This is a genomic window from Thalassotalea eurytherma (assembly GCF_030161415.1).
In the GTDB taxonomy this organism is placed as follows: Bacteria; Pseudomonadota; Gammaproteobacteria; order Enterobacterales; family Alteromonadaceae; genus Thalassotalea_G; species Thalassotalea_G eurytherma.
Genome location: NZ_BSSU01000003.1, coordinates 1 through 230,686, shown reverse-complemented (window position 1 = coordinate 230,686; position 230,686 = coordinate 1). Strand labels below are relative to the sequence as shown.

Below are 230,686 nucleotides of genomic sequence, written 5' to 3'. Positions count from 1 at the left end.
AATTTTTAATAACACAATTACTGGGTCTTGTTAAGCTTGGTGGCGTAATGGTCTTCTCCGTTTTGGGCCCTAACATGAAGAGCAAGACGAAACAAGTTAGTAGAAATTCAACAGCTCTAAATAAGCATAGGTATTATTATTTTGGTATTGATTTTGTTAGATATCTAGAGTCATTGCATAATATTGAATTTATGTGGGATTCTATTGGCAATAGAAAGAGATATTCAATGAATGTTAATGAAAATTCTAATAGGTTCATAATATTGAAAAAAGTTAAATAATCTCTTAAGAACTTTATCTTCATTTCGGAAAATAACTCCTACATTCATGGAAGTGCATAGAAGAGGAAGGTAACTGCTTAAAGTGAACCACTCTTCTCGGCAAAGAGTGTTATATCGAAGGCCAAGGAAATACCTCGGGTTTAAGCAATCATAGAAAGTCTATGGTGAATAGAAAACTGCAGCTTAGGAAGTATGTTGCAGTTATATGTTAAATATAAATTTTTGTTGGAGTTTTTATGAAAATTACCGTGGTCGGAACAGGCTATGTCGGTTTATCAAATGCCATGTTGTTAGCGCAATTCAATGACGTTATCGCACTAGATATTGTTCCTGAAAAAATTGAAATGCTTAATAAAAAGTTGTCACCGATTGCTGATGCGGAGATTGAAGATTTTTTATTAAACAAGCCGCTGAATTTTTTAGCGACTTTAGATAAAAAACTTGCATACAGCAATGCTGACTATGTGGTTATTGCCACGCCAACCGATTATGATCCGGAAACGAATTACTTTAATACCACTTCTGTTGAAGCGGTAGTTAAAGATGTTATGGCGATAAATCCAGATGCGGTTATGGTAATTAAATCGACTGTACCAGTAGGTTATACCGAACGGGTAAAGCAATACCTGGATTCGGACAATATTATTTTCTCTCCGGAGTTTTTGCGCGAGGGCAAAGCATTGTATGACAACCTGCACCCTTCTCGGATTATTGTGGGCGAGCGCTCAAAGCGTGCAGAAGTGTTTGCTAACAAGCTGGTTGAAGGCGCGGTAAAAACCGATATCCCTGTTCTGTTCACAGACTCAACAGAAGCCGAAGCGGTAAAGCTGTTTTCTAATACCTATTTAGCTATGCGCGTAGCTTATTTTAATGAGCTTGATACTTATGCGGCAGCACACGATATGGATACCAAGCAAATTGTTGAAGGAGTGAGCCTAGACCCGCGTATTGGTTCGCATTACAATAACCCATCGTTTGGTTACGGGGGCTACTGTTTACCTAAAGATACGAAGCAGCTGCTTGCGAACTACCAAGATGTGCCGAATAACATGATAGGGGCGATAGTAGATGCAAATCGCACCCGTAAAGACTTTATTGCCAATGATATTTTGCGACGAAATCCGCAAGTAGTCGGAGTTTACCGCCTTATTATGAAGTCAGGCTCGGATAATTTCAGGGCATCAGCGATTCAAGGAATAATGAAACGCATCAAAGCAAAAGGTATTGAAGTGGTCGTTTACGAGCCAGTATTCAAAGAAAAAGAGTTTTTCCATTCTCGGGTGATTGACGATTTGGCTGAGTTCAAACAGGTAAGTGATGTGATCGTAAGTAATCGCATGTGTGATGACGTTACCGATGTAGCTGATAAAGTTTATACACGAGACTTGTTTGGTAGTGATTAGTGTTGATGGCAGATAACAGAATTTAGGATGAACGAGTGAAAAAAGCGCTTATCACAGGCATTACCGGTCAGGATGGTTCTTATCTTGCAGAGTTTTTGCTTGAAAAAGGTTATGAAGTGCATGGTATTAAACGACGGTCCTCGTCGTTTAATACCGAACGTATTGATCATATCTATCAAGACCCTCATGAGCAAAATCCAAAGATAGTCCTGCATTACGGTGATTTGTCTGATTCCAGCTCAATTACCAGTATTATTCAGAAAGTTCAGCCTGACGAGATATATAATTTAGCGGCTCAATCGCATGTTGCTGTGAGTTTTGAACAACCTGAATATACTGCTGACATTGATGCGCTTGGCACTATTCGTATACTAGAAGCAATCAGGATGCTCGGTTTAACCGATAATACGCGTTTTTATCAGGCATCGACTTCTGAACTTTACGGTAAAGTAAAAGAAATACCACAAAATGAAAACACTCCCTTTCATCCCCGCAGTCCATACGGAGTTGCCAAGCTATATGCTTACTGGGCAACTGTAAATTATCGAGAGTCATACGGAATATACGCTTGTAATGGTATCTTGTTTAACCACGAATCTCCGCGTCGTGGTGAAACTTTTGTTACGCGTAAAATTACCCGTGGTATTGCTAATATTGCTCAAGGTTTAGTTGATTGTTTATATCTAGGTAATTTGGATGCGTTACGTGATTGGGGACATGCCAAAGATTACGTTCGAATGCAATGGATGATGTTACAGCAAGAGCAGCCTGAAGACTTTGTTATTGCAATGGGTAAGCAAGTGTCAGTACGTGATTTTGTTCATATGGCTGCTGCAGACGCGGGCATTACACTTGAATTTAGCGGTGAAGGTGTTGATGAAATTGCTACAGTTGCTGCCGTTGAATGTGACAATGCGCCAGGTGTTAAAGTAGGCGATGTGATTGTTAAAGTTGACCCGCGCTACTTCCGTCCTGCTGAAGTTGAAACCTTGCTTGGCGACCCAACAAAAGCCAAAGAAAAACTAGGTTGGGTTCCTGAAATCACCGTTGAAGAAATGTGTGCCGAAATGGTACAAAATGATTTAAGAAAGGCAAAACAGAAAGCTTTACTTGTAAAAAATGGCTATTAATTTAAAACAAGTTAAAAGGGTTTTTGTAGCAGGCCATCGCGGTATGGTCGGTTCGGCGATAGTTCGCCAGTTAGAAAAACGTGATGATGTTGAACTAGTGTTGCGCTCACGTGCACAACTTGATTTAACAAATCAACAAGCTGTGCGTGAATTTTTTGAAAAGGAAAGTATTGATCAGGTTTATTTAGCTGCGGCGAAAGTAGGCGGTATTCACGCTAACAACACTTACCCTGCTGATTTTATTTATGAAAACCTGATGATTGAGTGCAATATTATTAATACGGCACACTTATGTGGGGTACAAAAGCTAATGTTTTTAGGATCATCTTGTATTTACCCTAAATTAGCTGAACAACCTATGAGCGAGCAGGCTTTGCTTACAGGTACACTAGAGCCTACTAATGAGCCTTACGCGCTGGCAAAAATTGCAGGTATTAAGCTGTGTGAAAGTTATAACCGCCAACATGGCCGTGATTATCGCTCGGTGATGCCTACTAATTTATATGGTCCGCATGATAATTTTCACCCTGAAAACTCACATGTAATTCCTGCACTTTTACGTCGTTTTCATGAAGCTAAACTACGTGGTGATACTGAAGTTATTGCATGGGGTAGTGGTACACCAAAGCGCGAGTTTTTGCATGTAGACGATATGGCAGCAGCCTCTATTCATGTAATGGAACTTGATAAAGCCATTTATGATGAAAACACCGAGCCAATACTAAGCCATATTAATGTTGGAACAGGTGTAGATTGCACTATTCGTGAACTTACCGAAACCGTTGCAAAAGTCATTGGTTTTGAAGGGAAGGTTACTTGGGACACTACTAAACCTGACGGTGCGCCTCGCAAGCTAATGAATGTGCAACGTTTAGCTGATTTAGGCTGGGGTTATAGCTATTCGCTTGAAGATGGTTTAACTAATGCTTACGAGTGGTTTTTAGGAAACAAGGAAACGTTTAGAGGTTAGAAATTATTTAATTATTACTTATTCTCAGCATTAAGCTTACAATACTTTGCGGTGATTAATGGGCTATACGAATTCCCGCCTTCGCGGGGAAGACTACTTTATGTGAAAAGGCATGTCAATGCGGATCCCACCTTCGTGGGAATTACGCCGTGATAATATGTTGAACTGCTTGTACGGAATGATAAATGGTTTTGAACACTACAAATATTGGCTAATGCATTTATTGTAAGCAATACCAATGATACTATTAGTCTTAAATAGTCCTAACACCCAAACATTAAAGCCTCATAATGAAAAAAAGTATTATCAAAGCTGCCTTAGCTGTTATTCCTAAATCTTTGCAATATAAAGCGCTTATTAAAGCCGTTAATTTTTTATTGCCCCCCAATAAGCAAGTGCTTAATTCTGGTATTGTGTTAAAGCTCAATGTTTATGATATGAAAAAATCATGGCTAATTGAAATTAGTGTAGATAACTATATTGAAAGTGCCATGCCTGTTGAGGATATTGAGCTAAGAGCAAGTTTTGATACGTTAATCGCCTGCAAGGAAAGAAGCGTGATTGAAACTTCGTTAAAAAATGGCGATATTCTTATTTTAGGTGAGCCAGCGCTTTGTGAACAGGCAACCAATGCTTTACTGAATATTTCGCAAAATCAGCTTGATAGGTTAATGAAGCAGTTTTTAATTTTCTTTAAATTAAAAAAAGCTACACGTAGTAAAGCTGAATCGCCACTTGACGATATTACGCTAAACGATTTAAAAACAGCAAAAGATATAGATGCACTTCGAGATGAGGCTATTAGGCTTGAATCAACGGATATTGTTCGCGCGCATAAATTTATGGCACTTGCTCACCAAGCAAGACCCGGTGGCCCGTTGATCAAGCAAAAATTAGATAGTTATCAGGCTTTGTTGCCAAAGAGTTAATTAATAAGCTATGTGAGATTCCGGCCTTCGTCGGAATGACGTAAACTATGAATGTCATCCCGTGATGTTGTTACACGGGATCTCACATTTGGGTATTGCTCAGTTATAGGTTGGGGTGAGTAAAAATTATTCCCGCCTTCGCGGGAATAACTAGAAATATATGGGTTGTTGCTTGGTATTCTAACTAACAGTCTGCTTGAAGGAATGAGAGGTTATACAATGTCAAATGATATACGTTGGCATCAACGATTAGCTAATTTTGATTTGGCTCTAAAAGAGCTCGCTGACGCCGTGACAATTACTGAACAACGACAACTTTCTCGATTAGAAGAGCAAGGCCTTATTCAAGCATTTGAATATAATTACGAATTGGCTTGGAATACCATAAAAGACTTTTACCAAGACCAAGGTGAACTTAGTATTCAAGGTAGCAGAGATGCGTTTCGATTGGCATTTCAACGCGGCCTAATTGAAGATGGACAGTTATGGATGGAAATGATCAAAAGCCGTGTTTTAACTTCTCATACCTATAACAAAGAAACCGCAAGACGAGTTGCCAATCAAATTATTTGTGATTTTTATCCTGCTTTTGTTTTACTAAATAACGTACTACACCAGAAAAAAGGAATGTAGTTTGAGTTACGGATTAGCAACAGAGCAATTACGGCAAATTTGTGGTGTTTTAAAAAACCATTCTTCAGTAGAGAGTGCTGTTCTATATGGTTCTCGGGCAAAAGGTACTTATCGTTTGGGATCTGATATTGACATAACACTTAAGGGAAGAAATATAACCCATAAAGAGTTTTTGCATATATTAAATGAGCTTGATGAACTTTTTCTGCCTTATTGTTTTGATGTGTCGATATTATCACTGATAGAAAATGATGACGTAATTGAACATATTAATCGAGTAGGAAAGACTATATATCAACGAAATGAGATTGATGAAAATGTATAGTTGTATGGCAGCTCGGTGATTAGCTTTTGAGGCAGAAATGTAAAAAGAGATTCCCGCCTTCGCGGGAATAACAGAAAAATTTGAGAATGACAAAAGGATTTTGGAATGACGCAAAGTATAAATGTCATCCCTTGATGCAAAAGTATCGTCATCCCGTGATGTTGTTATACGGGAACTCATACTTTGATGACGAATACCGATTTTAAATGAATGTATTATCAAAAGATATTGAGAAGAATATGTTAAAAAACGTTGCAAAAAAAATGTTAGGCAAAAACTCAGCACCATTAGCTAATTACGAATACTTTATTGATGTTATTGGCTTAGATGCTATTTCAGGTTGGGCGAAGAATAATACGAATTTAAGTCATACTCCTATTGTTTCAGTTCATTCAGGCGGTCAACAATTATGGCAGGGCACAGCTGAACTAGAGCGTGAAGATTTAACTCAAGCGGGTATTGGTGAGCGAGCTTTTCATATTTTTCCTGATACATCTGTGCTGGAAGGTGATATTACCCATATCGATATCTACATTGATGGCCATAAAGCTAACGATATGCCGTACCCATTTAAAGCGTCAAAAAATCAAGTGGCGGAACAAGCGCAGGCTGTTGAGCCTGTCGTTGAGAATGTTATTGCGGATAGTATTTGTCAAATTGATGCGGTCACAAACGAGCGCGTAGTTGGCTGGGCTAAAAGTAAAACGAATGACTCTAAGCGACTTACTATTGAGTTTAAAAATGGTGAGCAGGTGTTAGCTTCGGGTGTTGCTAATAATTATCGCTCTGATTTGGTTGACGCTGGTATTGGTGATGGTAGTTATGGTTTTGAATTTGGTTTTGACCTGCCACAATTCGATTCACCAGAGGTTGCTGCAGAGCTTTACATTGATGGTGTTGCTGCTGGTGGTGAACCGTTTGTATTTTCGGTTGATGCTAAAGATATTGAAGATGCAAAATTTAAAGCGCAGTTTGCCGAGCAGTTTGCCGAGTTTTCGGCTATGTCAGCTGCTGAATTGAATCGTATAACTGCTCAGGTTAATGAGTTGTCAAAAACCGCCCACGATCAATCGATGAATGTAGCAATTAATGTAGCTTTGCAGAATATCGCTGAAATTAGTGCTCGTATCAGCGTGATTGAAAAAATCTTGATTAAGAAACTTTCTTAGCTCGCTGTGTTATTTGTAATTTATGGAAAGTAATTTAACGGTTGTTTTACCTTTAAACGTAAGGGTAGAACAAGTGCTCAATTGTATTGTTAACTTCAAACATATTGGGCTTGGTAATACCAAGTTTATCTGGCTCGTAGAAAGCGAAACCTACCAGGGGCGGGTTGTTGAAACCCCTACGTTCGTCAAATGGCAATATAGCGTGAATACTAATGCAGTTGAGTTTTCTCAGGTGCTAAATGAATTAGTAACCACTGAATATTTTGTTTATTTCCCTGTTGTGCTGACAAGCTCTTATCAGGCGCTTGAAGCACTTATTGCACCATTAGCTAGTGAGGAACGATATTCGTTTACTACTGGGAAAGTAGGCAACGTTCAACATCAATTGATTGATTGTGGATTATATGATTCGTCTGATAAACAAGATGCAAATATTAATCTCGAACACCCTTCTTTATCCTACGATTGCCTGACTATAGGTACAAAGCTAGGCCCGAGCGCTTATAAGAAAAAAACATTGTTAGATTTGTTAAAAGGCATGCATATCTCTTCAGTGGATAATTGTTTTTTTGAAGTGCAGCAAGTAGCTGTTTATAAAAAAAACTATGGTCTACGCGTTGGTAGAGCAAACTTTATAGTCGTTAATGATGGTGATGCGATTGAATTTGATAAAAATGAATGCGCTACTGTAAGTGTTAGCTTTAATAAAAAATTAGCTAGTTATCTTGAAAGTTATAACCCTATACCCCAAAAAGGGTGTGTCTTAATGATAGATATGCATATCCCTAAACCTGATATCGACGCGGGTTCTTATGCAGCACATCAAGAAATAAAGTTGATTCAATCGTTAGGGTATCATGTCAAGTTCGTTGCTGTTCATCTTGAATATAGTGATAAATACATTAAGCAGCTTCAAAAATTTGGTGTTGAAGTTTGCTACGGCCCTCACTATCAATCCGCTAGTGACGTAGTTATAGAAAATATTGAACATCTCAGTGCCATTTATATTACTCGGTATCATATAGCACAACATTTTATGCCAGTAATTAGAGAACATGCACCAAGTTTACCTATCTTACTCAACAACGCTGATTTACATTTTCTAAGAGAAATGCGGGAGGCTCTTACTACGCTCGATTCTGCTGCAATAGAAAAAGCTGAAAAAACTAAATATTGTGAAGTGTCAGTGATGAACGATGTCGATGTTGTACTTTCTTATAATGAAATAGAGCATCAAATTATTGCGGATCTGATAGATAACAAAGATAAAATATTTAAATGCCCTTGGGTGCTAGAGCCAAAAGAACTGATATCTAACTTTGAAGGTCGGGAGGGTATCGCGTTCCTTGGCGGATTTGCTCATAAGCCCAATATTAATGCCATTGAGTTTTTTATTGAGCAAGTTATGCCTTTGTTACAGGAGCAAGCGTCAGATATAAAGCTTTATGTTTATGGTAGTAATATGCCTGAATCGTTAAAACTTCGTGAGTCGAGTAACATAATAATGGTTGGTTATGTTGAAAATTTAGATGATGTCTTTAAAAAACACAGAGTGTTTGTTGCACCATTATTAGCTGGCGCAGGCATAAAAGGCAAAGTACTCGAAGCGGTTAGGTACGGTTTACCAGCGGTATTGTCACCTGTCGCTGCGGAGGCAACGGGCTTAGTGCATAATGAAAACGCTATTATCGCCGAAAATTCACAAGAGTGGTTGGCGGGTATTATTGATTTATATAATGATGAGAAAAAGTGGTTACAATTCGCCCAAGGTGAGCGTGAATTAGCCAAATCGCAATATTCTTGTGAGCATGGGCAACAATTAATGAAAAAGGTATTTCAGTATGTTGGTTTATCTTGATAGAATTGTGTCGCATTCGAGAGATTCTGGTCTTGGCAGGAATGACGTGTAACCTTTGTGTCGTCCCGTGGTGAAGAGGTATCGTCATCCCTGTGTGCAGAAGACCGTCATCCCGTGAAGTTATTACACGGGATCTCACTGTATCGATTAAAGATAGCGAATCAAGTGTGTAGCGGCGATACTTATTTAATGAAGTGTGCAACAAATATAAAACAAAAAGGATTGTTTTGAACATTAAAGAATTTGGCCAGAATTTCTTCGGGCCCTTGTTAAGTCAATATTTAAAGTCAGTATTCGAAGGCTCAAATGAAGGTCATCTCTACTATTGTTTGGCTCGCGAAGGGCATTTTATTCAAGCTGCGATTAGCGAGTTAAAAAAGCAAGGTTTACTCGATACAACTATTGATAGCAGGTACTTGATTGTATCTCGCGTATTCATGTTCAAGATACTGCTAGGAGCACCTGAATCTTGGCAGTTTTCTTTGTCGCCAAAATTTGAAGGTAATCTTCAAACATTATTAGCTCATCGTTTTAATTTGTCTCAAACGATAATCGATTCCATTTTAAGCGAAGCTGAACAAACAACTGATATCAATTTACCTGAAGATATAGATACGGTTAAAGCTGTGTTTTTAAAACATCATAATGAGCTGAGTTCAGTGGTTTCTGGTGCAAAAATTGCCTACTTAGCGTACTTGGAATATAAAGGCTTTGGTGTTGATGATATTGAGCATAATGTATTAGATATTGGTTATTCTGGCACTATTCAAAAATTGCTAACACTGCTTACTAGTACTAGCACGACTGGGCATTATTTTATCGCGAGTAAGCCGGGAACTCACGTTGTTGCTGGAAATAATGTTCAAATGCATGGTGTTTTCAAAGAGGGCGTTAAGTTAGGTGATGGCCATGTGATGTTAGATCGCTCTTTATTTTTAGAGAGTTTATTAACTGCACCAAGCGCACAGCTTGTTGATTTACGAATTAATCCTTTGGCTCCAGATAACGAAGAAAAATTTGAGTTTTTCTATGGTATGCGAGCAAACTGTCAAAAACAGTTCTATTTATTACAGGAATTAATGTCGGGCGCAATTGAGCACGTCGTTCATTGTTTTAAATATGATATCGAATATTCAAATGATGATTTAGATAATCTTTATGAGCAATATGTTTCCAAGCCAAATATGATTCCTCATGGTGTTCGTCATTTATTTGAAATTGATGATGCCATTTCGGGTAATGCCACTATTTCTTACCAGCAGCTTTTTCAGCTGTAGTCCATTTACCAAAAGTAGCAGCAAGAGTGTTAAAAATTGATTAAACGAATAGTAAGAGCAGCTAAACGCAGAGCCAGAGTTGGATTAAAAGCGGTAAGAAAGCCTAATACCATTAAAATGTACAAGCAAGCGGTTGATGAAGGCTTGTTTGATGCTGAATATTATCAGCAAAAGTATGGCAAATTCGTATCGGATTACGCGGCATTTCAAGATTACTTAGCAAAATCAAGTTTTGCTAACGTTAATCCGTCGAGTAAATTTGATACTGAGCAGTATTTAAGAACGAATGTTGATGTGTATCATGCAGGAAGTGGAGCTCTTCAGCATTACCTCGCCCAAGGAAAAACAGAAGACAGAGCTATTTCTAATGCTATTGAAAGATGGCATCCTAAAAACGTACTTTTACCTGAAATAGGTGATAGTTGGAAGAATCAAAAAGTAGCGCTTTGCCTACATATCTTTTATGACGATTTTATTGACCGTTTTGCTACTTGTATCGCTGATTTCCCTGTAGATGTTGATGTATTTCTCGCGGTAAAAGATTCAGCGATGGAGGTGAGAGCAAAATCGGTTTTTTGTAAGTTAACAACGGTAAAGCAGGTTAAAACTTGTGTTGCGGCTAATCAAGGGCGAAATTTTGGCCCTATGCTAGTTGAATTTTCTGATGAGTTATTAAACTATGATTTAGTCGCCCACGCTCACTCGAAAAAGTCTTTGTATTCAGGGCGTGAGCAGTTTCAATGGTCTGATTATTTAAATCAATTTTTATTAAAAGACCGTCATGTTGTAGCGAATGTCTTACGACTATTTGAGCAAAATGAAGATTTAGGTATATATTACCCAACGTCGTTTTGGATGATGCCGAGCTGGGTACATAACTGGACCTGTAATAAAGGCTTTGCTCAACCGTTTGTTGATGAGTGGGAGCTAGATATCTCAGATAATTTTCTTGTTTATCCTGTTGGTGGTATGTTTTGGGCTAAACCTAAAGCGCTAAAACAGTGGTTAGAAAAATCATACCAGTACGATAATTTTCCTGAAGAGCCGTTGCCAGCCGATGGTTCTTATTTACACGCTATGGAGCGTGCTTTAGGTTTGTTAGCTGAAAAAAACGGCTACAAACAGTTCTTCTATTATCCTGAGTCTAGCGAATTTACTACAGATAAGTCCTTTATCTTTAATCATTACCATAAAAATGCATTTGATCTAGGTGGTACTTTATCAAACTTTGATATCGTGTCATTTGATGTGTTTGATACCTTATTACGTCGTAAATATTTTGAACCCGATTATGCCAAGTTTTTACTTGCCAAAGAGTTCGTCTCTACTGGTCTAGTAAGTCATGAGCATGAGTTTATCGAGAAACGTAATCAAGCGGAATTTGCAGTCAGACAAACAAAAAACTTCCAAGGCGATGTTTCTATTTATGAAACTTACCAAGAGCTCGCAAAGCAATTTAATTGGACACCAGAACAGGCTAATTCATATGCAGATGAAGAGTTTGAATATGACTTGTTGATGACTAAGCCTAAAGATGAAATGGTTGACCTTGCGAATGAGCTTGCGCATATGGGCAAGGAAATTTGGTTAATCACGGATATTTATTATACTGCTAAGCAAGTTGAGTTAATGCTTAAGAAGATTGGCTTAGTTGCTCCTTATAAATTATTTGTTTCTTCTGAATTGGGTTTAAGAAAAGATAACACTACCATGTGGCATCATGTCAATGGGCTTTTATCACGAAGTGAGAAGTCTTTCATTCATGTTGGTGATAATGTAAGAAGTGACGCTCAACTATGTGGAGATCTTGGTTTAACAACAATGCATATATTAAACCCATATGATAAGTGGCGACTTGCCGGTTTTGATAATGTGCTAACAGGACCGTTAGATGAAAAAAATATTTTAAAATGGGGGCCATTAGTCAATAACTTTGGCCGCTATCCGTTTTTTGGTGAGCAATAAATAGCTGTTATGCGTAAATTATATCTCCATCTTGGCGCACATAAAACAGCTAGCACCTTGTATCAACGAAAACTGGCCATAGCATCGGCAATAAATGAATTGAAAATTATTTCGGTTCACCAACAAGACCGAGAGCAATACGTTTCGTTTAGAATAGGCTATTCAAAAATTGTTAACGATATAGAGGTTAATCATCACGACGCTGATGCGCTTGCAAGCAAGGAGCAAGCTTTGGCTGAGCTTATCGAACAATACTTAGCTAAATTTACCCAACCATCGATTCTTTGGAGTGATGAAAATTTATTAGGTACACCTATTGGCCATCGCGTAGGTCAATCAGGTGATTTTTCAACCCGCTTATATCCAGTTTCAGCTTCAATAGCGAAAGCCTTTGCTATTGCAACGCGAAATTTTGATGTCAAAGTGCTGTTATTAACTAGAGAATTAGAGTCATTTTTATTATCTAGCTATAAAGATTGGATTTATAAACTTGATCAACCTGATAGCTTAAGCGAGTTTGTTAATCGTATTGAACTAGCAGATTGTAGATGGCAGTCGGTTATTAAGCCGTGGCGTGAAAACTTTGCTGACAGTGCATGTTTTGTTGATAACTTTGAGCATTTTAAAGCCGAGCCGCAACAGGTGATTGCGTGGATGTGGCTATGGGCGAATTTGCCCTTGTCGGCAATTAATTTACAAAACTTGCCACAAATTAATTCTGGCTTAAATGCAGGGCAAATTGAGGTTGCATTAAACCTGATTCCACTGCTAAAACCTGAGGCTAAGGCGTCAACTCAAATCTATTTGAAGCAATTGCCGGTTGATAATGTTAAATTAAAGCTAGCACAAAGCACTAGGCTGCAAGTTATTGAGCATAGAGAAAATGTTAGCCTTTTAAATCTTAATGCAAGCGTTTAGTGGCTTGTAGATAAAAAATAAAGTAGTCAATGAACAATAGAACCTTATATTTACACGTAGGCTGGTCTAAAACAGGCACTTCTGCCATTCAAGCCGCGCTACACAGTGTAGCCGACCAATTACTTGCTAAAGGCATTTTATACCCCAAGTCGGTACAGTGGAATGACCACTCGCATCATAAATTTTCATTAGCCTTTAATGCCACTTCTGGCTATGGCTCTGAATTTAGTGCCGAGCAAGCAATGGCACATGTGGTGAATGAAATTAAACAAACGGGGGCCCACAGTGTTTTACTCTCGTCTGAATTATCACCGCTTTACTTTAACTTTGCTAACTTTAAGCAGTTTGTTAGTGAAAACTTTGACACCGTAAAAGTTATTTTTACCGTTAGGCGACAATCAGAGTTTATTTTATCTTTGTTTAATCAGCTAATTAAAGATCCTAAAGTTAGATATCCAGGAACATTATTTGCCTTAAGCATGTCGAATATGCATACCATGTCTTATTTGCCAAGGATTAATGACTGGGCGCAACATGTTGGTGATAAAAATATCCATGTTATTCCATACTCTAAAACTGTGGTACAAGACTTTTTAGATATTTTTGATGTTGCAGGTAGCGCGCCTGAAAACTCGTCGGTTAATCAGTCTATTCCTAATGAGTTAATTCAAGCGATTAAACTCTTTAATGGCGGGGTCAATAATGAAGCTAGTTATCAGCAAACCATTAATCAATTGCTGCAGGCTTCAAAACAATTAGAGGGTAACCAAGCTAATGGTGTTTTATTTTCTATCGCAGAGCAGCGTGGTTTAGATAATCATTTTAATCACCAAAATAACCAGTTGGCAAAGCGCTTTTTAAATAAAGAGCGATTGTTTGACGAAAAAGATTATAAGCCGGTGAAGTTTATTCCACCTAATATTTTAAAACAGCGAATGGATGTAAATAAATAACGTGGCAAGCAATATACCACGGCAAATAATTCAATTTTGCCATAACAAGGAACAGTTGCCAGAATTATTACAAAATGCGGTAAAAGCCACTAAAAGTAGCCAATGGTTTTTTAAATACCAGCTATATGATGACGAGTTAGCAAAAGCCTTTATTAGCCAACACTACGGTAATACTTGGCTAGATTTATATACTCGCAATAAAATAGCTGCTTCGCGCTGTGATATGTTTCGTTTGCTGGCGCTTTATCAGCTAGGCGGCTTTTATGTTGATTTGTCGATGGAAATTTCAACATCCTTATCTAAGTTTCGTGATTTTGATTTAGTATTGTTGCAGCGCGATGATATGGCAAAGCAAAATAATCGCCCAGTTGAAAGCGCACATTTTACCAATTCAATAATTGGTGCTCCTAAAAAGTCACCCTACCTTAAACGTTGTATTACTTTAATGCAGAATAGGCTAGAAAGTGGTTCGTATAACAATGATGTGATTCAGGCAACTGGTCCAGGCATTTTAAATGAATGCTTAAAATCTATTGATGAAGATTTTAAATTTAATAAAGTGCAATTTAGTTTGGCGCGTGGCAACTTATTTAACTATCGCCGAGTCAAAGGTTTTTCAAACTCTTGGGTTGAACAGCAAAAATCGGGTATTTATTAGGTCTTGTTGTGGTAAATAAAGAAACAACGATATATCTCCATATCGGTATGAATAAAACGGGTACATCAGCATTACAGTATTGGTGCCAAAACAATCGAAAATTATTACTAAAGCAAGGACTGTTGTATCCGCAAACAGGAATTGCTGGCGTTGCTCACTACGACATAAGTAATATCTTCGGATTTAAGCACAATAGTGAATGTACAACTAATAAATTTGCTGATGCTAGTGAACTAGTTGCTCAACTCGATAGAGAAATAATTAAATCTAAAGTGAGCAAAGTGTTAATTAGTTCAGAGAACTTTATTATTAATAAAGATCCCGCAATCATAAAACAGTTATTGATGCATTATGAGGTTAAGGTTATTGTTTATTTGCGACGTCATGACAGCTGGTGGGAGTCTGCATATAACCAGTCGTTAAAAATGGTTCATATGCCTCGCTATGATAAAGGTATAGAGCATTTCATTGTACAGCAAAATAAGGTTAACCGTTTATCTCGTTACCTAGAAACGGTGAATAAGTGGGCAAAAGTTTTTGGTGTAAAGAATGTAATAGTGAGGCCGTATGAAAAACAACAAATGCCACATGGTATAGTGGCAGATATGATGTCAATAATACAAATCGCTATAGCTCAAGAAAAGTACGTTGGTTTATCTACTAATAAATCATTGAGTAAAACAGCAAATTCAATTTTAGAGTTTGCACAAAGATCAAACCTAACAAAAGAGCAAGTGGCAAAAGTGCTCAATCACCTCAAAAACCAATCCTTTGTAGATAATAACATGCCATTGTTATCTCCAAAAAGGCGAAAAGAAATTGTTGAAAACAATATTACTCAGTACGGTAAAATAGCTAAGAACTATTTAAATCGTGAGCAATTGTTTTTTGAACCATTGCCTGATAAATATGAGTCTTGGCAAAAATTTACCCCCCCTTCAACAGAAGAGGTAGTTTCGGTTATTGTTCATGCATTGGCCGAAAAATCATGACCATAACCTTACATGTCGGCATGGGAAAATGCGGCAGTAGTGCTCTACAGCGCTTTTTGTCGACAAATTCTAAAATTGAAACTTCAAAGAATAAAAAATTACTTTATGTTGTAATTACTAAAGATTTGAAGTTGTTTTATGGTACGCGCCTATCTTGGTTTTATCGTTTATCTAGGAGAGACTACCTAGCGTCAGCTGAATTTAGATTTTGGGAAAAGAATGGGACTAAAACAAAGAAGCTTTTAGAAAGAATCAAAGTGTTATCTAAACATTACCATATTGTTCTCTCTAATGAGGGTTGGATTTCAGATCCAGACAAAGACTATGCAGTTTCTCTTTTTGATGAACTAAACCTTAAGGTTAACCTTTTAATGTATGTTCGCCCACCTTGTACTTGGTTAAATAGTGCTTGGTGGCAATGGGGCGCTTGGACCGGGGCTCCATTTGATAAATGGCTAAAGCAAAACACTAAGCGTGTTCAATATGCGAGCTTAATAGAGTCGTGGAAAAATAATGATTGTATTAGAGAAGTAAATATTCGAGCGTTACCAGCAAATATCATTGACGATTTTTGTGAAATTTTTCAGGTTACAAAGCACTCAGTTAAGTCGGTTGAAGCTCAACTTAATTCTAGTTTACCTAATGCAGTACTGCGATTGTTTCAGCGAAATCGTCAACTGCGTCCATCAGCCCATCAAGCTAGTGTTGATTTTACATTGATGAGGTTATTAACATTACAAGGTAAACCTGATTGGGTGTTGAGTAGGGGCAACATAGAAACCATTTTAAATGAAACTAAAAGATCTAACAGGGCGCTGCTAAAGATGGTTAATGATGATGTTCGAGCTTCTATAGAGCAGGATGACCGTTGGTGGCAGACTGACGCTTATCACAAGCTTAATTACCAGTGTCCTGACTATCCAAACCTAGACCCGATAGAGCTAGAATTATTAACAGTAAAGTTAATTCAACAATTGGCGATGCTTGAACAACAAAATAAAAGGTATAAGCGGTTGCTTTGGCCGCTTCATGTCGTTAAACAAGTGTTGAAACGTTAATTATGCTGAAAAGTCTACTCATTGCTTTACAAAGGAAGCCTGCACTAAAGCGTTTAAAGGCGAGCGCGATTGAATTTTTGAAATCCTACTGCGGTGATTACTTTTATGTGATTAAGCAATGGGCTTTACAAAAAGTAAATGCTTTTTATATTAGTTCGCCTAGAATTAGTTCTAAAAACCACAAAGGCTATCTTACATTTGCAAGCAATAGTGCCATTCATGGCTGGCTTGTTAATGAAAACGGGTCTGCTGTTACTCATTTACGTCTCTTGGTTAACGGTGTTGAGACAACTTTTCATCTTAAGAGAGTATTTCGAAAAGACGTAAAATTGCAATATGGGGTAGAAAGCGACTGTGGCTTCGAGATTTATTTTACGGCCGATGATTATCAACCTAAAACTTTTGAAATACAGCTACTGGAAAATAATTCAAATACAGTGTTATTTGATAGTGAAATAAAATATCAATGCTCTGAAGCGACAACAATAGCTAAAGCCCGTCGTTGCCATAACGCTAACCAGTTGGTTGATGTTGTAATACCAGTATATGCTGGGTTTGAAATAACAAAAAACTGCATTGAGTCTGTACTAGCGTCAAAAAATACCCAGCCATTTCGCATGTTGACTATTAATGATTGCTCTCCCGATCCGGAACTTTCTCAATGGCTTCGTGATATAGCGACAAAAGAGCCTTTAATTACCTTAATAGAAAACCCGCAAAACCTCGGTTTTGTGCAATCGGTAAATAAAGGAATGCAATTCGATAGGGCGAATCATGTTGTATTGTTAAATTCAGATACCGTAGTATCTGATAATTGGCTTGACCGACTTGTTTATCCGTTAACTCATGAGTCTAATATCGCCTCAATTACGCCGTTATCAAATAATGCGACGATTTTTAGTTTCCCAAATATGAATCCATCGAGTGACTTACCGTTAGCCGACTCCGTTGAAAGTATTAATCAGGCGCTGTTTAAGTATAACGCGCAAAGCTATGTCGATGTTCCCACTGGACACGGCTTTTGTATGTTAATACCTAGAGAGGCAATCGATACATTTGGAGTGTTTGATCATAAAACTTGGGGTAAAGGTTATGGTGAAGAGAATGACTTTTGTTTAAAGGCCAGTCGCCATGGTTGGCGAAATATAGCTGCATGCGATGTTTTTGTGCAGCATGTTGGCTCGGTGTCATTTGGTGAAAGTGCTGCTAAGCGTGTAGAGAAAAACTTAGCGATTCTTGAGAAAAGATATCCTGATTATTTGAATTCAGTAAATTGCTTTATTAATGCAGACCCTCTCCGACAATACAGGAATAAGCCAAGCCAATATTTGTTACTTAAGAGTCAAACAAATAGAAAAAGTATTATTCATATTATTCATAGTCTTGGCGGTGGTACTGAATATGCTATGCAGAGGCTAATAACGCTCTCAATCAAAGAAGGTGTTGATTGTTATATTCTTAGAAGTATTAACAATGGGCAGCTATATCGATTAGAAAACGCCGATCAAAGTTTGTCTGTAGTGTTTGACAGAGTTTCTGAATTCTCTAATCTTATAAATCTACTTCAAAAGCTATCTATAGAGTTAATTCATTATCATCAGCTTTTAGATTTTGATGATGATATAAAGCTTTTACCACGGCAGCTTGATGTAGATTACGACATTGCACTACATGATTATTATTTGATGTGCCCTCGAGTTAATATGTTACGAAAACGCAATGACTTTTGTGGTTTTCCATCACTTGAAAGCTGTCATGAATGTTTGAGCAATAGCGGACCTCACCCATCAAGTCGGTTTATCGGTAGTTCACTAAACAAGATCCAACAATTTTGGCAAGATAACAACGAGTTTTTGTCAAAAGCTCGGATGGTTGTTTCTCCTTCAAATGCGACAAAAAAGCTGTTTGAAAATCATTTTAATGGACTAGAAGTTATTTCTAAAGTGCATCCAGAAGACGTGGTAATCCGTCAGTTAATCGAGCTGGATAGTGAAAGTAGTAGGGTAAATGTTGCCGTTATCGGAGCATTGGGGGAGCATAAAGGCATTGCTCGGTTTAAAGCCTTGCTTACATTGGCGGAGAAACAATTCCCTAGTTTGCATTTTGTATTATTTGGCTATGGCTCTGATTCCTTAAACAAATATAAAAACTTAACGATTACTGGCAAATATAAGGTTTCAGAATTAAAGTGCTTAGTTTCAAATTTTCAATGTGACCGTGCATTGTTTTTAAGTCCTTGGCCTGAAACGTTTAGTTATACATTATCAGAAGCTTTTGAGCTTGGGTTGTACCCTATAGCTCCAGATATTGGTGCTTTTTCTGAAAGAATAATGGCTGCTGGGGTTGGTCAATTGTATTCGTTAGGTGATTCAAATGAACACTTGTTGCACCTATTAGAAAAAACACACAGTTCCGGCGGTGAATATACCGTAGGTAAACAATATAATAATATTTTACTAGACTATTATGAGTTGACCTAGTCATTCGGTACAGAATAGCGTTATACTCCGTCGTCTTTTTTATGTTTTTAAAATTTCCTGAACGGAAAAGTTTTATTTGAAATTCCCTACTTTTACTTCTTTAGGTCAAAAAGAAATATATGCGGCTGAATCAATTGTTGCTATGTCGGTTTATCACGGTGATAAATTAAAATGGATCAAAGAGGCCGTTAACAGCATACTTGAGCAAACTTATCGAGATTTTATATTCGTGATTGTGATTGATGGTGATGTTGATAAGCAGACATTAAACTACCTAAAACAACTTTGTTTAGCGGTTGATAACATGTTTGCTTATCAAGGTGTAACCCAAGCAGGATTAAGCACGTGTATGAATTTTGCCATAGATTATGGTTTAAAAATTAATGCTCGTTATTTCTTTAGAATGGATGCTGATGACAAGTCACTGCCAACACGCCTAGAAAAACAGGTTAACTACTTTTCTGAAAAATCACATGTAGATGTTTTAGGGAGTGCATTGATAGAGATTGATGAGCAAGGACAAAAAGTTGGCGCGCGAAAATTTCCTGAACACCACGATCTATTGGTGAAAATATTACCTTTACGCTGCCCATTGAACCACCCAACGGTAGCTATTCGTTTCTCTGTGTTTGAACAAGGTTTTCGTTATAATCCTATGCACCTTAATACACAGGATTACTTTTTTTGGGTTACCTTAGCTTCAGCGGGTTTTAAGCTCGCAAATATTAGAGAGCCATTGCTTGAATATCGTCGGGTACAAGGTTTTTATAAAAGGCGCGGTAAAGATAAGTCTATTAATGAATTTAAAGCACGATTATTTGCGATGAAAACGTTAAAGCGCTATAACATTAAGACGTTAACATATGCATACTTTGTTTTGGGTTTAAGAATGATGCCAAGCTTTGTGATTAAACTTGCCTACAAGTTTGACCGTAAATTTATCCATGGAAATACCGATAACACAACATGATTGGTGCAGTTGTAGTTTTGTATAAACCTGACGTTAACGTCGTCAGTAAACTTATTGAGTCGCTTGTCGAACAAGTCGATAGGGTCATTTTAGTTGATAACTCTCCTTCACAAAGTCAATTTCTAAAGTTAGATGATAATGTAGAGTACGTGTTTTTTGGTCAAAACAAAGGTATTGCTAGCGGACATAACTATGGCTTAAAAGTCCTGATGGCGAGAAAATTTGATTATGCCGTGTTATTTGATCAAGACAGTTATGTTGATGAATACTATGTTAGAGGCATGCAGGAGCTATTTGAACTTTCAGAACAAATGGATTTTGACTTGGCAGCTATTGGCCCTAAAATTAGTTGTAACTTTACTGATAACATTATTAAGCCCAAATTTCAGCGGACAGCATTTGATTATGATTCTTTGCAAGGCGTACCTCAAATTATTGCGTCGGGTATGACGATTAAAGTGTCAGCCCTGGAAAAAATAGGGCTGAAAGAAGATAGTCTTTTCATAGATGGTGTTGATCACGAGTGGTGTTGGCGTGCTAAACAAAAAGGTTTTCACGTGGCGCAAGCAAAAAATATTATCATGAACCATCGATTAGGTGATTCGAGAAGTAAGTTTTTAGGCTTAACCTATAAGGTGGGTTCGCCAATTAGGCTTTATTACCAATTTCGCAATATTTTGATTTTATCTCGCCGAGGCTATGTGCCTACATATTGGAAAGTGCGCTGTATAAGCCTAATGCCAGTTCGACTTTTTTTAAATGCCGTAATGCAAAGACAAAGAAAAGCTCGACTCAGGTTTATGTTATTAGGGCTTATAGATGGAATTTTTAAGCGTGTCGGTCCTTATAAACAAACATTTCAAAAACATCTATAGAATAAAGAGCAATTACTTTAAAACGTAATCAATATAGAGTACTCTGATAAACAAAATAAATACTGTCGAATTGTAAGGATGTATATGACAACCCCTATTAAAAAAGCTGTAATTCCTGTCGCTGGTCTTGGTACACGAATGTTGCCGGCAACAAAGGCTATTCCTAAAGAAATGTTACCCATTGTTGATAAACCGTTGATTCAATATATTGTTAACGAGTGTATAGCTGCGGGAATTACAGAGATAGTGCTTGTAACACATTCTTCTAAAAATGCGATAGAGAATCACTTTGATAAATCATTTGAATTAGAAACTACGTTAGAAAAACGTGTTAAACGTCAGTTACTGGAAGAGATTCAAGCAATTTGTCCGAAAGATGTGACGATATTGCATGTACGCCAAGGTGAAGCTAAAGGTTTAGGACATGCTGTTTTAAAAGCCCGTCCTATCATTGGTGATAACCCGTTTGCGGTCATTCTCCCTGATGTTGTCCTTGATGATGTGTCAGCAAATCCAAAAACTGAAAACTTAGCAGCTATGTTAGCTCGTTATAATGAAGTAGGTGGCTATAGCCAAGTAATGGTTGAGCCTGTACCTATGGAGCAAGTAAGTAGCTACGGTGTTGTTGATTGCGGTGGTGAGGTATTAGAGCCAGGCGATTCAAAACCAATGACGGCAGTTGTTGAAAAACCACTTGCTGATGAAGCGCCATCTAATTTAGCAGTTGTCGGTCGTTATGTACTTTCAGAAAAAATATGGGATTTATTGGAATATACCCCTCCTGGTGCAGGTGGTGAAATTCAGTTAACTGATGCGATTGCAAGCTTAATGAAACTTGAAATGGTAGAAGCTTTCCATATGACAGGTAAATCTCATGACTGTGGTTCAAAATTAGGTTATATGAAAGCGAATGTAGAATATGCGCTAAGACATCCCTCTTTAGGCGAAGAATTTAAAGACTATTTAAAATCTTTAACGATATAAAACGTTTATATCTTAAGAAAAAATAAAGGGGCTTTCTTAGTCTCTTTGTTTGAATATTCTTGTAATCCGTATGTCGAACTTATACTTAATTTTTATATCTTTTATATAAATGAAGTTAGACAAAACGTATGGATATATGTGAGAATTGAACCAATTACCTTTAATCCACAAAATAGTAGTTTCTATGAACTTAACTCATTTAAAACAACTTGAAGCAGAGTCAATTCACATTATGCGTGAAGTGGCTGCTGAATTCGATAATCCTGTTATGCTTTACTCTGTTGGTAAAGATTCTGCAGTATTATTACACCTTGCTCGAAAAGCTTTTTATCCTGGTAAAATTCCATTTCCATTATTACATGTTGATACAACATGGAAATTCAAAGAGATGATTGAATTTCGTGATCGTATGGCAAAAGATTATGGCTTTGATTTACTTGTTCATATCAATGAAGAAGGTGTAAAAGAAGGTGTTGGCCCATTTACTCATGGTAGTGCGAAACATACCGATGTGATGAAAACGCAAGGCTTAAAACAAGCGTTAAATAAGTATGGTTTTGATGCTGCATTTGGCGGCGCGCGTCGTGACGAAGAAAAATCTCGTGCAAAAGAGCGCGTTTACTCATTCCGAGATAAAAACCACCGTTGGGATCCTAAAAGCCAACGTCCTGAATTATGGAATACTTATAACGGTAAAGTTAATAAAGGCGAAAGTATTCGTGTTTTCCCGCTTTCTAACTGGACAGAACTTGATATCTGGCAGTATATCTACTTAGAAAGTATTGAAATTGTGCCGCTTTACCTTTCAGAAAAACGCCCTGTGGTTGAGCGTGATGGTACGTTAATTATGGTTGACGATGAGCGTATGCCACTTGAAGAGGGTGAAGAAGTGCAAATGAAAGATGTGCGCTTTAGAACTCTAGGTTGTTACCCATTAACTGGTGCCGTTGAATCAACTGCTTCCACACTGCCAGAAATTATTCAAGAAATGTTATTAACAAAGACTTCTGAACGACAAGGCCGAGTGATTGATCATGACTCAGCTGGTTCAATGGAGAAAAAGAAGATGGAAGGTTACTTCTAATGAGTCATCAATCTGAATTAATAGAACAAGATATTCAAGCGTATTTAAAGCAGCACGAAAATAAAGAGCTTGTTAGGTTTTTAACTTGTGGTAGCGTTGATGACGGTAAATCAACGTTAATCGGTCGGTTATTGCATGACTCAAAAATGATTTTTGAAGATCAACTTGCAGCGATTGAGAACGACAGTAAAAAATCTGGTACAACAGGTGAAACGGTTGACTTAGCGCTTTTAGTTGATGGCTTACAATCTGAGCGTGAACAAGGTATTACGATTGATGTAGCTTATCGTTATTTCTCTACAGAAAAACGTAAATTCATTATTGCCGACACGCCAGGTCACGAACAATATACCCGTAATATGGCTACAGGTGCTTCTACTTGTGACTTAGCCATTATTTTGATTGATGCTCGTCGTGGTGTTCAAGTGCAAACGCGTCGCCACTCTTATATTTGTTCATTGCTTGGTATTAAGCATGTACTAATTGCTGTCAACAAAATGGATTTGGTCGATTACGATCAAGAAACTTACCAGCAAATTAAGAAAGACTACCGTGAATTTGCGGAAGACTTAAACTTTGATGATATTCGTTTTGTGCCTATTTCTGCGCTTAATGGTGACAATGTTGTTGAAGAAAGTGATGCTATGAATTGGTATCCGGGTGCAACATTAATGAAGTTATTAAATACGATTAATGTTGAACGCGACGAAACGCTTAATGAGTTTCGTTTGCCTGTACAGTATGTAAATCGTCCGCATTTAGATTTCCGTGGCTTTGCTGGAACAATAGCCGCTGGCGATATTCGACTTGGCGATACTGTTGTTGCTTTACCATCATTAAAAGAAAGCAAAGTTAAAAGCATTGTTACGTTTGATGGTGATATTGAGCACGCTGAAAAAGATATGGCGGTTACGCTAACGCTTGAGGATGAGATTGATATTTCACGTGGTGAAATGTTAGTTAAAAAGGGCGCTTTACCGCACTCTTCAAAAGATTTTAACGCAACTGTTGTCTGGATGCATGACGAAGCCCTGCAGCCTGGTAGAGAGTACTATATTAAGCACGGTACAAAATTAACGACAGGTTTTATTAATCAAGTTAATTTTAAGACTGATGTTAATACGATGGAGAAATCAGAAGCTAACCAATTGCAATTGAATGAAATTGGTAATGCTGAATTCTCAGTCGCTGAAACCTTGCATTTTGATGTCTATGACAAAAACCGTGAAACGGGTTCGTTTATCATTATTGACCGACTGAGCAATGTTACGGTTGGCGCAGGTATGATTTCAGAACTTGTTGAAGAAAAAACTGAAGCTGCATACTCTGCTTTTGAAGTAGAGTTCAATGCATTAGTTCGCAAGCACTTCCCGCATTGGGGTGCAAGAGATATTGGTAAGCTATTAGGCTAACCAGTTGATAAACGCCTGCTAGAATGCAGGCGTTTTTATTCAGTTAATATATTTTGAATTTACTGAATAAAAACGCTTTTCATGGAATAGAGGGTTATTGAGAGTGTATAAATGTTAGCAACCTTATCATCATACGAATATTTTTCTCAACTAATGATGATTGTTATTTTTATAGGGACATTTGTAGGGTTAATTAAGTTTCAAAAAGTGCCTGAAAGAGTTTTTGCTGTCTCAGCATTATCAATGATTTTGTTCTCAATCGCCTCAACTGACGAGCTTTTGAATAATGCAGTAAACCCTGGGCTTATTACATTAATATTGCTAATACTTTGCTCTTTTTCTATTGAACGAACGACTTACTTAAGACGTTTGTCTGGCAAACTTTTTTCTGGTTCCAAAAGCAGTGCAAGTGCCAAAACATTATTAACAACGGCATTTTCATCGGCGGTTTTAAATAATACCGCGGTTGTTGCAACACTTTTGAACGCGATTAAAAATAACTCAGTCATTAATCCAGGTAAGTTATTGTTGCCTGTTTCTTATGCAGCCATTCTTGGCGGTACATTAACCCTTGTTGGCACATCAACCAATTTAATTGTTAACTCTTTGGTGATAGAGCAAGGTAACAAGTCGTTAGATTTTTTTGATTTCACACTCGTTGGGCTATCTGTACTTGTTGCCTGTTTTATCGTGATCTTTTTAAGCATGAATTCACTACCTGATATGTCATCAGAAGCAATGAATACGAAAGATTACTTATTGGAAGCTAAAGTTGCACAAGACTCTAAACTCGTTGGCAGTACAGTAGAAGAGAATGGACTTCGAAACTTAGATTCATTGTTTTTGGTTGAAATTATTCGTCAAGGTCGTCTTATTTCTCCGGTTGCACCAGATGAGCTTGTTGAGGTTGGTGATAAATTGATTTTTACCGGCGATGTATCAAAGGTATTAACTCTTCAACAATTTGACGGGCTTTCATTATTTGCTGAAATCGACGGGTTATTGCGTGAAAACCTTACTGAAGTCATGATAAAGCCTGGCTCAGCAATTGTTGGTAAAACACTCAAAACGGCTGGATTTCGAGCGCGTTTTGATGCTGCTGTAGTGGCGATAAGAAGAGACGGTGAAACAATTTCAGGTAAGCTAGGTGAAGTGGTTATTAAAGCCGGTGATTTTTTTGTACTAGCAGTTGGTAATGACTTTAGTTCTCGTACAAACCTTAGCAAAAACTTTTATATTTTATCAGGTCATGAAGCCGAGAACATATTAAATAACAAGCAGAGTTTGTTCACCTTTGCCGGCTTTATAGGCGCCATTGGACTATCTATTCTTACTGATATTACGTTGTTAACCTGCTTAGTGTTCTATTTAGCGTTTTTGGTTTTTTCTAAAAATTTAGTAGTAAACGAAATTAAACGCCGATTTCCACTAGAGATTTGGGTCATCGTATTAAGTGCACTAACACTGGCTGATGGTATAGAAAATTCAGGTATAGCGCTTTTAATCTCTGAAAATATAGAGTCTGTATTACAAGGCAATAGCGCATACTTTGCTTTTGTTATTGTCTTTGTCGCAACGCTATTGATGACAGAATTGGTCACGAATAATGCCGCAGCAGCGTTAATGTTCCCTATCGCTTATAACATAGCTTTAGGTTTAGGTGTCGATACTATGCCTTTTATTATGGCGGTTGCATTTGGTGCCAGTGGCAGTTTTATTAGTCCATATGGCTATCAAACCAATGTCATGGTATATAACGCTGGTGATTATCGATTAAAAGACTTTGTTAAGTTCGGCATCCCTGTGTCGCTGGTATATAGTGTCACGACGCTCTTTATGATACCGATAGTGTTCCCGTTTTAAGTAAAATTTACGATCAAAGTAATGCGCTATTTTGGTCTATGACTAGGTAAAGAAAAATGAAAACTGAAAATACCGTTTGGCACGAACAAGTAATTACGAAAGAGCAACGTAGTGCTCAAAAAAATCAAAAGCCTTGCTTGTTATGGTACACAGGCCTTAGCGGCTCTGGAAAATCTACTGTAGCAAACGCAGTTGATGCGATGTTATTTGACATGGGCTGTCATAGTTATTTACTTGATGGTGACAATGTTCGTCATGGCTTAAATGGTGATTTAGGCTTTAGTGATGATGAGCGAGTAGAGAATATTCGTAGAATCTCTGAAGTCGCTAAACTGTTTTGTGACTCAGGCCTTATTGTTTCAACGGCATTTATTTCACCTTTTGCAAGCGATCGTGCAATGGCTAAAGAAAAGTTGTCTGAAGGTGAGTTTATCGAAGTATTTATCGATACGCCTATCGCTGTATGTGAATCACGTGACCCTAAAGGTTTGTATAAAAAAGCACGCGCCGGTGAAATAAAGCACTTCACAGGTATCGACTCAGATTACGATATTCCTCAGTCACCTGAGATTCATGTGAAAACAGCTGAGCAGTCGATAGAGCAGTGTGCAAAGCAAATTGTTAATTTTTTAATTAGTAAAGGCTTTGTGAAGGGAGAAAGCTAAGATGCATTTTGATGTTTTTAATGGTGACGCTGACGGTATTTTAGCCCTTGTTCAATTGCGTTTACATGAACCAAAGCAAAGCACGTTAGTAACAGGCGTAAAAAGAGATATTGCCTTACTTAAGCAAGTTGATGTTGAATCTGCCAATTCAGTAACTGTACTTGATATATCGATGGAGAAAAATATCGATGCGCTAAACAAGTTAGTGACCAATAAAATAAGTGTTGATTATGTCGATCACCATCGTCCTGGTGATATTCCAGATTCAGAGTATTTAAACGCTACGATAGATACTGATGCGAATACTTGTACTAGCCTTTTGGTAAACCAACAGCTAAATAGTAAATATGTATTATGGGCTATTGCGGCAGCGTACGGTGATAATATGATTGCTTCTGCCGATCAGTTAGCTGCTCAAGAAAAGTTATCTAAAGAGCAAGCTGAGCAGCTTAAATCACTGGGTATTTATATTAACTATAACGGTTATGGCCGTGATGTTAATGACTTACACTTTACACCGAGTGATCTGTTTAAACAGTTAGTCGAATTTGATAACCCGTTTGATTTAATAAACCAACCTAATTCCATTTATCATCAACTGGCAACGGCTTATAAAGATGATATGGCTAAAGCAAAAGCTTCTCCGGTGCTGAGCGACTCGAATGTGCTTTATGTTGTGGAATTAGTCGATGAGCCATGGGCTCGCCGCGTAAGTGGCGTTTATGGCAATGATTTAGCAAACCAGTCACCAGATAAAGCTCATGCTGTTTTTACCCTAAATGCTGACGAAAGCTATACCGTGAGTTTACGTGCCCCTTTAAACAACAAACAAGGAGCTGGCGATATTTGTGCCCAGTTTGAAACTGGTGGTGGTAGAGCCGCAGCCGCGGGTATAAATAGATTACCTAAATCGGAACTTGATAAGTTTATTGCTGTTGTTTCTGAGTATTACGCTTAAAGTATTGGCGTATGTTTGAATGATAACTAGTCATCACCCCGATGATTAGTAATCTTTTGAATGTCAAAAAGAAGCTTACAAAACGAATGTCATACCGACGACTACCTTATTTTTGAATGTCATAGGACTACTACTTTAGTTTTGAATGTCATGCCGACGTAGGTCGGTATCTCTGGTTTAGTTATTAAATCATTGAGCGTCATAGGCTTTGTTACAGCACTTTGCTTGAGATTGCGGCCTTCGCCACAATGACTCTATCTTCGGTATGAACTGTCATACCGACGAAGGTCGGTATCTCTGGTTAACTTGTGAAGTAAGGTGTTTCAACGTTTCTTGTTATTTTACTTTGGCAAAGATTGTGGGCTTCGCCACAATGACTCATCTCTTCGTGTGAGCCGTCATACCGACGAAGGTCGGTATCTCTTATTTAGTTATTAAATCATTGAGCTTCATAGGCACTGTTACAGCACTTCACTGGAGATTGAGGCCTTCGCCACAATGACTCATATCTTCGGTATTAACTGTCATACCGACGAGTGCTTTAGTTTTGAATGTCATACCGACGAAGGTCGGTATCTCTTATTTAGTTATTAAATCTTTAGGCTTCATGGGCTTTGTTACAGCACTCTGATGGAGATTGCGGCCTTCGCCACAATGACTCATCTCTTCGTGTGAGCCGTCATACCGACGAAGGTCGGTATCTATTGTTTAGTTATTAAATCATTGCGCTTCATGGGCTTTGTTACCGCACTTTGCTGGAGATTGCGGCCTTCGCCACAATGACTCATATCTTCGGTATTAACTGTCATACCGACGAGTGCTTTAGTTTTGAATGTCATACCGACGAAGGTCGGTATCTATTATTTAGTTATTAAATCATTGAGCGTCATAGGTATTGTTACTGTTACTGTTACTGCACACTATTAAAGATTGCGGCCTTCGCCACAATGACACTTATCCTTCGCCACAATGACACTTATCCTTCGCCACAATGACACTTATCCTTCGCCACAATGACTCATATCTTCGGTGTGAACTGTCATACCGACGAAGGTCGGTATTTCTTGTTTAGTTATTAAATCATTGAGCGTCATAGGTATTGTTACTGTACACTATTAAAGATTGCGGCCTTCGCCACAATGACTCATATCTTCGGTGTGAACTGTCATACCGACGAAGGTCGGTATCTCTTATTTAGTTATTAAGCCTGAGCTTCATGAGATTTCTTACTGCACTCTAATGGAGATTGCGGCCTTCGCCACAATGACTCATATCTTCGGTATTAACTGTCATACCGACGACTACTTTAATTTTGAATGTCATACCGACGAAGGTCGGTATCTATTATTTAGTTATTAAATCATTGCGCTTCATGGGCTTTGTTACCGCACTTTGCTGGAGATTGCGGCCTTCGCCACAATGACACTTATCTTTCGCTACAATGACTCATATTTTTTGCAACAACGACTTATCTCTTCGTGTGAGCCGTCATACCGACGAGTGCTTTAGTTTTGAATGTCATACCGACGAAGGTCGGTATCTCTAAATAACAGTGCTAAACAATCATTCAAGCAAAAAAAATAGGCCAAGGAACCAACAAAAGGCCTAATAAATGTTTATCTAGCTTGAAGTTGAGGTTTGAAAAAAAGCGGGAAAATCATCCGTGATTTGTACTCCCTGTACGCTTCTTCCATGGGTAGCCTCATGCTACCGTAACCACTTTTAATTAAGCATCCTGCTTAAAAATATGGTCACGCCAGTAAGATTAGAATAGAATCTAAAAAATACAAATTTACCATTATAGCTATTAGGTATAAGTTATTCTTTTGAGTTTCAAGGTATGCTTAACCTGTTTAAAGAGTAATATGATTACGTTGATTTAATTACGTTTCTCTAAACATATTTATCAAATGTAAATAGCTTAAATCATTAAGGATGAATTAAACAAAATGAGCTTATTAATTACAGGCGGCACAGGTTACATTGGTAGCCATACCGTGGTTGAATTATTAAACCTTGGCGAAGACGTTATTATTGTCGACAACCTTTTTAACTCTTCTACTAAAGTACTTGATCGTATTGAGTCTATTACTGGGAAACTTCCAACCTTCATTAAAGCCGATATTTGTGATGAAGTTGCAATGAATGCCGTATTTGATGAACATGATATTTCAGCTGTTGTTCACTTTGCTGGTTTAAAAGCGGTAGGGGAGTCAAATGATATCCCGTTAAGTTACTATCATAATAATGTTTCAGGCTCGGTTACTTTATTGCAAGTTATGGCTAACCATGGTGTGAAAAACCTCGTTTTTAGCTCGTCTGCTACCGTATATGGTGATAAAAATACATCGCCGCTAGATGAGTCTATGCCTACTTCAGCGACTAATCCTTATGGTCAAACTAAATTAATGATTGAGCATATCTTATTTGATTTAGCCAAAAGTGATGGTGAATGGTCGATTGCATGTCTGCGTTACTTCAACCCTATCGGCGCTCATGCCTCAGGTTTAATTGGTGAAAATCCAAATGGTATTCCAAATAATTTATTACCATATGTATCTCAGGTTGCCGTTGGCAGATTAAAAGAGTTACAAGTATTTGGTGATGACTATGATACGCCAGATGGTACAGGCGTGAGAGACTATATTCATGTCGTTGATTTAGCGCTTGGTCACGTAAAAGCATTACAAAAGCTAAATATCATTGAAGGTTGCCAACCGATTAACCTTGGTACTGGTAATGGTACATCAGTGTTAGAAATTGTTAATACGTTTAAAAAAATTAGTGGACAAGATATTCCATTTGCCATTGCTCCGCGTCGTGACGGTGATATTGCAACCGTATATGCCAATGCGGATATTGCGAAGAATCTACTTGAGTGGCAAGCCGAGCGTGATTTACATGCGATGATTGAAGATACGTGGTGTTGGCAATCAAATAACCCTAATGGTTATTAAAAGTATCTAATCCAGTCATATTAAATGGGCTTTGAGTATAATTACTCAGAGCCCATTTTTTTCTTATTCAGTATTTGTTGTGACACCAAACCAACAACGATAAAGCTCAAACCAATAATGGTTGCAGGATGAATGCTTTCACCAAGAAATAAGTAGATAAAATAAAGGGATAGGAAAGGCGAGATAAAAATTAGCATACTTACTTGTGAAGTATTCGTCGCTTTTTTTAACGCATACAGCCATAAAATAAACGTTATGCCCATCTCAAATAACCCAACATAGATAGCGCCAATTAGTCCTTCGGTGCTTGGTGTTTGCCACTGTCCTTGCACTGTCATCACTAGTGCAATGACCGGAATACCAACGCTAAAACAAAGAAATAAGCTGACGATTGGTTTCGCTGTATTTTTGGTATTGATAATCCAGTAAATGGCCCACAGCACGGTTGAAATTAGTGCTAAGGCAACACCGAGTGTGCTAGTAAAGTTAAGCTCTGTTAATTGGCCTTGTGTCGATATAATTGCGGCGCCAAAGTAAGCAAGTATCAGTGCTAAAGCGTCATACTTAGTTAGCTTATGACCAAGAAACGGTACGGCAAGCAAACTTAATGTTATCGCCCATGTGTAATTTAGGGTTTGAGCCTGTTGCGCAGGCAGTAAGTCGTAGGCTTCAAATAGAATTAAATAATACAACGCAGGGTTGATTAGCCCTAACTGGATAAACCTTATTGGTGATGCCTTGAATGCAGGCAATACTTGGTTGAGCTGCTTTTTTAAAAGCAAAATAACAAAAAGTAAAAGCCAAGTCGTAATAGAGGCGTAAAAAAGTAATTGAGCAGGTGATAGGTGCTCTAGTGATAATTTAAAGGCTGTAGCTACAGTAGACCACAGCAGTACTGCGCCCAAACCATATTGAATGGCGGCCGGTTGGTGTTTTTCCATGAGAGATTCTTTGTTTACAAATTTACTAAGCGATAACTAAGTCTTTGCTAAGTTTAAGAGCTAGTTCTATGTAAACTAGCCGTTTGCTATTTTAGTTTGCTCGTCGGCCCAAACTACGGCGTCATGATAAGCTTTAACTACATCATCTTTTTCTAATTCAAGCTTGTTGATGATCGCTTGAACCGACTCAAATTCAGCCTTTTCAATTTTCTCAGCAAGCAAAATTAGCGCTGCCATAGTACCACGTTTGGTAATAAGCGGATCTTTTATTTCTTGGGCAAGAGGGAGCTTTTCTAGAACCACTTCAATATCTTCATCTAAGATAGCGTCGATAAGAGACAAAAGACCGATTAAGAATGTGGTAGAGGTATCTACTTTGCTTGATAAACTTTCACCAATATTTTCACAGAATTTAGCACGCGCCATTGATAGGTTTACAAGTTCAGAAGGCTTGTGAGGATTAATATTTGAGGCAAATAATAATCCTAAAAACTTCTTAAGCTCATTAACCCCCAAAATAACTAAGGCTTGCTTAATGGTAGATATTTCATTTCTTCGTCTAAATATAGGTGAATTAACATATCTCAATAACTTGTAAGATAATGTCACATCACGCTCAAATACTGCCGTAATATTAGCCAAATCTAACTCTGGCTTCGACATTTCATAAAGTAATTCAGCCATTGCTAATTGCGATGGTGACAGGTTGCGCGCTTTAACAACTTCAGGTTTTGAGAAGAAGTATCCTTGAAAAAGCTCAAAATCTAATTCAATACATTGCTGGTATTGCTCGTGAGTCTCAACTTTTTCAGCCAACAGCTTGATATTAGGGTGTTTTGTTATGGCCTCTTTTATTTCTAAAATTTCTTCAATACTTGTATTGAGTAAGTCCACTTTAATAATGCTGATATACGGATAGAAGTGAGCCCAAACTTTTTGATGTTTATAATCGTCTAAAACTAATGTGTAACCAAGTTCATGCAGCTTTTGACACTCGGCCAGTAAGCGCTTGCCAGGTTTAACTGTTTCAAGGATTTCAATGATCACTTCTTCAGTTGATAACATAGTGGCATAGCCTTTTAATATGGTATCAAGCGTGAAGTTAATAAAGGCAGGTTTACCGTGAGTAAACTCATTTATGCCCGCATTGAAACGGCTTGCTTCAATCATTTTTGTGGTGGCTTCGTCACCATCGACATGCTCAGGGAAAATATTATCTAAACCTTCTCGGAACAAAAGTTCGTAACCGAAAAGGTTTTTATCTTTATCTAAAATCGGCTGTCGTGCAGCATAAAAATACATGTAACTTTAAAACCTATTTACCTTTAGCAAGGACAGGACTCGTGTTGTTAGTTAACGCCAATGATTAACTAATAGCCCATAAAAAACAAGCGCTTTATGCTATGTTCTCATTATTTTCACAATTATTAAGTTGGTGGTAAACCGCTTCAGCAGGGTTGTCCTTTTGAGTGAGTAAGCTCACTACGTAGCCGGCGATACTTGCTAAGATAAAGGCAGGCACAATTTCGTATAAGTCAAAAATTCCGCCAGACAATTGCTTCCATACAATAACGATAATAGCACCATTTACGATTGTTGCGAGTGCACCTTGCTTAGTATATTTCGGCCAATACAAACTGAATAAAATAGCAGGGCCAAATGCGGCACCAAAACCAGCCCAAGCATAACTTACTAAATCAAGCACTGAGCTCTCTGGATTTGTTGCAACCCAGGTAGCGATTATCGCAATGGCCAATAACGAAAAGCGTGTTAACCACACAAGTTCGTTTTCAGACGCTTTGCGTTTTGAGATGTGTTTGTAGAAGTCTTCAACGATAACACTTGAGCAAACAAGTAGTTGAGAGTCTATAGTGCTCATGATAGCCGATAAAATTGCAGCAATTAAGATACCTGCTACCCAAGGGTTAAATACAGCTTGTGTTAAAAAGATGAAAACAGTTTCAGGATTATCTAACGGTGATTCGGCAAAATAAGCAGAGCCGACTAGACCAACACCGAGCGCACCAAATAAAGAAATGATCATCCAACCCATGGCGATGTTTCGAGACTTTGGAATATCTTTTGTTGAACGAATTGCCATAAAGCGAGAGAGAATATGTGGTTGACCAAAATAACCTAAGCCCCAGGCAAATAACGAAATAAAGCCTAACCAAGTAAAGCCTTTACTCAGTGAATCATAGTCTGGGTTTATGTTTGTTAATATGGCTTGTGTTTTATCTAATCCGCCTAAGTCGTTAATCGCGACAATTGGTAAAACAATTAGCGCCAAAAACATTAAGCAACCTTGGAAAAAGTCAGTCCAACTTACCGCTAAAAAACCACCTAAAAAGGTATATGAAACAATAACCAATGCGCCAATCATTAAGGCATTCATGTACTCTAAGCCAAATACTTCTTCAAAAAGAATTGCGCCACCGACAAGACCTGAAGAAACGTAAAAGGTGAAGAACACTAAAATAGTGATAGCAGAAACAAAGCGAAGGGTATGAGACTTGTCGTTAAAGCGTTGCTCTAAAAACTCTGGAATAGTTAACGCATCGTTAGCTTTTTCAGTAAAGCTACGGAGTTTTGGTGCGACTAAAAGCCAGTTGAAGAAAGCGCCGACAACTAAACCTACACCAATCCACACTTCACTTACGCCAGATAAATAGACCGCACCAGGTAAACCTAATAGCAACCAGCCACTCATATCTGAAGCACCCACACTTAGCGCGGTAACTGCAGGGCCTAATTGACGTCCACCAAGAATGTAGTCGCTTAAGGTGTCTGTTGCTTTATATGCGAAGAAGCCTATACCTAATGTGACGAATAGGTAGCCAATAAATGTTATGAGGGTAGGGAGTTCAAATGTCATACAGCTAAGTTAGTTATAATAATTATGGGTAATTTATCATAATTAACTTAGCATGTACTCTCTAGTTTTATTAAATGGTTAGCAATAAAAGTGGGCTAAGTTGACCAACGTATATTGCTTTCAACATTTTCTTGCCATTTATTTAACTTTTCGTTTTCATCGGCAATGATGACGACATTAGAGTTTTGATAGGAAACGGCTCTACCTTTGAAGTTTTCATCAGCAAAACTCGATTCTATTTCAAGATCTTTATTTTGCGGAATAATAAACACAGTCACTGGGCTAGTTATGCCTTTGTACACTAAATGTAAACTCTTCATGCCATCAAAACGGCAATACTCTGCAGAAATTAATTCACCAATTTGCCCATTAAATGAGCCGTCAAAGGTTTCCATTTTATTGTTTAATGACGCGAGTGTTACATTAGCTGGCATCTGATTAGAGAAGACACCATCTTCGTGATATACATGCGCCAGCGCATGATCTGACAATGTATTATAAGCCGAAGAAAACTGCATAAATTTTAGGCTTAAGCCCATCACAAAAGCGACAGAAGCAGCAAGTGCCAAGTGAACACGCTTTTTACGCTGTTGTTGTCTGTGACTTACAAAGGTTTGCTTTAAGATAAGCTTACTTTTTAAATCTTCAGGCACATCAATATTTAATGCTTGTTTAATGTCTTGATCTAATGCTTCGAGTTCACTGACAAAACTTTCTCGATTGGCATCTTCTTTAATAGCTTGACGTGTTTCGTCATCTAGGTGAGAAGGATCTGCATATACATTTCGTCTAAATTGCAAATCATCCATTGTTGAAACCTCTTGCTTTTGGTTCTTCATCTACTAATTCTTTAAGTTGATTACGCGCTCTGAAAAGTCGTGTCATCACTGTATTTTTGTTTAACGATAAAATACCTGCTATTTCATCGCCACTAAAGCCACCTAATACTTGTAGTACAAGTGGTTCTCTATACTCTTCAGGTAGCGCGGCTATTTTTTCGCGTAACCAGTGGTTTTCTATTTTTTGCTCACTTGATGTTGCTTTCACATCATCAATTGTTGATTCTTCATACTCACCCATGTCAAATTGCTTACGCTCAAAGCGTCGTGCATTTTCACGTCGCAAAATAGTGATAAGCCATGACTTTGCTGCTTTTTCATCTTTTAACGAATCAAGTGAACGCCACGCACGCAAAAATGTTTCTTGGACAACATCTTCTGCAACGTGTTTGTCTTTGCACAGCCAATAAGCGTAACGATATAAATCGGCACTCCAAGCTTGCACTAATGCTTCGTATCTGTGTTGTTTTGTCGTCATGTATCAATAGACCTGCGAGTGTTTAAAATAATTTCGCACATTTTATTTATTTTAGAAAAAAATTAAGGGCAGTGTAAAATTTACACTGCCCTTAATTTAATTAGTGAGTAAACAACGACGAATTAAGGATTTAAACGTAACGATTGATCATTATTCGATGAAATAGCTGATTTTTGCACTTGCTGCAACGCATTGAATAGTGCTTTACCATTCCAAGTCTGCTGCGTTTTGCCGTAATAGGCTTGTTGCAGTTCATTAAGTGCTTCGGTAAATGCTAAATTATCGATTGTTTGTGTTGCTTGGGCAAGATTGGTTATAGGAGGTTTATTGCTGTGCTCTTGCGTTAGTTTTAGGTTCAACCATGGTACAAGTAAACTCATGACTCGTTCGCCATTACCTTGCTTACAAGCAGACAACAACTGCAGGTAATACTCATTAACATTTTTCGGTATTGTTTGCTCTTTAGCTTTTTTCGATTTTTTAAATTTAGCACTAACAAACCATAACAAACATGTGCCCAACCAAAGGGCCAAGAATAGCCATTGCAACCAAGGCGTTTTATATTCTACTACTGTAACCGGTTGTCGAGGTTGAGACTGGTTTATAGGTGCTTGTGGCTCAGATAAAGGTTGTTCAACGGTATTGAACGTTGGCACCGTTGTTACTCCATTTGGATTTGGCAGCACGGTAATTTCTTGTGCTTCAATGCGGGCAACTTCTTGGCGATTGGTTACCGCATTCCACCAAGGCACTTCAAACGCAGGAATTTTGTAGGTACCTGGTTTTGACGCTACCACAGCGAAGCTTTGCACCTTTTGAGAAACGAGTCGAGATTGCTTCATTGACGTGTGCAGGCTCGCTTGATCAGGGTAGATTTTCAGCCCCGGCACTTCAGCTAACTCGATTTTAGGCAGTTGCTCTTCTGATAACCCAGCAGCCGTAATAGTCATTGTACGTGTTATTGGTTCACCAACTTTAAATTCTTCTGGCGTTGGTTGCCATTCATCGTGCACTGCAAGCAGCTCTGCCGGTAACCATTGACCATTTGCGCTATCAGGAATAGGCATAACCGTTAAATTGATATCTTCACCAATCACGCTGACAGATTTTGTTTCACCGAATGAGAAAAAGCTAGAACGTCCGCCTGAGGTTTGGAGTTGCACTTCACCAGAAAATAACGGCGATTTTAGTGTGAAATCACCACTTTGTTGTGGGCTGATAGTGTATGTGCGTTCAATAACGCGAAATCGACGGCCATTAATAATGGCATCTGATTCTTTGTCTTGACCAAGTTGTTTAATAATGGCTGATGCTAATTGAGGCTCAGATAAGCTACCTCTTTTTAAATTCGCGGCAAAGTGTAGTTTTACGGTTAATGTCACATTTTGCTGAACGTATAATTCAGTGTTAGATATTTCATTGGTAATAAATAAGTCTCGGTTAACAGCCTGACCACTGTCTTGAGGTGATAGTACTTTTACCGTAATGGGTTGCGTATATTTATCATCAATTTTTAACGCTGGAATGACAAACTCACCCGTGCGCTTTGCGATAAGTACAGTACTCCAACGTGTTGAGCGTGTTGTTTTAAAGTTGATCATGCTGGTTTGTGAACTAACCGAGGTTCGACCAACAATAAAGTCAGTTAACAGGGCTGAGGTGTCTAACGCATCAGAGTCAGCATCGTCGTCTGCAACAATTTCAAGAATGAAAGATTCACCTTTGATTACGGGGTTTCTATCAATCGTTGCTGTGACATTATTAACAGCTAAGCTTGAGAAGCTAATTAAGGTTATTATCAAGCTAGTTAGAATTCTTACCACTTTTTCTTCGCTCCTGAATTTTGGTGACGACGTTTTTGATATTCTAATTGCATTTTATTGCGCAATAGTAGGTGAGGGTCGTCGGTTACTTTGTTAAGCAATTGCATATGTTTTTGTTCTAATTCTTTTTGCTTTTGATCGCTTTCTTGCATTGCAGCCTGCTTCATTTCTTGCTGTTGCTCTTCACCTTCAGATTTTTGCTGATTTTGGTTCTGAGCTTGCTGCTCTTGCTGTTTGTCTTGTTCATTTTGTTGCTGTTGATCACTTTGCTCTTGATCTTGTTCAGCATTATCTTGCTGGTTTTGGTTTTCTTGTTTGTTATTTTGCGATTGATCCTGCTGGTTTTCAGTATCACTTTTTTGCTCTTGGCTTTCGCTGTTTTGGTTTTCTTGATCGTTAGCGCCATTTTGCTCGCCTTGTTGATCATTATTTTGGTTTTCGTTTTGTTCGCTTTCTTTTTGTTGGTCTTGATCTTTACCTTGCTGATCTTGTTGCTGGTTTTGCTCTTTAAGCTTTTCAAGCAAGGCTTTGTTGTCTTGCGCTTGTGTGAAGTCAGGCTGCTGATCTAGCGCTTGTTGGTACGCTTCAATTGCTTCATCGATTTGTCCTGCTTTAGCTAACGCATTCCCTTTGTTATATAGCGCTTGAGGGGTATCTATCCCCGATAGAATTTCAGCTGCTTGCTGATAGTTTCCTGAACGATATTGGGCGCTTGATTGCCATAACTTATCTTCAAACTGCTGTGCTGCGGCTTCAAAATTCTGGTCGTTGTATTTTTTCTGGGCTTGCTGATCTGGTGTTTGCCAAAGATTATTCCATGCTTGTACCAGCGGGCTATCTGGTTGAGCTTTAGTAGGCACTTCTTGTGCTTTGTCTGCTGATTGAGCCAGCGCTGATGGCGTAGGTGATAAAAACATAACAATAGGCAAGATCGATAAAATGATGCCACGACGAAAATAGCCTAATACAAAGGGTAAAATAGCGAACACGATATAAGGGCCAAGCTCTTGCCAGCTATCACCTAACTTTGTTTGCTCTTGTTCAAGCTCTTTTGAGTCTTGAGGTAGTTGATAGCTTGTAAGTGACTCAACGTCATCGTGGCTATGGGTAATCGTTTGATAAACGCCGCCACTTTTCTTTGCTAGCCCATTTAACTTTCCAATCGGTAGCTTAGGGATAACAATTTGCCCTGTGTCGTCTTTTAAAAGCTCACCATTTGGAAGTGTTATCGGCGCACCATCGCTTGTACCTATTCCTAGAATATTTAAGCGATGTGGGTAGTCTTGAATAAATTCGTTAATTGCTTCGATATCGAGTCGATCTACGTCATCAGTCAACCAATAAATATCCCCTTTTAGATGACCTGCATTGATTAACATATCATTTGCTGTAAGTAGTGCAGGGAAGGGATCGCTACCGATTTCAGGCATAATTTCAGGTGTTAGACTAGGTAATAGTAGTTTGATGTTATTTATGTCTTGTGTGAGCGGGCTAATGATAAACGACGCGCCGGCATAGGCAACAAGGCCAATATCACCTTCATTAATACTGTCAAGAATATCAATCGCTTTAAAGCGTGAGCGGGTAAGTCGATTTGGCGCAACATCAGTTGAATACATCGAATATGACATATCCATCACGATCACTGAACCACGTTCTACATTGAATACCGGTTGCGGTAGCTTTTGGTAAGTAGGACCGGCTAGTGCCGTTACAGCTAGGACAAAAATTAAACTGGGTACAAAAATCGATACACTTTGCTTTTTGTTTCCTTGTGACATCAATACTTTTTGCAGGTGCGCAGGAATAACTTGCTGCCACCCCGAGTATTGAAAGGTTAATTTTTTAATCAGCCATATAATAAGTGGCAAAGCAATTAAGGCAATAAACCACAGGGGGCGAAGAAAGTGAAAATCAGCCATTTGCTTTCTCCCGTTTGCTAGGTTGTGTGCTCCATGGCAATGCTTTTAGGAGCAGGGAGATAAACGCAAGTCCTAAGGCGATAGCTAATGAATAATAAAATAGGGCAGTTTGCGGACGCATTTGTTGCTGCTCTTGCTCGACTGGCTCTAACTGGTCAAGTTGTTGGTATATGTCATTCATACTTTGGCTATCTCTAGCACGAAAATATTGGCCACCTGTTTGTTGCGCAATATTTTTCAGCGACTTTTCATCAAGCTCTGCAGATGGGTTTACTTTACGCGTACCAAAAATCGTGCGTTGGATCATTTCATCAGCACCGATACCAATGGTATATATCGTCACGTCTTGAGATACTGCCAATTCAAGAGCCTGTTCTGGTGTAATTTTGCCTGCAGTGTTTTGGCCGTCAGTTACCAACAGCAGGACACGGTTCGACTCATCTTTTTGGTTAAAGCGTTTCACAGACAATGCCATGGCATCGCCAATAGCTGTTTTTTTACCAACTAAACCAATGACGGCTTCATCTAACATTTGCGCGACAGTCGCTCTATCAAATGTCATGGGGGTTTGCATATATGCATCGTCGGCAAACAGTATCAAACCTAGCCTGTCGCCGACCCGGCGTTCGATAAAATCGCCTAATACTTCTTTAAGCATATCAAGACGGTTCACATTGGCACCGTGTAATGACATATCTTCTATTTGCATAGAGCCAGATAAATCAACAGCGATCATCATTTCGCGTGATTCATTTGGGATATTAATTGGTTCGCCTAACCACCGCGGACGAGCGGCAGAAAAAACTAACAAAAGCCAAATAACAATGAGCAAAACAATTGAGACTCGGTTTCGCGTAGGTGCATGAGACTGCGCTTGCAAGCCACCTAGTTTAATCGGCACTTGTAATGCACTTTGCTGACGACTGGTATTTGCCGGCAGCCAATAGACTAATAACGGTAAAAGACTTGCCAGTAATACCCAAGGCCATTCAAAACTAAACATGTTTGCCTCCATTTTTTGGATGCGAACTGTTTGGCAATGCATTGGTTAGCCAGTAGTGGGCTGCACTTTTAAGTGAAGCTGAGTCATTTTCTTGCTGTTGGTACAAAGACTCGAAGTGATTGTCACTTAACGATTGAAAATGGAGCTGCTTTTTCACAGGCAATTTGTTGTTAAGGAAGTCAAAAAACTCACTACTGTGTAAATGAGCGACCTGCTGTCTAGGGAAGTAGGCAAGTGCTGCCCATTTTAAAACACCCATGATTGCTTGGTTAGTTTGGGCATTCTCTAATGAAGATAATGCTTGTTTTTGATTTTTCTTTAATCTTTTTTGCTTAATGATGTGACGCACTAAAAACACAGTAAGCAAAACAATGATAGCAATAAGTAAATACCAACCTATTGCCAATGGAAATGTGCCTATCGGTTCTGGCGTTTGAATGTCGTGCAATTGTGCTAACGGGTCCACGCATTCACCTCTGATTTAATTTGGTCTTCTAATAATTGTGCTGAAGAAATATGTAACACTCTGCCACCGGCATTTTTCAGAAGCGATAAACGTTCTTGATGGAAATGACTAGCAAGTTCTTGATAGTGATTTGTAGACTTTTTGTCACCTAACATCATTTGTTGCTGGGTGTTGCCATCAGATAGCGTGACTGATTGTTTTTTACGACTACTAGGTAATTGGTGCTCTAGCGGATCTGATACCAAGCAAATGACGAGCTCACAATGACGCGATATCATCATTAAGTCATAGACATTACTTTGATTAACATGATGTCCGTCGGTGATTAAATAGACGAGCGCACCAGGTTTGGCCAATTGTCGTAAGCGGCGACAATTATCTTGAAAATGATTGTCGCTGTGCTCGGCGCTCACCGGAGTTTGTAGCTCACACAAGGCATGTAAGTAATGTAGTACTCCTTGTTGACGTGAACGAGGCTTTAATTCAATGTGCTGCTCTTCGTTAAACACGATACCGCCAATACGGTCACCGCGCGATTTAGCATGCCATGCTAGCAGGGAAGCAAGGTGAGACGCTTGAACTGACTTAAACAACAACTGGCTGCCAAAGTGCATATTTTGACTTAGGTCAGTTGCGATCAGTACAGGGCGTTCAACCTCTTCACGAAATAACTTGGTGTGGGTTTTACCTGTTCTAGCCGTTACACGCCAATCAATCGTGCGAATATCATCACCGGTTTGATAATGGCGAACTTCATCAAACTCCATACCTCGACCTTTGGAGCGGGCAAGGTAGTTCCCTGACATCTTGCCCTGCAATTGCTGTCGAGGCGCTAAATTGATCAGCGTTGACTTTGCTTGGTAAGCTATAAGTTCGTCAATAGATACGCTAATACCATTGGTTTTAGCGCTCGCTAAAACTTGCTCAACGCTGACTTCGGCATTATTTGATTGTTTATTAAACCACACAGAATACACCTTTTAGGTGGCCTAACCGACAGCAACAAGCGAAAGTAAATGGTCAAGAATTTGATTTGACGTTAATCCTTCAGCTTCTGCTTGATAGGTAAGCAAAATACGATGACGCAATACGTTATGAAACACGGCTTGAACATCTTCAGGACTAACAAAATCTCTGCCATGGAGCCAAGCACGAGCGCGGGCACAGCGATCAAGTGCAATCGTCGCACGTGGACTTGCACCAAAGGCAATCCATTGTTTTAACTTGTCATCATATTTCTCTGGCGTTCGTGTCGCGATAATTAAATCAACAATGTATTTTTCAACCGCATCAGCCATATGGATACTCAGCACTTGCTCACGAGCAGCAAAAATATCATCTTGGGTGATTTCTTTAACCGGCGCCTTCGTGTGATTTAATGCTTCACCACGATTTAGTTTTAAAATTTCTAACTCGCTTGCTGCATCTGGATAATTAATATCTAGGTGCATTAAAAAGCGATCAAGCTGTGCTTCAGGCAACGGATAGGTACCTTCTTGCTCGATCGGATTTTGTGTTGCCATCACTAAAAACAAATCAGGTAATTTGTAAGTATTTCGACCAACGGATATTTGACCTTCTGCCATGGCTTCTAACAAGGCTGATTGCACTTTAGCTGGTGCACGGTTAATTTCGTCGGCTAATACTAGATTACGAAAGAGTGGACCCGCTTGGAAACTAAAGGTGCCATCTTCTGGGCGATAGATATCGGTGCCTGTTAAATCAGCTGGCAATAAATCAGGTGTAAACTGCACACGGTGAAAGTCTGCTTCTAAACCCTTAGCGAGTTCATTTACTGCTCTTGTTTTTGCTAAGCCTGGAGGGCCTTCAACAATAAGATGACCGTTGGCAAGCAACGCAATAAGCAAATTTTCGACAAGAGATGACTGACCAATGATTTGACCTGCTAAGTGTTTTTGCAGGGTATTAAATGCTTGTAATGACATATATTTTTTACATCTTATTATGGGTTAATGGCATTCATACCATTTTATATGGGGCAATAGATATTGAACACAAGTATTTGACCATATTTTTTACTGTTTTTGTAAATAAAATTTACAGGTAAATATGCGTAATTACCGTAATGAGTGCTAAGTTTGTTAGCAGATAGTTAGCAATAGCATAAAGTCAACATTGAAAATTTCTATCAGTTAAGTAGAATCAAGCTATCTTGACAGAGGTCAGACCTCTTTATTAAGGAATGAGTATGACAAAAAATACATTAACAACCCGCAATGGTGAGCGTATAGCAATTGTTGCTGGTTTACGTACACCATTTGCTAAACAAGCAACAGCTTACCACGGTGTACCCGCGGTAGACTTAGGTAAAATCGTCGTTAACGAATTAATTAAAAAGCATGATTTAGATCCTAAGATCGTAGACCAACTGGTTTTCGGTCAAGTAGTTCAAATGCCAGAAGCGCCAAATATTGCGCGTGAAATAGTATTAGGTACTGGCATGAGTGTTCATACTGATGCTTACAGTGTATCTCGCGCCTGTGCAACGAGCTTTCAATCAACAGTAAATATCGCAGAGTCGATTATGGCGGGTACTGCTGATGTTGGTATCGCTGGTGGTGCCGACTCTTCTTCTGTTGCGCCTATTGGTGTATCGAAAAAACTAGCGCGTACGTTATTAGATTTATCTAAAGCCAAAACCTTTGGTCAAAAATTTGGTTTGATTCGTCAGCTCGGTTTAAAAGACTTATTACCTGTACCTCCAGCAGTTGCTGAATACTCTACCGGCCTTTCAATGGGACAAACTGCTGAGCAAATGGCTAAGAGCCACGGTATTTCTCGCGCTGACCAAGATGCTTTAGCACATCGATCACATACGCTTGCAACAGAAAACTGGGCAAAAGGTAATTTAGATGGTGAAGTGATGACGGCTCACCCAGAGCCTTATAAACAGTTTATCGATAAAGATAACTGTATTCGTGAAAACTCTGTTCTGGAAGGTTACGCAAAACTTCGTCCTGTGTTTGATCGTAAGCATGGTTCAGTAACGGCTGCTAACTCAACACCTTTAACAGATGGTGCAGCAGCTATCTTGTTGATGAGAGAAGGGCGCGCTAAAGAGTTAGGATATCAACCGCTTGGTTATATTAAGAGCTTTGGATTCGCTGCAGTAGATGTATGGGAAGATATGCTAATGGGTCCTAGCTACGCTACGCCGCTAGCATTGAAACGTGCAGGTATGGAATTAAAAGACTTAGACCTTATCGAAATGCATGAAGCATTTGCTGCGCAAGCATTAGCAAATATGAAAATGTTTGGCTCTAAAAAGTTCGCTAACGAAAAGCTCGGACAAGGTAACGCAATTGGTGATATCGATATGACCAAGTTTAACGTTATGGGCGGTTCTTTGGCTTATGGTCACCCATTTGCAGCGACTGGTGCTCGTTTGATTACCCAAACATTGAATGAATTGAATCGCCGTGGTGGCGGTGTTGGTTTAACCACAGCATGTGCTGCAGGTGGTTTAGGTGCGGCTATGATTGTGGAGACAGCATAATGACAGAACAAAAACAAAGTGCGTTTGAGTTAATCAAACAAGAGTCAGGTATTGCTCATCTAGTAATGGATGTAAAAGGCGATACGATGAACACATTAAAAGCTGAGTTTGGTGATGAAATCACGCAAGTATTGGCTGATATTAAAAGCGATACATCGCTCAAAGGTATTGTTTTAGTTAGCGGTAAAGCGGACTCATTTGTTGCTGGCGCTGATGTAAATATGCTTGCAGGTTGCGAATCTAAAGAAGAAGTTTTAGAGATCGCATTGCAAGGCCATGCGATTTTTGATCAGTTAGTGAACCTTCACATTCCTATTGTCGCTGCTGTTCATGGCGCATGTTTAGGCGGCGGACTAGAGCTAGCGTTAGCGTGTCATGGTCGTGTTGCTTCTGATAGCACTAAAACAGTGATGGGCTTGCCTGAAGTGCAGCTAGGTTTATTACCTGGCGGTGGCGGCACTCAGCGCTTACCAAAACTTGTCGGTATTCAAAAAGCATTAGATATGATGCTTACCGGTAAGCAGCTTCGAGCGAAACAAGCATTGAAAGCTGGCATTGTTAATGACGTTGTACCTGAGTCAGTTTTGATTCGTACGGCTGAAGAAATGATAGAAACGGGCAAGGTTAAACCTAAAGCACGTAAAATGTCATTTATGGATAAAGTGTTAGAAGGCAATGCGTTAGGTCGAAAGGTTGTATTTGACCAAGCAAAGAAAACGGTTTTATCAAAAACTAAAGGTAACTATCCTGCGCCATTAAAAATTATTGAATGTATTCGCGCGGGTGTTGAACAATCTCCAGCAAAAGGGTTTCAAGTAGAAGCTAATAACTTTTCTGAGCTTGTTATGACTGCCGAGTCAGAGCAACTTCGCAATATCTTTTTTGCTACAACTGAAATGAAGAAGGAGCAGGGTGTAGAAGGTATTGAACCTGCTAAAATCTCTCAAGCTGGTGTGCTTGGTGGTGGCTTAATGGGTGGTGGTATTGCATTTGTAACTGCAACGAAGGCTAAATTACCTGTTCGTATAAAAGATATTAACCATACCGGTATTAGCAACGCTTTAAAATATAGCTTTGATATTCTGAATAAGAAGGTTAAGCGTCGTTTTATGCGCCACAGCGAAATGCAGCAGCAAATGGCCAGAATTACTGGTACGTTGGATTATTCAGGTTTGAACAATACAGATATTATTGTAGAGGCTGTCTTCGAAGATTTATCGCTCAAGCAAAAAATGGTAGCTGATGTAGAAGAGAACTGTAAAGAATCTACAATTTTTGCAAGTAATACGTCAAGCTTGCCGATTGGGCAAATTGCTGCGAACGCAAAACGACCAGAAAATGTCATTGGTTTACATTATTTTTCACCAGTAGACAAAATGCCGCTGGCGGAAATTATTGCCCATGACACTACAAGCGACGAAACGATTTCAACAACGGTTGCCTTTGCTAAAAAACAAGGTAAAACGCCTATTGTCGTTAAAGACAAGGCGGGCTTCTATGTTAACCGTATTTTAGCGCCTTATATGAACGAAGCGGCCATGTTATTGCTAGCCGGTGAACCTGTTGAAAAGTTAGATAAAGCACTCGTTAAGTTTGGATTCCCTGTAGGGCCAATGCAGTTACTTGATGAAGTAGGTATTGATGTTGGCTCTAAGATAGGTCCTATCTTGCAAGCTGAATTAGGTGAGCGTTTTGCGCCGCCAGCAGCATTTGATAAGTTGATTGCCGATGGCCGATTAGGTAAAAAAGCTAAAAAAGGATTTTATCAATACGGTACTGGTAAGAAAGGTAAGCAAGTTGATGAATCTATCTACGGTTTATTAGGTGTGCAGCCACAAGGTAAATTGAATGAGCTTGATATCGCTAAACGTTGCGTTTACATGATGTTAAATGAAGCAGCTCGTTGTTTAGATGAGAGTATTGTACGTAACGCCAGAGATGGTGACATTGGCGCAATATTTGGTATTGGTTTCCCTCCATTCCTAGGTGGGCCATACCGATATATCGATAGTGTAGGCGCGAGTAATGTGGTAAATCAGTTGAATCAATGGGCAAAAGAACATGGTGAACGATTCAAACCATGTGATGCCTTGGTTAAGATGGCTGATGAAGGTCGTACGTACTACTAATCATGACTTAAAATAGGCGGAAAAATTTTGCCATACGGCAACCGTTGATTGAAAAAGAGGCAAATTTTGCCTCTTTTTTATTGGCTAACTTTTAATCGCATTATGCTTTTGGTATCATGCTTTTACTTTTTGTAGAGTTGTTGCTCTAATTTTATTTTCAAGTAGAAGTTATGTTGTTACTTATTATCTTAATTAGTATGTTAAGTGCCTGCTATTTTTATGTTCAAGCGGTCTGTAGTGGTTTAGGGAAAAAGCGCTGGGCGTTTGCAGGATTACTGTTTGGGCCATTGATGTTACCAATGTTTAACATGCAAAAGCGTATGAAGCTATATCGCCAGTATGGTATGTCTGCGTTATTGTTTAATGCGTAGAATGGGATTGCATTAATTCCTTTTAAAATAGGCGCTAACGTCCGTGTAGCGTATCTAGATTTTGATTTTGGTAGCTAAATGGAGAGTTAGGTCATTTAGCTAGAAGTACTAGCTCCACCAAGTGTTTGCTGATACTTCTTTGATTTCAATGCGTGCAGCGATCGGGTTTTCACTGATCTCTTCAACAAATAAGCTTTTAATAAATTTAATCATAATACTACCTGCTTGATTTTTAATTTAAATTAAATACGAACTTTCGTACGACCGATACGAACCTTAGTTCGGCCAGCTTCTTGGTAATCTTCTTCAATTCTAACTTTTGTGCGACCCGCTTCTACGTAATCGTTAGCAATACGAACTTTAGTTCGACCTGCTTCTAGATAATCGTTAGCTATACGAACTTTAGTTCGACCAACGCGGACCTGCTCATCTGATGCTTGAGTGTCTACTGCTGCTTGTGGAGCTGAATCTGTCACTGGTGAAGTTGCCAACCCTAGTGCTAAAACAATTGAACTGATCATTTTTATTTTTCCCTATTAATTGAAAATCAATTATTAGAAAGCATAAATAGTGCCAAAGTGTTAATGGCTTGTTTTTATTGGGTTACAAGGGTGTGTCAAAAAATATTTATATAAATTTTAGCGTTGCGATTTAAAAAGCCAATTTTATGTCGTCGTATAAAATTGGCTGGTTGTGTACGAGTTACTTTGATAACGCTGAGGAAAACATTTTGAACGTAGTATTTAGGGAGAACCAAGTTAGATACCTGGTCCTCTTTATGGCGTGATAAACTTAGTTGATTTGTCTGTGATACGGTAAGAAACAAGGTAGTTTTGAAAGTCTTTTTCTGACAGTGGTTTACTATAAAGGTAGCCCTGCATTTGCTCACAGCGTAATCCAGCTAAAAAGCTTAACTGAGGCTCTGTTTCCACCCCTTCAGCCACAACATTCATACCTAAGTTATGAGCGATCGTTACAATGGTCGCCACCATATTCCGGCCTTGGTCAGATAACTCAATATCATCAACAAATGCTTTGTCTATTTTAAGTGTATTAAGTGGGAACTTTTTAAGGTAAGCCAAAGATGAGTAGCCTGTACCAAAGTCATCAAGCGATAAATGAATACCCATGGCTCGAATCTGCAGCATGGTATCAATTGCTTCTTGCGGAGAGTCCATAACAGTACCCTCGGTAATCTCTAGCTCTAGGTACTTAGCTTCTAAGCCGGTTTCATCTAATATATCACTGATCATTTTAACTAGGTTTGGCTGTGTAAATTGAACAGCCGATAGGTTTACAGCAATACGACCTTTAAATAGACCAGCCTCAACCCACTTCTTGGTCGCGACGCACGACTTTCTTAAAACTACCTCACCGATATCGATGATCTGACCGGTTTCTTCTGAAACAGGGATAAAAACACCTGGACTAATAATACCTTTAGTTGGCGTTTCAAAGCGCACTAACGCCTCCATACCTGAAATTTTACCCGTGCTGATTTCTATTTTAGGTTGGAAAAATACAGAGAAGAAGTCTTCTTTTAGGCCATGGCGGATTAAGTTTTCTATTTGAAGACGTTTTACTGCTTGTTTGTTCATTGATTCACTGAAGAACTGGTATTTGTTACCGCCTTGATCTTTTGCGTGATACATCGCGGTATCGGCGTTTTTTAGGAGTTCTTGTGGTGAGGCACCATCTTCAGGGAATAACACAATACCAATACTGCTGTATAACACCAATTCTTGGCTTTTTAATTTTAAAGGTTGAGCAATGGTTTTGAGGATATCTTTAGCGATGGTCGTAATCGTGTGAATATCATTTGTATTTTCAATAATTAAACTAAACTCATCACCACCTAAACGATAAACTGAATCTTGTTTGCGGCCTACATTTAACATTCTATCGGCAACTTTACATAAAAGTACGTCGCCAACCTCATGGCCCATAGAGTCATTAATTTTTTTAAAGTTATCTAAATCGAATACCAGTAGCGCATGAGGGATTTTATTGTTAACAAGCTTGGCTTGATTGGCTTGGAAATATGATCTGTTAGGCAAGCCTGTTAGGGTATCTGAGTTTGCTAGCTTTCTCAGTTCCGCTTCAGTTTTCTTGCGTTGAGTAATATCTGAAAATACACCAACAAAGTGTGAGATGTTGTTGTTTTCGTCACGAATCACATCAATGTTTAGATCAGTTAAGTAAAGCTCTTTATCCGCGCGTATACTTTCAATTTCGCCATGCCAACTTCCTTTAGTGATCAGGTGTTTTTTAACATTCTGATTAAAGGTTTCTGAATAGCGAGTGAACTTCATCGACTTACCAAGCATTGATTGGCGATTAATCCCGGTTATCTTTTGATAAGCCTTATTTACGTCGACGGTAATAAATTGACGATCATAGATGATCACCGCATCAGAGATATTCTCAATACATTTTGCAAAAAGTTTTAATCGCTCTTCCGCCGTTTTAATGTGACTGATATCTTTGAGCGTACCCGTCATACGGGTAGGTTCGTTAGACTTGTCTCTTTCTACAATCTTGCCTCGATCGAGAATCCACATCCATTTTTCGTTTTTGCCTTTTACCCGGTAGGTTGCTTCGAAGTGAGTAGAGTCGTCTTCAAAATGCTCGTTTAATGCTTCTCTAACACGCGGTATATCTTGCGGATGAATATTTGTTTGTTCAGTACCTAAATTTCTTCGACCATCTTGCGGGAATTCCAGAATCCCCCAAATATTTGAGCGATAAATTTTTCCTGTGGAAATATTCCAATCCCACATTTCATCACCGCTACCCCATAACGATAGTTTAAGCCTTTCCTCACTCTTCTTGATTTGTAAGTTGTACTGCCTTTTATATCGACCTTGTTGGATAAAGTACGCAACGATAGCCATTATCATAAGTACGTATGCAAAAATTGCAGTGCTTGATAACCACCAAGGCGGTAAAATATTGATTTTAATGGTTTTTGATTTTCTAATTTCTGGATGGTACTTGTCAAAAGCTTGGACTTCAAATGTGTATAAACCAGCACTAAGATTCGTATAAGTCGCTCGCTTGTTATTAGTGTCTGTTTCTATCCAGTTACTGTCTAGCCCTGTTAATCTATATTTGTAACCGAGTTGCCCATTTAAGCTGGCATTAGGAGAAACAAACTCTATCGAAAAAGGAGAGTCAGCGTGGCTTAATGTAAATAAATCTGTTTGACTTAATTGTGACTTAAGAATCGATTTATTGTTTTTTGTCGGTGATATATTTTTATTGAGCACTTTTAAATTAGTTAGAATTGGCTCGTTTATTTCTTTTTTTAGGTTTAGAGCTTTATCTATATCAACTCTGTGGATTCCATCGGTTCCTCCATAATAAAGGAAATTATCATTTGTTAACTCCGCAGATGACAAAATTGGCTCATTTGATTCTAGTTTGAAATCATTATAAAAATTTTGAACTGAGGATGTTTTTGAGTTTACTACAGAAACACCTTTCGTAGTTGTAAGCCATGCATTTTCAGATTGATCAATTTCAATAGAATTTATGGTGTCATTTATAAGACCTAGTTCAGTATTTATAATATTGGCTACTTTCGAACCTCTATTAATTGCTATTAACCCATTTGATTGACTTGTTAACCAAATCCAAGATTTTGAAATTTTTATTGATTCTGAAATTTCAATGTAAGGAGACAACTCTTCTGGGAGATCGAATTTCTTCAATTCAGATATGTTAGGTGTATACTCATAAACACCTTGTTCGGATAGTAACCAAATACTATTTTCATAAATATCAATTGCTACTATATTGTCAATATCGGACAGATTTACCTGAGCAGAAGTATTTAGATCTAACGCGACTAAGCTTTTTTGAGTATTTGTAAACCAGAGTTTATTTTGTTTATCTGTTAAAAAATTAAAATGGGACGTATATAGATCAATATCTATTTTGGACAATAATTTATAAGATAAAGATTGGCTATCAATTTGGTATACTTCATTATCATTTGTAAGAGCAAGTAACGTATTGTTAGTAGATGGAGTCAAATAATTAACATTGTTAGCAAAATGAAAAGGAAGTTGTATCACCCCATCTTCACTTAAAAGTTGTAATCCACGTCCTACAGTAATAAACCATAAGTTACCATCATCGGTTTCGGTAATAGTTTCAACAGTTTCATTAATTGGTACATGTTCAAATAGTTTCGTAGGTGGATTAAAAACATTCAACCCTTTTTTTGTGCCGATGAACACTTTACCTAACTTGGATTGAAATAAGCTATATACCTTATCGCTACTTAAAGAGTAATAGCTATCCTTTGTATTTTGCTTTGAAGTCTCAAAAGAGTATACGTCAAGTAATATAACCCCATCGTGAGTACCTAACCATAACTGATCTTCACTGACAACTTCTATAGCCCTCACTGTTTTGTCTACTTCTAGATTGGCATCAGACTTTGATAGATTCAAATCGATAGCCTTTGCTTGGGTCATTGAGTCGTTTAATCTTATTAGACCTATATCTGTAGCTAGCCAGTAATACTTTTCAAAAAAACGAATATCAAAAAGACTATTGGCCTCAACCGATAAACCGAAGCGATTATTTGACTCATGTAATCCGAAGGTATAAGTTAAGTTTTTATTTGAGACATAGATACCATTGTCAAAAGTACCAAACCAATAGTTTTCTTTTTTATCTTGGTAGATCTTTTTTACTTCTCTTAGCTTGGATTCAAAACCTCGAATTCTAATTCTTTGAAAATTTCCTTCTTCTTGATTGAATTTATGAAGGCCTAAAGATGTTGATACCCATAAACTTCTTGATGAATCTTCAAAAATATCCCAAATAACATCATCAGCTAAAGAGTTTACTTCTCCTTCTTGATGGTAAAAATTAGTAAATTGATCTAACTCTCTATCATACCGACTAAGTCCTGAACTTGTGCCAACCCATAGTGTATTATCTGAGTCGATAAATACTTTTCGTATGAAGTTATCTGCAATAGATTTTGGGTTTGACACAATCGATTTATAGTCTTTAAAACTTTCCCCATCAAACCTATTTAAACCATCTTGAGTTGCTATCCATATGAAGCCTTCTTCATCTTCTGCAATACTGTAAACAAAGCTTTGAGATAAACCGTCTTTCATTGAATAACGGTCAAACTTTAATTCTTGTGAGAAAGGGGATGCAGAAATGGAGGGTGATAAAGACACTAACAACAATAGTTGCAGTAAGAAAAAATAACCCAGCTTGTTCTTGAAAAGAGAAAACAGCACTTATACTACCTAGCTATAAAAAAGAAAACGTCGACATCACACATTTGTTATTGTTTTGTAAATGTTTCAACCATTTAATGTGATGCAGAGACCTAAGTCAATAAAATCGGTCGATATTACGTTATCGGCCAATTAATATTTTATTTTACCTGTTTTTAGCAGTTTATTGCTAACTTCTTGTAAGTCACTACCAACGCTACATTTTATGTTGTTTTCTGCAGCGCCTTCAGTCAAAAGCCTTATATGATCTGGTGAAATCGACAGATTGCTATCATCAAGCAAGTTGGTCGAAATGAATGCTTTTATCTCGTCTAACTCCATTTTACTGACGACATCTATCAGTCGATTCTTGTTGTTGAACTTAACATCTTTACTGGTTATTGACGCCCAAAAACGTTGGCTTTTAATTCGTAAACTCGCGTCTTTTTCTAATAACTGACCGGCAAGGCCTGCTCTTAACGAGTGCCACTCTTGCTCTGTTAATTGATCAACAAGTGCAATACTAGAGGCAACAAATAAACTAATCTCGTTAGAAAGCGTTTTTGCGTCGGTATGAGGTGATTGAATATAAAGTGCGATGCCTGGAAAATAGCCTGTTGGTACATAACCAACACCGACCAAGTAACCAAACTGTTTTTCGGTTCGCATTTGTTCAAAAAAGTGCGGCGACAATAACTGGCTTACCACCATTGCATATGCCATGGTTTGAATAGATTTGTCAGCAAAAGCAAAGTAGATAATCGATGCTTGATCGTGATCTTTAAGTGTAATGAAGTGATTCAAAGTGCCTTCACCACGGGTATCTATTACTGGTACTTCAAGTTGAGCGTTATCATCAATACAGTTAGCAAAACCTGTTTTAATAATATTCGTCATTGTTTGAGCATGGTGTTGTTGCCAATTACCGTGAATAAAAAATTCTAGGTAGATATGTGTAAAAAGCGTTTGATAAAAGGAGATAAACGATTCATAAGTGACGCTATTGAGCACTTCTATATAGTCTTTCGCCCCTAATTTTTGAGGTTGTAACGTACTGCTTAAAGCAGAAAATAGTTGCGATATTGATTTACTATCTTGCGTGTTTTTTATGTACTTGATGAGTTGAAATTTAAAAAGATTAAACTTTTCTTCACAGAACGATTGATTGCGCAAAGAGTTTAATAACTTTTCTAAAAGCAATGGCTGCTTCTCACTGACACCTGATATTTGCAATGTCATCCCACTTTGATGAGGGTATAAGTGGTAATGCATTCCGGCTAATTCGGCATTGTAATGCTCTTCAGTTACGTTATCTGAAAAGAGGTTAATGAACAGTCGTGTCATCGCGATATTGATGTCACTACTTACACACACAGGTATGTCGATATTTAAATAGATGTAACCTTTGGGGATTTCAAAGCTTTGGTCTTGTTTGAACCAAGCGGTAATACCATTACTTTTGTCTATGATCTCAGGCTGTGATTGTATTTTTTCCTTTTCGACAATTTTAGGGGCTTTAACGATATAAGGGTTTTTCTCAGGAAGATGAATATCATCATGAGGTTCAGGAGACTGCCATCTAGTAATTTGTTCATTCGTAATCGGAGTAACCGAGTAGGGCACTTGATACCAGTGGCTTGTTGTATCATAACTTAATTGTTTCGATACATGCATAATACGTAAATTAGTCGGCGTTAAATAAGACATTATCATCTCTAGATATGGCTGATTAATATCTTCCATAATGTAGTCGCCATAAATGTAATGCTCACTAGGGTAGTAATGCATGTTCATCACTAAATGGCTTACCGATTCAATAGGTTTTACGCGTTCTTGAAAGTTAAAGGATAGTGCGGAAATTGCCTTCTTTTCTTCAAAATAGGTTTCATCGATGGGGGCACTTTTTAGTAACTCCATATAACTGAAAAAAGCACCGATGATGTCATCAATATGTGACTCACCTCTTTCCGTTAATGCTATCGATATATTGAAGTCTTTAAAGTTAGAACCATGGATACCTGAACCAGCACTTAGTCTTAAGGCCCAATGTTTTTTCTTTAGGTATGAAAGAAGACTGCCTGGCCCTTCGTGGCCGATAAGATAGGCAATCAATGATTCGGGCTTGTGCTTATAGTAGCTATCTAAACATGGCAGTGAAAAACTAATGATTAGTTGTCTATCATCTTTAACAGGGCAAACATCAATTTTTATTTGCTGATGTGCTAGCTTGTATATTGGTTCACCAATCGCGGGTCTAGGCGTTTCGTTGGAAACAATGGCGCTGAAGTACTTTGTAGCCATTTCTTTCAATGTATCAATTGAAAATGGTCCTTCTAATGCGAGCGTCATATTTTGTGCGAAGTAATGTTGCTGATAAAACGCTACAAGCTCATCACGCACGTTACTATCATCGCGATCGGCTAAGGTATCAATATTACCAACGCTAAATTGCGAAAAAGGGTGAGCTTGATTAATGGTTTCTTTGTGAACGTCGTATAGCCTTCTAATATCATCTTTCAATTTAAGTTTAAATTCAGCATCGATATTTTGACGCTCTTTTTCTATAAACTCTTGCGATAATAAAGGGTTGATAAAAAAGTCACTAAAACGCTCCAGTGCATGTTCAAAACCCTGGTGAAAAATATCGAGGAAATAACACGTATGCTCTGTTGCGGTCCACGCATTGTGGTGGCCACCATTTTTAGAAATAAATTGCTGGTATTCGCTGCCGTCAGGGAAGTGTTTGGTGCCGAGGAATAGCATGTGCTCAAGAAAGTGCGCCATCCCTTGACGTGACTTGGGATCACTAAAATGTCCAACATTTACAGCAAGTGCGGCCGCTGCTTTTTGGCTTTCGGTATTTTCAATCAATAAAACACGTAAACCATTTGCCAAGGTCAATGAATGATAATTTTTATTGTCATTGGGGCTTTTTATCAAGCGACTCTCCAAAGATGTTATCTTCAATAACAGCTAAGCAATTGTTTTACCTATAAAGCTATACTATTTCTAGATTACTTCAAGCACAATAATGTTACTAAATTAATTCAATTGACTAGGGCTGTTGATCTTTATATTGAATTCGTCTAAATAATGTTAAATACATTACTTGTTAAGTGAGTTTTAAGTTTAAAATATTTATCTGACTATACGTTTTTAGTTAAGTTTCTATTACTATAGCCTGACATCCTCGGTTATTTTGAAAAAGCCGTTAATAAGAGAGTAGTATGCAAATTTTTATTATGCGTCATGGCCAAGCTCAAGGGTATGCAAGCTCAGATGAGCAAAGAGCATTGACTGAACATGGGCAAATTGAAGTTGAGAAAATGGCAGCCTATCTGCATTGTCACGAAATTACCTTTGATGTGATTTTTCAAAGCCCTTTTATACGTGCGCTTCAAACAGCAGATATTGTCGCTACTAAACTTGGGCAGAAAGATAAAGTAAAGACATTAACACTGATAACACCTGAAGGTGATGCTAAAGGCGTTCACGATTATATTGATGGATTGTTAGCTGAAAACACGTATGACAATATTTTGCTTGTTTGTCATATGCCTATAGTGAGCTATTTAGTTGAGTCTTTAACTGCTGGGGCGGCATCGCCAATATTTCAAACGGCATCAATCGCGCAAATAGAATATAACCCTGAAACAAGTTTAGGTGAATTACTTACTTTAAATGCGCCAATGGTTTCACATTAAGTATTTTTTAGCTAACGAACAAATTTGTCTTTGAGTTCAATAAGAACGAGGAGAGCGCCATCACCACCAAATTCCAACGGCGCTTGATGGAAAGCCATTACATCAGGGTGCTGTACTAGCCAATGAGGCACTTTATTTTTTAATATGCGTGAGCCAATTCCGTGAACGATGCAAACACATTGCGCATGCTCTTTTTGACAAGCATATAATAAAGCGGCAATTTCTTTTTTCGCAGCGTGTTGGTCTAAGCCATGTAAATCGAGTATTAAGTCAGGATTATAAACACCACGGCGTAAATTCTTAGCCTCAAACGAGTCAACATCTTCACGAACATACTTCATTGGGCCATGTTGGTTTAGGTTAGGCTCAAATTCATCAGAAAAATGAAACTCGGCTATCTGTTTTTTCGTCTTATTTTGCGCGATTTGCGTTTTTGGCTTGCCCGTTTTTTTCGCTGGGTGTATCTTGTCTTGCACCATAGGTTTTATCTTACCTACAGCGTCTTTAAATTGTTGTTTTTCTTGTTCAGATAGAAGGTCTTTGAATTTCATAAGCGCAGTCTAAATCATCTGGCTAAAATAACAAGAAATGAACACCAATAGATTTTAAGCAATATCGATTTTACAAGGGGTTATCGGTGACAGACCAACCAATAGAACAACTTTCGTCAGAACTAACTACAATTAATGATTTTGTGCGCTTTGGCGCAAGTGCTTTTAACCAAGCCGGCTTATACTTTGGTCATGGTACTGATAATGCTTGGGACGAAGCTGTTTTTCTAACGATGTTCACCCTGAACTTGCCAGATAATCTTTTTTCCCAAGTGGTAAGTTGTAAGTTAACGCTACAAGAAAAGAAAGAGTTACTCGCGCTTTATCAGCGTCGCATTAATGAAGAAATTCCAGCTGCATATTTAACAAACCAAGCAAACTTTGCTGGGCTGCCTTTCTATGTTGACGAACGCGTATTAGTGCCCCGTTCACCAATTGGCGAACTTATTCTCAATAAATTTAACGATCAACTTAGCGAAGGTAGCAAACCAAGCCGAATCCTCGATTTATGCACCGGTAGTGGCTGTATTGCCATCGCTTGTGCCTATCAATTTCCTGAAGCGGAAGTAGACGCTGTTGATCTGAGTATTGACGCGTTAAATGTTTGCCAAATCAACATTGAAAGCCATGGGTTGATGGAACAAGTTATTCCAATTCAATCTGATATTTTCTCTGGGGTTGAAGAGCAAGTTTATGATTTAATTGTGACTAATCCACCTTATGTCGATCAAGAAGACGTTGATGCGTTGCCGCAAGAGTTTTTGCATGAACCTGAAATGGGACTTGGCAGCGGCAATGATGGTTTAGATATTACGCGTAAGATACTTGCGCAAGCAGCAAACCATTTGAGTGAACGGGGCGTTCTTATTTGTGAAGTGGGTAATTCTCAAGTTCATGTAGAAGCACAATACCCTGAAGTCGACTTTGATTGGATCACCTTTGAAAAGGGTGGTCATGGTGTTTTCAGGTTAACAAAATCACAGTTAGAACAATATTCAGAAATTTTTAAAGCAAGAGCGTAATTCATGTCAGGCAATACTTTTGGAAAGCTATTTACAGTGACAACCTATGGCGAAAGTCATGGTTTAGGTTTAGGTGCAATTATCGATGGCTGTCCTCCGGGAATTGAGCTTAATGAAAGCGACTTACAACTTGATTTAGATCGTCGTAAACCTGGCACATCACGTTATACAACGGCGCGTCGAGAAGAAGATGAAGTAACGATAATGTCGGGTGTCTTTGAAGGTAGAACAACTGGTACGCCAATTGGATTAGTGATCAAGAATACCGATCAACGCTCTAAAGATTATGGCAATATCGCGACCTCTTTTAGACCTGGCCACGCAGACTATACCTATAGTCAAAAATATGGTTTTCGAGACTATCGTGGCGGTGGACGCTCTTCTGCGCGAGAAACGGCAATGCGCGTCGCTGCAGGTGCGATTGCTAAAAAATACTTAAAGCAAAAGCTTGGTATTGCCATTCATGGTTGTGTTAGCCAAATTGCCGATATCAAAGCAGAACAATTTGATTGGCAATTAGTGGAAAGCAATCCATTTTTCTTCCCCGATGAATCAAAACTTGAGCAATTGGATGAGACTTTACGTGGCATCATTCGTCAAAAAGACTCTATTGGCGCTAAAGTGACAGTCGTTGCTAAGCACGTGCCAGTTGGTTTAGGTGAACCAATATTTGATCGATTAGACGCAGACATCGCACATGCGTTAATGGGCATAAATGCCGTAAAAGGTGTGGAGATAGGCGATGGTTTTGAAGTGGTTAATCAAAAAGGCTCAGAGCATAGAGACGAATTAACACCTGATGGCTTTGCGACAAATCATGCCGGCGGCGTGTTGGGTGGTATCTCTTCTGGGCAAGACATTGTTGCCCATTTAGCATTAAAGCCTACGTCGAGTATCGGTGTGAGTGGCAAAACTATTGATGTCGACGGTAACGAAATGGATATTATCACCAAAGGTCGCCATGATCCTTGTGTTGGCATTCGCGCTGTTCCTATTGCAGAAGCAATGATGGCATTAACACTTATGGATCATTTTTTACGTCATCGTGGCCAAAATGCTGACGTTGTTTGTGATATTCCAAAAATTTAATAACCTAAGTGATATAAAATAAAAAAGGCCCAGAGTAAATGTATTTACTCTGGGCCTTTTGTTGTTAGTTAACCAGTAAGATTATTTTACTTCTTCACCAGCTGCCTGCTTGTCTGCGTGGTAACTTGAGCGAACGAGTGGTCCACAAGCCGCATGTTCAAAACCCATCTTGTCGGCTTCTCGTTTAAACATGTCAAAATCGTCAGGGTGAACATAACGCTCAACAGGTAAGTGATGTTTACTTGGTTGTAGGTATTGACCTATCGTTAACATCGTTACACCGTGAGCACGTAAATCGCGCATCACCTGTAAGATTTCTTCATTAGTTTCGCCTAAACCAACCATAAGACCCGACTTTGTTGGTACATTAGGGTTAGCTTCACCAAACTTTTTCAGTAAATCGAGTGACCATTGATAGTTGGCACCAGGACGCGCTTTCGTATATAAACGAGGTGCCGTCTCTAAGTTATGGTTAAATACATGCGGTGGATGAGCATTTAGTACGTCAAGTGCGCGATCCATTCGGCCACGAAAATCTGGTACTAAAATTTCAACTTTTGTATTCGGTGCATGCTTGTCTATTTCTTTAATACATTCAGCAAATTGACTTGCGCCGCCGTCTCGCAAATCGTCACGGTCTACAGACGTAATAACAACGTATTTTAACGCCATATCTTTTAACGTTAATGCCAGCTTCTCTGGCTCATTTGCATCAGGTGCTAGTGGACGGCCATGGCCAACATCACAAAATGGACAACGACGCGTACAAATATCACCTAAAATCATAAAGGTTGCTGTACCGTGGTTAAAACATTCTGATAGGTTAGGGCAAGACGCTTCTTCACAAACAGAGTGTAAATTATGCTTACGTAATGATTGTTTTATATGGTCAATACGTTCTGAACTGCGCGGCAACTTAATGCGTAACCAATCTGGCTTTCTTAACATTGTTTCGCGCTCAGAAGGCACTACTTTAATAGGAATGTGCGCCATTTTTTCAGCGTCACGTAATTTTGTGCCTGGAGTAATGCGAGAAGATTTAGTGGTCATATGCTAGTTCTAATCCTGATTCATAGCGAACGTCTGTTGCTTTAAATAGTGTAATAAGTTCTTCCGTTAATGCCTTGCCGGCTTCTTCAACCGTTTGAGGCCCTTGAATATTCTTCGTTTGGATCATTTCTAACCCTGCGTAACCACACGGGTTTATGCGTAAAAATGGTTCTAAATCCATATCAATATTTAATGCTAAACCATGAAATGAACAACCTTTTCTGACCCGCAGGCCTAACGATGCGACTTTTTTCTCGTCAACGTAAACGCCTGGTGCGTCTGGCTTTGCGTATGCTTTAATATCGTAGCGTGCTAAACATGCCACGATAGCGTTTTCGATTAGTGTGACGAGTTCTCTCACGCCCATTTTTCGACGACGTAGGTTAATCATGAAGTAAATCACTTGTTGGCCGGGACCATGATAGGTTACTTGACCACCTCTATCTACTTGGACAACTGGAATATCTCCAGGCATCAATAGGTGTTCTTCTTTACCCGCTTGACCTTGAGTAAAAACCGGCGGATGCTCTACTAGCCATAATTCATCTAATACCGTGTCATCACGTTCATCAGTGAATTTTTGCATCGCTTGCCATACACGGGTATATTCCATGTCGGCTAGCTGTCGAATAATTAACGATTCTTGCAAGCTTTAATCTCGCTTTGTTTTGATTGTTAGTATTGTAACCAAATTTAATATCGATATCACCGATATTATCTACATGGTGTTCTATAAAACGTATCTTACTTGTTCAATATCGTTTAACGTTTTATAGATAAGCTCAATATGCTCTTTTGATGTTACGCGAACAGGGATCGATACAGAGTGGTAATTACCTTTTGAACTTGGTTTGATCTTCGTTGTGTAATCTCCAGGTGTATGTTTTTGCAATTCTGCAATGATCAGGTCAGGTAATTCATCACATGCAACACCCATTACCTTAAAATTTAATACGGTAGGGAATTCTAACAGTTCATCAAACTTCGTTTTCATCTTGGTACTCTTAATCAATCAAGCTAAACACGTAAAAATTTTAGCTTGCTAAAAATGGCGATATTTTAACATTATTTGTCATATGGGGCTATGCCAATAGATTTTAAAGTCGTGATGTGATGTTTTTCTCTAAAGGCCGAGGAATGATAGAGGATATGAGCCGCTTTTGTTATGACGTGGTTTGGATCCTAGTTAGATGAAAACCTTCTATTTATATGTGACGTTATTGAATGCTATAAACAAAAAATCCCAGCAAGCTGGGATTTTTACACTAACTAATTTATGCGTAGTTTATTCAATAAACTGCAATTGAATGTAGTCCATCATTTGAGAAATCATGCTACCTTCATTAACTTCTTTTAAAGATACAAGTGGGTATGAAGCAATGTCTTCACCCTCTAATTGCAAAAACACCTTACCAACAACTTGGCCTTTTTCTAGTGGTGCAATTAACTGTTCATTTAATTCAAAGTTAGCTTTTAAGTTTTTACGCTGACCGCGAGGAATTGTAATCGGTGTATCGGTTAAAATACCTAACTCAACTTGTTCTACATCACCCATCCATACACGGTGATCGGCAAATTTATCGCCTGCGTTATATGGTGTGAATGTCTCAAAAAATCTAAAGCCGTAGTTTAATAACTTTTTACTTTCAACTTTACGCGCTCGTTCGCTTTCAGTGCCCATCACAACACTCACTAAACGCATACCACCTTTAGTAGCTGAAGTTACTAAACTATAACCAGCTTGTGATGTGTGGCCTGTTTTAATACCGTCAACATTCATGCTTTTATCCCATAATAAGCTATTACGGTTGTACTGCTTGATGTTGTTGTAGGTATATGATTTTTGCTTATAAAGTACGTATTCGTTTGGCACGTCGCGAATTAAAGCAATAGCTAAAGTTGCCATATCGCGCGGTGTGGTGAAGTGGTCTCGGCTATGCAAACCATGACTGTTTTCAAAATATGACGCGCTCATGCCCAATTGCTCTGCATGTGCGTTCATCAGATCAGCAAAAGCACTTTCACTGCCGGCAATATGTTCAGCCATAGCCACACAAGCATCATTACCAGAAGCAACGATAATACCTTGATTTAAGTCATCTACGGTAACTTCTGTACCTACCTCAATAAACATTTTTGATGAATCAGGGAAGTTTTTCGCCCAAGCATCTTCACTAATTGTCACTTTGTCTGATGGGCTAATATTGCCATCAGCAATTTCTTTACCGATGATATAGCTCGTCATCATCTTAGTTAAACTTGCTGGTGCTAGTTGGCTATCAGCATTGCCTTCTGCAATCACTTTACCTGTTGTGTAATCAAGTAAAATATGACCTTTAGCGTTAATTTGCGGAGGCTCAGGAATAATAGCTGCCTGCGCCATTGTCATCGCTGATAATGTAACCGCGCCTATAAAAGATAAAAGAGGAAATCGAGATTTAGCTGTTTTTCTTGTGGCTAAAGTGTTGGACATGGTTTACCTATATTTCTTGTCGAGAGAGAAGTCAAAATTGCCAATCAGTATATCATTTTTACTAAGCTTGGCTATGGCTTGACCAGCATGAATTGTTTACAAAACCACTTTTTTACTGAATGCTTTTGGGTATCCAGAAGATTTTAACGTGGCTAATATTTCGTTTGCTTCATCAAGGTTAGCTATTGGACCTAATTGAACACGAAAAATTCCATCTTTTTCATTTGCTTGCACAGGTTTTTGATATAAAGATGTTAACGCACTAACTAATGAATTAGCCATGGTTGGGTTTTTCGTCGCAAAAATTTGAATAATGTAAGCATCTGTTAATGATGATGGCGAGTTTGAGCTTGCAACTTGCGTAGATGTTGACGTTGTTGGTTTTGGCACTGGTTGATTAGCTGTTTGTGATTTTTCGATAATATCAACACGCACGTTGGCGGTACCACTTTTCAACATATCTAATTTATAGGCGGCACTGAAGCTTAAGTCGATAACGCGTCCTGGATGAAATGGACCTCTATCATTAACACGCACGACAACCGTCTTTTGATTATCTAAGTTTGTCACTTTAACGTATGAGGGTAACGGTAGGTTTTTATGAGCCGCGCTCATTGCATACATATTATAAATTTCACCATTTGACGTTAAATGGCCATGAAACTTCTCACCGTAATAGGAGGCAATACCGTGCTCAGAAAAATCTTTTGAAGAGCTTAGTACCTTGTAGTGTTTTCCGCGTACCGTGTAATGTTTATTACCGCCACGAGAAGGTGGCTCAAAAGTTGGTGTAGCGTCTTCCAGTTCACTTGCGGTCGGCAAACGAGAAGGTGTAGTGTCATGTTTCTGACTATAACGAGAATTACTTGAACAACCAGCAACTAAGCCAATAAATAGCATGATCAGTATTGTTCTATTTAAAATCATGACGCCCTTAATTATCGACCTTTATTATTGTTATTTTTGCCGACGTGTTTAACCGTTAATTTTTACTAAGCGGTTAGGCAATAAAACGTCGGCGCGTACTAATAGCCATTAGCATGCCAAATCCTGCCATTAATGTCACCATTGAAGTGCCACCATAGCTTATTAAAGGTAAAGGTACGCCAACAACAGGAAGTAGACCTGATACCATACCAATATTAACGAATACATAAACAAAGAACGTGAGCGTAATACTACCGGCTAATAGCTTAGTAAAAGCGTGCTGCGCCTTGATTGCTATCCATAATCCTCGCATGACAATTGCTAAATAAACCAGCAGTAAGGCAAGTACGCCAATAAGGCCAAATTCTTCACTGAAAACAGCAAAAATAAAGTCAGTATGACGCTCTGGTAGAAATTCTAATTGCGACTGAGTGCCCTGTAACCAGCCTTTTCCCCAAATACCGCCTGAGCCAATCGCAATTTTAGATTGAATAATATGGTAGCCGGAACCTAAAGGATCTTGCTCAGGATTGAGAAACGTTAAAACACGCTGCTTTTGGTAGTCTTTCATCAAAAACATCCACATTATCGGTGTGAATGCCGAGGCTAAACCAACGCAAGTACCGATGAGCTTCCAACTTGCCCCGGCAAGAAAAATAACAAAGAGGCCAGAGCTTGCGATCAGTAAAGACGTACCTAAGTCAGGTTGTCTAGCGATAAGTAGTGTCGGAATTAGCACCAGAATAAAGGCGAGGATAATATGGCGAAGTTTTGCTGGTAAATCATATTGGCTGATGTACCAGGCGATCATTATAGGCACAATTAGCTTCATAATTTCTGAAGGTTGAAACTTCATAAAGCCAAGATCTAACCAACGTTGCGCACCTTTACCAACGTGACCAAAAAGTAAAACGCCAACAAGCATTAGGGCGCCAATAATAAATAGCGGTACTGCCCATTTTCGATATATTAGTGGGTTAATCTGCGCTATCGCAAACATAACAACCAAAGAGATGCCTAAACGAGTTACTTGGCGTTTTACCAAATCAATATCTTGACCACCAGCGCTATAAACAATAAATAGACCAAGTGTCATCAATACCAGTAAGCCAAATAATAATGGTAAATCAATGTGGATTTGTTGCCATAAGGTTTGTCGCTTCGCTTGATCATGTCCAATGCTAGGCATTATTGACCTCCCTGCGAAGTTGACTGTGTGTGATGCTTATTATGATGAGGGTGTAATGCAATATCTTCACTTTTAATGAAGCGGTTTCCAAAGTACTGATCCATAATCTGTCGTGCTACAGGTGCCGCGTTAGTTGCACCACCACCTTTGGCTACGTTTTCAATCGCAACAGCGACGACGATTTCCGGTTTTTCGTAAGGCGCAAAAGCAATGAACATCGCGTTATCACGCTTGTTTTCTTGAATTTTTTCCGCTTCGTACTCTTCGTCTGCGCCTAAGCTCGCAACTTGCGCCGAACCGGTTTTACCCGCGGCGTCATAAGTTGTACCTTTAAATGCTGTGTGTGCTGTTGCACCAAGTTTTTGAACGGTGTTGTGCATTGCATCTAGAACATGAAGCCAGTTTCTATCATGTTTCAATGTTATCGGTGGTAGATCACCAACTTGATAGGGCACTTGAACAACTTCTTGATTGGTTGCAAACCCTGCTTTGGATTGGCTCGTCGATTTCAGCAGGTGAGGAGGCTTTATTTCACCTTTGTTTACTAAAATAGAGGTAGCTTGCGCAAGTTGAAGAGGGGTTACTGTCCAAAAACTTTGCCCTATACCTACAGAAACGGTTTCACCGGCATACCAGTTTTGGTTATAACGCGCTCTTTTCCACTCAACACTTGGTAAAATACCATCGGCTTCTTCATGAATGTCGATACCGGTATATTCACCAAAGCCAAATTTAGCCATCATGTCACTAATTTTGGTGATACCAAGCTTATACGCTAAGTCGTAGAAATATACGTTACAAGACTGCTCAATGGCTGTGGTTAAGTTAACCCAACCATGGCCCCAGCGTTTCCAGTCACGGTATTTTTTTTCAACCCCTTCAATTTGATAATGCCCCGGATCCCAAATTCTACTTTCAGGGGTGACAACTTCATGTTCTAAGCCGGTAAGTGCAATAAAAGGTTTAATGGTGGAGGCTGGCGGATAGCCTTGCACCGTTCGATTGATCAGCGGTAAATCTTTAGAGCCCAATAACTTTTTGTAATTTTTTGAGCTGATACCATGAACAAACAAGTTACCGTCGTAACTTGGATTTGAATACATAGCTAAAACGCCACCATCACGGGGATCAATCGCAACAATGGCGCCACGCTTACCTGACAATGCGCGTTTAGCAATCATTTGCAATTCAATATCTAAGGTTAGGGTCAAGTCTTTACCGGGAATAGGTGCGGTAGAGCTCAGTGTTCTGATGATGCGACCTTTATTATTCACTTCTACTTCTTGGTGACCAATGGTGCCGTGAAGTATGTCTTCGTAATATCTCTCTAACCCAAGCTTTCCTATGTTACGAGTTGCTGCGTAATTTTCACTTTTTTCAGCTTCTTCAAGTTTTATCGCATCACGCGAATTGATTCTTGCCACATAGCCTAGTGAATGAGTCGTTAAGTCGGCAAATGGATAATAACGCTTTAGGCGAGCTTCGATGGTTGCGCCGGGATATTTATGCTGATTGACACTAAAAAGTGCAACTTGTTGATCACTTAAACGAGCGTGCAGCTCAACAGGTTTAAATCGACGATTACTACGTAGTTGTTTAAAAAACTTTGCTTTTTGTTCTGGAGATATGTCGAGGAGTAGGGCAAGTTCGTCAACGGTTTTTTCTAATTCTTGAGTTTGCTCGGGAATAATTTCTAAAGAATAAATTGGCTTATTTTCAGCGAGTAACACGCCATTTCTATCGTAAATTAAGCCTCTGTTAGGGGCGACTGGTAAAAGTTTTATTCTGTTTGAGTTTGAGCGCGTTTTGTATTTTTCGTAAGAGTTAACTTCGAGATCATAAACGTTGCTAAAAAGAATGAGCAACATTAAAAAAACGCCAATTAAGGCTATAAAAGCTCTACGTGCAAAAAGGTTTGCTTCAGCACTATGATTTCGAATGGAGACGCGTTTACGACGTGCCATATCACTCCCTGTGATAAGGATGGTTATTATTGACACTCCATGCACGATATAAGCTTTCTGCTAAAAATATACGTACAAGAGGGTGAGGCAATGTTAAGTTTGATAGCGACCATTTTTGTTCAGAAGCTGCAATACATGCTGGCGCTAACCCTTCAGGGCCACCAACGAGTAGGGCAACATCACGACCATCATTTTGCCAGCGGTCTAACTGACGGGCTAATTCTGGTGTATCCCAAGGTTTACCTAGCACTTCTAAGGTAACTATACGTGAACCTTTTGGAATAGCAGCGAGCATTTGCTCACCCTCTTTTTCTAAAATACGCGCGATATCGGCATTTTTACCACGTTTACCTGGTGGTATTTCAACTAAGTGAAATGACATATCTCTTGGAAAGCGTCGGGTATACTCGTTAAATCCTTCGGTTACCCATTTAGGCATTTTATTGCCTACGGCGTAGAGGGTGATGCGCATGAACGGTTATGACCAGAGTTGTTCTAATTGATAACGATCTCTCATTTCATCAGTCATGACATGAACGATAACGTCGCCCAAATCAACTAATGACCATTCGCCTACGTCGTTGCCTTCTGTACCTAATGGCTCAACACCTTGAGCGCGACATTCAATAACAACATGATTGGCGATAGATTTTACGTGGCGATTTGAATTTCCTGAACAAACGATCATGTGTGATGCGAAGCTTGCCTTGTCTTCAATATCTAAAATGGTGATTTCGCGGCCTTTCATGTCGTCAATTTTATCAACAACAAATGCGCTTAGTGCGTCTAATTGCAATGTAACTTTCCCGTAACGATAAAAATAAGGCAGAGTTTACCACTTTTGCTAGTAGCTCGTCACCTTCAACCGCGCTTAATTATTGATACAAGTTGTGAGTTTTTATGTACTGATGTACATCTGGTGGTAACAAATGCTCAACGCTTTCGTTTCTTTGTATCATTTGTCGAATGCGAGAAGATGCCATATCGATAGGTAAATCAGGCATTAAGATAATTTGTCCACTCGGCTGAGGCTCGGCCAATTGTTCAAACGCGTTAAAAGAGATTGTCGATGCCTTTACTTCTTCTTGGACTTGATTGACGTCATAGCCTGGTCGCGTGCTTACCACTAAATTGCAAAGATTCAATATTTCTTGATATTCAAACCAAAGGTGAAAGTTAACTAAGGAATCCATGCCAATGAAAAAGAATAGATCTTGAGTCGGTTTTTGTGCTTTGAGGGCAGTTAATGTTTTTACCGTAAAAGACGTACTCGCTTGTTTAAGTTCAAAGTCTTCAATGTAAAAACGTGAGTGTTGCTTACAAACCGCTTCGAGCATGGCAAGTCGATGAGACAAGTCTATTGTGGGTTGTTTTTTGTGTGGGGGAATATTTGCCGGTAGGAGCGCAACGCTACCTAACGATAGTAAGTTGGCTGCTTGATTGACGGTTTGAATGTGTCCTAAATGAATAGGGTTAAACGTACCACCAAATATACCGAGTCGATTCTTGGATACAGTCATGACTAATGGTTAACGTAATTAATAGATAATTGATTCGTCACTTCGCCATGAAAAACGCTAATGCAGACATCGGTGAGTAGCAACATATCATCAAAGTCACTTGATGATTTTATCTGCTGATCTACATCTGCTAAGCGAGATAAGGCAATATAAATATTCGAGAGTTTGGTGTTGTTTATTGCCTGTTGATACACCGGTTTACGTTTGTCCCAGATCCTAAGAGATTTACATAAACCATTAAAATCTTCACCTTGGTTTAACGCTTCATGCATTTGCGCTAGTTGGCTAATTTCTTTGTGCAATATCCAAATTAATTGGCTGGCATGTACACCATCATGAGACAAGCTCTCTAGCATTAGCATGAGCTTTTTAAAGTTTGCGCTCAGTAAGGTATCAACTAATTGGAACGGATTAAACTTAGCTTGTTTTATGGATAGTGCTTCAACTTGTTCAAGTTCTAGCTGTTGATTTGGGTAAAGCATGGCAAATTTTTCAAGCTCTTGAGACATCGCCAATAAGTTACCTTCAAGTATCGTCACTAGGTAGTGGGTTGCATCTTGTGATAAACGTAAGCCGGATTGTCTAGCCTGTTGATTAAGCCACTGATGTAAATGGTGGCCTTCGATATCATAAATCGCAACATAAATGCCTTGTTTATCTAGGCTGGTAAACCATTTCTTTTTCGTTACCCGTGTATCGAGTTTATTGCCATGAATGATCAATATATTGTCTGGGATCAGCTGACTAGCAAGCTCCGTTAAAAACTTGCCACCTTGTTCAGAAATTTTGCCGTTAACCAATTCAATTTCAATGACTTTTCGACTAGCAAATAGGCTCATGGCAAAGTATTCGTTATGCACTTCCTGCCAATCAAATTTATCATCGGCGCTATATTGAATGACTTCTTCAAAACCTTGGTTTTTTGCTTGTTGCTTAATTTGATTGAGGCTATCAATTTTTTGCCATGGCTCATCACCAAATACCAAACAAACAAGCGGTAACTCTTTATGCAAGGATTGACTCAGTTTGTTGTGGTAAATACGCATGGCTATTGACCTGTTACATCAACAGAAGCTAGCTCACGTAAAATTCGCTCAGCAGCACGTTCACGCATTTCACTGAGCAACAAATTTAGTTCACGAGATTTTGCTAAGGCAAAGTTTGGATCGTCTTGGTATTCACGATACAGGTCAAAGTTAAATTGTTGCGGGCTTTGCTCAGGTAAAGTGATTTGGTAGTTTACGGTATAAATCAGTTCGTATTCTGCCACTTGCCCATTTGGTAACACAGAAAGTGTTCGACGGTTAAGTTGGTCGCGGAGAATTTTAAGCTCAGGCGTATTACTTTTTGGCGACTCTACAACGTTAACGTCATTAATAGTTAAGTGCTGCTTAACTAATCGGGTCAATTCACCAAAGTTATCATCCGAGCTTACGTAAAGTGTTTGTAGTTCTTGAGGAAGCAGGTATTGACCTCGCAATTGAAATCCACAACTTGCTATAAGGCTGACAAAAATCAGAGAGAATAGCACGCGAAGGTACGTGTTTGACGGCATTTTAAATCGATAGGGCATGTTGTTTGTTATTATCCTGTATCAATAGCTATTCATTTTCTTTAGCGCAAAAGGGGCGTAAACACGCCCCTGTATCTTAGCGTAATTGTCAACTAGTTTGCTACAATATTAAGTAGCTTGCCAGGAACAAAGATAACCTTGCGAATTGTTTTATCATCAGTAAATTTACTAACGTTTTCTTCAGCCATGGCTAATGCTTGCACTTCATCTTGCTGAGCATTTGCGCTAACGGTTAATTTCGCGCGCAACTTACCGTTTACTTGAACGATAATAAGTTTTTCATCTTCAACAAGTGCAGATTCGTCAATACTTGGCCAAAGGGTATCTTCAATATCATTTCCGTCACCAATAGAGCGCCATACTTCATGTGCAAAGTGAGGAACAATTGGTGTTAGCATTAAGATCACGCCACGCACAGCTTCTTGCATGACTGCACGATCTTCAGCGCTGTCCATTGATTGCTTAGCAAGGTGGTTCATTAGCTCCATAACCGCTGCAATCGCAGTATTGAAGGTGTTTCGACGACCAATATCATCGGTTACTTTGGTGATAGTTTTATGTAGTTCACGGCGTGTTGCTTTTTGGGCAGCATTTAATGATAAACCATCAAGTGCTGGCGCTTCACCAGACTCGCTAAAATCGTGAGCTAATTTCCAAACACGTTTTAAGAAACGATGAGCACCTTCTACACCTGAGTCAGACCATTCTAAGGTTTGCTCTGGTGGTGACGTGAACATAATAAATAAACGAACGGTATCAGCACCATATTGGTCAATAACTGATTGTGGATCGATACCATTGTTTTTCGATTTTGACATTTTACTCATGCCAGCAGAAATAACAGGTTCACCATCAAGCTTTGACGTAGCTATTGTTACTTTGCCTTTTTCATCGCGTTCAACTTCTACGTCAGTTGGAGAAATCCATTCTTGAGCGCCGTTGTCAGCTTCACGATAGTAAGTATCTGCTAACACCATGCCTTGACATAGTAGGCTCTTAAACGGTTCATCAGACTCAACCAAACCTACGTCACGTAATAATTTATGGAAAAAGCGAGCGTACAATAAGTGAAGAATCGCGTGTTCAATACCACCAATGTATTGATCAACCGGTAACCAATAATTTGCTTTTTCTGGATCTAACATTTGACCATCTTCCGATGGCGAACAGTAACGAGCGTAGTACCATGACGATTCCATAAAGGTGTCAAAAGTATCTGTTTCTTTAAATGCTGCTTCACCGTTGTAGGTTGTTTTTGCCCATTCAGGATCATCTTTAATTGGTGAAGTTACACCATTCATAACGACTTCTTCAGGCAGCTCAACCGGTAATTGATCTTCTGGTACAGGCACTGATTCACCATTTGCCAAATTGATCATTGGAATTGGTGTACCCCAGTAACGCTGACGAGAAACACCCCAGTCACGTAGTCGGTAATTTACTTTAATTTGGCCTTTACCTGCTTGTGATAATTTCCAAGCAATTTGTTTAAAGGCTTTTTTGAAATTCAGTCCATCGAACTCACCTGAGTTGATTAACTTACCTTTTTCAGTAATCGCAGCTTTGCTAATGTCATCATCAGCTCCACCAGCAATAACTTGTTTAATTGATAAACCGTATTTTGTTGCAAATTCAAAATCACGTTGGTCATGACCTGGCACTGACATAACAGCACCTGAGCCGTAATCCATTAGGACAAAGTTTGCTGCCCATACTGGTACCAGTTCACCTGTTAATGGGTGTACTGCTTTAAGACCTGTATCAACACCTTTTTTCTCGATAGTAGCCATGTCTGCTTCAGTTGCATTTTCTGTTTTACAGTCAGCAATGAATTGAGCAAGCTCGGCGTTATTTTCTGATGCTTGAATTGAAAGTGGATGCGTTGCAGCTAATGCAACATAGGTTACACCCATAATGGTATCTGGACGCGTAGTGTAGATATCAAAGGTTTCGTCGCTATCTGCAACTGCGAACGTCATTTCTACACCTTCAGAGCGACCAATCCAGTTTTTCTGCATGGTTTTAACTTGCTCTGGCCAACCTTCTAATTGATCTAGATCGTTCAGTAATTCTTCAGCATAATCTGTGATTTTAATAAACCACTGTGGAATTTCTTTTTTCTCGACAATTGCGCCTGAACGCCAACCACGACCGTCAATCACTTGTTCATTGGCAAGTACGGTTTGGTCTACCGGATCCCAGTTAACGGTTGCGTTTTTCTTATAGACCAAGCCTTTTTCATATAACTTAGTAAAGAACCACTGTTCCCAACGGTAATATTCTTTCGTACAGGTTGCTAATTCACGATCCCAGTCGTAACCAAAACCTAATGACTTTAGCTGGTTACGCATGTAATCAATGTTTTGGTATGTCCATTTAGCCGGCGCAGAGTTGTTTTTAATCGCTGCATTTTCAGCAGGTAAACCAAACGCATCCCAACCCATAGGTTGCATTACGTTTTTACCTTGCATGCGTTGGTAACGTGAAATTACATCGCCGAGCGAGTAGTTACGAACGTGTCCCATATGAAGACGACCACTTGGGTATGGGAACATTGATAAGCAGTAAAATTTTTCTTGGCCTGGCTTTTCTTGCGCTTTGAAGGTTTTATTTTTTGTCCAATGTTTTTGAACTTGGGCTTCAATCGCTTGCGGGTTATAAATGGATTCCATTAAGAATTTCTCAAAATTAATCATTAAATGTCGTATCGGTAGGTCGTTTTTGCTTAAAAAACGTGCAATTAATACCGAATAAAATTATCACGATAGAATACCTTATCTGGTCAAGTAACAACAAGTTTATTCATTGATTGTTTTTAGGGGCTGTTGATCTTTGAGTTTGTAACTCTGTTGCCTTTAAAAAGATGAGATTCGCGGCGCTTAAAGTTATGTTTGGTGTTCCAGATACACTTTAAGCAACAAAGAATATCGCTTTTTCAAGTCAACCCAAAGAGCTTTGGCTAATTTTAAACCTAACATCGTTGAAAATCGTTAAGGTAGAACAACTACATTACGCTCTTTTCGCCTTGTTATCTTGAAAATTAACCTAAAGCAGAAGCTAAAATGAAAGAGCAACAGCCCCTAATTAATCGTTGTTACTGGCCAACGTTTCTTGAACTATACTTGAGGCGGAAATGTTCATTTTAAATGGAGTGAAAATGTCTACTTACAAAGAAAGGTTTGATGCTGTTAATCAACAACTCGCAGATTGGCTTAAAGATGTAAGAGAGCATGAACTGACGGACCTCATTAATGTAGTCGAGAAAGCAAAAGAATTTGTTCGAATGTCAGAAGAGTACCCTGAAGAAAAAATTGAACAATTTATTGCTAACTTAAAGTTTGATCTAAAAGACTTTTATCATCAACAACAAGTTGACTTCAAAAACTCGCCATCGGTTGATATTCTCAACGAAAGTTTGTGGCAAACCCTAGAGCAAGTAACGGATAAATCACAAGTTGAATGGGCTGAACTTCAAGACGACTTTGATCATGATGGCGTTTACCATGCGGGAGATTTTATTGGCTTTGGGGTGCTAGTGTGTCGACATTGCGGACATGCATGCCATCATAGTCATTTTAGTGAAGTTATTGGCTGCATAGAGTGTGGTCATGAGTCGTTCACGCGACAACCCTTGATGCCATAGCTATTTTTTTACAGGTTATTCATGATGACGTCAGTTGATATGTAATGGAAAACTTCCGCAAAAACGCCCAACTTATCGATAAACCGGTTTGATCACATAGTCTGTTAAGTCTTCCAAAGTTATTATTCGGGTGTGACGACGCCAGTTTATTTGTAAATCATAAAGAAAAGAATACTAAAAGCACCGTTTTCTCTATTTTACGTGTGTCTTATTTTGTTTTACGGGTTTTTTTGCCTTTGTAAGTGATTCAGCATTACAATAACCGCAGAAGAACAATCCTAAACTTGTCTAATGTTAGGCAGGTACATTTTAAAGAGTGTTATATGCCCCAAACTGCCCAGAAAAATAGCTTGTCGATTGACCAGCTTTCGGCATCAATTCCAGCAACTATTTTTGACAGTATTAATAAAACCAGTGTTGACGACCAAACCTTTATTGGGCACGACCGTGCAAAAGAAGCATTAGAGTTTGGTCTTTCAATGCCTGCTGTGGGGTTCAATGTCTTCGCAATGGGTGAACATGGTACGGGTAGGCAAACGCTTATCACTCAAATGCTAAGCCATACTGCTAAAACGCAAGAAACACCAAGCGAATGGTGTTACATCAATCACTTTGATGATGCTCTAACGCCTCAAGCACTTTATTTGAATCCTGGTGAAGGCAAGCAACTTGTAAGTCGCTTAAATACCTTTATTGATGATCTTATCGGTTTATTTCCCGAAATTTTTGACAACCCTAATTACCAACGTCAAAAGTCAGCGATAGAACGTGCGTTTAATAAGCAATATGATGAAGCGATTGATTTGGTTGAACAGCACGCTATTGAGCGTGGTGTTGCGTTGTATGAAGAGAAAGGTGAAGTTGGTTTTGCTCCTCTAATTGATGGCCAACCGATTAGTGATAAAGATTTTTCTCAATTAGATGAGTCTCAACGTGCTGAGTTTTACCAAAAGCTTGCAGAATTAGAACATTTTCTTGCTGAGCAGTTATTAGAATTGCCGTTATGGAAACGTAATTCATCAGAGCAGCAAAGAACGTTGCGCACCGATACTGCCAAACAAACCATAAAGCCTTTGCTTAAAGAAATGGAACATGAGTTTGCTAGTAACCTTGGCATACTGAAGTATCTGAAGACGATTAAAAATAATATCGTGGACGAGGTCTTAGAAATCTTGGCAAACGAATCAACGGAAAGCCGTGATGACAAAGATGCACGTAAGGTAATGGTCGAGCGTTTTGTGCCAAACTTGTTAGTTGATCGAGGTAATGATGAGGGGGCGCCAGTCGTTTACGAGCAAAACCCAACGTTTCAAAATTTATTTGGTCAGGTTGATTTCGGCACTTTTCAAGGTTCAACGTACACAAGTTATCGTTTAATTCGAGCAGGTGCGCTGCATAAAGCTAATGGTGGGTATTTGTTGCTTGATGCTGAAAAACTCCTCAATCAACCTATGGTTTGGACTCGCTTAAAGCTTGCACTTAAAACAGGACAAATAACAATAGAGAACCCGTATAGCGAGTTTTCACCGCCAAGTGTTTATAGTTTGCAACCTGAAAAAATTCCGCTGAAGGTTAAAGTGGTGTTGCTAGGCGACGCTGACATCTACTACATGTTGCAAGAATACGATCAAGAATTTACCGAGTTGTTTAGAGTACTAGCCGACTTTGATCGTTACGTTGCTCACGATAACGACAACCTTAAAGCTTACGGCAATATCATCTGTCAACGTGCCATTAAGTTAGGGTATCCAGAAGTCAGTAATGAAGCACTTGTTGAAATGGTGCGATTCGCACTAAGAAAGGCAGAGCATCAGTCAAAGATTTCCGCCAATATTGTCTTAGTTAATGATTTACTCGATGAAGCGGTATACCTTGCCAAAAAAGCTAACGAAACGGATCTTATAACAGCTGAGCATATTCAACTTGCACTTAAGGCAAAACAACGTCGAACTGGTCGAATTAGCGAAACTTGGTTGAGCGATATTAAAGAGCGTCAAGTGCTTATTTCTACCCAAGGTAAACAAGTGGGCAAAGTAAACGGTTTAACCGTTCTTGAAATTGGTGAAAGTGTTTTTGGCACACCAGCGCGTATGACGGCAACGGTTTATGCCGGCTCTAATGGGGTAACCGATATAGAACGTGAAGTTGATTTAGGAAAATCTATTCACTCCAAAGGTGTGATGTTATTGACTGGGTATTTAGGCCATAAATACGGTAAAGACTTTCCTGTGGCGATTTCAGCTAATATTGCGATCGAACAATCTTATGGGCATATTGATGGCGACAGTGCGTCAATGGCAGAGCTTTGCGCATTGATATCGGCGATTACTCAATTACCCATCGATCAAAGTGTCGCTATTACAGGCTCTATTAATCAACATGGTGAAGTACAATCGATTGGCGGTGTGAATGAAAAGATTGAAGGCTTTTTCCAACTTTGCAATGACCGAGGCCTAACAGGCACACAAGGTGTTATTATTCCACGTACTAACGTAATGAACTTAATGCTCAATGATGACGTGATGACAGCTGTAGAAAATGATAAGTTTCATATCTATGCCGTTGAAGATATTGACCAAGCGCTTGCGATTTTAATGTCGACTCAAGCAGGGGAGAAAAATTCAACGGGCAGGTACCCACGAAAATCAATCCATGGTTTAGCGTTAGATAAGCTAAAACAGTTTGCCGATATTCTTGATGGTTCTGACGAAGAATAGAACTTTGATATAATCAATCAAATGTAAAGCCGGTGTTAATACACTGGCTTTTTTGGTGTTTTTATCGCTTATTTGGCGGTTTTACTTGCAATATCTTAAAAAATCAGTATGATTCGCGCCTCACTAATTAACGGCTATTTGATAACCAAATTGTGCCAAAAAGTTAATTAGGTTATTCGTTGGGGTTATATCCGCCAATTAGACTGTTCCACTAGTCAGCGACTTGATTAGTTTGTTCCCGCGTGGTCTTCAAGGTGGTTTCCTCGTAATTTTACGCAGGATTTGTTCCTGCCTTGAGAAGACAATTTATGACTGAATCAAACAATGCTCCTGTGAGCTTTGACGCACTAGGCTTGCCTGAAGTTTTATCAACTGCTTTAAAAGCAATGGGTTTTGAAAATCCTACGCCAATCCAAGCAATGACTATCCCACCTTTATTAGAAGGTAGAGATGTACTTGGTGAAGCACAGACTGGTACTGGTAAAACGGCAGCATTTGGCTTGCCAGCACTAGCAAGTATCGATACTTCAATCCGTAAGCCACAAATGCTTGTTATCGCACCTACACGTGAATTGGCTATCCAAGTAGCTGAAGCAATCGAACAATTTGCGAAAAACATGAAAGGTTTGCGTGTTGCCACTGTTTACGGTGGTCAATCTTACGGTCCTCAATTTGCACAAATTGAACGTGGTGCACAAGTGATTGTCGGTACGCCTGGTCGTATGATGGATCACTTACGTCGTAAGAGTTTAAAGCTTGAAAACGTTAAGTTTTGTGCATTAGACGAAGCTGATGAAATGTTAAACATGGGTTTCTTAGAAGACATTGAGTGGATCTTAGATCACTTAAATGATGAAACGCAGATGGCACTTTTCTCTGCAACAATGCCACCACAAATTCGCAAAATCGCGAATCGCTTCTTAAAAGATCCTGAACATTTACGTGTAGCGCCAGTTAAGCAAGTAAAAGCAAACATTACTCAGCTTGCTTGGAAAGTGAGTGGTCTAAATAAGAAAACTGCTTTAGAGCGTGTTTCTGAAGTGATTGAGTACAAAGCGATGATCGTTTTCGTACGTACACGTAACGATACTGTTGAAGTCGCTGAGCACCTTGAGTCTAAAGGATTTGCTGCAGCTGCAATTAATGGTGAAATGAATCAAGCTCAACGTGAGCGTACCGTTGATCAATTGCGTAACGGCACACTAAAAATCTTAGTTGCGACAGATGTTGTTGCTCGTGGTTTAGATATTCCAAGTATTGATTTAGTGGTTAACTACGACTTACCTGATGATAATGAAGTTTATGTTCACCGTATTGGTCGAACAGGCCGTGCGGGACGCGAAGGTACTTCGATTTCATTTATTCGTCCACGCGAAATGTACCGTGTTCGTCATTATGAACGTTTAACGTCAGGTAGAGTTGAAGATTATGAATTACCAACTATTCAAGAAATTGGTAAATCACGTATTGAGCGAACTAAACAAGAATTATTAGATATCTTAGCTAACAATGATATTGCTGAGATGATGAAAGTTGTTGAAACAATGGCTGAAGAAAGTGAAATGTCGACTGAACATTTAGCTGCAGCCCTTTTATTTAATAAACAACTTAAGCAACCATTGTTTCCAAAAGAAGATCCGAAACCACGTCGTGAAGCACGTGACCGTGATGATCGTGGTAACCGTCGTGATGCTCGCCGAGGCGACAGAGACAACCGCGGTGAACGTGGTGATCGTGGTGATCGTGGTGAACGTCAGCGCAAACCAAAAACTACACGTAGCGATGTTGATTGGCAAACATACCGTTTAGAGGTAGGTAAAGAGCACGGTGCTAAACCGGGTGATATCGTTGGTGCTATCGCGAACGAAATTTCGTTAGACAGCAGCTATATTGGCCAGATTAATTTGTTTGACCGTCACAGCTTTGTTCAATTACCTAAGAACATGCCGACTAACGTCTACAAGAAGTTAAAAGGTGTGCGTGTGCGTCGCCAAGCAATTGACATCTCTTTATCAGAAGCACCAATTGCGACACAAAAGCGCAAGCCACGTGGTGACAAGCAACGTCGTTATAACTAATTGCGTTATTAATGGGGTAAAAAGGTGCTTATAGCACCTTTTTTTATGCCTGAAATTTGACCGAAATAATGATGGTGGCGCCAACGGTTTGGTAAAAGGTTAGCAAAGTTTAGAGGGGCGTAAATTAATCGTTACAGCGTTGGCGCAGGCCATATCATGCCTCGCGCAGACTTGATTAAAATTTCATACATTGAAACGTAAATTTAGTTATACAAAATAGGTAAATGCTGTCTTGTTGCTAGCCCTTTTTCTCATCCTCTTTCCTGTTAATAATGGATACATAATTATTATTAGGATAAAAACATGACGACAGTGAACAACCCTTTAAAACTTTGTGGTATCGAGTTTACCGAATATGCATCACCAGATAGCGACTACATGGAAAAAGTCTTTTATGGTTTTGGTTTTTCTAAAACGAAAAAGTTAAAAGGTCGTGACGTAGATTACTTTAGTCAAAATGACATTCACTTCCTACTAAACAAAGAACAGAAAGGTTTTTCTCAAGCCTTTGCTAAATCGCATGGCCCTGCAATTTGTTCAATGGGTTGGCGTGTAGAAGACGCACAGTTCGCGTTTGAGCAAGCAATTGAACGCGGTGCTAAGTCAGCAATGGACGCAGATAATAAATTACCATACCCAGCGATTTACGGTATTGGTGATAGCTTAATTTATTTCATTGATGTTTTTGGTGACAAAGGTTCTATCTATCAAAATGACTTTGAAGATATTGCTGATCCTGTTTTGAACAAAGATAAAGGTTTCTTACGTGTTGATCATTTAACGAACAACGTATATCAAGGCACGATGGAGAAGTGGGCTAATTTTTACAAAGATGTATTTGGCTTTACTGAAGTACGTTATTTTGACATCAAAGGTGAAAAGTCTGCACTAGTTTCATATGCCTTACAATCACCATGTGGATTGTTCTCTATTCCTATCAATGAAGGTAAAGGCACGAGTAATAACCAAATTGATGAGTACTTAGATGAATACAATGGTCCGGGCGTTCAGCATTTAGCGTTCATTACAGATGACTTAGTTGGTTCACTTGATCAATTGGATAAAGATATTATTGATACGCTTAATATTGTGCCTGAGTACTATGACGATGTATTTGATCGTATCCCTTGGGTTAAAGAAGACAAGCAACGCATTCAAGATCACCAAATTCTTGTCGATAGCCAAAATGAAAATAGCTACTTATTGCAAATTTTCACTAAGAATATTTTTGGTCCAATTTTCATTGAGATGATTCAACGTGTTGATGACCAAGGTTTTGGTGAAGGTAATTTCACAGCCTTGTTTAAGTCAATTGAATTAAACCAAATGGAGCGAGGCGTACTTTAATCAGTATTTGCTAGCTATATATACAAAAGAGGCCGTGTAACATGTTACACGGCCTCTTTTTTTGATTTTTTTTATTAACTTATCTACCTGAGCAGGATACTTCTAGGTCTTTTAAAATACCGTCGGCAAGATTATAAACTAAGCCATGAACAGTCACTTTTTGCCCGCTTTGCCATGCGTTTCTTAAAATAGTTGTGTTGGAGACATTCGCTACTTGTTCAATCACGTTGTATTCGCATAACGCATTGACTTTCTCTGCTTGATCTTTAATTTCTGCAAGTTTATCTGCATGGAAACGTTGAACGTCTTTAATATGGCGTAACCAATTATCAATTAAGCCAAAGTCTTTGTCTTCCAAAGATGCAGCCACGCCGCCGCACCCATAGTGGCCGCAGACAATAACATGCTCTACTTTAAGTACTTCTACTGCGTATTGTAATACCGATAAGCAGTTTAAGTCGGTATGGATAACTTGGTTTGCAATGTTTCGGTGAACAAAAATCTCACCAGGTGCCATACCTAGCAATTGGTTAGCAGGTACACGTGAGTCAGAACAACCAATCCAAAGGTACTTCGGTGTTTGCTGCTTAGCTAAGTTACTGAAAAAGTCAGGGTTGTCTTGTTTAATGGTATCCGCCCATTCGCGGTTATTCTCAAATAAGTGCTCTATAGATGACATGTTAACGTTTCGTTGCTAAAAATTTATGTCATTTTATGTCAAATCTGGGGCAAGTAAAGGAAAACCTGATTGGTCGGAGCATTTACCAATGGAGTTTGATAAAATGTCGCGAGATTTATTTTGAGGGTATTTTTATGGCAACTGCATGCGCAATGCACATTCTTGTTAAGACGGAAAAACAAGCCGTAGATTTGAAAAAGCAATTAGATAAAGGTGCTGATTTTGGCACATTAGCGAAGAAATTCTCTACCTGCCCATCTAAAAAGAAGGGTGGCGATCTTGGTGAATTTAAAAAAGGCCAAATGGTAAAAGCTTTTGATGACGTTGTTTTTAAGAAAGAGTTATTAAAAGTTCATGGCCCTGTAAAAACAAAGTTTGGTTTTCATTTAATTAAAACTATCTATCGAAACTAGATGACAAAAGGTTAGTCATCACACTTCTCTTGAGCTTCTAGTTCTTTTTTACGTGCATCGACTTTCTTTTTTTGTTCGTCAGACAGATGAAACTTTGTTGCTGACTGTTTTAGCAAAATAATCCCGCTTACGACGGTTCCTAATATTACTATAATTAACAATATCTCTTGCCAATTCATGTTGTTCGTCCTTATTGTTGGATGAGCTTTAGCCGTATGTTACACAAGGGTTAAAATTTAAAAAATTCGCTAGCCTAATGCTAATTATTGATAGCCAAATTATTGGTTTGCGTGTAACTTACTATTCATAATTATAAATAGCTACCTAATTTTAATGTGAATAATGGTAGTAAATAGATAACTTTGAACAGGTGAATTATGTTAGAACGCTTGAATATTAAGCTTCTGTTACCGCAAGCAATTGTTGGTTTCTTGTTTGTCATTATTTTTCTGGTATTTACAGATATTTCCGCACTTGCTAGTGCACTTATTATTGCAATGTTAGTTACACAGTTAATCGCAAGTTACGTATTTTCAAACATGTGGCTAGCAACACGCCTAGAACGGTTAAAGAGTTACTTAAATTTAGTAATAAGCGTTGATGAAGCACCTAAAAAGCCCCTTTCTGACGGTATTGATGATGAACTTGGAAGAATCATTAATCAACTAAGCGCATTTGTTGGTAACCTATCTGATGTTATCAAAGAAATTCGAAGAGAATCAGAAATACTTAGCTCCGGCTCAACCGAGCTTGCACAGCAAATGAATGCATCGACAAGTTCCGTCAATACAACCAGCAGCCTAATCGAGCAAATGGCGTCATCAATTGAAGAAGTAGCAAGTACGTCGGGAGTGTTATCTGAAAGTGCTTCTCAAGTAAGTGAAACTACTAGCCAAGTGATGGATATTTTGGTTCAAGGTACACAGTCTTCAAATACTAGCCAACATACCATAGAGTCATTCGCTCAAGAAGTTAACGGTATGGCAAATGATATTGCATTGCTACAGGAGGAGAGTGCACGCATTGGTTCAGTGCTTGACGTAATTCGCGGTATCGCTGAGCAAACCAACCTACTAGCATTGAATGCTGCGATTGAAGCGGCACGTGCTGGTGAACAAGGTCGAGGTTTTGCTGTTGTAGCTGATGAGGTTCGTGCCTTGGCACATCGTACTCAAGAATCTACCGTAGAAATTCAATCAATGGTTGAAGGGTTACAAGAAAAATCAAGTAATGCGGTAAGTGCTATTTCTCGTGGTCAATCGTTAACGCAAGAGAGTTTAACTCACTCTCAAGAAGTGGTAACAGCGTTAGCGCAAATTGGAGATGTTTTTGCTGAAGTTGATAACTTAACTTCTCAAATAGCCAGTGGCACAGAAGAGCAGCAACGTTCGACATCTTCTATTAATGACAATATGTCGTCGATCGTAGAGTTATCACGCGATATTAATAATGGTTTTTCATCGATAAATCAGCATGCTGATATGCAAAAATCGACAGCTAAAGAAGTAGATCAAACCCTAAACAGAATTTGCGTTTAGGTTCTTAACGTTTTCGTAAAAAAAAGGTCGCTAATGCGACCTTTTTTATTGTTCAAACTTTAATGTTGTTACTTGGATTCTCGACGCTGTTTAGCCAGCGTTTGTAATGCTTTAGCTTGAATATGCAAGCTTGCTCTTACCAGAATATCTTGGTCGATATCTCTTATTTGTTGAAATATAACGGTGTATTCGTCGCGACCGTCTTGCTCTTGCTTATCGATAACCTCGCCATGACAGTAGATTGCGACATTTTCAATATCGAGAAATATCTTTAATTCGATGAGCTGATTGGTCTCGAATGTTCGTTCACTGGTAAACTTGATACCTGAACCACCGAAGAGTGTGCCTTTGGCTCTATGCTGTTCGTCATCATGTTGCTGAAGAATATAGCCAACGAGCAAGTCGATTTTACGCGATTGATGTTGCAAATAGTCAGTAAGCTGATTGGAAACACCGCGTAAAGATTGAATAGAACGAAGCGCACTTTGGTCAATAGTTGCATTGTCTGAAGATAATAGAAAAGGTACAGGAATGAGCTGTTCAAATATCTCTTCACTCACTGGCTTTGGCAAAGTAGTCACATTAACGCTAAATTCGTGGACGATTGAAAAAAACTCTTCAAATTGTTTTAGCTTTTCTGCCTGACTTAATTGGCTCATATTGTTCCTACAGTTTTTTTATCATTATAATTAGATTTTAAAGTAAACGGCCAGTGTTTACTATCGACGTTTAAAAAACAGAATAATGGCAGAATTCATCTGCCATTATAGTAAAGATTCCACAGTGTTTAGCTTATAAATGTATGATAAGCTTGCTTTCCCATAAAGATAATTAATTGTTTGTCACCTGTTTAGTCGAGTCGTTAAAATTTAATGATACAACCTGTCAGTTTATTTATAGGCCTACGTTATAGTCGCGCTCGTGCTAAAAGTGGCTTCGTTTCCTTTATCACCTTTTTCTCTATTATTGGTATTTTACTTGGTGTAAGTGCCCTGATCACTGTCGTGTCTGTGATGAACGGATTCGAAAATGAATTGAAGAAACGCGTATTAGGTATTGTCCCGCATATTGTCGTAAAAAGTGAACAGGGAATTGATAATTACCAGCAGCGTATTGAAGAGTTTTTGCAACACCCCAACGTGAAGGCGGTTTCACCGATTAGTGAATCTGAAGCACTCATTCAGTCGGCGAGTGGGCTTAAAGGGATTCTTTTAACGGGGATCTTGCCAGCATACGAAGCACAAAATTTAGTTGCTGAAAATATGCGATATGGCGCGCTTTCTCAATTATCAGAAAATAGCTACAACATTGTTATTGGTCGTTCATTGGCCTATCAGCTAAATATTAATATTGGTGACGATGTACGTATTGTCTTGCCTAACCAAACGCGTTTTACACCAATGGGACGAGTGCCTGTGCAACGCGTATTTAAGGTGGTTGCTTTATTTAATGTTGGCTCGCAAATAGATGATAGCGTTGCGTACATTCATTTGCCTAAAGCCAACCGATTATTAGGAAAACCGTTGCAAGAAGTCAGTCAGTTACGGTTTTACTTAGATGACGCTTTTCTTGCACAACGAGTGACTCAAACAATGTCAAACGCGTTAAACGGCTTTGATGTCCAGTTTTGGCAACAATCACAGGGTAGCCTGTTTAATGCCGTGAAAATGGAAAAGCGAATGATGTGGCTGATGCTAAGTCTTATTATCGCTGTAGCTGCTTTTAATATTGTCTCAGCCCTCGTTATGGTCGTGGTTGATAAGCAAGGTGAAATCAGTATTTTGCAGACCCTAGGTTTAGATCGGTTATCAATCCTAAAAATATTTATTACGCAAGGCATGGTTAATGGTTTGTGGGGAACACTGCTTGGCACCGTTATTGGTTTAGCTTTGACGTTTAAAATTAACGACTTACTTGCCATGATGAACATTAATATTTTTGGAGCTGCCTATGGCGATCAGCAGTTGCCTATCTTATTTAAAATCGACGATTTAATTTTTATTATTTTTGGTGCACTCGCGTTAACGCTGTTAGCAACGTTATACCCAGCGTATCGCGCCTCTAGAACTATGCCAGCGCAGGTGTTAAAGCATGAATAACGTACTCTCGTGTCAATCTCTATTTAAAGAATACCAACAAGGGCAAAACGCGACGCACGTGCTCAATGGGTTAGACTTAACTGTTGAAACAGGAGAGCTTGTTGCCGTAGTAGGGCGTTCAGGTTGTGGTAAAAGTACCTTTTTGCATATTGCTGGCGCGCTTGATACACCGACAAGTGGCAAGGTACTGATCAATGATGTTGATATTCATCAATTGAGTGAAAAGCAACAAGCAATGTTTAGAAATCAACATATTGGTTTTATTTATCAATTTCATCACTTGATGATGGAGTTTAGCGCTGAGGAAAACGTTGCCATGCCATTGCTTATTGCCGGTATGGCACCAAAACAAGCTAAGCAGCAAGCGCAAGACATGTTGAGCCAAGTGGGCTTATCACATCGCTTTGAACATCGACCAGCACAACTATCTGGTGGTGAGCGTCAACGGGTAGCAATTGCTCGCGCACTAGTCAATAAACCAGCACTTGTGCTTGCCGATGAACCTACGGGTAATTTAGATTTTGAAAGTGCCGAGCAAATCTATCAGCTTTTACTAACACTGAATAAAAATTTGAAAACAAGCTTTGTTATTGTGACGCACGACTTAACGTTAGCGGGCAAAATGCATCGTCAATTAAGTTTAGAACAAGGCTCGCTGAAACCATTATATGCAACAGAGCAAAGCGCATAATGGCTAATTCGTTAAGTGTCTTTTTAGCAAAACGCTATTTATTTAGTCGTCATCAAAGCGGTTTTGCTTCGTTTATTTCAGCTTCATCGACGCTCGGCATCATGTTAGGTGTTTGTGTATTAATTGTTGCTTTATCGGCAATGAATGGATTTGAACGTGTCTTAGCACAAAAGTTACTGTCGATTGTTCCGCATGGTGAATTAATTAGCGTTGATACGCCAATGACCCGTTGGCGCGAAAATATCAATACAGTGACGAAAAGTGAGCGAGTTATTGCGGCTGCACCATTGATTAAAGCGCAAGCGATGTTGCAGAAGAAAGGGCAGTTAAAAGGTGTTGAATTGCGTGGCGTAGATCTGGAATTAGAACAGCAAGTATCAGATATCTCAAGTTACGTAATTAACGGCCAATGGCAGGATTTACAGCAAGAAAATAGTATTATTATTGGGCAGGGCATTGCAGATAAACTTTCTCTAAGTGCCGGAGATAAGGTGCAATTACTGCTTCCTAAAGCCCATTCAGGTCAAGTAAGACAGCAATTTCCTGCGCCCGAAGTATTTAATTTAACAGTGGTTGGTGTTTTTAAGTTTGGTGGTGTGATTGATGATAGCTTGATTTATACCGAGCTTAGCCACGGGCAGGCGTTTTTAGAATTAGAGCCAGCACAAGTTCAGGGGATCCGTTTAAAAGTTGACTCTATTTTTGCCGCGCCACAAATTGTGAGGCAGGCGGCGAACCTTTTGACGCAAGATTATGTCTATATTTATGACTGGACGCGAACACAAGGGCATTTGTTTTCTGATATTCAACTGGTGCGTGTCGTCATGTATTTGGCACTAACTATGGTCATTGCTGTGGCCAGTTTCAATATTGTTTCAACGCTTATTATGGTTGTTAACGAAAAGCGTGGTGATATTGCGATTTTGATCACCATGGGCGCTACGCCGTCGACGATAATGATGTGTTTTATTCTACAAGGGTTGAGTAATGGCTTGCTTGGTACGGTATTTGGCACCTTGCTAGGTATTTATTTAGCGAAAAACTTAACTGACATTGTGCAGTGGTTCGAGCAATTGTTTAATACGCAATTTCTTTCAGGAGATGTTTATTTTATCAATTACATTCCAAGCCATATGCAAAGCCAAGATGTTATTTTGACAGCGTTTATTGCGGTTTGTATGAGTTTGTTGGCAACTATTTACCCAGCTTGGCGTGCAACTAAAGTGGCGCCTGCTCAAGTACTTGGGCAAGCCTAGCACTCAACACTAATTGATAGGCGTAAGTTACTTGTCTTGACGAGATAACTTACGCTTATTCCATTCTTTCGTTACTGAGTAACGCCATAAGCTCTGAATGCCAAAATAACCAATAAGACTAAATAATATGGCAAGTACACCACAGCCGACTAGAAATGCTGGCCCAATAGTGGATATGCTATCAATGACCCACTGCCAAGACGCTTCAAAACTAAACGCTTGTTTAGGCGTATTTAACACCCAGGTCCCCGTCACATAACAGGCATAAAATATCGCAGGCATAGTGATTGGATTAGTGATCCAAACAATAGCGACTGAGAGCGGTAAATTACCATGTACTATAATGGCTGTACCTGCTGCTAAAATCATTTGAAACGGCACGGGAATAAAAGCGAAAAACAAGCCTATAGCAAATGCACGGGCAACACTGCGTCGATTTAAATGCCATAAATTAGGATTGTGAAGAAAGTCACCAAAAATTTGCAAATGTTTATTATTGCGAATGGTGTGGTGATCTGGCATGTAACGCTTGATAGTTTTTTTAGGCATAAAATAAACGGATTTAAATCACTATGGATAGGTGGTTATTTAGTTTTATACAAGGAGCGTTATTCTCCCTATTTTTTACTGCACAACCAAGTGTTTTTTGCATTTACCTGATCATTATACTTGGTTTAGGGTTGTTATGTTTAAAAAAAGTACGATTCTTTGTTGCAATTTGTTTAGGTATTAGTTGGGTCTGGTTGTCTGCTTTTCAATACCAAAATATATTCAATTCAAATGAGATAGCTATTAACTCATTCATAGCCCAACCTATTTTCGCAAAGTTTATTATTCAAAGTATTCCCGCAAAGGGGACAAAGAACTATCGATTCAATGCTTTGCTACTGGAAGTAAATGAACGCAAAGTAAACCAGCCAATTCGAGTAAGGTTGAACTGGCAACTTGAGGAAGAGTTAAAGGTATCGACAAAATTTATTGAACCTAAACAAGGTCAAGCGTGGTTAGCTCAGATTAAAATCAAGCCTGCTCATGGTTACGCTAATCCAACAGTTTTTTCATACCAACGTTGGCTTAGGGAAAAAGATATACACGCCACCGGTTATGTTTACCGAGCGACAAGTAATACAACTCAGATAATTGATAACGTCGTTAGTTTGCGACAACAACTATTTGATCGTATCGCAACGCAATATCAAGGCAATTCATTAAAAGGCATTGTTCTAGCACTGACTTTTGGCGAACGCTTCCTTATCGATAAGGCGCAGTGGCAAGTATTACAACGAACTAACACCAGCCACCTCATTGCGATCTCAGGTTTACACATTGGCCTTATTTTTATGATGGCTGTTGTGCTGGTTCGCCTTATTGTATATTGCTTGACTTGGCTGTTGTCTCATTTAGTCCCTAACTATCTAAACTCGATAGCAATCACACGTCTTAACATACATCACCTTTCATTAGTCGTTGCGCTATTTATTGCAGGTTTTTATGCCTATCTGGCCAACTTTTCTATGCCGACGATAAGAGCATTAGTGATGTTGACTATCTATGTCTTGTCTGTGGTTGGTAGTTTTCAAATATCTAGAACTAGGCTGGTGCTGGTTAGTGTGTTTATCATTGTATTGATTGAACCTATGGCGTTTATTAGTTTTAGCTTCTGGTTATCTTTAACAGCCGTTTCTACGATATTTTTGGTGTTATGGCGAACACAGTGTTGGCGAAAAAATCTTGCCCAAAGATTAAGTCTTAAGGTCCATCTTGAGCAAGCACAGCAAAGAAGAGTTTTTCAGTGGTGTTACTCTCTTGTGACCATAATCGTTATACAGGTAGCGTTAAGCCTACTACTGTTGCCAGTAACGAGTTTAATGCAAAACCAAATTTCAACGATTAGCTTTATTGCGAATTTGATTGCAGTGCCATGGATGAGTTTTGTTGTTATCCCAGCGATATTTTTTCATGCTTGCTTAGTATTAATACAAGGTGCTGTAGGATTAGATATTTCACACGTACTTGAACCTATACTGTCATTTAATCACCAGGTGTTACATATCTTATGGCGTTATTTGCTTTGGTTGAGTGAGTTCGGTTTTTCTTCCATATTCGTTTCTGCTCAGTCTTGGTACGTTCTCGTTTGCTTGATTATCTTCGTATTGGGTATTGGCATATTTAAAGGTGCGCGATTTTCTATCGCGGTGGTCAGTATTTTTGTTGTGTCAATCATATTTAAATGGCTTATGGCGCCGGAAAGGAATAACGCCTATTGGCGATTAACGACCTTTGATGTTGGGCACGGCTTAAGTGTCCTTATTGAAAAACAAGGTAAAGCTATTTTGTATGACACCGGAGCAAGTTATGACAACAGTTTTAACTTTGTTGATAGTGTCATTGCGCCATACTTAACGCATCAAGGAATACAAGCTCTCGATGTTGTCATTTTGAGTCATAATGATAATGATCACAACGGCGGCTTTAATGCGCTATTAGCCAAGGTTAAGGTTGACCGTGTCTTCACGCCGTATCAAATTGAACTAAGTCATCGCACTGGCGAGCACATTAACTGGTCTACTTGTCAGAAGGGAAAGGTTTTTCAATGGCAAGGATTAACTATCGATGTGTTGTCACCAAAGCAACTAAAAAAAGTGAGCCAAGCGTTGCCAAGTGATAATGATAACTCCTGTGTTATTCGTATTTCAGGTAATAATCAACGTGTTTTACTGCCCGGTGATATCAGTAAAAGGATAGAGCAGACATTAGTAGGTGATAAGGCCAATAAAAAATTGCTAAATGCTGATGTCCTAGTTGCGCCACATCATGGCTCTAAAACATCTTCTTCAACTCATTTTATTAAAACTGTATCCCCTGACGTTGTCATTTTTAGCACTAAGTATTTAAATCACTGGAAAATGCCCCATAAAGATGTAGTGAAGCGATACCAAAAAGAAGATATCGAAATCTTTAATACGGCAAATGATGGCAGTGTGGTTGTGCATTTTTTTGGCACAAACCAAGCTGATAACTTGGTTGTTGAAACAAATCGACAACATGATTTTCCGTATTGGTTTGTGAATTAGTTGGTATCGTTATGAATTAGCGGTAAAATACCGGCTGATCAGAATATTGAGATAATGAATGCAAAACACAGAACAACAGTCCTCAGCGCTATCAAAAAGCCAAGAAGCTGAAAACCCGAGTACGTTTAAACGATTAATGAGCTACGCCAAGGCTTATAAAAAAGGGTTTATTGCCGCCGTTATCGGTATGCTTGGTTATGCTGCTGTTGATAGTTTTGTTTTTTCTCAACTACAGCCGTTAATTGATGAAGGATTAACAGGTAAAAACCCTAATTTTATGCAATGGGCACCGTTATTTATCATTGTGATGTTTATTCTACGAGGTGCTTTTCACTTTATTGGCACCTATTGTTTGTCATGGGTAGGTAACCATGTTGTTGCCGATCTTCGCCAAGAACTTTTTGAGCATATCATTGCTATGCCGGTGGACTATCATGATAAAAATTCTGCGGGTAGCTTAATATCTAAAATAACCTATGATACCGAGCAAGTGTTAAATGCCTCGAGTAAAGCTCTACTAACGCTCGTTCAACAAGGCGCTTTCGTCACCGGCTTGCTAATTGTTATGTTCTATAACTCGTGGCAACTCTCTGCTATTTTTTTGTTATTAACGCCGGTAATTGCCGTCATTGTGAGTGTGGTATCGAAACGTTTTCGCGCGATCAGCAAGCACATTCAAGATACCATGGGCGAGGTTACAACAGCCTCTGAACAAACAATTAATGGCCATAAAGTGGTATTAACTTTTGATGGTAACAAGCGTGAAAGCGAACGTTTTGCTGACGTGAATAAACGTAATCGCCAACAACGCATGAAGATGATCGCGACTAAGTCTGCTAGTGTACCCATTATTCAAATTATCGCTTCTTTTGCTTTAGCTTTTGTTTTGTATCTTGCTAATACTGACGCTATGCGTGAGTCGTTAACCCCAGGTAGTTTTACAACCGTGATCACCTGTATGGCGATGTTACTTCGCCCATTGAAATTATTGACTACCGTTAATAGTGAATTTCAGCGCGGTATGGCTGCTTGTGCGAGTATTTTTAAAGTACTTGATGAAGAAATTGAAAAAGATACAGGCACAAAAGCACTAGGCAGAGCCAAGGGCAACATTACGTTTGATTCTGTACATTTTACTTACGAAGGTGAAGAGAAACCTGCCTTAAATGATATTAGTTTTGATGTGAGCCCAGGACAAACTGTGGCACTAGTTGGTCGCAGTGGTAGTGGTAAATCTACGTTAAGCTCTTTACTATTGCGTTTTTATCAAGCCAATCAAGGTCAGGTGCTCATTGATGGTGAAGATATCAATGAATATAAACTTCATGATTTAAGAAATCAATTTGCCTATGTTTCACAGCAAGTTGTGCTGTTTAATGATTCTATCGCAAATAACATAGCCTATGGAAAGCCAGATGCGACTGAAGCCGAAATCATAGAAGCGGCGAAAAGTGCTCATGTTTGGGAGTTTGCTGAGTCTTTACCTGAGGGTATCCATAGTAATGTTGGTGAAAATGGCGCGTTATTATCAGGTGGGCAAAGACAGCGTGTCGCCATAGCACGAGCTATCTTATGTGATGCACCGTTTCTAATTTTAGATGAAGCTACGTCAGCGTTAGATACTGAATCTGAACGTCATATTCAAGATGCGCTTCATACGCTACAAAAAAATAGAACCTGTTTAGTGATAGCTCACCGTCTATCTACGATTGAAAATGCCGATACTATTTTGGTACTTGAGCAAGGTGAGATAATCGAACAAGGTAACCATCAAGTCTTAATTGCAAAAGATGGTGCTTATGCACAATTACATAAATTGCAGTTTGGTTAATCATTATGCGGCTGATTGAGCGTGTTTGGTTTGAAAAGCATCGTGCTCGCTACGTTTTAGTGCCATTGCTGTTGCCGCTTTCTGGCGTATTCTATGTTCTTTCTAAGCTTCGAAAGTTTGCCTATAAACTAGGGATCAAATCTAGCTATCAAGCGAATATGCCTGTCATTATCGTCGGCAATATTGGTGTCGGTGGCAATGGTAAAACGCCACTGGTTTTATGGCTTGTCGAGCTTCTTATTGCACAAGGCTATAAACCGGGTGTTATCGCTCGAGGTTACGGTGGAAAGGCGCCTCATTACCCTTATTTAATAAACAGCGATTCACCTGTTGAATATTGTGGTGATGAGCCGTACTTAATTTATCACCGCACTAACGTTGCTGTTTGTGTTAGTCCTAACCGCCAGCAAAGTATTGAATTACTAGAAAAGCAGGGTTGTAATATCATTATCGCCGATGATGGCATGCAACACTATAAGCTTAATCGAGATGTTGAAATCGCCGTTATTGATGGTAAACGAAGGTTAGGTAATGGCTTTCTTTTACCGGCAGGTCCGCTGCGAGAAGGCTCTAATAGGTTAAACCAAACTGATTACGTGATTTGTAATTCAGGTGCCGCACAGCAAGGTGAGATCACTATGTCGTTAACGCCCGGTTGTTTTATTAATATCGGGAGTGATGTCAAGCTATCACAGGGTGATTTTATGGCAACTTATCCACGTGTTAATGCCATTGCGGGAATTGGTGCACCACAGCGTTTTTTTGATACTTTAACATCGCTAGGAATGAAGATTTCGCACACGCAAGGGTTTGTCGATCACCACCAATATCAAGCGAGCGATTTTGAACAATTACCTGATGCACATTTACCCGTCGTTATGACAGAAAAAGACGCCGTTAAATGCCAACACTTTAATCTATTGCAAGCTTGGTATTTAACGGTAGATGCAAGATTGCCCGAACACTTTGAACACGCATTGCTTAAAAAAATTGCCGATGTTGCAATTCGTAAGCAGTGATATACTAAATAAAAGCATTATAAATAGAGAATAATATGGCGTTTGATACTCAACTAATGGATATTTTGGCATGCCCTGTATGTAAGGGTAAACTTGACTATGATAAAGAAAATCAAGAGCTTATTTGTAAGTTTGACCGTTTAGCTTATCCAATTGAAAAAGATATTCCTGTTTTATTAGAAAATGAAGCGCGTCGTTTAACGCAAGAGTCGTAGCCATGTCATTTATTGTCGTTGTTCCTGCACGTTACCAATCAAGCCGTTTACCCGGCAAAGTGTTAGCTGAAATTGCTGGCAAACCTATGATTCAATGGGTGGTGGAAAAGTCTCAAGCCAGTGGCGCATCTCGCGTTATTGTTGCTACTGATAATGAACAAGTAGCGAAAGTCGTTGAAGGTTTTGGCGCTGAAGTTTGCCGCACTCGTGATGATCATCAATCAGGTACTGAGCGCTTGGCGGAAGTGGTAGATACTTACAATTTTTCAGACGACCAAGTGATAGTCAATGTTCAAGGGGATGAGCCTTTTATTCCTATTGAAAATATCGCACAAGTTGCCAACAACCTATCAAGCCAGCAACAAGCAAGAATGGCAACATTAGCGATGCCAATCGAGGCTGTTGATGAGGCGTTTAACCCAAATGCCGTCAAGGTTGTAACTGATAAAGATGGCTACGCATTATATTTTTCACGTTCTACGATACCATACGATCGCAGGGCCTTTTTAGGTAAAGACACTGTCGATGCCATTGGCGATTTTTATTTGCGTCATATTGGTATTTACGCCTATCGAGCAGGCTTTATTAAAGATTATGTAAGCTGGCCAGCCAGTCAATTAGAGCAAATAGAATCGTTAGAGCAATTGCGCGTGTTATGGCAAGGTGAGAAAATTCATGTCGCTCCAGCAGCTAAACGACTTCCGGTTGAAGGGGTTGATACGCCTGAAGATCTAGAAAAAGCGAGAACATTTGCTAAAACGTTAAATCTATAAGGAAATTGAAATGACTAAACATGTTGTTGTTACCGGCGCTAATCGTGGAATTGGCCTAGCAACGTGTGCTTGTTTTAAACAAATGAGGTATCGAGTCACTGGCGTTTGTCGTCAGTCGTCTAATGACTTAGTAGATGTCGCTGATCTGGTCATCGATAGCATTGATGTCTCAAATAGTGATGATGTCACGACCTTAGTAAAAAAACTAAAAGGCGACACCATCGACGTATTGGTCTGTAATGCAGGGATTTTGCGTGACGAAGGGTTAGGTCGTTTAGACTTAACAACCATTCGTGATCAGTTTGAAGTCAATGCATTAGCACCGCTTAACATGGTCGATAAACTGCAAGACTTAATGAGCGATGGCGGTAAGGTTGCCATGATCACCTCTCGAATGGGCTCTATAGAAGATAACGGCTCTGGTGGTCGATATATGGCTACAGAATGAGTAAAGCGGCGTTAAATGCTGCTTCAATGTCTTTATCTCATGACCTAGCACCGAGGGAAATTGCAGTTGGTATTTATCATCCAGGATATGTCCAAACTGACATGGTAGGTGGCCGTGGTGATATACCTGCTGTTGAAGCCGCTCAACGACTAACCTCATTAATTGATGGCTTGTCGATGAATGAAACCGGCGTTTTTAAACACTCGAATGGTCAAGTATTACCTTGGTAATACGTGATTCAAATTAACCGTGTTATGAAAGAAAGTTATCAGCGTATTTGGCAAACGGTTCAGGCAATTCCTGCTGGAAATGTCGCAAGCTATGGTCAAATTGCTGATCTAGCCGGCTTGCCTGGTCGAGCACGGTTAGTGGGGACCGCATTAAAAAATAGTGATGAAGGGCGGTTTCAAAACAGGGCGATTCCTTGGCACCGAGTCGTTAACTCTCAAGGTAAAATCTCTTTTCCCCGACAATCGCCGATTTACCAACAGCAAGTTGCACGTTTGCAAGAAGAGCAAGTGATTGTGCTTAATGGTAAAGTAAAACTTAGATAATTTGGTTGGCAGCCCGATTTAACTGAGCTGCTGTTTACCCTTAAATTTTAAATATCCCTTTTAAAGCTGATATTCATCTAGCTTCTGCAGGGCAAACTCCTTAGTTAGTTCGCCATTTTCTTGTTGCCACTTATCAAGTTCAGTTAACAATTGCTTGTGAACTTCACCAATTGTTTGCGCTTGATGATATGGAATGTCATCAAACATCACCATCGCATAACGTGGTGAAAACCTATCGGGAAACCACCCTTGTAATTTGGCAGCAATAGCTTTTTGCCTTTGAAATGATGCTTTCGCAACGCTTGAGCGCATTTCTATATAGTTCTCCACCGCCATGTCTGCAATGGCATTCGCATTCGGCTTTCTTAAGGCTTGTGTTTGCTCAAATATATCCTGCCAATCTAATGATGAAGATTGTGCCGGCGGTAGTAAATTCAATAAATCAAAGCAGTCTTCAAAACCACAGTTCATACCTTGACCATGAAAAGGTACTATAGCATGAGCTGCGTCGCCTAATAGCAGTGCAGTCCCCTCATCGTGCCATTGCTGACATCTTACAGTAGCTAAACTACCGGTTGGATTATTAAAAAAATCAACAGTTAAGTTATCTATTTCGCGGTATACATCGGGAAAGTTAATTTTGAAAAACTTAAGCACGTCATCAGCGCTTGTCAGCGAGTCAAAACTTGTATTGCCTTGATTTGCCATAAATAATGTTAACGTAAAACTACCATCAAGATTTGGCAGGGCGATTAACATAAAATCTTCCCTCGGCCAGATATGCAGAGCATTAACCAATAGTTTGTGCTGATCAGCACTATTAGGCAAGATACAAAGCTCTTTATAACCATGTTCAAGTTTTTCAATACTAAGGATTGGCTCGTTTGTGCTTGTTTGATGCTTATCAATAATTGCGTCTCGTAATACCGAATTTGCACCGTCAGTCCCGATGATTTGACTGAAGCTCACGGCCTTATCCTGATCTACAAACTTGATCGTTTTATCACCTAGGTCGATGGAAGACACTCGGTGTTCAAAGTATATTGACACATTGGGGTATTTTTGTGCTTCATCAAGTAATAAGGCATTAAGCGCACCTCTAGATACAGAGTAAATAACATCGTCTTTATGCAAACCGTATGGTTGAAAATGCGCATCTTCGTGAGGGATATGCACCATTCTTCCTTCCATAGGAATTAGCAATAGCTCAACTTTGTCGAAAATCCCTTGTTGTTTTAGGGCGCGAATACCGCGATTAGCAAGCGCTAAGTTAATCGATTTTCCCGCTGAAATATCGGCTTTACGAAGGTCTGGTCGAGATTCGAAAACAGTGACTTGATAACCTTTTTTAGCAAGACCCAACGCCAAGAGTGAGCCAACAAGGCCCGCACCAATTATCGTTATATCATGGGTATCGTTCATACTATGACCTCAAGCATGTTTTCAAAATTTGAACAAAATGATAAATATCACTAAAGCGGTTATATAAAGGGACGGGCGCAAATCGCATCACGTTGGGTTCTCGCCAATCAAGAGTTACGCCACGTGCTTCCAGTTCGTTAAATAACGCCTTACCATCAATATTGTTGTTTGTGACCATTAACGACAATTGACAACCCCTAGCGTTTTTATCTCGCGGCGTAATAATGTCAATATCGTCAGATAATTCACCATCGAGCAAATTAAATGCGTATTGCGATAAAGCTTCTGACTTTTTACGCAAAGCAGAGATACCACCCGCTAAGTCTATTGTTTCTAGTGAACCTCTAATTGCTGCTAGTGAAAGAATTGGCGGGTTAGACAATTGCCAACCTTCTGCAGTTGGAATCGGTATAAAGTTATTGTCCATTTTAAAACGGCTGGCTTTATCATGTCCCCACCAACCGGCGAAGCGATTTAACTCGGTATTTTGGCAATGTTTTTGGTGAATAAAGCAACCAGCAACTGAACCTGCGCCACTATTTAAATATTTGTAGCTACACCAACAGGCGAAGTCGACATCCCAGTCATGGAGTGATAATTCGATATTGCCGGCGGCATGGGCTAAATCAAAGCCTATAGTGATGTCATATTGCTTAGCAACCTGTGTCAGTTTTTCGATTGGCAGTACTTGACCTGTGTAATATTGCACGCCGGGTAGCAATATCAATGAGATATCTTGATGGTGCTGATTGAGTAATGCTTCAAAATCTTCAATATAAAGCAGTTCATCTGCACGAGGTTGCCACAAGAGTATGTCGCTTTCATCAAATCCATGATGTGTTAACTGTGAACAAACGGCGTAGTGATCAGAAGGGAAGGCATGATCTTCAATTAGTATTTTACGCTTAGTTTTTGTTGGCTGATAAAAGCTTACCATCATCAAATGCAGGTTAGCTGTCAAAGAGTTCATCATGACAACTTCTTCATCCCTAGCTCCAACAAGTTTTGCACTTTGCTGTGTTAAAAACTCGTGATAAGGCAACCAAGGGTATTCACCTTCAAAGTGACCTTTAACCCCATACTTTTGCCAAGCATCAAGCATTTCTATGACGTTTTCACGGGCTTTTTTAGGTTGTAGCCCTAAAGAGTTACCGGTGAAATATAATTCATCTTCACCATTGGCTTGTTTGGGAATGCTAAATTGGTCTCGAAGATGACGCAATGGATCGGTTTCGTCGAGCATATCGGCATAGGCTTTTGTTGGTTCAAACATGCATTACTCCTTTAAAAATGCATTAGTTGCAACTGGCTTTGCATCAAATAATATGGGCTGTGATGGCGCCGCGTCGTTGACAAACGCAGGTAGTTGTAGATTCAGAAAATAAAAACCATCGGTTAATTCGTTATTTATATAAGCAAGCTCTGTAATCGTGCTTTGTGTTCGTGTTGACTCATTCGCCGTTTTTGCATTTTGATTGATGGACCAAAATAGTCGGTGATTATTTAATAAACCTTGATCGTTCAAACGGTCGATCGATGGTAAATCGACAATCAGGTGCTGAATGCCACGCTCAACTAAATACTGCATTGCTTGTGTCGTAAAAAAACTATTAGGATCGTGCTGATTATACGTTTTATGACACTTATCGGATCGGTTAGGTAAGGTGCGAATAACAAGTGCTTCGAGTTGCTCATTTTCTACAGTAGATAGCAGCAAAGTTAACTGCTTTTTGGTGATCACACAATCAACATCATCAAATGGCAAGACATAATTTTCAGTTTGCTTTAACGCCTTTTCTGGCTCAATACTGATCAAGGTACAAGGCAGTAATGACGATAATTTAAGCTGATTAATTGTGGTTGTGTTTGTATCATCTTGATGGCAAATATGACCAATAGTTTCAGTATGTGTGCCGTTGCAATGAGGGTTAAACGCCAGTTCATTAACGTTGCAGCTTCCTCCTTGTTTGGTGTCTCCAATAAACCCCGACACGGACATTGGGCGCTTTAATGCCTTGCTTGCGTCAAAATGATTTGGCTGTTGATGATTAAAGTCTAACGCAATGGCAATACTCTTGCCCTGCGAGAGGTTTACTTGGTAGTGGTTCTTTTTTAAAGAAATGCTAACTAACATTAATCTTCACGCTTAAACTTTTCAGGTATTGGGAAACTAAAATTACAATTTGAGCAATTTGCATGTTCACTAAAGAAGCGCGAAAACACCTTAGGTAAATCTTCTTCAATGTTTGCCAAGGTAAAACTTTCTTGATACATCGGATTTTTACATGAAGGGCAGTACCAGTGTAACTGGTCTAGTTGTTGTTCGTTTCTCTTTTGCTCTACAACTAAGCCAACCGTATTTTCAAAACGTTGCGGTGAATGTAGCACTTTAGGAGGCAATAAGAACAGTTCACCTTGTTTGATAGGAATATCTTTAAATACTATGGCTTGGTTATCTTTATGTTCAATAACCTTTAGTATCATATCGCCTTCTATCTGATAAAAGAGTTCGGGCGTTTCGTTATAGTGATAATCTGAGCGATTGTTAGGGCCACCAACGACCATGACGATAAAGTCATCTTGTTCAAACACTTGCTTATTGCACACTGGAGGCTTAAGCAACCCACGATGTTCTTCTATCCATTGGTGTAAATTTAACGGCATAGCATAAAGCATGTTATCTCTCCTCTTTAAGGTGAGCGATGCACTTAAGCTCAATGGCTATTGGCGTCGGGAGTTTGTTGATCTCTACAGTTGTTCGGCAAGGTTGGTTATCGTTAAAGTATTGTGCATACACTTTGTTATAGGTGGCAAAATCGTCATCCATATTAGTCAAAAAAACCGTGACGTCGACAAGATCCATCCAGCTGGCGTTAGAAGCTTCAAGAATAGCCCTAACGTTCTGAAAAACACTGTGGCACTGCGCTTCAATGTCATAGTTAACAATGTTGCCTAGTGAATCAAGTTCAACACCTGGGATATCAGTTGAGGTCGCACTGCGAGGGCCAACACCTGATAGAAATAGTAAATTTCCAACTTTTTTAGCATGAGGGTATAAACCAACTGGTTTAGGGGCTTTTTCTGAATTATAAGTCGTAGTAGTCATAGCTTTCTCTGATTGGATTAATCAACATCAAGACGTCATCGTTATATGACGCTTTTATGGGCACAAATGATTTTTCACTTGTATCTGATAACCAGAAAGCGCAGTTAAGCAGGGCTCCATTTGCAGCCCAAGGGGCTAGCAAAAATAGCGCCCGATGATTTGAATTTATAGCAAGTAACACTCATTATTTTAGTTTTTATTGTTGTTTTAGCGTTTAACGTTTAAACAGTATTAGCGTATTTTATACACACGTTTTTTGCTTCCGTAAAGAAGCGCATTGCTTCATTACCGCCTTCACGCCCTAAACCAGAGTTCTTCATACCGCCAAAAGGTGTTCTTAAATCACGGTGCAGCCAGCAATTAACCCAAACAATTCCTGTGTTAACTTGTTCTGCAACATGATGGGCTTTATTGATATCTTGCGTCCATATCGTGGTTGCTAGACCATAATCACTGTTATTGGCTAATGTTATTGCTTCTTGGGCATCATCAAACGGTGTTAATGTAATAACCGGTCCAAAAATTTCTTGCTGGTTACAAGCGTTGTCGATGGCAAGGTTTTCGATAATGGTAGGAGCCATGTAAAACCCGTTTTCCAACTCACCTTTTAACGTTATTTGATAACCACCACACAGAATATTAGCGTTACTGTTTTTCGCCAGTTCAACAAAGTGCAGGATTTTACTAAGATGCTGTTTTGAAACAATTGCGCCCATTTTGCTTGATTCATTGAACGGATCGCTTGGCACGAGTTGTTTCGCTTTTTTTACTAAGGCTTCTTTAAACTTGTCGTATATTTCTCGCTGAATATAGAGGCGTGATGCGCAAAGGCAAATTTGCCCTTGGTTCGCAAAGCTGGCTCTAAATACTTGTTCTATCGTGTGTTCAAAATCGCAATCTGAAAAAATAATCGCTGGATTTTTGCCACCAAGTTCAAGGGATAATTTTTTAAAACGAGGCGCTAATTCAGTCGCAATTTGTCCACCTGTTTGGGTACCGCCAGTAAATGACACCGCCTTAATTTCAGGGTGATTACAAATCATTCGGCCAATCTGTTGACCTTGGCCATGTAATATCGATAACACGCCTTTTGGTAAGCCAGCGTCGAGACATAGTTTTGCGAGCATACTTGCCGTTTTAGGCGTAACTTCCGACGGTTTAGCAATGACACAGTTACCAGCGGCAAGTGCAGGTGCTATTTTCCAAGTAAATAAATACAACGGCAAATTCCAAGGGCTAATGCAGCCTACAATGCCTACAGGCTGGCGCAATGTGTAGTTGATGGCGTCTCCGGGCATGGCGTGGGATTCACTGGCAAATTGCGTAGCTGCGTTGGCAAAAAACTTGAAATTACTTGCCGCTCGAGGAATATCGACTTGCTTGGCGAGGCTTATAGGTTTGCCATTATCTAACGATTCAGCAAGTGCAAGCTCATCGATATGCTCTTCGATGAGTTGGGCTATTTTTAGTAATATATCGCTTCGTTGCTCTAATGGGGTGTTTGCCCAAGTTTGTTGAGCCTCTTGTGCAGAAGATATTGCTTTTGCTAAATCAGCGTCATTACTGTTGGGGATTTTTCCATACACTTGCCCTGTTGCTGGGCAAATATTTTCAAGATAATCGCCATCAGCGGGTGGCGTTAATTCACCCCCGATAAAGTTATCAATAATGTCCATTGTGAGCCTCTACAAGCAGCTGGTTCTGCCGCCATCAACAGGCAAATTGATCCCCGTGATATAACTGGCACTTTTTGATGCTAAAAAGGTTACTGCATCGGCAAACTCTTCGGGTTGTGCGAAGCGATTCATTGGAATAGTTGCCTTTTCGTTAATGGTAGCTTGCTCAATAGAAATATTTTGTTTGCTCGCTTTACCTGAAATAATAGCGTTTAATCTTGCGGTTGCGGTTGCTCCCGGTAATACGTTATTGACAGTAATGTTAAATTGACCAAGCTCATTGGCAAGTGTTTTCGCCCAGCTAGCAACTGCGCCTCTGATGGTGTTAGAAACACCTAAGCCGTTTATCGGTTGTTTAACCGAGGTTGATATCACATTAATAATACGGCCAAAGCCTTGCGCTTTCATTTTTGGCAGCACAAGTTGTGCGATATTTTGGTTGTTTACCAAGTGCTGCTCAAAGGCGTTAATAAATTGGGCACTTTCACTTTGCGATGCTAAACCTGGCGCAGGGCCACCGGTATTATTGATCACAATATCAATGTGTTGGATTTTTTCTAGGTGATTAGACAGCGCGCTTTCTACTTGAGCAGGATCACTAAAATCAGCGATTAGCACATGATGTTGTTGTCCTAATGAGGTGTCCAGTGAGCTTTTGACTTCCTCAAGTGTCGCTTTATTTCTTGCAAATAATGTGACATTGGCACCTTGTTTAGCTAGTGCGGTAGCACACGCTTTACCAATACCTTGACTCGCACCACATACCAGTGCGTTTTGTTGTGTCATATCTAAATTCATTTTTATTCTTTTATAATTATTATCTCTAGTATTTTTTAACACAGCTGTATAAAAAATGTCAGCACTTTGTTTGTTATCTATTCAAAATCTCCTGAATGTTCTAAATCGAGCTAATTATTTTTGACATTGTCTAGTTTGACAGTACATTGAAGGGGTATTCATTTTAAGTATTAGCATTATGGTTAGTTTTCCAGGTATTCAACTTAGTGGTGATTTTGCGAGCCAGCAACCAGTTATCGTGTTGTTTCATAGTTCGCTTAGCTCGTCAAAACAATGGTGGTTTTTGCAATCAAAAATGCAACATCAATATCGCATTATCAATGTCGATTTGATGGGGTACGGTGACGCACCCAAGGTTACAGATGAAAAAACGTATTGTTTTGATCACGAAGTAGAACGAGTGCTTGACGTACTATCTTACTACGACATAAGCGCTTATCACCTAGTTGGGCATTCCTTTGGTGGCGCATTGGCATTAAAGCTAGCCGTTCAAAAACCAAGTTCTGTTTTGTCATTGAGCTTGTTTGAGCCAGTGGCATTTCATCTTTTTGACAAAGACAGTCTTGAGCATCAAGAGGCGGTAACATTTTCAACAAATGTTTTGAAAAAAGAGCCTTATCAAGCGGCAGAAGGATTTACTAACTATTGGAATACCCCAGGGTTCTTTGTTGGCTTACCTGAAAAGATGCAAACATTAATGGCAGCTGATATGCCCAAAGTTAATTTAGATTTTCAGGCATTAATGGCAGAACACTATGCGCTTAAAGAGGTAAGCCAAATTCAAGCGCCTGTGTTACTGATGAAGGGTGAAAAAAGTACGCATTTGGCTCATGAGATTATTAAATTACTTTCACAAGCCTTAGCAGATGTTAAACTAGTTTCTTTTGACGCTGGTCACATGGCGCCAGTAAGCCATGGTGAATCAGTTCAATTGTCTATTTTGCAATTTATTGAGCGATGTTAATAAAGTGAAGCCGTTCCTATATCCATTGATTTATGCCTCAGTGCTCACGGGCCTTTGTGCAGCAGAGAAGGTATTTGCGCAAACCTCAGAAAATATTCAAGAGGTTTGTTTGCTGTCTCAATTAAAGTGCTTAACTGAAATCGATAAACGACAACCAGCACTAAAAGAGAAAAGTTTTGAATGGTTTCAATTAGAAATGTTAAGACATTCAAGTCTATTTGAACTTGAACGCTTTGATGATCTGATTGCTACCCTAGAGCCTTGGCAAAATTATAATGGCTTACCTCATTCATTCTCATTATCTGTCGCTATTCATAAAGCGAAAATGTTGTTGATGGTAGGTGATAAAGAAGCGGCTAATCGTGAGCTCGACTATGCAGTCTCTTTGTTGAGCGATATTACTCACTTTAATGGCAACCCAATGCTGATTGTCATGATGGCAAATGCACTCTTAGTGATGGGCGAATATGAACAGGGTTATAAATCGTTACTAGATTTAGAGTTGAAATACCAGCATTCGCCTGATCCTTTGCTAAAGCGTGAAATGTATGCAAATTTAGGGCATTTAGCGTCAAGACTCGATAGGTTAAATGAAAGCATCATTTATCGTCAGCAATCGTTAGAAGCTGCAATTCACGTTGGCAATACGCAGCAAATTGGCGTTGCTTATAGTAATTTGGCAGCGACTTATAAAGCGAATGAACAATATTTTGAAGCGATCAAAAATTTTCAATATGCAGTTAATTCCGCTCGACAATCGCTAGATAAGCATACGAATACTAAAGCTAAGCTACGTATGACGGAGTGCTACATAGCAATCGGAAATTTTGTTAATGCTAAAGACGTATTATCGACGATTAATGCGAATGGTATTGGACGCTCAAGTAAAGTTTTATACGATGATTTAATGCGTGTCGTTTACGAAAAAAGCCCTGCTAATTAGCAGGGCAAAGTATTCAAAATAACACGTTGGGAGATAATTTAGCGCGATTAACTTTCGATAAGTTTGCTACCATTAATCACAATTTTTCTTGGCTTTAAAGCTTCTGGGATTTCTCGTTCTAATTCAATATGCAATAAGCCATTTTCTAAATGTGCTCCTATCACTTTAACATGATCACCTAATTGAAATTTACGTTCGAAGTTACGCTCTGCGATACCTTGATGTAAAAAGGTGCGTTCCGTTTTAGATTCTGCAGGAGTTTTCGTGCCAGTAACAATTAACGTGTTTTGCTTAGATTCAATATCTAATTCAGCTTCTACAAAACCGGCAATTGCCATTGTAATTCTGTATTTGTCTTCAGCGATCAGTTCAATATTGTAGGGAGGGTAAGAAGATTGTTTGTCTTGACGAGAAGCTTTGTCTATTAAACCAGCTAAGTGATCAAAACCAATGAATGAACGGTATAAAGGGCTGAAATCTGTATTTGTACGCATAGTCATATCCTATTTATTTAGCAATATGTAAAACATCGAATTACGCGCTTAACAGCGTGTTAAGGGTAACGTCGACAATGTGCCTTTCATTATGAACAGGCGGTTAATTTGTGTCCCATTACGGCGACTACAATTAAGATATGGGAATAGGGTAAGATGGTTTCAAGAGGAAAAATCAAAATAAATCTAATTATTTTCTATTTTATTGAAAAATAAGGAAAAGATAGATCAATAGATTGCTCTATCTTTTGTCAGAGTTACTCGCCTGTGGTTTCAGCTAAGGTAGCTGGTATTGCAGGTTTTTGCTCTTGACTGACTGGCGTAGATAGCGCTTTTAACGTTGAAAGTGCCATATCGTAGTCAGGGTGATTAGAAATGTTTTCAACCAGCTCTTTGTAAGCAATAGTGCCGTTAGGCTCGATGATAAAAATCGCACGGGTTAAAAGCCCCATGTCTTTAATTAATAAACCATATTTCTGGCCAAAGTCACGCCATACAGCGTCTGACAGTACTTTAACTTTGTCAATGTTTTCAGCTTTACAGAAACGTTTTTGAGCAAACGGTAAGTCATTGCTGATCGTTAACATCACGATATCGTCAGGTAAATTTGCTACTTCTTCATTAAAGCGTTTGGTTTGAATAGAACATACGCCAGTATCTAAACTTGGCACTACGGATATCAGTAAGGTTTTTTTGCTGTAAGTTGCTAATTCAACTGGCGCAAAACTGTCGTTAACCACTTTAAAGTTAGGCGCTTTGTCACCAACATTGACTTGGTTTCCTAATAACGTAACAAATTTGGTGCCGGCTTTCACAAGATCGGTTGTTTCAGTTAGCGTCGATTGTGATTGTGCTAAGCTGAAAGGGTGAACACCTACACTTAACAGGGTAAATAAAACAGCTTGAGTTAAAAATTTCATTAAATACTCTCAATTGGTTGTTGGTCTGTTGATAATAGTTTGTTAATTTGCGAGTGTTAAATTTAACAAGCTATTTTTAAAGGTTTTTTTAATTTTACCTTGTTCAACTTATGTTATGATTATTGTAATAAATTTGTCCATTTGGAAGCTAGTAAAATGACAACTCAATTATTAATTTGTGATGATTCAAATATGGCTCGCAAACAGGTAGCCAGAAGTTTGCCTGACGGTTGGGAGGTTAACATAAGCTTTGTAACAAATGGACAAGAAGCTGTCACTGCAATTAAAGAAGGCAAGGGTGATGTGCTTTTATTGGATTTGAATATGCCAGTGATGGACGGCTATGAAGTACTTGAAGCCATTGTTAAAGAAGACTTACCAACATTAACGGTAGTCATTTCTGGTGATATCCAACCTGAAGCTCACCAACGGGTCAAACAGCTTGGCGCATTAGACTTTATCCAAAAACCCGTCAATAGAAAAATCCTAACGAAATTATTAGCTGACTACGGCATTTATTCTCAAGTAGAAGAAGTCGTGGAAAAACCAGTACCTGTTATCGCTCAACCGGTTGTTCAAGAGTCTGAAGTAGTTGAAGCGTCAAAAGAAATTGTTTTGGCACAAGAGCACCGCGATTGTTATCAAGAAATAGCAAATGTTGCGATGGGTCGAGCGGGTGATTTATTAGCTCGGTTACTCAATGTGTTTGTTGAGTTACCCATTCCTAACGTAAACCTGATTGAAGTGAGCGAATTAAGCATGGCGCTCTCCGCCGTTGAGCGAGAAGAAAGTACCTCAGGTATTTGCCAAGGCTTTATAAGTGCGGGTATCTCTGGTGAAGCACTACTGATTTTAAATGATTCTAGTTTTACAGATATTGCACGATTAATGAAGTACGACGCTGATATCGATGAAGATGCTGAGCTAGAGTTATTGATGGATATGGCCAATGTATTGATTGGTGCTTGTTTAAAAGGCTTCTCAGAACAACTCGATTTATCCTTTATTCAAGGTCACCCGGTCGTGCTAGGGCAACACCGTAAAATTTCTGATTTAATTGCATCGAACTCCGATCGTTGGCAACGCACGCTTGCCATAGAAATCAGCTATGGAATTGAAAATTACCCAATCAAATGTGATTTGCTATTGCTCTTCACCGAAGAATCTATGGTCACGTTAAATAATAAACTTGCTTATTTAATAGAAGATTAATGCCCAAGCGCTAACGTAAAGTATTGGAAAATAATATGTCATTAGAAACTGAGCAAATAAATGAAATTCATTGGTTGATGGAAATGCTCCATACCATTGATGTTGGTTTGGTGGTCTTAGATCGAGATTACAATGTACAAATTTGGAATGGCTTTATGGAGCATCATTCTGGATTACTGCCTCGACAAGTAAAAAATAAAAATTTATTTAGCTTGTTTAGTGATATTGATGAGCAGTGGTTCACTCGTAAAGCTGAAGCGGTTTTTTTATTAAAAAATAAAGCGTTTACGATTTGGGAGCAACGACCTTACTTATTTAAGTTTCAAAACTACCGCCCAATTACTGGTTCGGCGGATTTCATGTATCAAAATACAACGTTTATTCCGTTGTTATCAGCTTCCGGTGAAGTTACTCATTTATGTGTATTGGTTTACGATGTGACTGATACTGCTATGAATAAGCTGTCGTTAGAGCAATTAAATGAAAAGCTTGCTCGTATTAGTCAAATCGACGGTTTAACCAACTTGTTTAATCGCAGTCACTGGGAGCGTTGTTTCCAGTTAGAATATAAGCGATGGATACGCAGTGAACATACAAGCTGTTTGGTTATGCTCGACATTGATCACTTTAAAAAGGTTAATGATACCTATGGGCACGTGGTAGGCGACGAGGTTATTCGTGATTTATCAGATAACGTTATCAAAGAAGTACGAGAAACGGATATTACGGGTCGTTATGGCGGTGAAGAGTTTGCGATATTATTGGTTGATACGCCGTTAGATAACGCGTTAATTTTTGCTGAGCGTTTAAGAAAGCGAATCGCTGATAATGTCGTTGAATATAAAGGCCATACCATTAACTATACAATTAGTGTAGGGGTTGCTGAAGTGACAGCCGATATGAAGACATATGAGTCTTGGATAGAGGCTGCTGACAACGCATTGTATAAATCAAAAGAAAACGGGCGAAATCAAGTCAGCGTTTTTCAGTCATAAAAAAAGCACCTTCAAGGTGCTTTTTTCTTAATAGGGGCATTTTACCCTGAGTTCAAAAGGGCGCGTTTGATTCGTTATTCTTGTGAATGCACTAAATTCCCGCCTACCCATGTTTTGCTGACATTCGTTTGCCATAGCGTTGTTTCATCTGCCTTAAAGAAATCTTTATCAACTAAGATGAAGTCAGCCATTTTGCCAACTTCTATCGAGCCAATTTGATGTTCTTGATGACCAGCATAGGCAGCATCAATCGTGAAGCTTACAAGCGCTTCTTGTCGTGTCATTTTCTCTTTTTCTAACCATCCGCCTAGCGGCTGATTATTATGATCTTGTCGGGTGATTGCTGCGTGTAAACCATAGAATGGGTTCGCATATTCAACAGGGAAGTCAGAGCCGTTTGCGATTTTTACACCCGTATTAAGTAGTTTTCGCCAAGCATATGCTCCACCTAAACGTGCTTTGCCTAAGCGATCTTCTGCCATATTTTTATCGCTGGTTGCGTGAGTTGCTTGCATCGACGGAATAACACCTAATTGTGCGAATCTAGGGATGTCAGACAATTGTAAAATTTGCGCATGCTCTACACGATGACGTAACGCCTTAGTCTTTGTTTTGGGCATCAGCGTTTCATAGTTATCAAGCACTAAGGTATTTGCTTTGTCACCTATCGCGTGAGTATTGACCTGAAAACCGGCCTGCATAGACTTTTCAATCAGTGCCGTTAAAGCTTCTGGTTCATGTAGGAGTAATCCATGATGATTGTCTTTATCACTGTAGCTTTTATGCAGCGCCGCGCCGCGACTTCCTAGCGCGCCATCGGCGGATATTTTGACACTGCGCATGACAAAATCGGCTATATCACTCGTTATATGACCTTGCTTAAGTGTGCTATCAAATTCTTTATCGGTTGCATCAGCCATCGCATAAATGCGGATTGGCATTGCATTGTGACTTGCAAGTAGTTGGTATGCATCGATGGTTTGTTTGGAAATACCAGCATCATGAACGCTTGTTAATCCCTGCGAAGCTAATGAATTCATTGCTTGTTTTAACATTTGCGCTTCTTGAGTAACCGACATTGGCTCGATAGCCTTGTCGATGAGGTACATTGCATTGTCAATGAATACACCGGTCGGCTCTCCATTGTTATCCTTGATGATTTCACCACCACTTGGCGAGATAGTTGATGCCTTAATACCCGCTAACTTTAGCGCAGCAGTATTTGCCCAGCCTGCATGACCGTCAACACGTTTTAACCATACTGGCGTATTAGGAAACGCTTTATCTAAACTCGCCTTGGTAGGAAAGCTGTTTGAAGGCCAAATAACTTGATTCCAGCCACGACCTAAAAGCCAACTTTGTTGGCTAGGATCTTGATAAAATGCCTGCACTTTTTTAACGGCTTCTAGTTCTGAAGTCACACCCATTAAATTAACGCGTGAAATGCCTAAGCCATAACCAAGCACATGACCATGTGCGTCAATTAAGCCAGGTAACAATGTTTTCCCTTTGCCATCAATGTAGGTGATGTCGTCTGATTTAGGTAGCTCACTGTTGTCTTGATACAACGCTGTTATTTTTCCATTAGCGAAAGCAACAGCCGAAAATTGATGAATCTCGTTTTTCGTTGGCGTATAACCATTAACGTTGTGAATAATTTGTGTGTTTGCAAAGCCAATTGTTGGCAGTAGGGCAAATAAAACAGCGCTTAATTTTTTCATTGTTATAGCTCTTATGACGTGAGTGACTTTTATCTTAAAACGAAAGTGATACTCAGGTAAATGAATAACCAGATGAAATGTTTAGCTTTTAAGGTAGGTTGCGCGTTGGCGTAAGTAAAAACCAATAAAGCCAAGTAAGGCCAAAATTCGAATAGGCCAATCGTTAAATTGACTATAAGGCGTAAGCCCTTCAACTAATGTGATATCAGCTTTTAGTACCGTCTGTTCAAACTGAGGCAGCTTATCGATAAATTGCCCTTGATGATCTATTGCTGCGGTAACGCCGGTATTTGTTGACCGAATTAAAGGACGCCCAAACTCGATTGCTCTCATGCGGGCAATTTCCATATGTTGATGCGGACCATGAGAGGTGCCAAACCAAGCGTCATTACTAACCGTTAACAGCATTTGAGTTTGCGGCGTGAAATTGGCGGCTAGTTGGTTGGGAAAGGCAATCTCAAAACAGATCAATGGCAGAATATGAATACCCTTTGCAATCATGTTTTGCTGTACATAGTCGCCGCGAGAAAAAGACGACATAGGCAAATTAAAAAACGGTGCCAACGGTCTTAGTAGATCACCAAAAGGAACAAACTCGCCAATTGGTAATAAATGATGTTTATAAAAGCGGTTACTGTGGCCATAAGCGTAATCACCTATTGTTCTATCATTTGCTTGGCTATTACCTAAAGTAATTAACGCATTGTAGTAAGACTTAGTGTCGAAATTATAATCAAGAATACCCGTGATAATCGCTGAGTTACTCATCCCCGCTGACTGATTCACTAAGTCTAAATAGTCTTGCGCCATTGGCTCCAATGTTGGAATAGCCGATTCTGGCCAAACGATAATGTCGGCATCGTAATTTGCGCGTGCCATGTCTAAATACATCAACATGGTTGGCCACTCTTGTCCGTCGTCCCACTTTATTGATTGCTCTATATTACCTTGAGCTAGGGCTACTTTGATCTGCTTTTCACTTGGCTTTGTCCATTGCTGACTAGTGCAAAAGAGCATAAAGCCTGATAACAAAATCAAGGTCAATGCCCAAGGTAGTCGATAACGAATCTTTGTTAGTTTTACGAAAGTTAAACTCAACAACAAAATAAATGCTGTGATGCCTGTTTCACCGATAACCGGTGCTAAGCTCGCAAGTGGCGAGTCAATCTGACTATAACCAAGTGATAGCCAAGGAAACCCTGTAAGCACAACACTACGGAGGTATTCGCAAAATAGCCAAGTAGAAATTAACATGCCTAAATGAAGCTTTTTATCTTGCGTAAAACGGCTTGCCAAATAACCTGCAAGCATCGGATAAAGCGCTAAATAAGCACATAGTAAAAACATTAATAGTAAAGAGATGGGTAACGGCATACCGCCGAACTCATCAATTGAGACATGTACCCAGCTGATCCCGGCGATAAACCAGCCTAAGCCAAAACTAAAACAGGCTTGGCTTGCTTTTTTCACGGATAATTCTTCAATCAGAAAAAACCATGCAGGCATGATCAACAAAGTGAGCCACCAAAAACTATATGGGGCGTAGGCAAGCACCAACGCAAGCCCAGCAAAAAAACTGAGCCCGTTGGTTTTAGTAAAACATGCCTTGATAGCTTTTAACATCCGTTGTTGTTTATGATTAATCGATGACTTTTCCGGTTACCGTATGATCTTTAGGCACCGTAAGTTGGATGGTTTGAATACGGCGATTATCAGCAGAAACTATTTTAAAGGTAAATTCACCAATGGTAATTTCTTCGCCTTTTTGTGGCATATGCCCAAACTCGTGCAATACTACACCGCCGATTGTATCTGCGTCTTCTTCATTAAATTCACAGTTAAAGTAGTCGTTAAAGTCGGCGAGTTCGGTGAGCGCTTTCAACTGGTATACTTGACCAGCTAAGTGCTTTATATCTTCTTCGATTTCTTCGTCGGTTTCATCTTCAATTTCACCAACGATCAGCTCTAAAATATCTTCAATGGTAACTAAACCAGAGACGCCGCCATATTCATCAACAACAATTGCCATATGGTATCGTTCAGAGCGAAACTCTTTGAGTAGCGGTTCTACCTTTTTACTTTCTGGAATGATGATCGCAGGACGAATGACATCAGACAAAGAAAACTCTACGTCTTTATGGTTGAAACCATAAGATAATAAATCTTTAGCCAATAAAATGCCTTCAACATGGTCTTTGTCATCGTTAACAACAGGGAACCGAGAGTGGGCAGACTCTAATACTTTAGGTAAGAACTCTTCAAGTGGCATATTAATATCTAAGGTAACCATTTGAGAACGTGGGATCATAATGTCACGCACACGCATCTCAGATACACCTAATACACCTTCAATCATGAGTTTGGTCTCAGGATTGATTAATTCACGGTCTTCAGCATCATTTAATACTTCGACCAATTCTTCTTTATTTTGCGGCTCTCCGGTAAATGCTTGAACAATTTTATCCAAAAACGATTTTTGCGAGGAGCCGTTGGTAGAGTGGGGGTTGTCGTCGCTCATAGAGCAGTATTTATCCTTCGTTTATTAATATTCGATATAGGGATTAGCAAAGCCCAATTGCGCTAAAATGTCAATTTCTAGGCTTTCCATTTCCATTGCTTCATCTTCACTTATATGATCAAAGCCTAATAAATGCAAGCACCCGTGAATCACCATATGTGCCCAATGCGCTTGCAATGTTTTATTTTGTTCGGCAGCTTCCTGCTCGACAACAGCTTTACAGATTATCAAATCACCCAGTAAATCTAAGTCAACACCATCGGGTACTTCAAATGGAAAAGACAACACATTAGTCGGTTTGTCTTTATCGCGGTATTGTAAATTCAATGACTGTGATTCAGTAATATCAACAATACGTACCGTTAATTCAAAAGGTTTATTGTATTTGCTTAATGTCGCATCTACCCATGTTTGAAAGTCATCTGCTTGTGGCAAATTCTCGGTGCTTTGAGCGGCAAGTTGTAGATCAAGGGTAATGGCCATTATGATTGCTTATCACCTTTAGGTGCTTCTGAATCTGTTGTACTGGCCTGAGTTGCTATTGATTCCAATGGTGCTTTTTCAAGGGCTAGTTTTTCTTGCTTTTTCTGCTCTTTAATTCGCGAAATCTTGGTTTCATGTTTTTCGTATGCGTCAACAATACGGGCAACGACTGGGTGACGGACAACATCACGTGATTGGAAAAAGTTAAAACTTACGCCTGGAATATCGTCTAATACTTCAATTGCATGTCTTAAGCCTGACTTTTGGCCTCTTGGTAAGTCAACTTGTGTGACATCGCCAGTGATTACTGCACGTGAATTAAAGCCAATACGCGTTAAAAACATTTTCATTTGTTCAACCGTCGTGTTTTGGCTTTCATCTAAAATAATAAATGCGTCATTCAATGTACGGCCACGCATATAAGCAAGTGGGGCAATCTCAATCACACTTCGCTCGATGAGTTTTTCAACTTTTTCAAAACCTAGCATTTCAAACAAGGCATCGTAAAGTGGGCGTAGGTAAGGATCGACTTTCTGCGATAAATCACCCGGTAAGAAACCTAACTTTTCACCAGCTTCAACTGCTGGGCGTGTGAGCAGAATGCGTCGAACTTCTTGGCGCTCTAGCGCATCAACAGCACAAGCAACGGCAAGGTAAGTTTTACCTGTACCGGCTGGGCCAATACCAAAGCTAATATCGTTTGTTAAAACATTTTGAACGTAGACTGATTGATTACCGTTGCGCGGCTTAACAAGCCCACGTTTGGTTTTAATCGTCACCATTTTTTCAAAGTCAGTATCGTGTTCGGTTGGCTCTTGCTCTAAAACGTCAGCTTCAAGGATTTGTATATGTACCATTTCAGCAGTAATGGCTTTTTGCTGGCCTTTGACTATTTGTGTTTCGAGATACAGGCTTTTAAGCATTTTTTCAACGGCAGATACGTTACGCTCTTGACCGATAATCTTAAATTCATGACCACGATAACTAATTTCAACACCAAGGCGGCGTTCAATGGTTCTTAAGTTGTCGTCCATCGGGCCACATAAATTAGCTTGCCTGCTGTTATCAACAGGCGCTAATTCAAATGTAATACTGTGTTGTTTACTCAATGAATATTTCCGTAAGGTAGGTGTTAATTATGGTGTAAACGTACCGACGCCTAGCTCATCAACATTACTCGGCGCAGCGCCGTGGTGAGTATTAGCTAAAATGTCGGCAGGCGAGTGAGCTATACGTAAACCCATGTCTTTTTCTTCACGCACTAATTCGCCACGTAATGAATTTGCGTATACATCGGTAATTTTTACGTCTACAAATTGACCAATAACATGATGCGGTGCAACAAAGTTCACAATGCGGTTGTTTTCAGTACGGCCACGAAGTTCCATTGGGTTTTTCTTCGATGGCCCTTCAACAAGTATGCGTTGCTCAGTATCCAACATTTGGCGAGCAATACGCAGTGCCTGCTGGTTTATACGATCTTGCAGGATTTGTAAGCGTTGTTTCTTGGTTGCTTCTGGAATGTCATCAACGATATCAGCAGCTGGCGTACCTGGGCGTGCCGAGTAAATAAAGCTAAAGCTTAAGTCAAAGTCAATCGCTTGGATTAAATCCATGGTAGCTTCAAAGTCAGCATCTGTTTCACCAGGGAAACCAATGATAAAATCTGAAGACATACATAAATCTGGGCGCGCTTTCTTCAATCGACGAATTTTAGATTTGTATTCCAACGCAGTATGACCGCGTTTCATCATGGTTAAAACACGATCTGAGCCACTTTGAACAGGTAAATGAAGATGGCTTACAAGCTCAGGTACGTCTTTGTATACTTCAATAATATCGTCTGTGAACTCTACAGGATGAGAAGTTGTGTAACGAATACGGTCAATACCGTCAATCGTAGCAACTAAGCGCAATAATTCAGAGAAGCGACAAATATCGCCATCGTGCATTTCGCCACGATAAGCGTTAACGTTTTGACCAAGTAGGTTTACTTCGCGAACGCCTTGTTCTGCAAGCTGGGCGATTTCGTATAATACATCGTCAAGCGGGCGAGAAACTTCCTCACCGCGTGTGTAGGGTACTACACAGAATGTACAGTACTTACTGCAACCTTCCATAATTGATACGAATGCCGTCGCGCCTTCAGCTTTTGGCTCAGGCAGGCGATCAAACTTTTCAATTTCTGGGAAGCTAACATCAACAACCGCTTTTTTGTTGTCGCCACTGGCTTCTTTGATCATTTCAGGTAAACGGTGCAAGGTTTGCGGACCAAATACCATGTCAACATAAGGCGCACGTTGTCTGATGGCGTCGCCTTCTTGTGAAGCTACACAGCCACCAACACCAATGATTAGATCTGGGTTATCGTTTTTTAGGTTTTTCCAACGACCTAATTGATGGAAAACTTTCTCTTGAGCTTTTTCACGAATAGAACACGTGTTCAGTAAGATAACGTCAGCTTCTTCAGCTTCGTTCGCTAAAACTAAACCATGCGTTGAGTCGAGAAGTTCTGCCATCTTTTGCGAGTCATACTCGTTCATTTGGCAGCCCCAAGTTTTAATATACAGCTTTTTGGTCATTGATTACTTGCCTAAAATTCAATCACTATCACGATAAAAGGACACGCATTTTACTCTTTCTTTTGCCAATACGCTACAGTGCAGGCATCGAGATTTGGTAAATAGCTGTAATCAGGTTAAATATTGTTCTCAAAATGCTCATCTATATTAAAACTTAAGGTCAATTGACTTTTATCACTCTGGGTTTTATAGGCATTAATTGTTGCGTTGTGCTGTAACGCAACTTTTCGAATGGTATATATAGCAATGTTAAAGTTCACTTTGCTATCAAAATCTGTAAAGTAGTCGTTACTGTCTTTAATCGTTAGCCACAGTTTTTGATTAAAGGGTTTGATTGAAACGCTAAAACTGACGCTACGACTATGTGAAATAGCGCTGTCGATAGCGGTGTAAATAATTCGGTAAATACTTTGTTGGAGTTTTTGAGGTAACTGATCAACGTCGTGATCGATCTTAGTGGTCACTCGCACATTGTAGTGCTCTAACCAATAGTCAATCAAATAATCGATACCGCCTGAAAGGGCTTGGTTATGCAGAGTGCTAGGTTCCGCGTTCATTTGGTTAGTTGCAATCAAACTGGCAGATTCGCTTAACAATTTCACTGCTTTATCATGTTCGCCTTCTTTCAATAAACGAAGAGAAACATTGATGTTTCTTTCAATATTGTTGGCAAGTAAGCCACGGGTTTTTAAGTCTTGATCAAGTACTTTATACACTGAGCTGATTGATTTGGTACGTAAATAAATTAACCATAAGCTAAGGCTGACGAAGCAAATGACAAGTACTAAATAAATTACCCTGATTTGTGGTGTCCAATACCACGGAAATGCTACTTTAATATTGGTATATTCAATATAGTTACTCCATTGACCAAGGCTATTGGTTCCCATCACTTCGATTGTGTAATTGCCAGAAGATAGGCCCGCCAATGTTAATTGATTGCCTGTGACGTCGACCCATACATTGTCGTTGATTCGATACTTAAAGTGTTTATTTGCGTTTGATCGAAAATCTAAACTGGCTAAGTATAATGAAACAACATCCTTAGTTGAGTTTAGCGAGATAACGCGGTTATTTAGCTGTTCATTACCTGAAATATTCGTTCTCGTTATTTTAATCTTTGCATTGTAATAAGGGGGATTTCGGTAGTTAACTTTGACATAGCCCATCGCATGCCATGCATAGATTGCATTCTTGGTAACGGCGGGTGCACTATTAAATTTAAATCCTTCAGAGCCAAGTACGAGAGATAGCTCATTTTTGCTGGTGTTTACACGATATAAACCTGATTTTGAAGAAGCCCAAATTTCATCATCAACCTTTGTGATGTATCCAAAATCAATATTTTTGCCAAAAACGGATAGTAGTTCACCTTGTACATTGAATACGTGTATACCGCTACCTTTACTAAAGGCGTAAACTTTGTTGTTTGCGTTTGCTAATGCAATAAATTTTTTGTTGCTGGTAATTCCCGTCTGCTGAACTTGTTTTGTTTCATTTCTGAAGACCTCTACGCTATTAGCGGTTGTTAGCCAGGTATCACCATTTGCTTGCGGTAAAATATCTAAGACTTCTAAATTTTGCAAACCATGTTGTTTGTTGATGGTTTGTACCAATTTATGTTGTTGCCAATTATATATTTTTACACCTTTATAGTTGGTGCCAATATAAAGGTGAGTACCATCATTTTTTAAAGATAAAACGATATTATTGTTTCTAGCAAAAGGCATTCTGTAGGCTTTTTTTGCACCGAGTTTATACTGCCATACACCATCGAGCGTTCCGAAAATAATGCTGTCTTTATGGCGAACCATTTTCATGGTGTATTTAGCACGAGGTGTTAACGAAGCATTCATCGAAGGATTAAACCACGGCTGCGCTTTTAGTGTTCTTAAACCATTACCAAAACTGCCGACGAGTAGCTCGTTATTAACCATCAATAGTTCATTATCATTATTTTCAATATCAAAAATATAACGATGGTTTTCTAAGGGTTTTTCGTAATAACGGTTTATTCCCAGGTTTGAACTCACCCAAAGCACACCACTGTTATCGTGAAATATTAGATTAATTGAATGTTTGCCAATATTTTCATAGGCATTGCTTACAACTGAAAGGTCTTTGGCGTTAAATCTTGATACCTCCCCTGACGGCGTAACCCCTATAATTTCGTTGGCGTTTGCAGGGCCATTTCTTGCCGGAGTAAGTGCGCTAATCGGCGATGAAGCCCTTTTAGCAATAACATTTTTATCATCTACACTGAAGAGCTCATTACCTTTACTAAAAATTAAATAACTGCCACTTGTTGTATAAGCGTCAACTTCATGCGGGTAAGTAATGGCAAGGGTGTTACTTTTAATTTGATAAATCCCTGATTCTGTAACGACATATACCGCGTTATCGGTTCTTTTTATGGAGAATACGTTAAAGCTTTCTTTGATTAGATGAGTGCTTTTTAACTGTAAATCATAACGATAGAGGTTGTTTCTATCCTTGAAATAGACTTGGCCTTTAAACGCAATAGCATGTTGCGGATTTATCATTTCTTTGGGCAATTCAAGCTTTGTTGATGTCGCCGCTTTTAAATCAAACAGAAATAGTCCATTGACTTCAGAGGTTAGTAAAAGGCTATCATTATGTGGTTCGATATTTTTCACCCAGGCAAAAGGCGCTCGCCATTGACTGCTAAAAGAAGAGAAGTGAATAGTATCTTCACTGTCGAAACGGGTGAGTCCTTGCTGCGTGGCGAGCCATAAGTAATTATCATCATCTTGATGAATATCGATGACTAATGATAAGCCTTTAAGCGCGGCAACATTTGTTGCGTGGGAAAATGAACTAATCAATAAGGGTAAGCATATCAATATGCTTACCCAGAAAAAATTAAACAATGTTTTCAGGGGCTTCTTGAGGCGGATGCTGTTTTGAACCACAAGCACAATATACTTTAGGTAGTTCGCCTTCGTTTTCTGGTTTTTGAACCAACATATAGGTAGGCTTTCTTGGGTCATTTGGGTCTTGTTTTTCTTGCCAAGCTTTTTGGATAGATTGTGCGTAGCTTTCTCCGTATTTAACTGCAAAAGCTGCCGTTAGCATTTCTACGCCAAAATCATCCATGATCATCATTGTGTTGTCATGGTAGCCACTTGTCGTATCAAAATCTATATCAACCGTTAAAATTTTGTCATTAGGTAAGACAAGATCTGCACGTAGCTTTGCTACTACTGCTCGGTCTGGCTGTGCTTGTAATTGTGTTAAGTTAGTTTTTTCAGTGAAATCGTAAACTAGATTAATGTCTTTGGTAATACGTTTGCTTTCTTTTAGTAGTGCTGACATAACGTGTCCTCGAATTATTGTTATTAAACGACATAAAAAACCACAAATTTTTATGACCTTAGCCAATTGGCATTTCATTATTAGCATAAAAGTGTTACTAATGAAATCAAATTGGGCGGTATAAATATTCAAGATAAATGGAAGCGTTATTAAAGAAGCAAGGGTATGTCGTTGTTAAAAACTTTTTACCTTTTGATGAAGCAGTGCGCTTAAGAAACAATATATTACATCAAAATCATCATCGAGCTTGGTGTTTATTGACAACACCTTATCGGCCACTGCAGTCTGTTCGAGATAATATCGATAAGCCTATCATCGACAAACTACGTCATAAACTTGCCTTAAAGGCACACAGACGAAAAAAGTTTGCTTTTTCATTTTATCGTTCAGTCAATAAGCATGAAAACAGCCACCAAAATAAAACCATCACCCATGCTTTTACGAACCAACTACTGAGTGAGATTGACGGCAAGCTAGATATATCAGGTGAAATCACCGACGCATTTTTTGCCTCTTTTGTTAATCAGCAGTTTATTGGTTATCACAGTGACGGATCTGCAGGTAAGTATGCTTTTATCTATCAGTTATCTAAAGGTTGGCAGAAAAAATTTGGTGGGCAGTTGGTACTGTACCCTAAACGGATAAAATTTTATAAACGCTCGATAGAACCAAGTTTTAATACCTTAGTGCTATTGAAACTTGATCACCCAATGTACCATAGTGTTAATTCAGTCACGTCACCTAAGCATCGTCATAGAATCACGATTTCAGGTTGGCTAAAGTAATGATTAAAACCTTGATATTGTGCAACTATCTATTGGTTGCTCATGTTAAGATACCTACAACGTAGAACAACGAGAGTTAACTGTGACAAAGTTTGACTGTGCCATTGTTGGTGGCGGAATGATAGGTGCAGCTACTGCTGTAGCGCTTGGCGATTTAGGGCTTAAAATCGCTTTAATTGAAAAATTTACACCGAGCAATATGGCGCCATTGCAGCCCTTTGATTTACGTATTTCAGCTATTTCAATACATTCACAACAGTTTCTTGAAACGCTTGGTGCGTGGCAATTTATCGATTTGTCGAGAGCTTGCCAATATAACAGGCTTGGCGTGTGGGAAGACGACTTTGCCTATACCGAATTCCATTGTGATGAAATAGGGCGCAGCCATTTAGGTTATATGGTTGAGAATAAGCAAATTCAGTTAGCACTTTGGCGCGTGCTTCGTTGCCATAGTAATATCACTCAATTTTGCCCTGATCAGTTAGAGCAAATCACTGAGCATGAACGCTATCTCGATATTGCGCTTGAAAGCCAATCGATTCAATCAACACTTATTCTAGCCGCCGACGGTGCCAATTCCCAGATAAGACAATTAGCCAATATTGGTTTGACGGGGTGGGACTATGGTCAATCAGCGATGTTGATAAATGTAAAAACAGCGCTTGATACACAAGATATTACGTGGCAAAAATTTTATCCGACAGGCCCCGTAGCTTTTTTACCTATGCCTGATGGCCACGCTTCGTTGGTATGGTATCACTCGAAAGCTGAAATAAAACGCTTATCTGGATTATCGAACGATCAACTTGCTCATGAGGTGACCAAAGCTTTCCCCAACAAACTTGGCAATATTGAGGTTTTAGGTAAAGGGGCATTTGATTTAACCAGGCGACATGCGAACGACTACGTAAAAGGAAAAGTGGTATTGCTAGGTGATGCAGCGCATACCATTAATCCGTTAGCAGGGCAGGGCGTTAATCTAGGTTTTAAAGATGTAAAAGCACTACAAATGGCTTTTGCAAAAGCACTTGGCGAAGGACAAGCTTTTGATGATGCAAAGACACTCCAAGCTTATGAAAAGGCAAGAAGGCCTGATAATTTGATGATGATGTCGGGTATGGATGCGATATACAATGTCTTTAGCCACCCATCACCTGTCATTAAATTGGTGAGAAACCTTGGGCTATTTGCTTCACAAAGAGCGGGTAAGTTAAAAAGTAAAGCACTCGCTTATGCCTGCGGTATTAAATAGCGTTACCCGTGATTTTAGTCTTTTAGATAAACGTGCTTGTTCTATTTTAGCGCTTCTTTAACGGCAGCCTGAGCGTGAATAAGCGTTGTATCGTACAAGGGGATTTCGGTGTGGCTTTCATTAACCAACATACTTATTTCAGTGCAACCTAAAATTATTGCTTGGGCACCTTGTTTGACTAAGCGGTTAATAATCTCGAGGTAAGCGGCCCTTGATGATTCGTTGACTATTCCATGGCATAACTCTTCATAAATGACGTGGTGGATGGTTTGCCTATCTTTTTCATCGGGGATAATGACATTAATACCAAAAGCGTTCTGTAATCGCACTTTGTAAAAGTCTTCTTCCATGGTGAAACGTGTTGCCAACAGGCCAATATTTTCTATTTTATCCACGTTAAGAGCAGCGCCGGTAGCATCAGCTATATGCAGAAGCGGAATTGAAATGGCTTGGCTGATATCATCGGCAACTTTATGCATGGTATTTGTGCATATGAGTAGAAAATCTGCTCCTGCAGCTTCAACACATTGTGCATGTTTAATTAAAATATCTGCAGTAGCCTGCCAATCACCTTGATGCTGCAACGCTGCTATTTCATCAAAATCTACGTTGACCATTGCGATTTTTGCACAATGTAAGCCACCAAGTGCGGTGTTAACTAATTTATTTACATGTTGGTAATAATGACAGGTTGACTCCCAACTCATGCCACCAAGCATACCGATAGTTTTCATCCATAATCCATAAAACTAAAATAATGAGTGCGATTGACGTATAAACGTAATCAATGGAAATATTAGCGTAAGGATTATCTAAAGATAAAACAAGAGATGATATTTGATATAAAAGAAGTGGCTGGGGTATGAGGATTTGAACCTCAGAATGACGGGATCAAAACCCGCTGCCTTACCGCTTGGCTATACCCCAACAAGGTATGTTACTTCTACATGAAATGTTAAACACTTCATTGAATTGAATGGTACGGGAGGAGAGACTTGAACTCTCACATCTTGCGATACTGGAACCTAAATCCAGCGCGTCTACCAATTCCGCCACTCCCGCGTAATTCAATGGTGGCTACACCGGGATTTGAACCTGGGACCCCATCATTATGAGTGATGTGCTCTAACCAGCTGAGCTATGTAGCCTTTACTTTAAAAAAGTACACTTGCTTCACTCATAAAAGCGCTTAGAGGAAAATAGAAAGAAGAAGTGGCTGGGGTATGAGGATTTGAACCTCAGAATGACGGGATCAAAACCCGCTGCCTTACCGCTTGGCTATACCCCAACAAGGTACTTCTTAATAAACATTGTCCAGCCTCATTAAAGAATGAAGTGGCTGGGGTATGAGGATTTGAACCTCAGAATGACGGGATCAAAACCCGCTGCCTTACCGCTTGGCTATACCCCAACAATGTTCATTACTGTAACGCTGTGAAAAACACACTGTTACTTTGAATGGTACGGGAGGAGAGACTTGAACTCTCACATCTTGCGATACTGGAACCTAAATCCAGCGCGTCTACCAATTCCGCCACTCCCGCAATATTCAAATGGTGGCTACACCGGGATTTGAACCTGGGACCCCATCATTATGAGTGATGTGCTCTAACCAGCTGAGCTATGTAGCCATTCCAATCTTGCCTCTGAGCAAGTGGAGCGTATTTTGCAGATATCGCGCTCTTACGTCAACCGTTTTTTTATAAAAAATTGTAGTTTTTCTACTGTTAGGTCAAAAACTCAACAAACTATTCAATCTCTATACACAATCGGCTTGATCATGGTTAAAATTTAATAAGTAATCAGATACAAAAAAGCCAGTAAGTTATAATTATTAATAACTCACTGGCTTTGATTAAATAGGTATTAGTTTACCCGTTTTTTCGCGGCTTCACCTAAGTGGGCTGACGCTGCTGTAATTGCATCTAAGTTCGCGGTCACTGATTTTTTCGGTGTTTTACCGATTAAATATTCACCAACTTCTAAGGCTTGTTGTTTTGCAGAAAAAACAAGTATGTTATCACCACTACAACCAACACTATCAAAAATAACTTTCACCTTGAGTTTTTGATCTTTTAAATATTTTCTTAATCGTTTTTTATCGTTTGCTTGTACATATTCACAGACACGAACAGAAATATCATTAGCTGCCACTTCTGGCGCGCTAAACATTGTTATGCTCGCTAATATTGCCGTTATTACTATTTTTTTCATATGGACCTCTAGAGCGGATTTATTCATTAGTTATTATAGACGCCAATTTAGCATTCATTATGGAAAATATAATAATTTAAGTCATTTACACATAAAAAAAGGCTGGTGAAATCTCGCCAGCCTTTATCGGTATTCGTTTTTTAACGATAAGGTTAAACGTTAAATCTAAAGTGAACAACGTCACCATCTTTAACGATATAATCTTTGCCTTCTAGACGCCATTTACCTGCTTCTTTAGCACCAGATTCACCATTAAATTCAACAAAGGCATCGTAGCCAACCACTTCAGCGCGAATAAAGCCTTTTTCAAAGTCAGTGTGAATAACACCTGCTGCTTGAGGTGCTGTTGCGTTTTGACGCACGGTCCATGCACGCACTTCTTTAACACCTGCTGTGAAGTATGTATGTAAATGAAGTAATGAATAACCTGCGTTAATTACGCGGTTTAGGCCTGGTTCTTCTAAGCCCATTTCTTCCATAAATATTTCACGATCTTCTTCTTCCATTTCTGAAAGCTCACCTTCAATCTCTGCACATACCGCAACAACTACGGCGTCTTCTTGGGCAGCAATTTCTTTTACTTGATCAAGGTAAGGGTTATTTTCAAAACCATCATCATTGACATTAGCAATGTACATGGTTGGCTTTATGGTTAAAAAGTTTAAATATTTAATGGCTTCTTTTTCTTCTTTAGATAATTCTAAAGAACGAATCATATTACCTTCTTCAACATGCTTTAAAATGTTTTCTAAAATAGGTAATTCAAACTTAGCGTCTTTATCGCCGCCTTTGGCTTTCTTTTGTTGGCGAACGATTGCGCGCTCAGCAGTATCCATATCGGCAAGGGCTAACTCAGTGTTGATCACTTCAATGTCGTCAGCCGGGTTTACACCACCAGCAACGTGAACAATGTTGTCGTTTTCAAAACAACGAACTACATGACCAATTGCGTCGGTTTCACGAATATTAGCTAAAAATTTGTTACCTAAACCTTCACCCTTAGAGGCACCTGCTACTAAACCAGCAATATCAACAAATTCCATTGTTGTTGCAATAACACGTTCAGGGCCTACAATCTCAGCAAGTTTGTCTAAGCGAGGATCAGGCACAGGTACTACACCTGTATTAGGTTCGATGGTACAAAACGGGAAGTTAGCCGCTTCAATACCTGCTTTAGTTAGTGCATTGAATAGTGTTGATTTACCAACGTTTGGTAGGCCAACGATGCCACATTTAAATCCCATGTTTGCTTCCTATAAAGTTGTTATTGTGCTTTGAATGAATGCAGACGATTTTGTGCTTTTTTCAAGTCGTCTTTTTGCCATATTTCGAAACACCTAGATGCTTCATCAACACATTGATCAATTAAATCTTGTTCATTGGCAGGTGCTTTTCCTAACACATGCCCAGTTACGCGATCACGATGGCCAGGATGACCAATGCCAATGCGTAACCGATAAAAATCTTTATTATTTGCCATACGAGCGATGATATCTCGTAACCCATTGTGTCCACCGTGACCACCACCTTTTTTAATTTTGATCGTGCCGGGTTCCATATCTAACTCGTCATGTGCGACCAACATATTCTCGACTGGAATACGGAAAAAATTAGCAAGTGGTGCAACAGCTTGGCCACTTCTATTCATAAAAGTTGTTGGTATTAATAAATGGACGAGTTCTTCACCAATATAGCCTTTGCCATATAAGCCGAAGTACTTTTTTTCTGGACGTAGGGGAATGTTATAGCGTGAGGCGAGTTCTTCAACGAACCAAACACCTGCATTATGGCGAGTTCTAGTATATTCGGGGCCAGGATTACCTAGCCCCACAACTAGCTGAATGTTAGTCGTCAAGGAAAGTTCCTCGTCGATTATTCTTCAGTAGCTACTTCTTCAGCTGCTTCTTCGTCATCACTTCCGCCTTTAGGAGCGTTAGCAGTAACAACAGCTTGGTCGTGATCTTCACCTTTGGCTAATTCATCAGAAGTAACACCTTCTGGTAATTTAACGTCAGATAAGTGAAGAGTTTGACCTACTTCTAAGTCTGCACAATCAACTTCGATGAACTCTGGTAACTTACCTGGTAAACAAGTAATTGCGATTTCATTGATGTGGTGAGCAAGAACAGCACCTTTCTTCGCTACAGCTTCTTCGTTGATGAAGTGAACTGGAACGTTAGTGTGAATGTCGTGAGTAGCATCTACACGTAAAAAGTCTAAGTGCATTACTAATGGCTTGAACGGGTGACGTTGCATGTCTTTTAATAAACACTCAACTTTTTCACCGTCAACATTCAAAGTTAACACGTGTGAATAGAACGCTTCTTCTTCTTGTGCACGGAACACGTGGCGGTGCTCTAAAGTTAAAGAAACAGGGTCTTTGCCTTCACCGTAAAGGATCGCTGGAACTTTGTTCGCGTGACGTAGGCGGCGGCTCGCACCTTTCCCTAGGTCAGTACGTACTTCAGCATCCAAAGTAAAAATATCAGTCATGATTTTGTACTCAATAATAAATTAAAATTGTGTTGCTTTTTGCGACCAAAAACAACTATGTACCTTCTTTACTAGCAAGAAATTCTTGCTTGAGGTAAAAAAGGCGCGCAATAGTAACATTTAGCTGCGTTAGTTGACAATGGTTAAATGGGAAAAGGCGTAATTTATAAGCCGTATTTACTCGCTATTTCTTGATACTTACCCGATTGCTTGGCTGATACTAAGCATTTATCAATATTTTCAAGGAACACTTTCTTGTTATCAATGTTATTGCTAGCTTTAGAAACCGTGAGATAGTATGGCTTTTTGGCAACGGTAAACGGGTGCACCCTCACTTCGTCAGCGATGCCTAATTGTTTAGCTCGCCATTTAAAGGTTTCTTTTGAATTGGCCATGACTTGAAATCTTGGTGGGCTTGTTAACATCTGTCCGAACATCGAATCAATATCATACCCTTCAGTTACTTCGTCATGTAAACGTTTTTCTTCAATAATTTTTAGTACCTCTGGTGTATGGGCTATCCCTGATAGGTTACCAAATTTATATTTATAGAGGTCTTCAATTTTTTCAATGGTTACCTGATCAGTTTTTACCGAGACAAATCCATACTCACTGATAAATATGGGCTCTTTGCTATAAAGGACAAAGTTTTCTCTCGACTTCTTATGGGAGTATACGGCGATATCTAGCTGTCCTGATTTCATATAAAGATGTGTACGTTTTACTGGCAAGTTAAGATAATCTAAGCGGTAAGTTTCTCCGTTAAGGCAATAAGACAGCAACTCTTTACCCAACCCTAAATATTGCCCTTCAAGTTTAGGAAAAAAGAAAGGTGGCCATTTGATGTCATTAATTTTAATTGCCATAGTATTAGCAATAGCTACAGGCATAACAGCTATCCACACTAAGCTTAACCACAGTATATTTGTCAGCATAATCCTGCGCATAACTGATACCTAACGTTGAGATCTTACTTTTAATAAAGCACAATTTTAGTACTAATCAACTCTAATTTACGGTCAATAGGTGTCGTTAAGCGGTCAATATTTCTATCTTGTGCTTAGCTTATAGTGAGCATAATGAAGCAGGTTAGAGTATTTTTATGACGATTATCGTAGCATCAATTCCACTTTTCTTAATTCTTATCGCGGTTGAACTGTGGTTCGACAAAAAGCGAGGTACCCATTACTACCGCTTCAATGACGCGATAAACTCGTTGAGTTTGGGGATTTTAAGTCGTTTTACTGGGGTACTAAAATCATTGCTCCCGCTTTCTATTTATGTCGCTATTTATCAAGAGTTTGCGCTATTTGAGCTGCCATCAAATTCCGTTTGGGTTTGGTTATTTGCATTTATTATCTACGATTTAGCTTATTATTGGGTACATCGGCTGAATCATCGTATTCACGTGATGTGGGGCTCTCATGTTGTTCATCATTCAAGTGAAGAATACAATTTAACAACTGCCCTCAGGCAAACAAGTACGCCGAGCTTACTGGCTTGGCTAGTTTATTTGCCGTTAGCATTTATTGGTGTTGACCCTATTGTCTTTATTGCTTGTGCGTCTTTAAATCTTGTCTATCAATTTTGGGTTCATACACGTCACGTTAATAAAATGCCTGCATGGTTTGAAGCAATAATGGTGGCGCCTAGCCATCACCGTGTCCATCACGCACTTAATCGCGACTATATTGATAAAAACTATGCTGGCGTTTTTATCGTTTGGGATAAAGTATTCCAGTCGTTTCAAGCCGAAAAAGAAGGTATTGATATTGTTTATGGGGTTAGTCATCAGTTAAAAAGTTGGAATCCATTTTGGGCAAACCTTCAAGTTTACTGGAACCTATTAAAAGATGCCTATTGGGCAAAAGGGTTTAAAGACAAGTGGAAAGTGTTTTTTATGCCGCCAGGTTGGCGCCCAACAGACGTTAACGAGGCGCACCCTAGATCTTATGCCACCACCAAAACAATGAAGAAGTACGATGTTTCTCTCTCTGGCCCAATGAAGCGCTATATCTTCATTCAATTTCTTATCATGATGGTGCTTACTGTGACCTTCTTGTTACAGGTAGCAAGCTTGCCACTGGACAATTTGGTGCTTATTTGTTTACTTGCGAGCGCGTCGTTGATAATGATCAGTGGCCTTCAAGAATTAAAATCTTGGACGATTTGGGGCGAACCTATTCGATTAATGTTTGTGTCGGTTGTTTTTTACATACTGCTTGCACCAATAGTGAAAATTCACTTTACTAGCTATTTGGTGGCGATAACTTTGTTAGAGCTTGGCTATTTTTATATCGTAACAAAACACAATATGGAAAATACGGGGCAGTTGACGTCAGAGTCTTGATTGAGAAAGTTTAATAGCGGTTGGCTGTAGTCGATAGGCTTGCGGTGTTACACCAAACCAACGTTTAAAAGCTCGTTGGAAAGCACTTTGCTCTGAATAGCCTAATATCGAGGAAATATAAATTAACTTGTGATTGGTTTGTGTTAAGTAACTAATCGCTAGTTGTTGTCTTATCGATTCAACTAAAAGCGTCAGGTTTATTTGTTCTTTTTGAAACTGACGCTGTAATTGCCTGACACTAATGTCTAAATGGTTTGCGACATCTTCTAAGTTAGGCAACTGCTTGGGTAATTGCTCAATGATGTATTCTCGAATAATATCCATGGATGCTGATTGACGTTTGTTGGCCAGTTGCTGCTCAGCTTGGCCAACAAGTACATTCAATACATCACTATTACTACTAACAATAGGGAGTGTTAACGACTTTATATGGATTTTGACGCCATTAAAGTCATCGCCAAAAATCACTGGGCAACGAAAAAACGCTTGGTACTCTTTTACCGTTGTTAAGCACTGGTGAGTAAAGTGAACACTAATAGGTGCATCGGTACTTCGAGTATAGCTAAACGCAAAAGTCAGCCACGCAGTAATAACATGTTCAATGTTGTTTTTACTGGCCGCAGGGTGCGAGATATAACGCATAGTTAATACATTGTCATTGATTTCATGCTCAGCTTGACCAACATTACCAATCAAACATTGGTAGCGTTTTTGATAATAAAGCGCCTGTTCAAGGTTTGGGGCTGCAACGACAATATGACCTAATATCCCCCAAATTCCCAATTCGAATGCCTGGCCGAAATGAAAACCGATATTTTCGATTTTTAAGATGCGGCTAGCCTCAGCAAGCAGTGCGTCATAGGTTGATAAATCGTAGCGCGTTTTTGCATCTGCAAAGCTAACTTCATCAGTGGCTAGCGTTGTTAATATCTGCTGCTTCTTTATGCCTTGTTGCATTAAGAAATGCGCTAAAGACTTCACACAATATTGAGGTACTTGATAATCCATCGTGCAGTTAGGCTGCTTTATGTAGCGATTGGGCGAAAATGCCACGGGTAATATAGTATTGAGCAAGGTAGTAAGTCACCATAACAAGATAACTAGCCCCTGAAAAAGGGGTTACAAATAGGTTGGTTGCTAGCAAAGTATCAGACACTAAAAAGAAACATACGCCTAATTTCACTTGATTGTTTAGCCCTTTATAAAACGCAATCATTGCCATCACACTTATCACAACTAAATAGGTTGCAACTGGCACCATTAGTGAACTGGTATGGGGCAAAATGATATAGGCTGCGACCCCAGCAAATCCTAAAATAGCGACTAACTCGATATATTGAGGCTGCCTGTTATTGGTGTTGCTTTTTAATGTCAAAAAATAAATGCCATAGCATAGGTGAGCAATTAAAAAAGCGCCTAAACCATACTGGAAACTCATAGGGCTGGAAATCGAGAGGAAGATATCTCCAGTCATACTAAATAGAAGTGCTAAGCTCATGAATATTTTATGTCTACCCTCCAATTGACTAAAGCAGGTTAAAAAAAGCAGGAATATTGGTAATGCTTTTACCGAGAACTGAAACGGGTAGGTGGTAAAGGGTAAACTTGCTAGATAGATAATTGCGGTAAATAGATATAAATAGGTAACTTTTTTGTCAAACATTGGTTGTTATTTTTGTCATTGTTTTTCTTTTTATAGCATTTAATTTTAATTATTTATACAGTAGCGCCTTTTGTTACTAACACGGCTGATTTTTAGGAGTAAATTTTATGAAAAACTTGTTGGGTGTTATTTCTGGAATCAACATATTTGTTCGTGATTATGATGAGGCAATTGCTTTCTATCAAGACGTTTTAGGCTTTGAGTTAATTGAAGATATGGCGATGGGCACCGAAAAGCGTTGGGTAACACTTAAGCCAAATACTGCATGCCAAACACAAATAATTTTATCTAAAGCTCAGTCAGCAGAGAAGAAGTCGCTGGTTGGTAAGCAAGCGGGCAGCAGTGTACTGATGATTTTAACGACACCTGACTTTGATCGCACGTATCAACATTATATTGAACATGGTGTCACGTTTAGTGAAGCACCTAGACGCGAGCCGTATGGTAAAGTGGTTATTTTCGAAGATCTTTATGGCAACAAGTTTGATTTAATTGAACCGGCTGAACGATAAAAGCTAGCACAGTAGTTGTTTTACGCGGTAAAAAAAAACGGAGCTACAGGCTCCGTTTCTTATTTCAAATTCAAACGATATTAGTCTTCAAACATCGCTGAAATAGATTCTTCGTTACTAACGCGACGTATCGCTTCAGATAACATACCACTTAGCGTTAATTGACGTACGTTAGGTAGCGCCATTAACTCTTTCGATAATGGAATTGAGTCAGTTACAATAACTTCATCAATCACTGAATCTTTTAAGTTTTGCACTGCATTACCTGATAAAACAGGGTGAGTAGCGTATGCATAAACGTTTTTAGCGCCGTGCTCTTTTAGCGCAGCTGCAGCTTTAGCTAGCGTGCCGCCAGTATCAATCATGTCATCAACAATAATACAGTCACGACCTTCAACATCACCGATAATATGCATTACTTGAGCAACATTTGCTTTAGGACGACGTTTATCGATAATTGCTAAATCTGCATCATCTAATAACTTAGCGACAGCACGAGCACGCACAACACCACCGATATCTGGAGAAACTACTACAGGGTTATCAAGCTCTTTTTCAACCATATCTTCTAATAAGATAGGTGTACCAAATACGTTGTCTACCGGTACATCAAAGAAACCTTGAATTTGCTCTGCGTGTAAATCAACTGTTAAAACACGGTCAACACCAACACTAGATAAGAAGTCAGCAACTACTTTAGCTGTGATTGGTACACGAGCACTGCGTACACGACGATCTTGACGAGCATAACCAAAATAAGGCATTACCGCTGTAATACGACCAGCAGAAGCACGACGAAGTGCGTCTACCATGACGATTAATTCCATTAAGTTGTTGTTAGTTGGTGCACAAGTTGATTGGATGATGAATACATCGGCACCGCGGACATTCTCAGTGATTTCGACACTGATTTCACCGTCGCTGAAACTACCTACTTTTGCTTCACCTAAGTTCATATACAAACGATCAGCAATTTTCTTAGCCAGTTCAGGGGTGGCGTTACCCGCAAAGATCTTCATGTCAGGCACTGTCAGTTCCTCAGAAACTTTTTTGACATTAAAATTAACGCTCATAGCCACTAACTATGAGCAATGAATTTACATTTTACCAATTAATGGCAATTTTTTGCTGCTAGAAGGGGAAATTCTTAACAGCATGCATTAAAGGAGAAGTGTTTGCTCCTTTAGCTACAAACGATTCAATGCCTTGCGGCAGCTTACTTTGAATGTAACGTGCCTCTTGTTCACAGGTAAAGCTCGAAAATATACAAGCGCCCGTGCCCGTCATTTGAGACGGCGCATATTCTACCAACCAAGCTAATAGGTTGGCAACCTCAGGATAGCGATTTATTACCCAATTTTGACAATCATTATGGCAACTCGCTAGTTCGTAGTCACCTTTATCTATTGGTGCAGTATTTCGAGTTAAATCAGGTGCGCTAAATACCTCAGCGGTAGAAATACTGACATCAGGTTTGGTCACTAAATACCAATGTTCTTGTGGGCTTTGAGGGTGAATGATTTCTCCAACACCTTCTGCAAAGGCAGCGTGACCATGAACAAATATCGGCACGTCAGCGCCTAAACTCAGGCCTAATGCTGCAAGTTCTGTTGTTGTATAGTTTAATTGCCATAGCTTATTGAGTGCGACCAGCACCGTGGCTGCGTTTGACGAACCACCGCCAAGGCCACCGCCCATTGGCAACACTTTATCAATCGATATTTTTACGCCTTTATCGGCCTTACTCACTAATTGTAATTTTTTTGCCGCTTTTACAATTAAATTGTCATCGTGGGCAACACCTTTAAATGTTGTTAAAAGTTCAACCTTACCTGAGTCCGTTAATTCAAAGGTTAGTTTATCGCCAAAATCTAAGAACTGAAAAAGCGTTTGAAGGTTGTGATAACCGTTACTTCGTTGTCCGGTAATGTGTAGGAATAAGTTTAATTTTGCTGGTGCTGGAAAGCTAAAACGTTGACTCACTGACTAGAGTTCCCATCGATTAATTTGAAGTTTGATAGATAACTGCCCCTGCGTGATATCTATTTTATGTGGCAGCATAATTTGATTAACAGGGCGATATTGTCGGTATTTTACCTGCCATTGCTGCTGATTGAAATCACTATTCAAACCGCTAGGGTAGATATTGCTTTGATCATAGATGAGTTGGTCGTTAGTAATATGAGGACGAGCTTTTAACCAATCATTCAACGCATTAACTGGCAGGGTTAACCCTGTAAGCTGCCAAATGAGGTAGGAAAGGTTCGTTCCTTGGTGGCTTTCACCGTCAACATGGATAACATAATCTTGGGTTTGTTTTTCGAGCTCTAGAATATTAATCCCTAAAAATGTCGACAAGCTCAGTTTTTCTAACTGCTGGTTGTGTGTTTGCCACAAGACATTAGCACTTTGGCGCTCTTTGGGCGTGATGAAGGCAAGTTTTCCTGTAAACTGCCAATCACTGAGTTGGCTTAATTGTTGTTGATATTGATCGTCTGTGATTTCTCCGGTTATCTCAGGTAATTCGGACGTTGTGCTACAACCTGACAACAAAATGAAAAGAGAAAAGGTGATAAGAAAGTGTTGTTTCATTATTTTTACTATTAAGAATCAATTAACTTATTTGAACACAGCTTGTAAGGTGCTTTCAATCACTAGCGTTTTTTCGTAAAATACCCGGAATATTTTTGATGACATTATGTTTTTAACTATTTGATTAAATTTTTATCAAATATTGATGTTTAAAACGTTATTTTCTTTGCTACAGGTTATTTTTTTCTTCTATGTCAATTGTCGCTGTTGGGATCAATCATAAAACCGCACCCGTATCGGTGAGGGAAAAAATCGCCTTTAGTCCAGACACGTTGACACTTGCCTTGCAAGAAATGTTATCTCAAGTGCAGTGTCAAGAAGCCGCTATTTTATCTACCTGTAATCGCACTGAGCTTTATTTAGTGAAGCCGGGCGAACACGAACTCACTCAAGATAGAGTGATCTCATGGTTAGAGAAGCATCACAACATTCCTGCATCTACCCTTGTGCCAAGTTTATATTGGCACCAAGATCAAAAAGCTGTCACGCACATGATGCGAGTTGCCTGTGGTTTAGATTCATTAGTATTAGGTGAACCACAAATACTTGGTCAAATGAAACAAGCCTATAGCCAAGCAAAAGCTGCCGGCTCGATGGCGTTAGTGATGGACCGTTTATTTCAGCGTACTTTTGGTGTTGCTAAGCAAGTTCGCACTGAAACTGAAATAGGTGAGAATGCCGTTTCTGTAGCCTTTGCTTCGGTAAACCTTGCAAAGCATATTTTCGGCAAACTTGAAAAGGCACGGGTATTGTTGGTTGGTGCAGGTGAAACTATCGAATTGGTAGCTAAACACCTCTACGACAATAATGTCGGACATATCACCGTTGCAAACCGCACTATTTCTCGTGCCGAAGGCATGGCGAAACAAATCGGTGCGGATGTTATTACACTAGCGCAAATTCCTGAGCAAATGGCAAAAGCTGATATTGTCATCAGTTCTACGGGTAGTACGTTGCCAATCATCGGTAAAGGTATGGTTGAAACCGCACTTTCAGAGCGTAAACATCGTCCTATGTTTATGGTTGATTTGGCCGTGCCTAGAGATATAGAAGAGCAAGTTACCGAATTAGAAGACGTATTTTTGTATACGGTCGATGATTTGCAAACGATTATTGCTCAAAATATTGAAAATCGTAGAAAAGCAGCTGTTCAGGCTGAGTCGATTGTCTGTGATCAAGCAGGCAATTTTATGCTATGGTTGCGTGGATTAAATACCCAAGATGCTGTCATTAGCTATCGAAACCAGTGTGTAACTGAACGAGATATATTATTAGAAAGAGCAAAAAGTCAGTTAGCAAATGGCAAAGCGCCTGATGCAGTAATTAACGAATTAGCGACTAAACTGACGAACAAATTAATGCACGCGCCAACCCATGCTTTACAAAAAGCAGCCCAAGGTGGCGAGTTAGACAAATTAATCTATTTGCGTGATGTTTTTAACTTAGATGTTGAAGACATTAGCAAGCAAAAATAGACCTCAAATTAAGAGACCTTGTATTTTCCATGAATAAATCAGTTTATCAAAAACTTGAAGGCTTAGTTGAACGCTTTGAAGAGGTGCAGGCGTTATTATCTGATCCTGAAACTATTTCAAATCAAGATAAGTTTTTAGCGTTATCAAAAGAGTTTAAGCAACTTGAAGTGGTTGTTAATGCTTTTAACGACTATCAAGGCGCAGAAGATGATCTTGCTACAGCAGAAGAAATGCTAAAGGAAGATGACGCTGATATGCGTGAAATGGCGCAAGAAGAGTTTAAGGCGGCGAAAAAGGCGATTGAGCAGTTAGAGCACGATTTGCAAATTTTACTTTTACCACGTGATCCGAATGATGATAACAACTGTTTCATTGAAATTCGTGCAGGTGCTGGTGGCGACGAAGCGGCTATTTTTGCTGGTGACTTATTCCGCATGTATTCTCGTTATGCTGAGAAAAAAGGCTGGAAAGTAGAAGTCATGAACATGAATGAATCTGAGCAAGGTGGCTACAAAGAGATCATCGCTAAAATTAATGGTGAAGGCGTTTTCGGTGAAATGAAGTTTGAATCAGGTGGTCACCGTGTACAACGTGTGCCAGAAACTGAATCACAAGGTCGTGTTCATACGTCGGCTTGCACTGTTGTTGTTATGCCTGAAATTCCAGAATCACAAGCAATAGAAATTAACAAAGCCGATTTAAAGGTTGATACGTTCCGCGCCTCTGGTGCAGGTGGTCAGCACGTTAACAAAACAGACTCAGCCATTCGTATTACTCATATTCCAACAGGTGTTGTTGTTGAATGTCAGGATCAACGTTCTCAACATAAAAACCGTGCTCAAGCAATGTCGGTACTTCAAGCGCGTTTACAACAAGCTGAAGATGATAAACGCCGTCAAGAAGAAGAGTCATCTCGTCGTAGTTTAGTAGCAAGTGGTGATCGTTCAGAGCGTATTCGCACCTATAACTTCCCGCAAGGGCGTATGTCAGACCACCGTATCAATTTAACCTTGTACCGATTAAATGAAGTGATGGAAGGTAGTTTACAATTAGTTATGGATCCTATCCTGCAAGAAAACCAGGCTGATTTACTGGCCGCGCTTTCTGAACAAAACCATTAGGTTGTATGTTTAATTCGCCAATAACGGTTAAGCAACTCATCGGTGATGCCAGTGCATTGTTAAATGATATATCTGATAGTCAAATACTTGATTGTCAGATACTACTCTGTCATGTTCTAGACAAACCAACAAGCTACGTACTGACTTGGCCTGAGCAAGAAGTTTCAGCTGATAACCTAACGAGATTCACACAGTTATTTAGTCGCCGACTTAATGGTGAACCAATTGCCTACATTGTTGGTGAAAAAGAGTTTTGGTCATTGCCACTTTTGGTGTCTCCTGCAACGCTGATCCCTAGACCAGACACAGAAACACTTGTTGAACTTGTTTTAAATCACCATCAATCTTCACAGCTTAAATGTTTAGATTTAGGAACGGGAACAGGGGCCATTGCCCTCGCTTTAGCAAGTGAGAACCCTAAATGGCAAATTGAAGCGGTCGATTTCAATGCTGATGCCGTGGCGCTAGCTAATACAAATAAGCAACGCTGCGGTTTAAATACGGTAACTATTTATCAAAGCGATTGGTTTAGTCAGGTCAAAGAGTCTTCATTTGACATTATCGTGTCTAATCCCCCCTATATTGATGCGTTAGACCCACATTTATCTCAAGGTGATGTCCGTTTTGAACCGTCTTCTGCTTTGGTAGCCAACGATGAAGGATTAGATGACATTCGCCATATTATTGATAAGTCAAGATCGCACCTAAGTTCCAATGGCGGCAGCTTATACATCGAACATGGCTTTGAGCAAGGCAAGCAAGTACGTGATTTATTAACTCAATATGGCTATCGCGATGCGGTAACGCAAAAAGATTTTGGCGGAAACCCTCGTATCACGTATGCTAGTTTCTTCGCTAATTAATTTCTTTATTTAAATAACAATAATTTCAAGGATAAATAATGAAGCACTTACACATGACACTTGCAGCACTTAGCATTGCATTATTCTTTTTACGCTTTGTGTGGTTGATGTTAGGTTCAGAGCAATTACAGAAAAAATGGGTGAAAATTACCCCTCACGTTATTGATACCGCGCTATTAGCCATCGGTATTGTGATGGCTGTTAAGTTAGCCCTTAGCCCATTTGAATATATGTGGTTTGGTGAAAAAATCATCGCAGTTTTTGCGTACATTTTTACTGGCTATTACACCCTTAAGTTGGCACGCAACAGAACGATGCAAATTATTGGCTTCTTAGGGGCGATGGGTTGGGTGATGTTGGTTGCTCGTCTTGCTATTAGCAAACAACCTATATTTTTTATTTAACTGATATTGGCTATTGAAAGTTTGTCAGTAGCCCTTATATCCCACCTCATAAAGTAGTTTTTTGAAGTAGTAGATGAACGAATTATTATTAGCTGAATTGAAGTCAGAGCATATTAACATGCTTGATACCTTAGTGCTTGCCGAAGAGTTTATTTTTGGCGCGGGTATTAAACCTATTCCACAGGTGCAGGCACTTGCTGATCATTGTTTAGCTGAAATTGAAGATATTGAAGATGAGCTTACTCAAGCTGAAACTTTAATTAACGAATTGTTTGTTAATCAACTTTTTCTCGATAAAAAACACACGTTATGGCCAGTTTCTAGCCATCAAATCGTACCTAGTTTGCTTTATCGCATTATGTCACCGGCGTTAAAATGTATCTTGCTATCGCATATCATTAAGCATTGTGGCTTTGAGGGGAATATTGTTTACGTACCAGAAAAATTGATGGTGCAACTGGTATGTGATGAAGACTATACCATTATCTTTGATCCTATCGTCGGTGACTCTTTAACGTGGGAAGACTTAAGTCTTCGTATGTCAGATAGCGATCATTTTATTAACTTTCAGCAAGTAGAGCCTTTGTCAGACAAAGAGGTATTGCTTAAGCATTTCTCGTCGTTAAAAGAAGCGTTAATTCGTGAAAATGAATATCGCAAAGCATTGAAATGCATCGATGTTATTTTGGCACTAAAACCAGATGACCCCTATTTAAGACGTGACCGTGGCTTTTTGCTTCATCAACTTGATTGTTTTAAAGTAGCCTATGATGACTACCGATACTTTGTGGAACAGTGTCCGCAAGATCCAGCAGCTCAGCTGCTAAAGCTGCAATTAGAAAATATCACGATTACCGACACCATTTTACATTAGTTACGGAGACTACATGGTTGATACGCCAATGATCACCAATGATGCAACAGTACTTGGCTTACTGGTTATTTTGCTAGGTGGTGTTTTTTATACTGCGCAGCATAATGGCGCGATGTGGAAAAAGTTTTACGCTGTTGTGCCAGCCGTGTTACTTTGTTATTTCTTACCTTCTTTATTGAATACTTTTGGTGTCATCAGCGGTAAAGAGTCGAATCTATACTATGTTGCATCCCGTTACTTATTACCTGCATGTTTGGTGTTATTAACGCTAAGTGTTGACTTGAAATCAATCTCAAAACTTGGCGCTAAAGCCGTTATTCTGTTCTTCACTGGTACCCTTGGTATTATTATTGGCGGACCAATTGCCTTATTGCTAGTTGCTCAATTTTCACCTGAATTATTAGGTGTTACTGGGCCAGATGCAGTATGGCGAGGCATGACCACTGTCGCTGGAAGTTGGATTGGTGGTAGTGCTAACCAAGCAGCTATGAAGGAAATTTATGGTGCAGGCGATCAAATATTCTCTGTCATGGTCACGGTTGATGTTATCGTCGCGAACCTTTGGATGGCGGTGATTTTAGTGATGGCGGGCAATGCCAAAACGATTGATGCCAAGACAGGCGCTGACACGTCGGCGATCAGCGAGCTTAAGCTGAAAGTAGAGCAGTTTCATGCTAAGCACGCGCGTATACCAACCCTTGCAGATATCATGATTATCATTGCGGTTGGTCTTGGTGTAACTGGTTTTGCTCATTTATTTGCTGACAACATCACGCCATATTTTGTTGAACACTTTCCAAATACTGATCGTTTTAGTTTTCACAGTAAATTCTTTTGGATGATAGTTTTTGCTACCTCAGTAGGTATTGCTTTATCTTTTACTAAAGCGAGAGAGTTAGAGGGTGTAGGTGCTTCAAAAATCGGTTCAGCATTTTTATACCTTTTAATCGCGACGATTGGCATGAAAATGGATGTCACCATGATATTGGATACACCTATCTATTTTATTATTGGCATGATTTGGATGCTCATTCATGCAGGCTTAATGCTATTCGTCGCTAAATTAATAAAAGCCCCGCTGTTTTATATGGCTGTTGGTTCACAGGCCAATGTCGGTGGCGCTGCATCTGCACCCGTTGTTGCATCAGCATTTCACCCGTCGTTAGCGCCTGTAGGCGTGTTGCTTGCTGTATTAGGCTACACTGTGGGAACATACATGGCATGGCTGTGTGGACAAATTTTACAAGCTATTGGTTAATTCGTTAGCCAAAGCATTACTAATTAGGAAAACATATGAGTAAGCAATTAATTGAGCTTAATCAAATTGAAATCGCCAATGATAAGCCATTCGTATTATTTGGTGGTATGAATGTTTTAGAGTCTCGAGACTTAGCAATGACTATTGCTGAAGCGTATAAAGAAACAACGCAAAAGCTTGGTATACCCTACGTTTTTAAAGCCTCTTTTGACAAAGCGAACCGTTCATCTGTGCATTCTTTCCGCGGTCCAGGTCTTGATGAAGGCTTAAAGATATTTGAAGAGATAAAATCGACCTTCAATGTACCTATCATTACTGATGTTCACGAACCTCATCAAGCGCAGCCTGTTGCTGATGTGGTTGATATTATTCAATTACCAGCGTTTCTAGCCCGTCAAACTGATCTTGTTGTCGCAATGGCGAAAACAGGAGCCATTATCAATGTTAAAAAGCCTCAGTTTTTAGCCGCTCATGAAATGCGCCATATTATTACTAAGTTCGGTGAAGCAGATAATGATAATATCATTTTATGTGAGCGTGGCAGCTGCTACGGCTACAACAATCTTGTTGTTGATATGTTAGCGATGGATGAGATGAAAACGATGGCACCTGTTATGTTCGATGCGACTCATGCTCTGCAGCAACCAGGCGGGCGCAGTGACTCTGCTGACGGCCGAAGAGCCCATGCCGCGCAACTTGCTCGTAGTGGCATGGCAATCGGTATTGCCGGCTTATTTATTGAGTCTCATCCCGACCCAGATAATGCTAAATGTGACGGTCCTTGTGCTTTACCATTAGAAAAACTTGAGCCGTACTTAGCGCAAATGAAAGCGATCGATGATTTAGTGAAAGGTTTTGAACCGCTAATTACAGAATAGCCGATGGTAGTATACGTAGTTACTTCTGCGTTTAGCAAAAACTAAAAAAGGTGCCTAGGCACCTTTTTTTGTTTGTTTCGTCTGCGCTTATTCAGCTGTTAGGCTAATTGTATCATCTGCTAATTCAGCGATTAATGCCGGATGCTGCGTTAAGCTTGCATTTTCAGTATCAAGTTGAAACACTTGCTTAGCTAACATATCTAGCTGTTCGTTGATTTTCATTAGATCTGTTGAAATTTCAACGTGAGCAACGTTAGTTAACTGCGCTGTATTTACAGGTGTAGCGATTTCTAAGCTCGCTGCGTTTGCAACAGGTAAGAGGACAGTCAGGGTGCAAGTAGCAGTAAGTTTTTTAATAAAAGTCATGTTTTTAATTCCAGAAAAAAGTTAATAAATCTAATAGATTTTTAGGGCTTTATTCTTCTTATGAAAAAGACTTTAATTTGCGTTTTCTCTGAGCCTTGTGATTTTTAGAGTTAAATCAAGGTGAAAGAATGTCGCCCTTATCTACAGTGCAAATTTTAGTCTTATACTGGTAAAAAATAAAATGACAATTTATAATGTTAATCATTAGAAAAACTAATGTATTTATGTGTGTTGTTTTAGGTCAATAAATAAATATTCAGTTAACTGCGTTAGTTATCCATTTGTTATAAGACTGTTAAGTCAAAAAGGTGCTTTGTGGCAGTAAGATTACCTCCGTTAAATGCGTTGCGTGCGTTTGAAGCGTCAGCGAGACACTTAAGCTTTACAAGAGCTGCAGAAGAATTGTTTGTTACTCAGGCCGCCATTAGCCATCAGATCAAGTCGTTGGAAGAGCATTTAGGCATAAAATTATTTATGCGTAAAAATCGTGCGCTACTTTTAAGTGAAGAAGGGCAAAGTTACTACTTAGACATTAAAGATGTTTTCAATTTGTTACATGACGCGACAGAAAAGTTACTTGCTCGTGGTGCAAAAGGGGCAATTACTGTTAGTTTGCAACCAAGTTTTGCTATTCAGTGGCTTGTACCTCGCCTTAATGATTTTAATGAATTACATTCTGAAATTGATGTCCGTATCAAAGCCGTTGACCAACCAGATAATTCACTGACAGAAGATGTCGATATAGCTATTTACTATGGTAGAGGTCGCTGGCCGAATGTTGTTGCTAAGCAACTTCATACTGAGTATCTAATTCCTGTGTGTTCGCCGCTTTTAATGACAGGAAAAAAGCCTATTCATACTGTTGACGATTTAAAACAGCACATTTTGCTTCACGATACTTCAAGACGTGATTGGAAGCGCTGGGTTAAACAAGTGGGCTTAAAAGGTATAAACGTAAATCATGGCCCGATATTTAGTCACTCAACTATGGTGTTGCAAGCAGCTATTCATGGTCAAGGTATTGCGCTTGCCAATAGTTTTCTTGCACAACCTGATATTGATGCGGGACGTTTGGTAAGCCCGTTTACTGATGTATTAATTAGCAAAGATGCTCATTTTTTGGTGTACCGTGAGCATCAGGCTGAGTTAGGTAAAATTGAAGCGTTTAACCAATGGATGATGGAAACTGTTGCAAAAGAGCAAAACGTGATTAGAGATGGGCATATTACCGATGAATAATATTATCCATGAACAAACAGACGACGCCATCGCAACTTTTATCTTTGCTCATGGCGCTGGTGCCGGCAAAGATCATGAATTTATGGTTGAAATCACACAAATGCTGTTGGCAAGAAAAGTTAATGTGATTCGTTTTGATTTTCCTTATATGGCAAAACGGCTGGTCGATAGTAAAAAATATCCACCCAATAGAATGCCTGTGTTACTTGACGCTTATCAAAGTGTTGTAGACTCATATCAAGATGAATTACCGTTGTTTATTGGTGGCAAGTCGATGGGCTCGCGTGTAGCAATGACATTGCTTGCTGAAAACGACGGTCGAAATGGCAAAATAAAGGGGGCTATCTGCTTAGGATACCCGTTTCATCCACCAAAAAAATTAGACAAATTACGATTAACGCCTCTTCAAGAAAACAAACGAAATACGCTAATTTGCCAGGGTAGTCGAGATACCTTAGGTAACCAGGAAGAGATTTTGGGCTATAGTTTGCCTAGTCACTACCAACTGTGCTTTTTACCTGATGGCGATCATGATCTTAAGCCTCGCGTTAAATCTGGGCATACACATCTGGCACATAAAGAAAAAGCCGTTAATGAGATGGTTACATTTATAAGACAACATTGTGAGCAGAGTAAAGATGAATAAAGCATGTCGTTATTTTATGGCATTTTTGCCAGTATTTATTGGCGTCAGTGGTGCTTTTTCTGTACTATTCGGCGCTTGGCTTGCTCATGCGTCCGCTAGTTATTCTTTAAGTGATGTTGAACGTATGACAAGTGCGCATTTTTATCAGTTTATACATACCGTTATTTTACTTGTACTATGGTTAGCCTTTGAGCATAAAGCACGTTTCGTGATTGCGTTAAGTGCCTTGTTAATGGTCAATGGGATTATATTATTTAGCGGCAGTTTGTATGTTAAAACCTTCTTTTCATATAGTGAAATAAGTGCGTTAGCACCCTTTGGCGGAATGAGTTTTGCGATAGGGTGGGGTGTTCTTCTATTTTTAGGTAAACGTAAATGACCTGTATTGTACTTTATTGTCGCCCTGGCTTTGAAAAAGAGTGTGGCGCGGAAATTCAAGAAAAAGCTTCATGGAGTGAGGCATTTGGCTACATTGAAGTATTAAAGAAACAAGGGATTGTGCTTTACCATTTATATAATGCTGAAGATGGCGAAAAGTTAATTGAAAAATTACCGCTTAAACGTCTTATTTTTGCGCGCCAATGGTTTTTAGCCTTAACACCACGTGTTGAATTACCAACGACAAACCGCGTTGAAGCGATTGTTGAAGCCTTGGGAACTGATTGGCAATACGTTGACTTACGTATGGAAACAGCTGATACCAATGATGGTAAAGCGTTGTCGAAATTTTGCAGGAAGCTTGCTGTACCTTTAAGGCAAGCACTACGTAAGCAAAAAATTATGACCGAAAAAGGTGATCATGACGGCGCTAATTTGCATGCGCTATTTTTATCAGGCCAAGAGGTTATTCTTGGTTATTCGCTAGGGCATAACAGTTCGCTACATCAAATGGGTATCCCGCGATTAAAATTCCCTAATCAATCACCGAGTCGCTCGACACTCAAGCTAGACGAAGCATTCCTACACTTTATTCCTAAAGAACAATGGGAAACCCGTTTATGCTCTGGCTTAAAGGCTGTTGATCTTGGTGCTGCGCCCGGCGGTTGGACATACCAACTCGTTCGCCGTGGTATGATGGTTTCATCGGTTGATAACGGCCCTATGGCAGAATCGTTAATGGATACTGGCCAAGTTAAGCACTATATGGTTGATGGTTTTAAATTTGTACCAAGTAAAATGAATGTTCATTGGTTGGTTTGCGATATGATTGAAAACCCTAAACGTGTCGCTAAATTAATGGTTAAGTGGTTACTTCACGGGTACTGCCAAGAAGCGATGTTTAATTTGAAGTTACCGCCAAAAGGTCGCTATCAAGAAGTTGTACAAGATTTACAACTTATGAAAGATGCTTTTAGCGAGGCTGAAGTGAAATATGAGCTCTATGCTAAGCATTTATACTACGATAGAGAAGAAGTTACCGTGCACGCTAGGTTATTAAGCCCTGCACCTTTTATTAAAAGTTAACTAAAGAAAAAGCGGCCTGTGCCGCTTTTTTATGACTTTTTACTGATTGTTTAACTGATTTTCTGACCGGTTAACTGGTTTCTACCATTTGCTTTACTGTGGTAAAGTTGCTCATCTGCAAGGTTTACAGCTTCAACAAGTTTAATTGTCGCATTGGGTGAAAGGTGGCAAACACCTATACTGACAGTAATTTGAAATAACGTTTCTTCATGCGTGAAAATCTCTTTTTCAATGAGCTTTCTATACGATTCAAACTTTTCATTGATTTGCTGCTCATCACCTTTAACAAAAACAATAAATTCTTCACCGCCGAAACGCGCTATTAAATCGGTGTTGCGTTTGAAGTGAGCTTTGAGCTTTTCAGCTAAGGTAATAATACAGGTATCACCGGTTAGATGGCCGTATAGATCATTTACTTTTTTAAAATGATCTATGTCTAACATTGCAATCGCGCAAGGTAGTTTCTCTCGTTGTGAAAGTTGAAAACTATTCTCTGCTAATTCATCAAAGCTGTTACGGTTTAAAAGGCCTGTTAAGCCATCGGTGCGTGCTTTAAGTTCCAGTTCAAAATTGAGGTGCTGTAACTGTTTGGTCTTTTCTTCTACTTCACTGGCCAAGTGTTGTTGATAATTACGTTGTAGGTTATGTGCGTGATTAATTTTCTTTGTTAAAAACGCAAACTCGGCAGGGCTGTCTGCCGGTAAGTTTACTTTCATGCCTTTATCAAGTTGGCTAAATTGCTCAATAAATTGGACTAATGGTGTTGTTAGCCGTTCTGATACGGTGCGAGCTAAAAATAGGAATAACACAATAATGGTGAATAAACTTAAAAGTACAACATAAAAATTATCAGTAATGAGTGTTGTAATAACGTCTGATGACTGGAACACAAACAGCTGCCAACCTCTTTCATTCTCAGTTACTTGGTAAAGATACTTTTTACCGTCAATTACAATCTCGAATGGTTTTGCGTTAGGGGCACGCTCTTGAGTTAATGCCTCGAAAAAGCCATCAACCATTTCTTTTTCAGGCATTGATTGGTAAATAACTTTCTTATTTGAATCTAAAATTAAAATAAATTCATTCGGGTTATCACCTAATAACTCATATTCAAATTCACCAAATTTGGGTAAGTTAAGTGAGCCTTCCGCAATACCTTGAAATTCATCATTTATGATGATTGGGCTACTGATACCAATAATCATATCAGAGCCAAAACCTCTACCTTGAAATACTTTTGAAATATAGGGCGTTAATGTTTCTTTAGGGTATTTGAAATATTCTCGGTCGGTTACTAAATGCTCATTTTTTGGTAGCTTGAGATAGTTTTGGTAAAAGCTATTTGGCGCGCCATGGGTAACTTCAGCCTGACTGTTAGCAATTAGCATTGAAATAAAGCCAGGGTAAAGGGCTAGATAATTATTTAATAGTTTTTGTTGCTCATCAGTTGATAATTGATAGTTTAGCGTGCTTGCCAACGCATCAATAGCGACTTGGTGACGGACAATATATTGTTCGATAATGGTCTCAAGCTCAGTCGCGTGATTAAATAATTTATCAACGGTTGTTCTTTCAAACTGACTAACAGATTTCTGCGTTAACGATAACGCGATAATTAGGCTTGGTAATACAATCGTTACAACACTTAGCCTAAAGATAATTTTGGATAAAGGCTCTCTTTTTCTATCCGGTAAGCTTGATGTCGTAACTTGAGGGGCGAAATAATTTAAGGCAATCGCAATAATGGTATACATAACACCGTTCAAAAGCTGTTTGCTCAAAATCATGATGTTAAAGTCAGCTGGCAAGTTAGCGAACAGTAAAATAGTGTAGGTTATAGGTAAGCCGATGAGTAACCAATAAATAATATCAGCGCTGAGTAGCCAAAACTTCTTTCTTAACATTAAGCCAAGAAAGAGGAGTTCTAAATTAAGTGTGAGAAAAAAGTAGGGGTTATCGGTTAAATACCACAATGAACCATTAGTGATTGCCGCGGCTATCAAAGCGCAGGAAAAGCCACGACTAAGTAAACAAAACAATACAAAGCTTTGACCAAGGTGTAAGGTAAGCTGACCGTATAAATCGAATGTCAAATAGATATTTGTTATCGCGCCCAAACAACCGAACAATAACCCATAAAGGTACAGTTCAGGACTTTTTAACTTATTGATTAATTTTTCTTTTGTTAACATCTACTTAACTATTTATTGTTTATGTTTTTTATCATAAATTGTTTTGTACCTTAAATGCAAAAAATTAAGCGGATAAATTTAAACATTCAAGGCATAAAAAAACCGGCTTATGCCGGTTTTTTTGATTTAGTTAAAGCCTTTCAATAACGGCGTCAGTAAAATCTGTTGTACCATGCTCACCACCTAAATCTCGTGTGGTTCTATCGCCTGATTCAATAACATCCTTTACTGCATTTCTAATGTTATTGGCTTTATCACCCATGTCTAAGTACTCAAGCATCTGAATAGCAGCAAGAATAACCGAGGTAGGGTTAGCTAGGTTTTTACCTGCAATATCTGGTGCACTACCGTGCACGGCTTCAAATATTGCACAGTCTTGACCAATGTTAGCACCAGGTGCCATACCTAAACCGCCAACTAAACCTGCACACAGATCAGATAAAATATCGCCAAATAGGTTGGTGGTAACGATAACGTCGAATTGCTCAGGGTTCATAACCAATTGCATACAACAGTTATCAACGATCATTTCACTTGATTCAATATCAGGGTAACGCTCACCAACTTCACGGGCTACTTTCAAAAATAAACCTGATGTTGATTTTAATATATTTGCTTTATGAACTGCCGTTACCTTCTTACGGCCTTCTTTGCGGGCTGTTTCATATGCAAACTCAACTATACGTTCAGCACCTTCACGAGTAATCAAACTCATAGCTTCTGCATGGGCACCGTCTTTAGTAACTGTTTGTCCTAAACCTGAGTACATACCTTGTGTGTTTTCACGAATAGTAATGATATCAATGTCTTCGTAACGTGCTTTTGTGCCTTTAAATGACAATACCGGGCGAACGTTTGCATATAATTGAAACTGCTTACGTAACGTAACGTTGATAGAGGTGAAACCTTCACCAACTGGCGTTGTTAATGGGCCTTTTAATGTGATTTTGTTTTTTTCTATTAACTTAATCGTTTCTTCAGGAACAAGCTCACCGTGCTTTTCTAGTGCTGTTAAACCCGCGTCAGCAAACTCATATTCAAAATCACAACCTGCTTTGTCTAGAACTTTAAGAGTTGCATCGATAATGCTTGGACCGATGCCATCGCCTGGGATGACTGTGATAGTTTGTTTAGCCATTATTTTACCTTTAATTTGCTGTTAGCATATTTGCTAGAAGAACGAGTAGTGATTGACGTAATGGTCTAACCACTACAATTGCGATGCTTTATATCATGCAAAAGCCATGTAATCTAGTATGAAATTTTTCACACTCGATTACATGTTGAATTCATATATTGATAAAGTATAGAGGCTTAATGATAAATCACTAAGTTTTTAACAAAGGCTTAAAAAGTAGAGCCTGGAGAGTAGATTTAAAGCTGTTGGAACATCTCGTGGGCACTCTTGCCGATGCCGGTAAGCGTGCCGTCTTTAAATAATAGTGCAGTGCATTCTTCTATTGTTGTAATACCATCAGATTTGACATGGTGAGTACGATAAAACATCACTTGATAATTACCACTATCTCGTTTTTTCGCTTCGGTAAGGTCAGGGCTGCCTAAATCAGTTAATGCTTGTTCAAATGAAAATTGCTCAAGTTGCAGTTTACCTATGTACTGACGATTAAATTCTTCACGATCTTCCCATTTCATGTTGGTTGGGTTGTCGTCGTAGAACGTAACCACTAATGCGACGAAAATACCATAAGAAACAAGCGCTAATGCTATTAGGGAAACGACTTTTTTATTCATTTTTTTTGAGAAAGCTGGGAAAATTCAAGCTATAGAATAGCCGTTAGTCATGAGTTTGAAAAGCCCTTGAAATACATATTAACAAGATTTTTACGTTTTCTTAGGCTTGTGCTAGATTCAAGCGTATATCTTTAAGGTTAAAACCAAGTGGGATGTCTTGCTTGAGGGTTAATAATTTCCTACTTAACTCCATTTGCGATTGGTTTTCTTCTAACTTTCTCTTTATCGCTGGTTTTAATTGAGGCGCATTTTTTACAGCCGCTAAAGAGCCATATTCATCGAGCAATTGAGCTGCTGTTACTTGTCCAATGCCAGCCACACCAGGAATTTTATTGGTCGTATCGCCAGTTAAAGTCCATAGGTCGAGTAATTTATCGGGCGTAACTTGAAACTTGTCTTTAACGTATATCTCATCTAAATAACGACGATTAAAGTAATCGTATACTTTGATGTTTTCATTGATAATACTTAAAAATGCTTTATCGGTTGAAACAATGGTAGTGTGTTGATTTCTTAACGCTACCTTGACTGATAGTGTCGCAATAACATCATCAGCTTCATCTTCATCAGGCTCGAGTGAATCTACGCCTAACGCCAGAAAACTATCTTGGATTTTATTCATTTGTTGGGCTAAGTGACTAGGCATTTTTGCTCTACCTTTTTTGTAATCTGGGTAGAGGGCGTAGCGAAAACATGGCTTTTCACTGTCAAAAACGACTAGCGCATGGCTTGGCTCAAGTTGCGCAAGGATATTTTGAAGGGCTTGGAAGCAAGCTTGCACGGTATTGTGCAAAACTTGCTGTTGAGTGTTAGGCGCGAGTTCGCCATTAAATAAAAATGGCCTTTCTTGAACGGCATAAATACGACGAATTAAATTTAATGCATCAATTAAGACTACATGCGCTGACACTCATTATTCTCCTACAATTTTGTAGCACGGCGTATAGGTAGAGCCGGGTAACTTCATTCGTTGTTGTTTTACAAAAGACTGTAACAGCTTGTCGACTCGATGCATAATTTCTTTTTGGCCAGAGATAGCAAATGGGCCATTTTCTCTAATCGATTTAACGCCTTCCGCCTTAACGTTCCCCGCAACTATGCCTGAAAAGGCGCATCGAAGATTCGCTGCTAAAGTTTGCACAGGTAAAGCCTGTTCAATCGCTAGATTTGCCATGTTTTGATGTGAAGGCTCAAAAGGCTGTTGAAACTCGTCATCTATATGTAGCGACCAATTAAAGTGAAAACCGTCGCCTGTTTTACATCGATAAGCCATAACATCAGTTAAACTCTGTTTTAGGCTTTGTGCAACGGCTTTTGGATCATCAATAATGATTTGGTAAAGGGCCTGAGCTTGTCGACCTAGCGTTTCACCAATAAAGCTATCAATATCTTCAAAGTATTGCTTACTTTCTTTTGGCCCCGTTAAAATAATAGGGAGCTTTTGCTGAGCGTTACTAGGGTGTAATAAAATACCTAAAATATAAAGTAATTCTTCTGCTGTACCTGGGCCACCAGGGAAAATAATAATACCGTGAGATAAACGAACAAAACCTTCTAACCGCTTTTCAATATCCGGCATGATCACCAATTCGTTAACGATTGGGTTAGGTGGTTCAGCAGCAATAATGCTAGGTTCTGTAAGCCCGATATAACGTCCACTAGATATACGTTGCTTAGCATGGCCGATATTAGCCCCTTTCATTGGTCCCTTCATTGCGCCAGGGCCACAGCCAGTACAAATATTGAACTTTCTTAAACCAAGTTCATAACCAACTTGTTTGGTATATTTGTACTCATTCGGGTTAATTGAGTGGCCGCCCCAGCATGTTATAAGGTTAGCGTCGGTTTCTGGTTTTATCGCTTTCGCATTACGCAAAATATCAAATACGATGTGGGTATTTTTGTCACTAGGTGATATAGATTTTGGTGAGTTGACATTAACGTAGCGGAAATTGGTATAGATAATATCGCGCAATACAGCACTTAAATGCTCTTTGATCCCTTTGATTATTTTGCCATCAACGAAGGCGTCTTCCGGTGGATTGCTCAAAGCTATTTTGATGCCTCGTTCTCGTTTGATCACCTCGATATTAAAATTTGAGTATTTATCAAAGATCTCTTCTGCGTTATCTGTATTACTGCCGGCGTTTAATACAGCGAGTGAGCAGTTTTTGTAAAGCTCATAAAGAGTTTCGTCAGTTTGTTTTTGAAGTAACTGAATTTCTAAGTGTGAAAGTAGGCGCATACTGCCTACTGGATTTACTTGAATGTGCATAAACTACTCCTTAACAGGCCAGTAAAAACGCATAAGTAACAGAATGTTATGCGTCGTATATGACTTTGTTTTTACCTGTTGTCTTTGCTTGATACATGGCTTTATCAGCGCGTTCAAAGCTAATAAAGACATTGTCGTCATGTCTGATGTGAGTCGCACCAACAGAAACGGTAATGCTGACTTTTTTGTTTTTGAATTTAAACGGAAGGCGAGCAATTTTTGTCCTAACGTTGTTCAGTTCTGCTTCCAGTGCTTCTTGCTCAATGTTTTTGTAGATCAATACGAACTCTTCCCCACCATAGCGAGCAGCAAAAGTACCTTTTGAGATGGCAGATTGTAGTGTGTTGGCGATAACTTGTAGCGTTTTATCGCCGGCTGTGTGGCCAAAGGTGTCGTTGATGTTTTTAAAGTTATCGAGATCCATGACAACAATAGCAGCTTTGCTACTACTGGGGGCGGCAATGATCTTACTCATTGCGTCATCGAATGCTGCTCTATTTCCTAATTTAGTTAATGGGTCGGTAAAATTTTTCTGAATTTGCTTATGTAGCTTTCTTTCAAAATTTTTACTTTCGCTATCAAGTTGTTTAACTTTTGCTTCCATCGCTTTTAGTTTCTTTTCTAAACGCGAGTGGCTGTCTTTTTCTACATCGACTTTTTTCTCAATGATGCCAGCGATAGACAGCAGTTTCGTACTAATCTCATCTTTTACCTGTACCAGTGATTCAGAGACATCAACTGATTCTGATATTTCATCTAATTTATTGTTTAACGCAGTGTTTAATTCATGATGTTTCTTCATATTGACATCATTTTCTGACAACGTAGAACTAACAGCGTTTTGCACTGTTGTTAAGGTATTACTTAATGAAGATAAAAAGGTTTTGGCTGTGTCTCGCTCTTCTTTTAAATCAGAGGCAATCAATGAAAATGCATTAACGATTGAATTAATAATGTCGTCGGCATTATCGCTTTGGTTGATTTGCTCTTTAAGTTGACTGAGTTGCTGCTGGTAACGAGCTGATAGCGATAGCTTATTTATCGACTCTATCACTTTATCAAGTAGTGCTTGATCTATACTAACGGCACTAATATTTGTCGCAGCGGTTGGCTGGCTGTTAAGTAAACCTTGTTTGGGTATTTCTTCTCTCGTGCTAATTGCTTGATTATATAACTCAAGAAGCTCGCTAAGCACTGGCATATATTGAATTAATGTATCTTTACCGTCACCTGTTTCATTGATCAGGTCACGCAATTGCCTTCTTGTTTGTGGCGGTAAACCCTTAGATTTTTGCAGGGAGGTACTGGCTTCAACAAACTTTTCATGTACTAATCGAATATTAATATCATTCTTCGTTGCTTGTTGCTTTAACAGCACGGAAATTGTTTTGATGTGCTCTTCAATAACCTCAATAGGTTCTGATTTATTGATGAGAGAGCGAAAGTTAGCCAGTTTGTTATCCAGCTCTAAATCCATCCCTTTGCAAACGCGAGATAATTTATCAATGAATTGGAGGAATAAAGAGGATTGAGACTTAAGATCTTCTTCTAACGATGCGCGTGAGCCAATAGCGGAGTCGAGTCTTTCTTGGAGTCTTTTTAATTGTCCTGCTTCAACGGCGTCTGAATTCATACGGAAAGATGTTCCTTTTCTCTACAAAGTTATTCTTATTACGAATAATGATAGTGTAATTATCATGTTTACTGGGTAACAGCAAGCGCCAACGTATTATGCTTACGCCTGATGCGGTTAATCATAATTATCTAGTATACGACATTATTAGTAATATATTTGAAAATTATATTAAAAAAATAATGTATTTAGTTTTTGATTTATCAACCGTTTTTTTACTTATAAATTAGTCTTTCTATGTTTAGAATAGAAGGATTCAAATTCACTCATTAAATATATATGACCCGACTTTTCAACTTTTCTTCGTTAAAACCACATAAAAAGCATCTTCTTGCATTTACCTATTGCTTGGCAGCTCTATCTCCATCGGCATTTGCCGATGTTCTCGTTGATATTAATATTGATAAACCAGAGCACCATTTATCAACTATTTCGATAACATTCGACCCATCGGATAGGCAACAAATGCAGTTGCAATTGCCTGTGTGGCGCACGGGACGCTACGAAATTTTAAACTTAGCGAATGGTATTCGAGCCCTTTCTGTTACTGATAGTGAAGGGCAGCACCTTACTTGGTCAAAGTCAGCGAAAGATACTTGGCTGATTGAAGATGTAGCAAATAAAAGCGTGACCGTTAGTTATCAATTATATGCGAATCAATTAGGTAAACGAACACGCCATATTGATGATAGCCACGCATTCTTAGATGCGTCTGCCGTAGTTATGTATAGTGATGAAACACGAGATGAACAACACTCAATTAGTCTCAACGTGCCAGAAGGTTGGCGCAGTGTTTCTGGGTTAGCTTTTGGCGAAAATGAACATCAGTTTATTGCGCCAAATTATGACGTTTTGGTTGACTCACCAATTGAAACAGGTGAATTAAAACATCACGAGTTTACCGTTGACGGTCGTGAATACGAACTTGCGATATGGGGAGAGGGCAATTACGTAGAGCAGGACATGGTGCGCGATCTTAAAAAACTTGTTCAACAAGGCCCTGCTATTTGGTCTGATTATCCGTATGAACGTTATGTCTTTATGGTTCATGCAACGAGTGGGGCTAGAGGTGCAACAGAACATTTAAATTCGACAATCATTCAACGTAACCGTTACGCCTTCAATTCACGTGACGACTACTTGAGTTTCTTATCAACAGCTTCTCATGAATTTGTTCATACGTGGAATGTTAAACAGTATCGACCTGAAGGGTTGGTTCCTTATAATTATCAAGCTGAAAACTACTCAAATTTACTTTGGTTATCTGAGGGCTCGACAAGTTACTTCCAGAATCAATTACTTGTACGTGCTGATATTATGACAGTGCCAGAGTATTTAAAACGTGTATCAAAACGAGTCAACGGTTTTATGCGCAAACCTGGTAGAGACAGCCAAAGTGTTGCACAAACAAGTTTTGATAAATGGATAGATGAAGGCGGTGATTATGGTAAGAATCATAGCGTTAATATCTATTCTGAAGGTTACCTAGTTTCATGGTTGCTTGACTTTGCCATTATAGAAGACACAAAAGGCAAGAAAAGCTATCGTGACGTTCATAACGCATTGTCGAAAGATTTCGCGCTTCCGAAAAGCTTTAATGAACAAGATGTGCTGACAATCTTACGAGACGTTACCGGTAAGTCATATGAATCTTGGTGGCAAGAAAATGTACATGGCACACCTCAACCTGATTTTGACAAGCTACTTGCTAAAGCTGGCTTGAAAATTACCTATGGCAAGAATGAAAAAGTTAACGCTTGGACAGGTATTTCAACAAAGCCAACGCCAGGTGGCTTGACGGTTACCGCTGTTGAGAAAAATAGCCCTGCTTGGCAGTCGGGTTTTACAACTGATGATATTATCGTTGCTGTTGATGGTTTAAGAATGGCTGATAAAGATCTGAATAAACGATTAAAGAACTTTGCGCCAGAGCAAACCATACACGTTAGCTTTTTTAGACGAGATCAGTTAATGCATAAAAACATTACCTTAGGTGCATTACCTGAAGGTACTTTATCGATTAAATTGGTAGAGAAGCCGTCGAGAAAACAAAAGCAATTCTTTAAAGCTTGGACGGGAATGAAGTTTCCTAAAGCTTAAGTAGGAAAATACCTTACGCCTTTATTGGCGTAAGGTTCTAGCATTTGGTGCTTGTTGTTCAAATGAGCTTCTAAAGGGATTGATATCTAATCCACCACGGCGTGTATAGCGCGCGAAAACACTTAACTTTTTAAATTCACCAAACTTTTGTAGGTCGGTATATATTCGCTCAACACATTGTTCATGGAATTCATTATGTTGGCGAAATGAAATCAAGTATTGAAGTAATGCCGCTTGTTTAATTTCTTTGCCACTATAACTAATGTAGACACTTGCCCAGTCTGGCTGGTTGGTGATTAAACAGTTTGATTTTAATAAGTGGCTCACCAGTACTTCTTTTTTAAATGTCGCATTTTCACCATGAAGTTCATTTAAAAAGGCATCATTGAATTGGTAATCATCAACACTAATATCATGTTCATCGATACACACGGCATCATGGTGTTTAATATCTAGCGCAGGGCAATCATCAACAGTAAACAACGTAACTGAAACAGGGGATTTTGCAATCGCCGATAAATCGCTACAAAGTAGGTTTTTAACAGCGTCATGTGACTCAAATCTGCTTTGATTAAAGCTATTAAGGTAGAGTTTAAATGACTTTGATTCAACAATGTTTTCACTGATTGCTGGCACACGAAATTCAGCAACAGCGACAACTGGCTTACCTTTAGGGTTTAACCAAGACAATTCATAGCCATACCAAACATCTTCACCATAAAAAGGTAAAGCATCATTAGTAAGGCTTAGTTGAGCTCGGTTTAAACTTCTGGGTACACCTTGCAGTAAATTTGGGTTATATTCACTGGCATAATCTGTTGTTTTTCCAAGTGTCAGACCCTCAAGTGCCTTTGCGTTTTTATATGTGGTCATCACAATCTTCATATCAATATACTTAACTGAGTATTTTAAAGGATCTTTAATGTCGATGAAATCATCAAATCCGTTATTTCAGCCTATCTTTGAATTTGCTAACCAATTTATTGCGAAATGTGAGCAAGTTTATGGTCACAAACCATACATAGAAAAGGATGACCAATGGCTGTCACCATGTTTATGTGGTGAACGCGATGATGAAAACGATTACTGGCAACCGGCTGAAATGAAAAATGTTCATAGCTTTGCTAACGTTGAAGAAGCCTTAGGTATTAAATTGCACCCAACGGTTATTGAGTATTTTACGACTATCTATTCTGAGCCAGTGCCTGCGAAAACGGAAGATGGTGTTCTTGAGTTACTATTTGCTTGGAATGAAGAAGATTTTGAGCGACTACAGCGCAACGTTATCGGCCATGTTTTGATGAAACAGAAGTTAAAACAGCCGATAACGATATTTTTTGCTGTTACAGATCAAGAAGACATCATTCTATCTGTTGATAACGAAACTGGCGAAGTTTGGGCGGAAAAAGTTGGTAAGCTACCTCATAAAAAAGTAGCCGATAGCATGTTAGCATTCGTTAACATGCTAGAGAGTTATGTTGCTCCACCACAGTAAATAAGGCTATTTGGTTTGTAATTTAGCCATTTCAATTTTCAATTGTTTAATTTCTTCTTGTAGTGGTTCAATAGCCTTATTGACCGCTTTGGTAATTTGAGCAGCGATAGCATCGTTTTCGTTGTCCTTCGGTTGTTCTTTCTTAACTAAACTCGCACCTTTAACATCAGTATAATCTGGCTGATGTTGCCATGTCTTCAAGGTGGAAATGATAACAGGTAAGGGTGTTGATTGAGTTAATCGGCCTTTAACTAAGGCTACACTGGGTTTTCTTCCTTCGTTGGCAATGCGATTTGCCGTGATGATTATTTCTTCAATGTTGGTCATATTTATTAATTTATCATTTGGTAATTCGTTATATTTTAGCGAAATTGACTATTCGTTTCAGCAGTTATTTTAGAAATAAAATATATTATTTATTTAAAACAATAACTTAAAAAGTTGGTCAATGAATTGCTGAAGAAGGTTATCAATAAAAGAAAACAAAGTTTAGGATGAATATTTATGAAAAAATCACTTTTAGTTATCGCAGTTGTCACACCTTTAGTTATGGGGTTATCTGCGTGTTCAATTAATATCGGTGATGATGATTTTGATGGTTATAGTTCAACAAGCCATAAAGGTGAAGAGTATAACAACAGACAACAAATCGCTAATTTGCGCATTGACACAACATATGCTGAAGTTATTAACCGCTTAGGTATTGCAGAATTTAACGAAACATATGAAAAAAATGATGAGACTATCCAAGTACTTTACTACCGTACTCAACGTAAACACAAAGATGGTTTAACAACGAAAGACGAATGTACGCCATTAATTTTTAAAGGTGGTTTATTAAAGAGCTGGGGCGAAATGGCGCTAGCGCAAATTTAATTAATGCCTAAGTTGGGCGTCTAAGCTATCCACTATTTCTGCCCAATCTGAATCTTGTGCAAGGGCTTCTTGTAAAAAGGAAGCCTGAGCACTATTCCAAATTGTCGCCTCATATATGACGACTTCATCAGCTATTCCTCTGTTCTGTTCAATAAACTGTGTTATTTGTTCGTCACTATTATTAAGCCCTAATTGTGCAAATAAGCACGCTAATGTGTGCGATGAGCGGTCCATAACAATCTCCCAAATAATTTCTAATTAGTATAGTTTGGTTTGCCATAGATCAATAAATACAATTGACCAAAAATCAAACAAGCTTTATGGTTGTTTTATAAAAAATATAACAATCGTGTTGGAAGGAGTCTCAATGAGTAGCGAAGCCGTGGCACAAGATAAACCAGAAATTAGAGCCGAATACCTAAGTGCGGAAGATTTAAAAATAGCCGCATCGCTTTTGTATCAAGCATATCATGATGATCCATTATTTTTAGAAATCTTTAATGGGGAAAAGGATGAGTATGAACAACGATTACGGGCGGCGATACGTGAAGAGCTTTCAGCCTTCTGGCAATCAAAACAACCTATCGTCGGCTTGTATTTAAATGAAGCAATGGTTGGTGTGGCTTGTTTAAATAGCCCAGATAAAACCGTTGAATCTGAACGTTTTTGGCATTGGCGCTTAAAAATGTTACTTGGTGCTGGATTTTTAAGTACTAAGCAAATGATTGAAAAAGAAAAGACGATTATAGCGGCGGTGCCTATGAAACATTTCCATATGTTGTCTTTTATTGCGATACACCCATTGCATCAACATCATGGCTTTGGTCATTACCTCATGGCTGCAGTGGATACCATTTTACAAGAGCATCCGTTGAGTGAAGGTGTCGCAGTGTTCGCGACGATGCAAAAATACCGAGAGTTTTTTAACGATGTTGACTATCAAGTGGTCAAAGAGCTGTCTTTTGGTAAGGTTGACGGTGCCTTAATGGTTCACTACCGACATTCATAGCAGGTGTATAATGAGTGATAAAAAATATCAATCTTTTGAAGAGTTCTATCCGTTTTACCTTTCTCAACACGGCAATGGTGTTTGCCGTTCTTTGCACTACCTCGGTAGTGCGATTGCCTTATTTTGCTTGAGCCTATGTGTTAAGCATGGCGAGTTAATTTATCTATTATATGGTTTGTTAGGTGGTTATGGCTGCGCATGGATAGGTCATTTCTTTTTTGAAAAAAACGAACCTGCAACCTTCCAATACCCTTGGTATAGCTTTTTAGGTGATTGGCGAATGTTATGGGACTTTCTGACAGGGAAACTAAAATAAATAAGTTGTTGTTTATAATTTGTACTCGTTAATTAATTCAGCTATGTTATTTACGTTGAGTGGTTAACATGTTGTTAACTTGGGGTTTGTTAACTGCGTTATAGATAACTATTAAAGGATTAATCTATGAAAAATTTACTTTCCGTTGTTACGGCTTTGGGGCTACTTTTGCTTGTGCCTCAATCTAATGCTGAACAATTAGAAGCGTGTCAATCAGATGCCTGTGTTGAGTATTTCAATAAGTTTAAAAGAGGCGCTAAAGGTGGTCACTTGCGAGCTATGGCAACGTTGGGGCAGTTTTATTATGTCGGCTACGGCACTGAAAAAAATGAAGATAAAGCCTTAAAGTATTTAGAAAAGGCAGCTCGAAAAGGTGAAAAGTCATCTCAATATTTAGTGGGTGCTATTTCATTGCTTAGTGAAGAAAACAAAGATTACAAAAAGGCGGTTAAATACTTAGAAAAAGTCGCTAAGTCTAATTATAAAGACTCAAATTTCTTACTGGGTACTTTATATGTTAATGATAAATTTATTAAGCATGACTATGAAAAAGCAGACTTATATTTAGCTAAGGCTTATAAACAGAGTGATCCACGTTTACCTGATTTATTAACTAGCGTAGATGATGATCTGAAAAAGCATGCGTCAAATTTTCCTTTGTTAACAAAACAGATGAATAAAAAACCAATGAAAAAAGCTGACGATGGCAGTTTTGAATGGCCGTCAACGAATATGGAAGTCATTACAATCAACTCTCCACCTTTAGAGTCACGTTTTGATGAGCAACTTGTGATGTTTAAAAAACGTAAAAAAACGACGGGCTCTCGATTCCAAGGGCAAACTTGTGAAGAGCAGATTAGCTGTTATCAAACACGTTTAAATGGTCAAGCAACGGATACGTTTTTCAATATTACTTCGGCATATTCATACTCTAATTAGTCGTTTGCTTTAACTAAATAAACAGCCTGCGGGCTGTTTTTTTTGTAACCAACAACCGGTTTTAATTTAGTAATCAAAGGTTTTCAGCTAACTTTGTAAACGAGTTCAATTCTGAGGCACAGATGATGAGAAAATTTTTTGTACTAATGCTAGCGGCGTTGTTATTCAATTTCCCCTTTTCCTTGCTTGTTCAGGCACAAGATAGCGCTGTAAGAAATTCACCGATTGACTTTTATCAAGATGTTAAACCCATTTTAGATAACCGTTGTACTGTTTGCCATGGCTGTTATGACGCGCCTTGTCAGCTAAAGTTGTCATCTGTCGAAGGAATAGAGAGAGGACTCAGTAAAGAGGTTACCTATCAAGGTGCTAGGCCTATAGCGACAACGCCTCAACGTTTATTTATTGACGCTCATACTAAAGAACAATGGCGAGAAAGAGGTTTCAACGCCGTCTTAAATGAAAACGGCAGCGATCCCCATTCTAGCTTGCTATATCGAACCTTATTACAGAAACAATTGAAGCCCTTGCCACAAGCCCCCATTTTAGGTGACAGTTTTGATTTTTCTTTAAACCGAGCGCAAACCTGCCCGTCTAAAAATGAATATGACAAAATGATAAAGAAACAACCACTAGCAGGCATGCCTTATGGTTTACCTGCTTTATCTGGTGATGAATTTTCAACAATGACATCTTGATTGGAAAACGGGGCAAGCTATGATGAACGAGCACCTTTAGATGAAGCACTTAAAACACAAATCAATCGCTGGGAGTTATTTCTTAATCAACAATCTAAAAAGCAACGATTAGTTGCTCGTTATATATACGAGCATTGGTTTTTGGCTCATATTTATTTTGATGAAGTAGCCGCTAATGGTGACCCCATTTTTTTTAGATTAGTGCGTTCAAAAACGCCACCGGGCGAGCCTATCGATATTATTTCAACCCGCAGGCCTTATGATGATCCAGGCGTTAAATCCTTCTACTATCGTTTATGGCAAGAGCGTGGCAGTGTGCTTTTAAAAACACATTTACCGTTAGCGCTTAACACCTCTCGTATGGCACGTATTACCGAGTTGTTTTTAGCGCCTAAATACAACGTCTTTAACTTCCCTAGTTATAAATCAAAAACAGCGTCAAATCCGTTTAAAGCGTTTGAACAAATACCGACCCAATCGAAGTACCAATTCATGCTCGATGAAGCACAATTTACGATTATGGGTTTCATCAAAGGTCCTGTTTGTCGGGGGCAAACCGCCTTGAGTGTAATCAATGATAGGTTGTGGGTATTTTTTGTCGACCCAAATTATTTTTCGAGTGAAAAAGTAAATCAGTTTTTAGCAAAACAAACCAACAATTTACGATTGCCTGCTGAAAGTGAATCTAATGCGCTTACAGTAACCAATTGGTTCAAGTATGCCGGCGCTCAAAGTGACTATTTAAAGGCTAAACAAAAACTTATTAATAAAGAGTATAAAGGCGTAAAAACTGATTTGCAGCTTATCTGGCAAGGTGATGGCTACAATAAGAATGCATCGTTAACCATTTTTAGGCACTTTGATAGTGCTACGGTAGAAAAGGGGCTTATTGGCGAAACGCCCAAAACCGCATGGTTAATTGATTATGCGTTGCTCGAAAGAATTCACTATTTATTAGTCGCTGGTTTTGATGTATACGGAAATGTTGGGCATCAGTTTAATACAAGAGCGTATATGGATTATTTACGAATGGAAGGGGAAAATAACTTTCTCTCGTTATTGCCGAAGGAAAGCCGACAAGCCTTGCGTAAGTACTGGTATCGAGACGCAAGTGCACCAACGATTAAGTTTCTGAGGGATGAAGCGTATCAATTAAACAGGGAAACATCCATTACTTATAAAACAAGTGCGCCATTTGATGAGCTACTTACCATGATCAAACATTATTTATCGCCGGTTTTGAGTCATCGTTTTGATCTTGATGAAACACGTGATCATATGGAGTTAACGAAAATCAATAAAGTTCCAGCCAAAGCCGCTAACCTAATGCCTGAAATATCTATGCTAATGGTATCGAACAATGATGGCAGTAAACGTGCCTACAGCCTGCTAAGAAATAGCGCGCATTACAATATATTAAGTATGTTTAATGAAGAAGATAGACGTGCTTACGATGAGGATAACTTGACAATTGTGCCAGGCTTTATCGGTGATTACCCTGGTGCGTTATGGCATACCGATGAAGAGAATCTAAGACACTTTGTGAATCAATTACGTATGGTTAATTCTGAGGAGGATTACCAAACCTTGCGCACTCACTTTGGTATACGAAGAACCGATGTTAATTTTTGGCAATTTAGTGATGATCTACACCGTCTTGCCAAGCAATATAAGGGTATCGAATACGGTTTGTTTGATTATAACCGATTACAAGACAGATAATTAGCGTGAGATATCCTGGATAAGTTCAGCCTAGACAGCTGAACTTATGTTTATTGCTTACATGCCGGATAACTGGTCGACAGTTGCGGTACAGCTTTTTGCGAAGATATCGAGAAAATATTGTACCTCAGGTAATTCTTGCTTAATTTTATCGAGTTTGTGATCTAAGTTAACTTTCACATGGGCAAACTCTTGGTTACCAAAATGCAGTTCATCTAATGTTTTGAGGTAAGCAGACAGTAAATCTGCGGCTTTAATTAGTTGCTTGTATTGGCTATCAACATTGTCCTGAATAATTAATTCATTGTAAATGTCTCGAAAGTCGTCAGGTAAAGAGTCGATACACTCTTGTTCGGCAAGTTTTTCTAAGCGTTTAAATTCTCGAGTTATCCCAGGGTTATGATATTTCGTATTATGATTAATATCTTGGTGGCGTGCTTCACTGCATTCGTGAAATAGCGCCAGTGTAGATGCTCGATCAGCGTTTAAGGTACCGTTAAACTTGGTGTTACGAATGACTGCCAATAAGTGTGCAATCACAGCGACGAGGTGCGAATGTTCAGCAACATTTTCTGGTTTTATGCAGTGCATCAACGCCCAACGTTTAATGAGGGGCATGCGGTAAATCCATGCAATAAAGTTACTTTGTTTCATTAATATCACCTTGATTGTAGGTACTGAAAAAGTGACCTAGGCGTTCTATAGCTGGTATCAGTTCATCTTCATGTGGCAGAAAAACTAGCCTAAAATAGTTTGCTTCTTTGATATTAAAGCCGCGACCATGAACCAAGAGAATTTTCTCTTGTTTAAGGATATCTAAGACCATTTGCTCATCATTGGTAATGTTGAATTTATCTTTATCAACTCTAACAAATAAATAGAGCGCCCCCATTGCCTGATTGCACGATAAGCCATTTATCGCATTAATCCCTTTAAACGCTATATCGCGCTGTTTCTTAAGTCGCCCACCTTCATTGATAAGCTCGTTAATACTTTGGTAGCCACCAAGAGCTGTTTGAATGGCATGTTGAGAAGGGACGTTGGCACATAAACGCATTGAGGCAAGCATATTCAAACCTTCAATATAACCATGAGCGTGATGCTTAGGGCCGCTAATCACCATCCAGCCAGCTCTAAATCCAGCAATTCGGTAATTTTTGGATAAACCACCCATGGTGATTATCAGTACATCGTCAGCTAGTCGCGCTGTAGGTATGTGAGTTGCACCGTCATATAAGATTTTGTCATAAATCTCATCACTAAAAACAATGAGTTGGTGCTCTCGTGCAAGTGCAATAATTTCTTTAAGCACAGCTTCTGAATATACCGCCCCCGTAGGGTTGTTTGGGTTGATTAAAACAATCGCTTTGGTTTTGTCGGTGATTTTCGCTTTAATATCGTCGATATTTGGGAACCACTGATTTTCTTCTTCACATCGATAATGTACCGGTGTGCCGCCCGATAGCGACACCGCTGCTGTCCATAACGGATAATCTGGCGCAGGAATGAGTACTTCATCATTGTTATTTAGTAAGCCTTGCATCGCCATAACAATGAGCTCGCTTACGCCATTACCAATGAATATATCGTCGACTTCAACATTTAAAATACCTTGCTGTTGAAAGTATTGCATAACGGCGACGCGCGCTGAATAAATGCCTTGAGAATCGCTATAACCTTGAGCGGTAGGTAGCTGGCGAATAACATCTTTTAAAATATCGTCAGGTGCTTCAAAACCAAATGGGGCGGGGTTACCAATATTGAGTTTGAGGATTTTATGACCTTCTTCTTCAAGTCGTTTTGCTTCTTGGGCAATTTGTCCTCGAATGTCGTAGCAAACATTATCGAGCTTTGAAGATTTTTCAATATTTTTCATGGTGATATTCAGCAACATTAAGGTGTACCAGCATTGTTACGAAAAAATAATGATTTTGAAATAGTTACTTGCACTTTTTTAATAGCATTTTGATGTAAAACACCTAATGTAGTTATTAATCCTGTTTTTTTTGCACTGTTTAAGTATTTAGAAGGACGAACTATGCCATTACCGTTACTTTGGTTAGGCGCTGCGGCTGTTTCCGCATTAGCAATTAAGTCTGCAGCTGATGAAAGAAAAGCAAAATATCAATCCCGTCGATTGAAAGACGGCGTTGATCGGTATTCGTCTCAACGTAACAACGATCGAGCTGTTGCAATTTATCCAACCGATCTATTCCACAGTGAAGTGATTGTAGAGCCGACTTTTGGTGCTATTGTCTGTTGTGGAATAGGTGGCGTATTTGAACATACCGGCATTTGGGTAGGAGAAAATACCATTATTGAACTTGATGGCAATGGCTTAATTAAGCCCGTATCAGCCGAGCGCTTTATCGGTAATCGTAGTGGAGATAATATTTTCGTTGCCTGTGATTCTAACGCAACACCGCTTGCTCTGCCTGAAATAGGCGAGCGGGCATTGTCACAGGTTTATCAATACCAAGACTATCATATGATAGAAAATAACTGTCATCAGTTTGTTTGGCATTGTTTTGATAAGTTTAAAAGTCCGGTTACGAGTTTTAGTCGTCTTAATGAAAAGATTGCGCAGTATTACGATAGGGTAATTTACTGGGACCTTGCCAAAACCTCATAAAAAAAGGGAGCTATATGCTCCCTTTATCAACATTTTACAGCCTATTTATTAAAAAGCGCCATAACACTGTCGATTGCAATTAGTGATTTCTCACCAGTGATACGATCTTTTAATTCAATCTGTTGATTGTCTAGGTTACGTTCACCAACAACGAGAAGTTTAGGCGTACCCATTAATTCGTGATCAGCAAACATCACACCAGGGCGCTCTTTTCTATCGTCAAAAATTACTTCGATACCCGCTTGTTGAAGCTGCGCATAAAGGTTTTGAGCCGTTTCTTGAACGCGAGCAGATTTATGCATGTTCATTGGTACGATAGCCACTTGGTATGGTGCGATAGCTTCAGGCCACTTAATACCATACTTATCGTGATTCTGTTCAATCGCAGCAGCAACAATACGAGAAACACCAATACCATAACAACCCATTGTTAATGTTTGGTTTTTACCTGATTCAGTCAATACACCACAGTTCATCGCTTGTGCATATTTTTGACCTAGTTGGAAGATGTGACCAACCTCGATACCACGTTTGATAACAATGTTACCTTGACCACAAGGGCTAGGATCACCTGCTACCACGTTGCGTAAATCTGCTACTTCATAAGTTGTAACGTCACGCTCCCAGTTTGCACCGATAAAATGAAAACCATCTTCATTTGCACCACAAACAAAGTCAGCTAGATGAGCAGCACTGCGATCAGCAATAACGCGAATGTTTAGATTTACTGGACCAATAGACCCCGCGTTTGCACCTGTTGCCGCAACAAGTTGCTCATCAGTAGCAAATGTTAGTGGTGAAGCGATGCCTTCAAGCTTTTCAGCTTTTAATTCGTTAAGTTCATGATCACCGCGAACCACCAACGCAATAATTGGTGCAGCTTCATCGTCTTTCGCTTCACCTAAAACAAGCAAAGTTTTAACTGTTGTATTTGCTTCAATTTTTAAGAAGTTAGCAACGCTTTCAATGGTTTTAGCATCAGGTGTAGCTACTTTATTTAGTTCTTGAGTTGGTGTTGCACGTTCGCCGCTTGGCGCTAATGCTTCAGCTTTTTCAATGTTGGCTGCGTAATCACTTGCATCACTAAAGGCGATATCATCTTCACCTGAGTCGGCAAGCACATGAAACTCATGAGAGCCTTCACCACCAATTGAGCCGTTGTCGGCTATAACTGGACGGAAATCTAAACCAAGTCTCTCAAAAATGCGACAGTATGCATCGAACATCACTTGATACGTTTGCTTTAAACATTCGTCAGTTGAGTGGAATGAATAGGCATCTTTCATTAGGAACTCACGGCCACGCATTACACCGAAACGTGGGCGAATTTCATCACGGAACTTTGTTTGAATTTGAAAGAGATTCATTGGAAGCTGCTTGTAACTGCTCACTTCATTACTTACTAATTTAGTAATAACTTCTTCATGTGTTGGACCTAAAACGAAAGGGCGCTGATGACGATCGTTTAACCGAAGTAACTCTGGGCCATAGTCGTCCCATCTGCCTGATTCCTCCCATAAATCAGATGGTTGAACCATTGGCATTAATACTTCGATTGAGCCGGCTCGTTCCATTTCTTCACGAACAATGTTTTCAACTTTTTTCAGTACTTTTAAACCAGTGGGTAGCCACGTGTAAAGACCAGATGCTAAGTGGCGAATAAGGCCAGCTCTTAACATTAATTGATGACTAACGACTTCAGCATGCGCTGGCGTTTCTTTTAACGTAGAAAGTAGGTATTGACTAGTACGCATTGAAAATAATGTCCATTTCGGAAGATTCAAAAATAAAGTGGCTTATTCTAACAGGGCGTTTATCGAGGCAAAAGAGCTAAATGCAGTTTGCCTCAATAATTTATGGTTTATTGATGAGGAAGTTGTTGGTTAGTAGTAATTGACCGTATTCAACACGTGCTAGTTTTCGCCCATGCCACCAACGGTTATGTAGCGACCCTTAAACTTGATCAAGCCACGATGATCCATTGTCGCTTTAGCTGTTGTTATCATATGCCATTTGTTATTGGATAGCTTGTATTGCCATAACACGGGACTTGGCGAAGAAGGCGCCTTATCGTAGCCAATTCCATTATAATTATAGGGATTGCCACTGCCGCCAATAAAGATAATGCTATTAGACGAATGATCACCCATCGCCGCCATGCGATAACGTGCCGAGCCGGTAGGGTGTTTAAGTGTAGTCCAATGGATTTTGGTTAAGTCTTTTTCGTTGATTTCTCCCTTATAACAGGCTGGCTCTGCTGAAAAGCCACGACGTTTAACAGGGTAATAATCAACTTTAACGCCATCACAAACAACTAAGGTGTTGTCGACCATGCCACCGGCTTGACCAAAAACGGGCTTGCCAGGAAACGGCGAGCCTTGTTGCCATTGATTGGTTTTGGTGTCATAAATTTGTACTAAATTGACGTTACCATCATTGTGCCAGCCTGAAATTAAAAAGATATATCGGTTTTGATAGGTTAGAGCAATACTGTCATCTACAGGCACTGGCATAGGAGCAAGTTTGGTATATTGATGATTGCTAGGATCAAAGCGATAAACGTCGGGCACCGATACTTCACTATGATCTTTAGCCACGGTATAGCCGCCAAAAACGTAAGCATAGTTGCCAATTGATGCAGCAACACTTGCAAGTCTGCCGGTTAAACCGTTAGGCGGCTTTTCTATTGGTACGCCAGGCGCATGTTGCCATGTATTAGAAGACGCCCGATAAACGAACACTTTATTGTGAACAGCTTGGTAATCTTTCTCTTTACCTAAGCCTGAAAATGAAATGATATATTGCTCATCATGTGCAGTGACATGAGCGACGGCATTGTTTGTTACCGGCTCTGGTAAGCTTGCTATTTGGGCGTAGGAAAAGGTCGTAGAACAAGTAAAAGCTAAGCCAAAGACGATTGCTTTGATAGTCGTATTAATCATAAAGGGCTGTTATAGAGCAGTTTATCTGAAGCTAAGAGCTTAACTAAGTTTGATTAACGTGTCATTTTTTTAACAAAAACGACAACGAACAAGGCAATTGTAAAGCTGCCAGTAAAGGCTTCAAAGGCTGCTATTGCTCTGGAAACGCCTATGGGCGTGAAATCACCATAACCTAAGGTAGTAAAGGTCACAACTGAATAATATAGGCAACTAAAAAACCAGTTGATGTTGTCTTTAAAGCTAGCGTTTATGTCGAAAATATAGAAATTGCCATGATAATTTAGGCCCGTTACACTGTATAAAATAGCGCAAATTAAAATAAGTAAAATCGAGAAACCGACAATACGCATCGGCTCTTCACCATAGCCACAAAATAAGTCTATACCTTTCGATACTATGCGCTTTGCAGAATAATTAGGCTGTTGCATTCTGCGCATGGTTAATTCTTTTTTGATAAAGGTACCTGCGTAATTAAATAGCCCCTCGGATTCGGAGTGTTTTCGTAAATCACGATAGATTTCTTCTGACTGTACATAATAATCATGTGCACTTGAGTGATGCTTTTTTTCCGTTGCTAATTTAGCAAGCTCTTCTTGGAATATATTTTTACCAAAGTCGATGTTTTCAATTTTACAGCCTGATAATTTGATACCGAGTAAGTTTGCATTAAGCAAGGAAGTGCAATTTAGGTTAGCATCGCGTAAATCGGTTTTCATTAAACTTGCATTATTGAGATTTGCATTAAATAAATGGGCATCTCGAAGGCTCGCGCGATAGAAGTCGCAATAAGAAAGGTCATAGCCAGTTTTATGACCGTGATTTACGAGGTCTATATCATTAAGTTCGCAATGTTGGAGCTTTAAACCACGCAGAAAGCCACCATGTTGGGCATAGTGCTCTAATTTATCTTTAATATTCGAACCTGACTTATCAACGTTCAGGCTATGCCAAAAGCAAAGGCCATCATCTGTTGCTTCATTGGGGCACAGATGGTTTTCAGGATCGATATACTGACATTTATACTGATCTTCACTCATACAAACAGTATAGTAAGGTTCTAAAATTATTCATGTTTCTATATAAAACTAATTAAAAAGCTAGGCCGATGAAAACACAAATAACGTTAGTTGATTATCATAACCCTACACAAGCAGCAGATTTGATGATGTTGCTCAACGCATATGCGAAAGATTCGATGGGGGGCGGTGAACCGCTGTCTGAGTACGTTCAGCAAAACTTGATAACTAACTTACAAAACCAGCCACAAGTTTTTTCTTTGATTTGTTATGTTGATGAAACCCCCGCCGGCCTTGTCAATTGTGTAAAAGGATTTTCCACCTTTAGTGCAAAGCCTTTAGTGAATATTCATGATGTTGTTGTGTTGCCGTTATTTCGTGGACAAGGTATTAGCCAACTCATGTTGGCCGAAGTAGAGAGTATTGCCCGTGACCATGACTGTTGCAAACTAACCCTTGAGGTACTAGAAGGGAATCATATTGCGAAAAACGCCTACCAAAAGCTTGGGTTTGCCGGTTATGAGCTTGATCCTGGAATGGGCCAAGCAGTGTTTTGGCAAAAATCCTTGAAATAAGCGTTAAAACTTTATTGAGCGACGACGTCCTTGATTTGGTTGCGGCTCAGCAGGCTTATCGGTGCTTTGTGGTGATTTTTTACTTTTATTTTGCTTTTTACCTGTCTGTGGTTTACTCGCTGAGGGTTTAGCTTTACTCGTTCTAGGCTTAGGTTGTTTTGTTGTTTCTTGTGGCGGCTGATGACAAATTAATTCGATAATATCACCATTAAACGCAACGATATCGCCGTGATAAATTTTTTTACGCTTTTGCGTTTCAACTTCATCATTTAAAAAAACATAACCTTCACTGATCAGTACTTTAGCTTCACCACCACCCGAGACTAGGTCGGCAATCTTTAATAATTTATAGAGCTCGATTGGCTGTTGTTCGAGTTCAACTTCGTAGTGATTTCCAGACATGTTTATTTGATAAGAGGGTTGTTAATAGTGCTATCATAACATGTTGAAATATCATCTGTAAGCTATCGCTTTGATAGCAAATCGTTAACAAATAAAAAAGTGAACATTATTTACACATTTTTACCTTGAGTTACAATTGTTAATGTGTATAATGCGCGCCATCAGAAACGGCAAGGTTCTTGAAAAAGTTCCACGCAAAGCTACCGGTCTAAGGGTACCATCTAAGACAGCGGGGTTGCCTGAATAAGCATTGTTTTTGCTACCGTTTCATAATGTTTTGTATTTTTTATTTGAGAATATTTATTATGAAAAAATTGCTTGCTGTACTTACTATCGCGTTATCAACGACTTTCACAACTGCGCCTGTTCAGGCTTCAGATCTTGGTCAATCTGTATGTGAATACATCGCTGCAGACGACAAGTCACGTTTACGTTCATTCCTTAAAACTAATAAATTAAAAATTCGTAACATTTTTGATGGTTTAGAGTGTAACGGTTCAAACCTTTTAGCATTTGCTAGCAGTCAAAACGCGGTAAAAACAGGTTCTTTAATTATCGCTAAATTACCAAAGAAAACTGTTGCGGCTAACATAGCGGGTATAACGCAATCTGACTTAACTGCCGCTGCGCAAAAACGCGTTAACGGTTAATAAAAAGTCAAAAAAATAGCGAGCATATAGCTCGCTATTTTTTTGCCTAAATTTTAACACTCTATGTCGTCTTAATTGACTTTATTGAATTACGCAGGATAACGGTTGGTTCAAAAATTCGATTAATCTCAATATTTTTCTGATGGTAAATTTCTTTTAGCACCATTTTGGCAGCCATTCGTCCCATTTCATTGACAGGGTTGTCTACCGTAGTAAGAGTTGGGTATAAGTAGTTAGCAAAAATAACGTTATCGAAACCAATAATTGATAATTGACTTGGCAATTTTACGTTGTGCTCTCTAGCATACTTCATTGCGCCAGATGCCATTTCATCATTGGCACAAACAAGCGCAGTAAAATCATAACCTTGCTTCAATAGATGGTGTAAGCCTTCACTACCACCTGTTTCTTTAAAGTCGCCAATAAAAAATAGGGTTTCATCAAATGCTATATTGTGTTCACTTAATGCACGTTTATGACCTTGCAAACGATTACTTGCATCCGCCTTAAATTGTGGACCGGCGATATAAGCAATTTTACTATGACCATGTTCAATTAATGACTTAGTTGCAAGGTAGCCACCGTGTTCATTATCTAAACTAATACACTTCTCGCTTAGTGCCTCAACATGTCGGCTCATCAAGTAAATAGGCGTTTTACCTTTACTTAGTTCAACTATGTACTCATCAGATACCGCTTCAACGTGGGCAATGATAGCGTCACAATTTCGACCAATTAAAAACTCTAAGCCGTCTTTCTCTTTTTCTTCTTCAGAGTGACCTGTCGTAATAATAACGTGTTTGCCAGCAGCTCTAAGCTCCGTTTCAATACCTGACATCATTTGTCCGTAAAACGCACCACTTAACTCTGAAACAAGAATGCCAACGCTATTCGAGCAATTAGAGGCGAGCGATTGCGCAATAGCATTAGGTCGGTAACCTAATGTCTGCATTGCGGCGAGTACTTTTTTCTTGGTGTTGTCACTGACGCGAGCATTATTGTTCATTACTCGCGAAACGGTTGCTAGCGATACGCCTGCTAGTTTTGAAACTTCGTAAATCGTTGCCATATATTTTTCAGAATATTAAAACGGTGAAATCATAACTAATTTACATGTTGTTAACTAGCGCTTAATTTAAGCTTATTTTGAATTGCATCAAGCTTTTCATTATTAAGGGTGTATTTAGCCATAACTGCTGCCGCTAAGAATGAACCGATTGCTGGCAGTAGTGTAAAGCTAAGTAGTATGCCTTGTTTAGTTGCTTCTGTTTGGACAACATTTGGTTGGTAGTCGTAAAATGCCATCAACCAACCTGCAAATGCGCCACCTAAGGCAACACCCATTTTGATAAAGAAAATAACACCCGAGTAAACTAAACCTGTAATTCTTACACCCGTTTTATCATGACCATAGTCGATTGTATCGGCCATTTTTGCCCATAATAGTGGAGTTGCCATATCTAAGAAGAACTTCCATAAAATGAATGCGGCGAATGCTAAATAGATTTGATCGGGTTCAATGAAGTAAGCAAGTGCACAAATCGTCGCTGCTATCACTTGTAAAGAAATATAAGCTTTTATTTTACAAACACGCTCAGCCAGTGGTTGGGCAACCGCACAACCTATCATTGAGGCAAAAACGCCTAACGTAATAAAGGGGGTCATTAGCTCTTCATCGCCAAGATAATACTTTACGTAATATACTGCTAAGGTGAATTTTAATACCTGACCTGACAGCAGAAACAAAGCAACAAGACAAAGAATTCGAAACTGATCGTTTTTCCAAAGGTGTTTTAAACTGTCGAAAAATGGTACCAACTGTTCTTTGGGTTGTTCAATACGCTCTTTGGTACCGGCAAAACAAAGCAAAAATAAAATAAAGCCTAAAATGCTCATTGCTGTCATTGCAAGTTGATAACCTTTTGCGTCATCACCTTGGCCAAAATACTCAACGAGTGGCATGGTACAGCCGGCTACAATTAAGCCACCTAACATACCAAAAACGAACCGGTAAGATTGTACGGTAACACGCTCTTTTGCATCGGCAGTGATTACGCCACCCAGTGCACAATAAGGAATGTTTATCGCAGTGTAGGCAATCATTAAAAGTGTATAGGTAGTAAAGCAATAGACGATTTTACTTGTACCTTCAAGATCAGGTGTAGTAAAAGCAAGAATACTAATAATGGCAAAAGGCAGCGCTAACCAAAGTAGGTAAGGGCGGAAATGACCCCATCGTGTTTGCGTTTTATCTGCAAGAGAGCCCATTAATGGATCGGTTACCGCATCAAAAATGCGAACTGCTAAAAACATTGTACCGACAACCGCCGCATCCAAGCCAACTACATCAGTGTAGTAAAGCATCAGAAAGGTCATAACGGTTTGGAAAATGATATTACTTGCTGTATCGCCGAGGCCGTATGCAATTTTTTCTTTTACACTGATCATATTTTTAATTCTTATTGTAATGACGGATTAAGTTCTTGAATTTATCAGGTCCCTGTACAGCAAACCACTCTGTTTTATAGTACGAGTTTGGCTGACATAATCAACGTATACGATACCAAAGCGTTTTAGATAACCTTCGGCCCATTCAAAGTTGTCCATTAAACTCCAGGCAAAATAACCTTGGATATTAACGCCAGCTTCAATCGCATCGTTGACAGCATTTAAATGTGCCTGGTAATAATCAACACGATCAAGATCGTTGACTTGAGCATTTTCTAATTGATCTGCCATAGCTGCACCATTTTCTGTAATGTAAACGGGTGGCAAGCTATATTTGCTATGTAAGTCTGTTAATAAGTTAGTAAAGGCTTGTGGGTAGATTTCCCAACCAATATCTGTGCGAGGTTCCGGTGGTTCTAGCTGTTCAAAAACTTCTTGTTCGTCTGCTTTATAAATAGCACGGGTGTAAAAGTTTACACCAAGAAAATCGACTGTTTGGGCAATAATCTCCATATCACCGTCATGAATATCTGGCTGATGTTCTTTTGGTAAGTGGTTGATGATTGCTGGATATTCTTTATCAAAAATTGGCTTGATATACCATTGATTGAAGTAGTCATCAGCAAATTGTGTTGCAGCAATGTCAGCCGCATCATCTGTTGCGCTGTAACACGGTGTGAAATTTAGTACGATCCCATTTTTTGCTGAAGGTACATTTTTTTTCAGTACTTGCATCGCAAGGCCGTGAGCCAATAATAAGTGATGAGCTGATTTACGACCATATTCTTTGCCAACCTTGCCTGGGGCGTGAATACCTACTTCATAGCCGAGGTATGAGCTACAAAAAGGTTCGTTTAACGTTGCATATGAATGGACACGATCGCCAAATGCTTTTGTTACTATGTCGGTATACTCAGCAAATTTGTAGGCGGTATCTCTATTTAACCATCCACCGTTGTCTTCTATATGTTGAGGCAAGTCCCAGTGGTATAGTGTGACGAAAGGCTTAATCCCTTTAGCAATTAACTTATCTAATATGTTGATGTAAAACGTAGCGCCATCTTCATTCAAACTGCCATCTTCTTTGATTAATCTTGGCCATGATAGCGATAAGCGATAAGCATCAACACCTAGGCTGTCTATTAAATCGATATCCTCTGACCATTTATGAAAGTGATCACAAGCAACATCACCATTTGATTGGTCGGCAATTTTGCCTTCTGTGGCACAAAACGTGTCCCAGATACAAGGTAAACGGTGCTCGACACCGCCTTCGATTTGAAATGAAGCAGTAGCCACGCCATAGGTAAATTGCTTTGACAACATTTTAGAACCTAGTGGCAAGGTGTAATTAGCCATTGATTAACCCTTTCTCTTAATAAATATCTACTATTTGTTATTCGTTATTATTTTTGAAAGCGCTTACAAAAACATTTGAAAAAAAATACCAAGTGGTATTTAATTACGTGTGAAAGCGCTTACATTTTTGTAGGGTAGTGTGAAAATTTCAAAAGGTCAATATATTTCATACTCGAAGCTTTTACTGGTAAGGAGTGCACTGTTTACCAGTTATTAACAATTAAAATAATAGGGTTAACTATGTCGGGTTTTACACCAAATTCAACGAATTCAACGGGTGGCGGCTCTTTAGAGCAATCAAATTATCGATTTGCACTAACGTCTCTAACATCATTGTTCTTTATGTGGGGGTTTATTACCTGCTTAAATGATATTCTTATTCCGCACTTAAAAGCGGTGTTTGATTTAACTTACACCCAAGCAATGTTGATTCAATTTTGCTTTTTTGGTGCTTACTTCCTTGTTTCTTTACCTGCCGGCAAATTAGTTAAGTCGCTAGGCTACCAAAAAGGTATTGTTGTTGGCTTAGTCATCGCAGCCATTGGTTGTCTTTGTTTCTATCCTGCAGCAAGTATGCAAAGTTATCCTGTCTTTTTAATGGCGCTTTTTGTTTTAGCCAGTGGTATTACATTATTACAAGTATCAGCAAACCCTTATGTTAGTAATTTAGGTAAACCAGAAACTGCCTCTTCTCGCTTAACGTTAACACAAGCGTTTAACTCGTTAGGTACTACGGTTGCTCCATTTTTTGGTGCTTATTTAATTTTAGAGCAAGCAGGTCATGAAATCGCGAACTCTGCTGAATCTGTTCAAACGCCTTACTTAATGCTTGCCGCATTGCTGCTTATTTTAGCTGCGATATTTGCATGGTTAAAATTACCTGATATGCGTGAAGTTAATGCAGAAGAAGAGCAAGTTACACATGGCAGTGCATGGCAATATAAACACCTTGTTTTAGGTGCTTTAGGTATTTTTGTTTATGTAGGTGCTGAAGTTTCTATTGGTAGCTTCTTAGTTAACTTCCTTGGTGAAGCAGACATCGCTGGCCTAGAAGAATCGCAAGCTGCTAAATACATTGCCTATTACTGGGGTGGTGCAATGGTTGGCCGATTTATTGGTGCAGGCGTGATGCAAAGAATAGCGGCTGGTAAAGTTCTCGCTTTTAACGCGGTAGCGGCAATGGCATTACTTTTAGTCACGATGATGACATCTGGTCAAGTAGCAATGTGGGCTATTTTACTCGTCGGTTTATGTAACTCTATTATGTTCCCTACTATTTTCAGTTTAGCGATTACAGGTTTAGGCAGTCACACATCTCAAGGTTCAGGCATTTTATGTTTAGCGATTGTGGGTGGTGCTATTTTACCAGTATTCCAAGGTATGTTAGCCGATAGTATCGGTATTCAAGCCTCATTTATTTTACCAGTTTTCTGCTACGCCTATATTGCTTATTACGGGCTTGTTGGTTCAAAACCAGAAAATAAATCAATTACTTCATAGGATTTAAAAGGTCAATGAAAACAACAATTAAACCAATTGCGGTACTCGTTGCTATGTCGGCACTAACGGCATGCTCTAATGAGTCATCAAACGAGCAAATGGTTGAAAAGCCAAAGGCTCAACAGGAAGAAATGAAACACAATATCGATATTTGGCCAGCGCTTGATTTTGAAGTAAAGCAAGATGCAGACATTGAAGCTAAAGTTGAAACGTTATTAGCTACAATGACATTAGAGCAAAAAGTTGCTCAAATGATACAGCCAGAAATACGTGATATTACCGTAGAAGATATGCGCAAATATGGTTTTGGATCATATCTTAATGGCGGTGGTTCATTCCCAAGCAACAACAAGCAGTCGACACCACAAGATTGGATAAACCTTGCCGAAGACATGTATCAAGCATCGATTGATGCGTCTGTAGATGGCAATGCAATTCCAACCATGTGGGGAACAGATGCTGTTCATGGTCACAACAATGTTATTGGCGCTACTTTGTTTCCACATAATATTGGTTTGGGGGCTATGAATAACCCTGATTTGATTGAAAAAATTGCTGAAATTACGGCAACAGAAGTCATGGTAACCGGTATCGATTGGGTGTTTGCACCTACTGTCGCGGTTGTTAGAGATGACCGTTGGGGCAGAACATATGAAAGTTATTCTGAAGATCCTGAAATTGTTCGTGAATACTCAGCGTCAATTGTTAAAGGATTGCAAGGCCATGCCGACGGCGACTTTTTAAGTGATAAACGCGTGATCAGTACAGTTAAACATTTCTTAGGGGATGGCGGTACTGAAAAGGGCGATGATCAAGGTGACAATATTGCTTCTGAACAAGACTTATTTGATCTGCATGCACAAGGGTATGTTGGCGGTTTAACGGCTGGTTCTCAGTCGGTTATGGCGTCTTTTAACAGCTGGCACGGCGACAAAATTCACGGCAACAAATACCTGTTAACTGATGTTTTAAAAGATAAAATGGGTTTTGATGGTTTTGTTGTAGGTGACTGGAATGGTCATGGACAAGTTAAAGACTGTACTAATGAAAGTTGCCCACAGGCAGTTAATGCAGGCTTAGATATGTACATGGTGCCAACAGATGCATGGAAACCTTTATATGAAAATACAATTGCACAAGTAAATTCTGGCGTGATCAGTCAATCAAGAATTGATGATGCCGTGCGTCGTATTTTGCGAGTTAAATTCAGAGCTGGCCTTTTTGATAAGCCAAGCCCTGCTAACCGTCAATATTCAGGTAAAACTGAGTTAATTGGTGCTAAAGCTCATCGTGACGTAGCACGTCAGGCGGTACGTGAATCTTTGGTGCTGCTAAAGAATAAAGGTAACGTACTACCTATCAAACCAAACCAAAACATATTAGTTGCTGGTAATGGTGCAGATAATATTGGCAAACAATCAGGTGGTTGGACCGTTACGTGGCAAGGTACAGGTAACAACAACAACGACTTTCCTGGTGGTAGCTCAATTTATGACGGTATCGTAGAAAAAGTTAGCGCTGCAGGCGGAAAGGTGACACTAGACGTTGACGGTGATTTTAATGAAAAACCAGATGTAGCAATTGTTGTTTTTGGCGAAGATCCATACGCAGAAGGCCATGGTGATAGAGATAATTTAGATTACCAACGTGGTGAAAAGTCAGATTTAGCCTTGCTAAACAAACTTAAAGCTCAAGGTATCCCTGTTGTTTCTATATTTATCAGTGGTCGCCCAATGTGGGTAAATGCTGAATTAAATGCCTCAGACGCTTTTGTAGCGGCTTGGTTACCAGGTTCAGAAGGTAACGGTGTTTCTGATGTTTTATTCACCTTGCCTAACGGTGAGATTACTCATGATTTTGTTGGTAAGTTATCTTTCTCATGGCCAAATAGTGCAAATCAAGCGGTTGTGAACAAAGGTGATGAAGATTATCAGCCACTTTTACCTTATGGTTTCGGCTTACGCTACGGCGATGAAAATGTGTTGGCTGATGACTTAGATGCAACACTTGTTGTTGATGAAACGGCAATGCAGAAGAAAGTATTCTTTGATGGTCAAATGCATAAACCTTGGTTAATGTGGTTGTATTCGGGTGATGAGCAATTGGAGCCTAACGCAAATACTCACACGATTGGCAGTCTATCATACCGTACTGTTGATCGCTTAGTTCAAGAAGACTCTATTCAATTGACGTTTGCCGGCAAAGAAAAAGCAGGTATTCGTTTAGTGAGTAAAAGCAACTTCAGAGAAGACTTACGCTCGGCTATAGAAGCAAATTCGAAACTCACCTTTATGGTCAATGTTTTGGAAAAACCAACGGCTAATGTAGAGATTACTTTAGCATGTCAAAAAGCAGAAAGCCCAGACGATAACTGCGGCGCTTCACTTGATATCACTGATGAAATTAATCATCGATTACATCATGGGTGGTCGAGTATCTCGATTGATTTAGCCTGCTTTGCTGAGAAGGGGATGAGCTTTGGCGATGCCGTCGTGCCATTTTCTTTATCGACAAGTGGACAGGCGGTTATTCAGATCGGTGGTGTGGTATATGAACCACAGCCAAAAGAAGAAGCGAACTTAACGTGTCAGTAATAGGTTAACTACCTGATACTAAAAGGGTCCCAATAGGGACCCTTTTTTTATATGTATGATAAGTGACTTGGTTCTTAACTTTAACCTTATGTCAGGCAACTTTTTGTTGTCTAAATTTATTGAATTAGGGAAAGCATATTTTTTAACTGGCGAATTAAGTCGTCGTTAACATTATTTTTTCGATAGGTCATAAAAATAGGTCTTTTTATGTGTACTGGCGCGTCAATTTCAAATAACGTGTTTGATTCTAGGCTTTGTGTTATTAATTCAGCAGGCAGGTAAGCGAACCCGCCTTTTGATAAAACTACTTCAAGCGCAATCATGGCAGCAGAGGTTTTAAAGTTTGGCATAACTTTATGATGAAGGGCGTGCTCCTTTTGAAAGGTAATGCCCCAATCAACAAGAATATAATCTTCAACATCTTTGTCAAAAGTTGGACGAGAGCCAACAAGAGATAAGTCAAAATGACCAACTAATTCATTGATAAATTCGTCATCCTTAATTGGATCCATTAGTAATCCAACATCAAGGGTTCTATCATCGAGTTTTCGTTGAATTGCTTCCCTAACAGAGATTTCGGTGCTTAATGATACGTTATCAAGCAGTTCGATGGCATCTTGAATTCTATTGCTAAAAAATGCATCCCATACATTTGGCGTTGCAGCAATGTTGAATGATATTTTTTGTTGGCTGGCTATAGATAATGCAATCTTTGACTGTTCCATCTGGCTAACGAGCAAATGCGCATGTGAAAGTAGCGACTCACCAGACGGTGTTAGCCTTAGATTGTTTTTTTCACGAATAATTAATTGTGTTGAGTAAAATTCTTCTAATTGTTTTATTCGCGCGCTTACCGCCGCCTGAGTAATATATAGAGTTTCAGCCGCTCTACCGAAATGTTTATTTTCAGCAACTGCTATAAAAGTTTTAAAAACTCTAATATCCATGCCAAATTCCTGATTATTTTAGTATCGCTAATGTAATTAAAAATTATCGCTGCGACAAATATTATTTGTTTTTAAACGCGTTACTTTTCTCTTAGATTGTTCCAAACAATTAATCGTTACAAACAAATGAGAATAAAAGCGCTGGTGTTATCTATTTGGGTTTCTAGCGGTGTTTTTGCTACGCAAATAGAGGTTGATAGACTTTCTAGCCCAACGATAGAGCGCGTAACAGCAGTTCACGAGTATTGCCTTGAGCAACATGGCTATCAAAATGATGCAAATACCAAAAATATGATCACTCAATGTGTAAACGTTGATTTATCGGTATCGGCTTATAGAACCTTCAAGACGCGCGCTGGACTTACGTCATTTATTTCTCATAATGCGGAGAGTGAAATATGAAAACTCAAATTAGAAAAGGGCAAACAATGTTTTTTGGTGACAGCACGTTTCCTCACGGTATTTCGCGTAGTGGCCATTTTAACAAACGTGAATCTGATGAATTAGCGCTTTATGGCAAAACATTTGAGGCACTTCACAATGGTAAATTATTACCTGAAAATGAAGAAGAAGTTCAATTTGTCGCTTCTATGCAAAAACTAGATGAAAGTCATTTATACTCAGTAAACTTGTGGAAAAAATACCTGGCGGCAGTTGAAAAAAGCCGAGTTCACCATGGTTTTTCTATGAGTAATGGCAAAACAAGAGATGCTAGCGGAAATGAGCTTGCATTCTCTTAAAATAAACCTGTCACTTTACTGGTCATGGAAGACCTGTTTGATAAATATTTTTTAAGGTCACGACAATAATTATTTAGCAGTCATAACAGCAAGTTTTCTGTATGCTTCGCCAAAATTAAGATACTTAACTCAAGTATCATTTGCTTGGAATTAGCCAATGAAAATTTGTTTTATTATGTACCCTTGGGATCGCATTGAGCCTGAGACAGATTCGACTCTTCGTTTAATACATGAGTGTGTTAAACGTGGCCATACTGTTGCGCTGTCAACAGTAAACAACTTAACCATTCGTGACAGTGTTGCGAGTGCATTTTGTGATGTTTTTACAAAAAAAACAAAATACTCCGATAATATTCCAAGCTTTTATAAAACTGCTGACTTTAAACGCGCTCAATTACCTTTAGCTGGTTTTGATGCCGTCATTATGAGAGCAAATCCACCACTTGATACTTTAGCCTTAAACTTTTTAGATTCGGTACGCGGCGATACGTTTATTATGAACGACCTAGACGGCTTGCGTATTGCGAATAACAAAATTTATACCGCATCGTTTCAAGATACCGAAAGTGAGTTTATTCCCGCAACACATGTTTCCAAAAACCGCGATTACCTTGAAAGAATATTTGAAGAGTCTGACAGCGATAAAATGATTTTAAAGCCGCTTGATGGTTACGGTGGTAGAGGCGTTATTGTATTAGAAAAAAGTGCTCGCCAAAGCTTTAGATCATTACTCGATTTTTACATCGGCGGCGACGAGCATGGTAAAGGGAGTAATTACGTTATTTTGCAAGATTACGTGCATGGCGCGGAAGAAGGCGATGTACGCATATTAATGCTTAATGGCGAGCCTATTGGCGCTATGAAGCGTGTACCTGCATCTAATGATGTGCGCTCGAACGTGCATGCCGGTGGTAAAGTAGTAAAGCATAAGTTAACCGCTCAAGAGAAAAAACTGTGTAAATATATAGGCCCAAAACTTGTGCGTGACGGTCTTTACTTTACTGGCATTGACGTTATTGGTGGAAAGTTAATTGAAGTAAATGTATTAAGTCCCGGCGGTATTGTACGTATTAATAAATTAAACAGGGTGAAGCTCCAAGCTCAAGTGATTGATTTTGTAGAAAGTGTTGTTCACGCCAAAGAGTTTGTCATGAACCGTAAAACCGAGTTTAGAAAGGTTATCGAAGATGCTAACGCTGTCTGAGAAAGAGTGTATTCAGTTCATAAAGAAGCGTGAATGCTTTCATGCTGAAGTTAATAATGGTTCTTTTATTGTCAAAATAGACGAATATACACCGTTAGTTTGTGCTGCTATCCACAATGGTCATCGCTTACGAGCTGAGTTAAACAAATCGTTCTTGCTTTCAAAGCAAGAGCGATTTTATGAAGAAGACCCCTATACTGATGAGCTCATCTCCTCATTCCCAATCCAACTTATTGGTAATGACTCTCGTTTCGAATATGACTTAAACCGTGCAAAAACGCTTTCTACCTATTTTAAAACAGCGTGGGACAAACAAGTATGGCAAAAGCCCCTCACGCAAAAACAGCGAACGATCAGTCATGCCAAGCATGAGTCGTTTTACAATGTACTTGAAGCCATAGTTACTGTTATTGAAAAACAATTTGGCAATGCCATTGTTTTTGACATTCATTCATATAATTACAAACGCATCGAAAAAGATACACCGACTTTCAATATTGGCTCTGGTCAAATTGATGTTGAGCGCTGGGGTAAAGTGGTAAGTCAGTTTGAGCGCCAACTGAACAAAATTGAGTTACCCAATATTGATGTAAGAGCCGCTACAGATGACGTTTTTCATGGTAGGGGGTATTTGATATCTCATATTAATGCGCACTTTGACAATACGATCGTACTGCCTACAGAAGTGAAAAAAGTGTTTATGGATGAAACATCAGGAGAAGTTTACCCGCTTGTACTTGAAGAGTTAAAAGCAGGTTTTAAAAATGCCATTAGTGAAACTGCTGCATTTTTTGTGCGCCGTCACACTAAAAAAACGCGTACCCAAAAAGCCGATATTCTATCATCTAGTATTAGCCCAGAGGTTATAGAATTAGACAAGAAGTTATATTCACTCTGTAAAAGTGTTGAAACGCTTAACTTTATTAACCCGGTTAACTTACCTGCTCAAAAGAACCGTTTTCTCAAAAGAAATAGTTACATAGCGCCTAACTTCAACTACAAACAGCTAAATTTAAACCCGTATAAATTTCGGGAGAGCCTATATAAGTTACCGGTTGATGATATTTATGATGCTAGCATCGCACAGCTATATCGCCATGTTATCGATAACTTAGCCAGTAAGATTGATTTACTAACCTCTATTGGCACCGATGACTTTGTTTATAACTCGCTTAAATACTACGGCGAACCAAATCATACGGATATTGCTAATGCGCGATTTATTTTACATTTAAATGACGAGGAATTTTCTGAACCTGACGTATACCTAAATGCAGACGAAGCTATTAAGTATTTTAGATTTCAAGCACAAGAGTGGCGGCTAAAATGTAAAATTGAAAAATCTGCCAAAATTGTTGCCAAAGCCATGGTCAACAATGAGAAAGCACTATTGCTCATTAATAAAGATGCGAAGTTCACTGAAAAAGAGCTACATGCGTTTGCTTATCATGAGCTTGGCATTCATATGTTAACCACCATTAATGCTAAAAAGCACTCGCTTAAAGTATTTAGCTTAGGGTTAACGGGTAACACGCATACTCAAGAAGGTATCGCACTTTATAGTGAGTATTGCTCAGGTAGCTTAACGATACAGCGACTTAAAACCATTGCATTAAGAGTTATTGCTGTTCAGTACATGCTAGAGCATGGAGACTTCGTAAAAACATATCACACCCTGATGAATGAATTTTCTTTGGAAAAAGAGTTTGCGTTTATACTTACAACGCGTGTTTATCGTGGTGGTGGTTTTACTAAAGACTATCTTTACCTTAAAGGTTTTAGAGATGTGCTTAATGTTGCTAAAGCGCAGTCAATTGACAACTTGCTTGTTGGTAAAGCCGGTTTGCTTGACTTTGATGTCGTCTCTGAGATGGTGGAGCGTGGCATGGTAGAAAAGCCAGTACCTTTATTCGACACTTCTTATACAACGTCTGGCGATAAAGTACTTGATTTCATTGTGGACTCAATTAAATAAAAGCCTTAACATTCAAATGAAGAAAACCCTAGATAACTCTTGGGTTTTCTTATAGGGCTGGCTTTTTAAAACTAGGCTTTTAGGTAGGTATAATCACTTAAGCAGTCTTCGTAAAAATCAATGAGATTAACGCCTTCGCGTGGTTTTAATTGTCCTTGCTGAATTTTCTTATCAATCGCTTTTTTTACAGACTGAGCAAGAATAGCTGGAGTGTATTGCATGGTTGATAGCACGCTTTCCATTGACGAACCTTTGACGACCTCTTCAATATAAAAGTCTTTTGGGTCATCATCATAACTGAAAATATGCACTTCGTTTAAGCGGCCAAATAGGTTGTGCATGTCGCCCATTACATCTTGATATGCGCCAGTTAAAAACAAACCAATAAAGTAATCTTCATCAGCATTTAGCTTGTGTAATGGCACACTATTAGTAACTGCCCCTTCACCAATGAACTTATCAATTTTACCATCGCTATCGCAGGTAATATCTACAAGACTACATAATTTTGTTGGTTTTTCGTTGAGCCTTGAAATGGGGACTACCGGAAGAACTTGCTCTATCGCCCATGAGTCGGCTGCAGATTGAAACACCGAAAAATTCGCGAGGTATTGAGACGAAAGTAGTTCTGGAATTTCCTTTAGCTCCTCTGGAATAAAGTCGTGGTTAGAAATAATTTGCTCAATATCTTCTAACGTTTGCCAGTATAAAGTTTCAGTTTTCGCGACTTCTTCAAGGGATAATACGCCTAGCTTGAACGCCTGGATGGCTTGTTCTTTTAGTGCTTGTACATCGTTGAAAGCTTCTTGGTAGTTCTCAGTGCTTAGAACTTGTGCGATATCTCGCATATTGGTGACTGTGATATGTTCGCCGGTGGCTTTTTTAGTATCAAACACTGTGCTGCCAATTCCTTTAGGGTGAATTTCTCCAATCACTTTAGTAATGACACATGAATGGTGGGCGGTAATTGCACGACCACTTTCACTGACAATATTGGGGTGGGGTACAGACTCTAGATCACAATGTTGCTTAAAGCCTGAAACAATATCTGAAACATACTGGGTTAAATCATAGTTACACGATGAATCATTGGTCGACTGAGAGCCGTCATAATCAATGGCTAAACCACCGCCAACATCTATGTAATGCAATGGAACATCGCGTTTTACTAGTTGTGTGTAAACGGTTGCTGCTTCTTGAACGGCTTCCTTGATCGCACGAATATCTGTTAACTGGCTGCCAATATGGAAATGAAGGAGCTCAATACAATCAAGCATGCCTTCTTTTTCACATAACTGAATGACGTTAAGGATTTCGGCAATGCTTAAGCCAAATTTTGCCCGTTCACCGCTGGAACTTTCCCACTTTCCTCGTCCTTTAACCATCATTTTTATTCGTAAGCCGATAATTGGCTTAACATTGAGCTCTTTGGACAGTGAAATGAGCATATTAAGTTCACTGAATTTTTCGATGACTACAACGACTTTGCGGCCTATTTTTCTGCCTAATAAAGCTAACCGCAAGTAGTCTTCATCTTTGTAGCCATTAAGAATAGTTAAGGCTTCGTTGTTGGTATTGTATGCCAGTGCGGCGGCTAATTCAGGCTTTGAGCCTGCTTCGAGCCCATAGTTAAAACGTTTGCCAACATCGACAATTTCTTCAATAACCTCTCGCATTTGGTTTACTTTTACGGGGAAAACACCAAGATAACTACCTTCATAGTGGGTTTCTTCAATAACACTTCTAAAGGTTTTGTTAATTAGTTCAACCTGTGAGCGTAAAATATCGTGAAAACGAATAACAGCTGGAAACTCAATGCCCGTTGATTGCATTTCATCAATCACTTCTTTCAAGCTTATCTTAAGCTCTGGTTCGTTGTAGCGAGGAATGACCATTAAATCACCTGACTCGCCAATATCAAAATAACCGTTACCCCACCGTTTAATACGGTAGGTGTTTTCAGCGTTTTCAATTGTCCACTCGGTATTTTTCGTATTTTGTTTGTTCATCTTTATTTCTTATTAATTAGCCCCATTCACCGACATGGGCTCAATCACATTGGTTCAAACATAAAATGAGTTCTCGAACCACTTTAGCGGCAAAAACGTCGCTGTTACCGGTGCTGTCAATTTCTGGCGATAACTCAACTACGTCACAGCCAACAAATTGCTTATTTCTCAAAATTTTGCATAAACTCACAAACGAGTGAAAGTCTTCACCACCGGGCTCTGGTGTGCCAGTGCCTGGAAAAAAGCTCGGGTCAAAGTAGTCTAAATCAAAGGTTAAATATACTGGTTGTGTTGGTTCAATGTCGTCAACTGCAGCGAGAAACTCTTCACGACTTTGTTTTAGCGTTTGATTTGCTTTCATCCATTGATATTCGTCTTTAGTGCCAGAACGGATACCGTATTGAATAAGTTGGTGCTCAGGGCCAAAGTGATCAAGAGCGCGACGAATAATTGAGGCATGTGAGTAATAGAAATTCAAATAACCATCGCGCAAATCAGCATGAGCATCAAGGTGTAAAACGACTAAATCTGGGTATTGCTCAAGATAGGTCTTAAGTGGCGCATATGAAATTGAATGTTCGCCACCTAAAGTCAATACTTTTACTTGATGTGTTTTGAGATCAACGTCAGAAAATAAAGCACAAAAATCATCAGTCGCTTTTTGCCACTGTGCTTCAATGATTTTATGCTCATTGGCTTGTTCTATTAGCTTTGTATCTATGTCGGTAGAAAGGTTTCCTAGATCATAAAAATCGACACCTTCTAGATCTAAATCTAGGTAAGGTGAGTATGATTCTATACCATCAGATACTTCGCGTAAGGCATTAGGACCTGCTTTAGTGCCCTTACGGAAACAGGCTGTGCCGTCGAAACCAAAACCGATTAAATGCACTGAATGCGTGTGAATAGTGTCAGTTGTTTGACTGCATTCAAAAGGTGTTTGTGCAGGTTGAAGTTTAATATTGATGTTTTTAAGGCTGTTTGTCGATGCGTTCAATACCTTGTCGCCATATCAAGTTTCAATTTCACGCAATTTTATCAATATTTTATTTAGTCTGGATAGTAATTTCTATTTCCTAATGATTAAAACGTTAGTAAAATTGGCTACTTTTGTTTTTACGGTGGACTAATAGTGTACTTTGAAGGCTCTGAAAAAAAAGCTGAAATAGTGATTGATAGCCAGCAGTTATCCTTATTGGATGACTTTGCTGATGAATTTTGGGCGTCATTGGTTGAATGTTGTAATGCGCAAATTCTGTCACATATTAGCAATGAACAATGTAAGGCATTTTTGCTATCTGAATCGAGTTTGTTTGTCTGGAACGATAGGCTACTTATTTTAACGTGTGGCGTGACACAGCTAATTAACTCGGTAGAGTACTTTATCCAACAGGTAGGTGTTGATAAAATTCAGCAAGTGATTTATCAACGCAAGAATGAATACTTTGCGCATGAACAAGCCAGTTGTTTTGGTGATGATATAAAGTCTCTGGGCCAATACGTTAAGGGTAAAGCAATGCGCTTTGGTGAGTTAGATAGTCACCACAATTATGTTTTTCATCAAGACAATGACTATCTTGCCAGTGCGGAAGATAAAACCTATGAACTACTTGCATACCAAATTAATAGTGAAGCTTCAAAGGTGCTCACGACAGCTCATCTATCGGCTCAGAAAATTCGCCAGTTTTTAACCATCGACTCAATGTTGTCTGGCTTTCTTATTGATGACTATGTGTTTGAGCCTTTCGGCTATTCATTAAATGCGATAAAAGGTGACCAGTATTTAACGATTCATGTAACGCCGCAAGAAGACAGCAGTTATGTGAGTTTTGAGTCGAACTTAAATCTTGTTGAGTTGGCACCACAAATTCTAGCGGTATTACAACCGGCATCTTTTGATCTCATTACGTTTAATGAGTTTGAGATAACTGATCTTTTAACAAAACATGTGCCAGAGCTATATGTCAGTCAGTCACTTGTTAGTGATCAGCTTAGCAATGGCTACCAAGTAGGTTTTGCCAATTTTATTAAACCACAGCGAACGTTTGGTAACGCTAAATCGCTCGATATTAGAGGAGAGAACCATGCACTCTGATCTTTGGATTGAAGAAAAGTTTTCGGACTTTTTAGGCTTACGTATTAAAGTTGAAAAAGTGTTGTTTTCCGGTAAAAGCGAATTTCAAACGGTTGATGTGGTAGAAACAAAAGGCCACGGTAAAATGTTACTTAACGATGGCTTGATTATGGTCACTGAGCGTGACGAATTTGCTTACCACGATATGATCAGCCACGTACCATTATTTGTTCACCCAAACCCTAAGAATGTTTTAGTGATTGGTGGTGGTGACGGTGGCACAGCTCGTGAAGTATTACGCCATGAGAGTGTTGAAAAGTGCACTATGGTTGAGATTGATGGCATGGTAGTTGAAGCATGCAAGGAACATATCCCTCAAACCTCAAAGGATTTAGAACATCCGAAAATGAATTTGATCATTGGTGATGGTGTGCAGTTTGTGAAAGAAACGGCTGAAAAATTTGATGTGATTATTGTTGATAGTACAGATCCTATTGGCCCTGCACAGCCATTATTTGGCGAGGAATTTTATCAAAATGTATATAACTGCTTAACGGATGACGGCATCGTGGTTTCGCAAGGTGAATCATCATGGTATGCCATGGATATTCAACAATCGCTACTCAAAGTATTAAACGCTGTATTTCCTAGTAGTTATCTCTACAGCTTTAGCAACCTAACATACCCAGGTGGGCTTTGGAGCTTTACCTTTGCTTCGAAAAAGTATCACCCTTGTCATGATTTTAACCCAAAGCGTGTTGCAAGCAGTGGTTTAGCGTTTGATTATTACAATGCAAATTTGCACAAGGCTGCGTTTGCATTACCTAGTTTTGCATTAAAAGGCTTAAAGGACTTGATTGATAACGATTAGTCGATAATGTAAAGGCCAAATAATATCAGTTAGCTTGAATTGTTGAGTATTCTAATAAATTGATTTGTTTGGCCTTTATGAATATTTATTGAGTGGATAGGCATTTGTTCTCGAAAACCGTCAATGGCGCTGAGGCAAGCGCGATACTCTACAGTATCGTCATGACTTGCCGTGCCAACGATATTAACCCGTATTATTATTTCCAGCAGTTGTTTGCTGAGTTACCGCAGCGGGAAAAAGGTGCAGGCCTGACCGACTTATTGCCGTGGAACATCAAGCCAGACCAAGATTAGGTATGGGCTAACCGTTTAAATTGGCGCTTACTTAGCAAAAGCGTAACATGAGACTTAAGGGGAACAACTCTCTATTTCAGAGGGCGTAGCTAAATAAAACATAGGAAATCAAATGAAAAAAATAATGACGAGCGCTATTGCTTCATTCGTATTAATTACCGCTAATGCGCAGGCTGACGAAAAATATAGCCACTTTCCATCTTTAGCGTCTGATGACACTGCTACTGCTTTATGTAACCTTGAAGCGTTTAATAAGAAACTTCAGGCAATTGTCACTAAAGACAAGTTAACGCCTGAAGACATGGTAAAAGTTCACGAGTTAACGTATACGTTAGAAAACGCGGTTATTCGACTACAAAAAGATTTAGAAACGATAGCTGCTGATCTAGAAAAAGTCCATTTAGCCTCTGAACGCTTAGATAAAGATACCATTAAGGGATCTGGTAAATACTATTTAGAAGCCACTAGTGCCATTTTAAATAAAGCTACTTGCAAGTAATGTAAATAGCGAAAAGTAGCGCCGATTTATGCTGTTTAAATGTTGAATTGGCGGTTAGGAATTACATTAGGTATATTTCAATTTAGCGCTACTTCTCTGATGTCAACGTTAGCTAACACACTCCAAATTAATTACGGGTTATTTGTATTCAATAAAAATATTTGACGTTAAACGGCCACCAGCTAGGTTGCCACTGACATCTGTTGCGACATTTACGATCGTTGAATGTAATAGTTTGCCAGGGTAAATAGCGACTCTATTGGGCTTGTAGGGAATTTGATAATAAAGTTCAAACTGCTGCGTTGATTGACTTGGAAATAGCTGTGCAGGCTCTCCATATTCTGTTATTTCTTGCTGGCAGATTGCTAAATACTGTTCAATATTCGCCTCATTTATAGATTCAAAACCAGTCTGGTTGTGTCTAAATAGGCCTGTACCGCCATGTGGATTTTCATCTAAATAATGCAGTACAGCAAAATAGTGTTCATGGGTGCTATCAAAGTGGGGTAAGCGCTGCAGAAGTGCTAGCTCTTGTGGTTGCGTTGTAATTAATGAAAAATAGTTATCAAGTACTTTCAATTGTTTGTGCTTGGGTACTTGATAAATATCATAGAGTGCCATGTAAATGCATTGTAGAGCCTTTACAACATAGGGTTTAGGCAAAACTTTTCTTAAACCAGGGTAGTAACTGTGTTTATCTGGCGCAAAACCGTCAAGGGAAGTAGGGCGTTCTGGTAACACCGGGAAATTATCGAACATGACTACCGGTGTTTGTTCGTTACCAACACGTTCGATAGTCAGTTCGATACCGTTAGGCAGCGTTTGATGCACTGCCATCAATTACATCACCTTTGCTTTACAATAATGGTCGATAAAGTCTAAATGATCTGGCCACTGTGCAACTTTTTTCGCCGTGCCTTCTTTGATTCGACCTAAAAACAATTTAAGTTCTTCGTCTGACATTTGATCAACAATCGGGTGATATTGCTCTGGTATTAATCCTTGACCGATCATGACTTGTATCCATGAATTTTCACCGAATAAATCATCAGGCTTTTTATAGACTCGGCCACTCTTACCAAATAGATCCATTCTGTGTTTTAGACTGTCGGTAATCGGCATACTCTTACAATAGCGCCAAAATTTTGAATCTGTTCTATCGGTGAGGTGGTAATGCAGAATGATAAAGTCACGAATGTTGTCGCATTCCGCTTTTGTTTGCTGGTTAAATTCATCAATATCAGCTTGATTAATGCCCTGATTAGGTAGCAATTGCATCAAACGAACGATTGCTCGCTGAAACAAGTGAATACCTGTTGACTCAAGTGGCTCAATAAATCCACTAGAAAGACCAACAGCAATACAGTTTTTATTCCAGTGTTTTAATCGTGTACCTGTTTTGTATTTTATAACGCGCGGTGTATTGATCGGTTCACCTTCAACATTATCAAGCAGAAACTTAATCGCATCGTCATCACTCATGTATTTGCTACAAAATACTAAGCCGTTACCCGTTCTGTTTTGTAGTGGTATACGCCACTGCCAGCCTGACTCTCTGGCAATTGAGCGAGTGTAAGGTACTGCTTTTTCTGTTGACTTTGTTTGTACTGCGACAGCACTGTCACAGGGTAAGTAATGCGACCAGTCTTCATAGCCGGTATGTAACGCATCTTCAATCAATAACCCTCTAAAGCCTGTGCAATCGAGGAAGAGATCACCTTCAACAACTTCACCTGAAGCTAAGGTAAGAGATTTTATATAGCCCGAATCATCGTCTAAATTCACGTCTTTTATTTTACCTTCAACACGTTTGGCACCATGCTTTTCGGCTATATTGCGTAAAAACTTGGCGTATAGGCCCGCATCTAAGTGATAAGCGTGATTAAGGTCTTGATTCGCCATTACTGCAAAACGCCCCTGACGTGAGGCTAAATGTTCAGGGCAGTAGTCACCAATTTCACTGGCGATACCTTTTTGCATGCCCTTTAACCAAAAATGTTGAAAACCGCAGGCCCAGCAATCTTGACCAAGAAAACCAAAAGAATGGATGTAATCTTGATTTACGTCTTTCCAATTTTCAAATGAAATACCGAGTTTGAAGGTCGCATTGGTTGCCGCCATAAACTCTTTTTCTTCAATGCCAAGCAAGCGATGAAAAATGTGAAGGGTAGGGATGGTTGCTTCACCAACGCCAACGGTTGGAATATCATCTGACTCTACTAAGCTAACGTCGAGATTCTTGCCAAGTAGCTTGGCAAATGCTGCAGCTGCCATCCAACCTGCGGTGCCACCACCGGCAATAACAATTCGTTTAATTGGTTTATCCATCATGGTTAACTCTTATCGTTTTAATTTATTGAGTAAATCAGCGCGAATTTTACGAGCTGATGTTTCATCAAGCGGCATTTTTAAAATATCTAAAGCATGCTCAGGGATATGGTTTAAATCCGTATTGTCGTGCTCAAAAATATAGTGATTAAATATTGATTGCCATGCCTGACGTTGTTCTTTGGGTAAGCTTCGAATACTTAGCATTGCTGCCATTAATGCATTGTTTGGTCGCCCCATATATGCGGGGGTATCGCGCCACCAATGAGTCACTAATACGTTCAATGCATTTCTTCCTTCTACATGGTGCCACCACATGCTTGGTAAAAATAATGCATCGCCTGCTGATAATTCAGCAACTTGCGCCGCTTCAATAGCTTGTTTAAATTTAGGGAACTTTTTAAAGTCTGGCGCGTCGAAATCGACTAACGAAATGTCTTGGCCACCAGGTGCAAACTCCATTGGCCCAACATATAAGTTATCAATTTGCTCAGGCGGAAATAATGTGAATCGTCGTTGGCCTACCACCGAAATCGCAAGGTTATGAGGGAAGTCATAATGGGCAGCAATTTTACTTTGATTGCCAATCCACATACTTGTTAAAGGGGCGCATGATTCGAGCCCCGACGAATTCTGGCTAGTAAAGTTTGGGAACCACCGATTTACTTCTGTAGAGCCCATATACATGGTCGGTGGTTCGCTATCATTTGCATGGTCGAGTAACTTATCGAGCACGATGTTAAGGTCAACTTTGCCGCCACCATAGTTAAAGCCTGTCATTTCTTTATTATAAAAAACACGGCCTTTCGTGTCAGGATCGCCTAAACAAGCAGATACCGGCTCTTTGCTGTAAATCGAACGGATATAGTCAGTACCGGCACTATCAGATATTTTGCCTGATAATACTATTGGCCACTGGCTAGCAAAGTCCTTAAAAACAATCGGCTGCGTGGCATCTTGAATATGCTCAAGAATATTGTCGCTCGTGACACCTGAGATTGTTTTAGTTTGACGCTCAATCGTTAACACCGTTATTTTCCTAGGTAACTATTACAAGCCAAGTTGTGCATTTTTGCGGTTTATAAGCTCACGAATATTCCCGTGTGACGCTAACGTCATATAAATAGCGTGCAAATAACCTTGATTATGCAGCTTAACAACAATGTCATCATCGAGTTGTTTAAACTTCTCTTCGTTAATTGTATAGAAGCCAACCATTTCATTTTTAGAATTATCATTTAACGTAATATCGAGGGTGAACGGCTCAAGTAACTCAAATTCTGTAAGCATATTGACAAAAATTTCACTGTCTTCAACACCGTGATGAATTGTCTCCATCATATCTGCTGCTCTGTCTAAAAACTCGCTATTGCCACCAAACTCTAGGAATAAAGCGTGACCCTCTTCTTTATTCACTCTTGGGTGATCAATATCAAGTGTTAATACGCGATGCTCTTTTTCTTGTCCATCTTCTGTTACGGTTTGTCTGCCGATCATGAACGGTTGGCGTTGAATCATTAAAGGGATATAACCTGCGTCCCAACCTTGTTCAGATAAAAATAAGTTCTCGTCATTTTTAAAGCCAAAAAGTGAAACAGGTAAGAATTTTGCTGTTTGCGGATTTTTTATAAAGAAAATTGGGTAGTAGGCTTGGACAGAACGAAACTCCAAAGGGAAGGTTTGCGTATACCAAATGTTATCGCCAAACTTTGCATGACGTTGGTTGTTAATCTTAATATCTTTGTGATCGACGTTGTTTACTAATACATGGTTAGCCATGTTTGCTCCTTTTTATAATAAGCGCGCACTTATTTCTTATTTTTATATTTTCGCAAAATCTTGTGTTGTTAACTGTGTAAGTATTTCTCTGTTTGTTGGCATTGCTTGTGCCATTTGTTTAGTTCTTTGTTGTTGGGCTTGAAAAACTTGCTGAGCTTTGTTGTGATGCTTATACCAAGTTTTGCTTTTCGATAGTTGCGTGTCAAATCCCATACCGTAGAGAATGAATTGGTTACTCGCAGCAGGGAATAATTCCTGCGTATATTTGCTGTCGTAGCTATACGGTGCTTGGTATTTCCACAGTGCAAGTTGCTCTTGTAAGCTATCACTAATATGCCTTAAATCACGGTTGTCTCGCCAGTAATCACTGTCATTACGTTTTGACAGTACATAATGTAGTTTTAAGAAATCGATAATATGCTGCCAGCGCAGGTTAAACTTTTCATTAAAGCGGTTTTCTAAGGGCTTCAACATACTTTGATTACGTGGTAATTGTTCTGCAATCATGTTGGCAGAAAGCTCTACAAGTGCTATGGCAGAGGCTTCTAGTGGTTCAATAAAGCCAGCCGATAAACCAATCGCAACACAGTTGTTATGCCAGAACTTTTCTCGATAACCCGGATTGATTTTTATATTTTTGATATTAACGTCGCTGAGTTTCGTTTTATCAAAAGCTTGGTCAATATATTGCTCTAATGACAATAACGCGTCACTTTCCGTTTGATAAGCTGAGGCATAAACATGACCGATACCACGTCGGGTAGGTAAGCCAATATCCCAAATCCAACCTGCACTTTGTGCTGTTGATATGGTTGCCGAGGCTATCGCACTTGATGGTTCATCATAAGGTATTTGTACGGCAAGGGCGCGGTCATTAAATAGTTGATGTTGTTGGTTTAAAAAGCCAACGCCATAGTGCTCACCTAACAGCAAGGATTTTAAGCCCGTACAATCAATAAAGAAATCACCAGTTAAATTGCCATGTGCTTTTAATGACAAGCTGGCAATATGACCTAGTGGATCGTTTTCGATATGGGTTACGTGATCTAATACATGGTTCACGCCAAGCTTTTCAACACAGTGTTTTTGTAAGAACTGGCTGAATTTACCCGCATCAAGATGGTAGCCATAGTTAGCTGCAAACTTGTACTGGGGTGTCGCAATTGTTTTTGGGGCTTTGTCGTGATCGCAAAGTAGTGCTTGATTGGTAACCGCTTGTGCGAAGCTCACTTCATTTTGATAAGGCAGCCAATGCTCAGCAATATTAAGTTCATGAAAGTGGTGTGGAATAGAAAAAGGGTGATAGTAGGCACTGTCATGTTGATGAAGCCAGTTAACAAATTTAGAACCTTGTTTAAAGCTAGCATCACACTCTCGAAGAAAGTCTGACTCGTTAATCCCTATTTTTTGCAGGGTAGCGCGCATTGATGGCCAAGTACCTTCACCAACACCAATTGGCATGACATCAGGAGATTCTACGAGCGTGATTTTTATTGGGCTGTCTTGGGCGGTATTCACATGTTCAGCAGCCAGTAAACCAGCGGTTAACCAACCTGCAGTGCCACCACCAACAATAACAATATGATTAATTGTTTTATTCATTGTACTGCTCGCCTTACAGTCCATACTACTTTCCCACCAAAACCTTGATAAAAATAGTTATTTATCTTTTGTCACTATATCTTGCAAATTCAACTGAGGCTAGTTAACGCTTTGTAAATCTTAGTGAGTAAATAAGTATTTTTATCAGTGCTAGGTAAAAGAGCCGCTAAAAGGGGGGATTTTTAGCGGCTCTTGCTTCTATGCAACTTGTGTCGTCGCTGCTACTTTTAGAAGTTGTAACGTGCACCTAGGGTATAACGAGCACCCAATTGTGTTACGTTGATTACTTGTTGAGTTGCACGACCATATTGGCGAGTGTACTCATTAGTAATATTGATACCTTCGAAGAATACCGCTAAACCTTCAACTTGAGGAATATCATAGCTCATGTTGAAATCGATTTGTTGGTAATCTTGCGTGTAAACTGGGTTTGCACCCGTATCAGTACCTGTTGCAGCTAAGAAATCATCACGCCAGTTGTATGCAATACGTGCTTGGAAACCACCGTTATCGTAAAACGCGACAAGGTTAGCTGTGTCACTGATATTGGTTTCGGCAACTTGCGCATCAAGTACAAAGTCGTCAAATTCATTATCTGTATTTACTAAGGTGTAGTTAGCCATGAAACCAAAGCCAGATTCACCAAATAAATGTTGTACAGTAAATTCCATACCGTCATAGCCTTGTTCTTCTGAGCTATTTTTCGGTTCGTTGATTAAGAAATTTAATAACTGATCTTCAGAGACACCTGCGATCTTAATTACGCCATTTTCTTCATAAACGGTAACGCCATCTTCGAAGTTATCAAAAATGTAGTCACGAATATTACCCGCGTCGCTACCAACATTTTCAACTGCTTCACTTGATTTAGGACCATTTGATGGGTTAAACAAGCCATCAAATGTATATTCTACAGTGTTTGGATCTATGTTATTTTTAACAGTTTTGTCAAAATAGGCGACAGATGCGTAACTACCTTCTGCGTAATACCACTCAAAAGATAAATCCCAGTTTTTAGACTCTAATGGTAATAAGTCTGGGTTACCTGATGAACCACTACCATTTGAACGGTTAGCTAGCGTACCTAGAACAGTACCACCTTGTAAGTCACCGTACCATGGGCGACCAATGGTTTCTGAGTAGGCTGCACGTACAATAATGTCGTCTGTTAGTTCTAAGTTAAAGTTAATGCTAGGCAGGATATGATCGTACTTACCTGTTTTAGTTTGGTATTCAAAATCACCGTTACCCGTTAACTCTATTTCAGTGTCACCTACCCAAAGCGTACCACTGTATGAAGGTACAGCTGATGTAGATTCAACTTCAGTTTGCTCGTAACGGAAACCGAAATGCACATCAAATGGCATTGTGCCCATTTCACCTTCGAAGTTGTACTGAAGGTATACTGACGTGATTTCTTCTTCTACATAACGGTCAGTTCCCGCAGCATAGTTTGTTGAAGGACAAAACATTGTGCCACAGTCACCAATAACAGTACCTGCTGGGAAAGAGTCAGGCGTGTAAAGTTGTTCAGCAATATCACGAACACTTTCAAAATCCCACATGAAGAAGCGGTCTGCAATTTCAAAGTCACCATCGAAATCTGCAAAATTACCACCACTAACATCATCAAAACGGTCTTGAATGCTTGCAACTGGGAAGAATGAGTCATCAAAGTCACCTTCTGCACCAACACCACCCCAATCGTTACGCTGAACGTTAACTTGTTTTGAGTGTTTGCTTGATTTCATTAACATTACACCGAAATCGATGCTACCAATTTCATCAAAATCGTAAGTACCGCTTAATTGCGTTTGGTCTACTTCAGAATAATCTTCTGCGTTACTAAATACACTACCAGTAACTCGCATATCAGACGGTTGTAAATTAGATGAACCGCGCACGGCTAATATTGGTAATTCGCCAGAGAAATCTGTAGCCGCTGCTTCACGAATGAAACCTGCTGTTGATAACGTATTGCTTGAGCCATGCGGACTATTTGGCGTGCGTTCTGCGTCAGAACTGTGGTGATCAAGCTCTAGGCGGAAATTAGGTGCTAATTGCCATTCTAAATTGATACCAAAAGAATTCATTTCATCACGCGTAGCAGAATTTGATGCCGCCATCGAGTAATCTTGAATACCTGCGCCAGTAGCGATGTAATCTTCAGAGTATAATAGAGGTGATGATACAGGACCATCGCTCCAAACGTTTTCCGAAGGAGCAAATGTAAACCATGCAGATACATCATTAAATTGACGGTCAACTTCAGTTTCGTAATAAGTCCAATCTGCAGTTGCAGTAAAGTCATCATTTGGACGGTATTGTAATACTAATTGAGAGTTCAAACGCGTGCGTTGTTGCTCTTCAAATTTATAAATCGTTGTTTGTGGTACTGAGTAAATATCGCCAGCACCTGGACGGTTAACTTGGTTTTCTTGAGGAACACCACCCCAAGCCGCGTTTGAACCACTCCAATCTTGGTCAGTCTCACCTGTAAATGAACGCCAACCTGTACCAACTAATGCTTGTTGGTTACCACTTTCACGCTCTGCATAGCTAGCATTTAATGAAATACCGAACTTGCCGTCGTCAAATGTATTTGAGTAAATACCTGAAAGCTCAGGGGTAATACTTCCATCAGACGCAGAAGTATCATCCATCATTTTAATACCAAAACTTGCTTTTTGACCGTCGTGATCAAGTGGCTTTGATGTTAAAACGTTAATAGAAGCTCCAATACCACCCGTTGGTATTTTAGCTTCTGATGTTTTGTAAACTTCGACACCGCTTACACCTTCTGATGCAACATTTGCAAAATCAAAAGATCTCGAACCATTTGTTGTAGGTAACTGACGGCCGTTTAACATTACTAGGTTACGATCTGGGGCAAAACCACGTACTGTTACTGAGTTACCTTCACCGTTTGAACGGTCAATTGAAACACCTGAAATACGTTGTAATGATTCGGCAAGGTTGGTATCTGGAAATTTACCAATGTCTTCGGCAGATATCGCGTCCATTACACCTGTTGATGAGCGCTTGATATCCATCGACTTTATCATACTGCCTCTAATGCCAGTAACTTCGATAACTTCAATTTCTTGTGCTGCATTTGCTTCTTCAGCCATAGCTGGAGAAACAACGCTTGCACCCAAAATCAAAGATAAGCTAGACGCTAACTTTGTTTTGTTAAACTTTTTATAATTCATGTTATTCCCTCGATGCTCTTTCTCATCATTTTTTATTGTTTAATGATTGTTTGTAAGCGCTTACATTTGCTGTTAAAAAAAATCGACAGACCCCTCAATTTTTAATTTTTTATTGAAAGCGCTTACATTAAGCTAGTTTAAAATATTTTTGTAGTCAACATTATTTTCATTTTTATGACGTAAAAACGTGATTCTTGTAACAGTTGTTATCAAATGTAATCGAAGGGATGTCATTTAACTTTTTGTTTATAATGGTTTTATTTTTTATGTTTTTATGCTTTTAAAAATAGTAACAATTCCTAATTAGTTTTTTAATAAATTTAATGGTTACTTGAAAGCGCTTACAAAATGGTTTTTCACTGAGCTTATCGCCAGCAGGCTATCTAGGCCGTTATAGGTGCATCGAGAACAATATTTTGCCGGTTTGCCTTTGCGATTAAAATTAGTGGTGCAGGGCAATACCTTATTTTATCTTCCAAGGTAGCAATGGTTAAAGGCTTATCAAATTCTGGCAAGGCCCTACATACTGCCACCACATCATCAAGGCAGCCTTGTTCAATTGTAAATGCCATAGTGTGTATTCTTAGTAAAAAATTATTAACTGCCAATCAAAAGTAACAGTCTCATTTGTATTATAGTGCAATAGGCACAGGCAGGACTTGACATGAACAGGTTGATTAACGATAAAATGACACCGCTGTCATATACTTAACAAATGCTATAAAAGGGCGTTATGGCTATTAATAAACCTCAGAAAGTTTTACCTAAACGAATTGCATCAATAGATGCGCTGCGCGGGTTCGATATGATTTGGATCTTAGGCGCACAAGGTATCTTCTTAGCGCTATTTTCGCTAACAAGTTGGCCGTTGTTTAACACGTTGAATGCTCAGATGCTGCATAGCCCATGGCATGGTATTACTGCTTATGATGTCATCTTTCCTTTGTTTATCTTTTTGTCTGGCATGTCATTAGGACTCAGTGCTAAACCACTATCGGCATATGATGCTGATAAACAGTCTCAGCTTATTAGAAAACCGATAAAGCGATTACTGATATTGTGCCTACTTGGTGTTGTTTACAATCATGGTTGGGGACAGGGTATGCCAACGGATATTGAACAAGTACGCTTTGCTAGTGTGCTAGCGCGTATCGGTATTGCTGGATTTATCGCAACGTTAATTGTTTGGTATTGCCAACACAAACTGCAATACACGTTATTTATAGGCTTATTGTTAGGCTATTATGTGTTGTTAGAGTTTGTCAGCATTGGTGGCTTTGGCGCAGGAAATTACACATCAACTGGCGCCTTAAACATTTGGTTTGATCAACACCTACTACCTGGTGCAACTTATCAAAATGCTTTGGTTGATCCTGAAGGGGTTTTATCAAATATTGGCTCTGTAACGAATGCGTTGGCAGGGTTGTTTGTTGGGCGTTATTTTATTCATCAGTTCAAGAGTAATCGACCCATTATATTGCCTTTATCAATTATTGGTGTGATTTGTCTATGTTTAGGTTATGGTCTTTCTGCCGTTATGCCTATTAACAAAACTTTATGGACAAGTACCTTTGCGTTAGTCACCATTGGTTATAGTGTGCTCTTGCTGGTAATGTTCTATTGGCTAATCGATGTATTGAATTTTAAACGACTTGCATTATTTTTTACTGTTATAGGAATGAATGCGATTGTTGTTTACTTGGCTAGTTCGATTGTTGATTGGCAATATATTGCCAATAGTTTATTTGGCGGAGTTGTTGCTGGTTCGCCTAGTCAATGGCAAGGGGTTGTTAGTGTGTTTTGCCTCGTTTTTGTACAGTGGTTGTGCCTATATTTTCTCTATAAAAGAAATATTTTTATCAAGATTTAGGGGCTGTTGATCTTTCAGTTTGTAACTCTGTTGCCTTGAAAAAGGTGAGATTCGCGGCGCTTAAAGTAATGTTTGGTTGTTCCAAATACACTTTAAGCAACAAAGAATATCGCTTTTTCAAGTCAACTCAAAGGGCTTTGTCTAATGTTAAACCTAACATCGTTGAAAATCGTTAAGGTAGAACAACTACATTACTCTCTTTTCCCCTTGTTATCTTCAAAATTAGCCTAAAGCAGAGGCTAAAATGAAAGATCAACAGCCCCTAATTTACGACTCACTATTTTTGCCGTTACTTTTTGTTTTTGCTCATTGGTTAACGTGCGCCATTGGCATATCTCATCAATGTGACGGTAACACCCCATGCATATATCTTTTTCATTTAAACAACAATTATTTATGCATGGACTGTTGTGGTTTTGAATTGACATCGATTTCTTATGAACTTGAGGTGCCAGCTACAACAGCGCCTGTAGTAGCTACTTGAGCAGCTTGCTGAGCGGCAGCGTTTGAGCTAACAACAGCACTTTGGTTTTCTGTAGCGATAATACAGTAACCATAACCTAGACCTTTAAGAGGATTTTCCCAAACTTGTTCACCGGTTTGAGCATTGACACAAAACAGGTGACCGGCGCTGTAGGCATAAACAACCCCCTCTTCGTAACAAAGGTTAGTTAGCTGTGAGGATTTCAATTTGGTTTTCCAGCGTTCTTCGCCCGTATTTTTGTCAATACAGACAACATGTCCGTTAATACCTAAATATAAATGTGACATATTTCTCTCCGTGTCTATTTTTCTTGTTAACGTTTTATATTAAGGGCTTTATTTATTAATAGCTAATGCACTGGCAAAAAAGAGAAATGCGGTGCCTGTTAATTTAGGTAACCAGCCTTTATTAATGCCAGCTAACAGTCGTTCTTTAAATTTGTAAGCAACTAATACATAAGCAAAGGTAAAACCAAAAGCATTTAGTAAACTTGTTCCCGCTAAAATCATAAATTGTGGCAATAAAGGATGGTCAGGTTGTAGAAATTGCGGAAACAAAGAGCTAAAAAAGATGATAGCCTTGGGGTTACTGATCGCGATAAAAAAGCTTTTCTTGAATAAGGACGTTTTAGAAGGGGCGTTATTGGCATTTACTTGGAAAGCCCAGCTACCTTTACTACGTATAATTTGAACACCAACGTAGACTAAATAGCCTATGCCTATGAATTTGATTATTTGGAAAGTAGCAGGTGAAGCAAGCAATAGCGCACCAACACCAGTTGCTGAAATAATCGCGAGTAAAAAAATCGCAAAAACATGGCCAAGTACACCCGATAAGGCTTTTCTACGGCCGAAATTAATGCCATTACTTGCTGCAAGAATAACTGAAGGGCCAACGCTAACAGATGCCGCAATAGAAATAGTGAGATAAATTAAATATTGAGAGAGTTCCATAAGAAAAGCACGCAAATTGAAAACTGCGCAATTGTACAGATTTCTATGGAAGTTAATACGAAAAAGTGTAACTCAAAAAATAATAAAGGGGCTATGCAGCCCCTTTATTCAAATGCTAGGTGTTAGTCTTTTTTGTAGCTGTCATGACAAGAGCCACAAGTTTTGCCCATTTTACCCATGGCTTTTTTAACGTCTGCTTCAGAGCCAGTTAATGCAATTTCGCTCACTCGCGCAGAGGCTAACACTAATGCGTTAATTTTTTCCGCATAATCGTCTTTATCTTTCCAGATTGCGTCCATTGCTTCGGTATCTACATTGAACTTTGATGTATCTACCTTAGATGTATCAGCTATCATCTGTGCTAAATTGTTGATTTTAGTGGATTTGTCTTTTACAACTTCTGCGTTAAATGGCACTTTACCTTTTAACATGCCACCAAGTGGCCCCATGTTGTGTCCTAGTAAAGTAAAGTTAGCTTGGCGAACTTTTGTTGCCCAACCAGCATGTTTTTCGTTGGCTGCAGGTTGTGCGATAACAACAGTTGAGGCAACTAACCCGGCAATCGCAAGAGAGATGATAGTACGTTTCATAATATTTCCTTTTATGCTTATTCTAGTAATAATAATATTCTTCAATAACGGGGGCGTTAATAACGACCAACCAATAAACTATTACGGCAATAACCGCGGCAACGACCAATGCTAAAATTAATTTTGAGTGCTTTATCGATACCTCAGAATTAACATCGTCAGACGATTTTTTGCCAGTTATCATAGGCTTTACTAAGTTTTTATTTTTTACGCCTTGATAAAAGATAATTGCTGCAATATGTAGCGCAATACACGCTTGTAATAATGTAAAACAAACATCGTGAGCACGGTTAGCTAATTTTTGCCAATCACCTTCTAGTACACCGTTATATGGGCCTGATGTAAACACGTCATCAGTAATAAATAAACCACTCACGGCTTGGGCTAAAAGTAAAAGTAGCATACCAAATACCATGATAGCACCCAAAGGATTATGACCAGGCGTGTTCAACTTTTCTTGTGTAGGAGTTGATTTGAGGTAAGTCTTTAGCCTAGAAACCGTTGGGAAAAAACTACTAAATCTTGCATGTGTAGTGCCGACAATACCCCATACAAGACGAAACCCGATTAAAAATAGCATAAAGTAACCGCAATACATGTGATATTGCATATATTCGCTGCCAAGTTCAGCTGTTCCCCAAAGAGCACCAAAAGTTAATACAAGTAGCCAATGAAATAGCCGAGTAGGTAAGTCCCAAATTAAATAATTCTTTTTCATACAGTTTTTATTGATGCAGTATAGAGTCAAAGACGTTATAGCTTTTTAAAAACCGATGTTCAACCGCAACATCAAAAATCCTTCACAAAGATGTCAATAATGCCGAAATACTTACATTGTTTCAGGTTGGTTGCCTAAAGTTTGCGCCGTGATACCTTCATACGGCTATCAGTTAATCGCTTGGATTTGTTTGTGATGCAATATTATTGTTCAAGATGATTGCACCAATACCATCTTTAGCAAGTGCATCTTCAGGGTTATAAAGTGGACATGAGCTAAGAGACAAGCAACCACAACCAATGCAGCTATCAACAGAGTCTCTTAATACTTCTAGCGCTTTAATTCGCTGATTTAATAGCGCTTGCCACACAGTACTGAGCTTTTGCCAATCTTCTTTATTTGGTGTTCGGTTATTCGGTAAGGCACTCAGTGCTGCTTTTATATCTTCAAGGCTTACGCCCATTTTTTGGGCTGCTTTAATCACCGAAATTCTTCTTAATACTTCAGGTTTATATCTGCGTTGATTGCCATTGTTTCGCCAACTTCGTATTAAGCCTTTTTCCTCATAGAAGTGCAGGGTAGAGATCTTTATACCTGCTCGTTTGGCTACTTTTCCTACACTTAAATTAGCTTCATTGGTCATAAATAGGGTCTTTTTAAATGTTTTTTTTAATTTATCGAAAAAAACACTTTACCTCAAGTTAACTTGAGGTTTTATGCTTTGAGCCACGTTTTAATTCAAACAATATAATCGACAATAGGAGTAGTTAAACATGATGACATTAGAGCATATTAATTTAGTGGTTAAAGATATGGAGGAGACATTAACGTTTTATAAAGCGGCATTTCCACATTGGTGGGTGCGTGGCAATGGTTTCGATAAGTGGCATGGTTTACCTAGGCAGTGGCTTCATTTTGGCGATGATTATCAATATCTGGCGTTTAGTGATAATGGGCAAGGAGAAAACAGAGATCTAAACACCTTGAATTTAGGCTTAGCACACTTTGCCTTTTCTGTTACCGATATTGATGCCTTAGCTAAAAGGCTACAAGCATCAGGTTACAACGCTGATAAGGCTGGCGCTGAAAATCCATACCGTAGAAACTTATATTATATAGACCCGAATGGGTTTGAGGTAGAATTCGTAGAATACTTATCTGATTTGCCAAATGAAAGGAATCACTACAATGACTAACACAGCAATACTATTAGGATCAGCGCGCTCGGATGGTAATACAGGGGCGTTGGTCAATTACACGGCTGAATTACTTAATGCTGATGTTTTTGACTTGAATGAACACCAAGTATTACCTTTTGATTATTTAGCCAGTGCAGATGATGATTTCCGAACGCTGTCAGCCCAATTACTTAATTACGATCGCATCGTCTTTGCAACGCCTATGTATTGGTATAGTGCCAGTGCACAGATGAAAGCGTTTTTAGACAGGTTAACTGACTTCCTTCGAGAGGAAAAAGACAAAGGTCGACAACTTCGGGGTAAGCAGGCTTTCTTGCTTGCAACGGGAGCAACTGAGAAACCCGCCCACTGTTTTCAAGAGATGTTTTCATTAACCTTTAATTATTTGGGCATGATCGATGAAGGCATGCTGTATTGTGATTGTAGTCAAGGATTTGATCGCAGCAGCCACGCAATAAAAGTAGGCGATTTCTTGTTAACACTAGAAAATGCAGTAGAAGAAATGGCCTAAACTAGGATCCTACTTATCTCACTACTATGATAAATTAGCCAAAAAAACGCTATGTTGAATAAGTAAGCGGTAAAAGTGATAAAAAATGTTAATAGACGTCTAAAAGTCTATTGCAATTAGTCGTTGAATCCGTTTAAATAGCCACCGTTATTAGTAGTTCTATATTACTAATTCCAGAAGAGGCGCGATAGCTAGGTATATGGTATGAAGAACCACAATTCTTTTGATCATCATAGAGGGAGACTATCGCCGAGAGTTTTGCACTTGTGGAGTAAAAAACTCGGTCACTGTTGGTTGAATCCACAGGACTGTCACCATTTTGGTGGAGAGCTTCTGGCTGAAATGTCCTTACATAGCGTTTACTCGATGCGAGTAACACTACCCATATCAGTCGGCTCTTCCTTGTTTTTATTTAGCATGAATTAGCGTGATGCTATCTAGGGAGATTAAGTTGTTTTTCAGTTTGTTTTTAGTTTTTGTTTGTCGAATATCTCAGGTCGAAGGGGGCGCTAATGTCTAACATAGCAGTTGCAAAATTTGGCGGTACGTCGGTTGCCAACCATCAAGCAATGTTACGTTGTGCTTCTATTGTTAAACAAAAATCAGCTTCAACACTTGTCGTTGTTTCTGCGCCAGCTGGCGTGACAAACCATTTAGTACGTCTGAGTCAAACCGGTTTAAACCCGCAAGAGCAAAGTGAGACTATTTCGGCAATTCGCGATATCGCTTTCAATATTATTCAAGCGTTATCCGATAAGCCAGCGGCTCAACAAATCGCTGAGCGAGTTGATGGGATTTTAGCTGACTTAACGCAACGAGCTGCAAGTCAATCGTTGCAATTTGATGCGCAAATTGCCGATAGTATATTAGCCTGTGGAGAACAAATCAGTTCGAAAATTTTCGCTCAGGTGTTGTGTGAGTTAGGCGTTAGTGCGCTAAGTTTTGATGTGCGACAAGTCATGAAAACGAATAGTTTGTACTCTAAAGCTGTGGTTGATATTGAACAAGTAGCATCATTAGCACAGCGTGTTTTATCGCCACTTTTGTCCGTTCAGGTCATTGTAACGCAAGGCTTTATTGGTCAAGATGGCTTAGGTCATACAACAACACTTGGTCGTGGGGGTTCTGATTATAGTGCTGCGATTTTAGCAGAAGCGCTAGGGGCGAATAACTTAGAGATTTGGACAGACGTTGAAGGGATCTTCACAACCGATCCTCGTATCACTGCACAGGCAAAGTCGATTCCAGAAATTAGCTTTGGTGAAGCCGCAGAAATGGCTACCTTTGGCGCTAAGATATTGCACCCGGCGACATTAATTCCAGCGATGCGTAAAAACATTCCGGTATTTGTTGGTTCAAGTAAGGCGCCAGAAAAAGGCGGCACAAAAATTCAACAACACGTGCAATCAAATCCTACTTACCGCTCAATCGCATTACGCAGAGAACAGTCATTGGTTACGGTTAAAAGTCCTGAGATGCTCCATGCTAGTGGTTTCTTGGCTAAAGTATTTAGTATTTTAGCTAAACATGAATTATCAGTAGATTTGATTACGACAAGTGAGATCTCAGTTGCGATGACGTTTGATAACCCTACATCTAATGCTCAAGCATTGATTACTCATGAAGTTGTCAAAGAGTTAGAGCAGTTGTGTGAGGTAACGGTTGAGCACGGTTTATCGTTAGTGGCAGTCATTGGTAACGGTTTACATGCTGCTAAAGAGTTAGGTAGTAGCATTTTTGACAAGATAAATGACTTTAATATTCGTTTGATCTGCCATGGCGCAAGTGCCAATAATATTTGCTTTTTAGTGCCAGAAAACGATGCTAATTCAGTGGTGTCTCAGCTACACAATACATTATTTGATTAGTATTAACCGATTGTAAATTATACGTTTTGTTTATTGATGAAACGATAAGAACAAAAAAACCACCCTATTTGGTGGTTTTTTAATTTTTGATACTCGAGTGTTGATTTTATTTTGATCAAACACCGAACAGTTATTAATAACTGTCGTTATGAACACTCATGACCGAGCGACCCGAAGGATCTGCCATATTCTTAAAGTTCTCATCCCAAGCTAATGCTTGTGGTGTTGAACAGGCCACTGACTTACCGCCTGGCACACATTCCGCAGCCGAAGGTAGAGGGAAGTGTCCTTCAAAAATTTCACGATAAAAATAAGCTTCTTTAGTGTCCGGTGTATTATGCGGGAACTTAAAGCTAGCGTTAGCAAGTTGCTGATCAGTAACTTGGCTTTCAATATGAGCTTTTAAGCTATCAATCCAAGAATAACCAACACCATCAGAAAACTGCTCTTTTTGACGCCATAAAATTTCGTCAGGTAAGTAGCCTTCAAACGCGGAGCGTAAAATGCCTTTTTCAATTTTACCGTTACCACACATTTTATCTTCAGGGTTTAAGCGCATTGCTACGTCCATGAAGCGTTTATCTAAGAAAGGTACACGTGCTTCAATGCCCCAAGCTGACATTGATTTGTTTGCGCGTAAGCAATCAAACATATGCAATTTATCAAGCTTACGTAATAATTCCTCGTGAAATTCTTGAGCGTTTGGTGCTTTGTGGAAATATAAATAACCACCAAAGATTTCATCAGCTCCTTCGCCAGATAACACCATTTTAATGCCCATGGCTTTGATTTTTCGGGCCATCAAGTACATAGGCGTTGACGCTCTAATCGTCGTCACATCGTAAGTTTCTAAGTGATAGATAACTTCTTTAAGTGCATCGATACCCTCTTGCTCTGTAAATAGAACGCTGTGGTGGATCGTGCCAATGCTATCGGCAACTTTTTGTGCTGCTTCGAGATCAGGTGAGCCTTCTAAACCACAAGCAAATGAATGCACCTTTGGCCACCAAGCTTCTGACAAGTCGTTTTCTTCGACACGACGAGAGGCGAACTTTTGTGTGATTGCCGACACCAGTGAAGAATCTAAACCGCCTGATAAAAGCACGCCATAGGGTACGTCTGTCATTAAATGAGACTTAACTGAGTCTTCTAATGCTTCACGTAATTTTGTTTTGCTCGTGAAGTTATCTTTAATCGCTGAATACTGTTGCCAGTTACGTTGATAGTACTTTTGAACCTTGCCCACTTTGCTATCAAGAATATGACCCGGAGGAAATTCACTCACTGTTTTACAAACTGGCATCAGTGCTTTCATTTCTGAAGCAACATAAAAGTTGCCGTGCTCGTCGTAACCTGTATATAAAGGGATAATACCGATATGATCGCGAGCAATAAGGTAACTGTTGTCTTGTGCGTTATATAAACAAAAGGCAAACATACCCTGTAGTTTATCAACGAAATCAACGCCGTGCTCTTGGTATAGAGGTAAAATCACTTCACAATCTGAATTTGTTTTGAAGCTATAGTCTACCGTCAAGGTTTCTTCTAAGGCTTTATGGTTATAAATTTCACCATTTACAGCAAGTACATGAGTTTTATCAGCATTATAAAGAGGTTGAGCACCATGTTCAGTATCAACAATCGCGAGTCTTTCGTGAACTAAAATGGCGTTATCATTGTGGTAGATACCTGACCAATCAGGACCACGATGACGTAATAAGCGAGAACATTCTAATGCCGTTGAACGTAATTCTGAGGCATTGTTTTTTATATCTAAAATACTAAAGATCGAACACATTGAAGCGCTACTCCTTTGGTTATTTTTCACATTGTTTAATTAAATCATTGCTGATTCATCGTAAGTTGTTGGCAAATTCCATATGTCAGCGAAAGGACACGTAGAGATGGGATTTGGTAAATGACTTGTTTACATATTGTTATCACAACTACGTCTTCTACTTTGCCTACAAATATATAAAATGCAATAGCTTAGCGTAGAATTTTTACTCTAATGTATTGCGTTTAGTTATAAGGCTATGAAAATCATATGGTTAGAGAGTGGTTTTGTTATTGTAGCACTGGCTTAATCTTGCTAATGTTTGATGCATACTGATTTACTACTTTTTGAACCAATTACGCCTGTGAAAATGCTAACAAAATATTCAAAAGCGGTCGTGGCAGTTTGCTGTTTACTCGCAACTGCTAGTTACGCAAATCATACCAAGCCATCCGTTGAAGAGTTGCGCATTAATAAAGCACAGCAGGCAATGCCAAGTGTCGTTAACCGGTTGAGCCAAAGGGTAAATTCCTTTGATGATCAAGTAAATAAGGCGCGAAGCTATACAACATTAATGCAACTCGTGTTGAGGCATAGCAGTTTACTTTGGCAAGATGCTGTGGTGGGTTTTAAGCAGGCAAATGATCAAGATGATAGGGCGCTGTATTGGGCGCGTTTGCAAATGTCTGCATCGTTACGCGGGGCTAAAACATTTAAGACGTTACTACCTGATCAGCAAGTTAAGTTGTTATGGCAATTTGAACTGCTATCAAGAGGGCAGTCAGATGTTGATTTTAATAGAAATACCAGCAAACGTATTCTAATTACGGGTTTTGATCCCTTCTCTCTCGACCAACATATTGACCAATCAAACCCTTCAGGTGCTGCTGCGTTAGCGCTAGATGATATTGTCATTAGCGCTAGTGGAGAAAGTGTCGAAATAGAAACATTGATTGTACCAGTACGATTTGCTGATTTTGATCAGGGCATGATTGAAACTTTGCTTACGCCATATTTTGCAAAGCAAAGTGTAGATATGGTGATCACCGTTAGCATGGGGCGTGAAGATTTTGATTTAGAGCACTTTCCTGGGTTAAGACGAAGCACTAAAACGCCAGATAATCTTAATGTTTACACCGGCGCAGATGTAGAAAACCCGCTAGTACCTAGACTTAATGGTCAGCCACTCAAAGGGCCTGAATTCGTGAGATTCTCATTACCGTATCAAGCGATGAAAAAAGCAACTGGGCAATACAAAGTTAATGACAATCATTTTGTTCAAACGTTAGATAAAGGGAAAATCTATCCTGAACGTTTATCCCAATTGCGTGGTGAAACGTCAGTTCAAGGCTCTGGCGGCGGTTACTTATCCAATGAAATCTCTTATCGTAGTATTTTATTACGTAATGATTTTGCACCGGTAATGCCCGTTGGTCATATTCACACTCCGAAAATTAAAGCATTTGAACCAGAAAAAACACAAGACATTATTGAACAAATAAAGCAAATGATTGGCTTTGCAATTACTGAAATTTAGCATGGCGTGATAAATAAAAAGGGTCAGTGTAATGTATTACACTGACCCTTTTTTATAATGCATTATTAAACAGATTAAATGCTGTTTGTAACGTCCACTGACAGCTTAAGCATTTGACCAGGTTGTAAGTAATTCTTACGGCTAATGCTATTCCACTGTTCAATCTCTTTTATGCTGACATTAAATTTACTTGCGATACGTGAAAATGAATCGCCTTTCCTTACGCGATAGGTAATATTTCGCATGACCGCTTTTTCTGTTTCTAAATGCTTGTTGTTTGTAGACTTCTGCCAAATAACTAAGGTTTGTCCAGGCTTAATATAGTCTTTTGGCGCCATGCCATTCCATTTAGCAATACTGCGTGACGACACTTTATGCGCGTTAGCAATATCCCATAACGTGTCTCCAGACTTCACCTGATAGTTGATTTTAGTACCAGCACGGGTACGGTTTTGCTTGGTCGCAAGGCGTTGATCTTGGCTTAATATGTAGCTATCAAGTGATTGCGTTGCTACTGGAATTAATAGGTATTTACCCGCTCTGATCTGTGAGCCTTTAATATTGTTTACTTGCTGAATCAAGTGCACATTAGTATCAAACTTATTGGCAATTTTAATAAGGCTATCACCGTTTTTAATTTTGTATCGCTGCCATGCTAAACGCTCTTTATCGGTTAATTTTGCTAAGCCGGTATTAAAGTTGTCAACTTTGGATGCAGGTAGTAATAAGTAATGTGGACCATCTGGATCTGTCGCCCAGCGGTTAAAGCCTGGGTTTAATCGCTGCAATTCACCGAGCGTTAAATCAGCAAGTTGCGCTGCTTTTGCTAAGTCGAGCTGAGAACCAATATCAACTTTAGTCAATACACTTTGGTTTTCTATTTCGTACAGCTTGATGCCAAACTCATCTGGACGTTTAACAATGTCTGCCAATGCCAGTAATTTAGGGACATATGCGCGTGTTTCTTTTGGTAAATCGAGAGACCAAAAATCAGTTGGCTTATTTTTACGTGCGTTATTTCGCATTGCTCTACGTACTCGGCCTTCACCTGAGTTATATGCAGCTAATGCGAGCAACCAGTCACCATCAAAAAACTTATGTAAATATTTTAAATAAGCGATAGCGCCTTCAGTTGAGGCAATAACGTCGCGTCTACCATCGTACCACCAGTTTTGTTTCATACCGAAACGCTTACCTGTGCCCGGAACAAATTGCCACATGCCTGATGCACGGCCGTGAGAATAGGCAAACGGGTCAAATGCACTTTCAACAATAGGTAATAGTGCAATCTCTAGTGGGATATCGTTCTTTTCTAACTCTTCTACGATGTAATATAAGAAGGGCTCAGCACGCTTAGCAACACGATCCAAATATGTTGGATGTTTTACATACCAATTACGTTGTGATTGTAAACGTGGATTTTCATCGATAGGGAACGTTAAGCCCAAGCGAATACGTTGCCAAATATCGTTAGTTACATCAATATCTTGATCGCCTAACGAGAATTCAATATCAGCAACAGGGTGAATAACGTTTGCTGTAGGATCAGCTAAAATGGCTTGGTTTATTTCACTAGGGCTAGCAATATCAACTAAGACTTCTTCTTGCTCAGTGTCATGTTCAGCAGTATTAAAAGAGGTTGTTTGGCAACCCGTTAAAAACATGGCCGATGCTAAGGTAATTTTTATTGGAGAATATAGATACTTCATTTAGGTCTTTATCATTGCTTGATCAAAGCAAGTGTCACCGATTTGTTGTGTGAATTCAAGGTTAATTAGGGGTTATCTTTCCATTGCCTTATTGCAGCAAAAGCTGCGATATTATCCGTTATTGTTTGGTTGCTGTATTCGCTAGCAGCCTGCTGCACAGCCTTCTCTTGGCACCTTAGAAATGGATTAATGCGTTTCTCGAGCCCTATTGTTGATGGCAATGTTATTTTGTCTAGCTCTCTTAACTCAGTAACTTGGTTGAAATAGCTTAATAAATCTAAGTTGTTAGGCTCTACCATGAGTGCAAAGTGTAAGTTTGCAAGCGTATATTCATGGGTACAATAAACACGGGTATGATCGTCTAGTCGACTCAATTTAGCTAGCGACGTTGCCATTTGTTCAGGGGTACCTTCAAATAAACGACCACAGCCACCTGAAAATAAGGTATCACCACAGAACAGGATATCTTGATTGTAATATGCAATATGACCAAGCGTATGACCAGGTACGTCTATCACCTCAAAACTAACATCGATATGCCTCAAGGTTATAATTTCAGAGCCATTTAATGCGTGTGTTGTACCTGAAATTTCGTTAATTGCAGGAGCATACACTTCAACGGTTTGGCTTCTTGAATGAGCGTGAGATAACAGCGCCTCAATGCCACCAATATGGTCGTGATGATGATGAGTGATAAGAATGTCGGTTAATACTAAGTTGTTCGCGTCTATATAATCTATGCAAACATTCGCATCGCCGGGATCTACTAAAGCGATATGTTGTTGATTTCTTAGGACCCAAATATAATTATCATTAAAGGCTTTAATGACATCGATGCTATAAGTTGATTGCGACATACGTTATCCTCACACTATGTAGCGAGTTATTATACTTAATATTGTCTTTGGGTTAAGAGCCGATTCGTAATTTAACTAAATGGAATGTTTTAAAACGTAATGATGAAACCAGCGCTGTCCTATCAGCCGCCAATTCGCCCCTATACTTGGCAAGAGTTGCCAAACGGCGAAAGCATATTGTTTGAAATAAATAAAACACTTGCTCCATGGTGGCAACGATTTTTCGGTTACCACTTATTAAAAATTGGCGCGCTAAGCGGAGACATTTCAACTAAAGGCTCTTCAATTAAGCACCAAATGACCTTAAGCCCACTAAAGGAAAGTGCGCAAGTTGTTGGTGATGTTGACGAATTACCGTTTATTAAACACTCGGTCGATGTTTGTGTGCTTGCTCACGCACTAGAGTTTAGTGATGATCCTCATCATGTGGTACGTGAAGCCTCTCGTGTATTAATACCAAATGGCTATCTTGTTATTACAGGTTACAACGCAATGAGTTTAGCTGGGTTGAATTGTTTTATTCCATTTAGACGTAAAAACTCGCCATGGAATGGGCGTTTCTTTTCGCCAATGCGCGTGAAAGACTGGCTACATTTAAAGGGGTTCGAAATTCTTTCTGATGATCGTATTATGCATGTTTCACTTGCTAATGAATTAAGCACTGGTGTTATCGCAAAAAAATGGCAACAAGTTGCGCAGTATCTTTTTCCCAGTTTAGGGTCTATTTACATCATTGTTGCTAAAAAACGTGAATGGCCACTGACACCGATCAAACCGAAAGTAAGAATAAGGCCAAGTTTCTCACCCGTTAAAGTGTCTACAATGAACCCGCCACAATGTAAAAAATAACTGGCTGTTTAATGGCTACAGGTTTGTTTTCTACATAATTGATAATTGCGAAAATGTGATAGTGCCAGAACAATCGTCGCTAGCACCGTCATGCTTTTTTCACCACTTTCACCGAGCAAATCATGACCAAATATAGCAGCGAAGACAAGCATTAAGATACCCAGTGTTATGCCCGTAAATACCAATTTATCTCTATGTTTTTTACAGCCGATAAAAGCAGCCATAACACTCATAGGGGCAATTAACGCGATTAAAGCAAGATGAAACGTGTGATCATTACTTGGCAAAAATGAAAGTACCGGAAAAGTTGCCAAGACTATCGGTAAAGCCGCGCAGTGGAATGCACATAATACTGAAGCACTAATTGATAATTTATCGAGTAAACGTTGTGAAGGTGAAATCATAACTACATTATTTGTTGGTTTGTTATGTTATAATATAACAATATGATTTCATGTAAATAATAAATGCAGGTTATTTTTAGATTGAGAAAAGAAAAGGGGCACTATATAACGCATAGGCCCCTTATATTTTCAAGTTTTACTTGTTAGAACTTATAGCTGGCTTTTACGTATGCAAAGCGACCTTGGCCACTATGTACGTTAACCGCAAAACCCATAAAGTCATGATAAGCCATCGGCGGCTCTTCATTAAATAGGTTAGTTGCACCTAAAGTAAGTACGGTGTTTTTAATACCAAAGTAGTTAATTGCCGCATCAACGGTTGTCATTGAGTCAACTTTCGGCATGCCTGCCGTTTGCACTGAAGCTTCTTGTTCAAATGCATCTATGTAGTTAATCGCCATGTTGGCATTGAAGTCATTTTGAGTCCAATCAACAGAAGCCGTCCATCTAAATTCAGGTTGCTCAAAATCACCTTCTTGAGCATCTATACGTGTTGTACCGTTTTCACCTGGGCGTTTGTCTTCATACTCTAAAACATAGTTAAGTACGTAACCAAATCTAAACTCACCCATATCTGTATTTAGTAGGTAACGTAGATCTAAATCTAGACCTGACGTATCTAAATCACCGATATTTTGAAAGCTATCGTTAATCGTAACGACTTGACCAGGATCACCAGTAATAGCAGTAGGAATGCGGTCTACAACATTTGGATCCAAACCCTGCGTGTCCATAAGGTACTGAGTATCTGAATCAATGATATCTTCAATGGCGTAGCTGTAGTAATCAAGTGAGAAGTTAAAGTTATCGGTAATGTTATAAACAACACCAACGTTATAACTTTCTGACTCTTCAGGCTGAAGATCTGGGTTACCTTCAAAAATAGCGGTGTATTCTTGTGGCTCACAAGCACGATCTTGGTTGCCAATGGCAGCACAGCGCAGCGTATCTACTAAGTTTGGTGACTCATCGGTACGACCTAAGCCCATTTGGTGCAGCGAAGGTGCTCTAAATGCAGTACCCCATGAACCACGAAGGTTTAAGTCTTCGGTTGGTGTCCATAAAAATGATACTTTAGGGTTTGTTGTCGAGCCGAAGTCAGAATAATCTTCGTAACGTGCGGCGAATTGCACTTCTAATGTATCAAGTACTGGAACAGCTAACTCACCAAATACCGACATATTGTCACGTGAGCCGTTTGCTTGTGTTGCCTCAGTACCAAATACTTCACCACGCAAGAACTGGTCATCAGGGTTATCCGAGATAGATTCTTCACGGTACTCAGCACCAACAGCTAAGAGTAGATCACCGTGAGACATTTCCACTAATGGACCTGTGAATTTCACATCAAATGTACGGTTAGTTGACTTACCTACACGTGTGGTTGTTGTTTCGATGTAATCAAGCGCTTCTTGTGAATTGCTTGATGGTTCAAACGGGTCCCATAAACCAGAATCAATCGCTTCTTGAGTGCGACGAGAATTAGGGAAACCATTCACACCACGCTCTACCGATTCACTTTTGATGTAACTATAGGCTGCTTCCCAGCTCCATTCGTTGATTTCACCTTGAATACCTAGAATTGCTCGGTAGTAATCTGTATCTACGCGTTTTTCACGGTTACCAATATCAACAGTGCGTCGGCGCATCGTTAAATCTTGTTGGTAAAACTCGTGGGTTGGCATGTCAGCAAATGGGTGGTTAACATTGTCGCCATCCATCGTTAACTCGTTAAAACTTGGGCTACCAGCACCACGGATTGTGGTTTTTGAGTTTTGGCCGTTTAACTCACCAAAAACACGAAGCGTATCATTAATTTCGTACTTACCTAGGTAGTTGTAGCTAAAGCGCTCTGTTGCTGGGATCATCGTCATATGTGGCGCATAATCGTAACGACATAGGTTGTTAGCTGGATCTGAATCTTCAGGTGAACAGACATCATTACCAAAAGTATCAATCAGGCGATTCGACGGATCGGCTGCTAATGCGATGGTACCCGGAATACCAGATGAACTTCTAAAGTCAGTCGTGTACGGATCGTTTGGTCTTAACGCTGTTTGATTTGATGACTTAGAGTAATCGCGATCAGCGTATAACACTTCATCACGCTTAAAGTAATCTAGAATAAAAGTATGGCTGGCTTTGTCACTATTTGTGCCAAATACCATAGACACGTTTTGCTCTTCACCACCACCATCAGCGGTGTCACCCCATTTACCTGACAGTTCAACGCCTTCAACATCATCACGTAAAATAATATTGATTACACCAGCGATAGCATCAGAGCCATAAGTGGCAGATGCACCGTCTTTCAAGATATCTACGCGTTTAATTGCAGAAATTGGAATGTTATTGATATCAACAAAAGCTGTATCAATGCCTTTAGCAAATGGGCTAACAGATACGCGACGGCCATTCACTAAAATTAATGTTGAATCTGCGCCTAAGCCACGCAATGAAACACTAGAGCCACCATTGGCTGTATCATCACTTGAGTTTGCTTGTGTTGAGAATGTTCCTTGACCAGAAATTGGCAATTTAGCAAATAAGCTGATCAAATCAGTCACACCTGATTTTTCAATATCGTCAGCAGATAAGCTAGTGATAGGGGAAGGGCCTTCCATATTGGTTCGCTTGATATGGGAACCAGTAACTTCGATACGTTCAATTTCTTCCTCTGCAGCATGAGCTACATTGATTGCAAGTAGTGCTGATGAAATTGAAATTGCCAGTGCGGTCTTTTTCGTAAACCTTAACATGTAATATTCCTTATAATAGTTGTTTTATCCGTCAAATACAGCTTTCGAACCCTCGATTAGATGACAAAATTATGCATTTCGCATAATGCATCTTGCCTGCAAAGTGTTAATAAACTTTCCGACAATTGTAAGATTTTATGATTAACGCTTTACTCACAAGAATTGCGAATCTTATATTACGACACGTTTCGTAAAATGCAAATGTTGGAAATTATTAAACGTGTTGTTTATCATTGATTTAAGTTAAAATGTCAGCAATTGATTACAATATTGAGGCAGTTATGAATACACAATCGTTAGTAGATTATCTTGATGAGTTGCTACAGGCCCCATTAATAAAAGATTTTTGTCCTAATGGTCTGCAAGTTCAAGGTACGCCAACTATAAAAAGAATAATTACCGGTGTGACAGCATCTCAAGCATTAATTGATGAAGCGATCGCAGCCGAAGCTGATGCCATATTAGTTCACCACGGTTACTTTTGGAAAAATGAATCATCAGTAATAACAGGCATGAAATATCAGCGTATTAAAAAGTTGATTGAAAATAATATTAACTTGATTGGCTATCATTTACCCCTTGATATTCATCCTGAACTTGGCAACAACGCGCAGTTAGCTAATTTGTTAGATATTGAGGTCACTGGGCCATTAGAGCTTGGTAATGCTCATAGTGTCTCTATTAAAGGAGCGTTTGAATCTGCGATTGATGGGCAACAATTAGCTCAACGCATCGATAAGGTGTTGAATAGAGCATGTTTACATATTGCACCTCCGTCGAATAAACCGATTAAAACGATTGCTTGGTGCACAGGTGGTGGTCAAGGTTATATAGAGCTTGCAGCACAGCAGGGGATTGATGCATTTATTAGTGGTGAAGTTTCTGAGCAAACCACGCATATTTGTCATGAGATGGATATTCACTTTTTTGCCGCTGGTCATCATGCAACTGAACGCTATGGTGCTAAAGCATTAGGTGAACATTTAGCGGAAAAATTTGATATTGATGTGCGTTTTATTGATATCAACAATCCTGTTTAAACCATAGTTAAGAAGAGCAGTGTCGTGCTTATGCTGCTCTTCTTAGTTAGGCTTTAGCGCTTTAGGAACTTAACCATTGCCTGAGTTGGCCAAACCTTTCATATACTGCGCGACTTGTTTTTTCTAAAGCTGATGGTCTTGGTAAATAGTAGCCCCAGTCTTTATCTCCATAGAAGTTTTTCACTAAAAACTGCGCGGGTGCGGCAGTGACATTAACCCCTTGTTGGATAAAATAATTCATGGCACGTGGCATATGACTGGCGCTCGTGACTAAGATAACGTGTTTGCCTTCAACCCTTGGCGCAATTAACTGTGCTTCTTCCTCAGTATCAATAGGGTTGTTTTCCGTTAAAATTTTATGTTCAGGCACGCCAAGCTCGATAGCTGCCTGTTTTACTTTCTGGGCGTTTGATGTCTCGTCAGAAAAAGCAGCGCCCGAGGTTAATAACGTTAAATTTGGATTCTTTCGGTATAAACGAACGGCTTCTATTATCCTAGCTAACGAGCAATCCTTCAGTTGACTCAACGCCGGCATGGTTTCATCAGAAACATGAGTGCAACCAAGCACGACGATATAGTTTGCATCTTGAGGAATCGTATTTAACGCGTCATATTGATTTTCAATCGGAAACAACAATCTATCAGCAATCGGGGGCATCGTGGCGAGTAACAGGGTAACAAAACTAACACCTATTGCTTTAAAGCTAAATGAAGGCTTGGATTTGAATAAAAGAATACCAAGGAGTAAAAGGAAAAGAGTCAGGCCTAAGGGGCTCACTAAAACGCCAAAAAGTTTTTTTAGTAAAAACAAAAAATCCATAATATTTAGTGGTTTATTTTATAGTTTAGCCACTATAATTGAATTTCTGTTAGCAAGAAAGAGTGACAAATAATCTCTTGGGAAAAACATTGTCATCGTAGGGTGGTATTTAATCAGTTGATATACCCTATACTGATGATAAGAGATGTCATATCCAAACAAAATAAAGAGAGTTGCCATTGTTGTTAAGAATATTATCTATTGTTTTTGTTCTGTATTCATCGGCAGTTTTGGGTGCAGAGAGTAGCGGAGAAAATAACGCTGCAAAGCCTCTCGTTCATTTGTATACCTATCATTATAAGCCTCCTTTTTTAATTGATACACATGCTCAACAGGGGTTTTATTACGATGTCGTCGACTACTTTAATGAACAAAGTGAGCTCTATCAATTTACAGTGACCTATTTACCAAGAAAACGCTTGGATTACTTATTAGGGCAGCAACAACTAAATGGTATTGTGATGGGGGTTTTGCCAAAGTGGTTTGATGATACCAACGAGCAAAACTATCAATGGTTACCCGGTTTTTATCCTGATAAAGACGCTTTTGTTTCACTTACCTCAACGCCATTTAAATACATCAATCAAGCTTCTCTTACCGGTAAAGTTATTGGCTGTGTCGCTGGTCATTATTACGTTAATGTAAATGAAGCGGTAGAAAAAGAATTGGCTCAAAGAATTGACACGGTTGCTGAATACCAAGTTTTGCAATTAGTCAAAAAAAGAAGAGCTGATTTTGGTCTGATCAGTGAATCAACCTTTAAATATTTTGCTAAGCAAAGCGACTTTACGGGAAACTTTCATGTTTCTCAAAAATCACATGATGAATATAGCCGTAGGGCCTTTATTACGTCAACGCAACCTAAGTTACACGAAGAAATACGTCGATTGTTTGCGTTAGCTCAATCGACGGGTTCATGGCAATCATTGAGAAAAAAATACGAATAGTGTTTATTTTACCAAGAACTTATAGAACACAGTGTTAAAATTCCGCTAGAGACGGTAAATTTAGCTTGATAAATAATGAATACACATAAAGACACTACATTAGTCGTGTCTTTATGTATGGACTTGCAGGATGAGCGCCTTGTTATTAGAATTAATTTACGATGACTTTTTAACTAGTGGTAACCAGTAACACACTCCAAAAATCAAAGTATTGATTAGCGCAGTAGAAAACTTCGGTTCAATTTCAAGTAGCTTCTTTTTCACCGCAACAAACTCAGATGCATGTATAACCACCAATATTAACGCAATGAGCATTAACTCTTCAGCGTATAACGCGACGGGATCAATATACGGCGCAAAAGCGGCGACGATATAAAAGCCAACCGTCAATAACTTAATTATGTTCACGACAATACTCATGTAGGACTTCCTATTGTAATTTTTATTGTTTTACTAACAAACACGTTAGCATGACTTTATAGATAAAAAAATAGCCACAGATGTGTGGCTATGTTGTTTTTCGTCACTTAAACAAGCTTTGATTAGTCTATAAAGTGATAGGCAAACTGCAGTGTATAAGCTATTGAAGCCATTAGCATTCCCGTTACTGTAATGGATTGATTAACAAGCTTACGTATGTGAATAACTCACCAACTAACATCAGAAAATCTTTTAAACAAACAGTTTCGTAAGAAATGTTAGCTCGTTACGTAACGAGCTAACACGTCGTATACGGCTTTTTGTTCGTCTAAAGGAAAGTTATTTATTTGATTCAATATTTCGTATTGGTTATTTGGCTTTCGTAATGAAAAGTAGGCTTTAATCTCTTGTGAGGCAATAGCGTTACGACAATAGTCAGCACATTCTTTTGCTAACATAATCATTTGGTCATCACTTGCAAAAAAGAGGTGACTTAATTTCTTCGGTAAAAAATTCCCTTTTATGTTTATGCGTGCTGAAGCGACCAAGCAACATAAGTGTTTACTTTTTAACCAAGCGATAAGTATTGAAAATTTCGAATATCAACGATTCATGACTGAGCTCTTAGTCAGCTTGTTGGTTAGTATTGCCAAGCAAAAGAGTATCCCACTAAGCCGGATTCAAATTAGGTTTCCCTATGAAAAACCGAATCACGTAGAGCAGTATCAAGCCTATTTACCTTTAACATATCATTTCAGTGGTGCAACACAGTCATCGCTATCTTCACTTCAAGTTAAATTTGATTTAGGGCTTCTCAAAATGCAGCTAAAAGAGAGTAATGCCATGTTAGCTTCACATTATATCAGGCAACTCCCTATGGAAGCACATCGTGTCGGATTTCTACAATTTATTATGCAGTTACTTTTTGCACAGCTAGAAAGACGATCAGATATCAGCTTAGAGTGGCTAGCAGAAAAGCTCGGTTATAGCACAGCAACGTTAAAACGAAAATTAACTTTGCATGGCACCAGTTATCAGCAACTGATTGATATTACGCGACAACAAACTGCTGTGTTTTTATTGACAGAGCAGGGATTTAACAATGAAAAGATAGCCCATGAATTGAAGTTTTCTGATATCACAAACTTTAGACGTTCATTCAAACGATGGACGGGGATGACACCTTCACACTTTTTAGAAGAGGCCAGCCGCATATCATAAATTAATGGCTAGCATCTCATCAAAATGACATTTGTCGAGGCCGAACAATAATCAATACTTGTTCGGCCGTAATACTTCAATAGCTAGATACTCTCTCTATCGAATGACCCTGTTCGTTAAAGCAGGCCAATGATGTAGTAAAGCATTAAATAGGCCGCTAGCAATCCTGCGACCCACACGACCATGGTCTCAATTGGCCATAGCTTTGCAAAGTATCCTTTTGGTTTTCCTGACTCTTCATCATATGAACTCTGTAACATGTGCTTTATCGAAATAACCACGGTGTTTTCCAACTTCTCGTATGCGCCGTAGGTTTTACAAGCCACTTTTTTAACGATATTAGGGGCTAGCTTACGATAGAACCAATCTACATCAAGGTTAGTAGATGGCAACTCAGGCGGATACAAATTGCGCTGATTTAACCAAACAAAAGCGAGTGCAGAGAAGAATAACAATTGAAGCTGTGTTAAAACGTGAGTGACATCATAGGGTTGATAATCATGTTCCCAAGGTAATAGGGCGTACACTGTTTGTGCAGGGAAACTACCTAATACAACACAAGCAATAGCTGCTATGGTCATGGCAATGAGCATGTTTTTTGGTGGCTCTGTAGTGCGGATGCCAGAATCATGAGCGAAGAATGCGAAATATGGAATTTTAATACCTGCATGGTGGAATACACCCGCAGCGGCAAATAATAGTAGCAACCACACATAGTCATAACCTTCTTTCACCGCAGCTGCCATGATCATAGATTTGGAGACAAAACCACTAAATAGCGGGAAGGCCGAAATAGACGCCGCACCCACGATACACAATATGGTAGTTTTGGGCATGCTTTTGTATAGCCCTCCTAACTCTGAACCGTTGATCTTGCCGGTCATGTGTAATACCGCGCCCATCGTCATCATTAACAATCCCTTAAAGATAACGTCATTGAAGGCGTGCGCTACGGCGCCATTAAGTGCTAAAGATGTACCGATACCAATGCCTACAATCATGAAACCTATCTGGTTAATCAAGCTATAAGCCAATACGCGACGTAGGTCGTTTTCAATTACTGCGAAGAAAATAGGGAAACATGCCATAGTGACACCAATCCAAACCAGAATCTCTTCGCCCGCGAAAGCTCGAGCAAACGCATAGACAGCAACTTTTGTGGTGAAAGACGCTAAGAATATGGTACCTGATGGTGTTGATTCTGGATACGAGTCGGTAAGCCAGTTATGTACAAATGGGAAAGCACTTTTAATACCAAAGGCTGCAAATATTAACCATGCGCCAATTTGTGCAATACCATCATGATCTAAGCCAATATGGGAAAATAGTAGGCTGTTATTCACTTTTGCGAATATCAGTAGACCTGCCAACAATAAGACGCCAGACAGCACCTGAATGATCAAGTAACGTAGGCCAGATGCGTAAGCGCGATCAGTTCGACGAGCCCAGATAAGGAATACTGACGTTAGGGCTAATAGCTCCCAAAAAACAAATAAGGTCAATAGATCTCCCGCAAACACGGCACCTACCGCGCTACTCGCGTAAGCCAAACCCGCCACATGTTGGACAGTATCTTTAACATGTAAGGCGTAAATGACGGCGATCAAAGCCGCTAGATGGAAAAGATAACCAAACATTAAGCTGAGCTTGTCTACCTTCACGAGCTCAAGGCTGTAGCCCATAAACTCCATGGCCCAAAACACGCCATGCTCAAAGCCCATTAGGTTAAGCGCGCCAACTATAGGCGCCGCTAGCATGATGATATTACGCGCCCAGCCTCTTAAAAATAACGCAGCTAAAGCTCCCAGCATTAGGGGAAGAAACGGAATCATATTACTCATCGTAGTAATCTTCCTTGCGCATTAAAAATGTTCGCATCCACTTTGCGACAAACACTAATAGGGAACAGCCGACAAAGCCATAGATAGCGTAGAAGGCCGGTATATTTTCCCAGTCATGGTAAATATGGCGATGGACAATAAAGTCTGCAACAACCAAAAGTCCACAAATTACATAGAAAACTTTTAGCATTTTCTCTATGTTTTCTGGCTTGTCGAAGAAGTCACGGGGTTCATGCTGGTCAGCCATTTAGCCATCTCCATTTAAGTTGTTAGTCATCTCAACTTCCGTCGAAACGCCCGGAATCAAATTAATTAAGTCGATTAAGGGTTGAGGATAGAAAAACAGAACAAAGCAAGCCAGTGAAGTCACACTAAGTGCAATTAACATTGGCAGCGGTGCTTCCTTGGTATCAGCCCATGACCAAGGTTTTTGTTCTCCTGATGAGGTATTGAAAAACGCTTTAATAGGAATGGGCAACAGATAAGCAATATTGAGCAGAGAGCTAACCATCAATGTGGCGACAATAAATAATTTATCTGCTTCTAGTGCCCCTATCGTGAGATACCACTTACTCCACGTTCCAGCCATCGGTGGCAAGCCAATGATACTGATAGCGCCAATAGCAAAAGCAACCATGGTGATCGGCATTTTCCTACCCAAACCAACCATCTCGCTAATGTTTTTCTTGTGACTGGCAACCATGATTGCGCCAGCACAGAAGAATAACGTTATTTTACCTACTGCGTGCGTTGCAATGTGTAAAGCTGCACCGGCACTCGCTACCGAAGATGCTAGTAAAGCGCCAACGACAATGTAGCTCAACTGACTGACGGTAGAGTAGGCTAGACGTGCCTTAAGGTTATCTTTTGTCATCGCAATGCAGGAAGAAAGTAGTATGGTCGCGGCGCCGATATAAAGCATGATGTCTGTTGTGGCGAGGGTTTTAAGTTCCTCTAAACCAAAAATATAGATAACAATTTTTAAAATACTAAAGACACCAGCTTTCACCACCGCTACCGCATGCAACAATGCACTGACAGGAGTCGGCGCAACCATTGCAGCAGGTAACCAACGGTGGAAAGGCATAATTGCCGCCTTACCAATGCCATAGCAGAATAAAACAAGTAGACCACCAAGAATGACTTTATTATGAGAGTCATCAAAAATTCCGCCGGCTCGGAAATCCAAGGTGCCAGTTAAGGAGTAGGTGCCAAGCACCGCAAGGAGCAGAAATGCGATGGAAGTGCTCAGTAAAATTCCCAGATAAATTCGACCACCTTTTTTCGCTGCATCATTACCGGCATGGGTAACAAGTGGGTAAGTCGAAAAGGTCAGTACTTCATAGAAAATAAATAGGGTGAGTAAGTTGCCTGAAAAACAAATTGCCATAACGGAGCTAATTGCAAGCGCAAAACAACAGAAAAATCGTGTTTGATTTTGTTCATTGTGTCCACGCATGTAGCCAATGGCATAGATGCTGGTAATAATCCACAAAAAGCTAGCAACCAGAGCGAAAAGTACGCCAAGGGGCTCAACTTCAAAGCTAATGTCTAAACCAGGAAATAACTCAATCACCTGTATATGCATGTCTTCACCTTGGAAAGTGAAGTCTGTAATGGCAAGTACAATACTAAATAAGATAGTTGCCGTTACTAGCGTTATGGCTTCTCTTAGGTTCGGTATTTTGCCCGTTAAGATAACAAGTAGTGCACCAATCAAAGGTACTAAAATCGATAGCGTAATCAGTTGTGAAGGCTCTACATTCTGCCAGAGATTCATTTGATCACCTCCTGACGGGTAGTTGCCATTTCAGTATTTTGAAAGAGCCACTCAGATGCAGCATTAGCGGCTTCGGTTGTTAAGCTCGTATCAACGCCAAAATAGATGTTGGCCAATACGAGAACCCACATTGGCGTTAGCATAAGCCAAGGAACTTCCTTGATTTTATTATGAGCTTGAGATTCAGTTGGCTCTTGGAAGTAGGCCGCCTCAATAACGCGGCCAATATAAACAACAGCTAATAGAGAACCAGCCAAAACTAAAGCAGCTATAACCCAGTGGTTTTGCTCTAGTGCCGCAGTGACTAAGTACCATTTACTGATAAAGCCAACGGTAAGTGGCACGCCTATGATGCTCAGACCTGCAATGGTAAATGCCGCCATTGTCAGGGGCATCTGTTTGCCCAGCCCTCTAAATGCTTTTATATCGACAGAGCCTACACGATAGAAGACCGCACCAACGGCCATAAACAATGCCCCTTTCATAAGTGCATGATTAAAGATATGGATAAAACTAGCCATTAATCCGGTAACGCTCACTAGGCTTAGACCGAGAATCATGTAACCGATTTGAGCCACACTACTGTAGGCAAGTACGGTTTTGACATTACTTTGTACGATAGCTGTGTATGAAGATTTGAAGATAGCAACAATAGCTAACACCATTAAAATCAGATCCATCCTCATTTCTTCAAATACATGTTCCACCTCGAATACCGTGAAGATAAATCGAATCATCACGTAGACAGCGACCTTAGTAGCGGTACTGGCTAAAAATGCACTAACCGCCGACGGCGCATAGGTATAAGCAGGAGGGAGCCACATATGTAAGGGGAATAAAGCAAGCTTAATACTGACGCCAACGATAATAAACGCCATGCCAGTGTTTATCGTGCGGCTACTTTCGTAGACATCGATTCTGCTCGCCAAGTCGAGCATATTTAGCGTGCCAGTCATCATGTAGAGCATGCCGACACCAATCAAAATAAAGGTAGCGCCTATCGTGCCCATGACGAGATAACGAAACGCCGCAGTTAAACAACGACGATCAGATGCTAGGCTCACCAATGTATAAGTTGCGAGAGAAGAAACCTCTAAGAAAACAAATAGGTTAAAGGCATCACCCGTCAATAACATACCGGAAAGACCAGCAAGGCAAAGCAAGTGTGCGGTATAGAATAAAGAATGCTTTGATGCTTCAATTTCTTTTTCGATACTGTCTTTAGCATAGACTAATACCAAGGTTGAAAGTGTCGATACGGCAAGCAATACAAAGGCGTTAGCTGTGTCGACGCGCAACTCAATACCCCATGGTGGCGGCCAACCACCAAGTGCATAACTGAGCACACCATCAGACAACGCGGCAGCTAACAAGTGCCACGAAAAAAAGCAGGCGAGTGCACTGGTTGACGTTGCAAAGAGCCATGTAAACCATGAACGACCCAGAATAAATGTTATAGGTGCTGCTAATAATGGAATTAGTATAGGTAGTGCAGCTAGATGTTGTTCAAGCATTATATGGCGTCATCCTGATCTTTAAATTCATTTTCTTCAACGGTGCCGTAAGCTCCTTTGATCCTAACAATGAGTGCTAGCCCAACCGCGGTTGTAGCAACACCTACAACAATTGCGGTAAGAATGAGTACATGCGGTAGGGGGTTAGAATATTGAGTAGCACCGTCAACTACAATTGGTGCCGTGCCACCACTCACTTTACCCATAGTGATATAAAGCAAGAACACAGACACTTGAAATACATTCAAACCAACAATTTTTTTAACGAGATTGTTAGCAGAGATAACAATGTAAAAACCGGCCATCATCAAAATTATGGTGATCCAGTAGTTGTAATGATCGAGAATAAAATTCACTTGATGTTTGACCTCGCTGTCTGGCTACTAAAGGCATAGAAAATACTCAGCATGACGGCAAATACGGTAATTCCCACACCTAATTCAATAATGATTATGCCGTAGTGTTGACCCGCTAATGGTTCCGCTGCGATCTTGTTGTAATCCAAAAAATTACCGCCTTTATACATGCTAAATAACCCCACACTTGCGTACAGTAAAACACCCGCTGAGGCCATACAATATAAAAATTTGGCGCCGATCACGGCGAATGCATTTGGTAAACCAAAAACAAGGGCATATAAAATGAGTGCTGCAGCCGCTATCACGCCAGCTTGGAAACCGCCTCCGGGACCAAAATCACCATGAAACTGGACATAGAGTGCGAACAGGATGATAAGAGGGATAACAAGTTTTGCGACCACGTGAAGTACGTGATGGCTTTTTAAACCAGACTCAGAAGCATCTTGCTCTGTTTCCTTGCGAATGCTTAACAAAGAAAGAACAGCGATGAGGGCAGCGAAGACTACAACTACCTCTCCAAGCGTATCAAAACCTCGGTAACTAGCCAAAACAGACGTCACCATATTGGGTAATCCGACTTCTTTTGGTGACTCTTCTATGTATCGAGGTGCGACATGCTGGTGTACGGGATTGTCAGGATCGCCGAAATCAGGCATATCGAGTGTACCGTATATTAATGCGGCTCCTGTGATACATACAACCACTAGAGGTAAAAACGAAGAGTGAGAGTTTGCTTTTTCTTTGCGACCCGTTAATGCCAAGGTTCCTAACATTAACACGGTAGAAATGCCCGCTCCTACTGATGCTTCGGTAAAGGCAACATCAACAGCATCAAGGTTTATGAAGATCAAGGCCGATAAAAAACTAAAAATACCGAACAGCATAATAACGGCAAATAAGTCTTTTAAGAATATGATCCTTAAGGCGGTAAGTGCTAGCATTGCTAGCAATACTAAATTAATCAGCTCAGCCATTAACCCGTTTTCTCCTGTTTTTTCTCTTTTGCTTCCGCCATTGTGAGTAAACCTCCATGGCGGGCAGACTTAGCAAGTGCATGAGAAGCTGTTGGGCTAGTGATCATAAGAAACACTAGAATAAAAATAAGCTTGACAGTATTTAAGTCGAAAGACGTTTGCAGGAGCAATCCGCCCACTATCAATATCGTCGCGATCGAGTCAGTAATACTTGCTGCATGAATGCGTGTGAAAAAATCAGGGAATTTAAAAATTCCGATAGCGCCACTCAAGCCAAAAAATACACCTGAAATTAGCAGGATACTACTGATTACGTCTAAAAAAAGCATATTTATCCTTAGTAAGTAAAACACCTATTTAACGGGTGTAGTGTCCTCAAAAAAGCGGAGTACCGCGACCATTCCAATAAAATTGATAAGTGCATAAACAATAGCAATGTCGAGAAATTCAGGGCGTCCCATCAGGAAACCAACAGCAGCGATAAATAACACTGTCTTTGTGCCAAACATATTGATACCTATAATGCGGTCATACACGGTTGGCGCGATAAACGCTCTTGCTAACGCAATTGCCATAACAACTAAAATAGCAATACATACCACGGCAAAAACTGTAGTCATTTTTTGTTCCCCCATATGCTGTCTATCTTTCTTTCCATATTACCTTCGGCAAGTTCGTCAACGGAAGATCCTTGTAATGCATGAACAGTGAGTTCGTCGTCAACCAAATCCACGGTCAATGTGCCAGGCGTTAGCGTAATTGAATTTGCATATAGAACGCGCTTGTCTCGAGGTAAATCTTTTGCTTTTATTTTGGCTGTAGCTGGCTCCAACTTCACCGGTGAACGCCAAATGAGCTTAGTTACCTGAATGCTGGACAGAATAATTTGCCCGGTCAAATAGGGAAGGTACTGAATAATTTGACGGCCTGTACCGGTTTGAAATGGCTCTTTGTCAATGTCATCCATACGCTTGATGATCAAAAGTACGACAGCAACAGATGCTGCGCCAAAACTAAGCAACAAAGGTTGGATGTATCCTGAAAGTAACAACCAGAACATGGAAAGTAATATTGCCCATTTAATGAGATACATTAATTAAAACCTACTTTTTTATGGTGTATATTATGGCTAGCTGGGATAAATTGACCTGAAAAGCCTTTAGTTAAGCGTTTTTGATTTCTACTCATAAATATTTCTAGCATACGAAATCAACATTTATTTTCTAATTTTGGAACGCTGACCTCTACAAATTAGCAGGTCGGTGCGCAATTTATCTAACGTATTTTCGGCTGTTTTACCGAATAGAAAGTCTTTCAGTCCTTTTTGCCCCACACACCCCATGATGACTAAATCAGCTTTTAGCTTATTAGCAAGAGAAGGAATGTTTTTTTCTACAGTACCAACTGTAATGTGGGTGTGAGCATCGCCCAAATTAAAATTACTTGTTAGCGACGACAATTTTTTTTCTGCTTCAGGCTGCTTACTTTTTTGAACTTCTAGTTTGTCAATGACATCAAACTCTAATAACGGCCTTGAAATGGGAATGCTATAAATAATATGCGCTTCATAATCAAAAACACTAGACAACAAGGCTATCCACTTTAATACAATGTTATTGTAATCTTTTTTGAGTTTATCATTCGTAGATAGGTCAACGGCTGCCAAAATAACTTTTTTGCTTTTCCATTTGCGATTGCTTGCTAAAAAGATAGGGCAGGGAAGCTTTTGCATGAGGAGCGAATCTAATGGCGTATGGGTAAGGCTGTCAGTTTGATTGCTCGCTTTAACTACAAAGTCAAACTTATTTTCCTTACAAGCGCTCAATATCCAGCCAGCAATGTCATCGGTAGCTACCACATTGCAGGTGACATTTGCATCTTCGCCACATATCTTGGAAATGTCATGCTGCAGGATTTGTTTATTTTCATCAATTATTTGCTGACGTTGTTGTTCGTCTTCAGTATCTAGTTTGTTTAGGAAACGAACAAATTCTAATTTTGCATCTAAATAAGAGGTTACAGTATGAGCTTTTTCGATAGGTAAATTATCATGTTCGTCTGTAACGACAAGTATTGATTTGGTCACGCGCAAAGTCTCCTAATCAGGATTGCAACACATAACTGGTTCATCGTTACATTCCTAAACATTAATAGTAAGTAATATTACTCAGCTTTACTGTGCTAGGTAATGGGTTAATAATCGCTTTTCTCACTATAGCTGCAGCAGAGTTAGCTGCTACCTACTTCTTAACCCCAGACATGTATTCTGCTTTTGTCTGGCTTGCCTGATTTATCAGGTGAAACTCGATGCGGAAATCGGTGCAGGTAAAAAGTAACACGTCAGGATTCAATCTGTGTTAACTCATCAAAGAGCGTTTTATTATCTGCAAAGGCTTGTTTATTCAACTTTTGTTCGCCACTGGCTTGGTTATCTGTAGCCGCTTCCTCATCACTTGCAATTAAGTACAACTTCTACTTTGAAGACCTGTAGATGATAGGGCAATAGAAATAGTTATATTTTATTGATAGTATTTATCTATCACGAACAAGAAAAATCATCTTGAGATAGGCATTAAAATGGCGATAAAAACCCCAACAATTAAGCAGCTGGAATACTTTGTCTGCCTTGCTGAATCCACCACTTTTCGCGGTGCAGCAGAGCGCCTGAATATCAGTCAGCCTACGCTAACAGCGCAAATCTACAGCCTTGAAAAAGCTTTAAATCTTACCTTGGTTGAGCGTAGCCGCAGTGGGTCGACTTTAACGCCATCAGGGAGAAATTTGTTAAGCAATGCGCGACAAGTTATTGAAGAAATGCGTGGATTTATGGATCAAGCGGATATGATTAATAGCGGTCCAGGAGGCACCTTCCGTGTCGGTGTGTCGCCAACCGTCGGTCCTTATCTGCTGCCGCATATTTTGCCCGGTCTACAAAGTGCCTACTCTTCACTGAAGCTCTATGTTAGGGAGAACATGCCAGAAACCCTGGAAATCGACCTATTGGAAGGTCGCTTGGATTTAGTGATGATCCCCCTGCCTTTCAGTAACTCTCGCTTGACGACCGAGGTGCTATTTCATGAGCCGCTTCAACTCACTATTCCTGAAGATCATCCACTTGCTAAGCTAAAGAAAATCCAACCCCATCACCTTAATGGGCAGAATATTCTGACATTGCAGGAACAATATAGTAGCTATCACCAAATAGAGTTTTTGTGCAAAGAGCTAGGCGCCAATATTGCTAGAGACTACGAGGGCACCAGCCTAGATGCTTTACGCCAAATGGTAATGATGAAAATGGGATTAACCTTTCTACCCGAACTTTATATCAACTCCGAAATAAACCACCTACAAAAGTTGAGCATCAGAAATGTGGAGAAGTTACAAATTTATCGCACTCATGTTTTGGCATGGCGAATAAATTCTCCCAATCGAAGTTTTTATAGACAGTTAGCAGAGCAAATACGAACATTAGTAAAAAGCAATCTAAGTAAGGTTAATTTGAATTTCTGAGCACACTGCTTTCTGCAACATACTTTACGGGCCAAAATTCCAGTTCCGGTATGTATCATGTAGCAAAGGATTAGTTTTTTGAGAACTTTGTACAGCAATAATATATGACATTTCAACTCTACCATTGATGCGGTAATGGCTAAGTAAGCTTGGAAACTTAACTAGAGAATCGCCTCAACTTCGGTTGTCACGTTTAAGCTACGTAAAGCTTCCAACGATTACTGTTGTTTAAGCACGCCTTAAATGATTATGCTCGATTAATAAAACCTAACCAATCAAGCCTGATACATTCGAATTAGGCTTTATCAATACAGACTTTTACCTCTGTTCCTTGGTTTACTTTACTATAGATTGACAAGGTGCCCGCTAGCGAATTCGTTACTAAATTATGGACAATACTCATACCTAATCCCATGCCACCTTGATTACGATTAGTGGTAAAAAAGGGCTCTAAGATTTTTTGTTGAGTAGCTTCATCCATACCAATGCCATTGTCAGTAATTATTATTTCAATGCTGTTATCAACTCGCGCTAAGGCTAATGTAACAACTTTATCCTGAGCTTTATTTTGTTCTGTAAATGCATGACTTTTGGCATTGGCGATAACATTCGTGATGACCTGGGCCAAACGTGAAGGGTAGGTTTTGAGTTTTACTGGCTGTTGCGGTAAATCTAATTCCAAGCTTATGCCTGGCTTTTTCAACATAGGTTTTAAACTACTCGATAAAGTCACTAACCATTCTACGAGTTCAATTTCATATTTTTCGTCATTATGAAATTCCGTCGCCATCTGTTTAAAGTTACCGACAAGTTCGGCCGCGCGAGCAAGGTTAAATTCTACACCTTGGCTAGCCTCCTTGGTATCAGCCATATAATGTTCAAGCGCTGCTTTGCTTAAATTGCCCTCATTAACGCGTTGTTCTAGTCTTTCTATATTTGAAATAACGGTTGAATTACCGAGCACTGCTACGCCAAGCGGTGTATTAATTTCATGCGCTATACCAGCGACTAATCGACCAAGTGATGCGAGTTTCTCCTGCTCAACAAGTTGCTTTTGAGAAAGGGTTAACTTTTTAATGGTATGTTCTAGCTCGATTGTTCTGTTTGTTACGATTTTCTCAAGAGATGCATTGAGCTCTGTTAACGCATCTTCTTTTTCAGTACGCTCTAATTCAGCCTATATTCGACCGGCAAATAGTTCAAATAAGGCGGCAACCTCATCGCAATAGCTTATTTCTTCGCAATACAGGGCAACTACAAGACCAAATACATCGCCGTTAGAGCTATGTAAAGGGGCACCGACATAGCCTTCAACGGCCATATCGTTCAGTAGTTGGTCTTTGGGGTATAAGCTACAAATTTTATTGGGATATATGCAGGTTGAATTGTCGCTAACGTCAGCACAGGGTGTGAATTCAAGAGAGTACTCAATATTGTCTGCAAACTCATTATCGGCGACTAACGATAAGGTTTTAGATACGTTACGTTGATTATCAAGCCTTGCAATAAACGTATACTGAGCACCTATTGCTTGATGTAATTGCATGGTAATCGTGTCTAAAATGTCTTTGCCATAAGATGACTTTAACGATTGAATGATTTTAGCTATCTGAATTTTCTGCATAAAATTACGGCTCTAGCTTAAACTTTTCTAATAAGAATGCTGACGTGTTCAGCAAATACATGAATGAGGTCAAAGGCGTTATTGTCGAGCTCTGAGTCAGCTTCGATGACTATTACCGATTCAATGTTATTTGTGCTTTTATGGTAAATAGCCGTGTAGTTCTCTTCTGTTTGCGTAGATTGGGTTGAGAGCGAGCGGTCTATTAGCTTTTGCGTTGTTGATTTGTTGCTATGCAGGGAGTGACTTCTCAATACGTCGTCTTCAGCATTTCGAATGTTAATAATGACTGGCTTTTTATCATTGATAACCAGTTCTGCTTGATAAGCGTCGAGCACTTCACATAGATACTGCAGTATATGTGCTGAGAAATCGTTTACATTGTTGAACTTATCAATACGGAGCACCGCACTTATCAATGCTTTCAATCCATCTTTATAGTTATTTATACGGCAAATGTCGCGATAAGTTCTTAAGGCAACATAAAATAGATGATTAAGACCCTCATGAGTAATCTCAGTTTTAGCTTTGTAGCCATCAATATCATAATCTCTAATCACTTCGCTTTCTGGCGCTGTACCAGGTTGCCCTGTACGTAGCACTATTCTCGTCGTGGTATTGTTACACTCATTACGAATATAGTTAACTAACTTTAGTCCAGCATCGTCGGTTTCCATGACGACATCCAATAAAATGACTGCAATATCAGCGTGCACCGCTAACAGCTCTTTTGCTTCTTTTGCACTATATGCACTTACAAAGTCGAGCTCTCTGCCAAGAAAATGGAACGACTTCATCGCCATGCGTGTTACTTTATGTACTTCATCATCGTCATCGATAATTAACACTTTCCACGGCTTTCTTTTAACGACAATAATGTCTTCTTCTTCTTCTTCTTCTTCTTCTTCTTCCGCTAACCAGTCCATTATTAACCTATATTTTAGCTATGTAATTTAAAAGTTAGCACCGAAGTTAAAATATGCCATAAATATCCGAAGGAATTGCGTTACGGAATGTTTTCTATAGGTTTAATTGCTGTTTTTATCTGTAGGAAATTATCAAAGCTGAATACAGAGGGCAGGGAGTTAATAACTCAAATAGTTAGTAGTAATGTCGATTTCGGGAGCGGGGAAGCAGAACTGGTTGCTGTATCAATGAGTGAATAAACTAAATTAACTTAGCAAGAGGTTGTTTACTTTAAATGACCATTAATAATCAACCTAAAATATATTCATGTTTATCTCCATTCTTTTATTAATAAATGTTCATATAAGTAACATTGAACTAAATAGGCCTTTCTAGCGTATTTTCTAATACATGTCTGCATACATAAGGTTAATAATATGGCTTCTTCACATATTGAAAATAAAGCAAATAAACAACAACGTATTAGAAAAAGAGAGTTTAGCCGCGCTATTGATGTCAATACAGTATCTAACTCAGCGCCATTTCATTGGTTGAGCTTAGCAATAAAAGACTTAATAAATTCACCTCTGATTTCATTAAGTTATGGAATAGTATTTAGTATAATCCCAGTAGCAATTTGCTTCTTAGTCATATCGACTAACAACCATTTATATATACTCCCTTCTATCGTTGCATTTTCACTAATTGGACCTGTATTTGCTACAGGCTTATATGACGTAGCATGGGAGTTAGAAAAAGGTCATAGGCCCACATTCAAACATAGTTTTATGTCAATGTTTCGAAATCCTGTAGGGGAGTGGGGATTTGCATTATTACTTGTTATTATTATGATAGCGTGGATGCGTATTGCCTCACTTATCCATGTTTTTTATCCGAGCAACATAAACCCAACTGTTGAAGAACTCATCACTTTTCTTGGCATGGGAATATCAGCAGGGGCTATAATTTCAGTTGTTGTATTTTCATTATCGGCTTTTACACCACAGATTATGGTAGAGCGACGTGTAGATATTATGACTGCATTAACAACGTCAGTTAAAGCTGTTAACGCTAACGTTGTTCCTATGTTGATTTGGTCAACTATTATTATCGCGATGATAACGTTTAGTGTGCTGACTTTAGGGCTCGGTTTTATTATCACTATGCCTATTCTAGCTCTAGCAAGTTGGCATGCTTACATAGCCGTTATCAAAACAAAGCGTCAACGCCATTACGAGTAACATTACTTTATTCGTTGCCCATAGTTAACTATCTGGTGACAGCAATACTTTTATCCCAGAACAGCGGAAGGCGAGGTGTTGCAAACATTGCTTTCTGCTTATGGTTTAACTCGGTCTATATCAATTAAAAGACTAAGCTAAAGCTTATATTAATTGTCAGGTAAGATATAAGTTACTAAATCTAATATTTCAGTTTAGATATGTTAAGAAGTTTTTGAAAAGTATGTGGTGGACGCTTTTTATTGTAGTGCGGGCTTGAACCAGTGACATGGCGCGGGTTGTAAAGAGCAGAAGGTGCTTCTCACTGATTTAA

The 230,686-nt window shown here is 39.3% G+C and carries 215 protein-coding genes, 7 tRNA genes, 2 pseudogenes and 2 riboswitches (1 of these 226 cut by a window edge); of the genes and pseudogenes, 99 read left to right on the top strand and 125 right to left on the bottom strand.

Features of this window, described 5'->3' with window-relative positions; genetic code table 11:
- The 25 genes from QQK02_RS03800 to QQK02_RS03680 form a co-directional block, all read left to right on the top strand.
- Positions 1–281 carry the end of a methyltransferase domain-containing protein gene (locus tag QQK02_RS03800; protein ID WP_284206616.1) on the top strand. The gene continues 1,315 nt to the left of window position 1, outside the view, so the window shows 281 of its 1,596 coding nt (coding positions 1,316–1,596); the start codon falls outside the window, past its left edge; it ends in the stop codon at positions 279–281.
- A 236-nt stretch (positions 282–517) separates the two neighbouring features.
- Positions 518–1,684, top strand: a complete 1,167-nt coding sequence (locus QQK02_RS03795; protein ID WP_284206615.1) for a nucleotide sugar dehydrogenase — start codon at positions 518–520, stop codon at positions 1,682–1,684.
- A 35-nt stretch (positions 1,685–1,719) separates the two neighbouring features.
- The gene (gene gmd / locus QQK02_RS03790; RefSeq protein ID WP_284206614.1) at positions 1,720–2,814 is read left to right on the top strand and encodes a GDP-mannose 4,6-dehydratase; all 1,095 of its coding nucleotides are present in this window, start codon (positions 1,720–1,722) and stop codon (positions 2,812–2,814) included.
- Positions 2,804–3,784 carry a GDP-L-fucose synthase gene (fcl, locus tag QQK02_RS03785; RefSeq protein WP_284206613.1) on the top strand — a complete coding sequence of 327 codons (981 nt, stop codon included), beginning with the start codon at positions 2,804–2,806 and terminating at the stop codon, positions 3,782–3,784. The genes gmd and fcl overlap by 11 nt, the downstream gene beginning before the upstream one ends.
- Positions 3,785–4,074: 290 nt before the next feature.
- Positions 4,075–4,713: a hypothetical protein gene (locus QQK02_RS03780; RefSeq protein WP_284206612.1), complete on the top strand. Its 639-nt coding sequence runs from the start codon at positions 4,075–4,077 to the stop codon at positions 4,711–4,713.
- A 219-nt stretch (positions 4,714–4,932) separates the two neighbouring features.
- Positions 4,933–5,346 (top strand): nucleotidyltransferase substrate binding protein, encoded by a 414-nt coding sequence (locus QQK02_RS03775; protein WP_284206611.1) that lies wholly within the window; start codon positions 4,933–4,935, stop codon positions 5,344–5,346.
- A 1-nt stretch (position 5,347) separates the two neighbouring features.
- The gene (locus tag QQK02_RS03770; RefSeq protein ID WP_284206610.1) at positions 5,348–5,671 is read left to right on the top strand and encodes a nucleotidyltransferase domain-containing protein; all 324 of its coding nucleotides are present in this window, start codon (positions 5,348–5,350) and stop codon (positions 5,669–5,671) included.
- A 206-nt stretch (positions 5,672–5,877) separates the two neighbouring features.
- Positions 5,878–6,840 (top strand): hypothetical protein, encoded by a 963-nt coding sequence (locus tag QQK02_RS03765; protein WP_284206609.1) that lies wholly within the window; start codon positions 5,878–5,880, stop codon positions 6,838–6,840.
- A gap of 22 nt (positions 6,841–6,862) precedes the next feature.
- Entirely contained in the window at positions 6,863–8,698 is a 1,836-nt protein-coding gene (locus QQK02_RS03760; RefSeq protein WP_284206608.1) for a glycosyltransferase, read from the top strand.
- A 227-nt stretch (positions 8,699–8,925) separates the two neighbouring features.
- Positions 8,926–9,975: an HAD family hydrolase gene (locus QQK02_RS03755; protein WP_284206607.1), complete on the top strand. Its 1,050-nt coding sequence runs from the start codon at positions 8,926–8,928 to the stop codon at positions 9,973–9,975.
- Positions 9,976–10,011: 36 nt separating this feature from the next.
- Positions 10,012–11,940, top strand: a complete 1,929-nt coding sequence (locus QQK02_RS03750) for a rhamnan synthesis F family protein (RefSeq protein WP_284206606.1) — start codon at positions 10,012–10,014, stop codon at positions 11,938–11,940.
- 9 nt (positions 11,941–11,949) lie between these two features.
- Positions 11,950–12,858: a hypothetical protein gene (locus tag QQK02_RS03745; RefSeq protein WP_284206605.1), complete on the top strand. Its 909-nt coding sequence runs from the start codon at positions 11,950–11,952 to the stop codon at positions 12,856–12,858.
- A 29-nt stretch (positions 12,859–12,887) separates the two neighbouring features.
- Positions 12,888–13,811, top strand: a complete 924-nt coding sequence (locus QQK02_RS03740) for a hypothetical protein (protein WP_284206604.1) — start codon at positions 12,888–12,890, stop codon at positions 13,809–13,811.
- Positions 13,812–13,866: 55 nt separating this feature from the next.
- The gene (locus QQK02_RS03735; RefSeq protein WP_284206603.1) at positions 13,867–14,469 is read left to right on the top strand and encodes a glycosyltransferase family 32 protein; all 603 of its coding nucleotides are present in this window, start codon (positions 13,867–13,869) and stop codon (positions 14,467–14,469) included.
- An 8-nt stretch (positions 14,470–14,477) separates the two neighbouring features.
- Positions 14,478–15,461, top strand: coding sequence for a hypothetical protein (locus tag QQK02_RS03730; RefSeq protein WP_284206602.1), 984 nt, complete (start codon positions 14,478–14,480; stop codon positions 15,459–15,461).
- Positions 15,458–16,519 carry a hypothetical protein gene (locus tag QQK02_RS03725; RefSeq protein WP_284206601.1) on the top strand — a complete coding sequence of 354 codons (1,062 nt, stop codon included), beginning with the start codon at positions 15,458–15,460 and terminating at the stop codon, positions 16,517–16,519. The genes QQK02_RS03730 and QQK02_RS03725 overlap by 4 nt, the downstream gene beginning before the upstream one ends.
- 107 nt (positions 16,520–16,626) lie before the next feature.
- Entirely contained in the window at positions 16,627–18,999 is a 2,373-nt protein-coding gene (locus QQK02_RS03720) for a glycosyltransferase (RefSeq protein ID WP_284206600.1), read from the top strand.
- Between the two features lie 76 nt (positions 19,000–19,075).
- Entirely contained in the window at positions 19,076–19,969 is an 894-nt protein-coding gene (locus QQK02_RS03715) for a glycosyltransferase (RefSeq protein ID WP_322790590.1), read from the top strand.
- Entirely contained in the window at positions 19,966–20,844 is an 879-nt protein-coding gene (locus QQK02_RS03710; protein ID WP_284206599.1) for a glycosyltransferase family 2 protein, read from the top strand. Before QQK02_RS03715 ends, QQK02_RS03710 begins: the two co-directional genes overlap by 4 nt.
- A gap of 84 nt (positions 20,845–20,928) precedes the next feature.
- Positions 20,929–21,828: a UTP--glucose-1-phosphate uridylyltransferase GalU gene (gene galU, locus QQK02_RS03705; RefSeq protein ID WP_284206598.1), complete on the top strand. Its 900-nt coding sequence runs from the start codon at positions 20,929–20,931 to the stop codon at positions 21,826–21,828.
- Between the two features lie 184 nt (positions 21,829–22,012).
- On the top strand, positions 22,013–22,912 hold the full coding sequence (gene cysD / locus QQK02_RS03700) for a sulfate adenylyltransferase subunit CysD (RefSeq protein WP_284206597.1): 900 nt from the start codon (positions 22,013–22,015) through the stop codon (positions 22,910–22,912).
- A complete protein-coding gene (gene cysN, locus QQK02_RS03695; protein WP_284206595.1) occupies positions 22,912–24,324 on the top strand; it encodes a sulfate adenylyltransferase subunit CysN in 1,413 nt (470 codons plus the stop codon). Before cysD ends, cysN begins: the two co-directional genes overlap by 1 nt.
- A gap of 111 nt (positions 24,325–24,435) precedes the next feature.
- Positions 24,436–26,187 carry an SLC13 family permease gene (locus tag QQK02_RS03690; RefSeq protein WP_284206594.1) on the top strand — a complete coding sequence of 584 codons (1,752 nt, stop codon included), beginning with the start codon at positions 24,436–24,438 and terminating at the stop codon, positions 26,185–26,187.
- A 56-nt stretch (positions 26,188–26,243) separates the two neighbouring features.
- Positions 26,244–26,852 carry an adenylyl-sulfate kinase gene (gene cysC, locus QQK02_RS03685; RefSeq protein ID WP_284206593.1) on the top strand — a complete coding sequence of 203 codons (609 nt, stop codon included), beginning with the start codon at positions 26,244–26,246 and terminating at the stop codon, positions 26,850–26,852.
- 1 nt (position 26,853) lies between these two features.
- Positions 26,854–27,810 (top strand): DHHA1 domain-containing protein, encoded by a 957-nt coding sequence (locus QQK02_RS03680; protein WP_284206592.1) that lies wholly within the window; start codon positions 26,854–26,856, stop codon positions 27,808–27,810.
- Positions 27,811–28,511: 701 nt separating this feature from the next.
- On the opposite strand, the gene QQK02_RS03675 is transcribed toward QQK02_RS03680, so the two are convergent.
- On the bottom strand, positions 28,512–28,649 hold the full coding sequence (locus QQK02_RS03675) for a hypothetical protein (protein WP_284206591.1): 138 nt from the start codon (positions 28,647–28,649) through the stop codon (positions 28,512–28,514).
- A gap of 1,110 nt (positions 28,650–29,759) precedes the next feature.
- On the opposite strand from QQK02_RS03675, the gene galE reads away from it, so the two are divergent.
- Positions 29,760–30,767, top strand: coding sequence for a UDP-glucose 4-epimerase GalE (galE, locus tag QQK02_RS03670; protein WP_284206590.1), 1,008 nt, complete (start codon positions 29,760–29,762; stop codon positions 30,765–30,767).
- 41 nt (positions 30,768–30,808) lie between these two features.
- On the opposite strand, the gene QQK02_RS03665 is transcribed toward galE, so the two are convergent.
- The 11 genes from QQK02_RS03665 to QQK02_RS03615 form a co-directional block, all read right to left on the bottom strand.
- Positions 30,809–31,708, bottom strand: coding sequence for a DMT family transporter (locus QQK02_RS03665; protein ID WP_284206589.1), 900 nt, complete (start codon positions 31,706–31,708; stop codon positions 30,809–30,811).
- 75 nt (positions 31,709–31,783) lie between these two features.
- The gene (locus QQK02_RS03660; RefSeq protein WP_284206588.1) at positions 31,784–33,010 is read right to left on the bottom strand and encodes an EAL and HDOD domain-containing protein; all 1,227 of its coding nucleotides are present in this window, start codon (positions 33,008–33,010) and stop codon (positions 31,784–31,786) included.
- Between the two features lie 94 nt (positions 33,011–33,104).
- Positions 33,105–34,583 carry a sodium/proline symporter PutP gene (gene putP, locus QQK02_RS03655; protein WP_284206587.1) on the bottom strand — a complete coding sequence of 493 codons (1,479 nt, stop codon included), beginning with the start codon at positions 34,581–34,583 and terminating at the stop codon, positions 33,105–33,107.
- A 95-nt stretch (positions 34,584–34,678) separates the two neighbouring features.
- Entirely contained in the window at positions 34,679–35,422 is a 744-nt protein-coding gene (locus QQK02_RS03650) for a DUF3379 family protein (protein WP_284206586.1), read from the bottom strand.
- The gene (locus QQK02_RS03645; RefSeq protein ID WP_284206585.1) at positions 35,385–35,900 is read right to left on the bottom strand and encodes a sigma-70 family RNA polymerase sigma factor; all 516 of its coding nucleotides are present in this window, start codon (positions 35,898–35,900) and stop codon (positions 35,385–35,387) included. Before QQK02_RS03645 ends, QQK02_RS03650 begins: the two co-directional genes overlap by 38 nt.
- Positions 35,901–36,022: 122 nt before the next feature.
- Complete coding sequence (locus tag QQK02_RS03640) at positions 36,023–37,723, bottom strand: BatD family protein (RefSeq protein WP_284206584.1); 1,701 nt, start codon at positions 37,721–37,723, stop codon at positions 36,023–36,025.
- Entirely contained in the window at positions 37,717–39,645 is a 1,929-nt protein-coding gene (locus tag QQK02_RS03635; RefSeq protein ID WP_284206583.1) for a VWA domain-containing protein, read from the bottom strand. The genes QQK02_RS03640 and QQK02_RS03635 overlap by 7 nt, the downstream gene beginning before the upstream one ends.
- Positions 39,638–40,648, bottom strand: a complete 1,011-nt coding sequence (locus QQK02_RS03630) for a vWA domain-containing protein (protein WP_284206582.1) — start codon at positions 40,646–40,648, stop codon at positions 39,638–39,640. Before QQK02_RS03630 ends, QQK02_RS03635 begins: the two co-directional genes overlap by 8 nt.
- On the bottom strand, positions 40,641–41,114 hold the full coding sequence (locus QQK02_RS03625) for a DUF4381 domain-containing protein (RefSeq protein ID WP_284206581.1): 474 nt from the start codon (positions 41,112–41,114) through the stop codon (positions 40,641–40,643). The genes QQK02_RS03630 and QQK02_RS03625 overlap by 8 nt, the downstream gene beginning before the upstream one ends.
- A complete protein-coding gene (locus QQK02_RS03620; RefSeq protein ID WP_284206580.1) occupies positions 41,102–42,082 on the bottom strand; it encodes a DUF58 domain-containing protein in 981 nt (326 codons plus the stop codon). The genes QQK02_RS03625 and QQK02_RS03620 overlap by 13 nt, the downstream gene beginning before the upstream one ends.
- A 21-nt stretch (positions 42,083–42,103) precedes the next feature.
- A complete protein-coding gene (locus QQK02_RS03615; RefSeq protein WP_284206579.1) occupies positions 42,104–43,060 on the bottom strand; it encodes an AAA family ATPase in 957 nt (318 codons plus the stop codon).
- A gap of 263 nt (positions 43,061–43,323) precedes the next feature.
- Here QQK02_RS03615 and fadI point away from each other — a divergent pair, with 263 nt between their 5' ends.
- From fadI to QQK02_RS03600, 3 genes are all read left to right on the top strand, one after another.
- Positions 43,324–44,631 carry an acetyl-CoA C-acyltransferase FadI gene (fadI, locus tag QQK02_RS03610; protein WP_284206578.1) on the top strand — a complete coding sequence of 436 codons (1,308 nt, stop codon included), beginning with the start codon at positions 43,324–43,326 and terminating at the stop codon, positions 44,629–44,631.
- Positions 44,631–46,760 carry a fatty acid oxidation complex subunit alpha FadJ gene (gene fadJ, locus QQK02_RS03605; RefSeq protein WP_284206577.1) on the top strand — a complete coding sequence of 710 codons (2,130 nt, stop codon included), beginning with the start codon at positions 44,631–44,633 and terminating at the stop codon, positions 46,758–46,760. Before fadI ends, fadJ begins: the two co-directional genes overlap by 1 nt.
- A gap of 170 nt (positions 46,761–46,930) precedes the next feature.
- Positions 46,931–47,131, top strand: a complete 201-nt coding sequence (locus QQK02_RS03600; RefSeq protein WP_284206576.1) for a hypothetical protein — start codon at positions 46,931–46,933, stop codon at positions 47,129–47,131.
- Positions 47,132–47,373: 242 nt separating this feature from the next.
- On the opposite strand, the gene QQK02_RS03595 is transcribed toward QQK02_RS03600, so the two are convergent.
- The 3 genes from QQK02_RS03595 to QQK02_RS03585 form a co-directional block, all read right to left on the bottom strand.
- A complete protein-coding gene (locus QQK02_RS03595; protein WP_284206575.1) occupies positions 47,374–47,652 on the bottom strand; it encodes a hypothetical protein in 279 nt (92 codons plus the stop codon).
- Positions 47,653–47,907: 255 nt separating this feature from the next.
- Positions 47,908–52,401, bottom strand: a complete 4,494-nt coding sequence (locus tag QQK02_RS03590) for an EAL domain-containing protein (protein WP_284206574.1) — start codon at positions 52,399–52,401, stop codon at positions 47,908–47,910.
- Positions 52,402–52,533: 132 nt separating this feature from the next.
- A complete protein-coding gene (locus QQK02_RS03585) occupies positions 52,534–55,320 on the bottom strand; it encodes an insulinase family protein (RefSeq protein WP_284206573.1) in 2,787 nt (928 codons plus the stop codon).
- 287 nt (positions 55,321–55,607) lie between these two features.
- Between QQK02_RS03585 and sixA the strand changes: the two genes are divergently transcribed.
- Positions 55,608–56,084, top strand: a complete 477-nt coding sequence (gene sixA / locus QQK02_RS03580) for a phosphohistidine phosphatase SixA (protein WP_284206572.1) — start codon at positions 55,608–55,610, stop codon at positions 56,082–56,084.
- Positions 56,085–56,095: 11 nt separating this feature from the next.
- Here the strand turns inward: sixA and smrB are convergent, their stop codons facing one another.
- Positions 56,096–56,635 (bottom strand): endonuclease SmrB, encoded by a 540-nt coding sequence (smrB, locus tag QQK02_RS03575; RefSeq protein WP_284206571.1) that lies wholly within the window; start codon positions 56,633–56,635, stop codon positions 56,096–56,098.
- Positions 56,636–56,721: 86 nt separating this feature from the next.
- Between smrB and prmB the strand changes: the two genes are divergently transcribed.
- Positions 56,722–57,657 (top strand): 50S ribosomal protein L3 N(5)-glutamine methyltransferase, encoded by a 936-nt coding sequence (prmB, locus tag QQK02_RS03570; RefSeq protein WP_284206570.1) that lies wholly within the window; start codon positions 56,722–56,724, stop codon positions 57,655–57,657.
- Positions 57,658–57,660: 3 nt separating this feature from the next.
- Entirely contained in the window at positions 57,661–58,746 is a 1,086-nt protein-coding gene (aroC, locus tag QQK02_RS03565) for a chorismate synthase (protein WP_284206569.1), read from the top strand.
- An 81-nt stretch (positions 58,747–58,827) separates the two neighbouring features.
- On the opposite strand, the gene lipA is transcribed toward aroC, so the two are convergent.
- From lipA to leuS, 13 genes are all read right to left on the bottom strand, one after another.
- On the bottom strand, positions 58,828–59,796 hold the full coding sequence (gene lipA, locus QQK02_RS03560; protein ID WP_284206568.1) for a lipoyl synthase: 969 nt from the start codon (positions 59,794–59,796) through the stop codon (positions 58,828–58,830).
- Positions 59,786–60,409: a lipoyl(octanoyl) transferase LipB gene (gene lipB / locus QQK02_RS03555; RefSeq protein WP_407705006.1), complete on the bottom strand. Its 624-nt coding sequence runs from the start codon at positions 60,407–60,409 to the stop codon at positions 59,786–59,788. Before lipB ends, lipA begins: the two co-directional genes overlap by 11 nt.
- A gap of 117 nt (positions 60,410–60,526) precedes the next feature.
- Positions 60,527–60,790 (bottom strand): DUF493 family protein YbeD, encoded by a 264-nt coding sequence (ybeD, locus tag QQK02_RS03550; RefSeq protein WP_284206566.1) that lies wholly within the window; start codon positions 60,788–60,790, stop codon positions 60,527–60,529.
- Positions 60,791–61,081: 291 nt separating this feature from the next.
- Positions 61,082–62,185 carry a serine hydrolase gene (locus QQK02_RS03545; RefSeq protein WP_284206657.1) on the bottom strand — a complete coding sequence of 368 codons (1,104 nt, stop codon included), beginning with the start codon at positions 62,183–62,185 and terminating at the stop codon, positions 61,082–61,084.
- Between the two features lie 180 nt (positions 62,186–62,365).
- Complete coding sequence (locus QQK02_RS03540) at positions 62,366–63,196, bottom strand: septal ring lytic transglycosylase RlpA family protein (protein ID WP_284206565.1); 831 nt, start codon at positions 63,194–63,196, stop codon at positions 62,366–62,368.
- Positions 63,197–63,269: 73 nt separating this feature from the next.
- Positions 63,270–64,385: a rod shape-determining protein RodA gene (gene rodA, locus QQK02_RS03535; protein ID WP_284206564.1), complete on the bottom strand. Its 1,116-nt coding sequence runs from the start codon at positions 64,383–64,385 to the stop codon at positions 63,270–63,272.
- Complete coding sequence (gene mrdA, locus QQK02_RS03530) at positions 64,385–66,349, bottom strand: penicillin-binding protein 2 (RefSeq protein WP_284206563.1); 1,965 nt, start codon at positions 66,347–66,349, stop codon at positions 64,385–64,387. The genes rodA and mrdA overlap by 1 nt, the downstream gene beginning before the upstream one ends.
- A gap of 1 nt (position 66,350) precedes the next feature.
- On the bottom strand, positions 66,351–66,821 hold the full coding sequence (gene rlmH / locus QQK02_RS03525; RefSeq protein WP_284206562.1) for a 23S rRNA (pseudouridine(1915)-N(3))-methyltransferase RlmH: 471 nt from the start codon (positions 66,819–66,821) through the stop codon (positions 66,351–66,353).
- Between the two features lie 6 nt (positions 66,822–66,827).
- Positions 66,828–67,145 carry a ribosome silencing factor gene (gene rsfS / locus QQK02_RS03520; protein ID WP_284206561.1) on the bottom strand — a complete coding sequence of 106 codons (318 nt, stop codon included), beginning with the start codon at positions 67,143–67,145 and terminating at the stop codon, positions 66,828–66,830.
- 79 nt (positions 67,146–67,224) lie between these two features.
- Complete coding sequence (nadD, locus tag QQK02_RS03515) at positions 67,225–67,869, bottom strand: nicotinate-nucleotide adenylyltransferase (protein WP_284206560.1); 645 nt, start codon at positions 67,867–67,869, stop codon at positions 67,225–67,227.
- A gap of 2 nt (positions 67,870–67,871) precedes the next feature.
- Positions 67,872–68,915 (bottom strand): DNA polymerase III subunit delta, encoded by a 1,044-nt coding sequence (gene holA / locus QQK02_RS03510; RefSeq protein WP_284206559.1) that lies wholly within the window; start codon positions 68,913–68,915, stop codon positions 67,872–67,874.
- 2 nt (positions 68,916–68,917) lie between these two features.
- Entirely contained in the window at positions 68,918–69,424 is a 507-nt protein-coding gene (locus QQK02_RS03505; RefSeq protein WP_284206558.1) for an LPS-assembly lipoprotein LptE, read from the bottom strand.
- Between the two features lie 110 nt (positions 69,425–69,534).
- A complete protein-coding gene (gene leuS, locus QQK02_RS03500) occupies positions 69,535–72,114 on the bottom strand; it encodes a leucine--tRNA ligase (protein WP_284206656.1) in 2,580 nt (859 codons plus the stop codon).
- A 485-nt stretch (positions 72,115–72,599) separates the two neighbouring features.
- Between leuS and QQK02_RS03495 the strand changes: the two genes are divergently transcribed.
- From QQK02_RS03495 to hppD, 4 genes are all read left to right on the top strand, one after another.
- Positions 72,600–73,085, top strand: coding sequence for a zinc ribbon-containing protein (locus QQK02_RS03495; protein WP_284206557.1), 486 nt, complete (start codon positions 72,600–72,602; stop codon positions 73,083–73,085).
- Between the two features lie 323 nt (positions 73,086–73,408).
- Positions 73,409–75,802, top strand: a complete 2,394-nt coding sequence (locus QQK02_RS03490) for a Lon protease family protein (protein WP_284206556.1) — start codon at positions 73,409–73,411, stop codon at positions 75,800–75,802.
- Between the two features lie 308 nt (positions 75,803–76,110).
- Entirely contained in the window at positions 76,111–77,880 is a 1,770-nt protein-coding gene (locus tag QQK02_RS03485) for a DEAD/DEAH box helicase (protein WP_284206555.1), read from the top strand.
- A gap of 303 nt (positions 77,881–78,183) precedes the next feature.
- Entirely contained in the window at positions 78,184–79,227 is a 1,044-nt protein-coding gene (hppD, locus tag QQK02_RS03480) for a 4-hydroxyphenylpyruvate dioxygenase (protein ID WP_284206554.1), read from the top strand.
- 79 nt (positions 79,228–79,306) lie between these two features.
- Here hppD and can read toward each other — a convergent pair whose 3' ends face one another.
- A complete protein-coding gene (gene can / locus QQK02_RS03475; RefSeq protein WP_284206553.1) occupies positions 79,307–79,906 on the bottom strand; it encodes a carbonate dehydratase in 600 nt (199 codons plus the stop codon).
- Between the two features lie 134 nt (positions 79,907–80,040).
- Between can and ppiC the strand changes: the two genes are divergently transcribed.
- Positions 80,041–80,319 carry a peptidylprolyl isomerase PpiC gene (gene ppiC / locus QQK02_RS03470; protein WP_284206552.1) on the top strand — a complete coding sequence of 93 codons (279 nt, stop codon included), beginning with the start codon at positions 80,041–80,043 and terminating at the stop codon, positions 80,317–80,319.
- 11 nt (positions 80,320–80,330) lie between these two features.
- Here ppiC and QQK02_RS03465 read toward each other — a convergent pair whose 3' ends face one another.
- A complete protein-coding gene (locus QQK02_RS03465) occupies positions 80,331–80,498 on the bottom strand; it encodes a DUF2897 family protein (protein WP_284206551.1) in 168 nt (55 codons plus the stop codon).
- Between the two features lie 198 nt (positions 80,499–80,696).
- On the opposite strand from QQK02_RS03465, the gene QQK02_RS03460 reads away from it, so the two are divergent.
- Complete coding sequence (locus QQK02_RS03460; protein ID WP_284206550.1) at positions 80,697–81,857, top strand: methyl-accepting chemotaxis protein; 1,161 nt, start codon at positions 80,697–80,699, stop codon at positions 81,855–81,857.
- 68 nt (positions 81,858–81,925) lie between these two features.
- Here the strand turns inward: QQK02_RS03460 and QQK02_RS03455 are convergent, their stop codons facing one another.
- Positions 81,926–82,516 carry a PilZ domain-containing protein gene (locus tag QQK02_RS03455; RefSeq protein ID WP_284206549.1) on the bottom strand — a complete coding sequence of 197 codons (591 nt, stop codon included), beginning with the start codon at positions 82,514–82,516 and terminating at the stop codon, positions 81,926–81,928.
- A 213-nt stretch (positions 82,517–82,729) separates the two neighbouring features.
- Between QQK02_RS03455 and QQK02_RS03450 the strand changes: the two genes are divergently transcribed.
- The 3 genes from QQK02_RS03450 to lolE are packed head-to-tail and all read left to right on the top strand — an operon-like array spanning position 82,730 to position 85,903.
- Complete coding sequence (locus QQK02_RS03450; RefSeq protein WP_284206548.1) at positions 82,730–83,956, top strand: lipoprotein-releasing ABC transporter permease subunit; 1,227 nt, start codon at positions 82,730–82,732, stop codon at positions 83,954–83,956.
- Positions 83,949–84,647, top strand: a complete 699-nt coding sequence (lolD, locus tag QQK02_RS03445; RefSeq protein ID WP_284206547.1) for a lipoprotein-releasing ABC transporter ATP-binding protein LolD — start codon at positions 83,949–83,951, stop codon at positions 84,645–84,647. Before QQK02_RS03450 ends, lolD begins: the two co-directional genes overlap by 8 nt.
- Positions 84,647–85,903 (top strand): lipoprotein-releasing ABC transporter permease subunit LolE, encoded by a 1,257-nt coding sequence (gene lolE / locus QQK02_RS03440; protein WP_284206546.1) that lies wholly within the window; start codon positions 84,647–84,649, stop codon positions 85,901–85,903. Before lolD ends, lolE begins: the two co-directional genes overlap by 1 nt.
- A gap of 27 nt (positions 85,904–85,930) precedes the next feature.
- Here lolE and QQK02_RS03435 read toward each other — a convergent pair whose 3' ends face one another.
- On the bottom strand, positions 85,931–86,452 hold the full coding sequence (locus QQK02_RS03435) for a DUF2062 domain-containing protein (RefSeq protein ID WP_284206545.1): 522 nt from the start codon (positions 86,450–86,452) through the stop codon (positions 85,931–85,933).
- 23 nt (positions 86,453–86,475) lie between these two features.
- Between QQK02_RS03435 and QQK02_RS03430 the strand changes: the two genes are divergently transcribed.
- From QQK02_RS03430 to QQK02_RS03400, 8 genes are read left to right on the top strand one after another with little or no spacing between them, the layout of a single operon-like run.
- Positions 86,476–88,977 (top strand): DNA internalization-related competence protein ComEC/Rec2, encoded by a 2,502-nt coding sequence (locus tag QQK02_RS03430; protein ID WP_284206544.1) that lies wholly within the window; start codon positions 86,476–86,478, stop codon positions 88,975–88,977.
- Between the two features lie 58 nt (positions 88,978–89,035).
- Positions 89,036–90,808: a lipid A export permease/ATP-binding protein MsbA gene (gene msbA, locus QQK02_RS03425; RefSeq protein ID WP_284206543.1), complete on the top strand. Its 1,773-nt coding sequence runs from the start codon at positions 89,036–89,038 to the stop codon at positions 90,806–90,808.
- 5 nt (positions 90,809–90,813) lie between these two features.
- Positions 90,814–91,827 carry a tetraacyldisaccharide 4'-kinase gene (gene lpxK / locus QQK02_RS03420; protein WP_284206542.1) on the top strand — a complete coding sequence of 338 codons (1,014 nt, stop codon included), beginning with the start codon at positions 90,814–90,816 and terminating at the stop codon, positions 91,825–91,827.
- Between the two features lie 35 nt (positions 91,828–91,862).
- Positions 91,863–92,042 carry a Trm112 family protein gene (locus QQK02_RS03415; RefSeq protein WP_284206541.1) on the top strand — a complete coding sequence of 60 codons (180 nt, stop codon included), beginning with the start codon at positions 91,863–91,865 and terminating at the stop codon, positions 92,040–92,042.
- A gap of 2 nt (positions 92,043–92,044) precedes the next feature.
- Entirely contained in the window at positions 92,045–92,815 is a 771-nt protein-coding gene (kdsB, locus tag QQK02_RS03410; RefSeq protein WP_284206540.1) for a 3-deoxy-manno-octulosonate cytidylyltransferase, read from the top strand.
- A gap of 10 nt (positions 92,816–92,825) precedes the next feature.
- A complete protein-coding gene (locus QQK02_RS03405) occupies positions 92,826–93,263 on the top strand; it encodes an SDR family NAD(P)-dependent oxidoreductase (RefSeq protein WP_322790589.1) in 438 nt (145 codons plus the stop codon).
- A complete protein-coding gene (locus tag QQK02_RS16405; protein ID WP_322790588.1) occupies positions 93,260–93,493 on the top strand; it encodes an SDR family NAD(P)-dependent oxidoreductase in 234 nt (77 codons plus the stop codon). Before QQK02_RS03405 ends, QQK02_RS16405 begins: the two co-directional genes overlap by 4 nt.
- 3 nt (positions 93,494–93,496) lie before the next feature.
- Positions 93,497–93,817 carry an MGMT family protein gene (locus QQK02_RS03400; RefSeq protein WP_322790587.1) on the top strand — a complete coding sequence of 107 codons (321 nt, stop codon included), beginning with the start codon at positions 93,497–93,499 and terminating at the stop codon, positions 93,815–93,817.
- 60 nt (positions 93,818–93,877) lie between these two features.
- Here the strand turns inward: QQK02_RS03400 and QQK02_RS03395 are convergent, their stop codons facing one another.
- The 7 genes from QQK02_RS03395 to QQK02_RS03365 form a co-directional block, all read right to left on the bottom strand.
- On the bottom strand, positions 93,878–95,239 hold the full coding sequence (locus tag QQK02_RS03395) for an FAD-dependent oxidoreductase (protein ID WP_284206539.1): 1,362 nt from the start codon (positions 95,237–95,239) through the stop codon (positions 93,878–93,880).
- A 1-nt stretch (position 95,240) separates the two neighbouring features.
- Positions 95,241–96,512 (bottom strand): kynureninase, encoded by a 1,272-nt coding sequence (gene kynU / locus QQK02_RS03390; protein ID WP_284206538.1) that lies wholly within the window; start codon positions 96,510–96,512, stop codon positions 95,241–95,243.
- Between the two features lie 3 nt (positions 96,513–96,515).
- Entirely contained in the window at positions 96,516–97,373 is an 858-nt protein-coding gene (locus QQK02_RS03385) for a cyclase family protein (RefSeq protein ID WP_284206537.1), read from the bottom strand.
- Positions 97,373–97,915, bottom strand: coding sequence for a 3-hydroxyanthranilate 3,4-dioxygenase (locus QQK02_RS03380; RefSeq protein ID WP_284206536.1), 543 nt, complete (start codon positions 97,913–97,915; stop codon positions 97,373–97,375). The genes QQK02_RS03385 and QQK02_RS03380 overlap by 1 nt, the downstream gene beginning before the upstream one ends.
- 1 nt (position 97,916) lies before the next feature.
- Positions 97,917–98,345: a RidA family protein gene (locus QQK02_RS03375; RefSeq protein ID WP_284206535.1), complete on the bottom strand. Its 429-nt coding sequence runs from the start codon at positions 98,343–98,345 to the stop codon at positions 97,917–97,919.
- Between the two features lie 221 nt (positions 98,346–98,566).
- Positions 98,567–100,021 (bottom strand): aldehyde dehydrogenase, encoded by a 1,455-nt coding sequence (locus tag QQK02_RS03370; RefSeq protein WP_284206534.1) that lies wholly within the window; start codon positions 100,019–100,021, stop codon positions 98,567–98,569.
- Positions 100,022–100,030: 9 nt separating this feature from the next.
- On the bottom strand, positions 100,031–100,819 hold the full coding sequence (locus tag QQK02_RS03365; RefSeq protein ID WP_284206533.1) for an SDR family oxidoreductase: 789 nt from the start codon (positions 100,817–100,819) through the stop codon (positions 100,031–100,033).
- Positions 100,820–100,997: 178 nt separating this feature from the next.
- Between QQK02_RS03365 and QQK02_RS03360 the strand changes: the two genes are divergently transcribed.
- Both QQK02_RS03360 and QQK02_RS03355 read left to right on the top strand, forming a co-directional pair.
- The gene (locus tag QQK02_RS03360) at positions 100,998–101,783 is read left to right on the top strand and encodes an alpha/beta fold hydrolase (RefSeq protein WP_284206532.1); all 786 of its coding nucleotides are present in this window, start codon (positions 100,998–101,000) and stop codon (positions 101,781–101,783) included.
- A gap of 4 nt (positions 101,784–101,787) precedes the next feature.
- Positions 101,788–102,726 carry a tetratricopeptide repeat protein gene (locus tag QQK02_RS03355; RefSeq protein WP_284206531.1) on the top strand — a complete coding sequence of 313 codons (939 nt, stop codon included), beginning with the start codon at positions 101,788–101,790 and terminating at the stop codon, positions 102,724–102,726.
- A 47-nt stretch (positions 102,727–102,773) separates the two neighbouring features.
- Here QQK02_RS03355 and QQK02_RS03350 read toward each other — a convergent pair whose 3' ends face one another.
- Complete coding sequence (locus QQK02_RS03350; protein WP_284206530.1) at positions 102,774–103,220, bottom strand: Hsp20 family protein; 447 nt, start codon at positions 103,218–103,220, stop codon at positions 102,774–102,776.
- A gap of 257 nt (positions 103,221–103,477) precedes the next feature.
- Positions 103,478–104,140 carry a thiol peroxidase gene (gene tpx, locus QQK02_RS03345; RefSeq protein WP_284206529.1) on the bottom strand — a complete coding sequence of 221 codons (663 nt, stop codon included), beginning with the start codon at positions 104,138–104,140 and terminating at the stop codon, positions 103,478–103,480.
- A gap of 156 nt (positions 104,141–104,296) precedes the next feature.
- On the opposite strand from tpx, the gene QQK02_RS03340 reads away from it, so the two are divergent.
- Together QQK02_RS03340 and QQK02_RS03335 are read left to right on the top strand one after the other, a co-directional pair.
- Positions 104,297–105,352 (top strand): response regulator, encoded by a 1,056-nt coding sequence (locus QQK02_RS03340; RefSeq protein ID WP_284206528.1) that lies wholly within the window; start codon positions 104,297–104,299, stop codon positions 105,350–105,352.
- 35 nt (positions 105,353–105,387) lie between these two features.
- Complete coding sequence (locus QQK02_RS03335; protein ID WP_284206527.1) at positions 105,388–106,347, top strand: sensor domain-containing diguanylate cyclase; 960 nt, start codon at positions 105,388–105,390, stop codon at positions 106,345–106,347.
- Between the two features lie 74 nt (positions 106,348–106,421).
- Here the strand turns inward: QQK02_RS03335 and QQK02_RS03330 are convergent, their stop codons facing one another.
- From QQK02_RS03330 to QQK02_RS03295, 8 genes are all read right to left on the bottom strand, one after another.
- Positions 106,422–108,068: an amidohydrolase gene (locus tag QQK02_RS03330; protein WP_284206526.1), complete on the bottom strand. Its 1,647-nt coding sequence runs from the start codon at positions 108,066–108,068 to the stop codon at positions 106,422–106,424.
- Between the two features lie 81 nt (positions 108,069–108,149).
- Complete coding sequence (gene lnt, locus QQK02_RS03325; RefSeq protein WP_284206525.1) at positions 108,150–109,691, bottom strand: apolipoprotein N-acyltransferase; 1,542 nt, start codon at positions 109,689–109,691, stop codon at positions 108,150–108,152.
- Positions 109,692–109,707: 16 nt separating this feature from the next.
- A complete protein-coding gene (locus QQK02_RS03320; RefSeq protein ID WP_284206524.1) occupies positions 109,708–110,586 on the bottom strand; it encodes an HlyC/CorC family transporter in 879 nt (292 codons plus the stop codon).
- 24 nt (positions 110,587–110,610) lie between these two features.
- Positions 110,611–111,069 carry an rRNA maturation RNase YbeY gene (gene ybeY / locus QQK02_RS03315; protein WP_284206523.1) on the bottom strand — a complete coding sequence of 153 codons (459 nt, stop codon included), beginning with the start codon at positions 111,067–111,069 and terminating at the stop codon, positions 110,611–110,613.
- On the bottom strand, positions 111,069–112,178 hold the full coding sequence (locus QQK02_RS03310; RefSeq protein ID WP_407705005.1) for a PhoH family protein: 1,110 nt from the start codon (positions 112,176–112,178) through the stop codon (positions 111,069–111,071). The genes ybeY and QQK02_RS03310 overlap by 1 nt, the downstream gene beginning before the upstream one ends.
- Before the next feature lie 27 nt (positions 112,179–112,205).
- Positions 112,206–113,651 (bottom strand): tRNA (N6-isopentenyl adenosine(37)-C2)-methylthiotransferase MiaB, encoded by a 1,446-nt coding sequence (gene miaB / locus QQK02_RS03305; protein ID WP_284206522.1) that lies wholly within the window; start codon positions 113,649–113,651, stop codon positions 112,206–112,208.
- A 116-nt stretch (positions 113,652–113,767) separates the two neighbouring features.
- On the bottom strand, positions 113,768–116,497 hold the full coding sequence (locus QQK02_RS03300) for a sensor histidine kinase (RefSeq protein ID WP_284206521.1): 2,730 nt from the start codon (positions 116,495–116,497) through the stop codon (positions 113,768–113,770).
- A 37-nt stretch (positions 116,498–116,534) separates the two neighbouring features.
- Positions 116,535–116,987, bottom strand: coding sequence for a hypothetical protein (locus tag QQK02_RS03295; RefSeq protein ID WP_284206520.1), 453 nt, complete (start codon positions 116,985–116,987; stop codon positions 116,535–116,537).
- Positions 116,988–117,124: 137 nt separating this feature from the next.
- Between QQK02_RS03295 and QQK02_RS03290 the strand changes: the two genes are divergently transcribed.
- Positions 117,125–117,772, top strand: coding sequence for a 2OG-Fe(II) oxygenase (locus QQK02_RS03290; RefSeq protein WP_284206519.1), 648 nt, complete (start codon positions 117,125–117,127; stop codon positions 117,770–117,772).
- A gap of 82 nt (positions 117,773–117,854) precedes the next feature.
- A complete protein-coding gene (locus QQK02_RS03285) occupies positions 117,855–119,024 on the top strand; it encodes an FAD-dependent monooxygenase (RefSeq protein WP_284206518.1) in 1,170 nt (389 codons plus the stop codon).
- Positions 119,025–119,065: 41 nt separating this feature from the next.
- Here QQK02_RS03285 and QQK02_RS03280 read toward each other — a convergent pair whose 3' ends face one another.
- The 13 genes from QQK02_RS03280 to QQK02_RS03220 all read right to left on the bottom strand — a co-directional run bounded on the left by QQK02_RS03280 (position 119,066) and on the right by QQK02_RS03220 (position 124,678).
- Complete coding sequence (locus QQK02_RS03280) at positions 119,066–119,758, bottom strand: aspartate/glutamate racemase family protein (RefSeq protein ID WP_284206517.1); 693 nt, start codon at positions 119,756–119,758, stop codon at positions 119,066–119,068.
- A gap of 118 nt (positions 119,759–119,876) precedes the next feature.
- Positions 119,877–119,951: transfer RNA gene (locus QQK02_RS03275), tRNA-Gln, on the bottom strand.
- Between the two features lie 50 nt (positions 119,952–120,001).
- Positions 120,002–120,086: transfer RNA gene (locus tag QQK02_RS03270), tRNA-Leu, on the bottom strand.
- Positions 120,087–120,095: 9 nt separating this feature from the next.
- Positions 120,096–120,172: transfer RNA gene (locus tag QQK02_RS03265), tRNA-Met, on the bottom strand.
- A gap of 65 nt (positions 120,173–120,237) precedes the next feature.
- Positions 120,238–120,312, bottom strand: a tRNA-Gln gene (locus QQK02_RS03260).
- A gap of 48 nt (positions 120,313–120,360) precedes the next feature.
- Positions 120,361–120,435: transfer RNA gene (locus QQK02_RS03255), tRNA-Gln, on the bottom strand.
- A 48-nt stretch (positions 120,436–120,483) separates the two neighbouring features.
- Positions 120,484–120,568: transfer RNA gene (locus QQK02_RS03250), tRNA-Leu, on the bottom strand.
- 10 nt (positions 120,569–120,578) lie between these two features.
- Positions 120,579–120,655 (bottom strand) — tRNA-Met (locus QQK02_RS03245).
- A gap of 235 nt (positions 120,656–120,890) precedes the next feature.
- Positions 120,891–121,238 carry a DUF3718 domain-containing protein gene (locus QQK02_RS03240; RefSeq protein WP_284206516.1) on the bottom strand — a complete coding sequence of 116 codons (348 nt, stop codon included), beginning with the start codon at positions 121,236–121,238 and terminating at the stop codon, positions 120,891–120,893.
- Between the two features lie 152 nt (positions 121,239–121,390).
- Positions 121,391–122,482 carry a redox-regulated ATPase YchF gene (gene ychF, locus QQK02_RS03235; protein ID WP_284206515.1) on the bottom strand — a complete coding sequence of 364 codons (1,092 nt, stop codon included), beginning with the start codon at positions 122,480–122,482 and terminating at the stop codon, positions 121,391–121,393.
- A 20-nt stretch (positions 122,483–122,502) separates the two neighbouring features.
- Positions 122,503–123,093: an aminoacyl-tRNA hydrolase gene (pth, locus tag QQK02_RS03230; RefSeq protein ID WP_284206514.1), complete on the bottom strand. Its 591-nt coding sequence runs from the start codon at positions 123,091–123,093 to the stop codon at positions 122,503–122,505.
- 17 nt (positions 123,094–123,110) lie between these two features.
- The gene (locus tag QQK02_RS03225) at positions 123,111–123,731 is read right to left on the bottom strand and encodes a 50S ribosomal protein L25/general stress protein Ctc (protein ID WP_407705004.1); all 621 of its coding nucleotides are present in this window, start codon (positions 123,729–123,731) and stop codon (positions 123,111–123,113) included.
- Between the two features lie 164 nt (positions 123,732–123,895).
- Positions 123,896–124,678, bottom strand: a complete 783-nt coding sequence (locus tag QQK02_RS03220) for a substrate-binding periplasmic protein (protein WP_284206513.1) — start codon at positions 124,676–124,678, stop codon at positions 123,896–123,898.
- A 155-nt stretch (positions 124,679–124,833) separates the two neighbouring features.
- Here QQK02_RS03220 and QQK02_RS03215 point away from each other — a divergent pair, with 155 nt between their 5' ends.
- A complete protein-coding gene (locus QQK02_RS03215; protein WP_284206512.1) occupies positions 124,834–126,081 on the top strand; it encodes a sterol desaturase family protein in 1,248 nt (415 codons plus the stop codon).
- On the opposite strand, the gene QQK02_RS03210 is transcribed toward QQK02_RS03215, so the two are convergent.
- Together QQK02_RS03210 and QQK02_RS03205 are read right to left on the bottom strand one after the other, a co-directional pair.
- Positions 126,070–127,089, bottom strand: coding sequence for an AraC family transcriptional regulator (locus QQK02_RS03210; RefSeq protein WP_284206511.1), 1,020 nt, complete (start codon positions 127,087–127,089; stop codon positions 126,070–126,072). The two genes, QQK02_RS03215 and QQK02_RS03210, sit on opposite strands and share 12 nt — an antisense overlap.
- A 7-nt stretch (positions 127,090–127,096) precedes the next feature.
- Entirely contained in the window at positions 127,097–127,744 is a 648-nt protein-coding gene (locus QQK02_RS03205; RefSeq protein WP_284206510.1) for a lysoplasmalogenase, read from the bottom strand.
- A gap of 107 nt (positions 127,745–127,851) precedes the next feature.
- Here QQK02_RS03205 and QQK02_RS03200 point away from each other — a divergent pair, with 107 nt between their 5' ends.
- Positions 127,852–128,256, top strand: coding sequence for a VOC family protein (locus tag QQK02_RS03200; protein ID WP_284206509.1), 405 nt, complete (start codon positions 127,852–127,854; stop codon positions 128,254–128,256).
- 80 nt (positions 128,257–128,336) lie between these two features.
- On the opposite strand, the gene QQK02_RS03195 is transcribed toward QQK02_RS03200, so the two are convergent.
- The 3 genes from QQK02_RS03195 to lolB form a co-directional block, all read right to left on the bottom strand.
- Positions 128,337–129,284: a ribose-phosphate pyrophosphokinase gene (locus QQK02_RS03195; protein WP_284206508.1), complete on the bottom strand. Its 948-nt coding sequence runs from the start codon at positions 129,282–129,284 to the stop codon at positions 128,337–128,339.
- Positions 129,285–129,387: 103 nt separating this feature from the next.
- Entirely contained in the window at positions 129,388–130,239 is an 852-nt protein-coding gene (ispE, locus tag QQK02_RS03190) for a 4-(cytidine 5'-diphospho)-2-C-methyl-D-erythritol kinase (protein WP_284206507.1), read from the bottom strand.
- Between the two features lie 3 nt (positions 130,240–130,242).
- On the bottom strand, positions 130,243–130,848 hold the full coding sequence (gene lolB / locus QQK02_RS03185; RefSeq protein WP_284206506.1) for a lipoprotein insertase outer membrane protein LolB: 606 nt from the start codon (positions 130,846–130,848) through the stop codon (positions 130,243–130,245).
- A 191-nt stretch (positions 130,849–131,039) separates the two neighbouring features.
- Here lolB and hemA point away from each other — a divergent pair, with 191 nt between their 5' ends.
- The 7 genes from hemA to kdsA all read left to right on the top strand — a co-directional run bounded on the left by hemA (position 131,040) and on the right by kdsA (position 137,721).
- Positions 131,040–132,323: a glutamyl-tRNA reductase gene (hemA, locus tag QQK02_RS03180; RefSeq protein WP_284206505.1), complete on the top strand. Its 1,284-nt coding sequence runs from the start codon at positions 131,040–131,042 to the stop codon at positions 132,321–132,323.
- 29 nt (positions 132,324–132,352) lie between these two features.
- Entirely contained in the window at positions 132,353–133,444 is a 1,092-nt protein-coding gene (gene prfA / locus QQK02_RS03175; RefSeq protein WP_284206504.1) for a peptide chain release factor 1, read from the top strand.
- Positions 133,445–133,449: 5 nt separating this feature from the next.
- Positions 133,450–134,307 (top strand): peptide chain release factor N(5)-glutamine methyltransferase, encoded by an 858-nt coding sequence (prmC, locus tag QQK02_RS03170; RefSeq protein WP_284206503.1) that lies wholly within the window; start codon positions 133,450–133,452, stop codon positions 134,305–134,307.
- A gap of 38 nt (positions 134,308–134,345) precedes the next feature.
- Positions 134,346–134,711 carry a SirB2 family protein gene (locus QQK02_RS03165; protein WP_284206502.1) on the top strand — a complete coding sequence of 122 codons (366 nt, stop codon included), beginning with the start codon at positions 134,346–134,348 and terminating at the stop codon, positions 134,709–134,711.
- Positions 134,712–134,784: 73 nt separating this feature from the next.
- Positions 134,785–135,585 carry a tetratricopeptide repeat protein gene (locus QQK02_RS03160; RefSeq protein ID WP_284206501.1) on the top strand — a complete coding sequence of 267 codons (801 nt, stop codon included), beginning with the start codon at positions 134,785–134,787 and terminating at the stop codon, positions 135,583–135,585.
- Positions 135,586–135,598: 13 nt separating this feature from the next.
- Positions 135,599–136,843 carry a DUF819 family protein gene (locus QQK02_RS03155; protein ID WP_284206500.1) on the top strand — a complete coding sequence of 415 codons (1,245 nt, stop codon included), beginning with the start codon at positions 135,599–135,601 and terminating at the stop codon, positions 136,841–136,843.
- A 35-nt stretch (positions 136,844–136,878) separates the two neighbouring features.
- A complete protein-coding gene (gene kdsA / locus QQK02_RS03150; protein ID WP_284206499.1) occupies positions 136,879–137,721 on the top strand; it encodes a 3-deoxy-8-phosphooctulonate synthase in 843 nt (280 codons plus the stop codon).
- Between the two features lie 87 nt (positions 137,722–137,808).
- On the opposite strand, the gene QQK02_RS03145 is transcribed toward kdsA, so the two are convergent.
- Positions 137,809–138,087 carry a hypothetical protein gene (locus QQK02_RS03145; protein ID WP_284206498.1) on the bottom strand — a complete coding sequence of 93 codons (279 nt, stop codon included), beginning with the start codon at positions 138,085–138,087 and terminating at the stop codon, positions 137,809–137,811.
- 315 nt (positions 138,088–138,402) lie between these two features.
- Between QQK02_RS03145 and QQK02_RS03140 the strand changes: the two genes are divergently transcribed.
- Genes QQK02_RS03140 through rlmM form a run of 4 tightly spaced genes read left to right on the top strand, consistent with a single transcriptional unit; the run spans position 138,403 to position 141,436 of the window.
- Complete coding sequence (locus QQK02_RS03140) at positions 138,403–139,326, top strand: transcriptional regulator GcvA (RefSeq protein ID WP_284206497.1); 924 nt, start codon at positions 138,403–138,405, stop codon at positions 139,324–139,326.
- On the top strand, positions 139,319–139,972 hold the full coding sequence (locus QQK02_RS03135) for an alpha/beta family hydrolase (protein WP_284206496.1): 654 nt from the start codon (positions 139,319–139,321) through the stop codon (positions 139,970–139,972). The genes QQK02_RS03140 and QQK02_RS03135 overlap by 8 nt, the downstream gene beginning before the upstream one ends.
- Positions 139,965–140,351 carry a DUF423 domain-containing protein gene (locus QQK02_RS03130; RefSeq protein ID WP_284206495.1) on the top strand — a complete coding sequence of 129 codons (387 nt, stop codon included), beginning with the start codon at positions 139,965–139,967 and terminating at the stop codon, positions 140,349–140,351. Before QQK02_RS03135 ends, QQK02_RS03130 begins: the two co-directional genes overlap by 8 nt.
- A complete protein-coding gene (rlmM, locus tag QQK02_RS03125) occupies positions 140,348–141,436 on the top strand; it encodes a 23S rRNA (cytidine(2498)-2'-O)-methyltransferase RlmM (RefSeq protein ID WP_284206494.1) in 1,089 nt (362 codons plus the stop codon). The genes QQK02_RS03130 and rlmM overlap by 4 nt, the downstream gene beginning before the upstream one ends.
- 50 nt (positions 141,437–141,486) lie before the next feature.
- Here the strand turns inward: rlmM and QQK02_RS03120 are convergent, their stop codons facing one another.
- The 6 genes from QQK02_RS03120 to QQK02_RS03095 all read right to left on the bottom strand — a co-directional run bounded on the left by QQK02_RS03120 (position 141,487) and on the right by QQK02_RS03095 (position 149,288).
- Positions 141,487–143,628, bottom strand: coding sequence for a sensor domain-containing diguanylate cyclase (locus QQK02_RS03120; RefSeq protein WP_284206492.1), 2,142 nt, complete (start codon positions 143,626–143,628; stop codon positions 141,487–141,489).
- 130 nt (positions 143,629–143,758) lie between these two features.
- On the bottom strand, positions 143,759–144,766 hold the full coding sequence (locus QQK02_RS03115; RefSeq protein ID WP_284206491.1) for an isocitrate dehydrogenase: 1,008 nt from the start codon (positions 144,764–144,766) through the stop codon (positions 143,759–143,761).
- Between the two features lie 236 nt (positions 144,767–145,002).
- Positions 145,003–145,380, bottom strand: coding sequence for a DUF3192 domain-containing protein (locus QQK02_RS03110; RefSeq protein ID WP_284206490.1), 378 nt, complete (start codon positions 145,378–145,380; stop codon positions 145,003–145,005).
- 100 nt (positions 145,381–145,480) lie between these two features.
- Entirely contained in the window at positions 145,481–146,290 is an 810-nt protein-coding gene (gene xni / locus QQK02_RS03105; RefSeq protein ID WP_284206489.1) for a flap endonuclease Xni, read from the bottom strand.
- Positions 146,291–146,293: 3 nt separating this feature from the next.
- Positions 146,294–147,655 carry a nucleotide 5'-monophosphate nucleosidase PpnN gene (gene ppnN / locus QQK02_RS03100; RefSeq protein ID WP_284206488.1) on the bottom strand — a complete coding sequence of 454 codons (1,362 nt, stop codon included), beginning with the start codon at positions 147,653–147,655 and terminating at the stop codon, positions 146,294–146,296.
- A 46-nt stretch (positions 147,656–147,701) separates the two neighbouring features.
- Positions 147,702–149,288, bottom strand: a complete 1,587-nt coding sequence (locus tag QQK02_RS03095; RefSeq protein ID WP_284206487.1) for a GGDEF domain-containing protein — start codon at positions 149,286–149,288, stop codon at positions 147,702–147,704.
- A gap of 279 nt (positions 149,289–149,567) precedes the next feature.
- Here QQK02_RS03095 and QQK02_RS03090 point away from each other — a divergent pair, with 279 nt between their 5' ends.
- The gene (locus QQK02_RS03090; RefSeq protein WP_407705002.1) at positions 149,568–151,388 is read left to right on the top strand and encodes a M61 family metallopeptidase; all 1,821 of its coding nucleotides are present in this window, start codon (positions 149,568–149,570) and stop codon (positions 151,386–151,388) included.
- A 21-nt stretch (positions 151,389–151,409) separates the two neighbouring features.
- Here the strand turns inward: QQK02_RS03090 and queF are convergent, their stop codons facing one another.
- Positions 151,410–152,261 carry an NADPH-dependent 7-cyano-7-deazaguanine reductase QueF gene (gene queF / locus QQK02_RS03085; protein WP_284206485.1) on the bottom strand — a complete coding sequence of 284 codons (852 nt, stop codon included), beginning with the start codon at positions 152,259–152,261 and terminating at the stop codon, positions 151,410–151,412.
- A 49-nt stretch (positions 152,262–152,310) separates the two neighbouring features.
- Between queF and syd the strand changes: the two genes are divergently transcribed.
- Positions 152,311–152,883 (top strand): SecY-interacting protein, encoded by a 573-nt coding sequence (gene syd, locus QQK02_RS03080; protein ID WP_284206484.1) that lies wholly within the window; start codon positions 152,311–152,313, stop codon positions 152,881–152,883.
- A gap of 6 nt (positions 152,884–152,889) precedes the next feature.
- Here syd and QQK02_RS03075 read toward each other — a convergent pair whose 3' ends face one another.
- On the bottom strand, positions 152,890–153,210 hold the full coding sequence (locus QQK02_RS03075; protein WP_284206483.1) for a hypothetical protein: 321 nt from the start codon (positions 153,208–153,210) through the stop codon (positions 152,890–152,892).
- Between the two features lie 177 nt (positions 153,211–153,387).
- On the opposite strand from QQK02_RS03075, the gene QQK02_RS03070 reads away from it, so the two are divergent.
- Positions 153,388–153,759, top strand: coding sequence for a DUF3192 domain-containing protein (locus tag QQK02_RS03070; protein WP_284206482.1), 372 nt, complete (start codon positions 153,388–153,390; stop codon positions 153,757–153,759).
- Here QQK02_RS03070 and QQK02_RS03065 read toward each other — a convergent pair whose 3' ends face one another.
- The gene (locus tag QQK02_RS03065; protein WP_284206481.1) at positions 153,760–153,993 is read right to left on the bottom strand and encodes a DUF2789 family protein; all 234 of its coding nucleotides are present in this window, start codon (positions 153,991–153,993) and stop codon (positions 153,760–153,762) included.
- A 133-nt stretch (positions 153,994–154,126) separates the two neighbouring features.
- On the opposite strand from QQK02_RS03065, the gene QQK02_RS03060 reads away from it, so the two are divergent.
- The 4 genes and pseudogenes from QQK02_RS03060 (at position 154,127) to QQK02_RS03045 (ending at position 158,443) form a co-directional block, all read left to right on the top strand.
- Positions 154,127–154,768 carry a GNAT family N-acetyltransferase gene (locus QQK02_RS03060; protein ID WP_284206480.1) on the top strand — a complete coding sequence of 214 codons (642 nt, stop codon included), beginning with the start codon at positions 154,127–154,129 and terminating at the stop codon, positions 154,766–154,768.
- A 10-nt stretch (positions 154,769–154,778) separates the two neighbouring features.
- Positions 154,779–155,084, top strand: coding sequence for a DUF962 domain-containing protein (locus QQK02_RS03055; protein WP_284206479.1), 306 nt, complete (start codon positions 154,779–154,781; stop codon positions 155,082–155,084).
- A 126-nt stretch (positions 155,085–155,210) separates the two neighbouring features.
- Entirely contained in the window at positions 155,211–156,023 is an 813-nt protein-coding gene (locus tag QQK02_RS03050; protein ID WP_284206478.1) for a tetratricopeptide repeat protein, read from the top strand.
- A 122-nt stretch (positions 156,024–156,145) separates the two neighbouring features.
- Positions 156,146–158,443: pseudogene (locus tag QQK02_RS03045) on the top strand (fatty acid cis/trans isomerase).
- A 57-nt stretch (positions 158,444–158,500) separates the two neighbouring features.
- Here the strand turns inward: QQK02_RS03045 and yfbR are convergent.
- Together yfbR and QQK02_RS03035 are read right to left on the bottom strand one after the other, a co-directional pair.
- The gene (yfbR, locus tag QQK02_RS03040) at positions 158,501–159,097 is read right to left on the bottom strand and encodes a 5'-deoxynucleotidase (protein ID WP_284206477.1); all 597 of its coding nucleotides are present in this window, start codon (positions 159,095–159,097) and stop codon (positions 158,501–158,503) included.
- The gene (locus QQK02_RS03035; RefSeq protein ID WP_284206652.1) at positions 159,084–160,319 is read right to left on the bottom strand and encodes a pyridoxal phosphate-dependent aminotransferase; all 1,236 of its coding nucleotides are present in this window, start codon (positions 160,317–160,319) and stop codon (positions 159,084–159,086) included. The genes yfbR and QQK02_RS03035 overlap by 14 nt, the downstream gene beginning before the upstream one ends.
- A 162-nt stretch (positions 160,320–160,481) precedes the next feature.
- On the opposite strand from QQK02_RS03035, the gene QQK02_RS03030 reads away from it, so the two are divergent.
- Positions 160,482–161,075 carry a C40 family peptidase gene (locus QQK02_RS03030; RefSeq protein WP_284206476.1) on the top strand — a complete coding sequence of 198 codons (594 nt, stop codon included), beginning with the start codon at positions 160,482–160,484 and terminating at the stop codon, positions 161,073–161,075.
- Between the two features lie 41 nt (positions 161,076–161,116).
- Here QQK02_RS03030 and QQK02_RS03025 read toward each other — a convergent pair whose 3' ends face one another.
- From QQK02_RS03025 to QQK02_RS03015, 3 genes are all read right to left on the bottom strand, one after another.
- A complete protein-coding gene (locus QQK02_RS03025; protein ID WP_284206475.1) occupies positions 161,117–162,829 on the bottom strand; it encodes a proline--tRNA ligase in 1,713 nt (570 codons plus the stop codon).
- Between the two features lie 159 nt (positions 162,830–162,988).
- Complete coding sequence (locus QQK02_RS03020; RefSeq protein ID WP_284206474.1) at positions 162,989–164,017, bottom strand: Kelch repeat-containing protein; 1,029 nt, start codon at positions 164,015–164,017, stop codon at positions 162,989–162,991.
- Between the two features lie 53 nt (positions 164,018–164,070).
- Positions 164,071–165,054, bottom strand: coding sequence for an ion channel (locus QQK02_RS03015; protein ID WP_284206473.1), 984 nt, complete (start codon positions 165,052–165,054; stop codon positions 164,071–164,073).
- A 68-nt stretch (positions 165,055–165,122) separates the two neighbouring features.
- Between QQK02_RS03015 and QQK02_RS03010 the strand changes: the two genes are divergently transcribed.
- Positions 165,123–165,608, top strand: coding sequence for a GNAT family N-acetyltransferase (locus QQK02_RS03010; protein WP_284206472.1), 486 nt, complete (start codon positions 165,123–165,125; stop codon positions 165,606–165,608).
- A 3-nt stretch (positions 165,609–165,611) separates the two neighbouring features.
- Here QQK02_RS03010 and QQK02_RS03005 read toward each other — a convergent pair whose 3' ends face one another.
- Complete coding sequence (locus QQK02_RS03005; RefSeq protein WP_284206471.1) at positions 165,612–166,010, bottom strand: RNA-binding S4 domain-containing protein; 399 nt, start codon at positions 166,008–166,010, stop codon at positions 165,612–165,614.
- A gap of 159 nt (positions 166,011–166,169) precedes the next feature.
- Positions 166,170–166,253, top strand: a riboswitch (cyclic di-GMP riboswitch).
- A gap of 62 nt (positions 166,254–166,315) precedes the next feature.
- On the opposite strand from QQK02_RS03005, the gene QQK02_RS03000 reads away from it, so the two are divergent.
- Entirely contained in the window at positions 166,316–166,660 is a 345-nt protein-coding gene (locus QQK02_RS03000; protein WP_284206470.1) for a DUF3718 domain-containing protein, read from the top strand.
- Between the two features lie 61 nt (positions 166,661–166,721).
- Here the strand turns inward: QQK02_RS03000 and QQK02_RS02995 are convergent, their stop codons facing one another.
- From QQK02_RS02995 to QQK02_RS02985, 3 genes are read right to left on the bottom strand one after another with little or no spacing between them, the layout of a single operon-like run.
- The gene (locus QQK02_RS02995) at positions 166,722–167,729 is read right to left on the bottom strand and encodes a LacI family DNA-binding transcriptional regulator (protein WP_284206469.1); all 1,008 of its coding nucleotides are present in this window, start codon (positions 167,727–167,729) and stop codon (positions 166,722–166,724) included.
- 50 nt (positions 167,730–167,779) lie between these two features.
- Positions 167,780–169,108, bottom strand: a complete 1,329-nt coding sequence (locus QQK02_RS02990) for a glycoside-pentoside-hexuronide (GPH):cation symporter (RefSeq protein WP_284206468.1) — start codon at positions 169,106–169,108, stop codon at positions 167,780–167,782.
- 27 nt (positions 169,109–169,135) lie between these two features.
- The gene (locus QQK02_RS02985; protein WP_284206467.1) at positions 169,136–170,467 is read right to left on the bottom strand and encodes a GH1 family beta-glucosidase; all 1,332 of its coding nucleotides are present in this window, start codon (positions 170,465–170,467) and stop codon (positions 169,136–169,138) included.
- A 240-nt stretch (positions 170,468–170,707) separates the two neighbouring features.
- Here QQK02_RS02985 and QQK02_RS02980 point away from each other — a divergent pair, with 240 nt between their 5' ends.
- The gene (locus tag QQK02_RS02980; RefSeq protein ID WP_284206466.1) at positions 170,708–171,967 is read left to right on the top strand and encodes a sugar MFS transporter; all 1,260 of its coding nucleotides are present in this window, start codon (positions 170,708–170,710) and stop codon (positions 171,965–171,967) included.
- Positions 171,968–171,981: 14 nt separating this feature from the next.
- Positions 171,982–174,561, top strand: coding sequence for a glycoside hydrolase family 3 protein (locus QQK02_RS02975; protein ID WP_284206465.1), 2,580 nt, complete (start codon positions 171,982–171,984; stop codon positions 174,559–174,561).
- A gap of 116 nt (positions 174,562–174,677) precedes the next feature.
- Here QQK02_RS02975 and QQK02_RS02970 read toward each other — a convergent pair whose 3' ends face one another.
- On the bottom strand, positions 174,678–175,508 hold the full coding sequence (locus tag QQK02_RS02970) for a LysR family transcriptional regulator (protein ID WP_284206464.1): 831 nt from the start codon (positions 175,506–175,508) through the stop codon (positions 174,678–174,680).
- Positions 175,509–175,634: 126 nt separating this feature from the next.
- Here QQK02_RS02970 and QQK02_RS02965 point away from each other — a divergent pair, with 126 nt between their 5' ends.
- The 4 genes from QQK02_RS02965 (at position 175,635) to QQK02_RS02950 (ending at position 179,427) form a co-directional block, all read left to right on the top strand.
- Complete coding sequence (locus QQK02_RS02965) at positions 175,635–175,910, top strand: hypothetical protein (RefSeq protein WP_284206463.1); 276 nt, start codon at positions 175,635–175,637, stop codon at positions 175,908–175,910.
- A complete protein-coding gene (gene maoP / locus QQK02_RS02960) occupies positions 175,907–176,248 on the top strand; it encodes a DUF413 domain-containing protein (protein WP_284206462.1) in 342 nt (113 codons plus the stop codon). The genes QQK02_RS02965 and maoP overlap by 4 nt, the downstream gene beginning before the upstream one ends.
- A 157-nt stretch (positions 176,249–176,405) precedes the next feature.
- Positions 176,406–177,452 carry a glutathione synthase gene (gene gshB, locus QQK02_RS02955; RefSeq protein WP_284206461.1) on the top strand — a complete coding sequence of 349 codons (1,047 nt, stop codon included), beginning with the start codon at positions 176,406–176,408 and terminating at the stop codon, positions 177,450–177,452.
- A complete protein-coding gene (locus tag QQK02_RS02950; protein ID WP_284206460.1) occupies positions 177,436–179,427 on the top strand; it encodes a flavohemoglobin expression-modulating QEGLA motif protein in 1,992 nt (663 codons plus the stop codon). Before gshB ends, QQK02_RS02950 begins: the two co-directional genes overlap by 17 nt.
- 71 nt (positions 179,428–179,498) lie before the next feature.
- On the opposite strand, the gene speA is transcribed toward QQK02_RS02950, so the two are convergent.
- Complete coding sequence (gene speA, locus QQK02_RS02945) at positions 179,499–181,436, bottom strand: biosynthetic arginine decarboxylase (protein ID WP_284206459.1); 1,938 nt, start codon at positions 181,434–181,436, stop codon at positions 179,499–179,501.
- A 40-nt stretch (positions 181,437–181,476) separates the two neighbouring features.
- Positions 181,477–182,433, bottom strand: a complete 957-nt coding sequence (speB, locus tag QQK02_RS02940; RefSeq protein WP_284206458.1) for an agmatinase — start codon at positions 182,431–182,433, stop codon at positions 181,477–181,479.
- A gap of 135 nt (positions 182,434–182,568) precedes the next feature.
- Between speB and QQK02_RS02935 the strand changes: the two genes are divergently transcribed.
- From QQK02_RS02935 to QQK02_RS02920, 4 genes and pseudogenes are all read left to right on the top strand, one after another.
- Complete coding sequence (locus QQK02_RS02935; RefSeq protein ID WP_284206457.1) at positions 182,569–183,531, top strand: adenosylmethionine decarboxylase; 963 nt, start codon at positions 182,569–182,571, stop codon at positions 183,529–183,531.
- Positions 183,521–184,381 carry a polyamine aminopropyltransferase gene (gene speE, locus QQK02_RS02930; protein ID WP_284206456.1) on the top strand — a complete coding sequence of 287 codons (861 nt, stop codon included), beginning with the start codon at positions 183,521–183,523 and terminating at the stop codon, positions 184,379–184,381. Before QQK02_RS02935 ends, speE begins: the two co-directional genes overlap by 11 nt.
- Before the next feature lie 104 nt (positions 184,382–184,485).
- Positions 184,486–184,674: pseudogene (locus tag QQK02_RS02925) on the top strand (transposase domain-containing protein); the annotation flags it as partial.
- Between the two features lie 112 nt (positions 184,675–184,786).
- Positions 184,787–185,173: a DUF6746 family protein gene (locus QQK02_RS02920; protein WP_284206455.1), complete on the top strand. Its 387-nt coding sequence runs from the start codon at positions 184,787–184,789 to the stop codon at positions 185,171–185,173.
- A 138-nt stretch (positions 185,174–185,311) separates the two neighbouring features.
- Here the strand turns inward: QQK02_RS02920 and QQK02_RS02915 are convergent, their stop codons facing one another.
- The 7 genes from QQK02_RS02915 to QQK02_RS02885 all read right to left on the bottom strand — a co-directional run bounded on the left by QQK02_RS02915 (position 185,312) and on the right by QQK02_RS02885 (position 194,666).
- Positions 185,312–186,010: a DUF6445 family protein gene (locus QQK02_RS02915; RefSeq protein WP_284206454.1), complete on the bottom strand. Its 699-nt coding sequence runs from the start codon at positions 186,008–186,010 to the stop codon at positions 185,312–185,314.
- A 3-nt stretch (positions 186,011–186,013) separates the two neighbouring features.
- Complete coding sequence (locus QQK02_RS02910) at positions 186,014–187,501, bottom strand: tryptophan halogenase family protein (protein ID WP_284206651.1); 1,488 nt, start codon at positions 187,499–187,501, stop codon at positions 186,014–186,016.
- Positions 187,502–187,513: 12 nt separating this feature from the next.
- Entirely contained in the window at positions 187,514–188,530 is a 1,017-nt protein-coding gene (locus QQK02_RS02905; protein ID WP_284206453.1) for a cupin-like domain-containing protein, read from the bottom strand.
- Positions 188,531–188,551: 21 nt separating this feature from the next.
- The gene (locus tag QQK02_RS02900; protein ID WP_284206452.1) at positions 188,552–189,280 is read right to left on the bottom strand and encodes a SapC family protein; all 729 of its coding nucleotides are present in this window, start codon (positions 189,278–189,280) and stop codon (positions 188,552–188,554) included.
- A 42-nt stretch (positions 189,281–189,322) separates the two neighbouring features.
- Positions 189,323–190,882 (bottom strand): tryptophan halogenase family protein, encoded by a 1,560-nt coding sequence (locus tag QQK02_RS02895; protein WP_284206451.1) that lies wholly within the window; start codon positions 190,880–190,882, stop codon positions 189,323–189,325.
- Positions 190,883–191,109: 227 nt separating this feature from the next.
- The gene (locus QQK02_RS02890; protein ID WP_284206450.1) at positions 191,110–194,094 is read right to left on the bottom strand and encodes a TonB-dependent receptor; all 2,985 of its coding nucleotides are present in this window, start codon (positions 194,092–194,094) and stop codon (positions 191,110–191,112) included.
- A 383-nt stretch (positions 194,095–194,477) separates the two neighbouring features.
- Entirely contained in the window at positions 194,478–194,666 is a 189-nt protein-coding gene (locus tag QQK02_RS02885; protein WP_284206449.1) for a hypothetical protein, read from the bottom strand.
- A gap of 161 nt (positions 194,667–194,827) precedes the next feature.
- On the opposite strand from QQK02_RS02885, the gene nagX reads away from it, so the two are divergent.
- Complete coding sequence (gene nagX, locus QQK02_RS02880; protein WP_284206448.1) at positions 194,828–195,964, top strand: transmembrane glucosamine N-acetyltransferase NagX; 1,137 nt, start codon at positions 194,828–194,830, stop codon at positions 195,962–195,964.
- A gap of 239 nt (positions 195,965–196,203) precedes the next feature.
- Here the strand turns inward: nagX and QQK02_RS02875 are convergent, their stop codons facing one another.
- The 6 genes from QQK02_RS02875 to soxR form a co-directional block, all read right to left on the bottom strand.
- The gene (locus QQK02_RS02875) at positions 196,204–196,392 is read right to left on the bottom strand and encodes a DUF1289 domain-containing protein (RefSeq protein ID WP_284206447.1); all 189 of its coding nucleotides are present in this window, start codon (positions 196,390–196,392) and stop codon (positions 196,204–196,206) included.
- A gap of 7 nt (positions 196,393–196,399) precedes the next feature.
- Positions 196,400–196,735, bottom strand: a complete 336-nt coding sequence (locus tag QQK02_RS02870) for an outer membrane protein assembly factor BamB family protein (protein ID WP_284206446.1) — start codon at positions 196,733–196,735, stop codon at positions 196,400–196,402.
- 48 nt (positions 196,736–196,783) lie between these two features.
- On the bottom strand, positions 196,784–197,401 hold the full coding sequence (locus QQK02_RS02865; RefSeq protein ID WP_284206445.1) for a LysE family translocator: 618 nt from the start codon (positions 197,399–197,401) through the stop codon (positions 196,784–196,786).
- A gap of 122 nt (positions 197,402–197,523) precedes the next feature.
- Complete coding sequence (locus tag QQK02_RS02860) at positions 197,524–197,991, bottom strand: c-type cytochrome (protein ID WP_284206444.1); 468 nt, start codon at positions 197,989–197,991, stop codon at positions 197,524–197,526.
- 22 nt (positions 197,992–198,013) lie between these two features.
- A complete protein-coding gene (locus QQK02_RS02855; RefSeq protein ID WP_284206443.1) occupies positions 198,014–198,709 on the bottom strand; it encodes a cytochrome b/b6 domain-containing protein in 696 nt (231 codons plus the stop codon).
- 172 nt (positions 198,710–198,881) lie between these two features.
- A complete protein-coding gene (gene soxR / locus QQK02_RS02850; protein WP_284206442.1) occupies positions 198,882–199,352 on the bottom strand; it encodes a redox-sensitive transcriptional activator SoxR in 471 nt (156 codons plus the stop codon).
- A 130-nt stretch (positions 199,353–199,482) separates the two neighbouring features.
- Here soxR and QQK02_RS02845 point away from each other — a divergent pair, with 130 nt between their 5' ends.
- The 3 genes from QQK02_RS02845 to lysC all read left to right on the top strand — a co-directional run bounded on the left by QQK02_RS02845 (position 199,483) and on the right by lysC (position 202,287).
- Positions 199,483–199,905: a VOC family protein gene (locus QQK02_RS02845; protein WP_284206441.1), complete on the top strand. Its 423-nt coding sequence runs from the start codon at positions 199,483–199,485 to the stop codon at positions 199,903–199,905.
- Positions 199,898–200,419, top strand: coding sequence for a flavodoxin family protein (locus tag QQK02_RS02840; RefSeq protein WP_284206440.1), 522 nt, complete (start codon positions 199,898–199,900; stop codon positions 200,417–200,419). The genes QQK02_RS02845 and QQK02_RS02840 overlap by 8 nt, the downstream gene beginning before the upstream one ends.
- Before the next feature lie 169 nt (positions 200,420–200,588).
- Positions 200,589–200,760, top strand: a riboswitch (Lysine riboswitch).
- A 171-nt stretch (positions 200,761–200,931) separates the two neighbouring features.
- Positions 200,932–202,287 (top strand): lysine-sensitive aspartokinase 3, encoded by a 1,356-nt coding sequence (gene lysC / locus QQK02_RS02835; RefSeq protein WP_284206439.1) that lies wholly within the window; start codon positions 200,932–200,934, stop codon positions 202,285–202,287.
- A gap of 133 nt (positions 202,288–202,420) precedes the next feature.
- On the opposite strand, the gene asnB is transcribed toward lysC, so the two are convergent.
- Entirely contained in the window at positions 202,421–204,085 is a 1,665-nt protein-coding gene (asnB, locus tag QQK02_RS02830) for an asparagine synthase B (protein WP_284206438.1), read from the bottom strand.
- Positions 204,086–204,389: 304 nt separating this feature from the next.
- On the opposite strand from asnB, the gene QQK02_RS02825 reads away from it, so the two are divergent.
- Positions 204,390–205,601, top strand: a complete 1,212-nt coding sequence (locus QQK02_RS02825; RefSeq protein ID WP_284206437.1) for a hypothetical protein — start codon at positions 204,390–204,392, stop codon at positions 205,599–205,601.
- A gap of 74 nt (positions 205,602–205,675) precedes the next feature.
- On the opposite strand, the gene QQK02_RS02820 is transcribed toward QQK02_RS02825, so the two are convergent.
- A complete protein-coding gene (locus QQK02_RS02820) occupies positions 205,676–207,310 on the bottom strand; it encodes a LysM peptidoglycan-binding domain-containing protein (RefSeq protein ID WP_284206436.1) in 1,635 nt (544 codons plus the stop codon).
- Positions 207,311–207,375: 65 nt separating this feature from the next.
- Complete coding sequence (gene gloB, locus QQK02_RS02815; RefSeq protein ID WP_284206435.1) at positions 207,376–208,167, bottom strand: hydroxyacylglutathione hydrolase; 792 nt, start codon at positions 208,165–208,167, stop codon at positions 207,376–207,378.
- Positions 208,168–208,266: 99 nt separating this feature from the next.
- Here gloB and QQK02_RS02810 point away from each other — a divergent pair, with 99 nt between their 5' ends.
- Positions 208,267–209,016, top strand: a complete 750-nt coding sequence (locus QQK02_RS02810) for a class I SAM-dependent methyltransferase (protein WP_284206434.1) — start codon at positions 208,267–208,269, stop codon at positions 209,014–209,016.
- 8 nt (positions 209,017–209,024) lie between these two features.
- Here QQK02_RS02810 and QQK02_RS02805 read toward each other — a convergent pair whose 3' ends face one another.
- Both QQK02_RS02805 and QQK02_RS02800 read right to left on the bottom strand, forming a co-directional pair.
- The gene (locus tag QQK02_RS02805) at positions 209,025–209,420 is read right to left on the bottom strand and encodes a MerC domain-containing protein (protein ID WP_284206433.1); all 396 of its coding nucleotides are present in this window, start codon (positions 209,418–209,420) and stop codon (positions 209,025–209,027) included.
- Between the two features lie 143 nt (positions 209,421–209,563).
- Positions 209,564–212,179: a TonB-dependent receptor plug domain-containing protein gene (locus QQK02_RS02800; RefSeq protein WP_284206431.1), complete on the bottom strand. Its 2,616-nt coding sequence runs from the start codon at positions 212,177–212,179 to the stop codon at positions 209,564–209,566.
- A gap of 281 nt (positions 212,180–212,460) precedes the next feature.
- On the opposite strand from QQK02_RS02800, the gene QQK02_RS02795 reads away from it, so the two are divergent.
- On the top strand, positions 212,461–213,219 hold the full coding sequence (locus QQK02_RS02795) for a Nif3-like dinuclear metal center hexameric protein (protein ID WP_284206430.1): 759 nt from the start codon (positions 212,461–212,463) through the stop codon (positions 213,217–213,219).
- A gap of 61 nt (positions 213,220–213,280) precedes the next feature.
- Here QQK02_RS02795 and QQK02_RS02790 read toward each other — a convergent pair whose 3' ends face one another.
- A complete protein-coding gene (locus QQK02_RS02790) occupies positions 213,281–213,877 on the bottom strand; it encodes an ElyC/SanA/YdcF family protein (RefSeq protein ID WP_284206429.1) in 597 nt (198 codons plus the stop codon).
- Between the two features lie 341 nt (positions 213,878–214,218).
- Here QQK02_RS02790 and QQK02_RS02785 point away from each other — a divergent pair, with 341 nt between their 5' ends.
- The gene (locus QQK02_RS02785) at positions 214,219–214,986 is read left to right on the top strand and encodes a type 2 periplasmic-binding domain-containing protein (RefSeq protein WP_284206428.1); all 768 of its coding nucleotides are present in this window, start codon (positions 214,219–214,221) and stop codon (positions 214,984–214,986) included.
- A gap of 156 nt (positions 214,987–215,142) precedes the next feature.
- On the opposite strand, the gene QQK02_RS02780 is transcribed toward QQK02_RS02785, so the two are convergent.
- Complete coding sequence (locus tag QQK02_RS02780) at positions 215,143–215,406, bottom strand: hypothetical protein (protein WP_284206427.1); 264 nt, start codon at positions 215,404–215,406, stop codon at positions 215,143–215,145.
- Positions 215,407–215,684: 278 nt separating this feature from the next.
- Entirely contained in the window at positions 215,685–215,870 is a 186-nt protein-coding gene (locus QQK02_RS02775; RefSeq protein ID WP_284206426.1) for a hypothetical protein, read from the bottom strand.
- A 58-nt stretch (positions 215,871–215,928) separates the two neighbouring features.
- Between QQK02_RS02775 and QQK02_RS02770 the strand changes: the two genes are divergently transcribed.
- The gene (locus QQK02_RS02770) at positions 215,929–216,627 is read left to right on the top strand and encodes a helix-turn-helix transcriptional regulator (protein WP_284206425.1); all 699 of its coding nucleotides are present in this window, start codon (positions 215,929–215,931) and stop codon (positions 216,625–216,627) included.
- Positions 216,628–216,743: 116 nt separating this feature from the next.
- On the opposite strand, the gene QQK02_RS02765 is transcribed toward QQK02_RS02770, so the two are convergent.
- The 11 genes from QQK02_RS02765 to QQK02_RS02715 form a co-directional block, all read right to left on the bottom strand.
- Complete coding sequence (locus tag QQK02_RS02765; RefSeq protein WP_284206424.1) at positions 216,744–218,468, bottom strand: Na(+)/H(+) antiporter subunit D; 1,725 nt, start codon at positions 218,466–218,468, stop codon at positions 216,744–216,746.
- Positions 218,461–218,715: a hypothetical protein gene (locus QQK02_RS02760; RefSeq protein WP_284206423.1), complete on the bottom strand. Its 255-nt coding sequence runs from the start codon at positions 218,713–218,715 to the stop codon at positions 218,461–218,463. Before QQK02_RS02760 ends, QQK02_RS02765 begins: the two co-directional genes overlap by 8 nt.
- Positions 218,716–220,248 (bottom strand): monovalent cation/H+ antiporter subunit D family protein, encoded by a 1,533-nt coding sequence (locus QQK02_RS02755; RefSeq protein ID WP_284206422.1) that lies wholly within the window; start codon positions 220,246–220,248, stop codon positions 218,716–218,718.
- Entirely contained in the window at positions 220,245–221,762 is a 1,518-nt protein-coding gene (locus QQK02_RS02750; RefSeq protein ID WP_284206421.1) for a monovalent cation/H+ antiporter subunit D family protein, read from the bottom strand. The genes QQK02_RS02755 and QQK02_RS02750 overlap by 4 nt, the downstream gene beginning before the upstream one ends.
- Complete coding sequence (locus QQK02_RS02745; RefSeq protein WP_284206420.1) at positions 221,762–222,118, bottom strand: cation:proton antiporter subunit C; 357 nt, start codon at positions 222,116–222,118, stop codon at positions 221,762–221,764. The genes QQK02_RS02750 and QQK02_RS02745 overlap by 1 nt, the downstream gene beginning before the upstream one ends.
- Entirely contained in the window at positions 222,115–223,095 is a 981-nt protein-coding gene (locus QQK02_RS02740; RefSeq protein WP_284206419.1) for a DUF4040 domain-containing protein, read from the bottom strand. Before QQK02_RS02740 ends, QQK02_RS02745 begins: the two co-directional genes overlap by 4 nt.
- Entirely contained in the window at positions 223,095–223,424 is a 330-nt protein-coding gene (gene mnhG, locus QQK02_RS02735; protein WP_284206418.1) for a monovalent cation/H(+) antiporter subunit G, read from the bottom strand. Before mnhG ends, QQK02_RS02740 begins: the two co-directional genes overlap by 1 nt.
- A 24-nt stretch (positions 223,425–223,448) precedes the next feature.
- On the bottom strand, positions 223,449–223,715 hold the full coding sequence (locus tag QQK02_RS02730) for a monovalent cation/H+ antiporter complex subunit F (RefSeq protein ID WP_284206417.1): 267 nt from the start codon (positions 223,713–223,715) through the stop codon (positions 223,449–223,451).
- Positions 223,712–224,155 (bottom strand): Na+/H+ antiporter subunit E, encoded by a 444-nt coding sequence (locus QQK02_RS02725; RefSeq protein ID WP_284206416.1) that lies wholly within the window; start codon positions 224,153–224,155, stop codon positions 223,712–223,714. Before QQK02_RS02725 ends, QQK02_RS02730 begins: the two co-directional genes overlap by 4 nt.
- Positions 224,156–224,311: 156 nt before the next feature.
- The gene (locus QQK02_RS02720) at positions 224,312–225,181 is read right to left on the bottom strand and encodes a universal stress protein (RefSeq protein ID WP_284206415.1); all 870 of its coding nucleotides are present in this window, start codon (positions 225,179–225,181) and stop codon (positions 224,312–224,314) included.
- A gap of 254 nt (positions 225,182–225,435) precedes the next feature.
- Positions 225,436–225,564, bottom strand: coding sequence for a hypothetical protein (locus QQK02_RS02715; protein WP_284206414.1), 129 nt, complete (start codon positions 225,562–225,564; stop codon positions 225,436–225,438).
- Between the two features lie 108 nt (positions 225,565–225,672).
- Between QQK02_RS02715 and QQK02_RS02710 the strand changes: the two genes are divergently transcribed.
- Positions 225,673–226,605, top strand: a complete 933-nt coding sequence (locus QQK02_RS02710) for a hydrogen peroxide-inducible genes activator (protein WP_284206413.1) — start codon at positions 225,673–225,675, stop codon at positions 226,603–226,605.
- 295 nt (positions 226,606–226,900) lie between these two features.
- On the opposite strand, the gene QQK02_RS02705 is transcribed toward QQK02_RS02710, so the two are convergent.
- The 3 genes from QQK02_RS02705 to QQK02_RS02695 form a co-directional block, all read right to left on the bottom strand.
- Positions 226,901–227,569, bottom strand: coding sequence for a sensor histidine kinase (locus tag QQK02_RS02705; RefSeq protein WP_407705001.1), 669 nt, complete (start codon positions 227,567–227,569; stop codon positions 226,901–226,903).
- A gap of 213 nt (positions 227,570–227,782) precedes the next feature.
- Positions 227,783–228,229, bottom strand: a complete 447-nt coding sequence (locus QQK02_RS02700) for a GAF domain-containing protein (RefSeq protein WP_284206412.1) — start codon at positions 228,227–228,229, stop codon at positions 227,783–227,785.
- Between the two features lie 17 nt (positions 228,230–228,246).
- Positions 228,247–229,152, bottom strand: coding sequence for a DUF3369 domain-containing protein (locus QQK02_RS02695; protein WP_284206411.1), 906 nt, complete (start codon positions 229,150–229,152; stop codon positions 228,247–228,249).
- 417 nt (positions 229,153–229,569) lie between these two features.
- Here QQK02_RS02695 and QQK02_RS02690 point away from each other — a divergent pair, with 417 nt between their 5' ends.
- Positions 229,570–230,373, top strand: coding sequence for a DUF2189 domain-containing protein (locus QQK02_RS02690; RefSeq protein WP_284206410.1), 804 nt, complete (start codon positions 229,570–229,572; stop codon positions 230,371–230,373).
- Positions 230,374–230,686: the final 313 nt, after the last annotated feature.

Bases quoted from the DNA above. Each gene is read 5' to 3' on its own strand.
- QQK02_RS03335 (WP_284206527.1), top strand. From the start codon at position 105,388: ATGTCATTAGAAACTGAGCAAATAAATGAAATTCATTGGTTGATGGAA.
- QQK02_RS03660 (WP_284206588.1), bottom strand. From the start codon at position 33,010: ATGTATTTTTATGCTGCACGACAGCCGATTTTAGATAAAGATAAAAAC.
- QQK02_RS03055 (WP_284206479.1), top strand. From the start codon at position 154,779: ATGAGTGATAAAAAATATCAATCTTTTGAAGAGTTCTATCCGTTTTAC.
- QQK02_RS02820 (WP_284206436.1), bottom strand. From the start codon at position 207,310: ATGAAGTATCTATATTCTCCAATAAAAATTACCTTAGCATCGGCCATG.
- QQK02_RS03680 (WP_284206592.1), top strand. From the start codon at position 26,854: ATGCATTTTGATGTTTTTAATGGTGACGCTGACGGTATTTTAGCCCTT.
- QQK02_RS03155 (WP_284206500.1), top strand. From the start codon at position 135,599: ATGGTTGATACGCCAATGATCACCAATGATGCAACAGTACTTGGCTTA.
- rodA (WP_284206564.1), bottom strand. From the start codon at position 64,385: ATGCCTAGCATTGGACATGATCAAGCGAAGCGACAAACCTTATGGCAA.
- QQK02_RS02695 (WP_284206411.1), bottom strand. From the start codon at position 229,152: ATGGACTGGTTAGCGGAAGAAGAAGAAGAAGAAGAAGAAGAAGAAGAC.
- sixA (WP_284206572.1), top strand. From the start codon at position 55,608: ATGCAAATTTTTATTATGCGTCATGGCCAAGCTCAAGGGTATGCAAGC.
- QQK02_RS03630 (WP_284206582.1), bottom strand. From the start codon at position 40,648: ATGTTTAGTTTTGAATGGCCTTGGGTATTACTGGCAAGTCTTTTACCG.
- lpxK (WP_284206542.1), top strand. From the start codon at position 90,814: ATGCGGCTGATTGAGCGTGTTTGGTTTGAAAAGCATCGTGCTCGCTAC.
- QQK02_RS03795 (WP_284206615.1), top strand. From the start codon at position 518: ATGAAAATTACCGTGGTCGGAACAGGCTATGTCGGTTTATCAAATGCC.
- QQK02_RS03780 (WP_284206612.1), top strand. From the start codon at position 4,075: ATGAAAAAAAGTATTATCAAAGCTGCCTTAGCTGTTATTCCTAAATCT.
- QQK02_RS03430 (WP_284206544.1), top strand. From the start codon at position 86,476: ATGGATAGGTGGTTATTTAGTTTTATACAAGGAGCGTTATTCTCCCTA.
- aroC (WP_284206569.1), top strand. From the start codon at position 57,661: ATGTCAGGCAATACTTTTGGAAAGCTATTTACAGTGACAACCTATGGC.
- QQK02_RS03000 (WP_284206470.1), top strand. From the start codon at position 166,316: ATGAAAAAATTGCTTGCTGTACTTACTATCGCGTTATCAACGACTTTC.
- QQK02_RS03375 (WP_284206535.1), bottom strand. From the start codon at position 98,345: ATGACTACTACGACTTATAATTCAGAAAAAGCCCCTAAACCAGTTGGT.
- QQK02_RS03005 (WP_284206471.1), bottom strand. From the start codon at position 166,010: ATGTCTGGAAATCACTACGAAGTTGAACTCGAACAACAGCCAATCGAG.
- gloB (WP_284206435.1), bottom strand. From the start codon at position 208,167: ATGTCGCAATCAACTTATAGCATCGATGTCATTAAAGCCTTTAATGAT.
- QQK02_RS02750 (WP_284206421.1), bottom strand. From the start codon at position 221,762: ATGCTTGAACAACATCTAGCTGCACTACCTATACTAATTCCATTATTA.
- QQK02_RS03450 (WP_284206548.1), top strand. From the start codon at position 82,730: ATGATACAACCTGTCAGTTTATTTATAGGCCTACGTTATAGTCGCGCT.
- fadI (WP_284206578.1), top strand. From the start codon at position 43,324: ATGACAAAAAATACATTAACAACCCGCAATGGTGAGCGTATAGCAATT.
- QQK02_RS03360 (WP_284206532.1), top strand. From the start codon at position 100,998: ATGGTTAGTTTTCCAGGTATTCAACTTAGTGGTGATTTTGCGAGCCAG.
- queF (WP_284206485.1), bottom strand. From the start codon at position 152,261: ATGACCACATATAAAAACGCAAAGGCACTTGAGGGTCTGACACTTGGA.
- QQK02_RS03765 (WP_284206609.1), top strand. From the start codon at position 5,878: ATGAATGTATTATCAAAAGATATTGAGAAGAATATGTTAAAAAACGTT.
- fadJ (WP_284206577.1), top strand. From the start codon at position 44,631: ATGACAGAACAAAAACAAAGTGCGTTTGAGTTAATCAAACAAGAGTCA.
- QQK02_RS03065 (WP_284206481.1), bottom strand. From the start codon at position 153,993: ATGGACCGCTCATCGCACACATTAGCGTGCTTATTTGCACAATTAGGG.
- QQK02_RS03615 (WP_284206579.1), bottom strand. From the start codon at position 43,060: ATGTCATTACAAGCATTTAATACCCTGCAAAAACACTTAGCAGGTCAA.
- QQK02_RS03760 (WP_284206608.1), top strand. From the start codon at position 6,863: ATGGAAAGTAATTTAACGGTTGTTTTACCTTTAAACGTAAGGGTAGAA.
- hppD (WP_284206554.1), top strand. From the start codon at position 78,184: ATGACGACAGTGAACAACCCTTTAAAACTTTGTGGTATCGAGTTTACC.
- QQK02_RS03415 (WP_284206541.1), top strand. From the start codon at position 91,863: ATGGCGTTTGATACTCAACTAATGGATATTTTGGCATGCCCTGTATGT.
- QQK02_RS03635 (WP_284206583.1), bottom strand. From the start codon at position 39,645: ATGGCTGATTTTCACTTTCTTCGCCCCCTGTGGTTTATTGCCTTAATT.
- QQK02_RS03025 (WP_284206475.1), bottom strand. From the start codon at position 162,829: ATGCGTACTAGTCAATACCTACTTTCTACGTTAAAAGAAACGCCAGCG.
- QQK02_RS02825 (WP_284206437.1), top strand. From the start codon at position 204,390: ATGCATACTGATTTACTACTTTTTGAACCAATTACGCCTGTGAAAATG.
- QQK02_RS03365 (WP_284206533.1), bottom strand. From the start codon at position 100,819: ATGAATTTAGATATGACACAACAAAACGCACTGGTATGTGGTGCGAGT.
- QQK02_RS03490 (WP_284206556.1), top strand. From the start codon at position 73,409: ATGCCCCAAACTGCCCAGAAAAATAGCTTGTCGATTGACCAGCTTTCG.
- ppnN (WP_284206488.1), bottom strand. From the start codon at position 147,655: ATGCACATTCAAGTAAATCCAGTAGGCAGTATGCGCCTACTTTCACAC.
- QQK02_RS02770 (WP_284206425.1), top strand. From the start codon at position 215,929: ATGTTTATGCGTGCTGAAGCGACCAAGCAACATAAGTGTTTACTTTTT.
- QQK02_RS02800 (WP_284206431.1), bottom strand. From the start codon at position 212,179: ATGTTAAGGTTTACGAAAAAGACCGCACTGGCAATTTCAATTTCATCA.
- QQK02_RS03145 (WP_284206498.1), bottom strand. From the start codon at position 138,087: ATGACTTTTATTAAAAAACTTACTGCTACTTGCACCCTGACTGTCCTC.
- QQK02_RS03240 (WP_284206516.1), bottom strand. From the start codon at position 121,238: ATGAAAAAAATAGTAATAACGGCAATATTAGCGAGCATAACAATGTTT.
- kdsB (WP_284206540.1), top strand. From the start codon at position 92,045: ATGTCATTTATTGTCGTTGTTCCTGCACGTTACCAATCAAGCCGTTTA.
- QQK02_RS02965 (WP_284206463.1), top strand. From the start codon at position 175,635: ATGAGAATAAAAGCGCTGGTGTTATCTATTTGGGTTTCTAGCGGTGTT.
- QQK02_RS02860 (WP_284206444.1), bottom strand. From the start codon at position 197,991: ATGAAACGTACTATCATCTCTCTTGCGATTGCCGGGTTAGTTGCCTCA.
- QQK02_RS03540 (WP_284206565.1), bottom strand. From the start codon at position 63,196: ATGATTTTAAATAGAACAATACTGATCATGCTATTTATTGGCTTAGTT.
- QQK02_RS02775 (WP_284206426.1), bottom strand. From the start codon at position 215,870: ATGATTATGTTAGCAAAAGAATGTGCTGACTATTGTCGTAACGCTATT.
- QQK02_RS02950 (WP_284206460.1), top strand. From the start codon at position 177,436: ATGCTAACGCTGTCTGAGAAAGAGTGTATTCAGTTCATAAAGAAGCGT.
- QQK02_RS02865 (WP_284206445.1), bottom strand. From the start codon at position 197,401: ATGGAACTCTCTCAATATTTAATTTATCTCACTATTTCTATTGCGGCA.
- QQK02_RS03295 (WP_284206520.1), bottom strand. From the start codon at position 116,987: ATGTCAGCACTACTAAAAGAAAGCAAACGTATTACCAAAGACATTAAT.
- QQK02_RS02765 (WP_284206424.1), bottom strand. From the start codon at position 218,468: ATGAGTAATATGATTCCGTTTCTTCCCCTAATGCTGGGAGCTTTAGCT.
- QQK02_RS03385 (WP_284206537.1), bottom strand. From the start codon at position 97,373: ATGTTAGTTAGCATTTCTTTAAAAAAGAACCACTACCAAGTAAACCTC.
- QQK02_RS02900 (WP_284206452.1), bottom strand. From the start codon at position 189,280: ATGGCTAACCATGTATTAGTAAACAACGTCGATCACAAAGATATTAAG.
- QQK02_RS02810 (WP_284206434.1), top strand. From the start codon at position 208,267: ATGATGAAACCAGCGCTGTCCTATCAGCCGCCAATTCGCCCCTATACT.
- QQK02_RS02855 (WP_284206443.1), bottom strand. From the start codon at position 198,709: ATGAAAAAGAATTATTTAATTTGGGACTTACCTACTCGGCTATTTCAT.
- asnB (WP_284206438.1), bottom strand. From the start codon at position 204,085: ATGTGTTCGATCTTTAGTATTTTAGATATAAAAAACAATGCCTCAGAA.
- QQK02_RS02885 (WP_284206449.1), bottom strand. From the start codon at position 194,666: ATGGCATTTACAATTGAACAAGGCTGCCTTGATGATGTGGTGGCAGTA.
- lnt (WP_284206525.1), bottom strand. From the start codon at position 109,691: ATGTTAAAAGCTATCAAGGCATGTTTTACTAAAACCAACGGGCTCAGT.
- QQK02_RS02740 (WP_284206419.1), bottom strand. From the start codon at position 223,095: ATGGCTGAGCTGATTAATTTAGTATTGCTAGCAATGCTAGCACTTACC.
- QQK02_RS02780 (WP_284206427.1), bottom strand. From the start codon at position 215,406: ATGAGTATTGTCGTGAACATAATTAAGTTATTGACGGTTGGCTTTTAT.
- QQK02_RS03340 (WP_284206528.1), top strand. From the start codon at position 104,297: ATGACAACTCAATTATTAATTTGTGATGATTCAAATATGGCTCGCAAA.
- QQK02_RS03120 (WP_284206492.1), bottom strand. From the start codon at position 143,628: ATGTTAACAAAAGAAAAATTAATCAATAAGTTAAAAAGTCCTGAACTG.
- QQK02_RS03070 (WP_284206482.1), top strand. From the start codon at position 153,388: ATGAAAAAATCACTTTTAGTTATCGCAGTTGTCACACCTTTAGTTATG.
- QQK02_RS02840 (WP_284206440.1), top strand. From the start codon at position 199,898: ATGACTAACACAGCAATACTATTAGGATCAGCGCGCTCGGATGGTAAT.
- lipB (WP_407705006.1), bottom strand. From the start codon at position 60,409: ATGGAATATACCCGTGTATGGCAAGCGATGCAAAAATTCACTGATGAA.
- QQK02_RS03595 (WP_284206575.1), bottom strand. From the start codon at position 47,652: ATGATCAGTTCAATTGTTTTAGCACTAGGGTTGGCAACTTCACCAGTG.
- speE (WP_284206456.1), top strand. From the start codon at position 183,521: ATGCACTCTGATCTTTGGATTGAAGAAAAGTTTTCGGACTTTTTAGGC.
- QQK02_RS03740 (WP_284206604.1), top strand. From the start codon at position 12,888: ATGAACAATAGAACCTTATATTTACACGTAGGCTGGTCTAAAACAGGC.
- ybeD (WP_284206566.1), bottom strand. From the start codon at position 60,790: ATGAAAACGAAGTTTGATGAACTGTTAGAATTCCCTACCGTATTAAAT.
- QQK02_RS03645 (WP_284206585.1), bottom strand. From the start codon at position 35,900: ATGACGACAAAACAACACAGATACGAAGCATTAGTGCAAGCTTGGAGT.
- QQK02_RS03200 (WP_284206509.1), top strand. From the start codon at position 127,852: ATGAAAAACTTGTTGGGTGTTATTTCTGGAATCAACATATTTGTTCGT.
- QQK02_RS02920 (WP_284206455.1), top strand. From the start codon at position 184,787: ATGAAAAAAATAATGACGAGCGCTATTGCTTCATTCGTATTAATTACC.
- QQK02_RS03290 (WP_284206519.1), top strand. From the start codon at position 117,125: ATGGAAGCGTTATTAAAGAAGCAAGGGTATGTCGTTGTTAAAAACTTT.
- putP (WP_284206587.1), bottom strand. From the start codon at position 34,583: ATGACATTTGAACTCCCTACCCTCATAACATTTATTGGCTACCTATTC.
- QQK02_RS02700 (WP_284206412.1), bottom strand. From the start codon at position 228,229: ATGCAGAAAATTCAGATAGCTAAAATCATTCAATCGTTAAAGTCATCT.
- QQK02_RS03095 (WP_284206487.1), bottom strand. From the start codon at position 149,288: ATGAATTCAGACGCCGTTGAAGCAGGACAATTAAAAAGACTCCAAGAA.
- ybeY (WP_284206523.1), bottom strand. From the start codon at position 111,069: ATGGCCATTACCCTTGATCTACAACTTGCCGCTCAAAGCACCGAGAAT.
- tpx (WP_284206529.1), bottom strand. From the start codon at position 104,140: ATGAAATTTTTAACTCAAGCTGTTTTATTTACCCTGTTAAGTGTAGGT.
- QQK02_RS03380 (WP_284206536.1), bottom strand. From the start codon at position 97,915: ATGCTTTATGCTATGCCGTTAAATTTACACCAATGGATAGAAGAACAT.
- QQK02_RS03665 (WP_284206589.1), bottom strand. From the start codon at position 31,708: ATGGAAAAACACCAACCGGCCGCCATTCAATATGGTTTGGGCGCAGTA.
- fcl (WP_284206613.1), top strand. From the start codon at position 2,804: ATGGCTATTAATTTAAAACAAGTTAAAAGGGTTTTTGTAGCAGGCCAT.
- galE (WP_284206590.1), top strand. From the start codon at position 29,760: ATGAGCTTATTAATTACAGGCGGCACAGGTTACATTGGTAGCCATACC.
- rlmH (WP_284206562.1), bottom strand. From the start codon at position 66,821: ATGCGCATCACCCTCTACGCCGTAGGCAATAAAATGCCTAAATGGGTA.
- QQK02_RS03050 (WP_284206478.1), top strand. From the start codon at position 155,211: ATGAAAAATTTACTTTCCGTTGTTACGGCTTTGGGGCTACTTTTGCTT.
- QQK02_RS03405 (WP_322790589.1), top strand. From the start codon at position 92,826: ATGACTAAACATGTTGTTGTTACCGGCGCTAATCGTGGAATTGGCCTA.
- QQK02_RS03435 (WP_284206545.1), bottom strand. From the start codon at position 86,452: ATGCCTAAAAAAACTATCAAGCGTTACATGCCAGATCACCACACCATT.
- QQK02_RS02990 (WP_284206468.1), bottom strand. From the start codon at position 169,108: ATGATCAGTGTAAAAGAAAAAATTGCATACGGCCTCGGCGATACAGCA.
- holA (WP_284206559.1), bottom strand. From the start codon at position 68,915: ATGCGTATTTACCACAACAAACTGAGTCAATCCTTGCATAAAGAGTTA.
- QQK02_RS02760 (WP_284206423.1), bottom strand. From the start codon at position 218,715: ATGGCTGACCAGCATGAACCCCGTGACTTCTTCGACAAGCCAGAAAAC.
- QQK02_RS03725 (WP_284206601.1), top strand. From the start codon at position 15,458: ATGACCATAACCTTACATGTCGGCATGGGAAAATGCGGCAGTAGTGCT.
- mrdA (WP_284206563.1), bottom strand. From the start codon at position 66,349: ATGGCACGTCGTAAACGCGTCTCCATTCGAAATCATAGTGCTGAAGCA.
- speA (WP_284206459.1), bottom strand. From the start codon at position 181,436: ATGAACAAACAAAATACGAAAAATACCGAGTGGACAATTGAAAACGCT.
- QQK02_RS02690 (WP_284206410.1), top strand. From the start codon at position 229,570: ATGGCTTCTTCACATATTGAAAATAAAGCAAATAAACAACAACGTATT.
- mnhG (WP_284206418.1), bottom strand. From the start codon at position 223,424: ATGCTTTTTTTAGACGTAATCAGTAGTATCCTGCTAATTTCAGGTGTA.
- lipA (WP_284206568.1), bottom strand. From the start codon at position 59,796: ATGACCACTAAATCTTCTCGCATTACTCCAGGCACAAAATTACGTGAC.
- QQK02_RS03225 (WP_407705004.1), bottom strand. From the start codon at position 123,731: ATGACTGATATTTTTACTTTGGATGCTGAAGTACGTACTGACCTAGGG.
- QQK02_RS02755 (WP_284206422.1), bottom strand. From the start codon at position 220,248: ATGAATCTCTGGCAGAATGTAGAGCCTTCACAACTGATTACGCTATCG.
- QQK02_RS02895 (WP_284206451.1), bottom strand. From the start codon at position 190,882: ATGAATAAAACAATTAATCATATTGTTATTGTTGGTGGTGGCACTGCA.
- QQK02_RS03370 (WP_284206534.1), bottom strand. From the start codon at position 100,021: ATGGACATTATTGATAACTTTATCGGGGGTGAATTAACGCCACCCGCT.
- QQK02_RS02795 (WP_284206430.1), top strand. From the start codon at position 212,461: ATGAATACACAATCGTTAGTAGATTATCTTGATGAGTTGCTACAGGCC.
- QQK02_RS02980 (WP_284206466.1), top strand. From the start codon at position 170,708: ATGTCGGGTTTTACACCAAATTCAACGAATTCAACGGGTGGCGGCTCT.
- QQK02_RS03690 (WP_284206594.1), top strand. From the start codon at position 24,436: ATGTTAGCAACCTTATCATCATACGAATATTTTTCTCAACTAATGATG.
- QQK02_RS03710 (WP_284206599.1), top strand. From the start codon at position 19,966: ATGATTGGTGCAGTTGTAGTTTTGTATAAACCTGACGTTAACGTCGTC.
- QQK02_RS03035 (WP_284206652.1), bottom strand. From the start codon at position 160,319: ATGAAAAATATTGAAAAATCTTCAAAGCTCGATAATGTTTGCTACGAC.
- QQK02_RS03330 (WP_284206526.1), bottom strand. From the start codon at position 108,068: ATGAAAAAATTAAGCGCTGTTTTATTTGCCCTACTGCCAACAATTGGC.
- QQK02_RS02710 (WP_284206413.1), top strand. From the start codon at position 225,673: ATGGCGATAAAAACCCCAACAATTAAGCAGCTGGAATACTTTGTCTGC.
- QQK02_RS03135 (WP_284206496.1), top strand. From the start codon at position 139,319: ATGAATAATATTATCCATGAACAAACAGACGACGCCATCGCAACTTTT.
- QQK02_RS03110 (WP_284206490.1), bottom strand. From the start codon at position 145,380: ATGAATAAAAAAGTCGTTTCCCTAATAGCATTAGCGCTTGTTTCTTAT.
- lysC (WP_284206439.1), top strand. From the start codon at position 200,932: ATGTCTAACATAGCAGTTGCAAAATTTGGCGGTACGTCGGTTGCCAAC.
- QQK02_RS03485 (WP_284206555.1), top strand. From the start codon at position 76,111: ATGACTGAATCAAACAATGCTCCTGTGAGCTTTGACGCACTAGGCTTG.
- QQK02_RS03020 (WP_284206474.1), bottom strand. From the start codon at position 164,017: ATGATTAATACGACTATCAAAGCAATCGTCTTTGGCTTAGCTTTTACT.
- nadD (WP_284206560.1), bottom strand. From the start codon at position 67,869: ATGACTGTATCCAAGAATCGACTCGGTATATTTGGTGGTACGTTTAAC.
- QQK02_RS03075 (WP_284206483.1), bottom strand. From the start codon at position 153,210: ATGACCAACATTGAAGAAATAATCATCACGGCAAATCGCATTGCCAAC.
- QQK02_RS02805 (WP_284206433.1), bottom strand. From the start codon at position 209,420: ATGATTTCACCTTCACAACGTTTACTCGATAAATTATCAATTAGTGCT.
- QQK02_RS02790 (WP_284206429.1), bottom strand. From the start codon at position 213,877: ATGCCCCCGATTGCTGATAGATTGTTGTTTCCGATTGAAAATCAATAT.
- QQK02_RS03010 (WP_284206472.1), top strand. From the start codon at position 165,123: ATGAAAACACAAATAACGTTAGTTGATTATCATAACCCTACACAAGCA.
- QQK02_RS03130 (WP_284206495.1), top strand. From the start codon at position 139,965: ATGAATAAAGCATGTCGTTATTTTATGGCATTTTTGCCAGTATTTATT.
- QQK02_RS03165 (WP_284206502.1), top strand. From the start codon at position 134,346: ATGAAGCACTTACACATGACACTTGCAGCACTTAGCATTGCATTATTC.
- QQK02_RS02890 (WP_284206450.1), bottom strand. From the start codon at position 194,094: ATGAATTATAAAAAGTTTAACAAAACAAAGTTAGCGTCTAGCTTATCT.
- QQK02_RS03350 (WP_284206530.1), bottom strand. From the start codon at position 103,220: ATGCGTACAAATACAGATTTCAGCCCTTTATACCGTTCATTCATTGGT.
- leuS (WP_284206656.1), bottom strand. From the start codon at position 72,114: ATGGAATCCATTTATAACCCGCAAGCGATTGAAGCCCAAGTTCAAAAA.
- QQK02_RS03545 (WP_284206657.1), bottom strand. From the start codon at position 62,185: ATGACAATGGCGCAGGCAGCTATTATTCCTGAGCCTCCGCAAATTAAC.
- QQK02_RS02995 (WP_284206469.1), bottom strand. From the start codon at position 167,729: ATGGCAACGATTTACGAAGTTTCAAAACTAGCAGGCGTATCGCTAGCA.
- QQK02_RS03320 (WP_284206524.1), bottom strand. From the start codon at position 110,586: ATGAGCGACGACAACCCCCACTCTACCAACGGCTCCTCGCAAAAATCG.
- ychF (WP_284206515.1), bottom strand. From the start codon at position 122,482: ATGGGATTTAAATGTGGCATCGTTGGCCTACCAAACGTTGGTAAATCA.
- QQK02_RS02910 (WP_284206651.1), bottom strand. From the start codon at position 187,501: ATGGATAAACCAATTAAACGAATTGTTATTGCCGGTGGTGGCACCGCA.
- rlmM (WP_284206494.1), top strand. From the start codon at position 140,348: ATGACCTGTATTGTACTTTATTGTCGCCCTGGCTTTGAAAAAGAGTGT.
- hemA (WP_284206505.1), top strand. From the start codon at position 131,040: ATGTCAATTGTCGCTGTTGGGATCAATCATAAAACCGCACCCGTATCG.
- ppiC (WP_284206552.1), top strand. From the start codon at position 80,041: ATGGCAACTGCATGCGCAATGCACATTCTTGTTAAGACGGAAAAACAA.
- QQK02_RS03090 (WP_407705002.1), top strand. From the start codon at position 149,568: ATGACCCGACTTTTCAACTTTTCTTCGTTAAAACCACATAAAAAGCAT.
- nagX (WP_284206448.1), top strand. From the start codon at position 194,828: ATGGCTATTAATAAACCTCAGAAAGTTTTACCTAAACGAATTGCATCA.
- msbA (WP_284206543.1), top strand. From the start codon at position 89,036: ATGCAAAACACAGAACAACAGTCCTCAGCGCTATCAAAAAGCCAAGAA.
- QQK02_RS02915 (WP_284206454.1), bottom strand. From the start codon at position 186,010: ATGGCAGTGCATCAAACGCTGCCTAACGGTATCGAACTGACTATCGAA.
- QQK02_RS03495 (WP_284206557.1), top strand. From the start codon at position 72,600: ATGTCTACTTACAAAGAAAGGTTTGATGCTGTTAATCAACAACTCGCA.
- QQK02_RS03650 (WP_284206586.1), bottom strand. From the start codon at position 35,422: ATGAAGAACCAAAAGCAAGAGGTTTCAACAATGGATGATTTGCAATTT.
- QQK02_RS03775 (WP_284206611.1), top strand. From the start codon at position 4,933: ATGTCAAATGATATACGTTGGCATCAACGATTAGCTAATTTTGATTTG.
- prmC (WP_284206503.1), top strand. From the start codon at position 133,450: ATGTTTAATTCGCCAATAACGGTTAAGCAACTCATCGGTGATGCCAGT.
- prfA (WP_284206504.1), top strand. From the start codon at position 132,353: ATGAATAAATCAGTTTATCAAAAACTTGAAGGCTTAGTTGAACGCTTT.
- smrB (WP_284206571.1), bottom strand. From the start codon at position 56,635: ATGAAATTCAAAGACCTTCTATCTGAACAAGAAAAACAACAATTTAAA.
- QQK02_RS03745 (WP_284206605.1), top strand. From the start codon at position 11,950: ATGCGTAAATTATATCTCCATCTTGGCGCACATAAAACAGCTAGCACC.
- QQK02_RS02875 (WP_284206447.1), bottom strand. From the start codon at position 196,392: ATGTCAATTCAAAACCACAACAGTCCATGCATAAATAATTGTTGTTTA.
- QQK02_RS16405 (WP_322790588.1), top strand. From the start codon at position 93,260: ATGAGTAAAGCGGCGTTAAATGCTGCTTCAATGTCTTTATCTCATGAC.
- yfbR (WP_284206477.1), bottom strand. From the start codon at position 159,097: ATGAAACAAAGTAACTTTATTGCATGGATTTACCGCATGCCCCTCATT.
- QQK02_RS03675 (WP_284206591.1), bottom strand. From the start codon at position 28,649: ATGACATTCAAAACTAAAGCACTCGTCGGTATGACAGTTAATACCGAA.
- QQK02_RS03220 (WP_284206513.1), bottom strand. From the start codon at position 124,678: ATGCGCAGGATTATGCTGACAAATATACTGTGGTTAAGCTTAGTGTGG.
- QQK02_RS03465 (WP_284206551.1), bottom strand. From the start codon at position 80,498: ATGAATTGGCAAGAGATATTGTTAATTATAGTAATATTAGGAACCGTC.
- QQK02_RS02975 (WP_284206465.1), top strand. From the start codon at position 171,982: ATGAAAACAACAATTAAACCAATTGCGGTACTCGTTGCTATGTCGGCA.
- QQK02_RS03215 (WP_284206512.1), top strand. From the start codon at position 124,834: ATGACGATTATCGTAGCATCAATTCCACTTTTCTTAATTCTTATCGCG.
- can (WP_284206553.1), bottom strand. From the start codon at position 79,906: ATGTCATCTATAGAGCACTTATTTGAGAATAACCGCGAATGGGCGGAT.
- QQK02_RS03015 (WP_284206473.1), bottom strand. From the start codon at position 165,054: ATGAGTGAAGATCAGTATAAATGTCAGTATATCGATCCTGAAAACCAT.
- QQK02_RS03030 (WP_284206476.1), top strand. From the start codon at position 160,482: ATGCCATTACCGTTACTTTGGTTAGGCGCTGCGGCTGTTTCCGCATTA.
- lolD (WP_284206547.1), top strand. From the start codon at position 83,949: ATGAATAACGTACTCTCGTGTCAATCTCTATTTAAAGAATACCAACAA.
- QQK02_RS03280 (WP_284206517.1), bottom strand. From the start codon at position 119,758: ATGAAAACTATCGGTATGCTTGGTGGCATGAGTTGGGAGTCAACCTGT.
- QQK02_RS02870 (WP_284206446.1), bottom strand. From the start codon at position 196,735: ATGTCACATTTATATTTAGGTATTAACGGACATGTTGTCTGTATTGAC.
- galU (WP_284206598.1), top strand. From the start codon at position 20,929: ATGACAACCCCTATTAAAAAAGCTGTAATTCCTGTCGCTGGTCTTGGT.
- QQK02_RS03460 (WP_284206550.1), top strand. From the start codon at position 80,697: ATGTTAGAACGCTTGAATATTAAGCTTCTGTTACCGCAAGCAATTGTT.
- QQK02_RS03600 (WP_284206576.1), top strand. From the start codon at position 46,931: ATGTTGTTACTTATTATCTTAATTAGTATGTTAAGTGCCTGCTATTTT.
- QQK02_RS02730 (WP_284206417.1), bottom strand. From the start codon at position 223,715: ATGACTACAGTTTTTGCCGTGGTATGTATTGCTATTTTAGTTGTTATG.
- cysN (WP_284206595.1), top strand. From the start codon at position 22,912: ATGAGTCATCAATCTGAATTAATAGAACAAGATATTCAAGCGTATTTA.
- QQK02_RS02725 (WP_284206416.1), bottom strand. From the start codon at position 224,155: ATGTTCTGGTTGTTACTTTCAGGATACATCCAACCTTTGTTGCTTAGT.
- miaB (WP_284206522.1), bottom strand. From the start codon at position 113,651: ATGACCAAAAAGCTGTATATTAAAACTTGGGGCTGCCAAATGAACGAG.
- syd (WP_284206484.1), top strand. From the start codon at position 152,311: ATGTCGATGAAATCATCAAATCCGTTATTTCAGCCTATCTTTGAATTT.
- QQK02_RS02970 (WP_284206464.1), bottom strand. From the start codon at position 175,508: ATGGATATTAGAGTTTTTAAAACTTTTATAGCAGTTGCTGAAAATAAA.
- kynU (WP_284206538.1), bottom strand. From the start codon at position 96,512: ATGTTTGAACCAACAAAAGCCTATGCCGATATGCTCGACGAAACCGAT.
- QQK02_RS03455 (WP_284206549.1), bottom strand. From the start codon at position 82,516: ATGAGCCAATTAAGTCAGGCAGAAAAGCTAAAACAATTTGAAGAGTTT.
- QQK02_RS03395 (WP_284206539.1), bottom strand. From the start codon at position 95,239: ATGAACGATACCCATGATATAACGATAATTGGTGCGGGCCTTGTTGGC.
- QQK02_RS03210 (WP_284206511.1), bottom strand. From the start codon at position 127,089: ATGGATTATCAAGTACCTCAATATTGTGTGAAGTCTTTAGCGCATTTC.
- QQK02_RS02985 (WP_284206467.1), bottom strand. From the start codon at position 170,467: ATGGCTAATTACACCTTGCCACTAGGTTCTAAAATGTTGTCAAAGCAA.
- kdsA (WP_284206499.1), top strand. From the start codon at position 136,879: ATGAGTAAGCAATTAATTGAGCTTAATCAAATTGAAATCGCCAATGAT.
- soxR (WP_284206442.1), bottom strand. From the start codon at position 199,352: ATGACCAATGAAGCTAATTTAAGTGTAGGAAAAGTAGCCAAACGAGCA.
- cysD (WP_284206597.1), top strand. From the start codon at position 22,013: ATGAACTTAACTCATTTAAAACAACTTGAAGCAGAGTCAATTCACATT.
- lolB (WP_284206506.1), bottom strand. From the start codon at position 130,848: ATGAAACAACACTTTCTTATCACCTTTTCTCTTTTCATTTTGTTGTCA.
- cysC (WP_284206593.1), top strand. From the start codon at position 26,244: ATGAAAACTGAAAATACCGTTTGGCACGAACAAGTAATTACGAAAGAG.
- lolE (WP_284206546.1), top strand. From the start codon at position 84,647: ATGGCTAATTCGTTAAGTGTCTTTTTAGCAAAACGCTATTTATTTAGT.
- QQK02_RS02845 (WP_284206441.1), top strand. From the start codon at position 199,483: ATGATGACATTAGAGCATATTAATTTAGTGGTTAAAGATATGGAGGAG.
- QQK02_RS03205 (WP_284206510.1), bottom strand. From the start codon at position 127,744: ATGTTTGACAAAAAAGTTACCTATTTATATCTATTTACCGCAATTATC.
- maoP (WP_284206462.1), top strand. From the start codon at position 175,907: ATGAAAACTCAAATTAGAAAAGGGCAAACAATGTTTTTTGGTGACAGC.
- QQK02_RS03505 (WP_284206558.1), bottom strand. From the start codon at position 69,424: ATGCCGTCAAACACGTACCTTCGCGTGCTATTCTCTCTGATTTTTGTC.
- QQK02_RS03115 (WP_284206491.1), bottom strand. From the start codon at position 144,766: ATGGCTAAACAAACTATCACAGTCATCCCAGGCGATGGCATCGGTCCA.
- QQK02_RS03160 (WP_284206501.1), top strand. From the start codon at position 134,785: ATGAACGAATTATTATTAGCTGAATTGAAGTCAGAGCATATTAACATG.
- QQK02_RS03060 (WP_284206480.1), top strand. From the start codon at position 154,127: ATGAGTAGCGAAGCCGTGGCACAAGATAAACCAGAAATTAGAGCCGAA.
- gshB (WP_284206461.1), top strand. From the start codon at position 176,406: ATGAAAATTTGTTTTATTATGTACCCTTGGGATCGCATTGAGCCTGAG.